The sequence below is a fragment of the Pontibacter indicus genome, from assembly GCF_900156345.1.
GTDB classification, from domain to species: Bacteria; Bacteroidota; Bacteroidia; order Cytophagales; family Hymenobacteraceae; genus Pontibacter; species Pontibacter indicus.
Window position 1 is genome coordinate 687,537 of the sequence record NZ_FTPP01000002.1, and the last position, 230,021, is coordinate 917,557.

The following is a 230,021-nucleotide window of genomic DNA, read 5'->3' on the forward strand; positions in this document are numbered from 1 at the left end:
TGCACTTCAATGGCGTTGCTTTCTAGGTTAAATTCCGGTCCGCGGCCTACGTTGTACTCCGCCTGAAATCCGAAGGGCTGCGGGTATACCACCACAGAGGCCGCTAGACGCTGGTCGTCAAAACCGTCTTTCAGATACTTCTCTTCTATACCTACACCCGACGAAACCTGGTCCGGCGTCACGACATACTTACCGGTATAAGCCTGTATACCTGGCTCTATGATCTGCTTGCCGCCCACGAGCAAGGGGTAGGAGAGACGCGCCACAACGTGCTGTGTACTGTTTACCTCCGGCTTGTTCGCCGTCTGGCCGTTGTAGATACCGATGCCGAACACACCGTAGTTGCCTGTGCCTTTCAGGCCGGCGTCTGTCAGTAGCTTGAAGCGCTCCTGAATGGCCTCCGGCGTCCAGTAAAAGAAGATGCCAAGGTCACGTTCGTTGGCAATGGCGCTGTTCAGGGCGTCGTTCCGGTCCAGGGCCAGGCGGTTGCTGCTCGACTGCAGGTTCTCAAAACCATAAGGGATCTTGCTCTGGCCTACCCGGAAACGGTATACCTTGTTTTTGTCGAGCGACACATCGAAATAAGCGTCGCGGAGCTGGAAGAAGTGTAGGGTGTTGGAAGAGGCCGAAGAGGCGAAATCTGGCTGGATGTAGATATAGAGTCGGTCGCTCACGTCGCCGCTGAAGATCAGGCGGCCGCGGCGCAGGAACAGGCCGCCGCCATCACCGAGGGATTTGTCGCACTGATCGCACTTGAGGTTGGGGTTGGTTTCGAGGAGGCGGTTGTAGCGCACCTGGGCGTAGCCGCGCAGCGAGATCCTGTCGTACCAGGCTTTCTTTTTTGGGGTTTCCTGCACCGCATTGGGAGCTGGCTGTTGCACCACGACCGGGGTCGCCTTTGCGGTGGAGTCTGTGGTTTGCGCCTTTGTTTCCTCTGAAAAGAAAAGGCCTGTCGCTAATCCTGCCACCAGGATTGCGCGCATAACTGTTTTAACCTTCATGCTTTGGGTGAGTTTGGTGTACTGACTGCCCTAGTCTGTTCCCGCCGCGGAGTCTACTCGCTTGAGGAGGGCAGCCGCCGAATCTGAAGAACAGCTAAGCTATTGATGCAGAGAGTTGCTTTGGATTCGACGCCACAAAGGTCTTATGCCAATGTTACTCGTCTGTTATGCCTGTGTTAAGTTTATGTTACCAAACGCCGGGCAAGTATAAAGTCGCTTGCCAAGTATAGGTATAGGTATAGGTATAGGTATAGGTATGTGCACAGATAGCACCACCGGCAACTACCCAGCAAAAAAAGCGGGCTGCTACAGATTTGCATCCGCAGCAGCCCGACTCCCCCTTAAAAACTCTACTTAGAACTTGTAGCCAGTCCAGCCAAATACTGTCGTGTTGGCACCAGTAATGGCGTCGTTCGACTTGATGTTGGCGTTGTCAGGGTTTTTCACTTCCTGGCCTTTCACGGTCATGCCACCGTTTTTGTATTCGATTACGGTTCCGGAGTTTCCGTTGCCCTTGCCGTCTGTCATATCGATCAGGTCTGTGGCAGAACCGCCTTTGATCAGGAGGTTAGAGATAGTGGCCTTGGCACCTCTGCGCACCTTTACGGCATCCTGCATTTCGAACGAAGATTCGTTTACGATCGTGATGTTCTTGAAGATGAAGTCAGACTGGTTCACGTCACCTGGTGTGTTGCCATCCAGGTTGCCGTCCAGTTCAGCGCCTCTAGGGTCAGCCTCTGTGCTGGTATAGCCGGCCTTCCAAACACCGTAGGCGTTATCGAGTGTGCCCGACCAGCCCTGCGTTACGTCAAACATGTCGTCGTCAGAGTCCACTACCAGCAGGTTCTTTACATTTACCGTACCGCCGAAGAACTCGATCGCGTCATCAGCACCATAAGGTATGTAAACGTTCTCGATCTTAGTGCCGCTTCCCACACCATTCAGTGTCAGTCCATTGTGCTCAATGTCGGCGGAGGATTTTGCGCCGGTATACTCCAGGATCAGGTATTCAATTGAACCTGAGTTATCGTTGTTATTGTCGCCACCGTAGATAACTGCCGGGTTCACTTCTGTGGTGCTGGTAGTCACTTTGCCTGCCGGGCCGGAAAGTTTTGCCTTGCCGTTGATGATCAAACCACCCCAGTCGCCCTGCGCCGGGCTGGCCGCTGCAGAAGTGATTCTTACCGGTTTATCAGCCGTGCCATTCACAAAGATCTGGCCGCCCTGCTCTACCAGGATGTACTTGTTAAAGCCTTTCTCTGCCTTGATCACGGTGCCTGCCGGTATTCTGAGTTTTCCTCCGTTCACGACAAGCAGCGAGCCTGTCAGTTTGTATTCAGTGCTTGCGTCAAGCGTTACATCGGTCGAAATATCGCCGCTCAGCTCTTTTGTGGCCGCAGGACCTGGTTCAGGGTTTGTCTCTTTGTCGTCGTCTTTGCATGAGAAGAGTCCCAGCGGAAGCAGTAACAGGTAAAGGAATGTCTTTTTCATTTTTCTTAATTGTTTATTCAAATTTAGATTTGGAAGATCAACTGAATGTGACCGGAACATTATCGAATTGTTAAAACTGGTAAGTCACGCCGAGGTCGAACTGAGCGCCTCTTTTATAGCTGCCGATTGTTACGCTCTGGGCGTTGGTGTCGGAGCCGGCGCCTTCTCTGGTCAGCCTGTAGGCCGGGTTCAGCAGGTTTTTCGCCTTAATGTTGAATTTGAGGTGGTCGTTGAGCCCCATTGTGGTGATGAAGTCCAGCGTGGTGATGCCCTTTTCGATCAGGTTGGTATAGCCACGCGTACCGATGGTGTGTACCTTGTCGCTTAGGTAGTTCAGCACCACGGCAGAGGTCAGGCTGGTATTTCGGTTGGTTATCAGGTTATAAGTCAGGTCCGCATTCAGGATGTAGGGCGCAGCGCCTTCCAGGGTAGAGGAAGTGTTCTGTGCAAAGAAGCTGGGGAGATCGTCTATTCTCGTGTGGATGTAAGAGGCATTCAGGCCGGCGTTCAAACGGTGCTTCTCGGCAACGTTCATCAGCGATTTGCGCACTTCTACTTCTATACCTGCGGCCACGGCATGGTCCGCTACGTTGTCGTATGTGGCCAGGCCGGCTGAGTTGCCCTGGTCTACCCGCGCTATGGGTTTTTGAATGTGCTTGTAAAAAGCGTTGACTGATATCTGCTCACCGTCTGTTGGGTAAAAGTCCCATTTCAGGTCGAAGTTGTAGTTGGTGGAAGGCTTCAGGTTCGGGTTGCCGTTTTCTTTTCCGAAAATTCCCTGGTAGATGAAGGGCGATAGCTCCTTGTCCTGCGGCAGGGTATAGGTGCGGCTAATGCCCGTTCTAAGGTGGTTTTTATCGTCGAGCTCGTATTTGGCGTTGAAGCTAGGCGACAGGAAGAACTTATCCATCACGTTAGAGCCCTGGTTTGCGCCGCGGTTCACGTTGTAGTTGATCTTCATGTACACATCATCTGCTCTCAGGCCGGCATTCAGCGTAAGCTTGTCCCCTGTTTTGTGCACCATGTCCACATAGGCACCGTGGTTCATCCGCTCTACATCGTAAACGTCCAGGTTTTGCTCCAGCATGAAGTGGCCGTTATTCAAGCTTTCCTGGTTTAAGTGAGGGTTCAGGTTGATGTCGCTCAGCGGGAAAACAGGGGCAGGGCCTTGGCTAAGATCCCAGATGTAGTTGTAAATGGGAGCCGAGAAGTCTTTTGTGCTGATTCTGCCGTCGTAGCCAACCTCCACATAAGATACCTTGTCCGGGTCTGCCGAGAGCGCATACTGCAGGTTCGCTTTGGGGAGGAGAGCGGTCTCCGTTATTTTATAGTTGAAGCGCTGAACTCTTCCTTCTCCTATACCTAGCTCCACGCTACCGTCTCCCACAGAAGGGAGCATGATGATGCGGCGGTCAGGCTCCTGGCCAATTACACGGTTTACCGCAGCCCCCACGTTATACTTTATCCTGTCCGACAGGTCGCCGCTCCAGATCAGCTGGTTGATGAAAGCGGTGTTGTCGTTGACCTGCAGGCGCCGGGTGTGGCCTTCTGAATTAAACTCGTCCGCTTTCTGAAACAGCTCGGTTTCTTTGCCATAGAAGCTGTAAGCGGCGGCCGCGGCTGTATGCAGGTAGAGCGAGTTGAAGCGCAGCTGGCCCTTGTTCAGGTTAAACTCCAGGTTGCCTGCCAGCATGTGAGAGGCACTGCGTGTAGATTGCTGGTAGTCAAAATCTCGGAACGGGTTGGCTGGATTGGTAGCCGTGATCAGGCGGGTAACGCCTTCCTGGTAATGGTATTTGTTGTCCATAGAGCCCATCACGTAAAAGCGATGCTTGCCCAGGAACTTGCTGCCACCCGCTATGGAAAGGCCGCCGTTGAGCAGCGGGTTTTTCTGAACCGGGTTGAGCGAGGTGTTAAAGGAGTAATCAGAGGTATAGCGGGATATATCTTCCGGTCGGCTATTCAGATCTATAGGACCGTTGGAGGCAGTGGCATAGCCCAAGCTGTTCAACCCACCGGGAAGATAAAAATCACTGCCGGGTACCTGGCTGTTTATGCCGGTCGAGATTCCGATCTGCAGCGACTGGTCGTCCACCAGCTCTTTGGAGTTGATATTGATGATAGCGCCCCCCACATCCCCGTTCATGGAAGATGAAAAGGCCTTGTTCACATCCACCGACTGAATGATGTCGCTCGTGAAGAAATCGAGGGAGATGTTTTTGAATTCCGGGTCTTCGGAAGGTATAGCGAAGCCGTTCAGGGTCGTGGTATTGTAGCGGTCGCCCAGGCCGCGGACGAACACGTTCTTCACGCCGTCGCGTTTCGAAACGCCTGATATTTTGGCTACGGCGCCTTCGGCATCGCTGACGCCTTTCCGGGAGAGCTCCTGCGCGCCAATGGCCTGCGTGGCGATCACTGCTTTTTTCTGATCCAGGAGCAGGATTTGCTCGGTTTCCCGGTTTCCTTTGGCGGTGATCGTCACCTCTGCCAGCTGCGAGGTGTTCTGCTCCATGTCCACATTCACGGTGGTGGTTTTGCCGGCTGTTACGGCTATGCTGGTCAGGACTTTCGGTTTATAGGAGAGGCTGTTCACCTCCAGGGTATAAGTACCTTCTTTTATGTTGTCGATGCGGAAATTGCCAGTGGCATCAGAAGGAGCGCCCAGCCCCGTTCCCTGCACTTTGATGATCGCGCCAATCAACTCTTCGCCGTTAGTGGCGTCTTTGATGGCTCCCTGTATGCTGCCCGTCTGCGCATGCACGGAAAGGAAAGCGGATAACAGGAAAAATAGAACTGTGGTGAGATTCTGTCGCATTGTAATTGTAGTCTGATTGATGCGACAAAAGTAGAAGGGTCATATTACCCAAATATTAATGGGGGGTTAAGTTACTATTAATAAAACCTAATATTCATCCATAACCTGTTGACATACAGGTAATATTGGCGTTTGGGAGTGGTTTTTCGGGTGTTGATGCAACAGGCAACCGGCTGTTAATGAGCCAGATGAAGGACTGTAAGTGAGGTTTAACAATATAGTAACCTTACAATAATCTATAGCTAACATGATGGGTATAGATTTGTAGCATCAATCCTGCCTCTATAAGATACTGATTGCGCATTATGGGTGAGATCAATTGCAGCAATCAATAGTGGTGTGGCTTAGTCTCCCACATCATGCACAAAGACCCGCCTCGAAAGAGCGGGTCTTTTCTTTTTCTATACCTGTGGGTTTGTTGACAAAAAACTAATGTAGGCGGTAGAAATTTTCTGTATAAGTAAAAGGAAAGGAACAGGGCTGAGGCTGCATACTACAATCAGCCTCCGGCTTGTTAGTTCTAGCTATCTCGCGCAGCAGATTTTTTTGTCTTTTGTCGAAACCCCCTTTATCTCTAGAAGTGCTATACCTTAAAAGTCGGTTACGGAACCTGCATCTCCGCCCAGATACTGATACAGGAAGTAGGCCAGTATAGCCAGCACGATGATGCCCAGACACCCGATTCCGCCACAGCCGCCGCGTCCTCTTCCGCCTCCCGCACCGCCCCGACCACCGAACAATTTACTCAACATCCAGATTCTGAATAAGCCTCTTAGCATGGTGTATACCTTAGGTCAAAAACGCATAACCCCGGCTGTGCTCTTATACAGTACAGCCGGGGTTAGAACTTACGGAAAGGTATAGAAGCTAGTTATAAAATGAAGCCTGCATTAAGGGGGGCGTACTTTTATGCCTGCAGGTATAGCTATACCTTAGCTGATCGGCACTTTGCGCAGGATGGCCTCAATGAAGTCTTTGGTCTTGATGCCGTCGGCCTCTGCCTCGTAGTTAAGGATGATACGGTGGTTCATCACATCGTGGGCCACCTCCTTTATGTCCTCGGGTAGCACGTAGTCGCGGTCGTCGAAGTAGGCAACAGCTTTGGCGGCGCGGTTCAGGGCGATGCTGGCACGCGGCGACACGCCAAACTGAATGTAGTCTGCAAACTCGTTGAGGTCGTACTCGGCCGGACGGCGGGTTGCAAACACCAGCTCGATGATGTAGCGCTCTAGCGTCTCGGATATCTGCACCTGGTTGATCTCGCTGCGGATGGCGAAGATATCCTCTTTTGAAAGCACCTTGTTCACCGTGTCATTGAAAGCCATGTTGGCCATGCGGCGCATGATCTCCAACTCATCCGTCTTCTTCGGGTAATCAATGTATACCTTCATCATAAAACGGTCGACCTGGGCCTCGGGCAGTGGGTAGGTGCCTTCGTGCTCCACCGGGTTTTGTGTGGCTAAGACAAGGAAAGGAAGATCGAGTTTATAAGTGGTTTCGCCAATGGTTACTTGCTTCTCCTGCATGGCCTCCAGCAGCGCGGACTGCACTTTGGCCGGAGAGCGGTTCACTTCGTCGGCCAGAATCAGGTTTGCGAAGATGGGCCCCTTTTTTACCTCAAACTGCGAGGCGTTCTGGTTGTAGATCATGGTGCCGATCAGGTCAGAGGGCAGCAGGTCGGGCGTGAACTGGATGCGCTGAAAGTCGAGGCGCAGGGCGCGGGCAAGCGAGTTGATGGTGAGCGTTTTGGCCAGACCAGGCACGCCTTCCAGCAGAATGTGGCCGCCGGTGAACAAGCCAATGAGCAGACGATTGACCATGTAGGACTGTCCGACCACCACTTTCCCCACTTCCTGAAACACTTGCTTTATCTTCTGCTGGTGGTCTTTCACCTGGTCCTGGTATACTAATTCTTCTGCTGGCATAGCTCAATGGCATTTAAAGGCCCTAAATATAATAACTCTCAGGGACGGTCGCAATTAAATGCCTATACCTGTGCCGCTAAAGGTATAGAAAAGGACTTAAAAGAAAAGAGCGCCCTAGGCGCTCTTTTTATGTTCTGTCTCAAATGCTATGGGCTGTTCTGCCTCCTGTTGCTTCAGCGTTTCCATGCGCTCACGCTTGGCCTGCCGCACCAGCTCAATCATGCTGCTGAGCCTGTTCTCCTCCACATCTTCAATCGGTAGGATCATGGTAGTGTAAGGGGCCTCAATATGGATGCGGTGTTGCCGCGTCATCAGGTATAGCATCAGGAAGAAACCGCTGAGGAGCGCAAACACGTCGCTGAAATAAACGAAAAAGGCCAGGGTGACGCTCAGCGCCAGGTATAGAGGCTTGCCCGTGGCTTTGATTTGCCAGGAAGTGATATCCTCCAGCATTACGGACTGGCAGCTTTTTAGAAGCCAGTTGTTCTGCCGCATAATGACACGGTGCGTCGTCAGAATCAGCTTCTTGTCTACTGTCTGAATAAGGTGCCGTTCACCACCAAGAAGTCGTGTTACTGCCATCCCTGATGGAGCATTAAGTTTGTTTATCTTCGGATTGAGTCGTAGCGAGTGTATCACAGCTATAAATTGGTGTTAACTATATCCAGGATTCCCGGAAGCACCAAAAGGTTGCATGTAAGTCCGGTACAAAGGTAAATAAATATTAATTCTTATACGAAGTCAACCTGCTCCATATCGGTTTTATCATAATTCGGGTGATTTGGTACTATACCTACGGCAATTAGCTTTTTAGGATTGTGAATTAGTTAGCAAAAACTTTGCCCTTTTATGCTATTGACAATAAATATTCTTACTAAATTATATTCATATATAGAAAAAGCCACCCTAAACGAATAGGGTGGCTTTTTCTTATAAATAGTGGCGATTATTTTTTAGGCAGTCAGATAGAATTCTCCTTCGTGGCCATGAGCGCGCTGGTTCTTGAAGCGGCCTATATCGGTCTGCATATTCTCGTAAATTTCCAAAATTTCTTCCGAATCCTGGGTGAGTGGTTTTATGTGCTCGAGCAGTAGCTTGGCCGCCAAAGGGTAGAACTTTGAGTCGTCCGTGTTCTTGGCGTTTACTTTGAAACTTGTCACGTGCGCCTCCAGCTTTTTCAAGGCAGGGTATTCGGCCTTAAATTCTTGAATGGTGTCGCGGAGTTTCTCCCGTATCATCAGGTATAAATCCTCTTCGAAGGTCATCCCGAAGTCATCATCCTCCTCTTCATCATCGAAGCTGTAATCTAAGTCGTCATCGTAATCGAAATCGTCTCTCATGGCTGATAATAAGGTTATTTTGAATTGTTAGTACGAGCGGTTATTCTTTAGGTGTTGCATAAAGTATACTCTTTTCTTCCCGAACAGATACATAAAAACCCCGTGGCGTCCGCGTCGGCCCGCAAAGAAAATGCATAAATAATGTTTCGAATCCGTATTTGCAATGCCTCAGCGCATACCTGTATTGAATTATTTTGCTTTGGCAAAAATATGGCTGGGTAGTGGTTTGAGGCTAAAGGCGATAGGTATAAAAAAAGACCTGCTCCGGTGGAGAGGCCTTCTTTGTAGGGTGTATGCTCGGTGCCTAGGCGAACTTGCGCTCGATCAGGCGTAGCAGTTTGCTCACGCTGTCCTGCTTTTTGCTCCAGTCATAGCGGCGGGCCAGGTCGTTGGTGATAAAGTGCATGGCCTCATCCGGAGTCCTGAACTGGTCCAGCTGCTGAATGGTGTTGTAGTAAGTCATGTTGTCGCCATCGAACAGCTCGTTGATGAAGCTGAAGCGCTGGTTGATCGAAATAGAGTTTTTGAGCGACTCTATCTTCGTGTTGCCCAGCGACTCGCCGATGGAAGAGGCAGCTGGCTTACTGAACTTCTCGTTCATGGTCGGGCGCTCAGCCTTAAAACGCTCGTTCAGGTTGTTGTCGGCAACAGCAGCCGGCCTCGGTGCCGCGGCCACCGGTGCCGGAACAGGTACAGGGGGCGTAGGTATAGATGCCTCGCGTTGTGCCATGTGTATCGGTGCCACCACGTCTTTCTCCTCAATTGGCGCGGCCGGCGTAGGCTTGGCGATGGAAGCGGCGTAAGCAGCCAAAGGCGAAATCTGCTGTTGTTTGATTTCTTCCTCCGTAATCGGCAGCAGGCTGTTGAACGGTGCCAACACCTCGGCCAGCGGCGCCACGTTGTCGCGGTTGGCGTTCAGGTATAGCTTAAAGCGGCTCAGAATATAGTCGCGGTCGCGGTTAGACGGGGAGAGGGTGCTCACAAAGCCAGCAAACAGGGACTTGTCCAGGTCGATGTATTTGAGGTTCTCCTGCAGTTTAGGCAAGGTGATGTCCTCCTGGATGCGCAGGAACTTCTCTTCGAAGGTGGCCACCGGTGCCAGTTTTAGCAGGAACGTGTCGAGGATCGCCTTCTGAAGCAGTGGCTCAAAAGCATCGCGCTTGATCAGGATCTTGCGCGAGAGTACATTCATGAAATTGAGCAGCGCCTCTTTCACTTCCTCGTGCTCGTAGTCGAAGTAGGGACTGCGCAGGTTGGCCATTTCGTGGTGCCACTTCAGCAGGAGCTCTTTGATCACAAACAAATTGACCTGTTTAATGGGCGTAAAGCCAATCAGTTGGGGGCCGTTGATGGTGTCGTGGGCAGCAAAATGGCGGTCGCAAAGCACATTTGCCAGTTCTTTGCTGTAACGTTCAAGCCTTAATTGATTATATTTGTCTTCCATTGGTATACCTTTCTTTCGTAAAGTTAATAAATAATATGCCAAAGTTAACGGTGCAAAACCTGTTCAATCGGCAGGTAGAAGTGGCACCCGGGCAAACGCTACTAAAGGCCCTGCAAGCCGACGGCATCGACTGGATGCACGCCTGCGGAGCCAAGGGGCGCTGCACCACCTGCCGCATAGTGGTGCAGGAGGGTTTGGAGCACTTCGGGCCGCTTACCGAGAGCGAGGAGCGCTACCGGAGCAGAGGCCGCCTACAGACTAACGAAAGACTGACCTGCCAGTGTACATTGGTGAGCGGAGACGCCCAGGGCCGTGTGCCCCGGCAGACCATGCTCCCACATATGAAGTATAGCAGTTAGGAGTTTAGGAAGTTAGAAAGGGAGAGAGTTAGAAAGGTAGAAAGTTGTTGTGTAGCGACGTTACACCGTAACGACGTGTTACAACGCAGTATGGCGGTACCCTTGTAGGGATAGGTCGCGACCTGTCCGAATCGTGTACCGGCAATATTTGTCAGAATCAGGATTTACAGGATTAGAAGAGGCCCCTACCCCCACGGATTAACAGGATTATTCTTTAAATATTTAATTATTAAATGGTCGATATTTAATTGAATGAATCTTGGAAATCCTTTAATCCTGCAAATCCTTGGGGTAGGGGCCCTATATAAAGATTCAGACAATCAACAACCAACTATCAGCAATTTAACAATTCAACAATTTAGCCAGCCATTACAGAATAGTAGATGTTTATAGAACCGCGCGTTGGGAACGATAACCACGCAATCAGAAGAGGGTGGATAGAAGTGATCTGCGGATCGATGTTTTCGGGCAAGACAGAAGAGCTGATCCGGAGGCTGAACAGAGCCAAGATTGCCAAGCAGAAGGTGGAGATCTTTAAGCCAACCATTGACAAGCGCTATCACGAGGAGGATGTGGTGTCGCACAACGCCAATGCCATACGCTCCACGCCGATAGACTTTGCACAGGACATGCTGTTGCTGGGCGGCAGTTGCGATGTGGTAGGTATAGACGAGGCGCAGTTCTTCGACGACGGCCTGGCCGAGGTATGCGTGAAACTGGCCAACAGCGGCGTGCGCGTAATTGCCGCCGGTCTGGATATGGACTACCAGGGCAAACCATTTGGCCCGATGCCGGCGCTGATGGCGGTGGCCGAGTATGTGACCAAAGTACACGCCATTTGTGTGCAGTGCGGCGACATCGCGACCTACTCTTTCCGGAACGCTTTGTCGGAGCAGCAGGTGCTCTTGGGCGAGACGGAATCCTACGAGGCCCGTTGCCGCCACTGCTTTCAGGAAGGCATGAAGCAGAAGAAGTAAAAGCGCAGGCTATACCTATACGCTAGGCTTTGGCATAGCAATTATACCTGTTTGCAGGAGTGCCCCGGCATTATCGTGTAGGCATACCTTGTCTCAGTTATTGACGCGAAGCGCGCCGAACCTGTATCACTCAAATAGCCGTACTGGAGTAAATGTTAGTCAAGACAAGAGGCATCGTACTCAACTACATCAAGTTTCGCGAGTCGTCGATCATCGCCAAGGTATACACCGAGCAACTAGGCGTGCAGTCGTACATCGTGAACAGCGTGCGCAAAAAAGGTCCGGGCTCCCGCATTGCCCTGTTTCAGCCTTTCACGCTGCTCGAGATGGTGGTCTATACCTCGCACAAGGGCGGAATCACCCGTATCTCTGAGTACAAGAGTGCCTACCCCTTCGCTAGCATACCTTTCGACATCCGCAAGAGTAGCATTCTGTTGTTTCTGTCGGAGATGGTGTCGCGCACGTTGAAAGAGGAGGAGGAAAACCCAACGCTGTTTCATTTCCTGTTCAACGCCATCATCGAGTTCGACGAGTTGCAGGACCACTTCGAGAATTTCCACCTGATCTTTCTGCTGCACCTGAGCCATCACCTGGGATTCGGGCCGAGCAGCGGCGTGGAGATTGTAGAGCAGGTGGCCTTCTCACCCAATGCGCAGTCGCTTACGGATGCCCCGCCGGTGCTGGCACTGCAGGCCTACGAGCAGCTTTTCGACCAACTGCTGCACACGCCAGAGCAAGCTGCTATACCCAACGGCAAGGTGCGGCGCGAAATGCTCTCCATCCTGATTCGATATTACCAGCTCCACGTAGAGCGGCTGGGCGAAATCAAATCATTGGCTATCCTGTCGGAAGTGCTGAGTTAAAATAAAAAAGGCGATGCATGTGCACCGCCTTTTCCAATTAAGTAATATAGCTTCTAGCGTACATTCAGCACGTCTATTTCGAAGATCAGCACCGAGTTTGGCGGAATATTACCGCTCCCATACATGCCGTATCCTAAGTAAGATGGGATGTAGAGGTTAGCTTCCTCGCCTTTGCGCAACTGCTGCAGCCCTTCGTCCCAACCCTTGATCACCTGACCGGCACCAACCAGCACCGAAAACGTTTTGCCGCTTCTGAAAGAGCTGTCGAACACATCGTTGCTCACGTTGCGGCCAATGTAGTTTACCTCCGCATACTGGCCAGGCTTAATTACATCACCTTCGCCAGCTTTTTTGGTCAGGATGTAAAGGCCGCTGTTCAGACGCACGACTTTGGTGGTGTCCACGTTGTTGGCTCTGAAGTACTTTCTGATCGTTTCCTCGTCTATCTTTTTCTGGGCCTCGATCTGCTCAGGCGTTATATAGTAGGGGTTTTTGTTCTCTTCCTTGCAGGACGAAAACGAAACCACCACTACGAACAAGAAGAGAGCCTTTGCAAACCAGGTGCTCAGTTTCTGCTTTGGATGTATCAAGTGCATGGTAATCGGGTTAAAGGGTACTCAGGAATTAATTTTTGATGTCAACAAGCTCCACGTCGAAGCGCAGGATTGAGTTGGCTGGCATTTGCTCGCCACGCGCCTGCTCGCCGTAAGCCAGCGGAGAAGGTATAAGCAGAATCGCCTTGCTGCCTTTGTTCAGCTGCGCAATGCCATCGTCCCAGCCCGGAATCACCTGGCCCTGGCCAAGCGGGAAAGAGAAAGGCTGACCGCCGCTCATTGGGTTGTCGTAAGAAGACTCCAGCTCCTTGCCGTCCAGGAAAGACAACTTGTAGTGTACCGATACATTGTCGCCGGCTTTGGCTTTCGGGCCTTTGCCTGGTTCAGTTATCACATAGTATACGCCAGCATCAGTTTTCTGCACGTTTTTCAGGCCTTTCTCCTTGATGTACTCCTGAATTTTAGCGTCGTCGATCTTGATCTGCTCTTTGGCGCGCTCCTGCTGGGCCAGCATCTGCTCCTCGTACATCTTCTGCTGGTCTGCTATCGCGTCCTGCTCAGACTGCACCTTCTCGGCTTTCAGGAAGAAAGTGAAGTGTGTGCCCGGCTTCACGAAAGGAGGCATTGGCTGGTTGAATGTGTTGGCAAAAAGGGAGTCAACGCTGATCTTGAACACACCGCTGTCGCCGGCGCGCATCATGGTCAGGGCGTTCTCCAGGCTGCCTTTAAAGGTAGGCTCCATCACCGGCAGCATCACCGGCTGGCCCTGCTGGCGTGAGTCGAACAGCACAGAGTCGTTGGCCGTGCGGTAGGACATGTGCATGGTGATCACCTGACCCAGACGGGCACCAGTTGTATCGTCAGCTGCGATCTCGCCGCGGTTCACATACTCGCCGTCTTTTTGCTCATATACTTTATAAGCCAGCCCGTCGGCTGTGGTATAAAACTCGTCGCTTTTGTTTTTGTCGCCACAAGATTGCAGCAACATGGCACCGGCTAGCACCGGCAGTAAGTACTTTGATTTAAATAGCATCGGTTATAGGTTGGATAAAGTGTTTGTTACTTAACAGGAAGCGTGCAGCTGTTCTTTGTACTGGGGCAGCAGGCTTTCGAATTTGGCCACGGTACTGTCGAGCGTGTCAAGCGACATGCCGCCGGCCGCGTTTTTGTGTCCGCCACCGTTGAAGTTGGCGCGGGCAAACTCGTTTACTGAGAAATCACCCACCGAGCGGAAAGACATCTTCACGGCCTGGACGCGGTCGATGATCACGGCTGCAAAAACAATGCCCTCAATAGAGAGTGCAAAGTTCACGAGGCCTTCCGTATCGCCGGTCTTGGAGTCATAGGCTTTCAGCTCGTCGGCCGTGATGGCAATGTAGGCGGTTTTGTACTCGGGGAGCACCACCAGTTTGTCTTTGAGGGCATAACCCAGAAAGCGCAGACGCAACTCTGTGGAGCTGTCGTAGATGAGGCGGTGAATGTTGGAGGTGTTCACCCCAATGTGCAGCAGGTCGGCAATGATCAGGTGCACGTTTTTGGAGGTGCTCGGGTGGCGGAAAGAGCCCGTGTCGGTCATGATGCCGGCATAGAGGCACTCGCCTATACCTGTGTCGATCTTGTCGCTGTCGCCCAACGCCTTGATCAGGTCATATACCAGCTCGGCGGTAGCAGCGGCCTGCGGGTTGGAGAAATCCAGGTCGGCAAAATCTTCGGGCTGCAGGTGGTGGTCGATCAGCACCTTGGTGCCTTTGGCGTTGCGGATATACTCACCCATCTCGTTGATGCGCGACAGGTTGGAGAAGTCCAGGCAAAAGATCATCTGCGACTCTGAGATGATACGCTGCACCAGGGCATCGTTTTTCTCTGAGTACACGAGCACATCATCGTTGCCCTCCATCCAGGCGAGAAAGCTCGGGTAGTCGGAAGGAGTGATCACCGTAACCCGGTGGCCGAGCTTTTTGAGGTAGCCGGCCAAACCCAGTGACGAACCCAACGCATCGGCGTCTGGTTTGTGATGTGTGGTGATCATCACCTCTTTAGGTTCTCTCAGGAGCTCTTTGAGAGCATTAATGTCATGCATAAAGCTTGTTATAAATCCGCTGATTAATAGGGATATAAGGCGCGAATTTCTGAAGAAATAACTTCTAATGCAATAAAATAGCGTTTTAAGACGCTTCAGGGCGGTCTGAAAAGAGAGCGCAGGTATGGCCTGCAGGTATAGCCGCAAGTAGCCCGGCATAAATATTTGCAGAAAGTATGTACAAAGTGCTGCTATAATTGAGCTAAATGCGCTAATTTTGCCCCTTCAAAACGAAACATACACACATTAACAGAATAGACATGGCTGGAAACATCACATTTACCATGATTAAGCCGGATGCAGTGGCTGAGAACCACATTGGCGGCATTACTAAAATGATCGAGGAAGGCGGCTTCCGCATCGTGGCGATGAAGAAGACAAGACTGTCTGAGGAGCGTGCCGGTAAGTTCTACGAAGTACACAAGGAGCGCCCTTTCTACGGTGACCTGGTAAAGTACATGTCGTCTGGCCCGATCGTAGCCATGATCCTGGAGAAAAACAACGCAGTAGAGGACTTCCGCAAGCTGATCGGTGCCACTAACCCGGCGCAGGCTGAAGAAGGAACAATCCGTAAGGTATACGCCAAGTCTATCGAGGCAAACGCCGTACACGGTTCTGACTCTGACGAAAACGCACAGATCGAAGGCGACTTCTTCTTCGCTGCCGACGAGCGCTTCTAAGCCGCAAAGATTACTTATTGATTGAGGAAGGCCCACCGGACTGTCATGGTTTGGAGGGCTTTTTTCATTTCAGGACACGTTTACCACTTTCTATGAAGCACTTTTTACTCGTTTTAATAACCTTTTCCCTTGCCAGTGCCGCTTTCGCGCAACAGAGCGAGCATGCCAATTACAAACCCCTTGTCATCCCCTACAACGCTAAGTGGCAGGTGACCAAGCCCGAGGCAGCCGTGTACAGGCGCCTGGCCTACTTCCCGGATTCGCTCCGGAATATAAGCAACTTAAAGCAGCCGGCCTTCAACTTTGCGGTAACCGATTACTATGCCGACGGCACTGTGAAGGCCAAAGGCCATTACCAGGATGGGAAGAAATGGGCGACCTGGACCTTTTATTATCCCAACGGACAGCTCGATTGCAAAGGGAAGTACGACGGGCTGAAACTGACGGGAACATGGGAATTCTGGTGGCCCGACGGAAGGCCGCTGATGGTGGCGGAGTATGAAGGCTCCAACAAGCGGTTGCTGAGTTTCTGGAACCACGAGGGCGAGCAGATGGTGCGGGACGGCAACGGCACCTATACCGCCATTACCTTGGATGAGAATGGTACGCGCATGGTAAAGACGGGGGCTTATAAGGATGGCTACCAATCAGGCGAGTGGACCTACGGACCAGAGGGTGGCGACCCCGTCGTGCAACAGTTCTTTGGTGACGAGGGATACCCAAAAGGTGGCGTTGTGTACGCCAATGGCAAAGTGACAGAGCGCTATTACTTCGGCAACAGACTGGCGGTAGAGCCGGAGCCAGAGAAAGAACATGCAAATGGTCCGGGATGGTGGTATCCAGACCCGGCCTTCTATGAAAAAGACTACCCTGTGGTAGCGGATCTGTTTAACTGCCGGGTGGAGAAAGTGGTGCTGGATAAAAAAATCAAAGCCAGCACCAAGCACTACTATAATGTCATACAGGCATTTGATAATGGCGTCGCCGATACGCTGGAGGTTGGTGTGCCCCTTGTGCTGCCGGTGTTCAAAAAAGGACTGCAGAGCCACCTCAACACTTACCTGCAATTGCCAGATCACTTGGCCAAACTCAATCTGCAGGGCTTGGTGGTGGCCGTCTACACAGTGGACGCACAGGGCAAAGTGAAGAACCCCTCCATTGTCAAGAGCCTGCACCCGGCCCTGGACGAAGCCGTGTTGCGGATGCTAAACAAAATGCCTGACTGGCAGCCCGGCACCCGGAACGGAAAACCAGTGGATGTAGTGATGACACTGCCCATTCGCATGAAACGGAGCACCTTTACGGCCGAGCGGGAAAGCAATGTGCCCAACGGCGGTAACTGGCAATTTGGCGGAGGAAGTTTGTAAGAAATTCTCTACCGTATACCTTATAAACACCGAGAGCCGGCTAGTGATAGCCGGCTCTCGGTGTTTTGTTTTATAAAGTTACTGCTTCGGAATAACAAACTGCTGGCCTGGTTTGATCAGGTCAGGATTGTTGCCGATAGTCGCTTTGTTGGCTTCGTAGATCTTCTTCCAGGCATTGGCGTCGCCGTAGTAGTGCTTGGCAATCTTAGAGAGTGAATCACCACTTTTTACAGTGTACGTGTCCTGGCCCGCTGCTGGCTGCGCGGCTGGTTGCTGCGGCGACTGCTGGTTAAAAAATGTGCTGTCGCCTGGTTGGCGGTTGGTTGGGTTCGGAGCCTTTACGGGTTCCTTATCCCCTTTCTTGAAAAAATCACGCAATCCCATATTTCAGTTTCTTAAAATGTCAGTATTCTTTTTTTGGTTGGCTGCGAAAACACAGCTGCTTAACTAAATACGCCAAAAGATGCGCATAGTTGTGGAGCGTTTTATACCTGACGGGTTGGGTGGCTTTCATCAACTTTAAAAAAGCTTTGACCGTACTCTATGCACACCGCTACAGGTAAGCAGGTGCAGGAACGTCTAACAAATAAACTATGAATAAAATGAACATGAATCTGAAACAGGCGAAAGCCTACTTTACATTCGTAATGGCCTTCGTGCTGATGGCTTTTATGACGAGTTGCGGCGGCGACAAAGACAATGCCGGCAACGCCAACATGCTTTCGGGCGGTAGCAGCAAAACTTGGAAGGCCAGCAAAGAAACCACGGCCTCCGGCGACAAAGACAAACTGACCGCAGAGGAAAAAGACGAAACCATGCAGTTCTACTCCGATGGCCGCTTTGCCATGGGTGGCGGCGGCTCGCTGCAGACCGGCACCTGGACGTACGATCAGGCTGGCAGACGCCTCTCGCTTACATTTGAAGGGGCCAGCGAATCGCAGAACTTCACGGTAGAAAAGCTGACAGACAAGGAAATGCACCTGGTAGCCGGCGATGGCTCTAAAATGCAGATGAAAGCTGAATAAGGTATAGAAAGATAGTATATTTTGAACGGGAAAGCCGGTCCGGATGCGGGTCGGCTTTTTTGTTGTAGCAGGCGCAGGTATTAATCTCGTGAGGCAGGTATAGCTGAGGTGGCTACACTAAGCGGCGTAGCGCCAGCAAACCCAGCGCAGGGCCAACAGCCAGTAGGGCCAGGGCATCGTGCAGTGGCCACTGCGTGAGCAAAAAGCCTGTGAGCTGGATGCTGACGACCGTAATCGCAAAGCCAATGGCCACCACCAGGGTAAGCGCTGTGCCGACCAATTGAGGAGGCGCGGTTTGGGCGGTTAGGGCCGAGAACTGCGGCGAATCACCTGCCACCACCACACCCCAGAAAAGCAGGAAAGGTATGATCAACTGCGGCACATTCAATTGCAGAACCACCAGCGATAACAAGCAGCAAAGGCCCGAGAGCAGCAACTGCACAAACGCCACCCGGGCGCTCCCCCATACCTGCGACAAATAGCCGCCAGCAATGCAGCCCACCGCACCGGCCGCAATCACGGCAAAGCTGTAAGCCGATACTTCGACAGGGCTAAGTTGCGGCAGTGTGAGCGTTAGGATGAGCGGCGTGAAGGCCCACAAGGTATAGAGCTCCCACATGTGCCCGAAGTAACCGAAAGCAGCCGACCTAAAACTGCGGTCCCGGAAAGCCTGCAGCATGTTCTGGACCCTGAAAGTGGCTCCCCTTTTGAGGTATGGCCCGTCGGGCACAAGCAGGTATAGGAGCACGCCGCCAAATGCCGCCAGCACACTGACAGCCACTAGTACCTGCTGCCAGGGAAGTGACGTTCCCAGTGCCCGGATCAGGTGCGGAAAAGCCGTACCCATTACCAGCGCTCCCACCAGGTAACCAATGGCCTTGCCCAGTCCCGTGCTATACCAACTGGCCGCTATTTTCATCCCCACGGGATAAACTCCTGCCAATAAAAAGCCGGTGAGCCCCCTAAGCAGCAGCACAGCATGAAAGTCATTGGCAGTAAACAGCACCAGTGCATTGGCCGTGGCACCAAGCAAAGCACATAGCATAAACAGCAGCCGCGGCGATACCCGGTCCGCCAGTGATAGAAGCGCGAAGACCAAAGTGCCGGCTATAAAACCCAACTGCACGGCCGAAGTGAGCATAGCCAGCGCACCCTCCTGCATCTGAAGCGAGGCCTGCAAATCAGGCAGCACCGCATTGCCGGCAAACCAAAGCGAAGTGCCCGCAAACTGCGAAAACACCAGCGCAGGCAGTATTCGGGCGGGCGGGGCTATGGTTTGATGAAGCAAGGGAGGTTTGGAGTTGAGGCGTTCGAGCGTTAAAGAAAGAATGTAGGAAGTTAGAAAGGTAAAAAGTATTGACGTGATAGCGGAATGCTATTCAGGTATAGCGGCTTTTCATAGGCTTTTCCGGAGAACCTTCTCCGGAGCTGCTTCTGCTGGGGACATCTCGCTTCCTATATCTATAGAGCGGGTACATGGGGTTAAGAAATCCCGAAGAGCCTTATAGAAGAGCCATTTCTAAATGATGACTACTTGTAGGGACAGGTCGCGACCTGTCCGAATTATGCATTGGTAAACCTCTCTGAGTCGCGTACCCTTATACCGTGCAAAATCTGGTACCGTGTGCCTGAATGAGTCGTGGGAGAGAATCCCCTCCTTGGAGTAGCAGGTTATTCGCCTAATCAGTAACTCTCTCACCCGCTAAATCACTCATTCACTCAATAAAAAATCACCTTACCCATAAATCGTCTCGACAAATTTTTCCAGTGTTTTGCGGGTTTCGTAGGTGCGTTCAAACATACCCATATGGCCGGTTTTTCCAAGGAAGTACACCATGCTGTTGTCGGGCAGATGGCATTGCTCCAAGGCTTTGTCGAGCGGTACGGCCCCGTCCTCTTTTCCGAAGATGAACAGTACTGGAAATTTGGCGGCTGCCAGCACATCTGTTCTGTCCTTTCGGTCGCGCATGGCGGCAAGGCCGCCGGTTACGCTCTCTTTCGGTGTATTCGTGCCGATCTCTTTCATCAACGCAATCTCTTTCGTTAGTCTGTCGCGGTTCTCGCTGTAGAAGAGGGGCTCAATGAAGGACTGCATGAATTTTTCCACGCCATGTTTCTCCACAAACTCGATGGTCTTGTTGCGGTTGTCTTTTTTCTCGTCCGTGTCGGGGAGGGCGGAGGAGTGGAAAAGGCAGAGGCCGTTGAGCATACTGCCATACTTCTCGGCGAAAGCCATGCCTACGTAGCCGCCCATGGAGTGGCCCACAAGCAGGTACTTCTTCACGCCCAGCTCTTCCAGTTTCGTTTTCACATAGTCGGCCATGCTTTCCATGCTGTAGTCGGCTATACCTTGGGTGTTGTCGCCGAAGCCGGGCAAATCCAGCGCTACAGTCCGGAATTTCTGCTGCAGCGGCTTTGCGAATTCAGTCCAAACATCCTTGCTCTCGCAGAAGCCATGCAGGAAAACAAGGGTGTCGCCGGAGCCGTGGTCGAAGTAGGTGGTAGCGTTTGTCATAGTTTGTGAGGTTTATCGTAAGGAAAGGTCGCGACCTGTCCGAATCGTGTATAAGCAGCCTTGAAGCAGTATAAAAGTATAGATTGGAAGGTATACCGCAAAGTATAATTTCCTGTTTCATCGCATTGGCCAAGCCGTTCACTTAAGCCTTATGCTGTCATTTGGAGATGGAGGGAGGAAGCCTCTATTAGGGAGAAATCTGGAATGCCCCTAAACGCATGAAATATATCCTGTCGAGAAGACATTTAGAGTGATTACTCCTCAAGTTGCTGATGTTGAGTCGCAAATTATACCTGTAACATGCATCTCCACAAGACATAAAAAGCCCCGCAGCTCTCAAAGAACTGCGGGGCTTTTTATGTCTTGTGTCAAAAACTCCTTTGTCAGAAGGCTATACCTTCACTGCCACACCAACCATTTCGCGAACAGTCTTCTCAATGGCAGTTGGATCAAACCCAGCGTCGCGGTGCAGCTCCAGCTGTGAGCCGTGCTCGAACACCTGATCCGGCATGCCGAGTCGCTTTACCTGCGAGGTATAGCCTTTGTCTACCATGAACTCCAGCACTGCGCTTCCGAAGCCACCCTGCAGGCAGCCGTCTTCTACAGTAATTACCTTGTTATACTTTTGGAAAACGTGGTGCAGCAACTCCTCATCCAACGGCTTGCAATAACGCATGTCGTAATGGCCCGGGTTGATGCCGTCGTAGCTCAGCTTCTGGCAAACGTCCACGGCATAGTTGCCGATGTGACCAAATGTTAAGATTGCTACTCCTTCGCCTTCCTGGATGGTGCGGCCTTTGCCGATCTGCTGCAGCTCCAGCGGAGTTCTCCACTCTGGCATCACACCTTCGCCACGTGGGTAGCGGATCGTAAACGGGCCAGCGCCGTCCTGCGAGGCAGTATACATCATGTTGCGGAGCTCCTGCTCGTTCATCGGGGCGGCTACCACCATGTTTGGGATGCAGCGCATGTAGGCAATGTCGTAAGCGCCGTGGTGTGTCGGGCCGTCGGCTCCGGCAAAACCGGCACGATCGAGGCAGAACACTACGTGCAGGTTCTGGAGGCAAACATCGTGCACCACCTGGTCGTAACCGCGCTGCATGAACGTACTGTAAATGTTACAGAACGGTACCATACCCTGCGTGGCCAGGCCGGCGGAGAAAGTCACCGCGTGCTGCTCGGCTATACCTACGTCAAAGGCACGGTCGGGCATGGCTTTCATCATGATGTTGAGCGAGCATCCCGAAGGCATGGCAGGCGTCACGCCCATGATTTTCTCGTTCTTCTCGGCGAGCTCCACGATGGTGTGGCCAAACACATCCTGGTACTTCGGAGGCTGTGGCGTGTCGTGGTGTGTCTTGTAAATTTCGCCCGTTATCTTGTCGAACAGACCCGGTGCGTGCCATTTGGTCTGGTCTTTCTCGGCCAGGGCAAAGCCTTTGCCTTTGGTGGTGAGCACGTGCAGGATCTTCGGGCCAGGTATACGCTTCAGATCTTCCATAACCGACACCAGGTGGTTGATGTCGTGGCCGTCGATTGGGCCGAAGTAGCGGAAGTTGAGGCCTTCAAACAGGTTGCTCTGCTTGGAAAGCGTGGCTTTGATGCCGCTCTCGATTTTAGAGGCAATGTGCTGCGCGTTCGGGCCGAATTTGCTGATTTTGCCGAGCACATTCCATAGCTCGTCGCGCAGCTTGTTGTAAGTGCGGGAGGTGGTTATGTCGGTTAAATATTCTTTCAGAGCGCCCACATTCGGGTCAATGCTCATGCAGTTGTCGTTAAGTACCACCAGCAGGTTGGCGTTGGTTGCGCCGCCGTGGTTCAGGGCCTCAAAGGCCATACCGCCCGTCATGGCGCCATCGCCGATCACAGCGATGTGGTGACGGTCCTCTTCCTGCTTGTATTGTGAGGCAACCGCCATGCCCAGCGCCGCCGAAATGGAGGTGCTCGAGTGGCCTACGCCAAATGTATCGTATTCGCTTTCTTTACGCTTCGGGAAACCGGAGATGCCGCCATACTTGCGGTTGGTGTGGAAATTATCGCGGCGGCCGGTCAGGATCTTGTGTCCGTAGGCCTGGTGCCCTACGTCCCATACCAGCTGATCGTACGGGGTCTGAAACACGTAGTGAAGCGCCGTAGTCAGTTCCACCACCCCAAGGCTGGCCCCAAAATGACCGCCGTGGATCGATACCACATCGATAATGTATTGCCTTAACTCCTGGCTTACCTGCAACAGCTGCTCTGGCTTAAGTTTGCGCAGGTCGGCAGGCGAGTTGATGGAGGCAAGGAGATCTCCTGGTTTGATGATCATAGAAATGTCTTTAATATAGACTTCCAACAAATTTTTCAGGCAAAAGTTTGCATTGTGCAAATCACAGTCTGCCGGACAAAACGTAAAGTTAGCAAAAATCAGAATACAAGCTGCTATTTCTCCTCCCTATCCTGTCCGGGAAGCCGACGGTGGTGTGTGGTGTACGCGTGGTAAGCTATTGAATGTCAGTAAGTCTTGTGTTTTTAGGAACTAAACGGCAAGCACCTCACTTGATAATGCTACACTTATACAGTTATAAACCTATTTTTGTTCAGAAATCGTGCAGGTGCGGCTTCTATAAGAGGGCTGCTGGGCTGCTCGTTCGTCCGAATAAATTAGTATTTTTGTCCATCTGCTGCGATCAGCGCATTAACCAAAGGCCAGAGAAGTGAGTTTCGAAATTAAATTACCGTTGTTTGAGGGGCCGTTCGACCTGCTGCTCTTCTTTATTGAGCGTGACGAGCTCGACATTCACGATATTCCGATTTTCCAGATCACCAACGAATTCATGGGTTACCTGCGGCAACTCGAGCAGCTCAACATCGAGGTGGCCAGCGACTTCATCCTCACGGCGGCCACGCTCATGCGCATCAAGGCCAAAATGCTGCTGCCCCGCACCGAAAAAGACGAAGAGGGCAACGAGATTGACCCGCGCCAGGAGCTCGTGCAGCACCTGTTGGAATACAAGAGGTACAAGGCCGTGCTCGGCGACCTGGGGCAGATGGAAGACACCCGCCTGGCGCAGGAGAACCGGGGTAACGTCAACGAGGAACTGCAGCAGATCGCCAACGCCAACCACTTCGAATACGAACTGCAGGACCTAAGTCTTTACAAGCTGATGCGCGTGTTCGACAAGGTGATGCACCGCTTCGAGGAGGAGCAGAACCGGCCGAAGCACACCGTGCTCACCTACCCATACACCATAGAAGAACAGCGCGAGTACATCACCCGGGTGATAGAGGAGAAGAACCAGATCGCCTTTTCGGAAATCATTTCGGCCTTCCCCGACAAGATCGGCATGATCTTCAACTTTCTGGCCATACTCGACATGCTGCAGCTCAATTTGATCGGTATAGAGGTAGGCGAGGGCTTCAACGACTTTATCATTACCAGGGCCGAGGGGCAGGCTGCGCAGGTAACGCAGCTCATACTGGAATAGCAATCCTTAAAATTCCTGAAAAACTGAACCGTTTCACCCTGGTTGCCGAATAGTAAGGTAGTTTTGCATGTCAGCTGTTTTCCAGCAAGCACCCAGGAGCAGGGATAGAATAGCGTAAATGGATCAAAATAAAAAAACCATATTAAAGAGTTTCAGCCCGGTCAAGGTCCTGATCCCGGTGCTGCTGGGCCTGGGTGCCACGGCATGGCTGTTTATCAAAGACGACAAGCTCGACGATCTGAAAGGTATAGCGGAGGCCAACTGGGGGTGGCTGGCAGCGGCGCTGCTCGTGCTCGTGATACGCGACCTTGGTTACATGTACCGCATCCGTAGCCTGACAGATAGGTTCCTTTCTTGGCGTAACAGCCTGGACGTGATTATGCTATGGGAGTTTGCCTCGGCCATTACGCCCTCGGTAGTTGGGGGTTCTACCATCGCCACCATTCTGCTTAACAAAGAAGGCATACCGCTGGGCAAGTCGCTGGCCTACGTGATGGTCACGGCCGTGCTCGATAACATGTTCTTTATTGTGGCGGCCCCGCTTGCCCTGCTCTTTGTACAAGGCGAGGTGTTCCCGAGTCTGGGCCTTTCTGCATCTGACCTCAATGCGCTCAAAACAGCCTTTTACATCAGCTATTCCCTGATTGCTGTTTATACTTTCATCATGATCTATGCGCTGTTTGTACGGCCTCGTGCCTTCAAATGGATCCTGCTGCGCCTTACGGGGTGGAGGTTTCTGCGCAAGTGGCGCATCAATGCGCACGAGCACGGCAACGAGATCATCTGGGCCTCGCAGCAACTGCGCGGCAAGGAGTTCAACTACTGGGCCCGGGCCATCATCTCGACCATTTTCGTGTGGAGCGCCCGTTACTTTTTGCTCAACTGCCTCATCGCGGCCTTTACCGACGTGACGCTGACCGAGCATCTGCTCATCATCTCCCGCAACCTGATATTCTGGATTGTGATGCTTGTGGCCATAACACCAGGTGGTGCCGGCATTGTGGAGATGGCCTTCCCGAGCTTCTTCGGACTTTTCCTGGGACGCTTCAGCAACATTGTGGTGGTGCTCTACCGCCTGATTACGTATTACCCATACCTGGTGCTGGGCTCTATCTTCCTGCCAAAGTGGATAGCGAAGGTATTTGGCAAATCATCGGTGGAAGACGAAGTGAAAGTTTAAAACAGAGCAGGTATGAAAGCCATCATTGTAGGGGGCGGAATCGGAGGGCTGTGCACGGCGCTTGCCTTGCAACAGGCAGGTATAGAGGCCACCGTTTATGAAGCTGCGGCCAAGTTCAGAGGCCTGGGAGCAGGCGTAGGACTGGCTGCCAATGCCATGCAGGGCCTGCAGCGGCTGGGCGTGATGGACGACGTAGTGGCCAGAGGCAAGCAGCTCGAAGCCCTGGTCATCTTCGACGAACAGGGGCAGGTGATCAGTAACATGGATACCCGCCGCCTGAGCAACAAGTATGGCATCAACAATTTTGTGATTCACCGCGCCGACCTGCACGAAGTACTGCTAAGCCACCTGAAGCCCGGCTCAGTGGAGCTTGGCAAGCGCTGTGAGGAAGTAAAGCAGCAAAATGACCAGGTGCAGGTGCTGTTCGCCGACGGCAGCCATGCCACAGCCGATCTGCTCGTCGCAGCCGACGGCATCAGCTCGGTGGTGCGCCAGCAACTGGTGCCCGACAGCGTACCCCGCTACGCCGGCTATACCTGCTGGCGTGCCGTGATCGAAAATCCGGGTGTAGAGATAAACAAAATGATATCGGCAGAGACCTGGGCGCCGGAAGGCCGGGTAGGTATAGCGCCGCTGCAGGACGACAAGATTTACTGGTACGCCTGCATCAACGCCCCGCAGCGCGACGAGAAGATGCGCCGCATGACGCCCGAAAAACTGGCCCGCCACTTCGAAAGAGTGCATTCGCCGGTAGAGGCAGTACTGGCCTCCACTTCGCAGGAGCAGCTAATCTGGAACGACATTGCTGACCTGAAGCCACTCAAGCATTTTGTGTACGGCCGTGTGGTGCTGCTCGGCGATGCCGCGCATGCCACCACGCCCAACATGGGTCAGGGTGCCTGCCAGGCTATCGAGGATGCCGTGGTATTAGCCCAGTGCCTGCAGCAAGAGCCTGTTTTATCCAATGCCCTTAAAAAGTACGAGAAGCGCCGCAAGGCCCGCACCGCCAAAGTGATACAGCTTTCCAGAACGCTGGGGGAGGTGGCCCACTGGCGAAATCCGCTGTTGGGTAAGATCCGAAACACGCTTTTCCGGGCCATGCCCCGGTTTATTACGCAGCGGCAGATGGAGGATTTGTACCGGGTTGATTTTTAGCTATATCTGCGTCTTATGAAACTGCGTTAGGACGGACTAACTTCCAGTAAACCATTTCATCATCCCGCACCTGTTCTTCCATACCGAGTTTTTCAAGGATGCGTGCGGAAGCCGTGTTTTCGACCTGGCAGTTTGCCGTGACCGCCTTCACCTCGGGGTGCCAGAACGCCCAGTTCACCAGTGCCCTGGCCGTTTCCAGCCCATACCCTTTCTGTTGCTCCTGCTCGATAATGGAGTAGCCAATGTCCACAATCCCCTCCTGATTCGGTCCGCCTTTAAAACCGGCATCACCAATCACGGTGGCGTTCTGTTTCAGCACGATCATCCACGACTCAAAGCCGGTTGGCTCGGGCAGTTGCTCCAGCCTTTTGATAATGCGCGGCAAACTGTCCATGCTTTCCTGGTCCGGCCAGATGCGTGTGGGCACTAGACCGATCTCGGCCAGTATACCTGTATTGAAAGCGTAAACCGCCCGAGCGATTTCGAGGGTAAAAGGGATAAGGACGAGCCGTTGGGTATGGATGGGTTGGATGGGCATGGATTAATTGCTGTGCGTTTTACTGTTTTAAAGTGGCTGGCCTGCTGTTTTGAATTTTTCTGCTGTTTCGGATTTGCAATCCGAAACTTTTGTAATTGCGGATTACAAATTCGTGGGTAAGTAAACTTCGGATTGCAAATCCGAAGGAGCGGGCGATCGGGGTGGATTTTTAAAAGTTAGCAAACCATTCTTTTTTGATATTCACCTTTTCGACCAATTCAATTTCTACCCCTAGACCCAGTTCTTTTAGCTTTTCGGCAAATTCATTTCCATCGATTAAATCAATAGGAGGGGCTCCGTCCCTGTTCGCTTCCTTCTTTGCTTCTCTCGTGAAGGTTCCGGTTGTCAGAATTAGTCCTTTGTCCGCTCTTCCGATCATGGCTCCCCTGAAATCTCTAACTACACTCGAACCAACGCTTCCTTGATACCGCTTCGCCTGAAAGACAACATGGAATGACAGCACGCCTCCTAGACGGATAAGGCCCTGGCCGTCTATGCCTCCGTCGTTGGAACGCTGGGTGACTTCGACGTTCAAAAAACCAAGCTCACGAAGTAATCTTTGGCAGAGCCTTTCAAACTTGTCAGGGGAAATGCTTTTGACAGCATCTATTAATTCTTCCTGCCAGGAAAATTCAATTAACTCTTCGCTCGTATTCTCTAAATCAATAGAAGCAGGCCCTTGCTTGTTCTGGCGTTCTTCTTTATCCAGCTTAGTGACAAATTTCTTTACGTGACTTTTATCAACTGAAGGTGTCTCCTTTCCTTTACTGGTCAAAGCCCAGACTCCTCTCTTGGAGTTTTCCAGAAGCCCAAAACGTTTCAGGTAATTTCGCGCCCAAGCTAATCGGTAGGTTAATTTCGTAGTGCTTTCTCTGTGGATATCATTTATCTCTTCTTCCGTTAGCTTTAAGATCCCGATGACCTGTTCTTCAATTTCGTTTATGGAAGCTGAACCTCCTAGGCTTTTCAGCGCTTTCAGAGTAGGATTAAACAAATCATCATACTTGTACTTGAAGGTTTCGCTCATGTAACGTGGCTGGAGAGTTTAGCTGAAGTAAAATATTTGAAGAACAATATATGACAAATAATTGAAAACGACTTTCACCCGCTGTTTCAGACCAATTAAATCCACCCAACCAGCACAAATAAAAAACGGGGACTAAGAAGTCCCCGTCAGATACCCGCCAGACCAGGAAGTCCGGAAGAGCATTGTATTTTGTCGTGCTACTTGATACGTGTGTCGTGATACGCAGGAAAACCTACACCAGCTCGTGCTTCACCAGGTACTCGGCAATCTGCACAGCATTGGTAGCAGCGCCTTTGCGCAGGTTATCGGCTACGATCCACATATTCAGCGTGCGTGGCTGGGTTTCGTCCAAACGTACACGGCCTACGAGCACCTCGTCTTTACCATGGGCGTCTTTTGGCATCGGATACTGCAGGTTCTTCACGTCGTCTACCACTTTCACACCTTCGGTTTCACCCAAGATGCGGTATACCTCGTCCAGTGTAAAGTCTTTCTCAAACTCCACGTTCACCGACTCGGAGTGGCCACCCATGACAGGTATGCGCACCGCTGTGGCGGTTACCCGGATGGAGTCGTCGCCCATGATCTTCTTGGTTTCGAGGATCATTTTCATCTCCTCTTTGGTATAGCCGTTGTCCTGGAACACGTCAATGTGCGGGAGCACGTTCAGGTCGATGGTATAGGGGTAGGCTTTCTCGCCTTCCTTGCCGGCACGCTCGTTCATCAGCTGCTCCACCGCCTTCACGCCCGTGCCCGTCACTGACTGGTAGGTACTCACCACAATGCGCTTAGCCTTCAGCTCCTCGTGAAGCTTGTTCAGGGCCACCACCATCTGGATAGTCGAGCAGTTCGGGTTGGCAATGATCTTGTCTTCTTTCGTCAGCTCTTTGGCATTAATCTCCGGCACTACCAGCTTCTTGGTCGGGTCCATGCGCCAAGCCGAGGAGTTATCCACCACCACGGTGCCTACTTCGGCAAACTTCGGGGCCCATTCGGTAGAGGTGCTGCCGCCGGCAGAAAAAATGGCTATGTGCGGGGCAGCCGCAATTGCGTCCTGCATCCCGATCACCTTTATCTGTTTACCCTTAAACGCCATCTGTTTACCAACAGACCTCTCAGAAGCAACCAACAACAGTTCCGTTACCGGGAAGTCGCGCTCCGCCAGTACTTTCAAAATCTCGCCGCCCACCAATCCGGTGGCGCCTACTACTGCTACTTTCATTGTTTAGGGTATATTATTTATTGAGTGATTGAGTGATTGAGTGAATTGCTGGATTGTTAAATAGTTGATGGTTAAATTGTTGATTGTTAATTATCAGAATCAGGATTTACAGAATTTTCAATATTGACTGTCTTTTTATAATAATCCTGAAAATCTTAAAATCCTGTGAATCCTGATTCAGACAGATTATGCCTGTGCACGGTTCAGACAGGTCGCGACCTGTCCCTAAGAAGCACACAGCCCTTAATCTTTTCAACTCCTCAACTTCCTCTAACTAACTCTCTTAGCTCGCGTAAAAGTTCTAAATTTTACAAAAGCGGCCGGTTTACTGTCCTCATAAGGTCCTCAGATACCTGTGCGGTTCTTATTTTTCTGTGGGTTCGTGCCCCGCCTTTTCCCTTTTGCGGCTGCGAAGTTCGTAAGTTTTCACCGAAACATCTGCGCATGAAACAAACTTTACGCCAAGCTATACAAGATTCTAAAATCGTTACCTATCATACTCGCCTCCAGCATGCTTTCAGAATAGCGACGTGGGTGCGGGGGCTCGCAATGGGTATAAACTACTTTATTTCTGATCTCCTCAGAGCCGGTTTCACGCAAAAGGTGCTGGCCACAGGGGTGCTGCTATTGCTGCCATACCTGGCGGCAGCCCAACTTCAGGAGGACTTCTCTGACGGAAACTTCACCCAGAACCCCGCCTGGACAGGTGATGTGAGCGGCTTTATGGTAAATCCTCAAAACCAGTTGCAAAGCAACGGGCCGGCAGTGACGGGCACCATCCTATACCTGTCCACGCCCTCGCAGGCGGCGGTGGGAACGGTCTGGGAGTTCTGGGCCAACCTTCGCCTGGCGACCTCATCGAGCAACTATGCCGATGTATTTCTCATAGCAGACAAAGCAGATTTGAAGGCCGCGGATGTGAACGGCTATTTTGTGCGCATCGGAAACACAGCCGACGAAGTGAGCCTGTTCCGCAAAGACGCCGGACGCACGCCTGTCATGATCATCAACGGGCAGGACAAAACCGTGGCAACTTCCAACAATATTGTGCGGGTGCGCGTGACGCGAAGCCTCGACTATACCTGGCAACTCGAGATCGACGTGACCGGAACGGGGGAGAGCTATGTGAGCCAAGGTACGGTAGCAGATGCCACGCACATGCGCTCCGCCTGGTTTGGCGTGCTGGTCAGGTATAGCTCGGCCAATAGTCAGCGCTTTTATTTTGATGATTTCCGGATAAGAGACACCAGTCCGCCGGTGCTGGAGAGCGCCCAGCCGTTGAGCCCCTATACCTTGGAGCTGCGATTTAACGAGTCGCTTGACCAGGAACGAGCCCAAAATACCAATAGCTATACCTTGAACGGCAACATAAAACCGTCTTCAGCAGAGCTCACCGGAAGCGGCACAGTGCTGCTCTCGTTTGCCCAATCGCTGCGGAACGGCGCCAATACGATTGCGGCGGCAGGTATAGCCGACCTGTATGACAATATCCTGCCAAACCCGGTTGAACTGACTTTCCAGTATGCGCTGCCGCCTGTACTGCCCGGGTACAACGAGCTCCTTATCACCGAGATCATGTCCCGCGAAACACCAGCCGTAGGGCTGCCAGCAGTGGAGTACATCGAGCTACACAACCCGACTGAAAAGGTGCTCACGCTGCAAGGTATACGGTTTTCTGATGGCACTTCTACCACGACGCTGCCCAATGTGCTCTTGCAGCCCGGCGAGTATGCCGTGGTGGTTCCCAACACACAGGTAGCCAATTTTACCGACTATGGCCGCGTGATCGGCATCAGCAACTTCCCGAGCCTCAACAACACGGGCGAATTGCTGCAGCTGCGCCAGCCCAATGGCCGCCTGATCTACGCCGTGCATTACAACGACACCTGGTACCGCGACGTGGCCAAGCGCAACGGCGGCTGGAGCCTCGAGATGATCGACGTGACCAACCCCTGCGCCGGAGCCGATAACTGGATTGCCTCTGCAGACCCACGCGGCGGTACGCCTGCCCAGCCGAATTCCGTAGCCGCCTCTATACCTGACAACACCCCGCCTGCCTTGGGCAGCGTGACAGCCTTGTCGCCCGATCGGTTGCTTCTCCGGTTTAACGAGCGGTTGGATAGTGCGCAGGTAGCAGATGCGGGCCGCTATACCTTGAGTCCGGCAGGCATCGATATAGCCAGTGTGCAGGTGGTCTCGCCGCTGTTTGATGAGGTGGTGCTATACCTGAATAGTCCGCTGCAGGAGCGACAGCGCTATACCTTAACGGCCACCGGCATCCGCGATTGCGCCGGCAACCTGAGTTCGCAACCGCTCACGGCCACTTTTGCTTTGCCTTCTGCTCCGGAGCCCGGCGATGTGGTGATCAACGAGGTGCTCTTCAACCCCAGGCCCGGCGGCGTGGACTTTGTGGAGCTGGTGAACCGCAGCGACAAATACATCAACTTGCAAAACTGGCAACTGGCCAACACGAGCAACGACAGCATCGCCAACCGGCGCGCGATCACTACAACTCCCTATGTACTGGAGCCCGGTCAATACGTGGTGCTCACCACCAACCCCGAGAACATCAAAAATAACTACCCGGCGGCCCACGAAGCGACGTTTCTGCGGATGGCCTCGCTGCCTTCTTACCCCGATGCGGCCGGATCCGTTATCGTGTTGCAGCCGGATGGCCGCCTTGCCGACCGATTTGACTACAACGAGCGCATGCACTTCAGCCTGATTGATGACCGCAACGGTATTTCGCTGGAACGGGTGAGGCTGGAAGGGCCTACCACGGCAGACAATTTTCATTCAGCGGCTACCTCACTTGGGGCCACGCCCGGCTACCTCAATTCGCAGTCGCAGTCAGGTATAGCCGTGCAGAATATATTCACCATCGAACCCAAGGTATTCTCGCCAGACGGCGACGGCTATGAGGATTTTACCACCATTAACTACAGTGCCGACCAAAGCGGACTTGTTGCCAACATTACCGTGTTTGACGCGCAGGGACGTGAAGTGCGCAAACTGGTGCGTAACGAGTTGCTGGCCACCGACGGCTTCTTCCGCTGGGACGGTACCCGGCAGGATGGCTCCAAAGCCGCCATCGGCTATTACCTCTTTTATATCGAACTCTTCGACCTGGACGGGCAGAAGCGCGTGCAAAAGGAGCGGGTTGTCATAGGAGGGCAGTTATAGTGCGTGGCTAATATTTTTAGAAACCGGCTAAAAATGTTAGTAACTTTTGTGGATAACCTATGTTATTAACATTCGGGTTGGAGCTCCATCTTTAATTATAAGTCCCACTATGCCTCCATTATCGTGCTGACCTACAGGTGGCTATGCCTAACTGAAATATACCTCTGTCCCTCCGCTTAAACTACAGCAACAATCGCTTAACTTGCGCGGCTTTTTAAAATCAGCAGCAGGAGCTTAAGGGGTGGAAGAAATTATATACCTGTGTTTTTTCGCCTTTCTGGCGGGATTCATTGATTCGGTGGTAGGAGGGGGAGGCTTGATCCAGTTGCCGGCCTTGATGATATTTTTGCCCGGCGTGCCCTTGCCGACGTTGTTTGGTACGGGCAAGGTTGCAGGTATAGCCGGCACTACTGCGGCCATGGTACGCTACGTCCGGACCGTAAAGATCAACTACCTGGCCATACTGCCGGCAGCCGCGGCGGCTTTTGTCTTTTCCTTCATGGGAGCGAGAGCCCTGAGTCACCTGGATGCCAACCTGCTCAAGCCGCTCATTCTGTTGCTGCTCATCCTGGTGGCCATCTATACCTTCATCAAGAAGGACTTCGGCTCGCTGCACGCCCCCAAGCTCACAGACGCAAAGGAGAAGGTATACGGGGTCCTGATTGGTGCGGCTATCGGTTTCTACGACGGCTTCTTTGGCCCCGGTACGGGCAGCTTCCTCATCTTCATTTTCATTGGTCTGTTCGGCTTCAACTTCCTGGCGGCCTCTGCGGCGGCGAAGGTGGTGAACGTGGCCACGAACCTGTCGGCGCTGCTCTACTTTATCTGGAAAGGCCATGTGCTCTACGAAGTGGCTATTCCTATGGCGATCTGCAGCATCATCGGTTCGCAACTGGGCACTCGCACCGCTCTCAAACGCGGCACCGGCTTTGTGCGGGCGCTGTTTTTGGTGGTGGTGAGTGGCATCATCCTTAAACTGGCCTATGATACCTACGGCGTGGGCGGAGAAGACTTTGCCCGCCTGAGCACTGCTGTATTGGAGTGGGTGGGGAAAAAAGGGTAGTTACTCCCGCTGCATGTTGCCGGCCGACCAGTAGAGCTGAGCCTTGGTTTTGGCGTACTTGCTGCGCAAATCATACAGCTTAATCCGCGACTCCAGCAGCTTCTGCTCGCGGGCGTTGATCAGAAAGAGGGAACTTTCCCCGCTCTGGAATTTGACGACCTCACCCTCTTGCAGGATGCGGGCGTTGGCTACCATCTGCTCCTGTAAGGCAAGCTGTTCTTCCAGCGCCAGCCATTCGTTGTATACCGTCTGTACCGCATTTTCGATGGCCCGTAAGGCAAACGATTGCTGAAAATCCACTTCCTGCTGTTTGATTTTGGTGAGTTGCAGCTTGCCCCGTTCCTGCCTCAAAAATAGCGGCTGGCTGAAGCTGATGCCCACTTTGTAGTTGTTGCGCATGTAAGGAGCCCGAAACGCCTCACCGTTCATAAAAAAGTCGCTTTGCAGCAGGTTGTATTCCACGTTCAGCTTCGGCTTGAGTTTGTCGGCGGCAAAACGGCGCTCCACTTCCAGTTGCTGTCCTTTCAGGTCGAGCTTCACAATGTCGGGGTGGTTGACTTTGGCCAAGGCTACCAACTCCTGCAAGTCTTCGGGGCTGAGCGGGTCCCGCTCGGTGCCTTCTGCTGAGGGGATGGCGTTAGCGGCAAGGCCGAGTGGCTTGTTGCCCTCGTCCCACAAATGCATCTCTACCCGCAGCTTGCTGTTGTTGTACTCCTGCAGGGCGGCACTAAGCAAGACGCGGCGGTTAAGGGCCTCGGTGCGGGCCTCCACGGTGTCGATAGCGGCCAGGTCGCCTTGGCGGGCTCGTTCGTTCACGGCCCGGGTGCGCACTTCGGCCAGCTCCAGCGCCTCCCGGTATACCTGCACTTCATGGTAATAATAAAGCCAGTCCCAATAGTCCTTGGCCACATCCAGCAGCAGTTTGTTCACCAGCTTGAGTCGGTCGGCTTCGGCCATTTGCGGTAGCAACTGCGCCTGTCGCACCATGGTGCGGCGTTCGTCCATGAACAGCCCCTGTCCCAGCGGCACGGCTATACCTGCGTAGCTCAGTCCGTTGGAGGGGGTGTACTTCTCAGGATTCAGGTAAGGGCCGCTGTTGCGCTCATAACCTGCCAGCAACTCCGGCCCAAACCACAGCGGCACGCGCAGGCTGTTGTTCCAGTAGGTATAGTACTCCTTGTCAGAAAACTGCTTTTCGCCATACTTGCTGTCGATAACCGGGTCGAAGCCGCCGCGGGCCATGCGCAGTTCCTGGTCGGCCTGCCGCGCCAGCAGTGCCGCCTGTGCCGCCAGCGGATGATGCGCCAGCACCTGCTCGTAGAGCGCGTGCATGGTGAGCACCTGCACTGAGTCCGTCTTTTGGGCCACACCCGGTCGGGCTATACCTGTCAGGCAAAGCAGCAACAGCGAAAAGACAAAAAAGCGATACTCCTTCATGTGCTTATTTCTCTTCTTTGGATTGGTCTTTGGCTCCGTCTACAGGAAGCGTGCCCGTGTAGTCTGGCGGGAAGCCGTTGAGCTGGCGCCACAGTTCGTACCAGATCGGCACGCTGCGCAGCATGGCCCAGCCCTGTACGCCGGAGCCGATCCGGATGGCTTCGGGCCATTTCTCCTGCTCCGGGTCCTGCACCACCAGCATGCGGTACAGACCGTTGGTCGCGGTGTTGTCGATCACGGCCACTTTGCCGCCGAAGGTACCAAAGCCCACATTGGGCCAGCCCGAGAACACGAGCGCCGGCCAGCCGTCGAACTGCAGGCGCACCGGAGCACCACGGTAGAGGAGTGGCAGGTCCATAGGCTGCACGTAGAGCTCCACAGCCAGCTGCGGATTGTCGGGCATGATGGTAGCGATGGCTTCGCCTTCTTTGATGGTTTCGCCTATACCTGCGCGGAGCGTCCGCACGAGGTAGCCCGTTTGCGGTGCCACCACTTGGTAAAAGCCGCTACGCACCAGCGTACTGCTGTACTCGCTCCGCAGTTTCGACACGTCGCCAATCGTGCTGTAGAGGTAAGCCTGGTTTGCGTTCAGGTCCGACTCGGCTTTGGCCAGTTTGTCAGCATACTCGGCCTGGAGGGAGTTGAGCTCCGTATAGGCGTTCTGCAATTCGGCACGGGCACTGCCCAGCTTGTTTTCGTTGGCCACCAGTTTGGCTTCGGCTTCCTGCAGTTTCAGGCGGCGCGCCTCCAGCTCGGTCAGCGACTTGAGTCCCTGCTCGTACAGTGCCTCCTGCCGGGCGTACTGGTTACGGGCGATCTCTACTTCTACGCGCTGCGCTGCCAGATCTGCACTGTCGCTTTGTACTTTAAGCCTGGTCTGGGCAACTTTGTTGCGTCCTTTTTGCAGACTAAACTGCAGCCCCTCGCGCAAGGCCCGTATCTGCTCCTGCAACGCATCAGTTTTGGCTTTGGTGGCCGTAGCAGCTCCTTCCTTTGCCTGTACCTGCTCGTCCAGACGATCCAGCAGCTCCGGGTCGAAGAACTTTTCTTTCACTTCCGACAAACTCACAATCGTGTCGCCTTTCTGCACCAGCTGGCCCTCCTGCACATGCCAGCGCTCGATGCGGCCGGCTATGGTGCTTTGCACCGTTTGAGGGCGGTCCTCAGGGTTAAGGGCAGTCAGCGCGCCGCGAGACGAGATATTCTGTGTCCAGGGCAAAAACAGCATCAGGATCAGGAGCAGCACGATGCCCACAATCCAGATGGCCAATGTGCGTCCGAGCTTAGGAGTTTGCACCATTTCCATTGCTTCCATGGTCGAGTGCTCCTGCGTTGGGATATAAGGATCTTTCTCTTTCATGGTCATACAGTGAGGGTGGCCAGTTGCTGATAAGGGGTACTGTGGCGGATCTCCTCAAAATGGCCGCTTGCCACGAGCTGTCCGTCTTTCAGGAGCATAGTGCGGTCGCAGATGGCCATCACTTCCGGGTCGTTGGAAATGATGAGGAGCGTCCAGCTGAACTCCGGCGATGAGAGCATCTGAATGAGGCGCAGTTTCTCTTGCTTTTCCATACCTCCCCAGAAATCGTCGAGGAGCAGCATTTTGGGGCGCCGCACCAGGCAGCGGGCCATGATGATCTTGCGCGCCACACTGGCTGGCAACCGGATGCTGCCACCGGTCAGCTCGGTCTGCAGGCCATCCGGCAGCTCGTGTATAAAGTCAGTGAGGCCCACGTTGTCCGTCGCCCAGATCACGTCCTCAACCGGCACATTTGGTATACCTAGCGTAATGTTTTCCAGGATGGTGCCGTCAAAAACCTGCTCTTTGGAGGTGTTGTCGCCAATGAGCCGGCGTAGGTTGTTCTTGTTGAGGTCGCGCATCGAGAGGTGGTTGTAGGCGATGCTGCCTTCATAGTTCTCGTACAGGCCCAGCAGCAGCTGGCTGAGTGTGGACTTGCCGGATCGGTTGAAGCCTGCGATGCACACCCGCTCCGAGGCCTGCACATCAAACGAAATGCCGTCGATGGCAAACTCCTCCAGGTTCGGGTACTGATAGCGCAGACTCCTTACCTGTATCGACAGGCCCTGGCCAGTGTCAGGCACCGGCATGCCGCGCTCTTCCTCCAGTGGCATGTCGGTTACCTGCCCGAGTTTGTCAAGGCTGGTGAGCAGGTCATAAATGGTGTCGAGCTTGATGATGATTTTCTCTACCGCCGTCATGATGAGGATGATGACGATCTCGGAGGCCACAAACTGCCCGATGTTGATCTCACGCTGAATCACCAGCACAGCGCCCAGTACGAGCAGACCGCCCGTGATCACGGTCTTGAACCCCACAAAGCTAAAGTACTGCGTCATCAGCACCCGGAAGTGCTGCTTGCGTGCCTTCAGGTAGCTGGTGACAAAGCCATTGGTTTTTTGCGACGGCAGTTCAGACTGGCCACCCAGCTTAAAGGCGTTCATGGAGCGGGCCATCTCCTGTAACCAGGCCAGCAGTTTGTATTTGTACTTCGACTCGGTGATGCTGGTGTCGATGCCGCGGGAGCTTGTCAGGTATAGGATGCCGATGAGCACGATCACCAGGATCATGCCGAACACAATAAAGTAAGGGTGGTAGAACGAGAGCAGAATAAGCCCGAAAATGATCTGAATGGCCGAGGTGGTAAAGTCAGTGAGCAGCTTGGCCATCGACTTCTGCAGCACCACGGTGTCGGAGAAGCGGTTCATGAGTTCGGGCGGGTAGTAGCGGTGGAGCGCTTCGGACTGCAGACGTGGCACCCGGTAGGCGAAGTCGAAGGCCGTGCGCGCGAAGATACGCTGCTGGATGTACTCCACCAGCCAGAGCTGCATGATCTGCATGCCGCCCACAATGAGTAGGCCCAGCACGATGAGGGTGATCAGCACCACCACCGATACCGTGATCTGTCCGCTGGAAACAAACGCGATGATGCTCTGGATGCCCAGCGGCAGCGAAAGGCTGATCAGACCGGCCACGATCGCATAAATGTACAGGTATACGATCTCACGTTTCTCGGCAGCAAGGAGCTGCCAGAAGCGCTGCATAGGGGTGAACTGGGGTTTGTGTTTATATGCTTTATTCATGTATTCACTATCATATCTGGTCAACTGTCACCAATGCCAGATGTTTAAAAAATCGCCCCTTTCTACAGGAGTCAGCTGCGAAGCATTGCACTCGGTATAACTAGTCAGATGCTTTGGCCAAAATCAACTACGGATGTGCTGACCCAATCATTGCGCTGATAGGAGCGGCTGAGAAAATTTCGGGTTGATGCAGCGCGTCAATTTCAGTAGACTTTTGCGCAACTGTCTACCTGAATGTGCTGCTTTAACCTTGTTTTGACACGTATTACGTGATTTAAGCCTCTTCATCCGGATTATTTTTCTCTTAGCTGGTTTTTAGATCTTAGGTTGCAACTTTAACTGTGTAATGCGATTGTTTTGCTAACCTATACCTCTTTCACTGCATTCTACCCGATACTTGCTCCGGCAAAGTTATAAGAACCACTTTGTTTAATAGCTTTACTATTGAAAAAGTTTATTTCCCTTTTGATTTTTATTCGATTGCAAGATGAAAGTTTTGAAATAGGCGTGTAAGCAGGTATAAATTGCAGTCCATTGTCTAACACTGTAACCTCCGCATCACGACAACCATTAACGAAATTGCTTCGGATGTATACCGCATCGGGTTGTATGCGCCGGACTACAACACGCAGTTCAATCATTTCCTGATCAAGGACGATGTGCTCACGCTCTGCCATACCGGTATGCGCATGATGTTTCCGATGCTGATGATGTTTACGATGCTAAAGGAAGCGGTCTCGAGTCTGATTGAACTGAAAGAACTTCGCTGGGTAGGTTTCAGTCATTTTGAGGTAGACGAATGCGGCTCGCTGAACGACTGGCTGGGAGTGGCGCCACATGCATAAGCCGTCTGTAGCGAGATCGGGGCGATGGTGAACATAGGCGAATGTGCGAAAGCCCTGCAGGAATTGGACGGGATTATGTGGAAGGAACTGAGGCCAAGTCAGCAATTGCATCAATAGGGATGGGTTATACCTAACGCGAATCAGAAAAAGAAGCTATACCTTTGCAATTCGCTGCGGCCTTACGTAATGGTCAGTAGCCAATTGAGTAAACCGACAACATGAAGTTCGAAGACTACCGCATATCCGACGAAATCAAGAAGAGCCTGGAAAAGCTGGGTTTCCGCAAGCCAACCGACATCCAGTACAAAGCCATACTGCCCATCATGAAGGGGGAGGACGTGCTGGCTATTGCCCAGACGGGCACCGGCAAGACCGCCGCCTTCGCTATACCTGTGCTGGACAAGCTGCAGTACCAGATCAACCGCCGCCGCACCGACGGCATTAAGTGTGTGGTGATGGTGCCCACCCGCGAGCTGGCTTTGCAGATCACCGAAGTGTTTGAGCAGATCGGGCGCCATACGCGTGTGAAGACCTTCTGCGTGTTCGGAGGTGTGGAGCAGGGACCGCAGATCGCTAAGCTGGAGGCAGGTATAGACGTACTGGTAGCCACCCCAGGCCGCCTCTTCGACCTTGTGAGCCAAGGCCACATCCGCCTGGAGCGCGTTGAGACCCTCATTCTGGACGAAGCCGACCACATGCTCGACCTCGGCTTTATTCACGACATCCGGCAGCTGATCACCAAACTGCCCCGCAAGCGCCAGACGCTGTTCTTCTCGGCCACCATCAACGAAAAGATCAAGGAACTGGCCTATTCCCTCGTGAACAAACCGGTGCGTATTCAGATCTCGCCAAAAGACCCGGTATCGAAGAACGTGGACCACTCCGTGATGTATGTGGAGATGGACGAGAAGCGATTTTTCCTGGAGCGCGTGGTGAAAGAGAACCCAGACAAGAAGATACTGGCCTTTGTGCGTACGCAGGTACGTGCCGAGCGTGTGGTGGCGGCCATGGAGCGGGTGGATATTGTGGCGATGAGCATACACGGCGGCAAAGAGCAGAAAGACCGCTTGGAAGCTCTCAAGAAGTTTAAGAAGGGAGAAATTAAGCTCCTGATCGCAACAGACGTGAGTGCCCGCGGCATCGACATCCCGAACGTGGACTATGTGGTGAACTACGACCTGCCCGACCAGCCGGAAAACTACGTGCACCGCGTGGGCCGTACCGGTCGCGGCACCGCCAAAGGTATAGCTGTTTCATTCTGCAGCACGGAGGAAAAACCGATCCTGGACGAGATACAGACCTACCTCACCAAAGACATCAAAGTGCTGGAGCTCGACCCCGAAGACCGCGAAGCCACCATCGATTTCAGTCCGGAGGCCAAGTTCGACTGGAAAGCCCTGATGAAAGAGGCCGAGGAAACAGAGTCGAAAGTGAAAGCCGCTAAATCGAAAAAAGCCAAAGCCAAGGCCAAGAAGAAAAAGAAGTAGGAGTACAAAAGCTATAACAGAAGGCCCGTGTAGACATGATGTCTGCACGGGCCTTTTTGTTTTTCACTAAAAAGTGCTGCTTTCGAGTGCAATTCAGCCTTATATAAGTGCCTTGGTAAAGATTGTTTTGACGTTATATACGTATATATTACTGTAAATCAATTTGCAAACCTGCCGACAAACCCCGGCAAAAATCAAAGAAAGGAGCGTGAGATGAGACGACACAGAAGAAATTTCCTTTCAGGATTATTTTTTAATACTGGAAACTATAACCTGCCAAGCGTGGACGACAGCCTTGGCGTGAGCCGCAGTTTCTCAGACGGAATTAACGATGAGATGCTTCGGGAAGAAAGACTGGAGCGAGAACACAACAGGTCCACTAATCACAAGCACGACGAGCCAACTGACAGACCTGCCAATAACCCGCATGATGCTGCCGAAACGAAATCGTAAAGCTACCCTGTTAATAAGCTTTTCCCTCCATTTGGATTGAAAGGAAGCACCCAAGAACATTAATGTTTATTTTGCACAGAGCCGCCCATGGTAAATTGGGCGGCTCTGCCTTTTACTGCAAATTGTCAGCAGCTATACCTGACCTGCAGGAAGCCGTTTCGGTATAACTTGTTGTCAGTTGGGATCAGTTTGAGTTTGTGTTCCTCCGCCTCTTCAGAAAAGAGCGGTATGCCCTTGCCCAATATAATAGGTATATAGGTCAGGATAATTTCGTCTAGCAAGCCGGCATTGAGGAGGGTGGCGTTCAACTGCCCGCCGCCAATCAGCCAGATGTCCTTGCCGGGCTGTTCCTTTAACCGCTCTATGAAGTCGACCACGCCATCTCTTACAAACGTGACATGCACGGTGTCCTGCTGCGCTGAGCGGCTGAAGACATAATTCTTCAAGTCAGGGTAGGGGAAGGGCATGTCGAAGCCCAGCACTTGTTTGTAAGTAGTATGGCCCATCAGCGTAGTGTCGATGGTCTGCAGAAAAGCGCTGTAGCCAAAGTCCTCGTCTGGGATGTTGTACTTCTTGTCGTGCAACCAGTCTATGTTTCCGTCGGGCCGGGCGATATACCCATCGGTGCTGGCCGCAATGTATAGGATGATCTTTCTCATGGCGTTAGAGGTACGCAAAACCGGGGCTCAGGTATAGCAAGATGTTCAAATCAGAGCACGGCGCTCTTCACCCGGTGCTGCTCCCCCGCGCAGCCATTGTAGCCGATTGTCTGGTTTACGGGGCAGTAGCGCAGCATACCAGTCACAATAGGTATAACCCCAATGGCGGACAAGGCCTTTATATTATAGTATGCTCCTACACCGATAATGGCCAGACCTGCCAGTACCCGAATCTTTTGCTCAGTTATTCCAACGTTACACTCCATGCTGTTATCTTTTGATGCCTTTTACAGTCATACGAGGGACCTGCCAGAAGATGTTCTGAATTGCTGGTATTATAATTTGGACAATCGTACTATAAAGTATACCTTATAAGTGCAATGCGAACCACAAATAGAAATAGCGCCCTTTATACGGTACGGTATGTCTTGCCGGAGGCTGGTGCTTGGCTGTTGGCGCTGCTGCTACTGGCCGGGCTGGAACCTGCCGGTGAGCACCTATTCAGTCTGTGTCCGGTCAGTTGGGTTTGGCAGGGCGGATGCCCGGGCTGTGGTCTTGGGCATAGCATCGCTTACCTGTTTAGGGGAGAGTTGGCATCTTCCTGGCAGGCCCACCCGCTTGGCGTACCGGCCCTGCTGCTGTTAAGCTGGCGTGTGGTTACACTGTTAGCACACGCTCGTAAACTATACCTACACCATTCTAATTTATAAACTATGGCGAATGTCTTTAATTTAATGCCTGAGCTTGAGCCCGATGAGATGGCTTATGTACAAGGCTTGCTCAACTCGATGTCAGACTACGAGGCGCAGCAGTTTGCGTCTGTCTACAGAGCCCGCCGCCGGGAGCCGCTTCTTGTGCTCATAACAGCAGCCCTCGGTTTTTTTGGGGTGGCCGGTGTTCACCGCTTCGTGTTAGGGCACATAGGGATGGGCTTGCTATACATCTTCACGGCTGGCCTTTGTTTTATAGGTACGATCGTAGACATAATCAACTACAAGCGGCTGGCATTTGAGTATAACATTAAGGAAGCGCAGCGGGCTCATGCGGTCGTAATGGCTCAGTCGGGCGCTTATGGCAGCTCCGGAGACTACGGCGTTTAACTTTTGTTACGGGCGCAAGGCTCTCTGCCATAACAACCCACGTATAGGAGGTGAATATTTTTTGAGGGCCAATCCGGTTCAGGGCTTATCATGTCTTAGCCATTCTTCAATAAAATATATGTTTTGTTGAATGAAGTGGCCCTCAGTGCGTTGCAAACGTCGGTTTGTGCCTTCCGGTGCTCTCAGGGGGATATTAATGGGCAGAAAAAAATATTACGCAGAATCTTTGTTAAGGTTTTGTTAAATGTTTTTAATGCCTATATTTGGTGATAAAACTATTCTATTATCTAATCTATTTATCATCAACCCAACAAAACAAGTGTAGTTTATGAAGAAAGTATTACTACTTAACTTCTTGTTTTTGTTTGCGCTTTTGGGCCAAGTAGCGGCTCAAAGCAGGACAATAACAGGTAAAGTTACGGGGGCAGGGGACGGAGCACCTCTACCTGGGGTTTCCGTAGTTGTGAAGGGTACCACTACAGGTACTGCAACGAATGCGGACGGTTCATTCAGCGTAAACGTGCCAGCTAACGCGACCACTTTGGTGTTCCGTTACATTGGTTACGTGGCACAAGAAGTAGCGATTGGCGCAAATACTTCGATCAACGTAGCATTGGAATTGGACAGCAAGCAGCTGTCTGAGGTTGTAATCCAAGTGCCTTACGGTACGGTAGCAAAAACAGCCTTTACTGGTGCTGAGTCAACGATCACAACAAAGTCTATCGAAAGACAGCAGGTAACTTCAGTTACGAAAGTGCTGGAAGGCCTTGTAGCAGGTGTTCAGACTACCAACGGTGGTGGTGGCCCAGGCTCAAACGCTGATATCCGTGTTCGTGGTATTGGTTCAATCAACGCAAGCAGCTCACCACTGTATGTAGTAGACGGTATCCCTTACGACGGAACACTGCAGTCTATCTCTACGGATGACATCGCTACTGTGACTGTATTGAAAGATGCTGCTGCATCTGCCCTTTACGGTTCACGTGCTGCAAACGGTGTGGTAATGATCACTACAAAAAGAGGTAGCAAATCTAGAGCAGGCGTAAGTGTAAACCTTAGAAGAGGTATCTCTGAGCGTGCTATTAAAGAATACGAGCGTGTTACTCCACAGCAGTACTATGAGCTGAGCTGGGAAGCAATGCGTAACAACCGTCTTGCTGCCGGTCTTTCTCCTGAAGCTGCCAACAAGTTTGCTTCTGACAACATCGGTACTTCAAACGGCTTGGTATACAACCCATTCAACGTAGGCAGAACCGAGATCATCGACCCTGCAACAGGTAAACTGAACCCTAACGCAGCGCTTCTTTACCAAGACAGCTGGTCTGATGTATTGTTCCAGCAGGCTAACAGAACTGACCTGAACGTAAACGTTTCAGGTGCTGGTGATAAGAGCGACTATTATCTTTCTGTTGGTTATATCGACGAAGAAGGTATCGCTAAATTCTCTGGTTACGATCGTGTAAATGCTCGTGCTAGCATCAACACACAGGTTAACGACTGGTTGAAAACTGGTATTAACTTAACTGGTAACCTGTCTGAGAACCAGGGTAACTACGCTACTGGTACTGCTACATCTAACCCATTCTACTACTCTCGCAACATGGGTCCTATCTACCCAGTATGGCAGCGTGACGGTGAAGGCAGATTCATCCAAGACCCAATCCGAGGCGGCAATGCGCTTGACTGGGGTGGTGGCACGAATGCTCCTATGGGCATCAGACCTTATGCTCCAAACTCTAACCTGTTAGGTACACTGGCTCTCGACGAGAGATCCATGAGAAGAAGTGAGGCTACTGCTAACACTTACGCAGAAATTAAATTCCTTAAGGACTTTACTTTCAAGACAACTTTCGGTGGTAACTACTACAACGGTTTTGCTACAACTTACCAGAACTCTCAGTTCGGTGATGCTGCAGCTGACAAAGGTAGATCTACTAAAGCCGACACAAGAACACTTTCTTACACTTTCAACCAGGTATTAACTTGGAACAAGAAGTTCGGTGAGCATAGCATTACTGCATTGGCTGGTCACGAGAACTACTCATGGGAGTCTAGAAACGTTTCTTCTACTAAGACAGGCTTCCCTTTCCCAGGTACAACTGAGTTGGCTTCTGCTGCTAACATTACTGGTGGTACTTCTACTTTTAACGAGCACAGAATTGAAGGTTACTTCTCTCAGGTTAGCTATAGCTTGAAAGATAAGTACTTGGCATCTGCCAGCTTTAGACGTGACGGTACTTCGAGATTCTTCGAAGATGCTCGTTGGGGTAACTTCTACTCAATCGGTGCTGGCTGGAGAATTTCAGAAGAAGATTTCCTTTCAGCTGACTGGATCGATGAACTGAAGCTTAGAGGTAGCTACGGTGAGCAAGGTAACGAGATGACGACCAGCGTTTACCAGTGGCAGGGTCTTTACGGTTTGGGCTATAACAACGCGCTGAACCCAGGGGCTATTGCAGAAAACCTTGTTGCCAAAGACCTGCAATGGGAAACCAACGCAAACTTCAACATTGGTGCTGACTTCAGATTCTTCAACAAAGTTGATGGTACAGTTGAATACTTCCAGAGAACTTCTGACAACCTGTTGTTCCAGGTGCAGCTTCCTTACTCGTCTGCAGGTGACCTGAGACAGTGGGCGAACATTGGTACGATGACGAACAAAGGATGGGAAATTCAGTTAGGTTACAACGCGATTTCTACTTCTGATTTCGATTGGAGAATCGACTTCAACGCTACTACATTCAAGAATGAGATTACTAAACTTCCAAATGGTGATCCAATCGTTAGTGGTACGAAGAGATTGGCTGAAGGCAAAGACATCTATGCATTCTGGGCTCGTGAGTACATGGGTGTGGATCCGAAGAATGGTGATGCCCTTTACCGTGCAGATCCTAAGCTGTACAACCCTTCAAGTACGGCATACCAGATCATCGGTTCTGACACAGTAACAAACAACATCAACAACGGTGTATTTGGCTACCATGGTACTGCTATCCCTGATTTTACAGGCGGTCTGTCTAACTCGTTCAGATACAAAGCATTTGACTTGGCAGTGCTTGCTACATTCCAGATTGGTGGTACATTCTACGACTCTAACTACCTGACTTTGATGCACAGAGGTGCCTACGGTACACACATGCACAAAGACCTGTTGAACCGTTGGACTCCAGAGAACCCTAACACGGATGTGCCTAGACTGCAGAACGCAATTACTAACCAGGATGGTTATTCATCAAGATGGTTGTTTGATGCTTCTTACCTGAACATTAAGAACATTAACTTCGGTTATACTCTTCCTGCCTCTCTTATCTCTAAGGTAGGCGTGAGCAATGTAAGAGCTTTTGCTTCAGTTGAGAACGCACTGATTCTTACAAAGAACCCAGGTATGGACCCTCAGCGTACCTTCAACGGAACAGCTGACTTCACTTATCCTGTAATGCGTACTTACACGATTGGCTTAAACGCTAACTTTTAATTAGGATTATTAATTTTATGAAGAATATATTCAAAAAAGTTGCCCCATTAGCGCTAGCAGCGCTAATGCTGGTGGGCTGCGAAAAGGAATACCTGGAGACTAGTCCTAACTCAGAAGTTCCTAACGAACTGGTATTCGCTACTACAGACGGAGCCTTAGTAGGACTGAACGGTATCTACAGATTCATGTGGATGAGCGAAGACCATGACAAGTTCGGTCAGAAGGCCATCGACATCGCGATGGACTACATGGGCACGGACATGTTCACCCCTGTAAGAGGTTACGGCTGGTATGTGGCCGATTATAACTTGTCATCTATCACGTCGGCTACAGCTACTTCTAGATCTGGTTATGCCTGGAGACACTACTATCGCGTAATCTTCAACGCAAACAACCTAATTGCGAACATCGATAACGCAACTGGCCCTCAGGCAGATAAAGATTATATCAAGGGTAATGCGCTGACTATTAGAGCGTATGCTTACTTCTACCTGATTAACCTGTATCAGCACACCTACAAAGGTCATGAGAATGCTCCTGGTGTTCCGTTGTATACAGAGCCAAACGCTGCTGAAGGAAAAGGCAGAGGCACTGTGCAAGAGGTTTACACACAGATCCTTGCTGACCTTTCTGCTGCTGAAGCACTGCTAGATGGAAAAGCCAGAAAAGTAACTCCTTCACATATCAATGTTAACGTTACCAGAGGCTTACACGCTCGCGTAGCATTGCAAATGGAAGACTATGCAACTGCAGCTGTAAAAGCAAATGCAGCTCGTCAGGGTCGCACGCTTATGAATGCTACAACCTATGCAAATGGTTTCAGCGCGCATAACACTGAGTGGATGTGGGGTCTTCAGATTCCTAACGACCAGGCAACTATCTACGCCTCTTTCTACTCTCACATGGACAACACCGCAGCTGGCTATGCAGGTCTAGGAAGCACTAAATTGGTTGCTAGAGAAATCTATGACGCCATGAAAGATGGAGACGTTCGTAAAACATTGGTGCAGGCTCCACTTGCTAACCCAACTGCAAATGATTACGAGAACTATACTTCCTTCAAGTTCCGTAAGCCACTTACAAGTTCTTGGCAAGGTGACTATGTGCTGATGAGAGCTGCTGAGATGTACCTGATCGAAGCTGAAGCACTTGCAAGACTTGGCAGAGATGCAGAAGCTGTAACTGTACTGGAAGCTCTTGTTAAAACAAGACAAGCAAATTATGCTGCTCCAGCTACTGCAGGTCAGGATCTGATTAACGAAATCCTGATGCAGAGAAGAATCGAGCTTTGGGGCGAAGGCTTCCAACTGCTTGATATGAAGCGCCTAAACAGAGACTTGAACAGAACAGCTGGTGATCCGAAAGAAGGTTATCACAATGCTGGTCTTGCCATTGTACTGAATCGTTCAATTAAGGACAATGCATTCTTGTGGAGAATCCCACAAACAGAGATCGATTCTAACGATAAGATGTCTGCATCTGACCAGAACCCATAATAAGTACTAAGCTACTTACTATAGCAAACCGCCCTCTGCTTTGCAGGGGGCGGTTTTTTTATACCTGCTGATGCCATGCTAAAAGTTGATCATAATTAGTAACTTATAGGGCTGAAATCTTGATAATTCATTTTATGAAAAAACCTTATACCTATACCTTGCTAGGTGCAGCCTGTTTCCTGTCAGGCGCTTTCGCCATGAAGCTGGCTGATGACAAGATCACGGTCGATGTGCTTCGGAGCGCGCAGCAAATGATCGGACTGAACTTCACGGATGCGCAGCTGGATTCGGCTACCGCCAGCGTGGCAGAGTTTCGGGAAGGCTACCAGCGCATCAGAAAGCAGCCACTGACCAATGATGTAGCACCTGCCTTGCAGTTCAATCCTATACCTGTGGGTTTTGAGATGGAGCAAAAGCGGGAGAAGTTTGAGGTGGAGCGCAGGAAAGGTATAAAACTGCCAGCCAACAGAGAAGATCTCGCCTTTTACACTGTTCCGCAGCTGGCTGAGCTGGTACGCACCAAGCAGATCAGTTCTGAGGAACTTACCAGGTTCTTCCTAGGCCGGTTGAAACAGCACGGGCCTACCTTGCAATGCGTAACCAGCCTGACCGAAGAGCTTGCCCTGCAGCAAGCCCGAAGGGCAGACCAGGAAATAAAAGCTGGCAAGTACAAAGGCATGCTGCACGGCATACCTTATGGTGTGAAAGACCTGTTGGCCACTAAACGATACAAAACAACATGGGGCTCCGTACCCTACAAAGATCAGCAGATTGACTTGGACGCGACGGTGGTGCAACGACTGGAACAGGCTGGAGCTGTACTGGTTGCCAAACTTACGCTAGGAGAACTGGCAATGGGGGACGTATGGTACGGTGGCAAAACCCGCTCGCCCTGGGACACCAGCAAAGGCTCTAGTGGCTCCTCAGCTGGATCAGCCTCGGCTGTGGCAGCAGGTTTACTGCCCTTTGCAATCGGTACCGAGACGCTCGGATCCATTGTATCGCCATCTACGGCTTGTGGTACCACGGGTCTGCGTCCTACCTATGGTCGCGTGAGCCGGCATGGGGCGATGGCGCTGAGCTGGTCGATGGATAAAATTGGCCCGATTGCTCGCTCTGCCGAAGATTGTGCCATTGTGTTCAATGCCATTTACGGGCCGGATGGAAAAGACCTGGCCGTTGTGGATGCGCCGTTCAATTACAACAAAAATGTTGACGTGCGAAAGCTGCGGGTCGGTTACCTGAACAAAGACTTCGACCGTGACTACCCTTTCAAGGAAAGTGATAAAGCCACGCTGGAAGCGCTCCGGAAAGCAGGTATAGAACTAGTGCCCATCGAACTGCCTAACCTTCCCGCGCGTGACCTAACCATGACCATTTCGGTGGAAGGAGCTGCCGCTTTCGACGAGCTGACCCGAAGCGGTCGCGACAGCCTGATGGTGCAGCAACACAAAAATGCGTGGCCTAATATTTTCAGGGCAGGCAGATTTGTTACCGCTGTAGAGTACTTGCAAGCGCAGCGGGTGCGCTCTCTACTTATCCAGCAGATGCACGAAAAGCTGAAAGGTATAGACGTATACCTGAGCCCTTCTTTTGCAGGCAGTAACCTGGTGATGACAAACCTGAGCGGACATCCGTGTGTGGTGGTGCCAAACGGTTTTCAGAAAAACGGCATGCCCACCACCATTACTTTTATGGGGCAGCTTTACGGGGAAGCTAAAGTACTGGCTCTGGCCAAACTATATCAGGACATGACAGACCATGACGAGCAGCGCCCGCCGATGGCATTTAGCAGCAGAAAATAAGGTATAGCGTAGTCCAAACCCAGGCGCGAGGGTGTGAAAAGTCCCTGTTTGTTAAGTTCTGATTTTATGCCTTAATTTTAATCTCAAACAACAACCTAATCAAACCATCCATTATGCTTCTTAAGAAGAAAGCCCTTCTACTGATGTCGTGGCTTGTGCTGGCCAGCGGAGCCACTGTGCAAGCGCAGGAAAACACAAGCAAGCTGAGTGTGGAGAAAATCATGCGCGATCCGACCTGGATCGGCACTTCTCCCAGCAACATATTCTGGTCAGAAGACGGCAAGAAAATTTACTTTAGCTGGAATCCGGATGCCAACCGCCAAGACTCGCTCTATAGTGTGACGGCCAATGGCGGCAACCTGCAAAAAGTGAGCGCCCAGGAACGCCGTGCCCTGCCAGGTACATGGGGTGCCCGCTACAACAGGGCTAAAACGCAGAAGGTATACGAAAAGAACGGTGACCTCTACCTGCTCGATATCAAGAGTGGCAAAACCCAGCAGATTACCAACACGTTAGAGCGCGAGAACAGCCCATCCTTTAGCCATGACGAGAAGAAGGTAGCTTTCGTGAAGGACGGCAACCTATACTTGTGGACGATCGCCAATGGCCAGTTGGCGCAGCTTACTGACTTCAAGAAAGGAAGCAAGCCTGCTGAAGAGGGCAAAAACCCACAGCGTGACTGGCTGAAAGAGCAGCAACTGGCTCTGCTGCAGATCGTGCGCGACCGCGAGGCAGACAAGCAGGCAGCCCAAAAGCAGCAGAAAGCCGACAACCCCAAAAGACCGAAAGAGATTTACATCGGAGATAAGTCCGTTGACAACATCGTGCTGAGTCCGGATGAGCGCTACATCAGCTACCGCATGGTAACACGACCGAGAAATGCCAAAGTAGCGATCGTACCGGACTTTGTTACCTCAACGGGCTATACCGAAGACATCAACACCCGCACCAAGGTGGGTGATGCACAGGCCACATTCGAATCATTTGTTTACGACATCCGCCGCGACACGACTTATGCGCTGCAGGTGGGAGGCATTGAAGGTATAAACGACCAGCCAGCCTACCTCCGCGACCGAGACACCAAGGCAAGCACCGCGAAAGAGCCTGCTACAAAACCAGCCAAAACAGAAGCGCGCGCTGTGACCGTGTTCGGCCCCATCTGGTCAGACAATGGCAAGCATGCCGTGATGGTAGCCCGTGCTGCTGACAACAAAGACCGATGGATACTGAAGCTTGAACCTGCCACCGGCAAACTGACCACGCTCGACCGCCAGCGCGACGAGGCCTGGATCAACGGCCCAGGTATAGGATTCGGTACCGGCGACATTGGTTTCATGCCGGACAACGAACAGGTATGGTTTCAGTCAGAGGAGAGCGGTTATTCACATCTGTATGCCGTGAACCTGAATAATGGCAACAGGAAGGCACTTACGAGTGGCAAATTTGAGGTTTCCGGCCCCCAGATCTCCAAAGACAAAAAGAGCTGGTATTTCACAGCCAACAAGGTGCACCCGGGCGAGAAGCATTTCTACAGAATGCCGATCAATGGCGGCGAGATGACGCAGCTGACATCTGGCACAGGCGCGCATGAGGTAACCATGTCGCCGGACGAGAAAACACTGGCCATCCGCTACTCTTACAGCAACAAGCCATGGGAGCTGTTTGTACAGGACAACAAGAAAGGAGCCAAGCCGCGGCAGGTGACGCAATCGCTGACAGATGAGTTCAAGTCCTACAAATGGCGCGAGCCGGAGGTGATCAGCTTCAAGGCGAGTGATGGGGAAGACGTATACGCCCGCCTATACCGTCCGGAGAAGGCTGTCGCAAACGGACCTGCCGTGATCTTTGTACACGGGGCTGGCTATCTGCAGAATGCCCACAAGTGGTGGAGCTCATATTTCAGAGAGTACATGTTCCACAACTTCCTGGCTGACAACGGCTATACCGTACTCGATATTGATTATCGTGGCAGCGCCGGCTATGGCCGCGACGTGCGCACCGGTATCTACCAGTTTATGGGCGGCAAGGATTTAAGCGATCACGTGGATGGTGCCAAGCTGTTGGTAGACAAGTATAACGTGGATCCGAAGCGTATCGGCATCTATGGCGGTTCTTATGGCGGCTTTATCACGCTGATGGCCATGTTCACCGAGCCGGACGTGTTCGCCGCCGGTGCCGCCTTGCGCTCTGTGACCGACTGGGCCCATTACAACCACGGCTATACCTCTAACATCCTGAACGTACCGCAGCTTGATAGCCTGGCCTATGCCAAAAGCTCACCGATCTACTATGCTGAAGGTTTGAAGGGAGCACTTTTGATCTGCCACGGCATGGTGGACACCAACGTACATTTCCAGGATGTGGTGCGCCTGACCCAACGCCTGATTGAGTTAGGGAAAGACAATTGGGAACTGGCCGTATACCCTATAGAAGACCACGGCTTTACGGAGCCAGCCAGCTGGACCGACGAGTACAAGCGTATCTACAAACTCTTTGAGGAGAACCTCAAAAAGTAGAACGCACCTATACCTTTAGTCAATAAAAAAGCGCCCGGCAGTAAATGCCGGGCGCTTTTTTTGTTCTTTATTGGAGGTGGTGCTTTGTTTGAAGCGGCAGATCAATCAGATACAAATGCTATACTTGACAACCAATCCACATATTGAACAAAGCGCTAACTATAGCTTTTCTAAACCTTAGAAGGTATAGCTCAAATTAGCTCCCTGCGAGGCTGTTCCGGTAAAGGTCGGGATGATGGTCGGGCTGAGGGACAAGCCACTGTTGTTTGACTTTTTATGCAGCTGAGGCACCAGAATGCCCACAGCAGAACCTATGGCATAACCAAGTAGGTTGTCGCTTAGGAAGTGCTTGCCGGCCCGCAAACGCAGGTACCCTACAGTGGCTGGTACGGCAGCTGCTCCCATCCACACGTACGTCCGGGCTGGTGAGTCGGGGTTAAAGTCGTGAAACACCTTGGCAAAGAAGAAAGAAGCCGCAGCCGCAGCCGTCGTATGGCCAGCATAGAAGGAGTTGCGGGCATTGGCGCGCATTTTATCACCCATCTCTACATCCGGGCTATACACCAGCGGTCTCGTTCTTGGGTTAAAGCCACTCGACATCGTGAACAGAGCACCTGTTATGGCCATGGTCTGCACATACATACCCAGAACCTGACCTGCGTTGCTGCGCACATCGTCGTTAAATGCCACCAGCGCCAAAGGAAGCGCGAAAGAACCGTAGAAAGGGATGTCACTCACTTTCTTGGCCTGGTCAGAGTCCCAGCCGGCGGAGAAGCGGTCGAAGCTGTTTACCTGACTTTTGTTAAGGTTGGCGATCTGTTCCTCGGTTAGTCCGTCCTTGTCCTGCATACGGGTGAGGCCATAGTAACTGAGTCCCATACCTGCCGCTGTAATAGGGGCGTCTACTGCAAATTTAGTTCTGTAAGGAGAGTCGTTCTGAGCCAGGCTGACTTGTGCTGTCATGGCCAGGCACCATATCATCAGAATATATTTTTTCATAGTCTAGTCTTAAATGTGCAAATTTATTGATTGAAACGGGCCTATATATAAAAGGTTTTGTATAGCTTTTGTTTAGTTTCAGTGCCTTTTAACTCTCTTTTGGCCCATAATTGGTTAGGCAACAGTTCATCAGGGTTTTATCTGTTATATACAATTTCGGTAGTGCAAAGGTTGGCCACATAAATAGATACTAAATGCAAGTATACCTTGTGTAAATGAACGTTTTTATTGTGGCGGATTTGCCGTAGCTTTGCAATCGCTGTCGTTGCCGGCAGTTGGTTTATACTTTGTACCTAAACCCATCATTGAGATGCCATATTTGTTCACCTCCGAGTCTGTATCAGAAGGACACCCGGATAAAGTAGCGGATCAGATTTCTGATGCCCTCTTAGATGAATTCTTAAAGCAGGATCCACAGTCTAAAGTGGCTTGCGAAACGCTGGTTACGACAGGGCTTGTTGTGCTGAGCGGCGAAGTGAAAACAGACGCTTACGTAGACGTGCAGAAGGTCGCGCGCGACGTGATAAAGCGCATCGGCTATACCAAATCAGAATATAAGTTCGATGCCGACGCCTGTGGCGTGATATCGGCCATACATGAGCAGTCTCCGGACATCAACCAGGGGGTGGAGCGTACCAAACCAGAAGACCAGGGCGCCGGTGACCAGGGGATGATGTTTGGCTATGCCACCAACGAAACCGACAATTACATGCCGTTGGCGCTGAGCATTTCGCATTTACTGCTGGAAGAGCTCTCGGCCATTCGCAAAGAAGGCAAAGAGATGACATACCTGCGCCCGGATGCCAAATCGCAGGTGACGATTCGCTACAGCGACAATCATGTGCCGGAGAAGATCGACACGATCGTGATCTCGACCCAGCACGACGAGTTTGTGCTGCCAGAAGCTGACAGCAACGAAGCGAAGCTTGCTGCCGAGAAGCAGATGGTGCAGAAGATCAGGGAAGATGTGGACAGCATCCTGATGCCGCGTGTGCTGAAGCAACTGCCGGAGCGCATTCAGAAGCTTTTCAACAGCGAGATCACCTACCACATCAACCCAACGGGCAAGTTCGTGATCGGTGGACCGCACGGTGACACCGGCCTGACAGGTCGCAAAATTATTGTAGACACTTACGGTGGCAAAGGTGCCCACGGCGGTGGCGCTTTCTCGGGCAAGGACTCCTCTAAGGTAGACCGCTCTGCTGCTTACGCAGCACGCCATATCGCCAAAAACCTGGTAGCTGCCGGCGTGGCCGATCAGGCGCTGGTGCAGGTGGCCTACGCCATTGGTGTGGCCAAGCCGGTTGGTCTATACGTGACGACCTATGGCTCTACTAAAGTAAACGATGCAAATGGCAACGTGATGAGCGACGGCGAGATTGCCGAGAAGGTAAACAAGTTGTTCGACATGCGCCCGTACGCCATCGTGCAGCGCTTCGGTTTGCAAAACCCGATCTTCTCCGAAACAGCTGCTTATGGCCACATGGGCAGAACACCGGGCATGAAGCAAGTGGAGGTTTCTGTTAACGGCAGCAAAGAGGTAAAAGAGTTTGAGACGTTTACCTGGGAGAAACTAGATTACGTAGATAAGATCAAGGCAGAGTTCGGTTTGTAACCGGCTTTTACCTTAAACCATAAAAAAAGGCCTGCTGAGCAATCAGCAGGCCTTTTTTATACCTTTTCAGGTATAGCAGGAAGCAGGCTTAGTGAGCCATTTGCTTCTGCTTGAATCGTTTAAGCTGGCGGCGCATGGCCTCTACGGCTGCGTCGGCTGCTGCTTCAAAAGAGGGGGCGTCTTCTTTGGAGAAGAGGGTGGAGCCTGGTACGTAAAGCTTGATCTCTACCGTCTTGTTGTCTGTTCCATCATTGTTGTTATGTTTAAGAAACACCTCGCCCTCTACAACACGGTCGTAGAATGTTTCCAGTTTATCTACTTTCTGCTGGATGAAATCGGTCAGCTGTCTGTCAGCCTCGAAGTGGATTGAATGCATCTGTAGCTTCATAATCGTAACATTTTATGGTTAAACTTATGCTTTTGGATGAGCCTTCTCGAAAATCGATTTCAGCTTCTCTATCGAATTGTGTGTGTATACCTGGGTGGCGGCCAGGCTGGCGTGTCCCAACAGGTCTTTGATGGCATTCAGATCGGCGCCATTGTTCAGCAGGTGAGTAGCGAAGGAGTGTCGCAGCACATGGGGGCTGTTATGTTCAGAAGTGGTAACCAAGCTGATGTACTTTTTAGCGACGCGATAAACGAACTTCGGATAGAGGGGTCGTTCTTTATTAGTAACGAGCAGCTTTTCAGAATTGTTATTGCCGAACAGGCTTTTCTTGTGCTCCAGATACTGCCTGATGGAATGGACGAGTGTATCGTTCAAAGGTATGATGCGGGGCTTGTTTCCCTTGCCCAGCACACGCACGGTCTTGGCGTGCAGGTCCACGTCTTCGTGCGCTATACCTATCAGTTCGGCCAGTCGCATACCGGTGCCGTACAGCAACTCCAGTATGAGGCGGTCGCGCTGCCCTTCAAAGTTATCTTCAAAGGTAAAGCTGTCCAGAAAGCTATTGAAAGGGGCTTCCGGCACGAAGGCGGGCAGTTTTTTAGACACTTTAGGTGCCTTAATACGCAGCATCGGGTTGGCGCTGATGCGCTGCTGGCCTAGCAGGAATTTATAGTAGGAGCGGAGGCAGGCAATCTTGCGGTTGACAGAGCGGGCCTCCAAGTTTTTGTGCACAAGGGTCAGGATCCACGACCGGATGATGGTATGGTCTGCCTCGGCGGGATCGGCGATCTGGTAAGTGTCCTGCAGGTACTGCGCGAACTGCCCCAGATCGGTGTGGTAAGAGGTGAGCGTGTGCGGGCTGTACCGCTTCTCGTACTCGAGATATTTAAAAAATAATTCCATACCTTGATGTAAAAGACAGGGGTGCCTGCCATTTATACCAAGGTATGGAAAAATAAAATATCTTTAAAGAAAGACTAGTAGTTTTCGTTCGCGAAAAGCTGCTGCTTGTACTTAGCTCTTTCTTTCTGCTTTCTCTTAGAAACAGATGGTTTCTCGAAGAACGTTCTCGCTCTCAGTTCTTTCAGAACACCAGTTCTCTCAAATTTCTTCTTGAATCTCTTCAGGGCACGGTCTACAGACTCGTTATCTTTTACGTTTACAATAATCATGTTTTTCCTCGCTTCTTCTGATATTTAGGGATGCAAATTTAGTTAATGTTTTACTTAAAAATCAATAGTTTGACGAAAATAATTCCGCAAGCCATTGAAATGTGCTTTCTGCACAGCTAAAACCAGCCGGCAGGCAAGTTGAGGAAACTTTTTGAGTCCGTCCTACTTCAGGATGGCTCTGGAGATAACGAGTTTTTGGATCTCGCTTGTTCCCTCACCAATGGTGCAGAGCTTAGCATCGCGGTAGTACTTCTCAGCCGGGTAGTCTTTCGTGAAGCCATAGCCTCCGAAAATCTGCACGCCCTCGTTTGCCACGCGCACCGATACCTCAGAGGCATACAGTTTCGCCATGGCCGACTCTTTGTTCACGTTCAGGCCGCGGTTCTTCATGTCGGCTGCCTGGTAGGTGAGGAGGGAGGCCGCCTCAATCTCAGTGGCCATGTCGGCCAGTTTGAACGAAATGCCTTGGAAGCTCGAGATGGATTTGTTGAACTGCTGGCGCTCCTGCGAGTAAGCCAGAGCCGCCTCAAAAGCACCCTGCGCTATACCTAGCGAAAGCGCCGCGATCGAAATTCGTCCGCCGTCGAGCACCTTCATCGCCTGGATGAAGCCTTCGCCCACTTTGCCCAGAATCTGGTCTTTGTGCACACGGCAGTCCTCGAAGATCAGCTCCGTGGTCTCGGAGGCACGCATACCCAGTTTGTCTTCCTTGCGGCCTGCGCTGAAGCCCGGCGTGCCTTTCTCGATGATGAAGGCCGTCATGCCATGGGAGTCACCCACATCTCCGGTGCGCACGATCACCACTGCCACGTTGCCGGTTTTGCCGTGCGTGATGAAGTTCTTGGCGCCGTTTATCACGTAGTAGTCGCCGTCCTGCACAGCTACGGTGCGCATGTTGCCGGCGTCAGAACCTGTGTTAGGCTCGGTCAGGCCCCAGGCACCGATCCACTCGGCAGTAGCCAGTTTAGGCAGGTATTGTTTCTTTTGCGCCTCGTTACCGAATTGCAGGATATGGCCGGTGCAAAGCGAGTTGTGCGCCGCTATCGACAGGCCAATGGAGCCGTCGATCTTGGAAAGCTCCGCGATGGCAGTTACATACTCCAGGTAGCCAAAGCCGGATCCACCGTACTCAGTCGGTACCAGCACACCCATCAGGCCCAGCTCGCCGAGCTTCTTGAACACTTCCACCGGAAACTCCTGACTCTCGTCCCACTCCATCATTTTTGGTTTGATGTGCTTGGCTCCGAAGTCACGGATCATATCGGCAATCATGCGCTGGTTTTCTGTGTAGTTAAATTCCATTTAAGTTTTGTTGTTGTTAAGTCGCGTGTATTTAACTGATAAACGAATAAAGGGTTTACAAAGCTAACCAAATTAGCCTGATTGGCAAATTCGGAGTTTTAGTTTGATTTACTTAATGTTTGAACGTAGACCATTGAGGTTATAAGGCGAATTTAGTATCGGATAGAAACTAGTCTTTTGGAGGTTTCGCTTTGTCGCCTTATAATAAAACCAAACGGCTGCGTTTATTTTGATAGCGTATATTATTTGCGTTATTTTGATGTTGCGTTGCCGTGTTTGGCAACGTTTGTGTTTTGTGCCGTGTACATACGGTTGAATTGAGCAAATGATAAAGTTTTTCCAGAATCTGTTTGGCAAGGAGGAAGTGCAGGTGGCGTCGCTGAGTGTACTCGGCGTGGACATGCACTCGCACATTCTGCCAGGTATAGACGACGGCGCCGCCACCGTGGAGCAGTCGCTGGAACTCGTGCGCGGCATGCAGGAGCTCGGTTACCGCAAGCTGATCATGACGCCCCACATCATGAGCGATTTCTACCGCAACACGCCCGAGATCATTCGCATGCAGCTGAAAGTGCTGCAGGATGCCGTTACAGCCGAAGGGATAGACATGGAGCTGGCCTGCGCCGCCGAGCACTACCTGGACGAGGCCCTGCTGCAGAAGCTGGAGGACAACGAGGAGTTGCTCACGTTCGGCGACAACTACCTGCTGTTCGAGACCTCTTTCCTGAACGAGCCGCTCAACCTGCGCGAAGCCATTTTCCGGATGCAGTCGCTGGGCTACAAGCCGGTGCTGGCCCATCCCGAGCGCTATACCTATTTTTATGGCAAGTTCAATGACCTGGTGAGCCTGCGGGAGCAAGGGGTACTCTTGCAGCCCAACCTAAACTCGCTTACCGGTTATTACTCGCCGGGCGCCAAAATGATCATCGAAAAACTGATCGACGCCGGGCTGGTTGATTTTCTGGGCTCCGATGCACACAGCCTGAAGCACATTGCCAACCTCCAAAAAGTACTTTGCTCGAAGTACCTGGTCAAGGCGCTGGAGCTTCCACTACTCAACAGTAAACTATAATTCCATCATCTCCCCTATACCTATGGCCACGGTTTTTGTGACAGGCGGCAGCGGCCTGATTGGCAGCTATCTGATACCGGCACTCGTCGCGCAGGGCCACCGGGTGCGTGCGCTATACCGGGGCCAGGTGCCAGCCATTGCGCAGGCCGACCAGGTGGAGTGGGTAGAAGGCGATATACTGGACATAGCCTTGCTGCGGAGAGCCCTGCAGGGAGTGGGGTATGTGTTCCATTGCGCCGGCCTGGTGTCGTATGCGCCTCAGGATGCCGAACTGCTGCAGCAGGTGAATGTAGAAGGTACGGCCAACATCGTAGATGCCTGCCTGGAAGCGGATGAGGAGATCAAGCTGTGCCATGTCAGCTCCATTGCCGCCATTGGCCGCAACAAAGAGGCCACTGTGCTCAACGAAAACAGCAAGTGGGATGCCGGGGAGAAGCAATCAGCCTACGCCGAGTCGAAGCATTACGGCGAAGTGGAGGTATGGCGCGGTATAGCCGAAGGGCTGCAGGCCGTGATCGTGAACCCCTCGGTAGTGTTGGGCCCAGCCGACTGGAACCGCAGCAGCACCCGCCTGTTCAAGTATGTGTACCAGCAGCGCCCGTTCTACACGCCGGGCAGCGCCAATTTTGTGGATGTGCGCGATGTGGTGGAGGCCATGCTGCGCCTGACCTTCTCGGATGTTTCCGGCGAAAGGTTTATCTTGAATGCCGGGCAGCTTACCTATAAAGAATTCTTTGCGGAGGCCGCCCGTGGTTTCGGCAAAAAGGCGCCTTCCTTCAAAGTTTCGCCTGGTCTGGCCGAGGTGGTTTGGCGACTGGAGCATGCCCGCGCCTGGCTGACGGGAGGGCGACCGCTCATCACAAAAGACACCGCCCGCGTGGCCGCCAAAAGCCACGTGTTCGACAACCAGAAAGTACGTAAAACAACAGGTATGGAGTTCAGGTCACTGGCTGAAACCATTGCCTGGACGTGTCAGGGTTTGCTGCAAATAACACGGAATCAGAGAGGTCAGGAACTGACGCGCGCAAACTAAACTATTTGCAGTTTATAAATGTAGTTAAAAGACAAGAACTGCCTTTTGCAGTTTGTGGGATATAGGAGATGAAAGAGAATTTTGACGAGCACAGCGAGGATTCCGAACTGATCATCCGGTTCGAACAGATGCTGGGAACAAACGAGACCGTTTTTTTTGACCTGACCGATTTTGAATATATCATTGACCACTATACCGCTAACTTTGACTATAAGAAGGCGTTGCTGGCCTGTGAATCCGCTATAGCACAATATCCTTTCTCGACCGGGCTTCAGATAGACAAAGCGCAGCTGCTGGCCATGTCCGGCAACTTCGATGATGCCATGGTGCTCATCGACCAGGTGGCCGAGGTGGAGCCGCAGAACCCGGACGTACTGTTGACCCGGGGCATTATCTATACACAGCGCGGCGAGTACCGCAATGCCGTAGACCATTTCAAAAAAGCCCTGGCCTTTGCCGAGGACCGCGACGATATTTACTTTAACATTGGCCTGACCTACCAAAGCTGGGGCAAGTTCAGTTCGGCTGTGAAGTACTACAAGAAGTGCATTGAACTGAACGTGGAGAACGAGGCTGCCATGCAGGAGATCATCTACTGTATGGAGATCACGGGTTCCATGCGCGAGGAGCTGCCGTTCTTTCAGGCTTTTGTCGACAAGGACCCTTACTCGCATGTGGCCTGGTTTAACCTCGGCAACGTGTACAACAAGCTGGGCTCATACGAAAAGGCTATCGCCGCCTACGACTACGCTACCATCATCAAGCCCGATTTTATCACGGCTTACAACAACATGGCCAATGCCTACGTGTTCATCGGGGAGTATACCAAAGCCATCGAGGCTTTTAACGGCATGCTGGAGCACGGTTCGCCGTCGGCAGAGGTGTTCTGCAACATAGGCGAGTGCTACGAGAAGATGCAGCAGTGGGACCTGTCGCGCCGCTATTACCAGAAGGCCATTGACCTGGACCCGGAGATGGACGAGGCCTGGTTTGGCATAGGCGTGGTGCTGGATGCGCAGGGCAAGTGGTATGAGTCGGTGCACTTCTTCAAGAAGGCCGTCACACTCTATGACGACAGCGTGGACTATTGGGTGGCGCTCGCCTCGGCCGAGTACCATGTGGGCCATGTGGTGTCGGCGCTGGAAAGCTATGCGCGTGCCGCCGAAATTCAGCCGGAGGACAAAGACATCTACCTCAACTGGTCGATCATCCTGTATGAGCAGGGAAATTTCGACGAGGCGACAGAAATTATTTTAAATGCGATAGAGCTGCAGCCTGACGAAGCAGAGCTGTATTACAGGGCCTGTGCCTACATGCTTTCGGCAGGAAAATACCGCGAAGCATACAATTATCTGGAAAATGCTTTAATTTTGGACTTCGAAAAACATAAGCTGTTGTTCGAGTTCTTCCCTGAGCTTGAGTCTCAGCGCGCATTATCCCGATTAATTGACCAATATCGCAAATAATGAACAACAACTATATTCTGAACGGCCTGCCAGAGCGTGAGGTGAAGCCGCGTGAGCGTGGTTTTACCATGGCCATGGACAAAGGCCTGAGCGTGCGCGAAGTAGAAGACTTTCTGGACGTAGCCGGAGAGTACGTAGACATCGTGAAACTGGGCTGGGCTACCTCCTATGTGGTGCCTAACCTGCAGCGCAAACTGGACGCCTACCGCGCGGCCGGTATACCTGTTTATTTCGGAGGCACGCTGTTCGAGGCCTTCATCGCCCGCAACCAGTTCGATGACTACCGTCGTGTGCTGGACAAGTACAACATGACGTTTGCTGAAGTGTCGGACGGCTCGCTGGAGATGAACCACGAGAAAAAGTGCGGTTACATCCAGACACTGGCTGAACAGGTGACGGTGCTTTCAGAAGTTGGCTCCAAGGACGCCGAGAAGATCATCCCGCCTTACATGTGGATCAGGCTGATGAAAGCTGAACTGGAAGCTGGCGCCTGGAAAGTAATTGGTGAGGCCCGTGAGGGTGGTAACGTAGGTTTGTTTCGCTCTACAGGGGAGGTGCGCAGCGGTCTGGTAGAAGAGATTCTGACGCAGGTCCCGTTTGAGAAAATTCTGTGGGAGGCCCCGCAGAAAGCACAGCAGGTATGGTTCATTAAGCTGCTGGGCGCCAACGTGAACCTGGGTAACATTGCACCAAATGAGGTAATTCCGCTCGAGACGATCCGCCTGGGCCTGCGTGGCGACACGTTCACGCACTTCCTCAACAACGGACAGCCTATCATAGACGCTTAGTATAAGACAGATAAAGAAAATTGCCCATCGGTTATTCCGACGGGCAATTTTTTTGTACGACACCATTCCTATAATCCGTGTAGAAAGTATGAAACGACGATCATTGAAAGAACACCTGCTGCTGTATTTGAAAGGTATGAGCATGGGCGCTGCAGACGTAGTGCCTGGGGTGTCCGGGGGAACCATCGCCTTTATATCCGGTATTTACGAAGAGCTGCTGAACTCCATCCGCTCCGTGAACGGGGAGGCTTTGCGTCTCATCTCCAAATTCGATCTCAAAGGCTTCTGGAAGCACATCAACGGAAGCTTTCTGGTGGTGCTGTTGGCAGGTATCCTGACTTCCATCCTGACACTTTCCAACCTGGTGGTCTACCTGCTGGCCAATCATCCTATTCTGGTGTGGGGTTTCTTTTTTGGGCTGATCGTGGCATCGGTTGTGGTGGTGGCTAAAAAGATTACCCGCTGGCGCCCGGCTACTGTTTTGTTCGGGCTTATTGGGGCTGCCATCGCTTATTACATTACGGTGGCGGTGCCGATGCAAACACCTGAGGCACTCTGGTTTATCTTTGTGGCGGGCGCCATTGCCATTTGCGCCATGATCCTGCCCGGCATTTCAGGTAGTTTCCTGCTGCTGCTCATGGCCAAGTATGAGTTCATTATGAATGCGCTGAAAGAGCTCAAGTTCGACATCATCCTGGTGTTTGGGGTGGGCTGCGTGACGGGCCTATTGGCTTTTTCGCATGTGCTCAACTGGATGCTTAAAAAGTACCACAATGTGACTGTGGCGCTGCTGACTGGCTTTATGCTGGGTTCGCTGAACAAGGTATGGCCCTGGAAGAAAACACTCGAAACATACACCGACCGTCACGGCGAGGTGAAGCCGCTCCTGCAGGAAAACATACTGCCGGGTGAGTATGCCCAGCTGACAGGGGAGAGCTCATACCTGCTCTACACGGTGCTGCTGGCTGTTTTCGGATTCTTGGTTGTATACCTGCTCGATCGTCTGGCTGACCAGCCTGCTGGCAAGGTATAGCAACCCCTAAATCTGAAAAGGCATGCGTAAATTCGGACTCATCGGCAAAAAGCTGGGGCACTCTTTTTCGAAACGCTACTTCACGGAGAAGTTCGCGCGGGAAGGTATAGCCGATGCGGCCTATGAGCTATACGAGCTGCCCAATATAGCTGACTTCCCGGATTTGCTAACCAGCGAGCCTGAACTGGTCGGACTGAACGTGACAGTGCCCTACAAAGAAGCCGTTATACCTTATCTGCACGGGTTGGACGAGAGCGCTGCCCGCATTGGCGCTGTGAACACCATCAGAATAGAAAACGGCAGTACCAAAGGCTACAACACCGACTTCATAGGCTTCCGGGATACACTACAGCAGTTTTATCCGGTAGGTGAAAGCGCTCAAGCCTTGGTGCTGGGAACGGGCGGCGCGGCCAAAGCCGTGTGGACTGCCTTGGAGGAGCTGGCCATACCTTACACCTCCGTCTCCCGAAACCCTGCTCAGAATCAGCTGCATTACGAGTCCATAACACCGGATGTGCTACAAGCCTATACCTTGATTATCAATACGACACCACTCGGTATGGCCCCAGACACAACAAGCGTTCCAGCTATACCTTACGAAGCCCTGACACCAGGCCATTATCTCTACGACTTGGTTTACAACCCCGAAGAAACCCTGTTCCTGCAAAGGGGCCGTCTGGCGGGAGCGCAAACCATCAATGGCTTGCCCATGCTCTATGCACAGGCCGATGCCGCCTGGGAGATCTGGACCAACGAGCGTCACAGATAAAATATTGCGTATATTTTATGTTATTATGAAACTTTCTGGTGGGGCTGCTGCGTAAGGAGAGGTAAATCACCCCTTTAGCCTGACACCCATGATGCAGTTGACCTACCTTCGCCAGAAAGCGCATGAGATAAATGCTGAGATTTACGCCCTATACCTGGCTGCCCGTCACCCGGAGGTAAGGTGGTATGTGCCGCTCTTGCTGGCCTTTGTCATTGGGTACGCTGTTTCTCCCATCGATCTGATTCCTGACTTGGTGCCGGTCTTCGGTTTCCTGGATGACGTGGTGTTGGTGGTGCTGGGGATACACACGGCTTATCAGCTGGTTTCGAAAAACATTCTGGGGCAAGCGCGGCTGCAGGCCTACGAGGTACTGAGCCACGATGGCGAAGGCTCCGCCGGCGCTTACCAGATCATTGGCTATACCTGGGTGCTGATCGCGGCCCTTTTCGCCATCATGCTCTACAAACTTCTGTTCCTGACAGTGCTCTAAGACTTCTCTCACCTTAAAACAAACCCGGCGAAGGCCTTTCCAATTGGAGAGGCCTTTGTTGTTTACACGCTATTTTATATTGTTAGAAAAATTAATATCAATATATTTACTGTGCAATTGTAGTAAATGCCCACCGGCCACGAACAAATATTTTTTTGTGCTTGCAACCATTGCCTCGCTATGGGAATCATAGGAGTGAAGCTAAAAGGAAAGGCGTTTGAAGCTTTTTACAAAACCTAAGTCAGAAGAGGATAAACTCATAGAGGGATGCGTGGCCGGCAAGCGGGACATGCAGCGAATGCTCTATGACCTTTATTCGCGCAAGATGATGGCGGTTTGTATGCGCTACGCCCCCACCAGCTTCGAGGCAGAGGATATCATGCAGGAAGGATTCGTGAAAGTGTTTGCTAATATTCAGAATTTTAAGCGGGACTGTCCGCTGGAGTTTTGGGTGCGACGCATCATGATCAACACCGCCCTGAAGCAGCTGCGGCAGAAGTCGCTCATGACCGTTTCACATGAAACCGAGGAGGCGGGCAATATTGCGTCAACGGACGTCAACCTGACAGGCTACTCCATGGACGAACTGCTCGGCATGATCCAAAGCCTCGCTCCGCGTTACCGCATGGTGTTCAACCTGTACGCCATCGAGGGTTACAATCACAAAGAAATAGGGGAGATGCTCGGCATTTCCGAAGGTACATCCAAATCACAGTATTCACGCGCCAGAGCCATCCTGCAAGGTATGCTCGAGCGCCAGGATAAAACATATCAAGAGCATGTCATCAGCCAATAATCAAAAGCGCCATACCTTCGAAGAGGAGTTTCAGCGCCGCCTGTACGATGCTGAGGCCAGGCCTGCCCCGGACCTATGGGCCCGCATCGACCACGACCTGACCGTGCAGGAAAATAAGGATTACAAAAAACGAGTGCTGTTCTACCGCCAACTGGCCGCCGCCTGCTTTGTGCTGTTCGCGGTGACAGGGGCGTTGCTGGCCTATTACTACAATGGCAGCAACCAGGGTGGGGCACAGCCAGGTATAGCCGCGCTGCCGGCCACCAAACCGGCCGCTACACCTGCTACCGTAGAAGAGGCCATGAAAGCCTACGCCACCCAGCAGGAAGAGGCCGCTGCCATGGCCTATACCTATCCTGAAGAAGCAACAGCCACGCGTAAAGCGGCAAATGCCACCGGTACAAGCCAGAATACAAACGGGATCGCTGTTGAGTCAAGCACACAAAGTGACGCTCCGCAGGCAGGCGACTATTTCAACGTGGCGCCAGGCTACAGTCCATACCTGGGCTATACGCCTATGGCAGGACGCAGCAGAGGGTACGTGTCAGGCGGTTTCCCGGGCAACACTGATGGTGCTGCATCCGGCGGTCTCTTCTCGCCCGGCAACCGCTATACCCAGATCATCACCTGGGAGAGCGTGACCATCACCTTTGGTAATGCCCCGGCGACTTTCGGACAGCCAAATGCGGCAGGTCGTCAGTCACTGGCAGCCAGGCCGCAGTCGTTTGCCGAGATGAGCGAGGCGCAACAGGCCAGCCGTCAGCAGGCACAGCAATCAGCACAGACGCGGACGCAACTTGCCTCCCAGCAACCGAAAGCCGTAGAAGCGGAAACCAAGGCAAACAGCCGCTGGAGCCTGAACCTGGCTTACGTGCCTACTGTGTTCGAGCAGAACATCGGCCTGCCAGACCCGCTCACGATGCCACAGAACAGCGGAAACAGGTTCAGTTTGGCTGCGGCAGGGCCGAGTGTCAATGCTTCGAAAGAGTCTTTTCAGAATATAGCCGCCGCCCGCGACGAGTTTAAGGAAAGTACCCAACCGGCCTACTCCTTTGCAGTGGAAGCGAAAGCCGGTTTCAAACTGAAAGAGAAACTGAAGCTGCTGACAGGTATAGGCTACAGCGAGAGCAGGTCACGATCCAAGTCGAACTTTATCGTGCGCCAGTTCTGGGTAAAGCCCCGCTCCAACGAGCGCTACGAGCTCAGCCCTACCACCTTCTTTGTGTCGTCGCTTAACGATGGCTTCTCGTCTGACTCTGTGAGCGTGGCCCGCACCGGCGACTCCTTCAATACGGAGTACAAGTACCGCCACCTGACCGTGCCGGTGGGCTTGCAGTACGAACACGACATCAACAAAGACTGGTTTGTGTATGCTGGCGCTGGCGTAGCCGCCAACTTCCTGCTCGAGTCGAGCGTGACGACCTCTAACCAAGAGGTGCAGTCAGTGAGCTACACAGCCGACGACACGGACTCCCCTTTCCGCAACGTGCAGTTCTCCGGCAATGGCTCCATAGGCGTTGGCAAGCGCATTTCGCCTAACCTGACGTTGGCGCTGGGGCCGGAGGTGCGCAGTTACTTCAGCACCCTGGTGGCAGACCCGGACAAGGCCGCCGCACCACAGGGAAAACCCTACGCCATCGGTATGAACATGAGCCTGAACTACCAGTTGGGTAATCCACGAAAATAATTTCAGTTTTTTTTAAGAGGGCCTGCAACCCTTTGGCGCTAATCGGAATCATAAGAGTATAGAGTGATTGGTTGATTTTTAGTTAAAAGCGCTATGCAAATGATGCTGTTCATGAGATCCGTTCTGCAAACGCTGGTGGCCCTGGTGGCGGCCAGCCGCGAAAACTTATCCGGGTGGTATGTATTGCTGGCGCTTTTGCTATTCTCCGTGCTGCTTTCGGGCTGCGCGATACAAGGCAACTCCCTTTTTGGCGCCTTTTAATCGGTGCCTCCACGCTATGAAAAAGATGGTATGGTTCGCGGCTATGGCCACCGCCCTGTTGGGGATGGCGACGGGCTGCGCAAAATCAGATGAAGACATGCAACCGGTTGTAAACGAGAAAGGGCTGCGCGAGTCTGTACAGGGCAAGTGGCGCATCGAGCGCGTTAATAACAAGCTGTGCCGCAGTGGCAACTGCACCTCTGTGATGTACACAGGCACGATGAACGACTATTTTGAGTTTAAGGCGGACAGTGCTTACCTGCAGCGGGCAAGCCAGCAAGGCTCCAAGAGTGTGTACCGCGATAGCTTTAAAGCCGACTACTCACAGCCGAACGCATTTGTGCTGAGTAATTTCGGATGGTCAGCCCGGTTCAGTGTAGTGCACCACGACCAGCGTATGCTGGTGCTGGAGGGAATCTACTACGGTTCCGACCCAAGCGCCATATTTACGGATACTTATTATTTATACAGATAAAGGGCCCCGACACAAGGCGAAGATGCCAGCAAATGAAGAAGACTGCTACATCAAACAGCTTGCAACCATTGCCCGTGTCGGGCAACCCTGCCACAAAATCCATTAGTACAACCTAAAACTATGAAAAGTGTCCTGTCCATGCTCATGCTATACCTGCTGCTGGCGCTGCTTCTTGTGAGCTGTGCCGAGCAGGAAGAGGCAGTGCCCGCCTGCCTGCAGGTGGAGGTGGTAGGACCCGATTGCCAGACGGGCTGGTATGTGCTCCAGATTCTGGATGCCAACGGCACCGGCGAGCAGCGCAGCAATCAGTACATCGGGCAACTGCAAAGCGGCTTTGTCACGACCGACAACCTGCCCGAGGAATTGCGCCAGTCTGGTAAAATAGTCTCGCTCTCGCTGGAGCGCAACACGGAGTACGGACCCCGCTGCACCGCTATCTCCACAATGTTTCCGCCTGTGCGGGTAAAGATGGTTTGTTTAGTTGAATAGTGATAAATAGAACAGTTTTTACAGTGCCTAATTTATTTAAATTGTTAGGAATAGTTAAACATGCAAAGGCCTGCTCTCAGAGCAGGTTTTTTGTTTCCGGACTATTTGTGTCGCGACTAGTATTATATTGACAAAAGCTAAACTAAGCGCTAGCTTTTCATGTTATAGTATATCTTTACATGTCGTAAAATCAACGAATGGATTTTCAGCTAACTTCAGAATTTCAACCAACCGGCGACCAGCCGAAAGCCATAGCCCAACTGACCGATGGAGTAAACAAAGGCGAACCCGCCCAGGTGCTGCTCGGCGCCACGGGTACGGGTAAGACCTTCACCATGGCCAACGTGATCAAGAATACGGGCAAACCGACGCTCGTGCTCTGCCACAACAAGACCCTGGCCGCCCAGCTCTACGGCGAGTTCAAGCAGTTTTTCCCCAACAATGCGGTGGAGTACTTTATCTCCTACTACGACTACTACCAGCCCGAGGCCTACATTGCCTCTTCGGACGTGTTCATCGAGAAGGACCTGCAAATCAATGAGGAGATCGAGAAGCTGCGTCTGCATACCACTTCCGCTTTGCTCTCTGGCCGCCGCGATGTGATCGTGGTGGCGTCGGTGTCGTGCATCTACGGTATTGGTAACCCGGAGGAGTTTGGTAAGAACGTGATCTACCTGGCGCCTGGCCAAAGGTATAGCCGCAACAACCTGCTCTATACCTTCGTGCAGATCCTCTACAGCCGCACTGAGGCGGAGTTCACACGTGGAACATTCCGCGTGAAAGGCGACACCGTAGACATCTTTCCGGCCTATGCCGACTTTGCTTACCGCTTGTATTTCTTCGGTGATGAACTGGAGCAGATCCACCGCATTGATCCGGTGTCTGGCAAGAAGATCGCCGATGAGAAAGCCGTGACGCTTTACCCAGCCAACCTCTTCGTGACGGGCAAGGACACTTTGCAGCAGGCCATTTCAGAAATTCAGTACGACATGGTGGCGCAGCACGACTACTTCCTGAAAGAAGACCGTCCGGTAGAGGCCAAGCGCATCAAGGAACGCACCGAGTTTGACCTGGAGATGATCCGGGAGTTGGGTTACTGCTCCGGCATTGAGAACTACTCCCGTTACTTCGACCGCCGCGCCCCGGGTGCCCGCCCGTTCTGTCTGCTCGACTATTTCCCGGACGATTTCCTGATGGTGATCGACGAGAGCCACGTGACCGTGCCGCAGGTACGTGCCATGTGGGGCGGTGACCGCTCCCGCAAAGTGGCGCTGGTGGAGTATGGCTTCCGTTTGCCAGCTGCCATGGACAACCGCCCACTTACTTTCAACGAGTTTGAAAGCCTGATGCACCAGGTGGTATTTGTGAGTGCCACGCCAGGCGATTATGAGATACAGAAATCCGAAGGCGTGATTGTGGAGCAAATTATTCGTCCGACCGGTCTGCTGGATCCAGAGATCGAGATCAGGCCTAGCGCAAACCAGGTGGACGACCTGCTGGATGAGGTGGACGAGCGTATCAAGCGCAGAGAACGTGTGCTGGTAACTACCCTGACCAAGCGCATGTCGGAGGAGCTGACCAAGTACATGGATCGCCTCAATATCAAAGTGAAATACCTGCACTCGGAGGTGAAGACCTTGGACCGCGTGGAGATCCTACGCGAACTTCGTCTGGGCGAAATCGACGTGCTGGTGGGCGTGAACCTCCTGCGCGAAGGACTTGATTTACCGGAAGTGAGCTTGGTAGCGATATTAGATGCCGATAAGGAAGGCTTCCTGCGTGACCAGCGCTCCCTGATCCAGACGATGGGCCGTGCCGCCCGTAACGAACGCGGACGTGTGATCATGTATGCCGACCGCATTACGGGCTCCATGCAACGCGCCATGGACGAGACCAACCGTCGCCGCGCCACGCAGATGGCCTATAACGAAGAACACGGCATCACGCCACGTACCGTGCTGAAGACCAAAGACGAGATTTTTGAGCAGACATCGGTAGCCGACGCCAAGAAGAAAGAGGTGAAGATGTACGCGGGTCCGGAAGAAGTGTCGATTGCGGCAGAACCGGTAATCCAGATGATGAAGCGCGACGAACTCGAAAAGCTCATTAAGAAAACCGAGAAGCAGATGGAAGCCGCCGCCAAGGAGCTCGACTTCCTGCAGGCCGCCAAGTACCGCGACGAACTGGCCGAACTCCGGCAACTGCTTAAGTCGAAGAGAGACTAGAGAGTTTGGGAGTTAGAAAGTTTAGAAGTTAGAAAGTGTAAAAGCACTCATGGCGTTAAGCTGTGGGTGCTTTTTGCTTCAAGACCTGTGCTCCCACGCCTCGCGGTGTCCGCAGGTCCGGCGAGTGTCTGTGCCAGAGGCCGTGGCTCCACCTGGCCACTATTACGGGTAAAGTCTTGAGAGCAGGCAGCTACGCAGCAATAAGGTATAAGGTATAAGGTATAGCCCGAGCCGCGCAGCTTTTTTTCCTGATTAGGATTCTGTATTTTAACATTTCTGTAGCCGCGCTATACCTTAGCTTCGGCTCATTCAATCAACCTACTAGCACGATGATCAAAAGAATCAGACCAATTTTACTGCCTGCCCTGATGGCCGGGGTGTTTTCAGCCTGCCAATCACCTGATACAGGTACAGCAGAAGCCGGCGCCAAAACCGTATCCGCGCTTTCGACAGAAAGCTACAGCAACTACCTGAATGCTCTTGCCGCTGACGACATGGAGGGCCGCAAGCCTTTCACCTCCGGTGAGCAGAAAACGCTAGATTACTTGGAGCGCGAATTCAAGGCGCTCGGCGTGGAGCCCGGCAATGGTGACAGCTATTTCCAGGAAGTGCCGATGGTGGAGGTGAACACGACTGCCAGCCCGACCATGACCATCAAAGGCAAGCAGCAGGAGCTGAAACTCGAAGGTCGCAACGATTACGTCATCTGGACCCGTCGTACAGATGAGACCATTGCCATCGACCCGACCGAGATGGTGTTTGCCGGTTTCGGCATCGTGGCACCGGAGTATAACTGGAACGACTATGCCGGGCTGGATGTGAAAGACAAGATTGTGGTGGTGCTGGTGAATGACCCGGGTTTTTATGCGGAGGATAAAGCCGTGTTCAATGGCAATGCCATGACCTACTATGGCCGCTGGACCTATAAATTCGAAGAGGCGGCCCGACAGGGAGCCAAAGGTGCGCTGATTGTGCATAGCACCGAACCAGCCGGGTATGGATTTGAAGTAGTGCAAAACAACTGGAACACTTCTAAAATGTACCTCGATAGCCGTGGCAAAGAGTCGTATCGTTGCGCCATGGAAGGCTGGATCACCACACCAGTAGCGGAGAAACTGTTCGCTGCCGCGGGTATGGACTACAAGGCTGTGCTGAGCAAAGCGCACCAGCCAGGCAACAAGCCATTCCCGCTGAACCTGCAGGCAAGCACTTCTATGAAGGTGAAGACACGCTACGACAAGACTTCCAACTTCATTGCCAAAATCACCGGCAGCAAGCGTCCTGACGAAGCCATCATTTATACCGGCCACTGGGACCATTTAGGTATAGGCAAGCCTGACGCGGCAGGCGACAGCATCTACAATGGTGCCGTGGACAATGCCAGTGGCGTAGCCGGTCTATTAGAAATTGCCAAAGCTTTCAAAGCGCAGTCAGAGCAGCCGGAGCGCTCTGTTGTTTTTCTGGCCGTGACAGCGGAGGAGCAGGGCCTGTGGGGGTCGGCTTATTACGCTGAGAACCCGGTATTTGCGAAAGAGAAAACAGTGGCCAACATCAACATCGACATGATGAACCCTTACGGTAAGACCAAAGACGTGGTGCTGTATGGCATGGGGCAGTCCGAATTGGAGGATTACATCACAGCGACAGCAGAAGCGGCAGGTCGTTACATTGCGCCGGAAGCGAATCCGGAGGCTGGCCTTTACTACCGCTCCGACCACTTTAACTTTGCCAAGATAGGTATACCGGCGCTCTTCATCGGTCCAGGTATAGACCTGCTGGAAGGCGGTAAAGAAGCCGGTAAGAAGAAGCTGGACGAGTACTACGCCAACTACTACCACAAAGCAGCTGACCAGGTGCACGCTGATTATAAAATGGATGGTGCCGTGGAAGATTTGAAGCTACTCTACCAGGTAGGCAAGCGTTTGGCTGGCTCGACGGAGTGGCCGCAGTGGAAGGCCGGCTCTGAGTTTAAGGCGGTGCGGGATAAGTATATGAAGAAATAAAGAGACAATCTGTGCAGGTTTAGCCACTGTCTTTCAGGTAGAGCTACATCAAAAACAGCAATCTCATAAACCAGAAAAGGCGCTGATGAAGCGCCTTTTCTGGTTTATAAATAAGATAATACTGCCCGTTCTTAATCTATCGAAGGTATAAGCAGCGGAGTATAATTTTTGCAGTACTTTCGTCCTTTGTCAAAAAAACCGTTGCCAGGCCACAGTCCTACAGCAACAACAACCCCTTCTCCCTTAACTCAAACCAAACCGGTGAGGCCAGGAATTCGGTAAAGCTCAGGTGCGCGTCCAGCGGGTACGTTTCTTCCAGTTGCTTGAGTGTAATAGCAGGAGCATCTTCAGAAGTCAGCAGCGTAAGTTGCTCCAGTAGCCATTGGCCGATGTTGGCGGTGGTCTTGATCTGGAAATCCTCTGCTTTTTCGTAGAAGGTCAGTACGCAGCGCTCGATGGTTTGGCCCTTCTTGGCAAACATCATAAAATCGATCTCGGGCACATGGCCCAGCCAGTACACACGCGCCAGTCTGCGCTCGCTGTCGGGTTTGGCAGGTTCCTGTATGGCTTTGGCAATCAGGTTGCGGTCCACCGTCACACGCGGCACTTTGAAGTCGAACCAGAAGGAGAGCGGCTCCTCTAAACCAACCCCGTGCATGAAGTTATAGAGCGCCTTGGCCAGTCCCGGCCCGAACAACTCGTGGTCGGTGCCCTGCGGATCGTCGTGCCAGAGGTCGTTGTTGGCAAAGTCGCCATCCGGCGGACCAACCTTCACCACCCCGTATTTCTCGGGGTGCTTGCCCACTGGGCTGTGCGCCGTCATGCTGAAGCGGTGCCAATAGCCGGACTGGATCACGCCGTTTAAGAACAATTGCCGCACCACTTCCAACGAATCGACAGTTTCCTGAGCCGTTTGGGTTGGGAAGCCATACATGAGGTAGGCGTGCACCATGATGCCGGCCTGCGTAAAGCCGTCGGTAACGCGCGAAACCTGTGCGATGCTTACGCCTTTCTGCATCAACTGCAGCAGCCGGTCAGAGGCGACTTCCAATCCACCCGACACGGCAATACAACCCGAGGCGGCCAGCAGGCGGCAGAGGTCAGGGGTAAAAGTTTTCTCGAAGCGGATGTTGCCCCACCAGGTTATCTTTACGCCGCGGCGTAGCAGCTCAATGGCCAAATCACGCAGGGCGGCGGGCGGTGCGGCTTCGTCTACAAAGTGAAAGCCGGTCTGTCCGGTCTGCGCAATGATCTGCTCGATGCGGTCCACCAGCAAAGTGGCCGGAGCGGTTTCGTAGCGGGAAATATAGTCGAGGGTGATGTCGCAGAAGGAGCAGCGTTTCCAGTAACAGCCATGGGCCACGGTCAGTTTATTCCAGCGGCCATCGCTCCAGAGGCGGTGCATCGGGTTAATCACGTCAATCACCGACAGGTACTCGTGCAGCGGCAAGTCGCTGTAGTCGGGTGTGCCTACTTCCGTGTGGGGTATATCTTTATCCAGACAACCGTTAATGTAGTCCACTTTGCCGTCCTGCAGCATAAAGGTGCGCTGCAGCAGATCGATATGGCGCTCACCCTGCAGATATTCGAGCAGTTTTAGCCACGGGCCTTCGCCGTCATCCAGCGTCACAAAATCAATGTACTTAAACAGGCGCGGCTCCCGCAGGCTGCGCAGTTCGGTGTTTGGGTAGCCGCCACCCATCAGGGTATGGATGTGCGGATACTTCTGCTTGATATACTGTGCCAGTCGCAAGCCGCCATACAGGTTGCCCGGGAAAGGAATGGAAAAACCCACCACATCCGGCTGCACCTCCTGAAGGCGCTCCTCCAGCAATTCCAGCAGCATCTGGTCCACCAGGTTCGGGTCCGTCTGCAATGACTCTTCCAATGGATTAAAGGAAGTGGCAGACAAGGCCAGCTTTTCGGCGTAGCGGCTAAAGGCGAAGTAAGGGCAGATAGTTTCTTTGATCAGGTCACCGAGGTCCTCCAGGTATAGGGTGGCCAGATAGCGGGCGCGGTCCGTGATGCCCATGCTGCCAAATGCCCAGTCGATGTCCTCCACCTGGTCGAAGCGCGTAGCCTCAGGCAGGTAGTGGCTGTAGCTGATCTGCTGGGCCAGCGTGTTGTCCTTGTTTTGCAGAAAGCGGATCACCGGGCCGATGGTGTTGAGGTACTCCCGCTTCAAACGCAGCATGCGGCGGCTGTTGTCCGACAGTTCAAAATCGCCTGCTTCCACGGCCTCGAAGATGCGCGTCAGCCCTTCTTTGGTAAACATGCGCAGCACCAGTTCAATACCAAAATCGGCCTGTGTGACAGGGTAGCCCTGACCTGAGAGAAAACCTTTGATGTAAGCAGTGGCAGGATAGGGGGTGTTGAGCTGCGTGAGCGGGGGCGTGATGAGCAGTATGGTTGGCTTCTTCAAGTCTCGGAAATCTTAAAATAAGGAACGCCCTACTGGGCGCGGATTGCAAAAATACTGATTATGTAGCGCTTTCTAAACAGATGCTGTCAGGTTAACAGTTCTGCTGCGAGCAGGGTTCAGTTAAGACTACCTGTGAATGAGTGAATTAGGGTATAGGTGGTGCAACGTTGAATAATTTATGCACTAAAGTGATATTTAATTACATAAATCAATCTTAATATGTATATATTTGCATTATAATCATCTATAGTTGAATGCTTCTGGCGTAACAGCTAAGGTCTGAAGGAATGAAAACAAATCATGATTTGAGAACCTGAAGCAATGGCTTGTGATGGTGTAAGTGTTTCAATTGTTCCCTAAAACAAAAGGCCCGCGGTGCTATCGCGGGCTTTTCGTTTCTACAGGTATAGCAGCACTTAGCTAAGCAACTGCGACGTTTTATTCACAAGGTAATTCGCCCCGGGCACTATGGCCAGCACCGTGCCGGCCACCAGCGCAAACAGCACCACAAACAGGCGCAGCCAGTTGATAAAGAAGTTATCGGCAAACCCGAAGGTATAAAGCTGCAGGGCGGAGGCGATGAGCAGGCACAGCAGGGAGATGACCAGCAGCTTGCGCTTAAGCGCCGGGTTCAGAAGTTTCTTTTTCATGGCAGACCAGGTATAGCCGCAAAGTTAAGGTATAGCCTGATTTGCGCATCATCAGGCGTGCCCTTTTTGTGCCTCGGCATCAGAGCTGTCATCTTTGGTGTGGCCCGGGTTGTTGGTGCCCCTGCCATGCGGCGGAGGTGTCTGCTGCTCGCCCGTCACTTTCTTCTTGTCCGAAGACATTTCCTTGGTGCTCTTTTCCTGGTTTGGCTTGTTCTTTCCGTTCATCATAGCTTTCTGTTTTTGGTATGCTATGTAGTACGGCAAACAGCTGGCGGGTGTAGCTTTTTTTAACTCTAATTGTAGGGAGGTCGTACATGAGAAAGCTATACCTGCAAAGGCGTATGGCGCTTTGAAAACCTAAAACGATAAGAACTATGAAATCGATAAAGACAACGGCTGCCGTGCTGGGCGTACTGCTAGGTATAGGTATGGCTGCCTGTAACACGGGCACCGACCCCGGCGAGACGAACACCGAACGCAGCGATTACGAACGCACCGAAGAGGTAGACCGCAGCAGCATGGACAACGACACCACCGAGCAATACGAGGACATTTACGAAGGCCGTGAAGGCACTGCCATCGGCGACAGCGCCTACAACCAGGAAGGCAAGCGCGACAAACGCTACGACAAGGACCTGAAACCAGATCCAAACCAATAAATTGACTCCGATATGAAAGCACAATGCCCGGCGATCTAGCAACGATCGACGGGCATTGTGCTTTCAGGTAAGTTTCGTTTCTAGCGGAACAGGAAACCATTTGGGGCTATACCTACCCGGAAGGAGTCGACCGCAGCGCCGCTCTGCGGATTGTAGCGCACCACCCAGCCATTGGAAGCATAGTCTGTGGCCTTGCCGGCGTAAATGGTACCGCTGGCTGGCTCTATACCTAAACCATTGAAACCATAGGCCACATAGGTGCCCCGGTCGATGAGAGGCTTGGTAGCCAGCGAAGTGGCGTTCACGTCCTGCACCCATACCTTGTTGTTGAACACATAATAGAGCTTGTCGCCACTCAGGTTCGGCGTGAGCTTGCCAGGAGCCGGTGCCTTCTGGCTGAAGGTAAGCGTCGCCATCACCATGTTGCTGCTGGTGTTAATCTTGGCAAGTGAGCCGGGCGTGCTGTTTTCTTCGCTCACCGACCAGTCAGTTGGGTCATATACTTTCACGCCCTGACTGCTCACCCAAAGCACCTTGTTACGGTCCAGTGCCAGGCTGCTGGGGCCATCGTTAACGGTTATGGTGGTCTCGATGGCGTCTGTCGCGGTGTTGATCACTGTTACCGTATTGCCACCGCTATTGGCAACATACAGCTTACCGCCCGTTATCAGAAGTTGCTCCGGCTGCACGCCTACCGTAATGGTTTTGGTCACGGTGTTGGTTTTCAGGTCTACCACTGCCACACGGCCATTGCTATACACATAGTTGGCATCGTATCCCAGCCACTCGGTCACATAGGCCTTCTCGTCGTTGAGGGCGGCAAAATAACGGGGAGCCTCCAGACCGGCAATTTCGCTTTCGGCTTTCAGGGTATGGGCATTGGCCACCACCACTTTGCCGCTGTTGTTCATCACCAGGTATAGCTTGTCGCCCTGCTGCGTCATGTGCTGCAACACGTCGCCGAGCACCAGCGGCGCATTCACTTTCTTGAACGATTCATTCTCGACCGTTTTGCTGCCATGGCTGAAGAAGCTAACCGAAGCGTTTGATTTGGTCATGGCACCTTCGTTGGAGATCAGCACACCGTTGCGGGCATATTCTCCGGCAGGGCCATTCTCGTTGTTATCGTCGCAGCTGGTAAACGTGAGCGCGCCAAAGGTAAAGGCGGCTGAAAGTAGGTAGCTGCGGAAACGGGTAATTTTTTTCATGTTGTTGTGAGGTATAGGTATGAAATTAAGGTATAACAAAGCGTAAACTCAGGGCCAGGCTGCGGGGCGGCATCGGCATGTTCTCGAGCACGGTATAGGCGCGGTCAGTCACGTTGTCGCTGCGCACCGATGCAATGAGCGGATACTGCCCGAGGGTGAATTTTTTATGAACAGCGAGGTTGAGCAAGGTATAGCCGGGCAGGCTGGCGGCATTGCTGTTGTCGGTATAGCGAAGGCTGGTATGCGTCAGGTTGCCGGTTAGTGTCCAGGTGCGGAACGTGAGGTCGGTGCCCAGTTGCGCTTTGTGCAGCGGCACATGGGCCAGTTGCCGGTTCAGTTCCTGGTTTCCTTCGTAGGCTTTCACCTGCTCCGAGGCGGTATAGGTATAGGCGCCCATGGCGGCCAGTTGCCAGTCGTCGAGGGTGGTGGTGGCGCGGCTGCTGAGTTCTATACCTTGCGAGCGGACTTTCTGTAGGTTGCGGGGCGACCAGTAGCTCGACGTGACAGGCATCCACTGGATCCAGTTGTCCACCAGCATGCGGTAAAGCGATAATTCTGACTCGAGCTCCACAAGGCCCCAGGTATAGCGGTGTCGCAGGCCGGTCTCGAAGCTCCAGCCTTGCTCCGGTTTGATGTCCGGGTTGCCGCCCGGCTGCCAGAAGCGCTCGTTCAGCGTCGGTACCCGGTAGCTGCCCGATACGTTGCCCTTCAGGTATAGCGCGTGCCCGCCTTGCTCCAGCATGAGCCAGTTGGCGCCCAGCGTGGGAGCGGGAGTCGGGTTGTAGCCTTTCACGAAAGCCTGTCGCAGGTTGAGACTCAAGTCGAGCCGCTGGCTGGGGTCGTAACGGAAAAGCAGGAAAGCAGAGGCACGGTCTTCAGTCACCTGTCGGCCGTAGCCCTGCACATCGGCCTCGAAGTGCTGCAGGTTCAGGCCGCCCCGAAGGCTCCAGCGGCGGGCGTAGGTATAGGTCTGCTCAGCCTGCACCTGGTAGGTGTTTATGTCGGTGGTGGAGTGGTTGCTGTTGTCGGTGAAGAGGAGGTAGTCGTTGAAGACGGCGGCTTTCAGGGTGGTTTCGCCCCAGTTGCTGCCGTGGTTCAGCTCGGTCATCAGGCGCAGGTTGCGGTCGACTTGCCCGGCATTGGTGTTGGAGGCACCCATTGCAGGCGGCACTTCGCGGTCGGCGTAGGTATACCAGCCGTGCAGCGCCAGCCGGGTGTTGGAGGAGAGCTGCCAGCTAATGTCCTGCATGAATCCGTGTTGGGCCACCTGTGCCTGGTCCTGCCGGCGGGTGGGTGCCCCGATGCGACCGTAGTCCCGGAAGTTAAAATCATTTTCAGCTGATAGATAGTAACCGCTCAGGGCAACCGATATCTTCTGGCTGCTGTAGCGGGCGCCGGCACTGGAGAAGTAGCGTCCAAAGCTGCCCAACTCCTGCATAACTTCCGCGCCAAAGCCCGCTTCTTGTTGCGTTTGAGAGTTGAGCAAAACAGCTCCACCAATCGCGCCGCTGCCGTAGGTGGCACCTGCCGCGCCATGCTGCACAGCCACGCTTCCGATGCTGGTCAAGGGCAGCAAGGCCATATCGCTTTGCCCTAGGGCTGGCTGGCTGATGTTGAGCCCGTTCCAAAGCACAGCGGTATGCGTGGGACTGGTGCCCCGGAAGGAAGGCACAGCGATACCGCTTGGTCCATTGGTCCGCAGAAACACCGGCGTACGGGTTTGCAGGGCATCGGCAATGGAGGCGGAGGCATAGGTGCGTAGGAAGGTACTGTCGAGTGTGCTGACGCGGCTGCCGGAGGCGAAGATCTCGGCTGGCTTGCCGAAAATCTCGACGGTGCGCAAATGGTAGCGCGTTGTGTCCTGCTGAGCCAGGGCAGTGGCAGGTATACCCAGCAACAAGGCCAGGCACGAAAAAAGACGGAAATGAAACTTTGCCACGTATACGCTTGCTTAAATCCCGAAGCATGCAGGCAGGTATAGGCAGGAACAGCGCGCGCAGGTATAGCGGAGGCCGTGCAGCTTTTTACCCGAAAGCATACGACTAAATGTTGTCGGACTGGCAGGTCTCCTGGCTCTCTTCAGGTTAGCCAGCCTTCCCGTGCATTGTGCGGCACAGTGGCGGTGGTTTTGGCTCACCCTTTTTAAGAAGATTACAGTTGCGGGAACAGCATAGGTCTCACACCTATTTCCCTTTTAAGGCTTTGCGTTGAATACAGCAAGGCCACCAATCTGAGGGCAAAGGTAATTGTTTTAATGAATAATGAGTAATGAATAATGACGAATGAATAGGGAATAATGAGTAATGAATAGAGAGTAGTTAGCGCTTGCTGGGTAGTCCACCATGGCGGACAAAGGGGCGAGAATGATGTAGAGGTTGGCCGATGTGCTTGTTTCACGTATACCTGTTCATCATTTGCCGTAGGCAGGTATAGGTATATAATGTAAAACCGTAGCCAATTCGTCATTACATATTATTCACCATTAGTCCCTATTCATTCATCATTACTCATTCATCATTACTCACTAGTCATTACTCATTATAAAGTGAAGCTGCAGAAAGACTTTTATACCCGACCCGATGTGGTGCAGGTGGCGCAGGAACTGCTGGGGAAATACCTGTACACGAACTACGACGGCATCCTCACCGGCGGCATGATCGTGGAGACGGAAGCCTACTCCGGCACGAACGACAAGGCCTGTCATGCGCACCTGAACCGCCGCACGCAGCGCACCGAAATCATGTACCACGAAGGCGGTGTGGCATACGTGTACCTGGTGTACGGCATCTACAACCTGTTTAACATCATCACCAATGTGGAGGGTCGCGCTGATGCCGTGCTGATCCGGGCCATCGAGCCAACCGAAGGAATAGAAGAGATGCTGCTGCGTCGCAACATGACCACCCCCAAGCCCAACCTGACGTCCGGGCCGGGCGTGATGAGCATCGCCCTGGGTATAGACCGCCGCCATTACGGCACCTCCCTCACCGGAGACACTATCTGGATTGAAGACCAAGGTATAGAAGTGCCAGCCGAAGGTATAGCCATCGGTCCCCGTATCGGTATAGACTATGCCGGCGAGGATGCCCTGCTACCCTGGCGCTTCTGGGTCAAAGGCAACAAGTGGGTGAGCCGGAAGAAGTAACCTAAGGCTGCACCCGCGTGTCGCTGCTGAAACGGAAGGTGGTGGCGCCCACTTTGCCTTGCCGGGTCATGCCTTCGCACACGGCCACAAATTCCGTCACCACATCTGAGGTATAGAACGTGATGGTCGCTTTACCATTAGCATCCGTCTTGACGTTCGGCTGCCAATGCAGGGTGCTGCGGTAGTCGGGCAGGTTGTGGCGTTCTTCTGGTACATCGTAGCGCGGCGAGTAAAACTCCGATGGCTTGTTGTAGCCGGCCAGCTTGAAGTTGAGGGTGCCAGGTGATTTTTGGTTGGCGTAGTTGTAGTTGGAGCTGCCTCTTTTCGTGAAAAGCGCGATGACCCCACCACCTGATGAGGAACCGTAAATGGCCGCATTAGCACCCTTCAGTACCTCTATCGCCTCAATGTCTTCGGGGTTGAGCAGGTTGACAGTTTCGAGCTCCACGCGCATGCCGTCCAGTATGAACAGGGGTGAGCCTCCCCGTATCTCAACGGAGGTTTCTAAGCCCGAACCGTTTACCTGCACTCCCGCAACCCGACCGGCCAGGTAATGCAGCACATTGGTATAAACCACGGTGAATTTATCCAGCTCCAGTCGGGCATCTACGTTCTCTTTAAAATGAATGCGGTGATCGGTGCTGAACTCCTGTTTCTTGGCGGTAATGTCGACCTGTTTCAGTTTAATGGCGCCCGTTGTCAGGCGGTGCTGCCGGTCAGCTTTTGCCCAATCGCTCATCCGGTTGCGGTAGGCGCTGATCTGCTCAGGCGATAAGGTAGCACCCTCCAGTGCCCGAAAGCTGGGAGCTGGGGCCGTTACCTGATTTAGGTGAATGAGCTGATTGTTGCTGCCCTTGGGCGTTCGCGCCTGTACGAACACCTTAAGCGTGTCCTCAAAGTCGAGCCCTACGAACCGGAAAGTGCCGTCGGGGTTCGTCTCCGCCATGACCAGGTTAGGCAGCGCAGCCACACTGTCTTTTGGAGTTGTATTTGGCGTGAAGATGAGCGTTAGGTTGCTTTTCTGAGGGGTCTTCTTGCCGAGCTCTTTTTCCACACGGCCTGAAAACGAAAGGCTCTGCTCCGGCAGATGGGCGATGGCCGGCATTTTGTCCTGCATTAGGTCGCCCCAGTCGAAGCGGCGCCAACCCTGGGTAAGCAGGAGCAGGTCGAGGTGGCGGCGGGCCTGCGGTTGCTGCCTGTCGAAGTAATAGGCGGGCTGCTCAATAGTGCCTTTTAGCTCGCCCTGCAGGTATAGCTGCGAGTAAATGTTGTTCTCGTAAGGTTGCTGGTTCAAATCGATCAGGGCATCGCGCACAGCCAGCGAGAAATTGCCGGTCACTGGTTTGCCGTTCGCATCGCGGGCATCCAACTGCATGGTCACTTTTTGCCTTTTGCCATACGCCGTCTTGTCAGTTTTGAGGTTGAGCTGAAGCTGGGGCGAATAGTTTACAAAGGCCAGACGCTCGCTCAGGGCTTTTCCGTCGGCACTGAACAGGGTAAAATGCACAAGGCCTGCCGGAAACCTGGAAGCAGGTATAGCCGACTCCAGCACCTTTTGGTCGGTATTGGCTCTCACCGCGAAAATAAGGCTGTCGGCTACGTGTGCGATCAGGTATAGGGGACCAAGTGAAGCTGGTTCACGGAAGTTATGCTCTATCCGGAAGTTGACGGTGTGCTCGCTGTGCTGCGCAACCTGTAGCACCACGCCTTCTGGTTTTGCCTCCGGCAGCTTATACCTGGCCGTGCGACCGTTGGGGAGCTGTACCTGTGCGGTGTAGGTTTTGCCGGGCTCCGGCGTGAATGTAAAGGCTCCCATACCCAGGTGCTCACTTTTAAAATCCATCACCAGATTGCCCTGCTGATCGTGCACGGAGCCTGCTACCTGCCGTCCCTTTCCGCTGATGTCCACGGCCTTAAAGCCTACCCGCGACGGGATGCCCGCTACCAGGTGCCCGCCTTCCGGAAAGAACTGCAGGTCGAGGGCCGGCTGGCCGACCGGCAGACGGTAGCTGCGCTGAAAGGGATTGCCCTTGTCTTCAGACTGCACCAGCAGGAGCGCCTCTCTCACGCCGCCACTTTGGGCACTGCTAAAGAAGAGCGGCAGCCTGGCTATACCTTGCGCATCTGTCTCCAGACTGTTCGATTTTACTTTTTTGCCATCCAGTAGCAGCTGGGCCTTCAGTTTTAGGTTTTTAACCGGTTCGAAAGGGTGCTTGTAAAACTGCAGTGTGGTTAGCAGCGAGTCGCCGGCCGGAGTGTTGTGCGATTGGAAAGAGATACTGGCTCTGGCCTCTGCAATGGAAGGTCTGGCGATGTTGAGCTCTCTGGTAAAGTAATACTGCGGATCGTAGTTGCGCATCCAGTTGGTATAGGCCCTGAGTTGGTACAAGCCCTCCGACAGGGTATCGGACAGATAAAAGTCGCCCTGCGCAGAGCCGTTCTGCAGCTTAAGCTTTCGGCTCAGGCGCACCTTGTTGTCAGGACCCACCAGGTCGGCATAAAGCACGGTACTCAGACTATCAACTCCGTTTTGCGGCACGTAGGCCTTGAACCAAATGGTTTCGCCCAGACTATAAAGGGTTTTGTCCTGATGCAGGTATACACGCTCTTGCGGATTTAGTGCATAGAACTTTTGAAGTTGAAGCGCGATGCGAGTGACCAGATCGTTGTTGCCGTTCTTTTTGAAATTGAAAGCGAGTAGTAGAAAAACAGCGGGCAGCGATAGATAGAGTAGAGGTTTGCGCATAGCTTGGCGTCTGTTTGGTGATTCCTGATCGGTTCAAATATTAAGCCAATAATATATAATAAATAATTTATTCTGTCTAATTAATTCCTACAAGTTGGCTCCAGTTGTAGGTATAGCCGCGCACGTTCAAAAGAGATTACACGCAAAAGCCCCGGCTCTGCTGATGTTTGTCAACAAAGCCGGGGCTTCCGTCTGGTTATACCTGTCGCTTTACTTTTTCTTGTTTTTCTGCTGCTCGTTGTCGGTGCGGGCATGCGGGGTTGGGTTGTTGGAGCCCGTCTTTCCTACTGCATCCTTGTGCAGGTCGTTGCCTATGTCCTTCTTAGAGCCCGACTTGCCTGTGTTGGACTGCTGGTTTTGGGGCATGTTCTTGTTTTCTTTCTCGTTCTTCATAGCTTTTACATTTTAGTTCGGTTACAGTTCGTGACCTATACCTGTTTTACGAAGCCTGGTGGCACCGGTTTATGCAACAGAAAAGCCCGCAGCAGTTGCCACGGGCTTTTCTGTAATATATTCAGCTAAACTATATTAGGAATTGTCGCTGCCGGAGCCTGAGTTATTGTTATTCTTGTTGCTCTGGCGGCCTGCCTCTGCATGTCCCTCAGAGTCGCCATGCCAGCCTTGGCCCTTACCTTGGCTGCCTCCCTGCGACTGACTGCTGCTTCTGGCCTGTGATTGGTTGCCGCTTCTGGCTTGGGTCTGGTTGCTCTGTGACGACCTTCCACTAGTAGAAGATGATGAACTGTCGTTCTTGTGGCTCTGACGACCCGCTTCTGCGTGGCCTTGTGAGTCACCGTGCCAGCCTTGGCCTTGGTTACTGCTTCTTGCCTGCGAACCTTGGTTGCTTTGGCCCGATGGGTTATTTTGTGAGCGGGAAGAGCTTGTAAACTCGCCCGATTCGTTTCTTGGCTGATTCTGGTTTCTATTCTGGTTCTGATTTTGATTCAGGTTGTCCTCGTTGTTACGATTACGATTCATGCCCTGATTCTCTTCATTATTACGTTTCATAGCTTACGTGTATTTAAATTAAACATGGCGCGTCAGCCTCGGCCGGCGCATTCCTGTTTTACGCGTTAAGTTTTTAACAGTTAGTAATTTAGCGCCTCTGGTGTTAGGCCAGGTATAGCAATATAACCGGCTGTTATGAGCATGGGTATATAGCGTTATGTGAGTATAACACTAGGTGCATGTGGCTGGGTGTGAGCCTCTTGAAAAGATAAAGTAGAGATTGGAGCCAAGAAGTATGTTGGACTATGGAAAGAGAGCAGAAAAATAAACTGGGTCAAAATAAATTGAAAAAAATTACTTGGAAGGGAGCGTCACTTTCCGGCAATAGATCACGATCGGCTTCTGGCGCCTATCTGTTGTGAAGAAGAGATAGTCTTCGCCTCCTTCTTTTATACCTGTCTTCTTGCGGATGTCGGCCACTGACTCCGGAAAATTGCGAACCGTCATATTGGCCTTGCGCTGCGGAAGCCTGGCCAGCATCTCCTTTTTATGGTAGCGCCCCACTCCCTGGCAGGCAAACGTACGCCCCGGGAAATCAGGTGTGAGCCTGTCGGAGGTATAAAGGTGGCTGTTGGGATGCAGCTTGTCCAGGCTGTATTGGATGGCCACGCTGCGGTACGCGCCGGATTTAAGGATGGCCGAATTGGGCTCGTAGAGGTATGCCTTCGGGTCGGCAAAGCGAACGGCTGTCTGTTCTTCCTGCTCTTTGGTAAACGTAAGTGCCTGCAGGCTGCCATCTGGTAGCAGGTTGACCGCATGGCGCTCCAGGTTGGTAGCGGGCTGGGGCTGCAGCAGGTATAGCACTTCCTTGCACTCGTTGTGCAGCGCGATCACCCATACCTGGGTGGCGAAGCGGAGTTGTTCCAGCGCCAGCTCAATGTCCAGCATAGGGGAGGTTTTGAGCAGCACCGCATCCGCCTTCTGAAACAGCAGCGGAAGCAACTGCAACACATCGGGCTCACAGTCCTGCAGCAGGTGCACTTTCTCCTGCCGGTCGCCGCGCCGCGCCGGGTCCAGGTATAGCACGTCGGCATGGCCCGTAAAATTTTGCAGAAAATCCTCGGCTGTGCTGTTAAGAGCCTTGATGTTCGCAGCACCCAGCAGCTTGAAGTTGTAAGCGGCAATTTCTGAGAGCTCGCGGTTTTGCTCTACATGCACCACCTGCTCGAACTGCTTTGCAAAAAAGAAGCTGTCTACCCCAAAACCACCGGTCAGGTCCACGAGCAGTTTGCCTTTTACCAGCGAGGCTTTAAAGGCTGCTGTGCCCTCCGAGGAGGTCTGCTCAACAGACACCGCCGTCGGGAAAACCACATCCGGGTGCGTCGCCCAGGTCGGTAGCTTGTCGGCGGCTTTTTGCCGGGCCTGTATCTGTTTAACCAGTTCCGGAACCGGCAGATGGGGATAACGGCTGGCCTGCAGCATCAGCTCGGCTGGGCTTCGGCGCAGGTGCTGCTGTATAAAATCCTTCTCTTCCGGCGTGTAGTGCTTCATGGTGCGCTGCAAAGGTACAAATTTATCAGCCCCGCTCTCTTCATGAATTTTGGCTGGCCGCAAACAATCCTTATACCTGCTGGTTGTATTCTCAGCTAAAAGAAATTTTTAACAAATAATTAAAGAGACTACTATGAAGAAATGGATTAAAATCATGATGCTGGCCGTGATGCCGGCGCTGGTACTGACAAGCTGCGATGACGACGATGATGATAATGCAGTGATCGAAACCTCCAATGTAATGGTGGTGCACGCCTCGCCTGACGCACCGGGTGTCGATTTGCTGGTAGACGATGCCAAGGTGAACTCAGCTGCCCTTACTTTCCCGAACAACACGGGCTACCTGGAGGTGCCAGCTGGCCGTCGCAACGTAAAAGTGAATGCTGCCGGCACCAACAACACAGTGATCAACGCTAACCTGGACTTGGACAGAGACGACAGCTATTCTGTGTTTGCGATCAACACGCTAAGCGCCATTGAGCCACTGGTGCTGGAAGACGACCTGGATGCCCCTGCCTCTGGCAAAGCCCATGTACGTTTTGTGCACCTCTCGCCTGATGCCCCTGCGGTGGATGTAGCTGTAACGGGTGGCCCGGTGCTTTTCAGCAACCGCGCTTTCAAAAGTGCCACGGAGTTTACGCCGGTAGATGCTATGTCTTATAACCTGGAAGTGCGCCTGGCCGGAACGCAAACCGTTGTGCTGACCGTGCCGAACGTGCAATTGGCTAACGGCCGCATCTATACCATCTTTGCCCGTGGCTTTGTAGCTCCTCCGAGCGGAAACAACAATGCCCTGGGAGCTGAGATCATTACCAACCGCTAAGTAAGAAGTAAGGCTATACTTACGAGAGGCCTGTGCCATTGGCGCGGGCCTCTGTTTTTGTAAGGTCCGCAAAACTGTTTGGCTTTCAGTCGTATACTAATCTGGTGTTGAAGATGACAGAGAAATTTTATAATTTTGTGCTTCCTTAAGAAAATATTACAACATGATTGATACCCAACTAAAGTACAAGGTAAAAGATATTTCGCTGGCCGAGTGGGGCCGCAAAGAGATTAGACTGGCTGAGGCAGAGATGCCTGGCCTGATGGCGATCCGTGAGGAGTACGGCCCGAGCAAGCCGCTGGCAGGTGCCCGCATCGCCGGCTGTCTGCACATGACCATCCAGACGGCTGTGCTGATCGAGACGCTCGTGGAGCTGGGTGCCGAGGTAACCTGGTCTTCGTGCAACATCTTCTCTACACAGGACCACGCTGCTGCTGCCATCGCTGCTGCCGGTATCTCGGTTTATGCCTGGAAAGGTATGACGGCTGAGGAGTTTGACTGGTGCATCGAGCAGACGCTTTTCTTCGGTGAAGACCGCAAACCACTGAATATGATCCTGGATGACGGTGGTGACCTGACCAACATGGTGCTGGACAAGTACCCGGAATTGGCTGATGGCATCAAAGGTTTGTCTGAAGAGACAACGACCGGTGTGCACCGTCTGTACGAGCGCGTGAAGAATGGGACGCTCCCAATGCCTGCCATCAACGTGAACGACTCCGTGACCAAGTCTAAATTCGACAACAAGTATGGTTGCAAGGAGTCATTGGTGGACGCGATCCGTCGTGCCACGGACGTAATGATGGCTGGTAAAGTAGCCGTGGTGGCTGGTTACGGTGACGTAGGGAAAGGTTCTGCCGCTTCGCTTCGTGGTGCCGGTGCCCGTGTGATCGTGACGGAAATCGACCCGATCTGCGCCCTGCAGGCTGCTATGGACGGCTTTGCGGTGAAAAAGATGGCCGATGCTGTGAAAGAGGCTGACATTGTGGTGACCGCCACTGGTAACAAGGACATCATCACCGAGGAGCACTTCCGCTCCATGAAGGACAAAGCGATCGTTTGTAACATCGGCCACTTCGACAACGAAATCGACATGGCTTGGCTGAACGGCGCTTACGGTGATACAAAAGACACCATCAAGCCGCAGGTAGACCTGTATAACATCGAAGGCAAAGACATTATCGTGCTGGCCGAAGGCCGTCTGGTGAACCTGGGTTGCGCGACTGGTCACCCATCGTTTGTGATGTCGAACTCTTTCTCGAACCAGACACTGGCGCAGATCGAGCTTTGGACAAACGCTGATGCCTACGAGAACCAGGTATACACGCTGCCGAAGCACCTCGACGAGAAAGTAGCCCGCCTGCACCTGGGTAAGATCGGTGTGGAACTGGACGAGCTTCGTCCGGACCAGGCTGCTTACATTGGCGTGGAGGTAGAAGGTCCTTACAAGCCAGAATACTACAGATACTAATCTGAGAAATAACTTATAATAGAAAAGCCGGAGCTGATGCCCCGGCTTTTCTGTTTATTGCTGCTTGAACCTGCCTAGTTTAAAGAACTTATAAACCGAGGCCTTCGCTTGTTTAAACTTGTTGTCGAGTTTCAGGTATTTGTTGGCCTTGTCGCGGTAATGGACGCGACGGTGCAGGCCCAAGTGTGTTGTGTAAGGCCTGTCTAAGATCACGGCCGTATACCCGAGCTCACTGAAGAAATCGGAAATCTCCCGCTCAAACTGCCCAAGGCTAAACTGCGTGAATCCGCCCATTAGCTTGTAGTCGCTCATGCGCTTCAGGCTCGGGTTCAGGATAAAGATCTCTTTTTTCACTTCCCTATACCTGATGCCCTGGTACTCCTGCACTTCCTCGGCGAAGAAATCGGCCGGAAGCTCTTTCGCGATTCTGCCCCACACGGTGATGAGTTTTGGAAAAGCTTCCATCAAGGCGAGGGAGTCCTCTATAAAACCCTCCCGCAGAAACACCCAATCGTCTTCGCAGTGAAAGACGTACTCTGTGTCCACATGGCTGTAGGCGATCTCGATGCTGCGCCGCTGGCCCAGCTGCTCCGGATTCACAATGGTCTCGAACCTGTCGTAACTGAACTTCTGCAGCACTTTCTCCAAGCCCTTCCGGTTTCCGCTGTCTTCAATCACCAGAATCTTTTCAACAGGATAGGTATTGTACTTAAAAAAGGTCTTCAGGGTGGCCTCCAGCAGGTCGAAACGATTGCAACTGGTAAATACGACTGTTATTCTTTTGGTCATAAAAAAACGTTGACAGAGGACAAAGATAGCGGACCGTCAAAAAATAATTGCCCTGACCTTTTAATTATTTAAAGATCAGGGCAAACAATGTCTTTGCCAGGTGGAGAGCGCTGCTGTCAGATAATGTTAAAGCGTGACATCAGGGCCTTTTTGTAAGATTTACCGATCGGAATTTCGCCTTTGGAGAATACGACTGCATTTTCTTCGAGCGCTTCTACCTTGTCGAGGTTGGCAATGTAGGAGCGGTGCACCCGCACGAAATTGCTGGAAGGTAGCTTGTGCTCCATGTCTTTGAGTGTGGAACTGACCAGATATTTCTGTTCGCTGGTGATGATGAAAGAGTAGTTGTCGTAGGCCTCCACCCACAGGATGTCGCTGTACTGTACCTTGATGATGCGGTGCTTAACCTTGACAAAAATGTAGTCGGTTTGTGGCTCTGCCTCTTTCGGGGCTTTGCCTGCGCCATTGTCAGCCGCCTTGTGCCCGGAGTCGTGCTTGTAGAGTGCCAGTTCGATGGCGGAGCGCAGGTTCTTCTCGTCGAAGGGTTTGGCCAGAAACCCATCAGGCTCAGTTTTCTTTGCCCTGTCCAGCGTGTCCTTGTCGGCGTAGGCAGTCAGGTAGATGAAAGGGATGTCGAATTCCTCCCGAATCCTGGAGCCGAGTTCGATGCCGTCAATGTCGCCTTTCAGGTTTACATCGAGTAAAACCAGGTCGGGTTGCATGGTGCGGATCATGTCGAGGGTGTTCTCACCGGAGTCGATGGCACACGTCTGATAACCCAGGTCGTCTAAGCAAGCGGCCAGGTCTTCTGCGATTATAATTTCATCTTCAGAAATAAGAATCTTCGGTTTTGTCATGGTATTTTTCACATACGTAAAATTAGTAACTTACGATGTCAAAGCAAAAAATAATATTGTTTTTGTACCATTATTATTTTGATACTCGATATCGCCCCCAAGTTTTCTGGCAAGTGATGAGACCAACTGTAGTCCAAACGACTTTTTACGCCGCTCTTCAAAGTCAGCTGGCAGACCTATTCCGTCGTCGTGCACAGTCAAGGTATAGGTGTTTTCCTGCTCTGGCTTTAAGTAAATGGCAATTTGCCCATACCGGTCGGGGAAGGCATATTTAATGGAATTAGAGACAAGTTCGTTGACAATCAGCCCCAGCGAAAGCGCCGTGTCAGCCTCCACCATGATGGTCGGGATGTCAAGCTTGATTTTGATGTGACGTTCTCTGATGCCGTAGGTAGCGCCCAGGCCCTCGCATATATCCTCGATGTAGGCACTCAGGTCAATCGACGCCAGGTCTTCGTGCTGGTAAAGGCGCTCGTGCAGTATGGCCATCGACCTGACTCGCCCCCGCACCGACTGCATGACTTCCAAGGCTTTGGGGTCCTGGACGCGCCGGGTCTGCAGGTTGAGCATACTCATGATGATCTGGAGGTTGTTTTTGACGCGGTGATGGATCTCTTTCAGCAGGATTTCCTTTTCGCGGTTTTTCTCCTCCAGCAGCTGTGTGCGGTGCCGTACCTTCTGCTCCAGCAAAGTGTTCATCTTCACCAGGCTCTTTTCGCGTAGCCGGACCACACTAATGGTAGCCCCAGTGGCCAAAAGCACCAGTAGCACAATGAACCACTCCCGCCGCCAGACCGGCGGCACAATCGTGAAGGTATAGGTAAGCGGGTTCGGGGTCCAGTAGCCGTCGCTGTTGGCGGCCATCAGCTGAAAGGTATAGGTGCCAGGGTCAAGGCTGGCGTAAGTGGCAAATGAATAATCAGTTACGGCTGACCAATTGTCGTCGTGCCCCTTGAGGCGATAGCGGTAGCGCACCCGGTCGGGGGCCGTGAGCGAGATGCCATGAAAATCGAACGTGAGGTGGTTGCGGTTGTACGGGAGGCGCAGGTTGAGCGGGAGCCCGGATCTAGAGTCGATAGTATAACCCATGCCCGCCCAGTCGGTTGGCTTCTGAAAGAGCATGAGGTTGGTCAGGATCGTGTTGGGGTATACTTGGTTGCGGCGGTCCAGATCGGGCAGGTACATGGTCAGTCCTTTGGCTGTGGCAAACCACACAGTGCCATCCGGTGTCTGCGTAATGCCCCGGTTACTCACCTCAAGACCCCTGAAGCCCTCCTGGTTCGCGTAGGTCCGGATGCTGAGGCGGCCCTTGTCATGGATCTGATCGATCCGCACCTTCAGCACGCCCCGGCTGGTGCCAACCCACAGGTGGTTGGTATTATCAACGAACAGGCTTTTTATACCTTCGTGGGTAAGGCCATTCTTGGCGTTATATACCTTTGGGCCCTTCCATTTGTCGTGCCATACCAGTATGCCGTAGTTAAAGCCGCCAAAGTATAGCGTTCCCGACTCGTCTTCTGCTATGGTGAGTACTTCCCGGAAACCCGAGCCATTCAGACCTTTGGCAGCAGCTACGACATTGTTTTCATACCGGAATATACCTTTCTCAGCACCGATCCAAATCCTGCCGCTGCGGTCGCGGTGCAGCGCATACACCCGGCCTGTCAGTTGTGTCTCGTGCAGGGGCCTGATGAAATTTTTACCCACAGGCAGGAGGGCTAACCCAGCAGTGGTGGCAAGCAGCAGGTCGCCGTTTGGCAGCGGCATGGCCTGGTGCGTTTCTGCAGAGGGTAAACCCTGTGCTGTACCATAGTGCGCTACTTTCCCAGGACCCAGGCGGTACAGCCCGTTGCTGGTGCATACCCATACATCGTTTTCGTGCGCCACCCACATGCTGTGCAGCGTGGTACCTTTTGGCCAGAGGTCGGTCTGCAACCAGTTCAGCACACCGCCTTCCATAAAGGCCGCGTACCCGTCATCGGTGCCTAGCCACACCCTGCCCTTGGTATCCTGTGCCAGGGCCGAGATCACAGGCTCTTTTACCTCGCCCATGTCAAAATAGTGTACAAACCAGGGGTTGCGGTACTGCATCAGGCCGTGGCCGGTTGTGCCGATCCAGATGTTGCCTTCACGGTCTGTCGTGAGACAGTTGACCCTGTCGGTGCGCAGGCCACTGTAGCGGGTGAGGTGCTGGAATTTCTTGCCGTCGTGTTTGATAACGCCATTGAGATGCAGGCTCAGCCACTGGTGTCCATAGTTGTCCGTTGTGAAGTCCTGTACATTGGGGCTTTCTATACCTGCCGGCAGCTCAAATTTTTCCAGTTTGTTCACCCTGAAAGTTGCCGCTCCGTCTGCCGTGCCGATCCAGATCGTGCCGTCCGGTGACTGGTCGAGCACGTTGATGCTGTTATGCGGCAGAGCGCTGTTGGAAGCGGTATAAGTGCTGACCCCTTTCGCGTTAATCCGGTACACACCCTGTGAAGCGCTTCCTGCCCATAGTTCGTTTGTGGCGGTGAAGAGGACGTCGTTGTAGCGCATAGAGGGCAAGTCGGTATGCGGTACAAATTTGTTTTTGGCAAGGGAGTAGACACCGCTGTCCGTGGCAGCCCAGACCACCCCCTCGCTGTCTTCTGCTATGCAATGCACACCGCCTGCTGGCAGGCCGGCTGCCTGGCCATATACCTCAAAACCGCTTCCTGTAAACAGCATCAATCCTTTGTCCTTCGTCCCTACCCAAATGCGTTGCCGGCTGTCGAGGAGCAGGCAGGTGATGCTGTTGCTGCTCATGCCGTCCCGCTTGGTGTAGGTATGAAAAGTAGACCCGTCGAAGCGGCTGAGTCCGCCGAGGGTTGCCACCCACAGCTGTCCGTCGTGGTCCTGCACGATATCGTTTACCTGCGACTGCGGCAAACCCTGCTCAAGCGACCAGTTCCGGAAATTGAACTGCTGTGCCTGCGCGTTGAGTGAAATGACCAGCAAAATAACGAGAGCAAAAAGGCGCATCAGGGTCAAGTGCGTTAATGTGCGTAGAATAGAAAGCTAATATATTTTGTATAAAAAAATAGCTTAATATTCATACTACTGCAAAGCCAGACTTTTGTTGCCTATATACTATACCTGATGTTATGCCATTATTCTGAACGTCCTGCGCTCCGCCTAAAAATAATGCCTATACCTGCTGCAGGCTCAACTGAACAGCAGGTATAGGCACCAGGAAAATAATGCGCGCTTACTTTTTTATAAGATGCTTGTCGATGCCGTTGGGGCAGTAGGTGCTTTTTTCTGAAATGGCCCTCTCCATTAGCACATCGTTAGCGGCCAGGCTCTGACGGGAGTTTTCCTGGTGGTTCAGGTGATAGGCTATACCTCCAAAGGCCAGGTTCTGTCGCTTGGTGCCGCTGTTGAGCAGTCGGATGGCAAACTCGCTGTCTTCCCGACCCCAACCCACAAAATCCTCATTAAAACCATTCACCCGGACAATGTCCTCCATCCAAAAACCCATGTTGCAGCTTTTGATAGACGAGATGCCGGCTTTGTCTTTGCTGAAGAGCTTTGACAGGAAAGGAGAGTTGGTCGCGTTGAGCCTGTTCTTTATACCTGCCGAAAGCGGAGAGATAGGAACCGGACCACGCCTGATCAGGTCCTGGCTCAACTCAGGGCTCAGGAGCACCCGTTTCCCCTGCGTGAAGTAGCCTTTGCGGGCGGCCCGGCGGTGACCTTTCAAAAAGTCGGGGTGCAGGACCATGTCGCCATCAATGATCACCACATACTCGCCTGTTGCCAGCGCAATGCCCCTGTTACGACTCTCGGCTGCCCGAAAGCCCAGGTCTTCCTGCCAGCTGTGCAGCAGCGGCACCGGCGACTCCTTCGCTAAACTTTCTACCAAAGCACGTGTGTCGTCCCGGGAGCCGTCGTCGGCCACAATGATCTCACGCGGCAACTCGCTCTGACTGAAAACGCTGCGAAGTACGGTGCCTAGGGCTTCCTTCCAGTTATAGGTGGTGATGACCAGGCTAATGCCGAGGCGCTGGTTCTCTTCGTGCAGTTTCATGTATTTGTAAAAAGTGCCGTTGGCGTTCGAGAAGGAGATGGCCATACCTTCGTACCCATACAAAAACCCGCGCTGCAGCACATAGTTCCTGAAAAGCGAGAAAGCCCACTTAAAGTAGCTTTTGGCAGGGGAGGAGCTTTTGCGAAACCGCTGCTCTCTGGCAAAAAGGGTCGTGTACTGGTCCATCTTGCCGATCAGCTGCGAAATGCTGTTGAAAGAAAAGTGATCCATGGTGCCGCGTAGCGCCTGCACCTGCAGTCCATCTGTTTGGATGTACTCGTGCACGGGCAAATCGGCGAAGCGGGTGGTGCCTTTGTGGTAGAGGCGCAGCACATAGTCGTTGTCCCAGCCACAGGCTTTGATGTGCTTTTTGCCGTAGAAGTTATGGCGCAGGAAGCTGTATACCTTGCGCGTGTCGAGCAGGTCAAGCCGAAGTATTTCCGCCGCCAGTTCGGGGGAAAGCACCTCGTCGCTATCGATGGAGAGCACCCAGGGATGGGTGGCGTGTTGCGCCGCCAGGTTCTTCATCGGTCCAAATCCGGTAAAGGGATGCTCCACGATGCGCACATTCGGGAAGCCGGCTGCGATGGCCAGGGTCTGGTCCGTAGAGCCGTTATCCAGTACAATTACTTCGGCAAAGCGTTGCAGTGCCTGCAGGCAGGCAGCGAGGTGCTGCTGGCTGTTTTTAGTCAGAATAGTAACGGATATGGCCTGCATCATGCTTGGGACTCCCCTTGAGTGGTTAGAACTGCAAAATTAGGTTTTAAGACTTAAATCAATTAAAAAAAGCGCAGGAACTACTCAAAGTTCTCAAATTCCGTATGTTTCTAGTAAAGTCTTGTAAAGAAAAGGAGAAGTGAGGTCAGTCTTGCGCAATCCTATACATACCAACGCACATCTGTGCAACCCAAACGCGGCTGAAAAGGTATGTAGTTAAAATTTCTATATTTGCGTATAAGTACGCGATTACGACTTTATAAATTACAAAAATCAAGTCAAATGAGCGAGCAAACAGGTAAACAGTTGAGTAAAGAGGAAAAAGATGCCCGGTTCGAGGCGGAACTGCTGCCCGTGCTCGATCCTCTGTACAATTTTGCCTACAGGCTCACCCTCGATGAAGACGATGCCAATGACCTGGTGCAGGAGACATACCTGAAGGCGTACCGCTTTTTCGATTACTTTGAGCAAGGAACTAATGCAAAAGCCTGGCTGTTCCGAATCCTGAAGAACTCTTTCATCAATGAGTTCCGGAAAAAGAGCAAACAACCTGCCAAGGTAGACTATAGTGAAGTCGAGGGGTACTACAATTCGGACGACGTAGAGGGCGAGGGCGGCGTAGCCTCCACCACCGACATGCGCACCGAAAGTGTACAGGACCTGATCGGCGACGAAGTGGCCAGCGCTCTGAACGCACTGCCTGTTGACTTCAGGACCGTGATCATCCTTTGCGACCTGGAAGGCTTCACCTACGAGGAAATGGCTAAAATTCTGGATATACCGATTGGTACCGTGCGTTCCAGGTTGCACCGTGCCCGTAACTCTTTGAAAGAGAAGTTGGAAAAGTATGCGAAGAGCATGGGATATAACAGTTAGAATAACCTAAAGAGTTTGAGTTAAGATGGAATCAAGAATTACAGAAACGCACCAGAAACTATCTGAAGACGGGCATGAGTCGGAATGCGACAAGATTGTCATGTTATTGGACCTGATGATCGACGGGGAAGCCTCCTCAGAACAGCAGGCCTATTTTAATACCCACATCGAAGAGTGCGTCCCCTGCTTTGAAAGTCATCAGAAGCAAAAACTCCTCAAAGGGCTTGTTTGTGGTCATCTTAAGCGCGTAATTGTGCCGGAAAGCTTAGCTTTGTCCATTAAAGCCAGAATCCAAGAAACTGTATAACCCCTAATGCAAGGAAAGATCATCATTTTTTCGGCTCCCTCCGGCGCCGGCAAAACCACTATTGTAAAGCACCTCTTACAGGTAAACCCATCGCTTGCCTTCTCTATTTCGGCCTGCACACGCGATAAGCGCGGCCGCACTGAGGAAAATGGGAAAGATTACTACTTCATAACACCGGAAGACTTCAAGCAGAAAATAGCCAACGACGAGTTTGTAGAGTGGGAAGAGGTATACGAAGGTGCCTTCTACGGCACTTTGAAATCTGAAATAGAGCGTATCTGGAAAAGTGGCAAACACGTGATACTGGACGTGGATGTAAAAGGAGGATTAAGCATAAAGCATTTTTACAAAGAAAGAGCACTGGCGGTATTCGTAAAGCCGCCTTCGATAGAGGAACTGGCCAAGCGCCTGCAGGCCCGCAACACCGACTCTGCCTCGAGCATATCGAGCCGTGTTTTTAAAGCGGAATTTGAGATGAAGTTTGAAGATCAGTTTGACAAGGTGATCGTGAACGACAACCTGGAACAGGCTTGTGCTAAAGCCGAAAAACTGGTGAACGAGTTTCTGGACGCTGAACCGGCCATCGTATGAAAGTAGGGCTGCTGTTCGGCTCCTTCAACCCCATCCACATCGGGCACCTGATACTGGCCAATTACATGGCCACCAACACAGACCTGGATACGGTATGGCTGGTCGTGTCGCCGCAGAATCCTTTTAAACCGAGCAACACCCTGCTGCACGAGTTCGACCGGCTGCACATGGTATCACTGGCCGTGGCCGACAACCCGGACCTGGGAGTGTCGAACATCGAGTTCAACATGCCCAAGCCGAGCTATACCATCGACACGCTCACCTACCTGCAGGAAAAATACCCGAGCTACGAGTTCGTGCTGATCATGGGGGAGGACAACCTGCCGCTTTTCCCGAAGTGGAAGAACTCAGAAAAAATACTGGAATACCACCGGGTATACGTATACCCGCGCTCCGGCTCTACTACTACCGAACTGCCGCCGATGCCAAACGTGACTTTTGTGAAAGCCCCTGTGCTGGATATCTCAGCCACTTTTATCAGGCAGTGTATTAAAGAAGAGAAATCCATCAAGTACATGGTGCCCGACGACGTGGCAGAATACATCAAGGTGCATAAGCTATACCTGTAGTTTTTTGACAAAAGACTTTTTGACAAAGGAGAAAAGATCCTGATAACAAAAAAGAGAAGCGCTTTATGATGATCATAAAGCGCTTCTCTTTTTACAGTATACTGAACCAAGTCAGCAGACTCTTGTCAAAAACTACACGGTCATAATCTCGGCTTCTTTCTTCGAAAGCAGCTCATCAATTTTTACGATGTAGCCGTCGGTCATCTTCTGCACTTTAGCTTCTGCATCACGTACCGCATCTTCTGAAGTACCTTCTTTCTGCAACTTACGCAGCGAATCGTTCACATCTTTGCGGATGTTACGGATAGCGATTTTGCCGCCTTCCGTCTCGTTTTTAGCCTGCTTTACCAGTTCACGACGACGCTCTTCTGTCAGCGGAGGTATGTTCAAGCGCACACCATCTGCCTCAACCAGTGGGTTCAGGTTCAGGTCGCTGTTCTTGATGGCCTTGCCTACTTCTGCCACCATTTGCTTCTCCCATGGCTTGATCATCAGGGTGCGGGCATCTGGCACCGTAATGTTGGCTACCTGAGAGATAGGAGTTGGAGTGCCGTAGTAATCCACGCGCAGGTCTTCTACCATGGCAGGAGACGCTTTGCCAGCTCTGATTTTAAGCAACTCCGAGTTGGTGTGCTGCAATGCTTTCTGCATAGACTCCTCGGCTTCGCTGAGGTAAAACTGAATTTCTTCCGTCATATCAATTTTAGCTTATTTAGGTTCTTCGTGTTATCTTATTACTGTGATTTACTAATTCCTGTTAGTTGACCGTGCGCTCTCAGAGGCCTGGATCTCCTCTACTGATTCAGGCAGATCTTCCATCGTCACCAGCGTACCGATTTTTTCGCCCTGTACCAGTCGCTTCAGGTTGCCTGCTGTGTTCATGTCAAACACGATAATAGGCAGACCGTTTTCCTTGCAAAGCGTGAAGGCCGTCATGTCCATTACGTTCAGTCCTTTCTCAAACACATCTTTAAATGAGATGCTTGAATAGAAGATGGCGTTCGGATCTTTTTCCGGATCAGCAGAGTAAATGCCATCTACGCGGGTTCCCTTCAGCACAACGTCCGCCTCAATCTCGATGGCGCGAAGGCTGGCTGCCGAGTCTGTTGTGAAGTAGGGGTTGCCCGTGCCAGCGCCGAAAATCACAACGCGTCCCTTCTCTAGGTGGCGTACAGCGCGGCGGCGAATGTAAGGCTCGCATACCTGCTGAATGTTCAGGCCAGACAGCAGACGGGTATAAACGCCCAGTTTTTCGAGTGCGCTCTGCAAAGCCATGCTGTTGATGACAGTGGCCAGCATGCCCATGTAGTCGCCCTGCACGCGGTCGAGTCCCACCTGTTCGGCCTGAACGCCTCTGAAGATGTTGCCTCCACCGATCACAACTGCTACCTCTACGCCAAGTGCGGCTACTTCCTTAATTTCCTGCGAGTACTGCATCAGTCTGTCTGAATCGATGCCGTACTGCTGTTCTCCCATCAGCGCTTCGCCGCTTAACTTCAGCAATATTCTTTTATACTTCACGGTCGTTTTATAGTAATGTTAACGTTTTACAGTGCTTATATGGCGGCAAGGCAGTGCGTGCTGCCCATCCGGCAACACAAAAAAATTAAAATAGAATCAAGATCTGGTTTTTCTCCACGTTCTGCTTCACGGCCACCTTTATTTCCTTTACAACGCCGTCGCCGGGCGATTTGAGTATGTTTTCCATCTTCATGGCTTCCAGGATCATGATCGGGTCGCCTTTTTTCACTTCCTGTCCGGGCTGCACTTTTATTTCGAGAATCAAACCGGGCATCGGCGCCTTCACATCGTTCACTTTCTGGGCGTTGGCATTGCTCATGCCCAGCTTGTCGAGCAGCAGGTCGAAGCGGTCTTTCGCGCTCACGGTCTGCTTTACGCCATTTATCTTGAAAGTGAATGTTTTGGCCTGATAGTCAGCTTCTACCAGCTCTGCGGTATACGACTTATCGTCTTTAATGATGTGAAATCTGTTTGGGCCTAGAAGCGAAATGTCCCAGTTGAAAGGTGATCCATTGAGAAGAATAGCGTCTTTTTGAATATCAACCTGCCATGTCTTGTCGTTAGCGGTTTTGATCTGGAGCATCTTTATAAATCGGGTTTTGGAAGCTTAAAGATAATTGATTTATCAGAGTATTTTTAGAAATTGAGCTCAAAATTAAAACATTCCATCATGAATCACAGGTTTCTGAGCGTAGTGGGCCTTGCTGCCGCTATGGCTTTTACAGGCGGTTGCAGTGTGAACAAACAAACAAAAGCAACTTCTGCGGTTGAGCCAGTGGCTGTCAAGCCGGCTTTGGAAGTGGCCGAGCCTCCCGTGTGGGCCCCCAAGAACCATGCATTCAATCCTTCCAGAACAAGAGTGCATGATCTGCTCCACACCAAACTGCGGGTCAGCTTCGACTGGGACAAGCAGTACGTGCACGGCCTGGCCGAACTCACGCTCAAGCCTTATTTCTATCCGCAGAGTCAGCTCGTGCTCGATGCCAAAGGCTTCGATATCCACAGCGTAGAACTGGTGGTAGACAATGCCGATCCAAAGGAACTGCAGTATACCTACGATGGCATGAAGCTGACGATTGACCTGGGCAGGTCCTATACCCGCAACGACAAGTATACCATCGAGATTGACTATACCGCCAAGCCGAACGAACTGGCAGTAGGGGGCAGCGACGCCATCACCCAGGACAAAGGCCTCTACTTTATCAACCCGAAAGGGGAGGAGACAGGCAAACCGCGCCAGATCTGGACACAAGGCGAAACAGAGGCCAACTCCGCCTGGTTCCCGACCATTGACTCGCCTAACGAGCGCATGACGCAGGAGCTCTACATTACGGTCGACCAGAAGTATACTACACTCTCCAACGGCACCTTCATTTACTCGCGCAAAAACGCGAATGGCACCAAGACCGACTACTGGAAGATGGAGCAGCCGCATGCGCCATACCTGACCATGATGGCGATAGGGGAGTATGCCGTGGTGAAAGACAAGTGGCGCGACCTGGAGGTTGACTACTATGTGGAGCCGGCTTATGAAAAAACAGCTAAGAAGATATTCGGCAACACTCCCGAAATGCTTGAGTTCTTCTCGAAAAAGTTAGGTGTTGATTACCCCTGGTCGAAGTACTCGCAGGTGGTGGTACGCGACTTTGTATCCGGAGCCATGGAGAACACAACCGTTTCGGTTTTTATGGAAGACCTGCAGCTGAACGAGCGGGAGTTGCTGGACAAAAACTGGGATGGCATCATTGCGCATGAGTTATTCCACCATTGGTTTGGCAACTATGTCACTACCGAATCGTGGGCCAACCTGCCGCTAAACGAGGCCTTTGCCAATTACTCTGAATACCTCTGGACCGAATACAAGTATGGCGCCGATGAGGCCGCCCTCCACCACTTGGATGAACTGGGCCAATACCTTGACGAATCCGAAACAAAGCGCGAGCCGTTGATCCGCTACCGTTACGCCGACCGCGAGGACATGTTCGACAGCCACTCTTATGCTAAAGGAGGGCGTGTGCTGCACATGCTGCGAAAATACGTGGGCGACGAAGCCTTCTTTGCTTCACTTAACCGTTACCTCACTAAGAACAAATTTTCAGATGTAGAGGTGGCTGAACTGCGCATGGCCTTCGAGGAAACTACTGGTGAAGACCTAATGTGGTTTTTTGACCAGTGGTTTATGCGTGCCGGTCATCCGGAGCTGAAAGTAAACCATACCTATCAGAACGGTGCGCTCAAGCTAGAGGTATGGCAACAGCAGGACACCCTCTACCAGCCGGTATACAAACTGCCCCTGAAGGTGGCTGTCTGGGAAAACGGGGAAAAAACGGAGCACGCAATCACGATTACCAAGGCCAATCAGGTTTTCTCGCTACCAGTGAGCACAGAGCCGCAACTAGTGCTGTTTGACAGCGAACAGCAACTACTAGGCACTGTGGAGCACGCAAAGACGACGGAAGAGCTGGTGTTTCAGTTTGAGCAGGCAAAGGCCTTAGCGCCACGATTGAAAGCACTGGAAGAACTGGGGCAGAACGCGAGCCAGCAGAAGATGGTACCATTGCTGCAGGGCGCTTTAAAGGACAACTTTTGGGCGATTCGCAATCTGGCGCTGGATGTGGCAGATCAGCTGCCTGATAAGCATACAGAAACGCTGGAGCCGATTGTGAAACGTATGGCAGATAGCGATAAGAAAGGAGAAGTAAGGGCAGGAGCCATTATGCTGCTGTCGGAGTGGGGAGAGGACGAATACGTTGACCTGTATAGAACAGCAATGCGGGACAGCTCTTACAAAGTGGCGGCGGCAGGTATACTGAGCTATGCAATGACAGAGGAAGCAGACGTGAACAAGCGCTTGGCTGCTTTCGAAAAAGAGACAAACGAAGAAATTGTGCTGGCGCTAGCATCTTACTATGCCGTGAAAGGAGGTCCGGAAAAGTATGAATGGTTTATGAAGCAGATGAAAAACGCGAAAGGCTCCGGACTATATTATCTGCTGCAAAGCTATGGTGCCTTTATGGCAGTGAACCCTGAAACTTACAAACCTGAAGCTATCGCTATGCTGTCGGGAATGGCACAGAACCACCCCCTGTATTTCGTGCGCATGGCTGCTTTTCAGACACTTATGGTGCATTCAGAGCGCCCAGAGATTGTGGAATTGCTAAAGGAGATAAGGGCAAACGAGCAGGATAAAAGGCTCGTGGAGCTATACAATCAGGTTTCGCTGTAATAGAGCGATAAAAAAAAGTGAATTATTTTACAGAGAATATTTGACTGGAAAGAAAAAGCGCTTAATTTTGCATCTCCTTAGAACGAAGAGCGGGCTGAAAAGCAGTTTTGACAAGCTGAGGAATGGCTGAAAAAGTCAGCCAGGTTGAATATTAGGGGAGATTCCAGAGCGGCCAAATGGGACGGACTGTAACTCCGTTGTAGTGATACTTCGCAGGTTCGAATCCTGCTCTCCCCACAATTAAGACCACGCTTTTTAATGGTTTGCTGCATTAGAAGCGGGAGTAGCTCAGTTGGTAGAGCGATAGCCTTCCAAGCTATAGGCCGCGAGTTCGACCCTCGTCTCCCGCTCAATAAGCAAACAGCGTGCTGCTTATCAGATTTGGGTAACTTTATAAGGAATTTCATGAAGATGGATTTCCTTTTTAGTATAGACTCATTTTTACGATAAGTGATGGAAAAAGCCGACGTAGCTCAGGGGTAGAGTACTTCCTTGGTAAGGAAGGGGTCGTGGGTTCAATTCCCATCGTTGGCTCAAAGTCCGTTACGTGTATAATTAACGCAACATACTTAAACGTTTTAACCTTAATTTAATTATCATACAATGGCTAAAGAAACATTTGACCGTTCCAAACCGCACGTAAACATCGGTACTATCGGTCACGTTGACCACGGCAAAACAACTTTGACTGCTGCCATTACTACAGTTTTGGCTAAGAAAGGTCTTGCTGCACTTCGCGACTTCTCTTCTATTGATAACGCTCCAGAAGAAAAAGAAAGAGGTATTACTATCAATACTTCTCACGTAGAATACGCAACTGAGAACCGTCACTACGCTCACGTTGACTGCCCAGGTCACGCTGACTACGTGAAGAACATGGTTACTGGTGCTGCCCAGATGGACGGCGCTATCCTTGTGGTTGCTGCAACTGACGGCCCAATGCCTCAGACGCGTGAGCACATCCTTCTTGCTCGTCAGGTAGGTGTTCCTCAGCTGGTAGTATTCATGAACAAAGTGGACATGGTGGACGATCCAGAGCTTCTTGAGCTTGTTGAGATGGAAATCCGTGAGCTTCTTTCTTTCTATGACTTCGACGGCGACAACATTCCAGTTATTCAGGGTTCAGCTCTTGGTGGCTTGAACGGTGATGACAAGTGGGTGAAGACTATCGAGGAGTTGATGGCTGCAGTTGACAGCTGGATTCCAATCCCTGCTCGTCTGACTGACCTTCCATTCCTGATGCCAGTAGAGGACGTGTTCTCTATCACAGGTCGTGGTACTGTAGCTACAGGCCGTATCGAGCGTGGTGTAATCAACTCTGGTGAGCCAGTTGAAATCCTGGGTATGGGTGCTGAGAACCTTAAGTCAGTAGTAACTGGTGTTGAGATGTTCCGCAAGATCCTTGACAGAGGTGAAGCTGGTGACAACGTAGGTCTTCTGCTCCGTGGTATTGAGAAAACTGATATCCGTCGTGGTATGGTTATCTGTAAGCCAGGTTCTGTGAAGCCTCACACTAAATTCAAAGCTGAAGTTTACGTTCTTTCTAAAGAAGAAGGTGGCCGTCACACGCCATTCTTCAACAAGTACCGTCCACAGTTCTACTTCAGAACGACAGACGTTACTGGTGAGATCATGCTGCCAGAAGGTGTAGAAATGGTTATGCCTGGTGATAACATCACTATCGATGTAACTCTGATCAACGCTGTGGCAATGGAGAAAGGTCTGCGTTTCGCTATCCGTGAGGGTGGTAGAACAGTAGGTGCCGGTCAGGTAACTGAAATCCTTGCCTAATAATATAAAACTAGCCCGTTTCTGGAATCTTTTTCGGAAACGGGTTTGTTTTTAATATTCTTTTAAATAAATTTGCACTCCAATTAAAATTGGTGTGCATTTTTTTACGGGTGTAGCTCAATTGGTAGAGTAGTGGTCTCCAAAACCATTGGCTGGGAGTTCGAGTCTCTCCACCCGTGCAGTATAAAATCTATTAAAGCGAAAGCAATGAGCAAAGTAAAAGGCTACATCGACGAGACAGTGGAGGAAATGAAAAACAAAGTTTCATGGCCCCCATATGCTGAACTACAGAATAGCTCTGTATTGGTCCTGATCGGGTCTTTGATATTTGCACTCGTTGTTGGAGCTATGGATTTTGTTTTCGACTCTACGCTATCTTGGTTTTACAACCAGTTTTAATTTAAGTCTATGGCTGATTTAAAATGGTATGTGGTTCGTGCTGTAAGCGGACAGGAGAAAAAGGCGAAAGCGTATCTTGAAAACGAAGTAGTAAGACAAAACCTCGGCGAATACGTTCCTCAGGTTCTCATACCGGCAGAGAAGGTATATGAGATGCGAGGAGGGAAGAAAAAAATCAGAGAAAGAAACTTCTTCCCAGGTTATGTGCTGGTGCAAGCAGATCTTTCGCATGGTGAGGCTGAGCACATCATTATCAGCACGCCAGGTGTGATCGGCTTCCTTGGTTCAAACGAGGGAGGTCAGAATAAAAAGCCAGTTCCGCTGCGCCAGTCAGAAGTAAACAGAATCCTGGGCACAGTTGACGAAGCAGAAGAGCAGGCAGAAGTGTTGGATACTCCATTCTTAGTTGGAGAAATGGTGAAAGTGATGGACGGTCCTTTCAGTGGATTCTCAGGTACTGTGGAAGAAGTGTTCGAAGAACGTAAGAAGCTCAACGTTATGGTGAAAATATTTGGCCGTAACACACCAGTTGAGTTGAATTACATGCAGGTAGAAAAAGAATCGTAGTAAATACAAATAATGGCAAAGGAAATAAAAGGTTACCTGAAACTTCAGGTAAAGGGAGGTGCCGCGAACCCATCGCCACCGATTGGACCTGCACTTGGTTCTAAAGGTCTTAACATCATGGAGTTCTGTAAGCAGTTTAATGCCAGAACACAGGATAAGCCAGGACAAGTGTTACCAGTGTTGATTACAATATACGCAGACAAGTCTTTTGACTTTATTATTAAGACCCCACCTGCTCCAGTATTGTTAATGGATGCTGCTAAAATTAAGGGAGGTTCGAAAGAGCCAAACCGTAACAAAGTAGGTTCAGTTACATGGGATCAGGTAAGAGAGATTGCAGAGCTGAAAATGCCTGACTTGAATGCTTTCAAACTGGAGTCTGCCATGAAAATGGTAGCCGGTACAGCCAGAAGCATGGGTATTACAGTATCTGGAAACGCTCCGTGGAACGAATAATAAGAGTTAAAGGATAATGGCGAAGATTTCAAAGAACAGGAAAGCAGCTTTAGAAAAGGCTGACCTGACAAAAGAGTATTCTTTAACAGATGCGGCTTCAGTAGTAAAAGATATCACTTTTACCAAGTTTGATGCCTCTGTTGATATTGATGTACGCTTAGGCGTTGACCCTCGCAAAGCCGACCAGATGGTACGTGGTATTGTTACCCTTCCGCATGGCACCGGTAAAGACGTTAAAGTACTGGCACTTGTTACACCTGACAAAGAGCAGGAAGCAAAGGATGCAGGCGCTGATTTCGTAGGTCTTGATGACTATATCCAAAAGATTGAAAAAGGCTGGACAGATGTAGACGTGATTATCACGATGCCTGCTGTAATGGCTAAAGTTGGTCGTTTGGGTAGAATCTTAGGTCCACGTAACCTGATGCCAAACCCTAAGTCTGGTACAGTTACACAGGACGTTGCTAAAGCAGTAAAAGAAGTAAAAGCCGGTAAGATCGACTTCAAAGTTGACAAGTATGGTATCATCCATACTAGCGTTGGCAAAGTATCTTTCACACCAGAGCAGCTAGCAGCTAACGCTGCCGAAGTGATTGCTACACTAAACCGTCTGAAGCCATCTTCAGCAAAGGGTACTTACATTAAGAGCATCACTTTGTCTAGCACCATGAGCCCGGCCGTAACCGTTGATAAGAACGCAACTATCTAAGAACATGACCAGGGAAGAAAAAGAGATAATTGTAAAAGACCTGAGCGAGAAGTTAGCGAACACTAGCTATTTCTATATCACAGATGCTTCTACCATGAGTGTAGCCAGCATTAACCAGTTCAGGAGAATGGTCTTCGAGAGAGGCCTGGAGTACAAAGTTTATAAAAACACTTTCATTAAGAAAGCATTAGATACCTTAGAGGCTGACACCACCAATTTGGAAGGCGTACTGAAAGGCTCATCTGGTATCGTGTTTTCTGCTGAATCAGGAAACGCTCCTGGTAAGCTGCTGAAAGACTTCAGAAAGAAAGGCAATGCACTTCCTCTGTTGAAGGGTGCCTATATCGATGGTGGTGTATTCGTTGGTGAGAACCAGCTTGACACGCTTGCCAGCATCAAGTCTAAGAATGAGCTTATCGGTGAAATCGTTGGCTTGCTTCAGTCTCCAGCTAAGAACGTTGTTTCTGCTCTTCAGAGCAGCGGCGGCAAACTGGCCGGCATCCTGAAAACCCTATCTGAAAAAGAATAATTTAAAAACGTAATCAATAAGTAACTTTTAATTTCAATAAAATGGCAGATTTGAAAGCATTCGCTGAGCAGTTAGTAAACTTAACTGTGAAAGAGGTTAATGAACTAGCTACAATTCTTAAGGATGAGTATGGTATCGAGCCAGCTGCTGCTGCTCCAGTAATGGTTGCTGGTGGTGGTGCTGCTGAAGGAGGAGCTGCTGCAGAAGAAAAAACTTCTTTTGACGTAATCCTGAAGTCAGCTGGTGCATCTAAGCTTGCAGTTGTTAAGCTTGTAAAAGAATTGACTGGTCTTGGCCTGAAAGAAGCTAAAGAATTAGTTGACGGCGCTCCTAAGCCTTTGAAAGAAGGTGTAGATAAGAACGAAGCTGAATCACTGAAGAAATCTTTGGAAGAAGCTGGTGCTGAAGTAGAGGTTAAATAATCTCACTTATCAACATACCGACAACAGGTAGACCTGGCAGATTCGTCAGGTCTTTTCCTGTTTGTATACGGATTCAAATTTGAATCCTTTTTTTGCCCGTAGCCATTTCGACGGCTATGTGCTGGAATCATATTGTAAACGTTAAAATTCCATGGCTTTGGCTAAGAATAAAACGACAGAGCGAATCAATTTTGCCTCGATTAATCCGGTTATCGACTACCCTGACTTCCTTGATGTTCAGTTGCAGTCGTTTCAGGATTTCTTTCAGCTGGAAACTCCGGCCGAAAACAGGGCACAGGAAGGATTGTTCAAGGTGTTTGCCGAGAACTTCCCTATTTCTGATTCTCGAGAAAACTTTGTTCTCGAATTTATCGACTACCACATAGATCCTCCGAAATACTCTGTTGACGAGTGTATCGACCGAGGGCTCACTTATTCGGTTCCACTTAAGGCAAAGCTTCGTCTGATTTGTAACGACGAGGACAATGAGGACTTTGAAACAATTGAGCAGGAAGTGTTCCTGGGAAATATCCCTTACATGACCGAAAAAGGCTCTTTTGTAATCAATGGTGCTGAGCGTGTGATTGTATCTCAATTGCACCGATCTCCGGGTGTATTCTTTGCTCAAAGCAAGCATACAAACGGAACCAAACTGTATTCTGCCAGAATTATTCCTTTTAAAGGATCTTGGGTTGAGTTTGCTACAGACGTGAACAACGTGATGTACGCTTACATCGATCGTAAGAAGAAGTTCCCTGTAACAACCCTGCTCCGTGCCATCGGCTACGGCACTGATAAAGATATCCTTGATCTGTTTGGTCTATCAGAGGAATTGCCTGCTACCAAGGCAAACCTGAAAAATGCGATAGGCAGAAAGCTAGCCGCACGTGTGCTGCGCACATGGACTGAAGACTTCGTAGATGAAGATACTGGTGAAGTTGTATCAATTGACCGTAACGAAGTTCTGCTGGAGCGTGACTCTGAAATTACGCAGGATGATATCGACGTTATCGTTAGTTCAGGTACAAAGTCAATCATTCTTCACCGCGAGAATGTAAACATTGCCGACTACGCTATTATCTATAACACGCTTCAGAAAGATAACTCAAACTCTGAGAAAGAAGCGGTGGAGCAGATCTATCGTCAACTTCGTAACACAGAGGCTCCGGACGAAGAAACAGCGCGTGATATCATTCAGAAGCTATTCTTCTCTGACAAGCGTTATGACCTGGGTGAAGTTGGTCGTTACAGAATCAACAAAAAGCTAGGTCTTGACACGAACTGGGATGCGAAGGTTCTGACGAATGAGGACATTGTTCTGATCGTGAAATACCTGATCGGTCTGATCAACTCAAGAGCGGTCGTGGATGATATTGACCACCTGAGCAACCGCCGTGTAAGAACAGTAGGCGAGCAGCTTTACGCTCAGTTTGGTGTTGGTTTGGCTCGTATGGCGAGAACAATCAAGGAGCGTATGAACGTGCGCGACAATGAAGACTTCAAGCCAGTTGACCTGATCAATGCACGTACGCTTTCTTCTGTGATCAACTCGTTCTTCGGTACAAACCAGTTGTCTCAGTTCATGGACCAGACAAACCCACTGGCAGAGGTGACGCACAAGCGCCGTGTATCTGCACTGGGGCCGGGCGGTCTGTCAAGAGAGCGAGCCGGCTTCGAAGTTCGTGACGTTCACTATACCCACTACGGCCGTCTGTGTACTATTGAAACACCAGAAGGTCCGAACATCGGTCTGATCTCTTCTCTTTGTGTACATGCCCGCGTGAACCACATGGGCTTCATCGAGACACCATACCGCAAGGTAAACGAAGGTGTTGTGGAGATGGATGGGACAGTTGAGTACCTGACCGCTGAAGAAGAGGATACCCACCACATCGCTCAGGCAAATGCCATTATCGATGAGAAGGGTAACTTTGTTAATGATAGAGTGAAAGGTCGTTTTGAAGGTGACTTCCCAGTGGAGGAGCCGCAGACCTATACCTATATGGACGTTGCACCGAACCAGATCGTATCGGTAGCGGCTTCGTTGATTCCTTTCCTGGAGCACGATGATGCTAACCGTGCCCTGATGGGTTCAAACATGCAGCGCCAGGCCGTTCCACTTTTGAAGGCTGAGGCCCCGATTGTTGGTACGGGTTTGGAAAGAAGAGCAGCTATAGACTCAAGAGCACTCGTTATCGCTGAAGGCGACGGTGTGATTGACTTCGTGGATGCAAACAAGATTGTTGTAAAATACGATCTGACAGAAGACGAGAAGCTGGTTGCTTTTGATGCAGAGTATGTAACCTATAACCTGATCAAGTTCAGAAGAACGAACCAGGATACCTGTATCAACCTAACGCCAATCGTGTACACTGGCCAGCGTGTAACAAAAGGCCAGCCACTTTGCGAAGGTTATGCTACTAACAATGGCGAATTGGCCATCGGACGTAACATGCAGGTGGCGTTCATGCCATGGCAAGGTTACAACTTCGAGGATGCTATTGTTATCTCTGAAAAAGTAGTAAGAGACGATATCTTCACTTCGATCCACATCGAAGAATTTGAGTTGGAAGTTCGCGAGACGAAGCGTGGCGAAGAAGAACTTACTTCTGAGATTCCGAACGTGAGCGAAGAAGCCGTGAAGAACCTAGACGAGAACGGTATCATTCGTATCGGTGCAGAAGTTCGTGAAGGCGACATCCTGATCGGTAAGATCACACCAAAAGGTGAGACCGACCCGACCCCGGAGGAGAAACTTCTTCGTGCGATCTTCGGTGACAAGGCCGGTGATGTGAAGGATGCCTCGCTTAAGGCGCCGCCATCACTGAACGGTGTGGTAATCGAGACCAAACTTTTCTCTAGACCTAAGAAAGACAAAAACCTGCGGGCTAAGTCTAAGAAAGAGGTAGAAGAGCTGAAAGTGAAGTACTCGAAGGATCTGAACGCCATTAAGAATGTGATGGTTGATAAACTGGTGACTTTGCTGGAAGGCAAAACCTCTCAGGGTATCAAGCACAAGTTTGGCGACGAGATCTTGACAAAAGGAGTGAAGTTCTCCAGAAAGAACATCATTGAAGCCCTGTTCCCTGAAAAGAACCCATATAAGGACGAAAGTAACTATGCGGTTCCGGAAGAGGTAAACATGTTCAAGGATTTGATCCTGGAGAACTGGACTGCTGACGAGAAGACCAACAGCATGCTGGTGGAGCTTGTGAAAAACTACAACAAGCGCCGTAACATCACTTCTGCACACTTCAAGCGTGAGCGTTTCACACTGGAGGTAGGAGACGAGTTGCCAGCAGGTATCGTGCAGTTAGCTAAGGTATACATCGCTAAGAAGCGCAAGCTAAAAGTGGGTGACAAGATGGCTGGTCGTCACGGTAACAAAGGTGTAGTAGCCCGTATCGTGCGTGAAGAGGATATGCCATTCCTGGAAACAGGCGAACCAATGGATATCGTGCTGAACCCGCTGGGTGTACCTTCAAGGATGAACATCGGTCAGATCTACGAAACTGTTCTTGGATGGGCTGGTAAGAAATTGGGCCGTACTTATGCTACTCCAATCTTCGACGGTGCTACAGAGGATCAGGTACAGGCTGAGCTGAAAGAAGCAGGCTTGCCAAGCTTTGGCCGTACATACCTGTACGACGGTCTCTCTGGCGATCGTTTTGACCAGCCAGTAACAGTAGGTGTTATCTACATGCTGAAACTGGGTCACTTGGTTGACGATAAGATGCACGCTCGTTCAATCGGACCATACTCACTCATCACACAGCAGCCATTGGGTGGTAAAGCCCAGTTCGGTGGTCAGCGTTTTGGTGAGATGGAGGTGTGGGCGCTTGAGGCCTTCGGCGCTTCGAACGTACTGCAGGAAATACTTACAGTGAAATCTGACGACGTGATCGGCCGTGCAAAAGCCTACGAGGCGATCGTGAAAGGCGACGTGTTGCCAAAGCCAAATATCCCGGAATCATTCAACGTATTGATTCACGAGTTGAGAGGTTTGGCACTCGAGATCACCTTAGAGTAGTAAAGAAAGCGCAAAGCGTACTGGCAAAAGTCAGTACGCTTAGCGCACTTTATGCGAAATTGCTGTAAGGCATATTCATTGTATCGACATTATTAGAATAATATGGCATTTGCAAAAAACAAAAAGCTAACTCAGGACTTCTCCAAAGTAACGATAAGCCTGGCTTCTCCAGAGTCGATTCTGGAGCGCTCAAACGGCGAGGTTACAAAGCCTGAGACCATCAACTATAGAACCTATAAGCCTGAAATGGGGGGGCTGTTCTGCGAAAGAATATTCGGACCCGTAAAGGACTGGGAATGCCACTGCGGAAAGTATAAGAGAATCAGGTATAAGGGTATCATCTGCGACCGTTGCGGTGTGGAGGTAACCGAGAAGAAAGTGCGTCGTGAGCGTATGGGCCATATTGAGCTCGTAGTTCCAGTAGCGCATATCTGGTACTTCAAATCTCTTCCAAACAAAATAGGTTATCTGTTAGGCTTACCTACCAAGAAGCTTGACCAGATTATCTACTATGAAAGATATGTAGTGATTCAACCAGGTATCCTGGCAGAAGACGGCGTAAACCAGCTGGACTTCCTTACAGAAGATGAATACCTGGATATGATCGATAAGCTCCCACGTGAGAACCAGATGTTGGATAACAATGATCCAAACAAGTTTATTGCGAAAATGGGTGCTGAGGCATTGCAGATGCTGCTGGAGCGTACGAACCTGGACGACCTGTCTTACGAGCTTCGTCACGCGGCCGCACACGAAACTTCGCAGCAGCGTAAAGCTGAGGCTTTGAAGCGTCTTCGTGTTGTGGAAGCATTCCGTGATGCTGCTACAAGAATCGAAAACAGACCAGAGTGGATGATTATCCGCATGGTGCCTGTGATTCCACCAGAACTTCGTCCGCTTGTTCCATTGGATGGTGGTCGTTTCGCAACTTCGGATTTGAACGACCTATACCGTCGTGTGATCATCCGTAACAACCGTCTGAAGCGTCTGATCGAGATCAAAGCGCCTGAGGTAATCCTTCGTAATGAGAAGCGTATGCTGCAGGAAGCGGTAGACTCGCTGTTCGACAACTCACGTAAAGTGAATGCTGTTCGTGCTGAGGGTAACCGTGCGCTGAAGTCGCTTTCTGACATGCTGAAAGGTAAGCAGGGACGTTTCCGTCAGAACTTGCTGGGTAAGCGTGTTGACTACTCTGGCCGTTCGGTAATTGTGGTTGGTCCTGAACTGAAGCTGCACGAGTGCGGTCTGCCTAAGAACATGGCAGCTGAGCTCTTCAAGCCATTCATCATCCGCAAGCTGATCGAAAGAGGTATAGTTAAGACTGTTAAGTCAGCCAAGAAGATTGTAGACCGTAAGGACCCTGTTGTTTGGGATATCCTGGAGAACGTGCTGAAAGGCCACCCAGTACTCCTTAACCGTGCTCCTACGCTCCACAGGCTAGGTATACAGGCATTCCAGCCAAAACTGATCGAAGGTAAGGCGATTCAGCTGCACCCACTGGTGTGTACGGCATTCAACGCCGACTTTGACGGTGACCAGATGGCGGTACACGTTCCACTTGGACCTGCTGCTGTACTGGAGGCCTCTATGCTGATGCTTGCCTCGCACAACATCCTGAACCCTGCGAACGGTGCACCAATTGCGGTACCTTCTCAGGACATGGTACTTGGTCTATACTATGTATCGAAAGGAAAGCGTAGCACCGAGAACGAAAAAATCGCCGGTGAAGGTATGAGCTTCTACTCTGCTGAGGAAGTAATCATTGCCATCAACGAAGGCCGTCTGTCTAAGCAGGCTTATATTAAAGTAAGAACGAAGGTTAAGAACGAAAAAGGCGAACTCGAGACAAAACTGATCGAGACAGTAGCTGGCCGCGTGATCTTCAACCAGTTCGTTCCGGAAGAAGTGGGCTACATCGATGAACTGTTAACGAAGAAGAAACTTCAGCAGATCATTTCTAGAGTCTTCAAAGAGACAGGTATGGCACGTACCGCTCACTTCCTGGACGATATCAAAACACTCGGTTTCCAGTCTGCCTACAAGGGTGGTCTGTCCATGGGTCTGGGCGATATCCAGATTCCGGCAGAGAAAGACATCCTGGTAGCTCAGGCCAAGAAAGATGTAGATGCTGTATGGCAGAACTACTCGATGGGTCTGATCACGGACAACGAGCGTTACAACCAGGTAATCGATATCTGGACCCGTATCAACAACCAGATTACGGAAACGTTGATGCGCCGCCTGGAGAATGATGATCAAGGCTTCAACTCGATCTTCATGATGATGCACTCTGGCGCCCGTGGTTCTAGAGAGCAGATCCGTCAGCTGGGTGGTATGCGTGGTCTGATGGCCAAGCCTCAGAAATCATTGCAAGGCTCAGTAGGTGAGATTATCGAAAACCCGATCCTTTCTAACTTTAAGGAAGGTCTGGATGTAATCGAGTACTTCATCTCTACCCACGGTGCCCGTAAAGGTCTTGCGGATACGGCTCTTAAAACGGCGGATGCTGGTTACCTGACTCGTCGTCTGGTAGACGTATCGCAGGACGTGATCGTGAACGAAGAAGACTGCGGTACGCTGAGAGGTCTGGAAGTAAGTGCACTGAAAGACAACGAAGATATCGTGGAGTCGCTTTCTGAGCGTATCCTAGGCCGTGTGACCGTGCACGATGTATATGACCCAATCACCAATGAACTGATTGTTGAGTCTGGCTCAGAAGTAACAGAAGAGATCGCTCGTTCAATTGAGAACACTGCGATTGAAACCGTAGAGATTCGTTCCGTATTGACGTGCGAGTCGAAGCGTGGTATTTGTGCGAAGTGCTATGGCCGTAACCTGGCAACAGGCTTTATGGTGCAGAAAGGCGAGGCTGTTGGTGTGATTGCAGCACAGTCTATCGGTGAGCCTGGTACACAGCTGACACTCCGTACCTTCCACGTGGGTGGTACTGCCTCTAACATTGCGGTAGATGCCATGATCCGTGCGAAGTTCGCCGGTAAGATCGAGTTCGAAGACGTTCGTACAATTGATACGATCAACAACGAAGGAGAGCCTGTGAAAGTAGTAATGGGCCGTTCAGGTGAGGTGAAAGTAGTTGATCCTAACACAGGAAAGCTATTGATCAGCAACCACGTGCCTTACGGTTCATTCCTGAATGTGAATGAAGGACAGATCATCGAGAAAGGTGATCAGATCTGTAGCTGGGATCCATACAACGCGGTTATCCTTTCTGAGTTCGACGGTGAGATTGCTTACGAGTCGATCATCGAAGGCATAACTTACCGTGAAGAGTCAGATGAACAGACTGGTTACCGTGAGAAAGTAATCATCGATACGAAAGATAAGACACAAAACCCTGCTATTGTAGTGAAGCCGAAGAGTGGTGAGCCAAAAGGCTATAACATTCCGGTAGGCGCTCACTTGACAGTGGAGAACGGTGAGAAGATCAAAGCAGGTCAGATCCTGGTGAAGATTCCGCGTGCGATCGGCAAAACCCGAGACATCACAGGTGGTCTGCCACGAGTTACTGAATTGTTTGAGGCTCGTAACCCATCGAACCCTGCGGTAGTGTCTGAGATCGACGGTGTAGTAACTTATGGTAGCGTGAAGCGTGGTAACCGTGAGATCTTCATCGAGTCGAAGGACGGTGTGAAGAAGAAATACATGGTGCCGCTTTCTAAGCACATCCTGGTACAGGACAATGACTTTGTTCGCGCAGGTATGCCGCTATCTGACGGTGCGATCACGCCAACAGACATTCTGAATATTCAAGGTCCTGGTGCTGTACAAGAGTACCTGGTAAATGAGATCCAGGAGGTATACCGTCTGCAGGGTGTGAAGATCAATGACAAGCACATAGAGGTGGTAGTTCGCCAGATGATGCAGAAAGTTGTAATCATCGACGCAGGTGATACCAGCTTCCTGGAGCACCAGGTAGTAGACAAGGTAAACTTCATGGAAGAGAACGACCGCATCATCGACATGAAAGTGGTAGAAGATGCAGGCGACTCGACTAACATGAAGCCAGGCCAGATCGTGACAGCCAGAAGACTGCGTGACGAGAACTCCAGCCTGAAGCGAAGAGACCTGAAACTGGTAACAGTGAGGGATGCATCGCCAGCTGTATCGCGTCCAACGCTGCAAGGTATAACGCAGGCCTCATTGGGTACGCAAAGCTTTATCTCTGCGGCATCGTTCCAGGAAACTACCAAAGTACTGAGCGAGGCAGCAATTAAAGGTAAGGCGGACGAACTGCTTGGTCTGAAGGAGAACGTGATCGTTGGTCACCTGATCCCGGCGGGTACAGGTCTGCGCGAATACCAGAACCTGATCGTGGGCAGCCAGGAAGAGTACGATGCACTAGTAGAGTCTAAGAAGACAGGTGCGGGTAGCCGTGCCAGACAGCAGGAGCTACAGAACAACAGATAAGCAGGTATGGCAGAGGAACTGAAAAATCAGAATCAAATCAACATTGAGCTATCGGAAGAGATAGCGGAGGGAGAGTATGCCAATCTGGCGATGATAGCTCACTCGAGTGGTGAATTTGTAATTGATTTTATAAGACTGATGCCAGGATTACCCAAAGCAAAAGTGAAATCAAGAATCGTTATCACGCCAGAGCATGCCAAGAGATTGTTGGCGGCTCTGGCCGATAACATTCAAAAGTTTGAGAGCAGCTTTGGGGAAATTAAGCCGGCAAATGAGGCACCATCCTTTCCGATGAACTTCGGAGGAACAGTAGGGGAAGCCTAAGGTGCTAATAATTAGTGAATTAAAATTTTGAATTTGCCGGGTGATTTTCATACCTTTGCAGACCAAATTTTAGAGTGAAAAATATCTTATAATTAACAAATTATAAATGCCTACTATACAGCAATTAGTAAGAAAGGGTAGAGAGAAGTTGACTTACAACTCTAAGTCTCCTGCCCTAGACTCATGCCCACAACGTCGTGGTGTATGTACAAGAGTGTATACAACCACTCCTAAGAAGCCAAACTCAGCTATGCGTAAGGTAGCTAGGGTAAGACTGACAAACGGTAAGGAAGTAAACGCTTATATCCCTGGTGAAGGTCACAACCTTCAGGAGCACTCTATTGTGCTGATCAGAGGTGGTAGAGTGAAAGACCTTCCAGGTGTTCGTTACCACATCGTTCGCGGTGCATTGGATACTGCCGGTGTAAACGGTCGACTGCAGTCACGTTCTAAGTACGGTGCTAAGAGACCGAAACCAGGACAACCAGCTGCAGCAGCAGGAAAAGGTGGCAAGAAAAAGTAATTGATAGAGTTATAATATAATGAGAAAAGCAAAGCCTAAAAGTAGAGTTCTCCTTCCAGATCCAAAGTTCAAAGAGACCCTGGTAACACGTTTCGTAAACTATCTGATGGAAGATGGTAAGAAAAGTATTGCTTATGGTATCTTCTATGATGCTGTAGAATTAGTAGAGCAAAGAACGAAAGAGAACGGCCTTGAAACTTGGAAGAAAGCATTGAACAATGTGATGCCAAGCGTAGAGGTTAAAAGCCGCCGTGTAGGTGGCGCTACTTTCCAAGTGCCGACTGAGGTTCGTCCGGACCGCAGAGTATCTCTTGGTATCAAGTGGATGATTTCTTACGCTCGCAGAAGAGGTGAGAAGACAATGAAAGACAAATTGGCTGGCGAGATCATCGCAGCTGCAAAAGGTGAAGGTGCTGCCGTGAAGAAGAAAGACGACACGCACAGAATGGCTGAGGCGAACAAGGCATTTTCACACTTTAGATTCTAATCGATGGCAAGAGACCTAAAATACACAAGAAATATTGGTATTGCCGCTCACATCGACGCGGGTAAAACCACAACAACAGAGCGTATCCTGTACTATACAGGTAAGTCGCACAAATTAGGAGAAGTGCACGAAGGTGGTGCTACTACTGACTGGATGGAGCAGGAGCAAGAGCGTGGCATCACAATTACGTCTGCAGCCGTTACTGTAAACTGGCCATACAGAGGTAACGATTATCATATCAACATCATCGATACACCAGGTCACGTGGACTTTACTGTTGAAGTAAACCGTTCTCTGCGTGTTCTTGATGGCTTGGTATTCCTTTTCAGTGCAGTTGACGGTGTAGAGCCTCAGTCAGAGACTAACTGGAGACTTGCTGACAACTATAAAGTAGCTCGTCTTGGTTTCGTTAACAAGATGGACCGTTCGGGTGCTGACTTCCTGGCTGTTTGTAAGCAGGTAAAAGAAATGCTGGGTAGCAATGCTGTAGCACTTCAGTTGCCAATCGGTGCTGAGGACAACTTCAAAGGTGTAGTTGACTTGGTAAACTTCAGAGGTATTGTTTGGAACACGGAAGATAAAGGTATGACCTTTACAGAAGTTCCAATTCCAGACGATATGATGGAAGAAGCAGAAGAATACAGAGAGAAACTGTTGGAAGCCGTAGCTGAGTACGATGAGTCTTTGATGGAGAAATACTTCGAAGATCCAAACTCAATTACAGAAGCTGAGATTCTGAATGCTCTTCGTGCCGCTACGATTGACATGGCTATCGTACCAATGCTGTGCGGTTCATCTTTCAAAAACAAAGGTGTTCAGACAATGTTGGATTACGTGATGGCATTGCTTCCATCTCCAGTAGATAAAGAAAGCATTATCGGCACAAACCCTGATACAGGCGAAGAAGTAGCAAGAAAACCATCTGAAACAGATCCATTTGCAGGCCTTGCCTTCAAAATCGCTACAGACCCATATGTAGGTCGTCTTTGCTTTGTGCGTGCTTACTCAGGCGTGCTTGAGTCTGGCTCTTACATCTTCAACTCTCGTTCAGGCAACAAGGAGCGTATCTCTCGAATCTTCCAGATGCACGCTAACAAGCAGAACCAGATTGATAAATTGCAGGCAGGTGACATCGCAGCGGTAGTAGGTTTTAAAGACATTAAAACAGGTGATACATTGTGTGCTCAAGAAGCTAAAATCGTTCTTGAGTCAATGGAATTCCCTGAGCCAGTAATCGGTTATGCGATTGAGCCTAAAACACAGGCTGACTCTGACAAGATGGGTATGGCGATTGCTAAGCTTGTGGAAGAGGATCCAACACTGCAGGTTAATACGGACGAGGAAACTGGTCAGACGATCCTGAGAGGTATGGGTGAGCTTCACCTGGAAATCATCATCGACCGTATGAAGCGTGAGTTCAAAGTTGAACTGAACCAGGGTGCTCCACAGGTAGCATACAAAGAGACTATCACGAAGTCTGTTGAACACAGAGAAGTGTTCAAGAAGCAGTCTGGTGGTCGTGGTAAGTTTGCCGACATCGTGTTCACAATGGGACCACGTGAAGATGGCAAGCAGGGACTGGAATTCGAAAACGCAATTGTAGGTGGTGTGATTCCAAGAGAATTCATCCCGGCAATTCAGAAAGGTTTCGAAGAAGCGATGAAGAACGGTATTTTGGCCGGCTTCCCTATCGACTCTATGAAAGTTCGTCTATTTCACGGTTCATTCCACGACGTTGACTCTGACTCACTTTCTTTTGAACTGGCAGCACGTCAGGGCTTTAAAGAAGCAGGTAAGCAGTGTGCACCGAAATTGCTAGAGCCAATCATGGCAGTAGACGTGGTTACTCCTGATGAGTACACTGGCCCTGTAACAGGTGACTTGAACAGAAGAAGAGGTATCATGAAAGGTATGGATACAAAAGGAACTTCAACTGTAGTTAAGGCTGACGTTCCGCTTTCTGAGCTGTTCGGTTATGTAACTGACCTTCGTACCATTACTTCAGGTAGAGCGACTGCTTCGCTTACTTTCTCACACTACGAGCAAGTACCACAAAACCTGGCCGATGGCATCATTGCTAAATTAAAAGGAACTGCAGCTAAATAGTAGTAAAAGATAATGAATCAGAAAATTAGAATTAAACTTAAGTCTTACGACCACAACCTGGTAGACAAATCTTCCGAGAAGATTGTAAAGGCTGTAAAGGCTACTGGCGCAATCGTAAGCGGTCCTATTCCTCTTCCAACAGAGAAGGATAAGTTCACAGTACTACGTTCACCACACGTTAACAAAAAATCAAGAGAGCAGTTCCAGCTTTGCACCTATAAGCGACTGGTGGATATCTACTCAACTAGCTCTAAAACAGTTGACGCCCTGATGAAGCTTGAGCTTCCAAGTGGTGTAGATGTTGAGATCAAAGTTTGATAAGATCGCACATGCTAACGAAAAGAGAACCCTCGGGTTCTCTTTTTTTATGTGCTGATTAATAATATTTTAGACAAATGTTGTTAAAGAATTTTAAAATTCATTAACTTTGCACTCCCTTAGCAAAAGCTGAGGGCTAAAATTATTATATCCATCTTTTAAAAAACAAGTTGAATGCCTGGAATTATCGGTAAAAAAATCGGAATGACAAGCCTCTTCACAACAGATGGTAAATACACACCAGTTACGCTTATCCAAGCAGGCCCATGTGTAGTTACTCAGGTGAAGACGGTTGAGACTGATGGCTACGCAGCTGTACAGCTTGGCTATGGCGACAAAAAGCTTAAGAGAGTAACGAAAGCAGAAGCTGGTCACTACAAAAAAGCTAATACGTCAGCTAAGAAAAAAGTTGCTGAATTCGATGTAGAAGGTGTGTCACTGAATCTGGGAGATACAGTTGACGTGAATCTATTCGAAGAAGGAGAGTTTGTTGACGTAGTAGGTACATCAAAAGGTAAAGGTTTCCAAGGTGTTGTAAAACGCCACAACTTTGCCGGTGTTGGTGGACAGACACACGGTCAGCACAACAGAGCAAGACACCCTGGTTCAATTGGTGCATGCTCTTGGCCATCAAGAGTATTTAAAGGTATGCGCATGGCCGGCCGTATGGGTGGCAACCGAGTGAAAATCCAAAACCTGACGGTAGTGCGTGTTATTGCAGACAAAAATCTGTTAGTAGTTAGTGGCTCTGTTCCAGGTGCCAAGAATTCTTACGTGTTAATTGAGAAATAAAATGGAGCTTTCTGTATTGAATATTAAAGGTGAGGATACAGGTAGAAAGGTGACACTTTCTGATGCTGTGTTTGGTGCTACACCAAACGAGCATGCAATGTATCTTGACGTGAAGCAGTACCTGGCTAATCAGAGACAGGGAACGCACAAGTCCAAAGAAAGAAACGAAGTTGCTGGATCTACCAAAAAGATCAAAAAGCAAAAAGGAACTGGTGGTGCTCGTGCAGGTAGCTTGAAAGCTCCTCTTTTTGTAGGTGGTGGTAGAGTATTTGGTCCAAAGCCAAGAAACTACAGCTTTAAACTGAACAAAAAGCTAAAAGAAGTAGCTCGTGTGTCTGCGCTTTCATTATTAGCAAAAGACAACAAGGTTTCTCTTTTAGAGTCTTTCACATTTGAAGCTCCTAAGACCAAAGAGTTCAAGAATATCCTAAGCAACCTGAAGGTGGAAGGCAAGACATTGCTCGTGTTACCTGCAGTTGATAAGAATGTTGTTCTTTCTGGCCGCAACCTGAACAAGGTGAAAATTTCTACAGCTAGCGATTTAAATACATACGATCTGTTGAATACGGACCGTGTGCTGCTGGTTGAAGATTCAGTTAACGTTATTGAAAACCTCCTAAGCGCATAATATATGATACTGAAAAAACCGCTTCTGACGGAAAAATTCGCTGCCATGAACGAGGTTGGAAAGTATGCTTTCGAGGTGAACATCAAAGCCAACAAAGTTGAAATCAAGAAGGCAGTTGAGAAACTTTATGGTGTTACTGTTGAAAAGGTAGCTACCATGAAAACGCAAGGCAAAGTTAAAAGCAAATACACCAAGTCTGGTGCTGTGACTGGCCGTACGTCTTCTAAGAAAAAAGCAATCGTTACCTTGAAAGAGGGCGAAGTGATAGACTTTTACAGCAGCATTTAATTAAATAACAATGGCTTTAAAGAAGTTAAGACCAACAACACCAGGTCAAAGATTCCGCGTAGCGCCGGCGTTCGATGAGATCACGACAGCTACTCCAGAGAAATCTTTGTTGGCACCGAGTAAAAAATCTGGTGGACGCAATAACTCAGGTAAAATGACTATGCGCTATTTGGGCGGTGGTCATAAGCAAAAGTACAGAGTGATAGACTTCAAGCGTACGAAGTACGGCGTACCGGCTACCGTGAAGACTATTGAGTACGATCCAAACAGAACAGCGCGCATCGCCCTGCTTTACTATGCAGATGGTGAGAAGAGCTATATCATTGCTCCATCTGGCATACAGGTAGGAACAGTGCTAGTTTCTGGTCCTGGTGTAGCTCCTGAAGTAGGCAACTGCCTGCCATTATCTGATATTCCACTAGGTACTATCGTGCATAACATCGAGTTGCAGCCTGGCCAAGGCGCTACTCTTGCAAGAAGTGCGGGTTCTTACGCACAGCTAGTAGCAAGAGAGTCTCGTTATGCAACAATTAAACTACCATCAGGTGAACTCAGAATGGTGCTGGTAAACTGCTTCGCAACTGTAGGTGCAGTTTCGAATTCAGACCATATGAACGTGAAGATTGGTAAAGCTGGTCGTAACAGATGGTTGGGTAAGCGTCCAAGAGTACGTGGTGTAGCGATGAACCCTGTCGATCACCCTATGGGTGGTGGTGAAGGTAAGTCTTCAGGTGGTCACCCACGTTCACGCAAAGGCTTACTGGCTAAAGGTCTGAAGACTCGCAGCAAGAAGAAGCATTCTGAGAAACTTATAGTTAATAGAGGAAAGAAATAGTAAATGGCTAGATCATTAAAAAAAGGGCCTTATATTGACTATAGGCTCGAGAAGAAAGTAGATGTGATGAACGAGTCTGGTAAGAAGAATGTTATCAAGACTTGGTCACGCAGATCCATGATTTCTCCGGATTTCGTTGGACATACATTTGCAGTTCATAACGGTAACAAGTTCATTCCAGTGTATGTGACTGAGAACATGGTGGGACACAAACTCGGTGAGTTTGCTCCAACTAGAAACTTCAGAGGTCACGTAGCTAAAAAAGATAAAGGTAAGCGATAATGGAAGCAGTAGCGAAACTAAAGAACGTGCCTACTTCTCCTCGCAAAATGCGATTAGTAGCAGGTTTGGTACGCGGTAAAAGCGTAAATAAAGCCCTCGGCTTATTGAAATTCGAGGCAAACTCAGGTGCTGCCAGAATCGAAAAACTTCTTTTATCTGCCTTGGCAAACTGGCAACAGAAGAACGAAGATTCCCGCATCGAGGATGCTAACCTCTTCATCAAAGAGATCTTTGTAGACGAAGGCAAAATGCTGAAGCGCCTTCGCCCGGCTCCACAGGGACGTGGATACCGCATCAGAAAAAGATCTAATCACGTGACGCTCGTGATTGACAGTATGACTGAAGAGCAACTCGAGCAACAGCAAACAAAGAAATCTAAAAAAGCCAATAAGTAAGAATATGGGACAGAAAGTAAATCCGATCGGTTTTCGCCTAGGAGTTATCAAAGGTTGGGATTCTAACTGGTATGGTGGCAAAGATTTCGCTGAGAAGCTGGTTGAAGACGAGAAAATCAGAAAATATATTTTAGCGCGTATCCCTAAAGGTGGCATTTCTAAAATAATTATTGAGAGAACCCTTAAGCGCATTACCATCACTGTTAACACAGCCCGTCCAGGTGTTGTAATCGGTAAAGGTGGACAGGAAGTAGATAAGATCAAGGAAGAGCTTAAGAAGCTTACTAACAAGGATGTTCAAATCAACATCTTTGAAATTAAGCGTCCAGAGCTTGATGCCAAACTGGTAGGCGAATCAATCGCTCAGCAGTTACAGGCGCGTATCTCTTTCCGTCGTGCTATGAAGCAGGCTATTGCTTCTGCGCTGCGTGTAGGTGCTGAAGGTATTAAGGTTCAGGTTTCAGGTCGTTTAGGCGGTGCTGAAATGGCCCGTACTGAGCACTACAAAGAAGGAAGAACTCCTCTGCACACACTTCGTGCTGATATCGACTATGCCCTGTCTGAAGCACAGACTGTGTATGGCAAACTTGGGATCAAAGTATGGATCTTCAAAGGTGAGGTTTACGGTAAGAAAGATCTTACTCCAAACGCCGGCCTTGAGACCAAAGGTGGCCCTGGTGCACAAAGTGGAAGTGGTGACAGAAGAAGCCGTGGTGGCGAGCGTGGCGACCGTAAGAAAACGGACGGAGCTGCTAAGCCACGTAAGCGTCGTCAATAATTGATTGATAACATTATTAAGTTTTAGAAAATGTTACAGCCTAAAAGGACTAAATATAGAAAAATGCAAAAAGGCCGCGTGAAAGGTCTGGCTCATAGAGGCAGTACTATTTCATTTGGTTCTTTTGCCATCAAATCTCTTGAAGCATCATGGATCACAAGCCGCCAGATTGAGGCTGCTCGTATCGCCATGACAAGAGCAATGAAACGTGAGGGTCAGGTATGGATTCGTATTTTCCCTGACAAACCAGTTACGAAGAAGCCTGCAGAGGTTCGTATGGGTAAGGGTAAAGGTTCTCCTGAGTATTGGGTAGCCGTTGTTAAGCCAGGTACCATCATGTTCGAATCTGATGGGGTGCCTCTGGATGTAGCTCAAGAGTCATTGAGACTTGCTGCTCAGAAGCTACCAGTTAAAACAAAGTTTGTAGTACGTAGAGATTACGTTGAGAAATAGTATATGAAAAATTCAGAGATTAAAGCTTTGTCTTTAGAAGAGCTGAAAGAGAAGCTTAATACGGAGCAAACAACCATGCAGAACCTACGTTTCGCACATGCTATCTCTCCGTTGGAAAATCCGATGAAAATCCGTGAGACGAAGAAATCTATCGCTCGTTTGAATACCGAGATTCGTCGCCGTGAAATTGAAGCTAACTCTTAATACTTAATAGAAATCATGGAAGAGAGAAATCTTAGAAAAGAAAGAAGTGGTAAGGTTGTTAGCAACAAGATGGACAAGTCTATCACTGTATTAGTGGAAAGCAGAATGAAACACCCGATCTACGGTAAGTTCGTTAGCAAGTCCACCAAATTCATGGCTCATGACGAGAAAAACGAGTGCAACATTGGAGACACTGTTCGCATTCAGGAAACACGTCCTCTAAGCAAGCACAAGAACTGGCGTTTAGTAGAAATTATAGAAAGGGCGAAATAAGATGATACAGCAGGAATCAAGATTGAACGTAGCCGACAACAGTGGAGCAAAAGAGGTTCTTTGCATCCGTGTTCTAGGTGGTACAGGAAAGAAATACGCTTCTATCGGTGATAGAATCGTTGTAACTGTAAAGTCAGCCCTTTCTTCTGGTAACGTTAAGAAGGGAACTGTTTCAAAGGCAGTTATTGTAAGAACAAAGAAAGAGATCAGAAGAAAAGACGGTTCTTATATCCGTTTCGACGACAACGCCGCTGTTCTTCTGAACGCTAACAACGAGCCACGTGGAACTCGTATTTTCGGACCAGTTGCGCGTGAGCTTCGTGAAAAGCAATTCATGAAAATTGTTTCGTTGGCACCTGAAGTTCTTTAATCATTAATTCAGACATCAAGATGAATAAGAAAAAACTTCATGTAAAAACTGGCGATACAGTAAAAGTGATTGCCGGTGACGACCGCGGAAAGACAGGCCGCATTACAGCTGTTAACATTGAGAAGCAAAGAGTAACTGTAGAGGGTATTAACATGGTGACGAAGCACGCTAAGCCAAGCGCCAAAAACCCTCAAGGTGGTATCTCTAAAATGGAAGCTCCTATTCATGCCAGCAACGTAGCTTTAGTAGATTCTAAATCAGGTGAAACTATTAAGGTTGGCAGAAGAAAAAACAGCGAAGGTAAAACAGAGCGTTATTCTAAAAAATCAGGAGAAGTAATCTAATATGGCAACTGCAAGATTTAAAGAAAAATATCAGAAGGAGGTAGTACCTGCTCTGAAAGAGAAGTTCCAGTACAAGAACGTGATGCAGGTGCCTAAGATCACGAAGATCTCTATCAACAAAGGTATCGGTGCTGCTGTAGCTGACAAGAAACTGGTTGACATTGGTGTAGAAGAGCTTACTATCATTTCTGGTCAGAAAGCTGTTGCTACAATCGCTAAGAAATCAGTATCGAACTTCAAACTTCGTGAAGGAATGCCAATCGGTGCTCGCGTGACACTGAGAGGTCAGCGCATGTACGAGTTCATGGATCGTCTTTTGACAATCGCGCTTCCACGTGTACGTGACTTCAGAGGTGTGAATGATAAAGGATTTGATGGTCGCGGTAATTATACACTTGGTGTAAAAGAGCAGATCATCTTCCCTGAGATCAGCATTGATAAAATTAAGGCCATTAGTGGTATGGATATCACCTTCGTAACAACTGCTCAGACAGATGAGGAGAGCTACGAATTGCTTAAAGCGTTTGGTATGCCTTTCACTAATATTAAGAAATAAGAAAAATGGCTAAAGAAGCAGTAAAAGCGAGAGAGCTTAAAAGACAGAAGTTAGTTGCTAAGTACGCTGCGAAGCGTGCTGAACTAAAAGCTAAAGGAGATTACGAAGGACTTGACAAGCTTCCTAAGAATTCATCTCCAGTAAGGTTACATAACCGTTGCAAGCTGTCTGGAAGACCACGTGGTTACATGAGAAAATTCGGTATCTCACGTGTAGTGTTCAGAGAACTGGCTGTTATGGGTAAAATTCCTGGTGTAACAAAATCGAGCTGGTAATTTTTTCTTAACATATTAAGAAAGACGAAAAGATATTCTTATCTTTGCCGCTCGCTTAGAAAAAGCGTTCAAGATTTAAGTGATTCATAATGAACTCAGATCCAATAGCAGATTATTTAACTAGAGTGCGTAATGCCATCAAGGCAAACCACAGAGTAGTTGAAATACCATCTAGCAATATCAAGAAAGAGATTACAAAAGTATTGTACGACAAAGGCTATATTCAAAGCTACAAATTTGATGATGCTTCAGTACAAGGTACTATCAAGATCGCTCTGAAATACAATCCTACCACTAAGCAATCTGCTATTGTGAAACTTGAGAGGATTAGTAAGCCAGGGCTTCGCAAGTATACCGGAAATGACAACTTGCCACGCGTTCTGAACGGGTTGGGTATTGCTATCCTGTCAACTTCCAAAGGTGTAATGACTGAAAAAGAGGCCAAGTCACTGAATGTAGGTGGTGAGGTATTGTGTTACGTTTACTAATAGGAGGATAGACAATGTCACGTATAGGAAAATTGCCAATCACCCTGCCAAATAACGTTGAGTTTGCTGTTGCAAAAGATAACGTTATTACTGTAAAAGGCCCTAAAGGCACGCTTACAACTCCGGTAGATAAAGACATGATTGTAAAGCAGGAAGATAACCAAATTTTGGTTGAGCGTCCAACTGAGCAAAAACGTCATAAAGCCATGCATGGTCTTTACCGTTCACTGATCAACAACATGGTTGTTGGTGTAAGTGAAGGTTATAAAGAGCAGCTTGAGTTAGTAGGTGTAGGTTACAAGGCCACCGTACAAGGTAACGTTATAGAGCTTGCTTTGGGATACTCCCACAATATCTTTATGGCTATGCCTGCAGAGGTAACAGCATCAGCTGTAACTGAAAAAGGTAAAGCACCTGTTATTACGCTTGAGAGCAATGACAAGCAACTGCTTGGTCAAGTAGCTGCTAAAATCAGAGCACTTCGCAAAGTTGAGCCTTACAAAGGTAAAGGTATTCGCTTCGTGGGTGAAGTTGTAAGAAGAAAAGCTGGTAAGACAGCATCTAAATAATCATCATCATGTCTGTTAATAAAGTATCAAGAAGACTTAGAATTAAGAGAAGTATCAGAAACAAGATTTCTGGTACTTCTGCCAGACCGAGATTATCTGTTTTTAGAAGCAACAAAGCTATCTATGCGCAGTTGATCGATGACACTACAGGAAAAACTTTGGCGGCTGCCTCTTCTACGAAGCTTGATGGTGTAACCAACGCTAATATTTCAGTGTCCAATCAGGTTGGAAAAGAAATAGGAGCAAAAGCTCTCGAGATGGGTATCTCTCAGGTGGTTTTCGACCGTTCTGGATACCTTTACCATGGTAACGTAAAATCATTGGCTGAAGGCGCTCGCGAGGCAGGCCTAAAATTCTAAGAATTATGTTGAAAAATAATATTCGTAGTGTAAAGGCTAGCGAGATCGAACTGAAAGAAAGAGTAGTAGCGATCAACCGTGTAGCCAAAGTTGTAAAAGGTGGTAGAAGATTTAGCTTTGCCGCCATCGTTGTTGTAGGCGATGGTAACGGTGTGGTTGGATACGGCCTTGGAAAAGCAAATGAAGTAACTGACGCTATTGCGAAAGGTATCGATGATGCTAAGAAAAACCTGGTGAAGGTTCCTCTTTATCATCACACTGTACCACATGCTATGGAAGGCAAGTACTCAGGAGGTTTTGTGCTCGTGAAGCCTGCTGCTCCTGGTACTGGTGTTATTGCCGGTGGTGCAATGCGTGCTGTGCTTGAAAGTGCTGGCATTAAGGACGTACTTTGTAAGTCTAAAGGTTCTTCTAACCCACACAACGTGGTAAAGGCAACTTTCGACGCGCTTGCAAAAATGCGTGATCCTTTGGCCGTAGCTCAGCAGCGTGGTGTTAATTTGCAGAAAGTATTTAACGGTTAATTGAGATGGCTAAAGTAACAATCACACAAGTTAAAAGCATTATTGACAGACCAAAAAACCAGAAGCTTACAATTAAAGCTTTAGGTCTTGGTAAGATCAATAAATCAGTAACTGTTGAGAAAACGCCTCAGATTGCTGGTATGATTAACAAGGTTCACAATTTAGTAGAAGTAAAGGACATTTAATATGTATTTGAATTCATTAAAACCTGCAGAAGGGTCTGTTAAGGCCAGAAAGAGAATAGGCAGAGGAACTGGCTCAGGTAGAGGTGGAACTTCTACAAGAGGTCACAAAGGTGCCAAGTCTCGTTCAGGCTACTCGCAGAAGTCTGGTTTCGAAGGCGGCCAGATGCCACTTCAGAGACGTGTTCCTAAGTTTGGTTTCAAAAACTTCAACCGAGTAGAGTATAAAGGAATTAATTTAGATGTTCTGGAGTCATTGGCTGCAGATACTAATGAAAAAGTTTTTAACTTTGATTTCTTCAAGGCGCATGGTCTTGTGTCCAAGAATGACAAAGTTAAGATCTTAGGTAGAGGAGAGATTACTAAAGCTGTAGAAGTACACGCTCATGCTTTTTCTCAGACTGCCATTTCATCCATCGAAAAAGCAGGCGGTAAAACAGTAGCCCTTTAATTTTTATGAAGAAGTTTATAACAACAATTAAGAACATTTTTGCTATTAATGATCTAAGGGTACGTATACTCAACACCTTAGGTTTTATAGCTATTTTCAGATTAGGTTCTTATGTTGTTTTGCCTGGTATAGATCCTAACCGACTAACGTCTAACACCGAAGGTATATTCGGTTTGTTAGATACATTCTTAGGTGGGGCATTTAGCAATGCTTCCATCTTTGCGTTAGGTATCATGCCATACATTTCGGCTTCTATCGTATTGCAGCTACTTACTATCGCTGTTCCTTATTTCCAAAAAATGCAGAAGGAGGGTGAGTCTGGTAGAAAGAAAATCAACCAAATCACCCGAGTTCTAACTATTATTATTACACTTGCTCAGGCGGTTGGCTTTGTAGCCACCATCAATAGTGAGGCCATTGTGGTTAATACAACGCTGTTTACAATCAGTTCAATGATTGTACTGACATCAGGCACCATCTTCTGTATGTGGCTTGGTGAAAGAATCACGGACAAGGGAATTGGTAACGGTATATCAATGCTTATCATGATTGGTATTATCTCCCGTTTCCCTGGAGCCATTGTTGCTGAAGCCTTGTCAAAAGAACTGAATGGTGCTTTGTTATTCATGTTTGAGCTGATTATTCTATTCTTCGTTGTAATGTCTGTTGTTATGTTAACGCAGGCTGTCAGAAGAATTCCGGTGCAGTATGCTAAGCAAGTAGGAGGCAGTTCCCTTTACAGTGGTCAACGTCAATTTATCCCGCTTAAGGTGAATGCTGCAGGTGTGATGCCAATCATTTTTGCTCAATCCCTTATGTTCCTGCCTTCTATGATTGCTTCAATCTGGGCGGACTCAAGCGAGACAGCGAGTTACATAGGTGCTACCTTTTCAGACTTTACGTCCTGGCAGTACAATGTGGTGTTTGGTCTAATGATCCTGATTTTTACTTATTTCTACACGGCAATCACAGTTAACCCAAATCAGATAGCTGATGATCTGAAGCGTAGTGGAGGTTTTGTGCCAGGTGTTAAGCCAGGTCGTGCGACATCTGAGTATATCGATAATATCCTTACAAAGATCACGCTTCCTGGTGCTATTTACCTGGCGCTCGTTGCAATTTTCCCTGCTATCGCTATGCTGTTCGGAGTAACTAGAGAGTTCGCTCAGTTCTATGGTGGTACATCCCTCATCATTATGGTGGGTGTGGTACTTGACACACTGAAGCAAATTGAAAGTTATTTATTAATGCGTCATTATGATGGCATGATGAAATCTGGAAAGCTAAGAGGCAGAACAGAGAATATTGCCATGGTATCCTAATAAATGGTTTTTTACAAGACTGAAGAAGAAATAGAGCTAATTCGCCAGAGTGCTTTAATATTAAGTAAAGCACATGGCGAAATAGCTCTTCTTATAAAAGAAGGGGTGTCCACCCTCACACTGGATAAAAGAGCTGAAGAGTACATAAGAGATCATGGCGCTGTCCCATCTTTTAAAAACTACAATGGCTTTCCTTTTAGCCTTTGTATCTCGGTAAATTCTACTGTAGTGCATGGGATGCCAAGCAATTACGTTTTGAACGATGGAGACGTAATTTCTGTTGATGGTGGAGTTTACTACAAAGGATTTCATAGTGACTGTGCCTATACCCATGCAGTTGGAAATATTTCGGGAGAAGTAGCTCAGCTGTTAGAGGTTACCAAAGAATCGCTTTACAAGGGAATTGAAAAAGCAGTTGTAGGTAACAGGCTTGGTGATATTAGCCATGCTATACAAACGCACGCAGAAGCTTCTAAGTATGGTGTGGTCCGAGAATTAGTAGGTCACGGCATTGGTCGTAATCTGCATGAATCTCCAGAAGTCCCTAACTACGGTAAACGTGGCCAGGGAATGAAGCTTCAGAATGGGTTAGTACTTGCGATTGAACCCATGGTGAATCTTGGAACAAGGTATATCATACAGGAGGAGGACGGCTGGACCATCCGTACCCGTGACAATAAACCTTCTGCACATTTTGAACACACAGTGGTTGTAAGAAATAACAAAGCAGAAGTATTAACAACTTTTGAATACATAGATAAAGCTAAACAACAATAAATGGCGAAGCAGTCCTCTATCGAGCAAGACGGTACTATCATCGAAGCATTATCAAATGCAATGTTCCGGGTAGAGTTAGAAAATGGTCATCAGGTAGTAGCGCATATCTCAGGTAAAATGAGAATGAATTACATTAAGATTTTACCAGGTGACCGCGTTAAGTTGGAGATGTCACCCTATGATTTAACTAAAGGAAGAATTGTTTATCGTTATAAATAACTACAATGAAAGTCAAAGCATCAGTAAAAAAGAGAAGTGTTGACTGTAAGATTATCCGTCGCAAGGGTAAGCTCTACGTTATCAACAAAAAGAATCCAAGATATAAACAAAGACAAGGATAATTATTAATTATGGCAAGAATAGCAGGAGTTGATATTCCGGACAACAAAAGAGGAGAGATCTCTTTGACTTACATTTTTGGTATAGGTCGTAATCTCTCTGTGCAAATCCTAAACAAAGCCGGGGTGGATCTTGACAAAAAGGTGAAAGACTGGACCGAAGATGAGGCTAATGAGATCAGAAATATCATTGCAGCTGAAATCAAAACCGAAGGTGTTCTGAGATCAGAAGTGCAATTGCATATTAAGCGTCTTCTTGATATTGGCTGCTACCGTGGTTTGAGACACCGTAAAGGTCTACCTGTACGTGGTCAGCGCACGAAAAATAACTCGCGCACAAGAAAGGGTAAGCGTAAGACAGTAGCAAACAAGAAGAAAGCTTCTAAATAATTTTTGATCATGGCTCAGAAAAGAAAAGACAAAGCTAAGAAGCGTGTTGTAGTTGTTGAATCAACAGGCCAGGTACACATCAAAGCTTCTTTCAACAATATCATTATCTCAGTAACCAATAACGCAGGACAAGTTATCTCTTGGGCTTCTGCTGGTAAAATGGGTTTTAAAGGTTCTAAAAAGAACACTCCTTACGCTGCACAAATGGCAGCTTCAGATTGCGCCAAGGTTGCTTATGACCTGGGTATGCGCAAAGCTGAGGTTTTCGTTAAAGGTCCTGGTGCAGGTAGAGAGTCCGCCATCCGTACTGTACAGAACACTGGCATTGAAGTAACAACTATTAAGGATGTTACGCCACTTCCTCACAACGGATGTCGTCCTCCTAAACGCAGAAGAGTTTAATTAGTAATTCAGATTAAATACAATGGCAAGATATACTGGTCCTAAAAGCAAAATCTCCAGAAAGTTTAACGAGGAGATTTTTGGCCCAAGCAAAGCATTAAAAAAGAAAAGCTATCCTCCAGGACAGCACGGTCGTGGTCGCCGTAAGAAGCAATCAGAATATGCGCTTCAGCTGACAGAAAAGCAAAAAGCAAAGTTCATCTACGGCATGCTGGAGAAGCAGTTTGCTAACCTGTTCGAAAAAGCTGCCCGTAAAGGCGGTGTAACTGGTGAGCAATTCCTGACCCTGCTGGAGTCTAGACTTGACAATACGGTTTACAGACTTGGCATCGCTCCTACAAGAAGAGCTGCCCGTCAGTTAGTACTGCACAAGCACATCACTGTTAATGGTGAGATTGTTAACATACCTTCGTATAGCTTAAAAGTTGGTGATACGGTAGCTGTTAGAGAGAAGTCTAAATCTCTAGAGGCAATTACTACTAGCCTGAGCGTTCGCAATGCGCGTGCTTTCAGCTGGTTAGAGTGGGATGGAGCTGAGATGGTTGGTAAATTTGTGTCTGCGCCACAGCGCGACCAGATCCCTGAGAAAATTCAGGAGCAGCTGATCGTCGAGTTCTACTCTAAGTAATCCGCTTAATCAAATTTTAACCTTTAACACTGCAAGTATGTCAATATTAGCATTTCAAATGCCAGAGAAAGTTGTGATGGAAAAAGCCGACGACTTTCATGGTCTATTTGAATTCAAGCCGCTTGAAAAAGGTTACGGAGTAACCATCGGTAATGCTCTGCGAAGAATTTTGCTTTCTTCTCTGGAAGGATACGCAATTACTAGCGTTCGCATACCTGGTGTACTGCATGAGTTCTCGTCTGTTGAAGGCGTAGTGGAGGATGTATCTGATATTATCCTCAACCTGAAAATGGTTCGCTTCAAGAAAATCAGTGAAGTGATCGATGATAAAATCACGGTATCTATTTCAGGTCAGGATAAGTTTTTAGCTGGCGACATCAGCAAATTTTCTACAAGCTTCGAGGTATTGAACCCTGAGCTGGTTATTTGCAACCTGGATAAGAACATGACACTGGAAGTTGAGCTGACTATTCAAAAAGGACGTGGCTACGTACCTGCTGAAGAAAACAAGCCAGCGGACCAGGTGTTTGGCCTTATTCCGATCGACGCCATCTTCACGCCTATCAAGAATGTTAAGTTCAGTGTAGAGAACACGCGTGTTGAGCAGAAGACTGACTATGAAAAGCTAGTGCTTGACATACAGACGGACGGTTCTATTCATCCGGAAGATGCCCTGAAAGGTGCTGCGAACATTTTGATCCAGCATTTCATGCTCTTCTCTGACAACACCATGACTTTTGAAACTGCCAAGCCTGAAGAGGAAGAAGCGGTAGACGAAGAATTGCTGCACATGCGCAAAGTACTGAAGACTTCACTTCAGGATATGGATCTCTCTGTTAGAGCTTACAACTGCTTGAAGGCTGCCGACATTAAAACGCTCGGTGACCTGGTGCAGCTTGACATCTCTGACATGATGAAGTTCCGTAACTTCGGTAAGAAGTCTTTGACAGAGCTTGAGAACCTAGTGCAAGAGAAAGGCCTGACTTTTGGCATGGACCTTTCTAAGTATAAATTAGAAGAAGATTAATCAATCTACGGCATAATTCCCGATCCCCGGGTGGGTTGATCGACGGTATGCACGTGCACAATTCAAAATAATGAGACACGGTAAAAAAGTAAATCACTTAGGAAGAACCGCTTCGCACCGCAAAGCAATGTTGTCTAACATGGCAGCTTCGCTTATCCTGCACAAGCGTCTTTCTACTACAGTAGCCAAAGCGAAAGCACTGCGCAAGTATGTGGAGCCTCTACTGACAAAATCTAAAAACGACACAACTCACTCCAGAAGAACTGTTTTTGCTTACCTGCAAGACAAGGAGTCTGTGAAAGAGCTATTTGACGAAGTATCTGTAAAGATCGCTAACAGACCTGGTGGTTACACTCGTATCCTGAAGACTGGTTACAGACTTGGTGACAACGCAGAAATGTGTGTGATCGAGCTTGTTGACTACAACGAGGATATGCTGACTACAACTGGTACTGCCGGTGGTGCTAAGAAAACTCGTCGTCGTTCTTCTTCTAAGAAAAAAGGTACGGAGTCTACTGAGGCTTCAACTCCTGTAACTCCAGAAGCAGAGGGCACTAAAGAAGAAACAAAAGATGCTGAATAAGCTTCATTTGTGAAATATTCTAAAGGGGCATGACGTAAGTCGTGTCCCTTTTTTATTATTGTATTAAATTTTCAAGATGAAGAAACACACAACTTCCGAAGCTATTCTTTTATTGCAAGATGGTACTGTATTCACAGGCAAAAGCCTGGGGCGCATTGGTACGAAAGGTGGTGAGTTATGCTTTAACACAGGTATGACGGGCTACCAGGAAATTTTTACCGATCCGTCTTACTATGGTCAGTTAGTTGTCACTACATTTTCTCACATAGGTAATTATGGTGTGCAGTCCGACGAGGTAGAGTCAGACAAAGTGCAGATCAATGGTCTCGTTTGTAAAGAATTCTCTCACTTCTTTTCCCGCAAGCAAGCAGAAGGTTCATTGCAGGACTATTTCGAAAAGGCAGGCGTAGTTGGTATCTGTGAGATTGATACGCGTGCCCTGGTACGACATATTCGTGATAAGGGTGCCATGAACGCCATTATATCGTCTGAAACTACAGATGTATCAGAGTTGAAGCGCAAACTGGCTGAGGTGCCTTCTATGGATGGGTTGGAGCTTTCGTCACATGTGAGCACGCGTGAGGAGTACCATATGCGACCTGCAGAGGTGAAGTACAAAGTCGCCGTGCTGGATCTTGGTGTGAAACGAAACAGTCTGAACAACCTGGTGGCGCGAGGCTGCGAAGTGAAGGTGTTCCCGTACGATACGCCATTTGAAGAAATGGAGAAATGGGGCCCGGACGGCTATTTTATTTCGAATGGCCCTGGCGACCCTGCCGTGATGACAACTCCTATCAACAGCGTTAAGCAGATACTGGATAATAGCAGACCGATGTTCGGTATTTGCATGGGGCATCAGATGCTGGCGCAGGCCAATGGCATTTCCACATACAAAATGCACAATGGGCACAGAGGCCTTAACCACCCCGTTAAAAACCTGATTACCGGGCTGAGTGAGATCACGTCACAAAACCATGGTTTTGTGGTGGATGCTGAGCAACTGAAGAATCACCCGGACGTAGAAGTGACGCACATCAACCTGAATGATAACACCGTGGAAGGTATACGCATGAAGTCGAAGCCGGCGTTCTCGGTACAGTATCACCCGGAGTCTTCTCCAGGCCCGCACGACTCAGTATACCTGTTCGACGATTTTATCGCCCTGTTAGAGCAAAACAAGTAAAACTATATAAAAACAAACCGATGAGCTTAATTACAGATATTAAAGCCCGCCAGATCTTTGATTCAAGAGGCAACCCGACAGTGGAAGTGGATGTGTTTACAGAGAACGGCGTTCTGGGCCGCGCTGCTGTTCCTTCTGGCGCTTCCACAGGTGTGCACGAAGCCGTAGAACTTCGTGACGGCGATAAAGGCAGATACATGGGCAAAGGTGTACAGCAGGCCGTTCAGAATGTAAATGAGAAAATAGCTGAAGAGCTTGTCGGATTTCCGGTGTTTGAGCAGAACCTGCTCGACAAGATCATGATCGAGCTGGATGGCACAGAGAACAAAGGCAACCTGGGCGCTAACGCTATCCTGGGTGTTTCTTTGGCGATCGCGCGTGCTGCTGCGCAGGAACTGGGTATGCCGCTGTACCGCTACGTGGGTGGCGTGAATGCCAACACACTGCCTGTGCCGATGATGAACATCCTGAACGGTGGCAGCCATGCGGATAATGCCATCGACTTCCAGGAGTTTATGATTATGCCTGTGGGTGCGCCTTCATTCTCGGAAGCGTTGCGTGTGGGCTCTGAGGTGTTCCATCACCTGAAGAATGTGCTGAAAAAGAAAGGTCTTTCTACGAACGTAGGCGACGAGGGCGGCTTTGCGCCGAACATTGCTTCTAACGTAGAGGCGATCGAGGTAGTACTGCAGGCCATCGAGGCAGCTGGCTACAAACCGGGCGACGACATGATGATTGCCATGGACGCGGCCAGCTCTGAGTTCTACGACAAGTCTACCGGTCTCTATACCTTCAAGAAGTCAACCGGCGACAAGCTGACCTCTTCTGAAATGGTGAGCTACTGGAAAGAGTGGACGGAGAAATACCCGATCGCGTCGATTGAAGACGGTATGGACGAGGACGACTGGAAAGGCTGGAAAGAGCTGACCGAGACGATCGGCCATAAAGTACAGCTGGTAGGAGACGACCTGTTCGTAACCAACGTAAACCGTCTGCAGCAAGGTATAGACCAAGGGGTGGGCAACGCTATCCTGATCAAAGTAAACCAGATCGGTACGCTAACCGAGACGATCAACGCGATTAACCTGGGCCTGCGCCACGGGTATAAGAGCGTGATGTCGCACCGCTCCGGCGAGACGGAAGACAACACGATCGCTGACCTGGCCGTGGCGCTTAACACAGGCCAGATCAAGACAGGTTCGGCTTCCCGCTCCGACCGCATGGCAAAGTACAACCAGTTGCTCCGCATTGAGGAGGAATTGGGTGAAGTGGCTTACTATCCTGGAAAGAAGTTCTAAGGAACATCCCGAAAATATTTTAGGCATAAGGCTGTGGGTTTATGACTCACAGCCTTATTTTTGTATAAAGCCCTCAGAATAATATCTATAGTTCACTATATATGCTTCAACGTATACCTAAATTCTTCCGCAGTTTCTATTTCATCACAGGTATGCTGTTCTTGGTGTGGATGTTATTTTTCGATTCCAACGACTTTATCACGCAGTACCGCATGAGCCAGGAGCTGCGGAATAAAGAGAAAGACAAAGAGTATTACCTGGAGAAGATGGCCGAGGTGCAGCAGGACCGCGAGGAGCTGATGGGCAACCCGGAGCTGCTCGAAAAATTTGCCCGCGAGAAATACCTTATGAAGCGGCCGGGCGAGGATGTGTTTATCGTTGTGCCGAAAAAGGAAAAGTAAGGTATAGGTCCGGCGACGGATGTGCAGAAAGCTGTTTGTCAAAACAGCTTTCTGCATTTATAGCCCTTGTGAGCCCGAAAGTCATAAATGTCGTAAGAATGACATAGGAAAACCGCAAGTCCGCATTGCTTTTTCACTGTAGTATTGGGAAACAAACCTAAAAACACCATGAAGCAGTTAGGAGACAAAATTCTCGAGATACGAAAGCGCAAAGGGCTGAGCCAGGAAGAGCTTTCAGAAATGGCAGGTATAAGCCTGCGTACCTTGCAACGGATCGAGAAAGGGGAGACTGAACCTCGCGGCTATACCTTGAAATCCATCTGCCAGGCACTGGGTGCAGACGTAGAGGAGGTATACGACTACGGCAAGGAGCCCGACAAAAGTGTGATGCTGTTGATGCATCTGTCGGTGCTGTCGTATCTGTTGATGCCACTTGGCAATCTCGTTTTCCCGCTTATAATCTGGATAACGCAAAGAAAGAAAGTGTTCCATGTACACGAACAGGGCATCAGACTGTTGAATTTTCAAATTACCTGGTCATTGGTCACTTATCCGCTGGTAATGCTTTTTGCTTGGATGAAGATCATGCACTATCCGGGCTCATGGTATGTGTTTGTTGCCTATCTTATCCTCTACTTCCTAAATGCCCTCTACGTCATCAGGGTGTGCTGGCTGGTCAGCAAAGACGCGTCGCACGATCCATATCCTGTTTCGTTCACCATCTTAAAGGTATAAGGCCGGCGTTCAGGTATAAACCGAGCTTATCCCCGCTGCTCCCCTTATTTTTTCGTAACTTTGCGTATAGCGCTGCCCAGGTATAGGGCGGCTCCACCAAAGCAAAAGAACATGGCAAAAGTTGCGATAAACCTTTCTACAGGCGCCCTTCAGCAGGAAGAGGTGATTGTAGGTATAGACCTGGGAACTACTAACAGCCTGGTAGCCTACATACATCCTGAAACCAAAAAGCCGGTCGCCATCAACGACCTCGATCGTGGTACCATTGTGCCCTCCGTGGTACACTTTACCCACACCGGCGAAGCCATTGTGGGAAACGATGCAAAGGAATTCTTAACCACCGATCCGGCTAATACCATTTATTCTGTTAAACGCCTGTTGGGGAAGTCCTACAAGGACCTGGGCGAGCACAAAGACTACTTCGGCTACAAAATCATCGACGATGACAGCGAGGGGCTGGTGAAAGTTCGGGTAGGGGATAGGTTCTATTCTCCAATCGAGCTGTCGGCGGAAATACTAAAAGAGCTGCGTGCCCGGGCCGAACATGCCCTGAAAACACCGGTGAACAGAGCCGTGATTACGGTGCCGGCTTACTTCAACGACTCCCAGCGCCAGGCCACCCGCGATGCCGGCAAACTGGCCGGACTGGAAGTGCTGCGTATTGTCAACGAGCCTACAGCCGCCTCGCTGGCCTATGGTATTGGTATAGATCCTTCTGAAGAGAAAACGATTGCGGTATACGACCTGGGCGGTGGTACGTTTGATATTTCCATCCTGAGCCTGCACCAGGGCATATTCGAGGTGCTCTCCACGCACGGTGACACCTACCTGGGCGGCGACGACATGGACCGGGCCATCATCAACTACTGGATTCAGGAGAACCAGTTGGTGGCAGATACCATCAACGAGGACAAGAACCTGCAGCAAGCGCTGCGCTTGAAAGCAGAAGAGGCTAAGAAAGCCTTGAGTCAGCAGCAGATCTACACCAGCAGGGTGAACGATACGATAGAATGTGGCATTACGCGGCACAAGTTTGAGGAGCTGATTGCCCCCATCGTAGCCAAAACCATAGAAAGCTGTCGCATGGCCATGGCCGATGCCAAACTGACGCCGGAGCAGATCGACGCCGTGATTCTGGTGGGAGGCTCCACACGCGTGCCGCTGGTGTACGAAACGGTTTCCGACATCTTCGGTAAGCCGGCCAACAACTCCCTTAACCCGGATGAAGTGGTGTCGCTGGGTGCGGCCATTCAGGCCGACATCCTGGCGGGTAACCGCAAAGACATCCTGCTGCTTGACGTGACGCCACTCACGCTAGGTATAGAGACCATGGGTGGCCTGATGGACTCGATCATCCCACGCAATTCCAAGATCCCGACCAAGGCCGGCCGCCAGTACACCACCTCTGTAGACGGACAGGTGAACATGAAGATATCGGTGTACCAGGGCGAGCGTGACCTGGTGAAGGAAAACCGCAAGCTGGCCGAGTTCGACCTGAAAGGTATACCTGCCATGCCGGCGGGCTTCCCGAAAGTAGATGTCAACTTTATCCTGAACGCCGACGGCATCCTGAAAGTAGAGGCGATCGAGCTGCGCTCCGGCGTGCGCCAAGAAGTGGAAGTGAAACCGCAATACGGCCTGACTGACTCTCAAGTAGAGCAAATGTTGATGGACTCCATTACACACGCTCGCGAAGATGTGTCGGCCCGCATGGTGATTGAGGCCCGTACTACGGCGGAGCAGATGCTCTATCAGGTGGAGCGCTTTATAGAAAAGAATGGCCAGCACCTGACCGAAGACGAGATAAACCTGACGCGTGAGAATGTGCAGAAACTGCGCGATGTGCTGCCAACCGGCGACAAAGACCAGATTCTGAAAGCGGTGGATAACCTGGAAGAGCAGACCAGCCCGTTTGCGGAGCGCGTGATGCAGATCTCCATCAAGCAGGCCATGGCCGGTAAGAAAATAGAGTAGGTTATACCTGTTATGTATACCTGAAACGAGAAGAGCTGACCGCGATGGTCAGCTCTTTTTTATTGGCTAAGGGAAATCAGGGCGTCGAGCAAGGTATAGTTCAGGTATAGCAGCGTAATCGCCACGATCACCCCAACCATCACGCTGGCGTAAGGCTCGTCTTGCTCGCGCACGCCTTTCACACCCCAATATACATAAGCAAGCAAAGCCATCACACTGTAGAGGAGCAAAAGCACAGGTATAGCCACCAGCACCGAATAGGGTACAAGCTGCCAGAAATAGTTGAATCCGAGCCAAGCCACATTCAAGGTCCAGGACACGACGAGCATGAGTATGCTGCGCCTGGTCGAGCCGAGCCCCAATAGCCGGAGCAAACGCGTACCTTTAAAGGACGGCATACCTAAAATTTCACGCCAAGTTTTTTGCCTAGCTCCGCCAGGTCTTTCTCCACAGGAGGCAACAACGGTATACCTTTCTGCAGGCGGATCGCCGTCATGATGCGCTCCGGATCACCCGGTATAAGCACGGCTTCCTCACCGCGTTTCACATCCGCTTTGCGGAATGAAGCAATCCAGTTGTCCATATGCTGCTTAAACTCGTCGGCTGGACGGAAGGCGTCTATGCGCATGGCACCCAGGAAGTGACCTATACCTTGTCCTACCGGGTCGGCGGGCGGAGCGAGGAAGCTCACAAAAGGCGGCACCCAAGGCCCGTAATTGGCACCTGACAGCACGGCCGAGAAAATATCAACGATAGCGCCCAAGGCATAGCCCTTGTGACTGCCGTGGGTCAGGTCGCTGCCCAGCGGTAGGAGCGCGCCACCCTGTTTCAGTTCATCAGCATTGTCCGTGTCATCGCCCTGGGCCGTTTGTATCCAGCCGAGTGGCGCTTTTTCGTTTTTACGCTGCAGAATTTCCAGCTTGCCGTTTGCGGCAGATGCCGTGGCAAAATCTGCCACGAAAGGTGGCTGCTCGTTGGCTGGCACAGCCACTGCAATCGGGTTAGTGCCCAGCATGCGCTTTGTCGAGTGGGTGGGCGCCACCAGCGGACTGGCGTTCGTCATGGCCATCCCGATCATGTCGCGCTGCAGGGCCTGCATGGCGTGGTAGCCCGCTATACCAAAGTGGTTCGAGTTGCGCACCGACACCCAGCCCGTTCCTACATTCTCCGCTTTCTGCATGGCAATTTCCATCGCGCGTGGCGCCACCACCAGACCGAGTCCGCCGTCGCCGTCAACCGTTGCGGTGCTGGGCGTTTCGTGAACGGTGGAAATGGTTGGGTTGGGGTTGATACGACCGGCTTCCCAGAGGCGTACGTAGCCGCTCAGACGGGCCACGCCATGGGAGTCTATACCGCGGAGGTCTGCTTCTAACAATACCTGTGTGGCCAGTTGGGCATCTTCCAGGGAGCAGCCTATGTTCAGAAAAATCTCGCGGGTGAAGTCGAAAAGGTGTCGGTATGGGTACATAGTAAATGGGTTATTGCCGCAAATTAAAAAATTATCAGGCCAATGCATCGCAATTCCTGAATCGATTGTCCTGCAGAGAAATTATGCCGCTGAGTACCATTTATATACCTATTTTTCTATACTTTCGAGGTTTGGTAGAAATGTGGAATAGATTTTGACTTGGCTAAAGCAGGCTAAAACGATACGATTATGAAAAGAGCTCTACTTCTGATTTGGATACTCACAGCGGCCGTGGCGGTGCAAGCACAGAGCCAGCTTGTGTTTAACGAAGCCATACCTGTTTCCTTTCTGATCAGGCAGGAAGCGGCTGGCAACAGCAGCCAGGTAAACAGCAACAAACTGATACAGCTGCTCGCCGAAGGCGGTACCACCACCAACAGAACCGGTGGACGCCCCAGCCGCAAGCCCGAGTTCGTGGTGCGCCTGGAGCAGCAGTCCCGCATAGCCAAGGCTGGCGGTCAGTTGCAGCTCAAAGTGCAGCTTCAGCAGATTGGTGTGAACGGCGATGTGCATTACCGTGGCTTCGACCTGGGTAATGTGCTCTTGCCAGAGCAGGCTAAAATGACGGTGCGCTTGCTCAACGTTCAGCAGAAAGAAGTGAAGCGCTATAGTCTGCCTTCCCTGAGCCTGAAACCAGACGGCATCGTTGCCTTGGAAACCTCTGTTCCGGACACTGCGGGCGGTCAAGGCTATACCTTGAAAGTAGAGGGAATGGAGTTAATCTATACCCAGGCCGATGTGCAGGAATTGGAAAATCGCATCAGCCTGATCAAAGACTACTATGCCGCCGATGCCACGCTGAACAAAATGCTGCAGGATGTGGCGCTGATCAAACATGACGATGTGGACCGCATCAAGCAGGAGGACAAGCGCCTGCACGACATGGAGGAAATGCTGGACAAACTTCAGGACAAACGTTTCTCTGACAAGCTCAGCCTGAACCAGTACGATCCGCAGCGCTATACCTCCAAGTCAAACCAGCTGAACCAGCTGCTGAAGGAGCGCCGCAAAGCTGTGAACCATACCTTGGCCACGCTCGACCAGCAGTTTTACAACAGAGGCATCAGTTTGATGGCTAGAAATAATCTGGCGGCTGCGAGCACTTACTTTGTGAAATCGCTGGAAGTGAACCCACGCTTTGCGCCATCGCATCTGCAACTGGCCCGCCTCGACTTTATGAGTGGCAACGTGCAGGCAGCAGCCGGCCGCACCCGCGATATCCTCACCCAGATGCGCGTAGACCCTGAGACCCAGCAAATGGCGCTCGGACTAGCGCACGACATCTACAGCTCTTTTATGGCAGAGGGCCACGCGCACAACGGCCGCGGCGACTACCGCAGTGCCGTGGCCGCTTACGCCGATGCCCGTGCCCTGTGCAGCACCCTGGGCGGACTTCGCTGCAACATGCCCGCCCTGAACGATGGCGAGAGCCGTGCCGTGTACGGTTACTACCGCAGCATGGTAGATGAGGGTAAGCGTGCTTTGAGCCGGGGCGAGTTGGCGCAGGCCGATCAGGTGGCTAACGAAGCCTATGCCTTCCAGCGCCAGTACGACTACCTACTGCGCGACGCCACCGAGGCTGCCGAGCTGCAGGGGCAGGTGAAATACCAATACTATGTGCAGCATATCGACAAAGGACGCCAGGCCATGAAGTCGAAAGACTTTCGCTACGCGCTCGAGCAGTTTGAGTCGGCGCTGGCGCTGGAGCAGGGCTATACCTTCCAGCCGGTGCGTGAGTTAAGCAGTTTATTGCAGCAGGCGGCTAAGCCTGTGTTGCTGAGCCAGCTGGCAGAGGGCTATACCTTGGCGATGAACAACCGACTGGGCGACGCCAGAGCAGTAGCCAGTTCTGCGGAGAACATGCGCAGCCGTTATGCCCTGGAGCGCGACACCGAGGTGCAGGCCAAATATGTAGAGCTGCGCGATAGAATCTTTACCCAGGAGTGTCTGAATGTGCAGGCCGATTACGACCGCCATTACCAGAATGCACAGGCGCTGGTACGCGAGAAGAAGTTTATCGCCGCTGACCAGGCCTACCAGTCTGCCATCAAGGCCGCAGGCACCAAAGCAACCTGTATGATCGCTACCTTCACGGCAGATGATGGCATGGCTAACATCGCCGATGCTGTTGCCTACCAGCGCATGCTCGAAGAGGCGAACCGTATGGTGGCGACTGGCCGCTATACTGATGCCATCCAACGCTACAACGACGCCGAGCAGCACTACCTGAGCAAGTCCATCGCGCGCTTTGGTCTGGATCATATCTCGCTTTACAACTTTGTCCGGGAACAGAGCAAACTGGCCTTCACGGCGTCTGTGGTGGATCACTTTACAAGAATCCATCAGGAAAAAGCAGCCTTGCAACTTCTGGACAACCTACTTGATAAGGGTTATTCCAAGGGCAAGACCAAGAAAGTGCAGCAACAGCTAGGTATACAGCTGGCCATACTGGATGTAAATGGCGGTCGGACCGAGCCTGCCAATGTGCTGGCGGCCAGCTATACCCAGGGTGACAAGAAATTGAAACAACTGGGCAAAGCTTACGAAAAGGAGCGTAAAAAACTGGCGAAAGGATAAGCCCAGGTATAGCCCGATAAAACGAAAGGAGCCTACTCTTCAGTAGGCTCCTTTCGTTTTAAGGTATAGTCGGGACAGGTCGCGACCTGGCCAATCGTACACCGATATAGGTATAGCGCCACTACATCGACTCGAGTGCCTGTGCCAGCACGCCTTCTTTTAGCGCGTAAGCCGACACCCGAATCTCTTTGAGGCCATAAGTTTCGAGCACAAAGTCGACCAGTATGCTAGCCAGCACGATCATATCCACACGCATTTTCAGCATGCCAGGTATAGCCAGTCGTTCGTCGTGGGTTTTGTGCAGCAGCTCCTGGTACATCTTGTAGAAGTCAGCGACCTGAAGCGAGGAAGCAGCAGGCTGCGATAGCTGCCGGCTATTGTCGCCGTGGCTCAGGGCATCGATGTCGCAGAGGGTGTCGAAGGTGCCGGAGGCGCCTACCAGCCGGACGGGCTTATACCTTTCCACCGCCTGGGTGAGGGGCTGTAGTTGCTCGGCCAGGAAGTGCTTTTCGGCAGCGACCTCGGCATCAGGTATAGGATCGGCGCTGAAGAATTTGTCCATCAGGCGCTGGGCTCCCACCTCGAAGCTTTGCTTCCAGAAAATTTCCTGGTTGTTGCAGAGAATGAACTCCACACTGCCGCCGCCAATGTCCATGATCAGCGAAGTCTGTTCATCCAGCACGCCGGCTGAGCGCACGCCGTAGTAAATCAGCTCTGCTTCGCGGTCGCCCTCGATGACCTCTACCTGTATGTCGGTCTGCTTGAACACGTCTTTCACAAAATCATCGCCGTTGCTGGCGTTGCGCACCATACTGGTCGCCATCGCCCGGACCGTCCCTACGTTGTATTCATCGATCTGCCTACGGAAGTCCTGCAGCGTTTTCAACGCCCGCTCGTACGCTTCCGGCGCAATAACTCCCTTGCTGATGCCGCCCTGCCCCAGCCGCACCGGCAACTTGGTCTTCACGAAATCCGTGCGCTTACCGTTTTCGTCTACCTCAGTGATAAGGAGGTGAAATGTGTTGGTGCCCATGTCGATGAGTGCGAGGCGTTTGGTCATAGGGGGAGATTAAAGTGTATTACATGGTATCGAAAGTGGCGAAGATCGCTCCAATCAGAAACAAGAGTATATAAAAGGCTATTGCAGCAGATATAAGAGCAAATAGCAGAAAGAACAGGTATACGAATACTTTCTGTATAACCGGATAATTAATATAACTCAGATTGTAAAAAGGGGTTTTGGTGGCATAGACGTGCGACCAGATGAAAACGGCCAATGCACCTAAGAATGCCCCAAGTAGGCTGGTAAGCATACCTGTCGAAAATCCTCCGCTTAGTAGAATCATATTAGTTGTTAGATGTGGGTGAGGATTTAAAGAGACTTTGTAAGTTGTTTCGTTTGAATTAGCCCATCATGAATTGCTATGCTTAAAAGTCATCTTCTACAGATAAAGTTAAAATAAATCTGTCAAGTGATACGGCCTGCATTTACCAACCCCTCATATTTAATCTATAGCTAAAGGTCATTTTACGTAGGAGCTCAGTATCAAAAAAACGGCACCAGCTCCAACTGTACAAGTAAAAGTAGCCTATACCTGTGCCAAATACTGAAAGAGCCTACTCAAGTGAAGTTCTTGGCGTAGGCTCATACATTGATACTGGTCAAATTTAAAGTATTTTACCTCAAGGATAAATCATCAAGAACACAAAAGCGAACAAGTTGACGAGCAGTACCACCCCGTACACAATGTTTGTTTTACCGCCGCTCAGCGACAGCATCACCGTGAACACGGACAGTCCCAAAAGTATAATGGATTTGATGTCAAGCCCCAGGATGATGGGAATATCATAGTAGATGCAGACCGCGGCCACACTGGGTATGGTCAGGCCGATACTGGCCAGGGCCGAGCCAAGCGACAGGTTGATGCTGGTCTGGAGCCTGTTTTTTCGGGCGGCGTTGATGGCGGCTATACCTTCCGGCAGCAGGATGATGCCCGCAATCACGATACCCACCAGTGTTTTGGGCAGGCTGTAGCTCGTGATAATGCTCTCGATAGTAGGGGAAAGCGTTTTTGCCAATAGCACGACAATGCCGAGGCAGACAAGAAGAAACACCAGGCTGATCATGAATACCCGGTTGCTGATAACGATCGGTACTGCTTTTGCCTCATCTTCGTCTTTTCCAACCGTCAGGAAATACTGGCGGTACCTTCTGGTTTGCGCAAACAGGAAGCAGCCATAAATCACTAAGCAAGCCATAGAGGCAAAAACGAGTTGAGGAATAGAGTAATAAGCGCCGGACACGCTCTCGGTGAAAGTAGGGAATACCAGCGTGAATACAACGATCGAGATCAGCGAAACCAAGGCAATGGTCACAGAGGGCTTCGAAAAGTCCTGTTCGTAGTGCTTTAAGCTCCCGATAAGCAAACACAGCCCGACGATGCCGTTGAGGATGAGCATGGTAGCGGCATATACCGTGTCTCTGGCCAGCGAAGCGGCCGCCTGTCCCTCTGTCATCATCAGGGAGACGATGATCGAAACTTCGATGACGGTGATGGAAATTGCCAAAATGATAGTACCATAGGGTTCGCCGACTCTTTCAGCGATTACTTCAGAATGATGCACAGCCGCCATCACACTGAAAATAAGGAGTATGGACGCTAGAATCTGAAATAAGCCGCTATTGTCGACGAGTCCGGAAAAGAATAGGATCCATGCCAGCACCGGGATGATAGTCGTCCACTGTAATAATGATCGCATCGAATATATGTATGGTTTAAGTGTGATGATTGATTCCTCAACTTGGTTTGTAGAGTCGTCCCGCACAGCACTACCGGCTATTGGAGTCTGCCTCCAAAAACGAAGGAGTATGGGATAGCACGTTTCTGCAGCGAGCCTATTTCGCTGCTGAGCTAAAGCGGAAAAAAGTCCCCAGCGGAAGCTTGCGCTCGCCGCGGTCCTGCAGGTATATCTCACCCAGCTCTTCGTTTGTGATCTGCTCCCCAAAGGTCAGGCGCATCAGGTTGTCCAGGATCAGGGCGGAAAAGCCGAGAGAGTAAAGATTGATGACCAGGAAATAATCGGTTTTGTCGAGCATCTGGTGGCAGAGTTTGATGAGCTCGTTCAGCTCGTTTTCCAGTTGCCATTTCTCGCCGTTCGGACCGCGGCCGTATGCAGGTGGGTCCAGGATGATGCCATTGTAGGTGTTGCCACGCTTCACTTCGCGTCGGGCGTACTTCATGGCGTCCTCCACAATCCAACGCACATTGTCCAGGCCGCTGGCCTCCATGTTGTCGCGGGCCCAGAAGTTGACCTGCTTCACCGAGTCGAGATGCGTAACGTCGGCGCCGGCGGCTTTGGCGGCCAGTGTGGCAGCACCCGTGTAGGCAAACATATTGAGCACCTTCGGCGTTTTAGTCTTCAGCGAGCGGGTCTTGTTGAAGATGAATTTCCAGTTGCTGTCCTGCTCCGGAAAAAGGCCCACGTGCTTGAACGAGGACAAGCCGAGGCGGAAACGCAGTTTCAGGTCTTGGTATTGGTAGTTGATGAACCACTGCTCGGGCATTCCTTTCTTGAGTTTCCACTGGCCTTTTTCCTGGCTGCCTTTGTCGCGGGTGAACTCGGCGTTGGCCAGTCGCTGCCATTCTGACTCGGGCAGGTGCTTGTCCCAGATAGCCTGGGGCTCGGGGCGGGCCACGTAATATTGCCCGAAGCGCTCCAGTTTTTCGAAATTTCCGGAATCAACCAGTTCGTAATCAGACCAGTTTTCTGTTGTTAAAAAGGAATACATATATTTGCTCAATTATAGCGGCGCATGCCGGGGGACGGCAATTTACGAATTAAATGCCGCGTCTGAAAATGCACGGATCAGCTGTTTTAAATGTTTCTAGAGTATGCCACTAAGCTTTTATAAATACCAGGGTACAGGCAACGACTTCGTGATGGTTGACAACCGGAAGCTCACCTTCCCTGCAGAGGACGAACAGATGATCAAGCATTTGTGCGATCGCCGCACCGGCATCGGCGCCGATGGCCTGATCCTGCTGCAGGACCACGACGAGTACGACTTCGAGATGGTGTACTTCAACGCAGACGGCCGCTTGGGCTCCATGTGCGGAAACGGTGCCCGCTGCACGGTGCGCTTCGCCAAGCAGCTCGGCGTGATAGAAGACGTGGCCTATTTCCTGGCAGCCGACGGCGAGCACCAGGCCACCATCGAGCGCGAACAGATTCAGTTGAAAATGGGCGACGTAACGGGAGTGGAGCGCATCGATCAGGACTTCTACCTGAATACCGGCTCGCCACACTATGTGCGCTTTGTAGACAATGTGCGCGACCTTGATGTATACGCCGAAGGCCGCGCCGTACGCTACAACGATCGCTTTGAAGCCAAAGGGACTAATGTGAATTTTGTGGAGCGCCTCTCTGAGGATACCATCTACGTGCGCACCTATGAGCGCGGCGTGGAAGACGAAACATTGTCGTGCGGAACCGGTGTGACAGCCTGTGCCCTAGTGGCAGGTATGCGCGGCATGGAGAGCCCGGTGCGCGTGAAAACCCCGGGTGGCAACCTGCAGGTGAGCTTTGAACAGCACGGCGACAGCTTCCGGTACGTATACCTGACGGGCCCAGCCAAACTGGTGTTTACGGGCACTGTACCGCTTCCGGAAAAGGTATAGCCTATGTTCCTAAAAGGCGACCATACCTGCCTGCGGGCACTCGAACCTACTGACCTGGAATTCCTCTATACCTTAGAGAACGATACCTCCACCTGGCATGTGAGCAACACACTCACACCTTACTCCAAATTCGTGCTGGAGCAATACCTCGAGAACGCCGCCCTCGACATCTACACCGTCAAGCAACTCCGGCTGGTTATCTGTAACCATGATCAGGAAGCCATCGGCGCCATCGACCTGTTTGACTTCGACCCATTGCACCGCCGCGCAGGTATAGGGATTGTGGTAGCGCCGCCATACCGCGGCCAGGGCCATGCCGGTGAGGCATTACATCTTTTGCTAAATTACTGTCAGCATACCCTGCAACTGCACCAGGTATACTGCAGCATCACGGCCACTAACCATACCAGCATCAAGCTTTTCAAAAGCGCCGGCTTCGAGGAAATCGGTGTACGCCGCGAATGGCTTCGTAAGCCGGATGGCACCTGGGATGACGTGGTGGAGATGCAGCGGGTGTTCGTCTGAATCTTTAGATAGGACTCCTGCCCCAAGGATTGACAGGATTTACAGGATTCTTGTGCACGATTGTCATCCCCCTGCCCCCTTCGAAGGGGGACCTTCTGTGCCTGCTAACTCTCAAGTTCAAGTTATGTTGTTTCCCATTACATACCACTGATAGGTATAGCAAGACTAACTTGCATGCAAGCTACAAAGCAAGCAGCAGAGCCAGGTGCACTTTTTGGCGCTCCACTGTTTGAGCGGTCAGCGAGTTTGGAGGGTCTTGACTTTTTTGCTTACTGGGGGTAGGGGCCCTCGATTTTGTGTCAAGACAAAAAGTAGGTCCCGGCCGGACAGGCCAAGCTATACAACAGTACTACTTGCTATACCTGCAATAGCAGTAGCTATAAGGCACGCTATAACTATATACCTATACCTATACCTATACCTATACCTATACCTATACCTATACCTGTGTCAGAGGTACCAACAGACAAGCTACAAGCGTGGACGCTCGCGTCATTGTTAATTGTTATCACGATAACAACAACCTCTATATGTCACAATGCCACAGCACCTACCGATACCTTCCTATTCTGACACAGGAATTTACACGCGTTGGTCTTTGTTGAGAGGGTAGGTATCGCTTATCGGTAAATATGGCAGATAGGCTATACCCGTGTTATTCTGGTATTGTTTTGGTGTATTACCTTAGATATGTCAGAAAAACACTTTATTTTTGACGATATTGCGAACGCAGAATTTCATTTAAGAACAACCAATACAGATGTTTGATTTTTTCGGTAAAACCGTTGCGAAACTATTCGGAACCAAGTCCGACAGAGATATAAAGGAGGTACTACCTTACGTATCCAAGATTAACGCGGAGTACGCAAACCTCGCCAGCCTCACCGACGACCAGCTTCGTCAGAAAACCATCGAAATCAAAGGTATTATTGACGGGCACCTCAAGCCTACCGACGAGAAGATCGCCGCCCTGCACAAGCGTGTGGCCGACGAGACGGAGCTTAACATCGTGCAGAAAGAGGCTATTTTCTCTGAGATCGATGAACTGGAGAAAGAGCGCAACAAAGAACTGGAGAAAGTGCTGATGGAAGTACTGCCGGTTGGTTTTGCCATAGTGAAAGAAACTGCCCGTCGCTGGAAAGAGAACGGTCAGCTGGTGGTAACGGCCAACGACATGGACCGCGAACTGGCCGCCCGCAAGCCGAACGTGCAGATCAACGGCGACAAAGCCGTTTGGGCTAACAAGTGGATGGCTGCCGGCAACGAAATCACCTGGGACATGCTGCACTACGACGTACAGCTAATCGGTGGTATTGTGCTGCATCAGGGTAAAATATCTGAGATGGCCACAGGTGAGGGTAAGACCTTGGTGGCAACGCTGCCTGCCTTCCTCAATGCGCTTTCCAAGCGTGGCGTGCACGTGGTAACCGTGAACGACTACCTGGCCCGTCGTGACTCCGAGTGGATGGCGCCTTTGTTCGAGTTCCACGGCCTGACCATCGACTGCATCGACAAGCACCAGCCTAACTCCGAAGGCCGTCGCAACGCTTACCGCGCCGACATCACCTACGGTACCAACAACGAATTTGGCTTCGACTACCTGCGCGACAACATGTCTCGCGAAACCAAAGACCTGGTACAGCGCAAGCATCACTACGCCATGGTCGATGAGGTGGACTCTGTATTGATCGACGACGCCCGTACACCGCTTATCATCTCCGGTCCGGTACCGCGTGGCGATGAGCACGAGTTCTACCAACTGAAGCCACGCATTGCCATGCTGGTGGAGGCACAACGTAAAGTTGTGAACAATTTCCTGACCGAGGCCAAGCGCATGATCAAGGAAGGGAACACCCAGGAAGGTGGTCTTTCGCTGTTCCGCGCCTACCGTGGTCTGCCGAAGAGCAAGCCGTTGATAAAATTCCTGAGTGAGACTGGTAACCGCGCCATCATGCAGAAGGTGGAAAACCACTACCTGCAGGACAACTCCCGCATGATGCCGGAGGCCGACGAGCCGCTTTACTTCACCATCGACGAAAAGCACAACCAGATCGAGCTGACCGAGAAAGGCCTAGACCTGATCACGGGTCAGGGTGAGGACCCGAACCTGTTCATTCTGCCAGATATCGGTACCGAGATCGCCAACATCGAGAACAACAAATCGCTTTCCGAAGAAGAGCTGCTGCACGCCAAAGAACAGCTGATCGCAGATTTCCAGGAGAAGACCAAGCGTGTGCACACCATCAACCAGTTGCTCAAGGCCTATACCTTGTTCGAGAAGGACACCGAGTACATCGTGACGCCGGACAACAAGGTGAAGATCGTGGACGAGCAGACAGGCCGTGTAATGGAGGGCCGTCGTTATTCAGATGGTCTGCACCAGGCCATTGAGGCGAAGGAGAATGTAAAGGTGGAGGATGCCACGCAGACCTACGCCACCGTTACGCTGCAGAACTACTTCCGTATGTACCACAAACTGTCAGGTATGACGGGTACAGCCGAGACGGAAGCAGGCGAGTTCTGGGACATCTACAAACTGGATGTGGTCGTTATACCTACCAACCGCGCTATTGCCAGAAAAGACGAGCACGACAAGGTATACAAAACCACGCGTGAGAAATACAATGCCGTAGCCGACGAGATTGTAGAACTTACAGAAAAAGGCCGTCCGGTGCTGGTGGGTACAACCTCAGTTGAGATATCGGAATTACTGAGCCGCATGCTGACGCTGCGCAAGATTAAGCACCAGGTACTCAACGCCAAAATGCACCAGAAAGAAGCCGAAATTGTGGCCGAAGCCGGTAAGCCAAGCACCGTGACCATCGCTACGAACATGGCTGGTCGTGGTACCGACATTAAGCTGACGCCAGAGTCGAAGGCTGCGGGTGGTCTGGCCATAATTGGTACAGAGCGCCACGAGTCACGCCGCGTTGACCGTCAGCTGCGTGGTCGTGCCGGTCGCCAGGGTGACCCGGGTTCTTCCCAGTTCTTCGTGTCGCTGGAAGATAACCTGATGCGTCTGTTCGGCTCGGATCGTATCGCCCGCCTGATGGACCGCATGGGTCTGGAAGAAGGCGAAGTGATTCAGCACTCGATGATCACCAACTCCATTGAGCGTGCGCAGAAGAAAGTAGAAGAAAACAACTTCGGACAGCGTAAGCGCCTGCTCGAGTACGACGACGTGATGAACGCCCAGCGTGAAGTGGTGTACAAGCGCCGCCGCAACGCCCTGTACGGCGAGCGTCTGGAGCTCGATATCTGGAACATGATCTACGATATCAGCGAGGACATGGTGGTGAACTACAAGAACACCGTAGACTACGATAACTTCCAGCTGAACATCATCCGCGTATTCGGTATCAACACCACGATCACCGAAGAAGAGTTCAAGTCTGGTCAGGCTAAGAACCTGGTTGAGCGTCTGTACAACGAGGCCCTGAACCACTACCTGACTAAGAACAAGCAGATTGCAGAGCAGGCGTACCCGATTATTGAGAACATCCACCTGAACCGTGGACCGATGATCGAGAACGTGGCTGTGCCGTTCACAGACGGCAAGCGCCAGCTGGCCGCCGTAGCCAACCTGACCAAGACGTACGAAACACGTGGTCTGGAGCTGATCCGTGCCATGGAGAAGATCATCACGCTAGGTACGATCGACCAGGCCTGGACCGATCACCTTCGTCAGATGGACGACCTGAAGCAAGTGGTGCAGAACGCCGTGTACGAGCAGAAAGACCCGCTCTTGATCTATAAGTTTGAGTCGTTTGAGCTGTTCAAGCGTATGATCGGCAAAGTGAATGAAGAGACGGTATCGTTCCTGTTCCATGCCTTTATACCTGTGCAGGCGCCAGAGCAGGTGCAGGAGGCACGTCCGCCGCAAATGCCAAAGCCGCCGGTGTTGCATGAGCAGAAAGCCGAAGTGCATTCTTCACTGGAAGGCCACGATGGGGCTACCTCTATGCCAGCACCGGAGCCGGAGCGCATCATGCCAGCCCACTCCCAAAAGTTGGCCGGCCGCAACGACCGCGTGAGCGTGCAGTACAACGATGGCCGCGTGCTTAAGGACGTGAAATTCAAGACGGTAGAGGACGATTTGCTCCACAACCGTTGCGTACTGATCGAGGAATAATACGATACAGCGTAACAACAGCCATCGGGTAGAAACCGGTGGCTGTTTTACCTTTAAATCAAATTACTAGAGAAAGGATGTAGGGAGGATACGGTCTCTTCTTATATCCTTTGTCTTTTATCAAAAACATCTTTTGTCAAACATTATGTCAGGAGAAGAACTTGCTGCCTATATAGACCATACCTTGCTGCGCCCCGATGCTACGCAGGAGCAGGTACTGCAGCTGTGCGACGAGGCCCGTAACTATAACTTCGCAGCCGTGTGTGTGCCGCCCTGCTACGTGCAGGCTGCCGTAGAGCAATTAGGGCCAGGCGCCCGCGTGAAAGTGGCCACCGTGATCGGTTTCCCGTTGGGGTATCAGCATCCTAAGGTAAAGATTCTGGAGACCCACCAGGCTATTGCCGACGGGGCCAACGAGATCGATGTGGTGATGAACGTGTCGTTTTTCAAGTCCGGCAGGTATAGCGAGATCGAAAACGAACTGAGCGACTTGGCAAACTTCTGTCACCTGAAAGAGGCGGAACTGAAAGTGATCATTGAGACGGCCCTACTCACGGCGGACGAGATTGCCAAAGCCTGTGAGATCTGCGCCGTCGCAGGGGTAGACTTTGTGAAAACATCGACAGGCTTCGCTTCAGGCGGGGCCCGGGTGGAGGATGTGCAGTTGATGCGCCGCGTGCTGCCAAACCACATCAAAATTAAAGCATCCGGGGGCATTAAAACATACGCCGATGCCATCGCGTTAATTGAGGCTGGAGCCGACCGCCTAGGTTGCTCTGCTAGTATCCAAATTGTAAAGCATGAACAGAGCGCTTAGTTTCCTTTTTATCTTTGCCCTGCTGGTGTCATCGGCCTGTAAGCCCTCGGCAGAGGCCCGCACCAGCTCACCAGACAGAACCAGTACCCGCGTGGTGGATGACATCAGCGTATACCGGCCTACTTACCCGGCCGATGATGCCAATGCCCCGGCAACTGCCCGGGTGGAGCCAACGAACCATGCGAACGCCAAGGTGGCTGTACTGATGGACTCCGTGGCCAGCGTGAACAAGAACATACGCTATGCGCAGGGTTACCGCATACTGGCCTACAACGGATCGGAGCGTCAGACTGTAATGGACCTGCGCAAAGCGATCATCGCCCGCGTCCCGGAGCAGAAGGATTACCTGACCTACCAGCAACCCAACTTCCGGCTCAAGATAGGCGACTACTTCAGCCGCATAGAGGCGCAGCAGGTACTCAACCAGATCAGCGACCTGGTACCCAACGCGCACATCGTGCAGGACCAGATCAACATACCTAAAAACTAAGGTATAGCGGTCCGCTACAGGTATACAGCGTTGCAGTTGCTCAGGCGGCTGCAACGTTTTTCTTTTTATATTTGACAGATTGGAATAAGGCCAATAATGCCTTATCAGAGAAATACTTACATGAATTTAGTAGCACAGAAAATAAAACAGCTGGCCGCAACCTATACCCGGGATACGGTAGGTATACGCCGGCATCTGCACGCCAATCCGGAGCTTTCCTTTGAGGAACACAACACAGCCGCATATGTCGAGCAGGTGCTGCAAAGCTACGGCCTGCAAACATCCCGCATGGCCAACACCGGCGTGGTCGCTCTAATCAATGGGCGAAACCCGGAAAGCAAAACCATTGCCCTGCGCGCTGACCTGGATGCACTGCCGATAACGGAGCAGAACACTGTGGACTACAAATCGCGGAACGAAGGCGTGATGCATGCCTGCGGACACGATGTGCACACGGCTTCTTTACTGGGCGCGGCCCGTATTCTGCATGAGTTGCGCGAGGAGTTTGAAGGCACCGTGAAATTAGTGTTCCAGCCTGGGGAGGAGAAATTTCCGGGAGGAGCCTCTGTAATGATAAAAGAGGGCGTGTTGCAGCAACCCGCTCCGTCAGGCATCATCGGACAGCACGTATTCCCGATGCTGCCGGCCGGCAAGGTGGGGTTCCGCTCAGGTATGTACATGGCCAGCGCCGACGAGATCTACATCACGGTGAAGGGCAAAGGAGGGCATGCTGCTTTGCCGGAGCTCAACGTGGACCCGGTGCTAATCACCTCGCACCTGATTGTGGCGCTGCAGCAGATCGTGAGCCGCCACGCCAGCCCGAAGGTACCGACGGTTCTCTCTTTTGGAAAAGTAGAGGCCTTGGGAGCTACCAATGTGATCCCGAATGAGGTAAAGGTGGAAGGTACCTTCCGGACCATGGATGAGGTATGGCGAAAAGAGGCGCACCGCCGTATACGCAAACTGGCCGAAACTCTTTGCGAGAGCATGGGCGGCAGTTGCGACATCGACATCAAGTTTGGCTACCCATTCCTGAGAAACGACCCGGATCTGACTGGTCGTGCCCGCGAGGCAGCCGCGCTATACCTGGGCGCGGAGAACGTGGTGGACCTGGACCTGTGGATGGGCGCCGAGGACTTTGCCTACTACTCACAAGAGGTGGCTGCCTGCTTTTACCGCCTGGGCACGCGCAACGAGGCACGCGGCTTCACCTCAGGCGTGCATACTCCGACCTTTGATGTAGACGAGGCCGCCCTTGAAACCGGCAGTGGCCTGATGGCCTGGATTGCCGTGCAGGAACTGAAAGCGAAACAATAGAATAACCGAAGATGAAAAAGCTATACCTGATCCTCTCGCTGGCTGTGCTGCCGCTGCTGAGCCACGCCCAAAGCAAAATAAGCTCACCGACCGCCATCTGGCCCGAACTGCAGCTGAGCTACGGCTTAGGCGAGAACGGGCTGTTGTTCCTGCAGAACCAATACCGCATCAACACCGACGACCGCTACAACGGCGTGGGCAGCTTCGAGCGCATCGAGTTTACACTAGGCTACGAGCATGCTTTTACCGATCATTGGCTGGCGGGAGCTATGTTCCGCTACGCTAAAGAAGACATGCCCTCGAGCAACTTCACTTCGGCTTTCCTACGACATGCCGGTAGCATCAAAGGGCTGTACTTCAATAAACAACTGACGCTCGATTACGTGAACCAGGAGCGCCGCGATCCTTTCGCGCGGTTCAGGCTGGGAGTGGAATTAGGTAAGCGCCTTCCGGTAGGGGAGCGCTTTATCACCCCATCTTTGTCGTATGAGCTGATGGTAGTGAAAGATTTTGGCGAAGACACGAACGAACTACTGGTACGCACCATCGACCGTACCCGTCTCAGGTTAGACGCCACTTACGAACTCAACGACAAGTTTCGCCTCACACCTTACTTCCTGCGCCAGACCGATTACTACTTTGTGCAGGTGGGGCCAAAATATGACGAAGACGGGGTGTTGGTTGAGCCGGGCTATACCACGAAGCGCAACCGCATCTCTCCCGTGTTTGGCCTGGAGCTGAAGTATACCTTCAATAAAGCCACTTCAACGGCCAGCTATACCTATTGATCTCTGAAAAATTGTCAGAAATGTCAGTTCTATACCTGTATTTTAAATGACATTATTTCATGATTTTATAAAATAATACAGCTGGCAAACTTTTAGCTATACCCTGTTTGAATTGAAAACAAAAACTTAAAAAAGGAGGTAGCAATGGTACTTAGAAAATATAACGGCATGCAGAACGAGATGCCGCAAACGTTCAGCTCCATGCTGGACAGATTCTTCAACGAGTCAGTCAACACAAGAGGCTTTACTGGTTTTACACCGCATGTGGATGCCTGCGAAACCGAGAATGGTTACGAAATTGAAGTGGCCTTGCCTGGTATTCGCAAAGAGGATATCGCCATCGATTTTCAGGAAGGCAAGCTGACCATTTCGGGTGAGCGCCGCTTCGAGAAGAAAGAGGAAGGACGCCGCTACCAGATGCTCGAAACGCAGTATGGTACTTTCTCGCGTTCCTTCTACCTGCCGGACAACGTGAACCCGGACAAGATATCGGCGCAGCTGCAGGACGGTGTACTGCTAGTGAATGTGCCAAAAGACGAGCACAAAACCATGAAGCGTCAGATTAAGATCGCCAGAGGGGAGGAAGCCAGGCAGAACACCAAGCAAAAGCGTGTAGGGGCTTCTGAAGACGGCAAATAAGATTAAGTGAAGAAGATTAACAAAAAGGAGGCCACCGAAACTGGCCTCCTTTTTGTTATAGAAATGTTAAACTACAGGAATTGCCTTGACCTTATATACTGCCGTATAGTATATTAGCGTTAGAAGATTATAATATAGTTTATCCTTAATATTTGACATACACCAATCAGAAGGAGTTCAATACATGAAGACGAAACAGTTTATTGTTGGCCTCACACTTTCGGCGCTGATGGGCGGCGGTGTGGCAGTAGGCAGCTATAAGTTGCTGGAGAACGATGTTCCGCAGGGCGTAGAGACTCAACAGCAGTACCCGACTGTGCGCTACACAAGCGACATGCGCAGCAGCAACGTGATTGTGCCGGAAGGCCTTAACTTTATAAAAGCAGCGCAGGTGACCACACCTGCCGTGGTGCACGTGATGACAGAATACAGTGCCCGCACCGCCCAGCGTAGCAACACGCCCATGGATCCGTTCCTGCGCGAGTTCTTCGGCGACGGCTTTGGCGAGCGCGTACCACGTGGTCCGCAAATGGGCTCCGGCTCCGGCGTGATCATTGCCTCCAACGGCTACATCGTGACCAACAACCACGTAATCGACCGGGCCGACAAGATAGAAGTAACACTGGACGACAAGCGCAAGTTTGAGGCAACGCTGGTGGGCACCGACCCGACCACCGACCTGGCCCTGCTGAAGATTAACGCCGACAAGCTGCCCGTAATTCGCTACGGTAACTCCGACGAGCTGCAGGTAGGCGAGTGGGTACTGGCCGTAGGTAACCCGATGAACCTGACCTCTACCGTAACAGCGGGTATCGTGAGCGCCAAAGGCCGTAACATCAACATTCTGCGCACCAGCCAGAACCGTGACCTGAGCATCGAGTCGTTCATCCAGACGGATGCAGCCGTAAACCCGGGAAACAGCGGGGGCGCCCTCGTGAACCTGAACGGTGACCTGGTAGGCATCAACACAGCCATTGCCTCGCAGACAGGCTCTTTTGCCGGTTATTCGTTTGCAGTGCCATCTGCGCTTGTAAGCAAAGTGGTGGACGACCTGCTGAAGTACGGCGAAGTACAGCGTGCCCTGCTGGGAGCCCGCATCCAAGAAATTGATGCAGCCCTGGCTAAAGAGAAAAACCTGAACACACTAAATGGCGTGTACCTGGCTGAAGTGGAAGAAGGTGGCGCAAAAGAGGCAGGCCTCCGCAACGGTGACGTGATCACGGCCATCAACGATGTGAAAGTAGCCCGCTCTTCGCAGTTGCTGGAGCAAGTGGCCCGTTACCGTCCTGGCGACAAAGTGAAGGTAGAGTACCTGCGCGATGGCAAGACCCGAACAGCCAACGTAACGCTCAAGAACCTGAACAACAGCACCGAGATATCGAAGCGCAGCATGGCTAATTCGGTAACGTTTGACGGTGCTTCGTTTGAGGCCGTGAGCAAGCAGGAGATGAACAAGCTAGGTATAGACGGTGGCGCCAAAATCTCCAACGTAGCCAAGAGCAAGTTCCGCGACACAGGTATGAAAGATGGCTTCATCATCACCCGCATCGACAAGTATGCCGTGAATGTGCCGTCTGATGTGGAGCGACACCTGAAGAACTTCGAAACCGGCATCGTGTACATAGAGGGTGTATACCCTGATGGTCTCAAGGCCTATTACCCGATCGGGAAACGCTAAGAGCTGACCATACAGTAAAAAAAGCTCCTGCCATGGCGGCAGGAGCTTTTTTGTTTTATAAGCACAGAAAAAAAGGCTAACTTCATGCTGGAGAGCTTCCTGCCTACAGGTGTACCGGTATGGGAGCTATTTAAACAGCTATAACCTGAAAATGACAGATAGAATTATGAAACAAGCCATAGACGAAATGCCCATGACCAAGGCCATTGCCGATGTGTTGCAGCAGCTGGGTGTAAAAGAACTGAACCCGGCCTACAGCACTGGTCTGAACTGGGGCGGCGAAAACAACAAAACCACCCGCGACATCCATTCACCTGCCGACGGCAACCTGATCGCGAGCGTGAACATGGCCACAGCTGACGACTACGAGCAAGTGGTGAAGACCGCTCAGGAGGCGTTTAAGGTATGGCGCACCTTGCCTGCTCCGAAGCGTGGTGATATCGTGCGCCAGATCAGTGATAAGCTGCGCGAGCACAAAGAAGCGCTGGGCAAACTGGTGAGCTACGAAATGGGCAAGATTCTGCAGGAGGGCCTTGGCGAGGTGCAGGAAATGATCGACATCTGCGACTTTGCAGTGGGCTTGTCACGTCAGCTGCATGGCTATACGATGCACTCCGAGCGCCCGCAGCACCGCATGTATGAGCAGTACCATCCGCTGGGCATCGTAGGCGTAATCTCGGCCTTCAACTTCCCGGTGGCGGTTTGGAGCTGGAACGCTATGCTGGCCGCCGTTTGTGGCGACGTGACCATCTGGAAACCATCTGAGAAAACACCGCTTACGGCCATTGCCTGCCAGCACATCATCCGCGACGTGCTGTCCGAGAACGAGCTGCCGGAAGGTATATTCAACGTGATCATCGGCGATGCGGAGATCGGCAGCCTGATGGCGCATGATACCCGCATACCACTTGTGTCGGCCACAGGCTCTACCCGCATGGGCAAGAAAGTGGGCGAAGCCGTTGGCGCTCGACTAGGAAAATCCCTGCTGGAACTGGGCGGAAATAACGCCATCATCATTACCGAAAATGCCGACATCGAAATGGCGCTTCGTGCCGTGGTGTTCGGTGCCGTGGGTACCTGCGGACAGCGCTGTACTTCTACCCGTCGCCTGATTGTGCACGAGAATGTGTTTGACCAGGTACGCGACCGCCTGCTCCGAATCTATCCGAACCTGCCGATCGGTCACCCGCTGAGCGACACCACACTGGTCGGTCCGCTGATCGATAAAGATGCCGTGAAAGCTTTCCTGAATGCGCTGGAGGAAGTGCAGAAAGAAGGTGGCAAGCTGTTGATTGGTGGCGAAGTGCTGGAAGGCGAGCAGTACGCAACCGGCACTTACGTGACCCCGGCTATTGTGGAAGCAGAGAACCACTACCACATGGTGCAGGAAGAGACCTTTGCGCCGATCTTATACCTGATCAGGTATAGCGGTGACGTAGAGAACGCCATCGATATTCAGAACGGGGTAAAGCAAGGGCTTTCGTCGTCCATCTTCTCTACCAACCTGCTCGAAACGGAGGCTTTCCTGGCACATTGGGGTTCTGATTGCGGTATAGCCAACGTAAACATCGGGACATCCGGTGCCGAGATTGGTGGTGCCTTCGGCGGTGAGAAAGACACAGGCGGTGGCCGCGAATCTGGTTCCGATGCCTGGAGAATCTACATGCGTCGTCAGACCAACACCATCAATTACAGCCGCGAATTGCCATTGGCTCAAGGTATCAAGTTCGATATCATGGATTAATGTGCTGATGCGTTAATTTTTTAATGTGCTAATGTGCGTGGACAAACCGCGCTTTTCATACCTGCCAGTGCCTAGAAAGCTAGGAAGTAAGGTATAAAAGATGCTGTGAAGTCAGTAAATTCGTTCAAGCCAGCTCCATTCGGGGCTGGCTTTTTTTGTGGCTATACCTGACAAATAAGTAAAGCGGTGTAATGTAAATGTGAGCAACGGATAATTTTTTAAAATATTTTGCAACTTGATGCAACCCAACGGTTTTAGCTGTGTCTTTAGTGCAGATAGAATGAAGGGAGGAGGAAAAATAAGATGAAGTAAGCAGTTGAGTCGACAAACAAGGCAAATAGAACGATAAACGAGGCGATTTTGGAAAAAGGCACTTTTCAGGATGTGAACGCACAAGTGGTGGAGCGCTGCAAGGCAGGGGATAACCGTGCCCAGTACGAGCTTTACAAACTTTATTCCAAAGCCATGTTTAACGTGAGCATGCGCATCACCAACGACTATGCTGAATCGGAGGATGTGCTGCAGGAAGCCTTCATCAGCGCTTTCAAAAATCTTCATTCTTACAAAGCAGAAGCTTCATTCGGGAGCTGGCTCAAACGGATCGTGATCAATGCCTCGGTTAACGCCGTCCGCAAACGGCGCTCGGAACTGGTGCCGCTCGAAGACCGGCTGGCGGAGGACGTGCCGGAAGAAGAGTACGACGACAACACCGAGTGGCAGGTAGAACAGGTGCGCCGCGCCATACAACGCCTGCCCGATGGTTACAGAGTGGTGCTTAGCCTATACCTGTTGGAAGGCCTTGACCACGCCGAGATAGGAGAGGTGCTGGAGATAAGCGAGTCTACTTCGAAGTCGCAGTACAGCCGGGCCCGCAAGAAGCTGCTGGAGATTATGAAAGATACACATTCCATGGCCTAACCGTGGTTGATTATAAAGAGAAGAGAGATGAAAGATAGATTAAAGGATTTTGTGAACGAAAACCGGGAAGAGTTTGACGTGTTCGAGCCCAGACCGGAGCTGTGGCAGGAGATCTGCACCGAGCTGAAGATACAGCAGGCGCAGGAAAAGAAGCCCCGCAAAGAAGCTAAAGTGATCAGCATCAACTTTGGAGAACGCCTCAACTTCACGGCCGATTTCATGTTTATGCGTGTGGCCGCCACCATCGTGCTGTTGCTGGCCTGCGGTATCACACTCTGGACCGTGAAACAAAATAACCCGGCAGCTACCAATACTACCAATACCCTTGCTGCCAATACTGGAACAGGTGAGCAGGAATCGATCTACCAGGTGGCACCTGAGCTTGCCGAGGTGGAGGTATACTACACCAGCCAGATCAACAGCAAGCGCGAGGAACTGAGCGAATACGACCTGAAAGTACTTGGCCTGGACGAAACCCGCGAGATAGACCGCGAACTGGCCCGCCTCGACAGCAGCTATACCCGACTTAAAAATCAATTATATACCACACCAAATACCGACCAGGTGATGGCAGCCATGATCAGGAACCTGCAGATCCGGATCGAAGTGCTAAACCATCAGTTGGAAGTGCTCCAAAAAATAGAAGCTATAAAAGAACAGGACACCACTGAACCACAGAACAATGAGACCACTACTATTTAAGACATTGCGCTACCATATAGCCACGCTTTTGGTAATACTGCCCGCTCTGGCCATGGCGCAGCCTTTCGCGCCGGAGCCCTGCCCAAGCCAAACGCTTCCTGCACCTCCAACCCCTGTCGTGCAGCAGACGCTACCGCCCGTGCCGCCAATCCCGCCGGCGCCTCCTATGCAACCACATCAGTCGAATTGCCAGGAAGCCGAAGCCTATACCTTCAGTTCGGAAAAGCGCAAGACTTTCGACAAGACCTATAAGGTTGGCAAAACGGATGTGCTGAACATCGACAACAAGTTCGGCAGCGTGCATGTGAACACCTGGAACCGCAGCGAGATACAGGTAAAGGTAGACATCATCAGCCGCGCCAACTCCGACCAGCAAGCCCAGGAAATGCTGAACAAGATCAGTGTGGCTGATAGCCGAAGCGGCAACACCATCTCTGTTAAGACTGAAATGGGTTCAATGAACTCTAAAAGCGGTCACCAGAGCTTTGAGATCAACTACACCATCAACATGCCTTCCGAAAACAACCTGGTTGTAAAGAACAGCTTCGGCAATGTATACCTGCCCGACATGAAAGGCAAAGTGGATCTGAATGTGCGGTACGGCGCTTTTAAAGCGGGCAATCTGGCCAATGCCAACAACAACATCAAGGCTTCTTTCTGCAACAGTTCGTCCAACACCATCGGTTTCCTGAACAAGGGCAATGTGGAGTTAGCTTACTCTACTCTCAACCTTGGCAATACCAATGGCGTGAACGGCTCGTCAAAGTTCAGCGATTTTAAGATCGGGAATCTTACAGAGGCGCTGCAGATGGATGTGAAGTATGGTACTTTCAGAGTGGACAATGTGAAGAAGAATTTTAAGTCCATTAACGTAAACGGCGGATTTACACCGATACAGCTTCACTTCGAGAACGATACCGCTTTCGACTTTGACGTAAACGTGCAGTTTGCCGACTTCAAAGTAGACCGGGAACTGGTGAAGTTCACAACACTAGAGAAGGGCCATACCTCAGCAGAATATAAAGGTAAGTTTGGAAGCGCAGCACCTAAGGGTAGCATCAGCATCACTTCTAAATATAACGATGTGAAATTCACGAAATAGTCTCTGGTCAGTATCATCCCAGCACCAGCGAGGCTAAGTATAAGAATCTGTTTAAGGTGAGAGAAGCCGGTCTGTTTCAGGCCGGCTTTTTCTATGGATGCCGTATAGAAGCGGTAACGGAGGCACAATGCTGGCCAGAATGTTTTATATTTGAGTATGACAAACGACAAAGAGCTTCTCAATTCCTCGAAAGCCCCGGAGCCGGTGGGGCTATACCCGCACGCACGCCGTGTGGGCAATCTTTTGTTCCTGTCTGGCGTTGGACCAAGGGAGCGTGGCACCAAAAAGATTCCGGGTGTCGAGCTAGACGAGGCAGGCAATATTACCTCTTACGACATTGAGACGCAGTGCCGCTCGGTTTTCCAGAACGTGCGCTATATTCTGGAAGACGCCGGATCAAGCTGGGCGAACCTGGTGGACGTGACCGTATACCTGACGAACATGAAGGACGACTTTGCCACTTACAACCGCATCTACGCCGAGTATTTCAAGGATAACCAACCATGCCGCACTACGGTGGAGATCAATAAATTACCAACGCCCATCGCCATTGAGTTGAAGTGCATCGCCACCATCGACTAGCTATACCTGCAAACCGAACAACTTTACGTGAACAATAGACAAAAGGAATTTGAGCAGCGGGCCGCAGCCTATGCTGAACAGGAACAGAAAGCAGCCGGCAAATCGAAGACGGTGTCGTGGCTACGGGTGGTGGTGTTTGTAGCAGGCGCCATAACTGCCTGGCTCTTTTTCCGCGACGGCAACACCAGCGCAGGCATCATTAGCATCGTCGGGTTCTATATCCTCTTCATCCTGGTGATGCGCTGGCACAGCCGCCTCGACTACCGGTATAAGCAGCTGCAATTGCTCGGTAAGCTCAACCTGCAGGAGATTGACCGATTGCAGGGCAAGCTACATACCTTTGATGATGGCATTGCCTTTAAGGACGACCATCATCCCTATACCTCCGACCTGGATATTTTCGGTCCGGACTCGCTCTTCCAACTGATGAACCGCTCCGTCACCAGCATCGGCAAGCTGCGGCTGGCCCAGTGGTTTCGGCAGGTGGCCCCTGCTCCGGAAGTGCTGCGCAGGCAGGAGGCGGTGGCAGAACTGGCAATGCCGGACCAGCAGGAGTGGCTGCAGCAAGCCATCGTGAAACCGATGCACTACAAGCACCTCAACGAAAACACGCAGGAGTTCTTCGACTGGCTGCGTGCGCAGGACTTGTATAAGGCGCATCCCTGGCTCAAGCTGTTGGTGTTCGTGCTACCCGTTCTGACCTTAACGGCCATTGCGGCCTGGTTCTACGGCTACTCCGGCTACATCGCAGGTGGTTTTTTGGCTATTCAGTACCTGCTCGGACTCAAGTTCCAGAAACAACGCGACGACTACTACGACAAGAGCATCGGCATGTATGAGGCCATGCAAAGCTATACTGACCAACTGCGCCACCTCGAGCCCTATACCTTCAAGGCTCCACTTCTAGAGGAGATCCGGACCGGGCTTTACAAAGGCAATACAATGGTTTCCACCGCCATCGGCAAGGTAGCCACCATCATCGATTATTTCTCGTGGCGACTGAGCACGCTGATGAGCTTTTTCCTGAACAGCATTCTGATGTGGGACCTGGTGTGGATTTATCGATTGGAGAATTGGAAAGCCCAGCACCTGGACCAAGTGGAAAACTCCCTCGACCTGCTGGCTGAGTTCGAAGCGCTTACCAGTATGGCTGCCTTCCAGTATGCCCAGCCGCATTTTGCTATACCTGAGCTCAGCGCTATACCTTTCGAGTTGGAGGCAGAGCGGCTGGCCCATCCGCTTATCTTTTCGGTAGAGCGCATCGCCAACGATTTTCAGATGCAGGGAGCAGGCAAGACCATTGTGGTGACGGGCTCGAACATGTCCGGCAAAACGACTTTCCTGCGCACAGTGGGCATCAACATGGTGCTGGCCTTTATGGGAGCCGCCGTCTGTGCCCGCCGCCTGAAAGTGGCGCCAGCACAGGTATACACGGCCATGCGCACCGCCGACAACCTGGCCGAGAATACTTCTTCTTTCTACGCCGAACTTAAGCGCCTGCGTATTTTACTCAACATGACGGAAGGAGAGGAGCCGGTCTTTTACCTGCTCGACGAGATACTCAAAGGCACCAACTCCCGCGACCGCCATGCCGGCGCCATGGCCCTGATCCGGCAATTGCACCGCCGCAACGCTTCCGGCCTTATCTCTACGCACGATCTGGAGCTAGGCGCCATGGAGCAGGAATTGCCGGGCAGCGTCGAGAACTTCAGCTTCAACAGTACCATCGAGGGCGACAAGATCCTCTTTGACTATACCTTGCAGCGGGGTATCTGCCGCAGTTTCAACGCCAGCAAGCTCATGCAGCTGATGGGTATCGAGATGGAGCGCACCGATGCTGCAGGGTGAATACGTTTACCTAATGCCTGAATTTACGTTAGTAGAGCAACACATATAAATCAACCAGCAAATAAACCTATGAGAGTAGTAGCCGACATACCTAATCCGCACGTGAAGATCACGCTGCATTCCTATAATAACAAGTATATCCTGAAGCTGGAGAAGGCCAATCTGGAGCAGATCTATAAGATAGAAGAGACCGAAGTGATGGGCGATGAAGGCGCCAAAGCCCTGCTGGATGAAGAGTTCATCGAAGCTGTCGTGAATCGCTTTCAGGACATGCGCGATGCCTTTGTGAGCACCGTGCGACGCAATAACTAAGGTATAGCCAGCTGTGTCCTGCTTGGAATTGATTGAGATTCAGGTATATTTACTGATCTTATACCTGAGCTATACCTTACCCATCAACTAAATCAACCATTTTATGAAAAGACTTGTCCTGCAAAACGCCCTCGCACCGCACTTACTCATCTATGGCGGTTTAGCGCTCATTATGTGGCCCACTGCGCTTCGATTACTTGGCTTTTTGAATGTCAGAAATGATATCAGTCCGGTTTTTCTGTATGCGGGTTTGGGCGTGATGTTCGCTGGAGGTGCCCTGCGTGTGTACCAGGACCAGCAAGCAGGGGAGTCTTTCTTTAAAAGCTATTTGTTTCGGGTGCTTGCAGGTATAGCCGTGGCCGCTATCATGATGCTGACGGGCATCATCAAAACGCCGGCGTTTCTGCAACATCTGTTCTAAACTTCTATACCTGCAGGTATAAAATAAAAAAGGCGCTGATTTCTCAGCGCCTTTTTTAATATGGTTGCAATGCGAATTAGCCGATAGCTACACGCTTGAACTCAGTTACAGTCAAACCTTTGCTAGTCTTCTCAAGCAGCTGAGAGATAGTCAAAGAAGAATCTTTTACGAACTCCTGGTTCAACAGGGTGCTCTCTTTGTAGAACTTGTTCAGTTTACCTTGCGCGATTTTCTCCAGCATGTTCTCTGGCTTGCCTTCAGCACGAGCCTGCTCCTTGCCGATCTCGATCTCACGCTCGATAGTAGCAGAGTCAACACCGTCTTTGTCAAGCGCGATTGGCTTCATGGCAGCGATCTGCATCGCGATGTCCTTACCAACCTCAGTTACGTCTGTGCCGTTGGTATTGCTCATACCTACCAGTACACCCAGTTTGCCGTTAGAGTGGTTGTAAGCTACCACTTTCTCAGCTTTCACAGTCTCGTAAGAAACCACGTCGATTTTCTCACCGATTTTGCCCATCAGGTCTGTGATGTGGTCCTGCAGCGAACGGCCGTCAGCCTGTGGCGTTGCCAACAGTTCTTCTTTAGAAGAAGCACCAGTAGAAACAGCAGCGGCCAGTACGGACTGTGCCAGGTTTCTGAAGTCTTCTACTTTTGATACCGGTTCAGTTTCGCAAGCAAGTGCTACTACTACGCCAGTAGCGGCGTTGTCGCTTACCTGCGTCAGCACAATACCTTCAGAAGTAGCGTTGTCAGCACGCTTGCTGGCAATCTTCTGTCCTTGCTTACGCAGAATATCTTTAGCAGCTTCGAAGTCACCGTTAGCTTCTGTAAGTGCTTTTTTGCAATCCATCATACCTGCACCAGTTTCCTGGCGAAGTCTGTTAACGTCTTGTGCTGTAATAGCCATCTTGTTATAATTAAGAATTATGAATTAATAATTAAGAGTCACTTTGCGGCATCATCCGGAAAAGGATCAGAACAATTGGCTGCTCCTCGCAGTCTTTTATTCTTTGTCAAAATATCTTTTCTCTATCCTATGCCCTAAAACAAACTGAACATTGAAGCTTATGGGCCCAATGTTCAGTCTATTTTACTATGCTATATGCATGCGAGATTATTGCTCGTCAGCTTCCTGCTTGGCTTTGATGCCTTCTTCTTCAGAACGCTTACGCTCAGTCTCTTCTTTGTCTACTTTGCGCTCAGACAGACCTTCTTCGATGGCCTTACCGATGATCGAAACGATCAGGGCGATAGACTTAGAAGCGTCGTCGTTGGCAGGGATTGGGAAGTCAACCAGCTCTGGGTTAGAGTTTGTATCGCATACTGCGAATACAGGCAGGTTCAACTTCTGAGCTTCCTTCACAGCGATGTGCTCACGCTTTACGTCCACGATGAACAGAGCAGCTGGCAGGCGAGACAGGTCGGCGATACCACCCAGTACACGCTCCAGTTTCTCACGCTCACGAGAAAGCATCAGACGCTCACGCTTTGCGATAGCTGCATAAGCTGTGTTGTCTTTCACCATCTTGTCGATAGTAGACATTTTCTTAAGCGACTTGCGCACGGTGGCGAAGTTCGTCAGCATACCACCCAACCAACGGTCAGTTACATAAGGCATTTTCAGACGCTTTGCTTCTTCAGCAACGATGTCCTGTGCCTGCTTTTTGGTAGCTACGAAAAGGATTTTACGACCAGACTTGGCGATGTTCTTGATAGCTGAAGAAGCTTCGTCAAGGGCAACCAGTGTCTTGTTCAGGTCAATGATGTGGATACCGTTTTTCTCCATGAAAATGTATGGAGCCATTTTCGGGTCCCACTTGCGGGTAAGGTGACCGAAGTGAACACCTGCCTCAAGTAATTCTTTATAATTAGTACTTGCCATGTTGTTGATACACCTTTAATATTAACGTTTACTGAACTGGAATGAACGACGCGCTTTGCGCTTACCGAACTTCTTACGCTCCACCATGCGAGGGTCTCTGGTGATGAACCCTTCTTTGCGAAGTGCAGATTTTGACTCGGCGTTTTCTACTACCAGTGCTTTTGCGATAGCAAGTCTAAGTGCTTCAGCCTGGCCGCTTACACCACCACCTTTTAGGTTGGCAGTAACATCGTACTTGCCAATAGCTTCTAAGGTTTGAAACGGCTGATTCACAATAGTTTGCAGTACTTCGTCGGGGAAGTACGCCTTGATATCTTTACCGTTAATAGTGATATTCCCTTGCCCGGCCGTCATGTAGATACGAGCCACCGAGGTTTTTCTTCTACCAGATGTATTGATAACTTCCATTAATTATTAGATGTTGAGGGTTAATTCTTTAGGCTGCTGAGCTGCAAATGGATGCTCGCTTCCTGCAAAAACATGAAGATTACGGAATAGCTCGCGACCCAGTGGGCCTTTAGGCAACATGCCACGAACCGCACGCTCTACGAGCAGCGTTGATGATTTAGCCTTAAGCTCACGTGGAGAAGTCTTCTTCTGACCACCTGGGTAACCAGTGTGCGACAGGTAGTACTTCTGATCCCACTTGCGGCCTGTGAAGCGCGTGTCATCAGCATTGATAACGATAACGTTGTCACCGCAGTCAGCGTTTGGCGTGTACGAAGGCTTGTTCTTGCCTTTCAGGATCTTGGCGATTTCAGACGCCACGCGACCCAAGCTTCCTTGCCCTGCATCAATAATCACCCAGCCTTTGTTGGCTGTCTTCTTATTGACAGTAAGGGTCTTATAACTTAAATGATCCATTTTTGGTGGTTGTAAGCGATTTATTTAACAATTAATTTTTTCTCGAGGGTTCTTGAAAAATGGTCACAAAGATAGAAAGTCTTTATTTGATATGCAATACTTAGTGTAGAAATATGCTGGAATACAGAGGGATAGTGTAAAAAGAAAGGCAGCGGCACAAAGTTGCGCCGCTGCCTGTAAGTTAGTTTATTATTTATACCTATGTATTATCTCGGCGCTAGTGTGGTTGCAATTTGAACTTCACCAGTCTTTTTGTTACCCTGCACTATCACAATGTTGTCGGCATCCAGAATACTTTTTAAAGCATCCGCATTGTAAGTTGCGCTGGCGCGGGACTTCTTGTTTTTGGAAGCGAGTTCAATTTTCAGGCTGCTAACTTTTTCGCCCGCGTATTTCTCATTGAAGCTCAAGTCAAAGCCATTGTCCTTGAACGCCTGCTTTGCGACCTCCAACTCTCTTTTTATAATCTCTTCCGGCCAAAGGAAGTATGTCACATGCTCTTCGGTTTCCACCAGGCGTGCACCGCCTGCTTTAGGTATAGCAGGGCCTTCATATCTTGTTGGCGGTGGAGGTGGTGGAAGCTGTTCGCCAACAGGAACAGGTGGTACGGGTGGAATTGTTTCTTTAGCTGGCGCAGGAGGCGGTGGTGGTGTACCAGGTGCCTTCGGCATAGCTAACGGTGGCGAAGGCAAATTCTTCAGTTTCTTGTTGAATTCCTGTACCTGACGGGAGTTCTTGTTTCGCTTTGTGATAATGGAAACTACCCCTGTGGCAGTTTTATCATTCAAAAGTATTTGAGCAGACTCGCCCCTGAATGTACTCATGCTATGAACAGACTCCTTATCAAGCGCTACAGCTAGTGCGGCATCCTTATCGGAAATTACCCCATCAATGAAGTAGTGTTTCTCTACGGGCATTATTACTTCTGCTATAACGTTTTCTTCTTTGTTAGGGGCTGGCGGAGCAGGTGGTGCATCTGGCGCAGCCGGTACAGGGGGTGGCGGAGGTGGCAGGAAAGGAAGTTGGCCCCACTTTGCCTCAGCAGCCGGAATGCGCTGGTTTTTGTTGTAATCGTAGGTTTCTGTCTTCCCGTTTTTGAGGTAGATGATGATTGATTCCAGATTCTTGTTCCTGATGTTGTCAAACTTCCAAGCTACCTCCTTTACATTGGGATGACGCTTCAGAAAATCTTTGTAATCCTCAGGCCAGTTCGCTTTGTCATCATAATAGCCGATGTTCTCTAGTTTCAAGATGTAAGGTTCATCCTGATCCGGGTTGTCTCTTCTGGCAACTGGTGGCGCACTGGGCATTTCGCCGTATTTCAGCTCGGCAGAGGCCATGCTTTGCTTATCGCCGAAGGTATAGACCTCTTCAGCACCGGACTTTAAGGCCATTACAATTTTACTGTTCGATCTCCAGGAGATTCTATTAACCTCAGGGTTTCGCGCATAGAAGGCAGCGTATTCATCAATTGGCTCTGCCTGCGCTGGTGTGGCCTCTTCCTTGAAAACGGCTTCTGTTATGGTAGCGATATCCTCCTGCGAGGCGCTCCGGAAGGCAACCAGCAATACGGTGACGAGGGGCAGCACAACCAGCAGTCGGAGCCGGCTGGCTTTGTTTGTGGGCATTTTGTTCATCATGGCAATTCTTCGTTTAAGGGATGGGAAATTAAACTGATTGGCAAGCTGAGGTTGTGTGGCGCCCACAACTTTCAGTAAGAGGTACTGGTAAGCTACTCTATCGACGCCAGCATTTACAACATGCTGGTCGGCTATAAATTCAAGGTTTTCTTTCATGGCCTGTTTCATGAGCCATACCCCCGGGTTGAACCAGTAAAATACCGTGCTCACCTCGGCCAGCAGCACATCCAGGGTGTGCCAGCCGTTCACGTGTATCTGTTCGTGCCGCAGGATCGACTCCAACTCAGGCGATTTATGCTGCGCAGGGTTCAGGTAAATGGTTTTCCAGAACGAGAAGGCTTCGCTTATACCTGGTACTTTGCGAAACGCCACGCCCTGGTAAGAAGCAGGCACAGAGGTGCGGTGTATGCGGTAGAGCGACACAAACTGCACGATCAGCCGCAGCAGCATCAGGCCACAGCCGAGCCAGAACAGCCCGACAGGTATAAGCCAGTAGTCGAATGCGGGGGCTTGCTCAGGTACAGCGGTTGGTGTCCACTCAGGTATAACAATGGCATAGCTTTGTACCACGGCCAGCTCTTCGTGGCGGCTAAACAGCTCGGAGAGATCCACCAGCGGATAAATGGCCGAGAACAGGATGCCGAACACCAGGAAAAGGCGGTTGAGGTGGTAGAACGTGAGCTTGCGCAGCACCAGGTAATAGGCCAGGTAAAAGAGCACCAGGGCCACGTTCGCTTTCAGCAGGTATAGGAGCAGGGTTGGCATATCAGTCGGTCTTTTTGTTTTCGATCATGTCGATAATCTCCTTCAGCTCCTCGGCACTGATCTGCTTTTCCTTTGCAAAAAAGGCCACCAGCTCTTTGTAAGAGTTCTTAAAATAGTCGCCTACAAAGCCTTTCATGAAGCGCTTCTTATAGTCCTCTTCCTTAATGATGGGCGTATAGCGGTAGGTATTGCCAAATTTCTCGCTCTGCAGAAAACCTTTCTTCTCCAGATTCTTCACCGTAGAGGCCAGCGTGGTATAAGGCGGCTTAGGTTCGTCGAGTCTCTCCAGAAACTCCTTGATAAAACCGCCGTCCAGCGACCAAATCGCCTGCATAGCTTCCTCTTCTTGTTGTGTGAGCTTTTCCATAGTTCTACGATGTTTTCGTATAGTTACGAAAGTTTCGTAGAAAGGTCAAGTGCCAGGTGTAATTATTTTGTAAAATATTTTGAAGGTCAGGTATAACCGTGTGAATACAGTCCGTCAAGCTACTTTTGCCTTCCCGCCGGAAACATCTATTTTTAGCTGGCGTCTTAAGGTATAGCCGAAACAAACCAACATCTGATATGAAAGCCATTATTTTAAAGCAACCCGGCGGGCCCGAACTACTGGTGCTGGGTGAGTACGAAAAGCCGCTGCCTAAACCTTACGAACTGCTCGTGCGCGTGCAGGCCACTGCGCTCAACCGTGCCGACACCTTGCAGCGCCAAGGCAAATACCCACCTCCGAAGGGAGAGAGTTCGCTGCTGGGCCTCGAAATAGCCGGAGAGGTGGTGGAGGCAGGTTTCAACTGCACCCGCTTTCAGAAAGGGGACAAGGTATTTGGGCTACTGCCGGGCGGTGGCTATGCAGAATATGCCGTGATTCACGAGGATATGGCCATGGCTATACCCGACAACCTGAGTATGGAAGAAGCGGCCGCTATACCTGAGGTGTTCCTCACAGCCTGGCAGGCGCTCTCCTGGCTGGGCAAATTGCAGGCTGGCGAGCGGGTACTGCTACACGCTGGGGCCAGTGGTGTAGGTACGGCAGGTATACAGCTAGCCCGCGCTCTGGAAGCCGAGGTGCTGGTAACGGCCTCTGAAAAAAAGGTGCAAGCCTGCCTGGACCTGGGCGCTCACAAGGCCATCAACTACAAAGAAGTTCCCTTTGAAGACGAGGTGCTGGCCTATACCAACTCAGAAGGAGTGGACGTGATCGTGGATTTCATTGCCGGTCCATACTTTAAGCAAAACATCGAGTGTCTGCGCCTGGATGGCAGAATGGTATTGCTGGCGAGCCTGGGCGGCGGCAACGTCGAGAACTTCGACCTGCGCAAGATACTAGCCAAGCGCCTGCAGATCATCGGCTCCACCCTGCGCTCCCGCACCCGCGATTATCAGATCAAACTCACGCAAGACATGGCTGCCTTTGCCATGCCCCTGTTCGAGAATGGCACGATCAAACCCGTGATAGACTCGGTATTTGACTGGTCGGACGTAGCCGAAGCCCACAGATATATGGAGGCCAACCAGAACATCGGCAAGATCGTGCTGCGTGTGGGTTGACCTTTGACAAACGGCCTATAGATCTTGACAAAGGACTCTGTGACAAAAGACAGACTTATTTACAGTGAGGCTGAGTGGCAGAGTGTAGCTTAAAAGCAATTCCGCGTGCCTGCCAAGGTATAAGTTTAGCAGGGACAGGTCACGACCTGTCCGAATCGTGCACAGGTATAGGCGACTATTTTGTTTGACAAGCCCAAACGAGCAAAGGACAAAAGATGCAGGTTCGCTCAGCGTCTTTTGTCCTTTGTTACATAGTCTTTTATTAAAAAGTCTAGCTGTACTGTCGGAGTTGCTTGATCAGCACGGCCATGTCCTTTGGGTAAGGTGCTTCGATTTTGATAGGCTCTTCGTCCATCAATCTGAAACCGATGGTATGCGAGTGCAGCGCGAAGCGTTTGATCAGCGGTTGCTCCTCGGTTTGCTGCTTCAGGTTGAATTTGCGCTTGAGCGTGCTCAGGTATAGGTCTTCGCCACCGTACAGTTTATCCCCCACAATCGGCGCGCCCAAGTAGGCCAGGTGCACGCGAATCTGGTGCAGGCGACCGGTTACTGGCATACACTCAATCAGGGTATGGCGGCTGTAGTTCTCCAGCGTAGTAAAGTACGTTTCAGCGGGTTTGCCCTGTGGGGTGAGTTTGGCTACGCCTTTAGCGCCTGCCAGTATCGAGCGTTTCACCAGTTGGTCCTCAAATTTGTGGGTACCCCAGGCCACGGCATGGTATACCTTGTATACCTCGCGGTGTTCAAACTGCATCGACACATGCCGGTAAGCCTCCGGATTTTTGGCAAACACCAGGCAGCCCGAAGTGTCTTTGTCGAGGCGGTGACAGGCCTGCAGGTCGGGGTTATGCTGCTTGGCCAGCTTGAGCAGGTTGGTCGTGTTGGGGGTGCGGTCTTCGAGCGTGGCCAGAAAAGGCGGTTTGTTTACCACCAGGAAGTCCTCATTCTCAAATATAATTAGGTCTTTAAAAACCGGGTATTTCATCCTATACTGTATCGTTAATGCGCACGACTATACCTCAGCCGCGCAGCCTGCAAAGATACGCATTTTTGGTGGGGGTATTAATTGGTGATGGTTAAATGGCTAAATTGTTGATTGTTGAATTGTTAAAATCTCAAAACGATTAGCAGGTATAACTTCGGATGATATTCTTGATCGAAATTATTCCTCAAACAATCAACAACCAGCAATTAACAATTTAGCCATTTAACAATTCAACCATCAACAATTTAACAATTTAGTTCACCTTCGCCTTGGGGAGCTTGAACCGGAGGGTGGTCCCTTTGTCGAGTTCGCTTTTGACGGCGATGAAGGAGCGGTGGGCTTCGATGATGTGCTTGGAAATGGCAAGGCCGAGACCGGAGCCGCCTTTATCGCGGGAGCGACTCTTGTCAATGCGGTAGAAGCGCTCGAAAATGCGGTTGATGTGCTCCTGGGCTATACCTGGGCCGTCGTCTTTCACAGTGATGGTAAAGCGCTTGCGCCCTTCCGTAAACGATACCCAGATGTTGCCGCCCGTATGGCCGTATTTAATGGCATTGTCCACCAGGTTGATGAACACCTGACGAATGCGGTTCGGATCGGCATGAATCATCACTTTCTGGTCGGGCTCCACATCCAATAAGTGCAGTTTGGTCTGGCTGTTAGCCGCTTTCTGCTCCAGTTGCTCAAATACTTCCCGCACTAGCTGCACCGCGTCAAAGTCCTGCTTTTCCATTCTCACAACGCCTTTCTCGAACTGCGAGATGCTGATCAGGTCCTGCACCAGGGTGTCGAGGCCGTCGAGGCTGTTGGCCGCCTTTTGTAAAAACTTGTCCCGCACTTCGGGGTCATCCATGGCGCCGTCGAGCAAGGTATGGATGAAGCCCTGCGCCGCGAAGATCGGCGTCTTGAGTTCGTGCGACACGTCGGCCAGAAACTCGCGGCGCATGACCTGCAGTTGCCGGAGCTCGTCGATTTCCTGCTGCTTGCGCTCGGCGATCAAGAAGATATCGGCCTTTATTTTCCGGAGCGGATCGGCCGTAAATATGGAGCTCCCTTCCGCTTTGCTGAACTCCTGTTTCTTTATCTTCTCAAGGCTGGAATAAATATTTTTGATCTCGCGGATCACCAGCGCCTCATAAGAAAGATAGATCAGCAGAAAGCAGCAGACGAAAACCAATACGAGTGCCGCGATCAGGCCTCTGGAGGAGAAGTAGCTTGCTAAAGCCAAAAAGGCAGTGAGCACAAGGGCCACTGCCAGGGATACTAAAAGGGCAAGCGTACGGGAGTTCAAATTCATGCGTTAATCGGTGTTAAACTTGTAGCCCACACCCTTAATGGTCCTGATCTGATTTTCGCCAACCTTCTCGCGCACTTTCCGGACGTGCACATCCACGGTGCGGGCGATCACATACACGTCGCTGCCCCACACATTGTTGAGTAGCTCCTCGCGGGTGAACACCTTGTTCGGGGTGGCTGCCAGGAAGGCCAGCAGTTCAAATTCTTTTTTCGGAAGCGTTATCTTTTCCTCTCCCTTGTACACGGCAAAGCTGGTGCGGTCTATGCGCATCCCACCGATCTCAATCACCTGCTCCTGTTCTTCCTGCTGCACGTCGCGGCGCACATAGGCGGCTAGACGGCTGAGGAGTGCGCGCGGCTTTATTGGCTTGGTAATGAAGTCGTCGGCGCCCGCGTCGAAGGCGGCCACTTCTGAGAACTCCTCCGAGCGGGCAGTGAGGAAAATGATGTGCGTGTCTCGGAAGTCCTGGTTTTCGCGTAGCTGGCGGCAGGCGTCTATTCCATCCATCACCGGCATCATCACGTCCATCAGAATCACGTCAGGCTTGAAGGTATGCGCTACCTCAATTGCCTTTTTGCCGTTCTCGGCCACGGCTACATCGTAGCCTTCCCGGGCCAGGTTATACTGTAGCAACTCCACGATGTCCGGATCGTCGTCAACTACCAGTATTTTGTAATGGGTTTGGTTCAGTGTCTGCACGTCTTTATGATTAAGGTCTCCTGCCGCAGTGCGCAGCAGGTATAAGTATTGCTGGAACTAATCCCTTGCGTCCATTTCAATACAAAGATACCATTCCGGAAGGTATAGAAGCGCTGGCCATCAAAACATAATGTTTTCTTAACATTGACTTCGTAGCAAAAGAAAAACCAGCCGTATAAGCTGGTTCTTCTTTTATTTCTGTGCCACCAGGGCCGGTTTATGTTTCAGGTTCTTGTGTTCGTATAAATCTACTTTCACGGCGCCCACAAACATGTTGGCCGAAATCAGCACGGGTATCTTGTTCTTGTCATCTGACAGGTATACGGTTATGGCATCCTCACCCTTAAACAGCTTGTTTTTAGGCATGCGCGGCACCAGTTTGATCGCTCTAAAGGAACCAGCCTTTGTACTGATCGTTTCGCGGCCCTGGTAGGTAACCACCATGTCAAAAGTCTCCTCGTCGAAGAAGCCTTTGACGGTGAACCTGTCACCCGGCTTGTAGCGATCATAGTCGATGGTGCGCAGGAAGTAAAACCCGCTCACGATGTCCTGTGCGCCTGACGGGATTTTATGGCTGGTTTGTCTTTTGTCCCTGTTCTTTTTCTTCGATTCTACTTCTGCGGTATTTGTGTAGTGGTTAAAGTCCACGGTTTCGCGCTTGCGGTAGCTGCCCTCCTCTATGTTGCGGAAGGAGCGATGTGGCAGAATGGCAGCGGTGTCAATGTAAGATTGGTAGGTATTGCGTATCCGGATGAACAAGTCGAATGAGCTGCTGGTCTTGCCATACACGGTGGCCTTATAGGCCGGTCTGTCGTTGATGCGGTGCAGGTTGGGCGCAATGTCGATCACGGCTTCAGCCGCCGTGATAGGGCCATAGTGCACCTTATACTTTAGCAGTTCCCCTGCACTAAAGCTTTCGTTAGGTATAGTTCGGAGCGACTCTTTGGCTACGAAGCCCGAGAGCACCACGATCAATAAAAGCAGAATTGGTAATATCCTTTTCATACGTTGTCAGGTAAGGCTTGTGTCGTTTCCTGTGTACATTCAATTTCTATACCAAGTACAGGCCTTCTCACTAAGGTAATATCTTATATTCACTCTACCAACAACTTAAAACGCAAAAAGGTGCTATGTAGCATAGCACCTTTTTTGATTACTTAACAGATGGGAACAATGTTCACTCGGCTCCGCTCTGATCTTCCAGCGCGGCGGCCACTTTCTCTGGCTCGCCTTTCACGATCGCTCTGATCTTTGCTTCGATCTCGTCCTGCAGCTCTGGGTTGTCAAGCAAAATCTGCTTCACGCCGTCGCGGCCCTGACCCAGCTTGTCGCCGTTGTAAGAGAACCACGAGCCAGACTTCTGCACCACGCCAAGCTCTACACCCAGGTCCAGGATCTCACCTACTTTGGAGATACCTTCGCCGTACATGATGTCGAACTCCACCACTTTGAACGGAGGCGCCACTTTGTTTTTCACCACCTTCACGCGGGTACGGTTACCGGTAATGTTGTCGGCAGACTCTTTGATCTGACCCACACGACGGATGTCCAGACGCACAGAGGCGTAGAACTTCAGGGCGTTACCACCAGTAGTTGTTTCCGGGTTGCCGAACATCACACCGATCTTCTCACGAAGCTGGTTGATGAAGATACAGCAGCATCCTGTTTTGTTGATCGTACCGGTCAGCTTACGCAGGGCCTGCGACATCAAACGAGCCTGAAGACCCATTTTGCTGTCACCCATGTCGCCTTCCAATTCACCTTTCGGCACCAGGGCGGCCACAGAGTCAATTACAATGATATCGATCGCGCCTGAGCGGATCAGGTGATCGGCGATCTCGAGGGCCTGCTCACCGTTGTCAGGCTGAGAGATCAGCAGGTTTTCTGTATCGATTCCGAGTTTCTCGGCATATACCTTGTCAAATGCGTGCTCTGCGTCGATGAAAGCGGCCAGGCCACCCTGACGCTGCGCCTCGGCAATAGCATGCATGGTAAGCGTGGTTTTACCAGACGATTCAGGGCCGTAGATCTCGATGACACGGCCACGCGGCAAACCGCCAATTCCTAAAGCAATGTCAAGTCCAAGCGAGCCGGTTGAGATAGCCGGAATGTCTTCCACTTTGTTGTCGCTCAGCTTCATCACGGTGCCTTTACCGTAAGTCTTGTCAAGCTTGTCTATCGTCAGCTGCAGGGCTTTTAGTTTTTCGTTGCTTACGCTCATGTGTGTTTAATTAAAATAGCTTTATATTGATGTGAAATTACGACGTTCAAATTCATTTTGCAAAAAAAGTAGCAGGTATTTTGCTAATTATTTTAGTTGAGTATGGCCGTCTTGTTACAACATACACAAACAGGCTTTTGTGCCATTTCACCCACTTTTTTATGAGATATTTCAGGCTTTTATTTTGTGCGTTCGCCGTGCTTTACAGCCCTTTAGCCTATGGGCAGCTCAACAACGACGCACTGAAGCTAACTATACCTGTAAAACCTGAAAATGCTAACCAGATTAGAATTGGCTTGCATGCCTTTGGCTTCTCTAAAAACAACGAGTACTTCAACAAGATTGCCGATGGCTATACGCTTTTTGGCTACCACTTGATGCCGCGTGTAAGCTATTATCCGTCGTCCTCGGTGCGGGTAGATGCAGGAGCCTTTCTGTGGAAGGACTTCGGCAGCTCAGGCTATCAGGACTTTCAACCGACCTTTACCGTAAAGTGGCAGCAGGAAAACTGGGCCTTTGTGTTCGGCACGCTCGAGGGTAACCTCAGCCATAACTATGTGGAGCCGCTCTACGATTTTGAGCGTGTAATCAACGATCGCCTGGAGAACGGTTTGCAGTTTTTGCTCAACACCCATCGGGTGAAACTGGATGCCTGGCTCGACTGGAGCAAAATGATCTACCCGGCTGACCCGGTTCGAGAGGAGGTGGCCGGTGGCGTCAGCTCTGCCATACGCATGCTCAATAGACCTGGCAGGGTAGAAGGCGATACGCTGCGCCTGGCTATACCTGTGCAGTTCACGGCGCAGCACAAAGGCGGGCAGATCGATAGTTCACCCTTGCCCTTGCTCACGGTGCTTAATACCGCTGTGGGCTTTGAGCTGGAGCGGCAGTTGCCAAACCGCATTCTCCACCGGGTGTATACCAAAAACTACCTGCTTGGCTTTAACGATTTTTCCAACACGTACCAGCTGCCTTTCACCAAAGGCGCTGCCTTATACCTGAATGCAGGTATAGACACCAAGTACCAGAATGTGATGCTGAGTTACTGGCGCGGCGATGGGTATATCTCCGAGTTGGGCGGCAGGCTGTTTCAGTCGGCCTCTACCACTTACAAAAACCCCGACTACATACAGGAGGACCGCCACCTGCTGATGCTTCGCCTGATGAAGGATATTGAAATTCTGGACGACCTATCCCTGACACTGCGCCTGGAGCCCGTGGTCGACCTGGATGATGCAAAGCTGGAGTTCTCGAATGCCCTCTACCTGACCTTCGACACGGACTTCTTTGTCGGAAAGCCCCGCAGGTAAAGGCGTTTACAGCACTTCCTGCGAGTTGCGCTCCTTGAGCTGGGTTTCCTGCTCGTAGTCATCGCGGGTCATGCCGTAGTAAATCAGGTCCAGGAGCTCCTCTGAATCAGCGCCCCGGAAATCGCTTCGGAAAATGCCTTCCTTTACAAAGCCGCAGCTCTCGGCTAGCTGCACGCAGCCATTATTATACTTAGTGCAGCGCATGTACAGTTTGTTGAGCTTTACCTCTTCGAACGCGAAGTGCAACACCGCCTTGAAAGCCTCCTGCGCCAGGTCCAGCATATCGGCCCAACTGGTAAAGTACAGGGCGGTCTCGGCTTTGGGTACGGAGCGGTCTATGTTCTTAAGCGTGATATCGCCAATATAGGTGTTGCTTTCGCGCAACCATACCCCAAAGTCAAACTGCTTGCGGTTATCCCAATCGCTGCGCAGCTGGGCTAGTTGTATGCGGGCATCCTCCAGTACACGCACACGGGCCACCCTCCCGGTAAAGGCAGGACTCAGGGCCGAAGCATCTTCCTGAATAAGGCGCATAAACTCCTGCTCGTCGCCTTCAGCATAAGGTCTGATCAGCAGGTGTTCTGTCTTCAGTTGTTCGTCAAAAGCATCTGGCAGCGTATTGTATAAAATGCTCATAGGTATGGTGTCGTTTTGATTGGAGCAGGCGAATTACTGTTTCACCTGCTTTGTCTGTCATACGCTTTCCGTCAGAAAATGTAAGGATAATCTTTATTGACCGGCCTTTGCCTGAACCGCCCCGAGTTACGGCCGTTATAGAATGATACATTGTATGTGCTCATAACTTAAACCAATTATCTATGAAAAACAGACTGGAAGGCAAAGTCGCCATCGTGACGGGCGGCGGAACAGGTATAGGAGAGGCCATCTGCAAGAAATTTGCGCAGGAAGGAGCCCGCGTTGTAGTAGCGGGTTTCCCCGAAGATCCCGTGGAAGAGGTAATGAAGGAAATCCAGAAAGAGGGCGGCGAAGCGATTGCCTATACTGGTGATCTATCTACAGCAGCCAATGCGAAGGCCTGTGTTGAGCTGGCTGTGAAGCAATATGGGCAGCTCGACATCCTGGTGAACAACGCCGGGGTTTTTCCGGAGGTGAACCTGCTGCAGGACTACTCTGAAGAAGCTCTGGACTACATGATCAAGAACAACATCAAGTCGGCTTTCGCCATGAGCAAGGCAGCCCTGCCCGAACTGCACAAAACGAAAGGAAACATTGTGTCAGCCGGGTCGGAGGCTGGCGTGATCGGTATAGCGCAGAATACGCCTTATGGTGGCACCAAAGGTTTTATTCATGCCTTTATGAAAGGCTTGGCCGTGGAGCAGGCGCAGTTTGGCGTGCGGGTGAACATCGTCGGTCCTGGACCTATTGACACGGCCTGGACGCATGCGAGTACCGGCCCGATGGATGGCAAGATGGTAAAGACCATGAAAGCCGCCACGCCCATGGGGCGCAGAGGCAGCCCGGAGGAAGTGGCAAATGTGTACTGCTTCCTGGCCTCAGACGAAGCGTCGTATGTGACGGGCGCGCTCTATATGGTGGATGGCGGCATCACAATTGCAAAAGGGCCGGTAGGAGAGGAGGCGGACTCCAATATGAAAGAACAGCCCAAAGGTGAACTGGATTTGGAGCATTCCAAAGAAGGGCATACTTCCATCCGGAACAAGTAAGTTTTCTAAGTATAAACAACAAGCGCCCGCAGGTATAAGCCTGCGGGCGCTTTGTTTTTATCAGGTATAGCTGTTGGCTATTGGTTCAGGAGGAATGGGTACTTGAAGTGCTTAGGGCTGTTGAGTTGCTGCTGGCGCATCATTACCTGCAGGGTATGGGCCGTCTCGTTGAAATACTCCAGTCTGCGAATCAGCATTTCTTTCTGCAACACCACGCCGCCTGCCGTTTTCATGTAGGCACGCTTGTCTTCCATAATGCGCTGCAGGGTGTCCATTACACCATTTTCGTTCTGTTCAAACCAACGCACGAAGTCCTCCAGACGGGCTGCTCCCGCTGTTTCGGATTTAAACTCCAGGCCGTGCAGGCGCAAAAGATCAGCCAGCAGGTCTATTTCCAGCGGAATAGATACATTATAAGGCATGGAGCGAACCTCCAGTTTGCTGTTCAGGGCTCCGATGATCGTGGACAGGTTGTCTTTAAAGCGAACGTATAGCGCTGCCGCCTCCATAAGTCTCAGGGTAATGTGTCAAAATCAGTACAGCCGCAAAATTACACCAATAAGCGTAGATTGCTAAATTGTTTATTGAATTGTTGGTTGTTGATTGTTAATTATTGGTTGATAGAAGGTTAAATTGTTCAATTGCTAAATTGTTAGCACGCTAAGTGTGTGATGAATGTAAGGTATAATTCTGACTTCAGTCTATAGCTATTCTAAAGTAACCTAAAGTTATACCTGCGTGATTTTTAAACAATCAACAATTAGCAATCAACAATTAAAGTAACTCCTGTATCAGCTGCTCTACCGTTATACCTTCTGCCTCGGCCTTGAAGTTACGCACGATGCGGTGACGGAGAATGGGCAGAGCAACTGCCTGTACATCTTCTATATCAGGTGAGTACTTGCCGTTGAGCAGGGAGTTGCATTTTGCCCCGATGATCAGATGCTGGGAGGCACGCGGTCCGGCACCCCACTCCAGGTATTGGCTGGCCCGCTCAGATCCCATGGCAGTATTTGGGCGGGTCTTGTGTACAAGCTTCACTGCATACTCCACAACATTGTCTACCACTGGCACGCGGCGCACCAGTTGCTGAAACGCCATGATGTCGTCGGCGTGCAGGATCTTGTCGAGGGCCACACGGGCGGCGCCGGTGGTATTCTTCACAATCTGCAGCTCCGATTCGTAGCTCGGGTAGCCCAGCGTGATGTTGAACATGAAGCGGTCGAGCTGTGCCTCGGGCAGGGGGTAGGTACCTTCCTGCTCAATCGGGTTTTGGGTAGCCAGCACAAAGAAAGGGCGCGGCAGGTCGTAGCGCTTGCCGGCTACGGTCACCGCATACTCCTGCATGGCCTCCAGCAGGGCTGCCTGTGTTTTGGGAGGTGTGCGGTTTATCTCATCCGCCAGAATGATGTTGGCAAAGATAGGGCCCGTCACGAAGTTGAAATTACGGTCCTTGTCCAGGGTTTCGGCGCCCACAATGTCGCTTGGCATCAGGTCCGGGGTAAACTGCACCCGGCTGAAAGACATGTCGAGGGAAGAGGCGATGGTTTGGATAAGGAGGGTTTTGGCAAGGCCCGGAACGCCCACTAAGAGGCAGTGCCCCTGACAAAAAACGGCTGTAAGCACCAGTCGCACGACTTCTTCCTGTCCTACGATCACTTTTGATATTTCGGAAGTGAGGTCCTGGTAGGAGCGGTGCAGCGCGTCAGCTGCTTCTTTGTCAGAGGTATACTGCTTCATGTATGTGTCTATTGCGTTAGGTCAAGCACTTTGCATTGGTCGTACTCCGGGTCGATCTCAATGAAAACGGTGTTAATGTTTTTTCGGAACCACTCATCCACGGCCTTGTCCCTTTTCTGGGCCAGGGCGGCGGCGGCTATTTTCTGGTAGTCGTCGCGCATGTTCGCAAGGTGAGGAGCCGATTTGTAACGAAGCATGATGATACGGGCTGCCTCTCTGCCATCCGGTGTGGTAAAGCTTACCGGCTTCGACACGTCGCCCACTTTCATGGTGTCAATCACAAAGAAGATGCTTGGCTCCACTTCATCCATCGGGATGTAGGAATTACCAGTCATACGGCTGATGATGGTACCTCCGTTGTCCTTTGTGTTCTTATCGTCCGAAAAATCTTTGGCGGCCTTTGCAAAGCTGATGCTGTCGTTTACGATAAGGGTGCGCACGCTGTCCAGGGCGGCAATGGCATCTTGCACATCCACACGCTCAGTGGCGGGCTTGATAAGGATGTGGCGGGTGTTGAATTCCTGTCCTTTGCGCTCGATCAGCTGGATCAGGTGAAAGCCGAACATCGACTCGATCACGTTCGACATCTGGCCTGGCTCCAGGCGCAGGGCCGCAGCCTCATACTCCGGTACCAGTTCTTTTTTCTTGAAGAAACCAAGTTCTCCGCCCGCTTCTGCCGAACCAGGGTCTTCAGAATACTCACGGGCCAGTGTGGCAAAGTCCTCGCCGGCCACAATGCGTGCGCGAATTTCTTCCAGCTTCTGGCGCGCGGCCTGTTTCTGCTGGCGGCTCACCTCGGCATATTTCACAATGTGGCTCAACTGTACTTCGCTGGAAAAGTAGGGTAGGCTGTCGGCCGGGATCTGGTTGAAGTAGCGGCGCACCTCTTTCGGAGTCACGGTCACTTTCTCGGTAATATCGCGCTGCATTTTCTCAGATACCATCTGATTACGAACAGAACGGCGCAGTTCGTCGCGCAGCTGCTTGATGCTCTTATTATAGTACTGCTCCAGTCGCTCTGTGCCACCTACCTGCGATGCCAGGTAGTCGATTCTGCGGTTCAGTTCGCCAGTTATAGCAGTTTCCTCTACAACAACGGAGTCAATCTCGGCGCGGGCCAGTAGCAGTTTCTCCTGCACCATCGACTTCAGGATGTCGCACTTCATGGCCTCTGTCTGGGCGCTTGGCTGCTGTTTGCTCTGGGCCAGGAACTGCAAATAGCTGAACTCAAGCTCTGAGCGGAGGATAACGTGGTTGTCTACCTTGGCTATGATGCCGTCCAGTTTCTTCTGGGTGGGCGCCTGGGCCGTCGCTGTAAAGGCTGTGATCAGGCAGAGCAGGAGCAGAGCCAGGGTTTTTGATTTATGGATTGTGTTATGCATGTTGGCTTGTATCGGTTCTCTCGTTGCGGACCCGCTTTATTTTCTGATGATTTTATCGACCTCTGTCTGGTTAATGCTAACCGGGTTCTTTTCCTGCAGCTGCTTCACCCACTGCTCGTCCAGGTGGTTCTGGTAGTCGGCCGTTACCTGGCCTCTCACTTCGGAGAGCTGCTTCGGAGCCGGAGCCAGCACGTCGTGCACGATCACCAGGTATTGGCGTCCGTTCAGCTCGGTGTTGTAGGTGCCTTTCTCCCATTGCACAGCGTCGACAGCTTTGTTCTCGCCTTTCTGGAATCTCTTCTCTGCGATCTGCACGCCCAGCGGGTTGCCGGCATTCAGGTTGTCGGCTAGCACGCTAAGCTCAGGCGAGTAAAGTGTGAACGATACGCGTCTGTTGCGACGGCGACCGGTTTCGGTATTGTCTGAGGCTACCTGCTTGGTTTTGCCCAGTGCTTTGGTCGTGATCTGATCGGCTGCTACGCCATGCGCCGTCAGGTAGGCTGCAATAGCTTTGGCGCGCTCTGCCGAAAGGTCGCGCTTGCCTGCTGCTTCGCGGGAATCAGCGTGGCCATATACCTCAAGTTTTAAATTCGGGTTGTTGCTCAGGCGGTCGGCCAGTTCGTTCAGGCGAGCTATGTTTGCCTGGTCCGGGGTGGCGCTGTTTGTCTCAAACGTAATATCGGCTGGCTTCCCGTTGCGTACCTCGTAGCGGCGCTCGCTTAACTGCTGCTGGGCCTTGGCAAGCAGTTCTGCATTGGCAGCACTGATCACGGTGGCGTGTGCACGCTCTTTCCACTGGTACTTGTCGCGGTTCTGATCAAAGTAAGCCTTTAGACCAACGGTGTCCTCCACCGCCTTCGACCATACCTTCTCGTCCATCAGCTGGAACAGCAAAATGCCGTCATGGTATTCACGCACTAGCATGCGGTAGTCCGGGTACTTGTTCTCCAGGTTGGCACGCTCATACGTCAGCAGGCTCTTCTGCACAAAGTTGTCGTAGAGCGAGTTCATGTGGTGTTGCGGAGTGCCAGCCATGCGTGGGCGCTGCTCTGCCTTCACATAGGTATAGAAGTCGGTCACGGTATAGGGTTTGCCCTGTATCGTAAACAGTGTGTTCTTCAGTGTTTTGTCAGCGGCATCAAAATCCCACTTGCCTTGCAACAGCTCATCCGTCGCCTTGGACAGGGCTGCAGCTTTCACGGTGGCGTCTTCGCTGAAGTTGTTTTCTGATTTGATGCGCTTCAGGAAGGCTGCTTTGTTTAGCTCTGAGCGGGAGTCTTTGGCGATCTTGTTGCGCAGGTTTTGCTCCATGTCTTCAAACGAAGGAAGTGCCTGCTTGCCGAGCAGCTTGATGATGTGCCAGCCGTATGGCGTCAGCACAGGAGGGGCCACTTCGCCTTCTTTCTTCAGACCAAATGCCACTTCCTCAAAAGACGGGATCATGCGGCCGGTACCGAACCAGGGCAGTTCGCCACCATTGGCGGCTGAGTTGGCATCCTCCGAAAATTCTGCGGCCAGGCGGTCCCAGTTCTCGTTGCGCTGCACGCGCTTGTAAATAGCATCTACACGCTGCTTGGCTGCGAGCGAATCCGCTTTCGGCATGCCCGGTGTGGCGCGCACCATGATGTGGGCAACTTTTATTTCGCCCTGCGCCGCACGCTTGTCGTGTACTTTGATCAGGTGATAACCAAAGCGGGAGCGAACCGGCTGCGAGATTTGCCCAACGGGTGTTTTGTAGGCGGCATCTTCAAAGCGATATACCATCTGCATGGCGGTGAAGTAGCCCAGATTGCCACCGTTTTCGGCTGCGGAAGGGTCATGGGAGAACTCACGGGCCAGCTTGTCGAACGGCTCTCCGGCCTCAAGGCGCTTGCGCAGCTCCACGGCCTGGTTGTAAGCAGCCAGCGTGTCCTGCGGGCTTGGGTCGTTTGGCAAACCCAGCAGAATGTGCGATGCGTTTACCTCCTGTTTCAGGCGCTCGTAGGCTTCCCGCACCAGTTGGTCGGTCACGCTCTTTTCGGTGAGGTAGGGTTGTGCAAGCTGCTCTTTGTAGCCCTCCAGCTCGCGCTTAAAAGCGGCAGTGGTATCCAGGCCACGGCTCTCGCCTTCCATCACCTTCAGTTTAAACCGGGTATAGAGGTCAAGGTACTCGCTTACACTTTGGCGGGTATAGGCATCTTCATTGCCGCCGTTGTTTTTCTCATACACATACTGGAATTCGGATGTGTAGATAGGTTGGGAGCCAATGGTCGCAATAATAGGTTCCTGCTGGTCATTCTTCTTAGTTGCGGTACAGCCAGCCATTACCAGGGCCGCTGCTGCAACAAGTAGTTGATTGCTGCGCATAAATAGATGATAAACTAACGCTTGGTTTTGCCCTGACGAGGTCAGATCATGCAATTTTAGTTAATTTTTCTGACAGATTAGTCAAAAAGTATCACTATAATCCTATTGCATGCGATTTCGTTCCGGATAACGGACCAGGGGCGCTAAAAGTGTGCAGTTCAGCCCTATTTAATTTTTTTGTACAGGAAGCAGGTGTTCTGTCTGTCGCTTGTCTCAAACTCCACACGGTCCATGATACGGTTGACCAGGGCGATGCCGACGCCCCCCTTCTTGCCGATCCGGATGTGCTCTTCGATGTTAGGCTCCTTGTACTCAGAGCGCCGGAAGGCCACGCCGTTGTCGACGATTTCGAACTTGAGCATGCCGGCCTTCTCCGTGATGAAGAGGGAAATGCTTTTAGACGGGTCTTCGCTATTGGCGTGGATGATGAGGTTGGCGCATATCTCATCCACGGCCAATACGATCTGGTTCATCTGGATATCTGACAGTTTGTACATAGCCAGATACGCCGTGACGAAGTCCCGTATTTGCTTCAGATTTTTTTTAGTACAGCTAACTGTAATTTTGTTATTCATCAGCAATGGTCATGGCTTCCTCGTAATCCGAAACGATGGTCATGAGCAGGTCGAGGCCCAGGATTTCGAATACGTTGCGCACTTTGTCCTGCATGTTGTAGAAAATGAGTTTGATCTGCGCATCCTCAAAGCGCTGCAGGTGCGAAATGAATACCCCGAGGCCGGCAGACGAGATGTAGTTCAGGTCTTTGCAGTCTACCAGGATCTTGCTGTAGGTCATGATCTCGGGGTCGGAAAGCGCTTCATCGAGCATTACGGATGAGCTTGCGTCCAGTTCACCATCCAGGGTGATGATGATCGTTGTGTCTTTGATTTGGTTTGTAATTTTCATCGGCATCCTTTACGTATAACTATTCACTAGGTTGAGTCGGCTTAAATTTGATGACGAGCAGCGTCTGGTCATCATATAGATTGTCTGTCGTACCGGTAAAATCCTCCAGATCGTTGATGATGGCGTATTTGATGTCCTCCGCCTCCAGGTGGTAGGTCTGCGTGAGCATGTAGCGCAGCCTGTCCTCCCCATACTCCTCGTTGGTCGGGCTGCGGGCCTCCACAATGCCGTCCGTGTAAATCACCATCACGTCGGTCGGGTTGTAATCGTAATACATCTCCCGGACGTGATTGTTATAACTTTTATCACGAATGATGCCAAGTCCCAGTCCGTCCGTCTGAAAATAGAAAGTGTCGTCCATCATGGAGTTGTAGTACAGGGTATGGCAGTGGCCCGCGCGGGCAAACATAAAGCCCTTCATGCGATAATCAATGATGTATAGCGCAGAAGTGATAAAAGAGGTTTTCTCGAGGCAGCGGCTCAGGGCGCTGTTGGCCTGCTTCATGAACTCGCTCGGCGGCATGTCCTGCTGCATCAGCCCATGGAAAATGCCCTTCATCTGGGCCATGTGAAAGGCCGCCGAAATACCCTTGCCCGACACGTCGCCGATGATGATGGCGATGCGTGACTCACTCAGTTGCAGGAAGTCATAAAAATCACCTCCCACCTCTTTGGCCGCCTTGGCGTAGGTCGAGATCTCGAACCAGCTGTCGCTCGGAAATTTTTTAGGTATAAGGCTGTCCTGCACCACCGAGGCGATCTTGAGTTCCTCTTTGTAGCGCTCGTTCTGCAGCGACTCATGCACCAGGCGCAGGTTCTCGATGGTGAGAATGGTCTGGTTGGTAAAGGTGCGCAACACGTTCACCGTCTCGCGGTCAAAGCCCTGCTCGATGTCCTTGAGCAGGTATAGCACGCCGAACTGGTGCTTCTTGGATTTAACCGGCAGGATGATGAGCGACTTCCAGGGCAGCGTGAGGTCACGGAAGCCGGGGTTGCGGTCGAGGTTGTTGTTGATGTAGTCAATGTGCTGGATGTTGTAGGCCAGCAGCAGGTGGCGGATGCGTTTGATCTGCTCTTCTTCTATCGTGAGTTGGTGGAAAATCTCGATCTCCTCCTTTTTCTCGCCTTTGAAAATCTCGAGCCAGGCCGCACTGGCATCCGACGCCTTCACGGTACTCTCAAATAGCATCTCGTATACCTGCTTCTCGCTCTGTCCCTGTTGTATGGACTGGCTCAGGCGCTGGAAGTTGAGCAGGTCTTCGCTCTTCTGTTCAAACACGCTGGAAGTGGGCAGGCTGAAGAGCGCCACCAGGAAAGAGGCCAAGGTATAGAGCGCCACAAAGAACATGGTCAGCAGCAGGAAGCCGACGTCCGAGTAGTCGATCACGAGCAGCGGGCTGTCCGCAAAGCCGAGGAAAAAGTCTGTGAAGATGTAGCAGGCCAGCAGGATGGCCACCAGCAGAATGAGCGACCGTCCTTTTTTATTGAACGTCAGGTAGGCGACCCACTTCAGGTTGGTGCACAGGAACAAGGTATAGATTCCGATCAGCCCAAGCAAAGGCAGGAAGATCAGACTACTGTAGTTGAAGTTGAGCAGCGTCAGAATCAGCGTGGCAAAAAGCAGAATCTCGTACCAGTCCCAGGCGATCTGGAGAAACTTATTTTTATGGTAGAGGATCAGCTGGCGCCAGACATAAAACGCCTTTGCCAGGAAGAGCACCAGCAAGCCAAAGTTTACCTGGTAGACCATGTGCAGCAGCAGCGGTGACTGCACGCTGGAGTAATTGGTCACCATGCGATAAACCATGTATAAAGCAATGCTCAGGTAAGCGGCTATACCTCCCTTGGCAAAGATGTTCCAAAGGTAGCCGATAAAGTCAATGCCCTTGAGATTTTCGGCGCTCATGCGTTGGAAGCCGAACACCGATATGATAAAGACAACGATCAGTAGGTTGTTGACAAAAGGCAGGTCCAGCGCATTGGAGTTTTCCCGGTCCATACTCTCCGCCGCCAACAGCACATTGGCCAGCAGGAGTGACCAGCTGATCAGGGCGGAGGTAATAAAGAGGGATTTTGCGTTGGTTCTATAAAGCATAAAACGGAAAACCGTGCTTAGTTTTGTCGGCGACAGAAAATGGCTTGCCCGAGACTTTATTAAGTGGTAAGGTAAGAAAAATTTTTGCTCTTTGGCCAAGTTGTCGGAGTGAGTTTTGAAAGAACAACTTGCATAACGTAAAAAAGAAGAAGTAGGTTAACAAAAGCCAACCTACTTCTTCTTTCCTTATAGCACCATTATGACTAGCGGCTGTAGTTCGGAGCCTCGCGCATGATGTGAACATCGTGCGGATGGCTTTCGCGCAGGCCAGCCCCTGTTATTTTCACCATCTTGGCTTGCTGCAGTGCAGGTATAGTCGGTGTGCCGCAATAGCCCATGCCGGCGCGAATGCCGCCTACCAATTGGTAGATCACCTCTGCCACCAGGCCTTTGTAAGCCACACGGCCCACGATGCCTTCCGGCACCAGTTTCTTGCTGTCTTTCTCGTTGCCCTGGAAGTAGCGGTCTTTCGAGCCTTCTTCCATCGCTTCGATCGAGCCCATGCCGCGGTAAGTCTTGAACTTGCGTCCTTCGTAGATGATCATCTCACCCGGAGCCTCTTCTGTGCCCGCCAGCAACGATCCGACCATCACCGTGCTCGCGCCTCCGGCCAGTGCTTTCACCACATCACCTGAGAACTTGATGCCACCGTCTGCAATAACCGGTACGCCGGTTCCTTGCAGGCCTCTGGCTGCCTCCATCACGGCAGAGAGCTGGGGTACGCCTATACCTGCAATCACGCGGGTGGTACAGATACTGCCTGGACCAACGCCCACTTTCACGGCATCGGCACCCGCATCGGCCAGCGCTTTTGCACCCTCGGCAGTGGCCACGTTACCGGCAATCACCTCCAGGTCCGGGAAGTTCTCTTTGATGTTGCGCACCACGTCGAGCACCCCTTTGGAGTGGCCGTGTGCCGTGTCCACGCTGATCACGTCCACACCGGCTTCCACCAGCGCCTTGATGCGGTCCATCACGTCAGGGGTCACACCCACGGCGGCACCTACGCGCAGGCGGCCGTGCTCATCTTTGCAGGCGAACGGGCGGTCCTTCTTCTTCAGGATATCTTTGTAGGTAATCAGTCCTACCAGTTTGCCGTTTTCGTCCACTACCGGCAGCTTCTCAATTTTGTACTGCTGCAGGATGTCTTCGGCTTTGGCCAGGTCTGTGCCTCTTGCAGCTGTGATCAGGTTTTCGCTGGTCATCACGGCCGTCACTTTCTGGGTCAGGTCTTTCTCGAAACGCAGGTCACGGTTGGTGATAATACCAGTCAGCTTGCCGTCGCCGTTTGTCACAGGTATACCACCAATCTTGTTCTCAACCATCAACTGTACGGCGTCGCCCAAGGTAGCCTCTTCGCTCAGCGTGATCGGGTCGAGGATCATGCCGCTTTCGGAGCGTTTCACTTTGCGCACCTGCTCTGCCTGCTTCTTGATCGACATGTTTTTATGGATGATGCCGATGCCTCCTTCCTGCGCCATCGAAATAGCCAGTTCAGACTCGGTTACAGTGTCCATAGCCGCCGAAAGCAGCGGAATATTAATGCGGATATTGCGTGTAAGCTGTGTGGAAGTATCGGTGTTGTGGGGGAGCACCTCGGAGTAGGCCGGGAGCAGAAGCACGTCGTCGTAGGTGAGTGCCTCAAATACAATTTTGGATTGATCTGCGATCATGGCAAATAAATTAGGGGTCCTTATTTGCCGCGTAAAATTACATAAATTAATCCGGATAATTTAGCAAGAGTTGTGAGAAAATTATTCAAAATCCGCTCCCGGGCTCCTAATCAAAATATTTTAAAATCCTAATGCGCCTACGGATGTAGCAAATAGAAAAACAACAAAAGGGAAGAGGAACAGCTTAAATCAGGCAAGTCCGGATAGGCTATACCTAGTAAACCCGCATCGTCGGATCGACCTGTGTGGCCCAGGCGTGGATGCCGCCTTTCAGGTTGAGGAGGTTGTCGTAGCCAAGGCGCTGCGTGAGGTAGTTGATGGCCTGTGCGCTGCGGAAGCCGTGGTGGCACACCATCACCACCGGCACGTCGCGGCGGATGCGGTTGACCTGTTTGGGCAGATCGCCTAAAGGTATAAGGTCGCCGCCCAGGTTGCAGATCGCAAACTCCTCCGGCTCACGCACATCCACAATCTGCAGTTCAGCGCTGCGGCCAAGTCTCTCCTTCAATTCCTGTGCTGTAATCTCGTCCATAGTCGTTGAGCTCGTGCCCGTGCTATACCCTGGGCTTTGGTGTTCTGGTTTCGATTTACAAACTTACCAACAATTTAGGCCAAAACATGGGCTTGCACAGGTATAGATGACAGATTTTTACAACAGTATGTTAGAGACATTGCAGGCCATGAGCCTGGTCGAGGTAATTGGCGTGATAACAGGTATAGCCGGGGTATGGCTGGCGGCCCGGCAAAGCATCTGGACCTGGCCCGTGAGTGTGGTAAGCGTAACGGCCTACGTATTTGTGTTTTACGAAGCACGTCTCTATGCCGACATGGGGCTGAACGCCTTTTTCATCATCACGAGTTTTTATGGCTGGTACGAGTGGATGTATGGCGGGAAAGGACATACCGAGCGAAAAGTAACCCAGGTGCAGCAGCGGGAGTTCTGGGTGATGGTAATGCTTGCGGTGGCGTTCACGGGGAGCCTAGGCTATTTCCTGGACAACTATACCAACGCCGACCTGTCCTATACCGACTCGGCCACCACCGCGGTGAGCCTGATGGCCTACTGGATGCAGGCCAAGAAGCGCCTCGAAAGCTGGCTGGTCTGGCTGGCTGTGGATGTCGTGTACATCGGGGTATTCACCTATAAGGAGCTATACCTGACTGCCCTGCTGTACGTTATCTTCCTGATTCTGGCTACGATGGGCTACTTTGACTGGAAGCGGGACATGGAAAAGGAGGCTGCAGCTCCTGTTACAAAGTGATTGTTGGAAATATCCTGTTTTATGTTTTTATCTTATGGTGTCATGGCATGGTTTGTGCCGTACATGAGTGTAGCTGAGGCAATAGTTGAATTTTAGTGCGCCAAAGTATGCGAGTACCTATGTTCCACGCTACAACGACACTATGTATGAAGAACCGCAAGATTGAATTGCCAGACGAACTGAAGTACGAGAACCGTATGAAGTGGGGCTATGAGTCCCCGGACGAAAGTCCTAAGCGCCTGTTGCTCCGTCAACACGGCGACCGGCACCCAAAGGAAGTAGAAGTGTATAATTTTTACGATTATAGCTTCACTGAGAATTAGGAGATACCTGTCTGACTAAACAGACAGTGAAAGAGTAAAGCGGGGGCGCATTCTGATGGATGTGCCCCCGCTTTTTTTGTGTAAATATGGGTCGGTGTTATACCTCCGTTTAGATAGCATTCGCCATGCCACGCTGTTGATCTACTGTTTATATGACAATCTTTTAGATAGCTAATAGAATTCAAGGTATAATCCTTTAAAGGCAACTCGTTTCCGGAGCAATACTTAGCCATGATATTCCATTCGACGGATGCCTATACCTTCAGAGAAGATACTTTATTAAGCAGCTATACTAGCTTTGAAATATTGCATGAAATAAACAGTAGGAGGCTGTTAAACAAGGCTGCCGCCGGTGGGGAAACCTGCTGGCGGCAGCTTTTTTGTGGCAGGCCCTACAATGGCGACTTTCAGTATAATTGCTATACCTTTGCGGTATGCTGAAAGTCGCCATCACAGGGCCTGAATCCACGGGCAAATCTACGCTGTCGCAGCAGTTGGCCGCGCACTATAACACGGTGTGGGTGCCGGAGTATGCCCGCACTTATATTGAGACACTGGATAGGGCCTATACCTTGCAGGACCTGGAGCAGATTGCCAAAGGGCAGCTGGCGCTGGAAGCCCGCATACAGGAAGAGGCAAACCGCATTTTGTTCGCCGACACCGACCTGCTGGTGATCAAGATCTGGAGTGAGCACGCCTTCGGTAAGTGCCCCGATTGGGTGCTGCAAAAACTAAAGCAGCAGGACTACAACCTTTACTTGCTTATGGGCGTTGATTTGCCCTGGGAGCCTGATCCGCAGCGGGAGCACCCACACTTGCGGCAGTACTTTTACGACTGGTACAAACGGGAACTGGAAGCGCTGCAGGTACCCTATCTGGAGATCAGCGGACAGCACGAAACCCGACTCGAAAAAGCGATCGGGCGTGTCGATGAACTGCTCCGGCAACATACCTAAACCTATACCTGGCCATGCTATACTATTTGCAGAATTATAACTTTAAGGTGGGCGTCGAGAGCAAAGGCGCCGAGTTGCAACACTTCGTCAAGCTCGACGAAGGGCTGGAGTTCATCTGGCATGCCGATCCGGAAATCTGGGGGAGCCACGCGCCCAATCTTTTCCCGATCGTGGGGGAACTGCCTGAAGGAACCTATACCTACGAAGACGAGATTTTTGCCCTGAAACGCCATGGTTTTGCACGGCATAAAGAATTTAAGCTGATCGAGGAGGAAGAGGACAAACTGGTGTTTGAGCTCGAAGATGACGAAGAGACCCTGCAGGTATATCCCTTCAAATTCAGGCTCCTGATCGCCTACAAACTCGAGAACAACAAACTGTCGGTCACTTACCAGGTGCTGAACCGCGATAAAAAGGGCATGTACTTTTCCATTGGCGGGCATCCGGGCTTCAACGTGCCCTTTTATGCAGGCGAGCAGTACGAAGACTATTTCATCGAGTTTGACAAAGAGGAAACCCTGCACCGCTACCTGCTCACCGATACAGGCCTGCAAAGCGGAGATACCGAAAAAGTGCTGGAGCATGACCGCGTGCTGCCCCTCAAGCACAGCTATTTCGAGAAGGACGCCCTGGTGTTCAAAAACCTGAATTCAGAGAAGTTGTCGTTGGGGAGTCGCACCAACCAGCGGCGCATCGAAATGACCTTTGAAGGGTTTCCATACCTGGGCATCTGGGCCAAGCCGGGACCATCGCCTTACGTGTGCATCGAGCCCTGGTGCGGTATAGCGGGTCGCGACGGAGAGTCCGGCGAAATCGATAAAAAGGAGGGCATCCACCTGCTCGGACCGATGCATGTGTTTGAGCGTACCTTCACGATGGAAATATTATAGCGCTAGCCAGCCTTATAAACCAAAAAGTCCCCTGCCGAATGGTCGAGCAGGGGACTTTTTAGTTTTATCCAGTTTCATTGTAAGGAAGGTTCTGGAAACTTGGGAACCTTGATGCGTCTCAGGTCATAGTGCGGTTCATAATCATTGATAGGCAATGATATGCCGGGTGGCAGGTCAAGATCTGGCAGATCGTCGCCTAGTGGCTCGCCTCCATCGTCGTCGTTATCAGTAGAGGAAGACCCTCTGAATTTCTTGCGTGGAGCGAAAGCGTAATATGCCAGTATCGTTAGCAACGCTAAAGTATACAGTAAGCTGATCATCATCACATTTCTTCTTTAACTCTCTCTAAAATTGGTACAGCTGGCCTCTCTTTCCGGTTAGGCCCGCCCCTTGGAAACGGGTGCCTGAAATTGTGCCTCATATTGTTTTCAACGTAGTTTGACCGCATGTGGTTATCGGCTTTTGATAAAATAAAATTGTACTTAACTGACTGATACAGTGGATTGGCCATTCTTTGCGGCATAGTACTTTGTTTTGATCAAAAAAGGGGTATACCTTTGCGTCAGTTTAGGGGTGCCTTATAACAACGGGCTGAGATCATACCCATTGAACCTGATCCGGGTAATGCCGGCGAAGGGAAAAACACGGGGAAACAATGTAAAGCAGGCTGCCGGCCCCAGGCAGTTCTGTATGTTTCATCTTATTCTTTTCTTACACACCAAATGAAAAAATTACTGATTGTGATGGCAGTCACGCTATTGCCATTGCAGTTGCTTGCCCAGTACAAACTGAGCGGGTACGTAACAGACGCTGCCAACAACGAGGCGCTGGCGGGAGCCACCGTGGTATTGGCAGGAACCACCACCGGTACAACCTCCGGTTCTGACGGCTTCTTCGAATTCCAGAACCTGCCTACGGGCAACTATACCCTTCGGGTGACCTTTTTAGGGTATGGACAGGCTGAGCGTCAGGTGAGGCTCTCCACTGATACCAATGTAAACATTACCTTGCAACAGGCCAGCCTCCGCACCGGCGAGGTAGTTGTCTCGGCCACCCGGGCCAACGAAAAGACGGGCACTACCTTTACCAACGTAGACCGCGAAGAGATACAGGCGCGAAACTTTGGCCAGGACCTGCCCTACCTGCTGGAACAAACCCCTTCGGTGGTGGTGAACTCCGATGCCGGGGCGGGCGTGGGCTATACCGGTATCCGCATCCGCGGCTCCGATATCACGCGCATCAACGTGACCATCAACGGTATACCTGTCAACGATGCCGAAAGCCACGGCACCTTCTTCGTGAACATGCCGGACCTGGGCTCTTCGGTGCAGGACATACAGGTGCAGCGCGGGGTGGGTACCTCAACCAACGGGGCAGGTGCCTTCGGGGCCAGCCTCAACATCCGCACGCTGGGCCTCAATAAGGATGCCTATGCCGAGGCAGTGAACGGCTACGGCTCTTTCAACACCTGGCGCCACAGCGTGTCCTTCGGCTCCGGCCTCATCAACGACAAGTTCACTTTCGACGGACGTCTTTCTAAAATATCCTCTGACGGGTATGTAGACAGAGCCTCTTCCGATCTGAAGTCTTATTACTTCGCGGGCGGCTACCATGGCAAAAAAGGTATGATCAAGTTTGTGACCTTCTCTGGCAAGGAGCAGACCTACCAGGCCTGGAACGGCGTGCCGGAAGACAAGCTGGAGACCGACCGCACCTATAACTCCCTGACCTACGACAACGAGACGGACAACTACCAGCAGGACCACTACCAGTTGCACTATTCGAAGGACCTGGCCAGCAGGCTGAACCTGGGCGGCGCGTTCTTCTATACCCGCGGTCGCGGCTATTACGAGCAGTTTAAGGATGATGAGAGGTTGTCGAAGTATGGCATCGCCCCTGTGGTGATCGGCGAAACCACCATCAGCCGCTCCGACATCATCCGCCAGAAATGGCTCGATAACCACTTCTACGGCGCTACCTACGCCCTCAACTATACCGACGAGGCAGGCAAACTAGAAGCGACCTTGGGTGGTGCCTGGAACAAGTATGACGGCGACCACTTCGGCGAGGTGATCTGGGCTCGCTACGCGGGCACCAGCAACATCCGCCACCGCTACTACGATAACACAGGCGTCAAGACCGACTTCAACATTTTCGGAAAAGTAACTTACCAGCTCAATGACAAGCTAGGGGTGTTTGGCGACCTGCAGTACCGCACGGTGGACTACAACATCGACGGCGTGGATGACAACAACGTGGATGTGACGACCCGGGCGAGCTTCCACTTCGTGAACCCGAAAGCGGGCGTTACCTATTCAGTGACCGATAACCAGACCGTGTACGCCTCCTATGCAGTGGGCAACCGCGAACCTGCCCGAAGCGATTTCACCGACACGCCGATGAACAACCAGGCCAACCGGGAAGGACTGACCGCCGAGACGCTCTATAACCTGGAGGCGGGCTACCGCCTGCGCGGCAATGGCCTTTCGCTCTTTGGCCAAAACCTGGGCTATACCATGGACGCCAACTACTTCTACATGGACTATGACAACCAACTGGTGCTGACCGGCCAGCTGAATGATGTGGGGGCTCCGCTGCGCACCAACATCAAAGACAGTTACCGCACAGGTATAGAACTAGCGGGTGCCGTTCGGCTGAACGACGCGGTGGAACTGAGAAGCAACCTGACGCTGAGCCGCAACAAGATCCGGAACTACACGGAGACCGTGTATGTGTATGACGAGGACTACAATGTAGAGAACACCCTCCAGAACGATTACAGCGAAACGGATATCTCTTTCTCTCCGGCTGTGGTGTCGGCGCACCAACTCGAGGTGCAGCCAATCAAAGGCTTCCGGACAGCCTTGCTTTACAAAACGGTTAGCAAGCAGTACCTCGACAACACTGCCAGCGAAGATCGCATGCTCAAAGGCTACCAGGTGATGGACCTGCGCCTGCGCTATACCTTGAAACCAGCTTTCATGCGGGAGGTGGAAGTGGCCCTGTTGGTCAACAACCTGCTCAACAAGAAGTACGAAGCTAACGGCTATACCTTCAGTGAGCAGTATGCAGGTGATCCAACCCGCTACGACTACAATTACTACTACCCGCAGGCCACCCGCAACTTCCTGTTGTCTGTCGGCTTAAAATTTTAGCATAGATTGATTTTTTAAAGGCCCTGCCAGTTGGCGGGGCTTTTTTTATTGTCTAACCTCCACACTGTTTGTCTAAATAGAGTATGCTCAGCCATTCAACAATTTAACTAACCTTCGCCTCCTGATTCTGACAATTGATTTTAAATTTTATATTTGCAGGTAACCCTTACCTTAAAAACAAAAAAAGCTATGGCCTACGAATCATCAGGAGCTCCTGACTACTATAATATCGACGACCTACTGACCGAAGAGCATATTCTTATCCGACAGACCCTACGCGACTTTGTGAAGCGTGAGATTTCCCCGAACATCGAGCAGTGGGCGCAGGACGCGCATTTCCCTTCTGAGATCGTGAAGAAATTCGGTGAGGTAGGTGCTTTCGGCCCGACTATACCTGCCGAGTACGGCGGTGGCGGCCTGGACTACATCAGCTACGGCATCATCATGCAGGAGATCGAGCGTGGGGACTCCGGCATGCGCTCTACAGCTTCCGTGCAGGGCTCGTTGGTGATGTATCCAATCTATGCGTACGGCTCGGAGGAGCAGCGCAAAAAGTACCTACCCAAACTGGCCAGTGGTGAGTGGCTGGGCTGCTTTGGCCTGACAGAGCCAGACCACGGATCCAATCCAGGCGGCATGACGACCAACATCAAGGACATGGGTGACCACTACCTGCTCAACGGCGCTAAGATGTGGATCTCTAACTCACCTGAGAGCCAGGTGGCCGTGGTGTGGGCCAAGAACGAAGAAGGCCGCATCAAAGGGCTGATCGTGGAGCGCGGCATGGAGGGCTTCTCGACACCGGAAATCCACAACAAATGGAGCCTGCGCGCCAGCTGCACCGGCGAACTGGTGTTCGACAACGTGAAAGTGCCAAAAGAAAACCTTCTGCCAAACGTGGAAGGCCTGCGCGGTCCGCTCGGCTGCCTTGATTCTGCCCGTTATGGCATCGCCTGGGGAGCCATTGGCGTTGCGATCGATTGCTATGAGTCCGCACGCAAGTACGCCATGGAGCGTATACAGTTCGATAAGCCGATTGCCGCTTTCCAGCTCACACAGAAGAAACTGGCCGAAATGCTCACTGAAATCACCAAAGCGCAACTATTGGCTTGGCGACTGGGCACCTTGAAAAACGAAGGCAAAGCCACTTCGCAGCAGATTTCGATGGCCAAGCGCAACAACGTAGACATGGCCCTGCACATCGCCCGCGAGGCACGTCAGATCCACGGCGGCATGGGCATTACGGGCGAGTACCCAATTATGCGCCATATGATGAACCTGGAGTCGGTGATCACCTACGAAGGCACGCACGACATCCACCTGCTCATTACTGGAGCGGACATCACAGGTATACCAGCATTCAAATAGGCTTTACTTCAAATCTGCCCTATAAACGGGAGGAGAAGGACAGGTATAAAAAGGCAGCTACGCAAGTGGCTGCCTTTGCTTTTTCCGCAGACCTCGCGGTGTGCGCGGTTCCCCTTAGTGTTTTACAGTCTGGATTAGGCAGCGGTGCATAAGAAAATGCACCAGAAGAAGAATCAGGTATAGGTATAGGTATAGGTATAGGTATAGGTATAGGTATAGGTATAGGTATAGGTATAGGTATAGGTATAGGTATAGGTATAGGTATAGGTATGCGGGGCAATCAGATTATTCTCCCCGTTCCCAGAACTCCTCCCGGCTTCTGCCGCCAGGATTATACCGCATCATGTCCTTCCAGAGCCGGTCGAACTCGTCGCTGTAATCCTGTACGATGCTTGGGTTATCGGTGATCAGGATGTTCTCGTGGTTGTACAGGGCGGCGCTGCGCGTCCAGTTGTAGCTGCCGGTCAGTACACGTGTTCCATCAAAAATGGCGAACTTGTGGTGCATGTGGTTGCGTGTCTTATCAATGCGCACCTCCAGTCCCCGGGCAGCAAGCTCCTGTATGTCTGAGCCCGCGTCGTGCAGCTTGTCGTTGTCCGTCATGATCTTGATGGCGACACCCCGCCGGTGTGCCCGCACAATAGCGTCTGAAATCCGGTTGTCGCTGATCGTAAACACGCATATCTTTACACTTTCCTCGGCTTCGTCCATGCAGGTGATGATGGCGTTGAGGCAGTCGTCGCCTGGGCTGAAGAAGGCGTGGCTGGTAACTTTCGGGTAATGGCTATGCATAGTGTGTTTCTTTGGAATCTGTAAGGTACCACAGTCAGGGCATATTCTTCGATGAATTCGTCTTTTTGCTAACTATATTAGATTTATGGCGAATTGTTATAAAATAATTAGCAAAATTTAGTAAATTCGTCTGCAGAAATGGAGCGAAAGCCGCGCCGAAACTGTTACCTTTAGGTATAGCAGAAAGCGCTAAATCAGATAGCATTTTTTATGAGAGAAGATTATCTCACCGGTGGTAATGACTACATGACGCCGGCTGAAAAAGACATTGACAAAGCCCTCCGTCCCCTCAGCTTTGCCGACTTCACAGGGCAGGCCAAGGTGGTGGAGAACCTCAAAATATTTGTGCTGGCAGCCAAAAACCGTGGTGAGGCACTGGACCACGTGTTGCTGCACGGCCCTCCCGGCCTGGGCAAGACCACGCTCTCGCACATCATCGCCTCGGAGCTGGATGCAGGCATCAAAATGACCTCAGGCCCGGTGTTGGACAAGCCCAGTGACCTGGCCGGCCTGCTGACCAACCTCGATCCGAACGATGTACTGTTCATTGACGAGATACACCGCCTTAACCCGATTGTGGAGGAGTACCTGTACTCGGCAATGGAAGACTATAAGATCGACATTATGCTCGACTCCGGTCCGAATGCGCGCTCTGTGCAGATCAGTTTGAACCCTTTTACGCTGATTGGTGCTACGACACGTTCCGGTTTGCTGACAGCGCCACTGCGTGCTCGTTTCAGCATTAACAGCCGCCTGGAGTACTACGATGCTGAACTGCTTACTTCGATTGTGAAGCGTTCCTCGGCTTTGCTGGGTGCGCCTATACACGAGGATGCTGCTTTCGAAATTGCCCGCCGTAGCCGGGGCACGCCGCGTATTGCCAACAACCTGCTGCGCCGTACCCGTGACTTCGCCCAGGTAAAAAGCAATGGCACCATTGATGTGGAGATCGCACGTTTCGCACTGGCTGCCCTGGACGTAGACCACAATGGCCTCGACGACATGGACAAGCGCATCCTGTCCTGCATCATCGATAAGTACAAAGGCGGTCCGGTAGGTATATCCACCATTGCAACGGCCTGTGGCGAAGAAGCAGAGACGATTGAGGAGGTATACGAGCCGTTCCTGATCCAGGAAGGCTATATCAAGCGCACCGCCCGTGGACGTGAAGCTACGGAAGCTGCTTACCGCCACCTCGGTAAAGTACCGCCGCAGCAGGTCGTGTCAGGCGGTCTGTTCGACCAAGCTGAATAAATTTGTTTGTGATATGTGAAAAAAGCAGGCTGCAGGCCTGCTTTTTTGTTTTTAAGGATATTGCTATACCTGATTTTACTCTGTCTTCTTTATCTCTGCGATCACCTCTATCTCCAGAATAGTGTCCTCTTCGAACAGCCTCGATACCTGCACCCACGTGGCAGCCGGGGTATGAGCGCCGTAGTACTTCTTCCGTATTGGCTGACTTTTCTTAGCCGCCTCTATGTCTGTGGCGTACAAATTTTCCTTTACCACATGTGTCAGATCAAGGCCATATTGTTTCATCGTCAGTTCAATGGTTTTGTACACACGCTCCATCGCCTCGTCCATGGTGCTCTTGCCAACCGTGCCTGACAAGTATAGCATGTTGCCGCTGCGGTAGGCCTGGGCGTAATTCCACTCCTGTTCGCCCGCGGGGTGTAGGTGGTATACCTTGCCGTTCTGCAGTTTTTGGCCTTGTGCCTGTGCGCCATACGCAAAGCCCATCAGCAGGGCGATAGCTAAAAAGATGCTCTTTTTCATAGTTGTCGTTTTTAAATTTCTATAGTTATACCTAAGAGTGTGCCAACAGAAAAAAGTGCCTTCTGCGTAGCCTGGAGCTTGTTTGGTGAAGTAGTAGGGCAGGTATACCTGTTCTGAATAGTACAGCACTGTCCATAATCGGACGTAGCGGGGCGTGCAAAACCGGGAGGAAGGTATAGCGGAAGCAAAATAGATTCGAATCGGATTTATTTCTCCGTAATTTTGTTCTTCTCCAGGTATAGCTATACCTGAGCGACACCCAGATTTTGAACAAAGCACAGCACACATACCTCATCAAGCAGAAAGCGCAGGAACTGGGCTTCATGTACTGCGGCGTCTCCAAGGCAGACTTTCTGGAAGAGGAGGCCCCGCGGCTGGAGAACTGGCTGAAGCAGAACATGCACGGGCAGATGCACTACATGGAAAACCACTTCGACAAGCGCCTTGACCCGCGCCTGCTCGTGGAAGGGGCCAAATCGGTGGTGTCGCTGCTACTCAACTATTATCCGGAGAAAGAAAACCAGCAGACTGGCGAAGACACCTACAAAGTTTCAAAGTACGCCTATGGCACCGATTACCATTTCGTGATCAAGGACAAGCTGAAGACGCTGCTGCAGTACATTAACGAGGAGATAGGAGAGGTGGGCGGCCGCTGCTTCGTGGACTCGGCGCCGGTGCTCGACAAGGCCTGGGCCAAAAAAAGTGGATTGGGCTGGGTGGGCAAGAACTCGAACCTGATCGCCCCGCAGGTGGGTAGCTTCTTCTTCATTGCCGAACTGATCATTGACCTGGAGCTGGAACACGACGGGCCGATCAAAGACTACTGCGGCTCCTGCACCCGCTGCCTCGATGCCTGCCCAACCGACGCGATTGTGGCGCCCTATGTGGTAGACGGCAGCAAGTGCATCTCGTATTTCACCATCGAGCTAAAAGACCAACTGCCACAGGAAATGCATGGGAAGTTTGGCAACTGGATTTTCGGCTGCGACATCTGCCAGGATGTGTGCCCCTGGAACCGGTTCAGCAAGCCGCACCAGGAACCTGCCTTTGAGGCGCACCCACAGCTGAAGGAAATGAAGAAGTCGGACTGGGAGGAAATCACACAGGAGGTCTTTTCGCAGCTGTTCAAAAAATCAGCTGTGAAACGAACAGGCTACAACGGTTTGCTACGCAATATACGTTTTGTGGAGCAAAGCCCCGGCTCTTAGACCTGAGCTCTGGAGAAGACCTTGTTCAGCACGTAAAGGTACATCTCCGAAAATTTTTCATAGCACCATTGTTTCAGCTGCTTGAGTTCCTCGGGAATCAGCACTTTAAAGGCTTTTCTCAATTCTTTCTCAAACAGCATTTTGTCGAAGCTCACCTTCAACAAGATCGTTTTAACGTACTCCAGCATTATTGTTATGGGTATTTCGGTATTGTAATCTGATATACGAAACTAACCTAAAAAGTTGATTCAGGTTTGAATAATTTGTAATATTTTAAGTTAATTAACTGATTCTGAATCACAATTCCCGAGTAGGTTTGGTAACGCAGCACTAGCAGAACGCTCAAAACAAGCCTGTATTTTACAAAAATGCCCATCAAGACCCTAGGCGGGGTAAAAGACAAATTCCTGAAAATTGGACTATAATATTACCGTGTATAGCGGCAAGAATTATTAAATTTGCTATTATACCTCAATCATGCGCCTGACCTTTTTACTTGTGCTGCTATACCTGTCTGTAATGGTGCCCGCTTTTGGGCAGCAGGCCCGCATTGAGTTGGGGAAAAGTCCGCTGCCCATCAACACCTACTTCACGGTTTCCATCCGGCTGCAGGACCAGCAACTCAAGGATTATTCCCCGTTTCCGGAGATAGAAGGCTTCAAAAAAAGCAACCGGTTTTCGTCTACCAAAACTGTCATAGCAGGAGGCAAGACCACCACCGTGCTCACCGTTACCCAAAACTACGCCGCCCTGGCCGAAGGGGAGTACGAACTCAAGCCGTTTACCATGACGGTGAACGGGCAGGTGCTGAAGTCGAGCGGCATGAAGATCAAGGTGGGGCCGATGGCTGCTGTCAGTCCTAAAGAGCCGGAGTTGGTTATACCTGAGCAGCCGGAGCAGGGCGAGGAGCAGCCCCAGGAGTACGTGGACGAGGAGGATAACGCCTTCCTGACGCTCTACACCGATAAGAAAGAGGTATACGTAGGCGAGGGACTGAACATCGTGCTGTACTTTTATCTGGCCGAAGCCGATCAGCGACTCTTGGACTTCCATGATTTCGGCAACCAAATAACGGGCATACTACGGCAACTGAAACAACCGAACGCTTGGGAGGAAGTGTTCGAAATAGACGAAGTAACGCCGGAGCAGGTGGTGGTACAGGGCGAGCCATACCTGCGTTTCAGGCTGTACGAAGCCGTGCTATACCCGCTCACAACTGAGCCGCTGCGCTTCCCCAAACTATCCCTGCGCATGCTCAAATACAAAGTGGCCGTAAACCCGACGCTGCTCGAAGACAGGATGGAAGGCTACAAGACCTTCTTTGCCCGGGAGCGCATCATACCTGTGAAAGAGCTGCCGCCGCACCCATTGCGCGATGTGGTGCCGGTCGGGGAGTATACTTTGCGCGAGGGACTGTCGGGCAAGTCGGTGCCGCTGAACAAAAGCTTCCGGTATATGTTTGAGCTGGAAGGGGAGGGCAACCTGGCCGCCCTCATGCCGCCAAGCCCGTCTACCACCGGCACACTCGACTTTTACCCTCCCGATATGCAGCAGGATATAACGCTGCGCGCCGGGCGTGTGCAGGGCGTCAAGCGCTTTACCTACTCGGTGCTGGGCCGCGTGCCGGGCACCTACAACCTGGCCAACGACTTCCGTTGGATCTACTTCAACCCAGTCACCGCCACCTACGACACGCTACAGTCTGAGCTGAGCGTGACGGTAACAGGTATAGCCGAGGCAGACAACATGGTGCTGGCCCGCGACCTGGGGCCTTTTTACAAAATCATCGAAAACGAAGACCATACCCTCGTCAGTCTTTACCAGGAGAAAGTCATCAAGCGTTATACCAACATCGTCCTGCTGGTGCTGCTGGCTCTGTCAGGGTTCATCTTCCTAAAGTATCGGAACATCAAATGAGCAATTCATACGGTAAGATTTTCAAAATCACCACCTTTGGCGAGTCGCATGGTGCGGCAGTAGGCGTGATCGTGGATGGTTGCCCTGCAGGGCTGGAGATCACCACAGAAGAAATACAACGGGCCCTGGACCGCCGCCGGCCCGGGCAGTCTGACATCACGACTCCCCGCAAAGAAGAAGATAAAGTCACGATCCTGTCCGGTGTGTTTGAAGGCAGAACGACCGGCACTCCCATTGCCATGGTGGTGGGCAACAAAGACCAGGCAAGCCACGACTACTCGCATGTGGCCCAGGCTTTCCGTCCCTCACATGCCGACTATACCTACACCGCCAAGTATGGCCTGCGCGACCATCGTGGCGGCGGCCGCAGCTCGGCCCGCGAAACCGTGGCGCGTGTGGCAGCGGGCGCTTTGGCAGCAAAACTATTGCAATTTTATGGTATCCAGGTGCGCTCCTATGTGTCACAGGTGGGAAGCATCAATGTGCGCAAGCCCTATACCAAACTTGACCTGACCCAGATCGACTCGAACAAGGTGCGCTGCCCCGATGGCAAAACAGCTGCCCGCATGATCGGTCTGATAGAGGACGCACGGGACAGTTTGGATACCATTGGCGGCGTGGTGAGCTGCGTGGTGCAGGGTGTTCCGGTTGGGCTGGGAGAGCCTGTGTTCGACAAGCTGCACGCTGAACTAGGCAAAGCCATGCTGAGCATCAACGCCGTGAAAGGCTTTGAGTACGGCAGTGGTTTTGAGGGGGTGAAGCTGCGCGGCTCCGAGCACAACGACCAGTTCTATACCGACGAGCAAGGCCAGGTGCGCACGCGTACCAACCACTCCGGCGGTATACAGGGCGGCATCAGCAACGGGCAGGACATTTACTTCAATGTAGCCTTTAAACCGGTTGCTACCATTCTGCAGCCGCAGCAAACCATAAACGACGCCGGCGAGGCGATCACCCTGCAGGGCAAAGGCCGCCACGACCCCTGTGTGCTGCCGCGTGCGGTGCCTATTGTAGATGCCATGGCCGCGCTCGTGCTGGCTGATTTTCTGCTGCGGCAGCGCGCTAACAGGCTGACTCCCTGAAATGTGTTGCCGCTATAGCCAAATTTGATTATATTTGTTAATAGTGATGGTAAGCGGCCTAAACATATCCAGCTGTATCAGGACTAGCCTGATAGCCGTCGTACTGCTCGTCGTTTTTGTGTGTGACGGGCATGCGGCATCTGTCCGTGGCTCCATACCTCAACTCCCTTCTTTTTCTGTATGCGTTACAGATGCGGCTGATGAAACGGGCTATACCCTTTTAAAGGGGAAGCAAGGCATCTCTCAGGATGCTAACACACCTTCGGGTCTTTTCTATGGTAAGAAGAAAGCAGGAGCGGCCCTGAGAAGCGTTGCCTTTGCTGTTCCTACGCATGAAACTATCCCTCAGGAGGCTGCCAAAATCTACAGAGGCGGCTGCTATATCAAGTACTTTTACCGCTCTATCCAGCCCCAGGCCCCTTAGTAAGCCTACCTCTCCACTAGCACCCATTCTTTCCCAGAGCAAGCGCACCTGATCAGCAGGTATGTGCTACGCTTCATTTGCGTCCTCAACAGGACTGCATCATGGCCCCACTGCGCGCTTTGCAAGCGTTTGCCTGAGAGCATGCTTTTCATGCGTGCTCGTCTATACCTATTGTTTTTGTTCAACTGCTGTTATGCTGCAGCATTATGTACATACTTCTTAATTCCCTTTATCATATGAATAACGATTCAACTTTGATCAATCTGGAGGACTTAGCAACCTGGCCTCAGGAAATACTGGATTACGTAAACCCGAATATCGCCCGGATCAGTCAGGAGCGTGAGCTCGAGCTAGCAAAAAACCTGGAGGGCAAGAGCTGGCTTTCGGCCATACCGGACTCGATCTATCTTCAGGCCCAGCAGCAGCTGGCAGGTATCTTGCGTCATTACTCCATCAAATCCTATCACTGCACCAGACTGGTCTCTCCAGAGAAAGTGCTCCAGAAGGGCTTGCAGCCACTCAGCCTGAAAACCCTGAAGGCAGGGCTAAAGAATATGTCCACGATCCTGCCGTCGTCTGCAGAAAGTATAGAGGCGGAGCTGGAGTTGATCAATTATATCAAGAGTAGCGCCTTTGAAAGCCAGGAGGGAATGGTGTGGGTATACCTGACGGAAAAGCAGACGCAGCAGTACGACTGCCAGGACCTGCTGGAGTTTTACGGAGGCCGTACTCTGCGAGCTGCTTTGCACAACAAGCGTTATAAGTTCTATCCGATTCTCAAGCGCCTAGGAGCCCCGGCTGTCATTGCCTGCCGCGTTCCGATAGCAGATGCGACAGACTGCCAGGTCGCAGAGCTGGCCAAACAGATGCTGGACTATCTACTGGATGATGCGAAAGGATATGCAACTCGCTCAGTCATGGGGGAGCTGTCGATTAACAGTGCGATACCTGCAGCCAATATCATCGAAATTCAGGAACAGCTGCAGCATGCCTGACAGACACCACCAAAAGCGCTCCGTCTTAGGGGCGCTTTACGGTTTACTGGTGGCGCTTCCCATGCTTTGCATGTTCTGCATCAGGGCGTCCAGGTCGTCTGTGATGATGAGTAACTTGTCATCTTCCTGCAATGCCGTTTTGCCTTTCGGTACAAAGTATTTGTCGTCTCGTTTCACCATTACGGCGAGCGTTTTGTCGGGTAGTGGCAGATCCATCAAGTAGGTTCCGTTTGCCAGCATCTGTTCCGTGATGTTGATTTCAGTTGTGATGGACTTGATTTCATCAGAGAACTCGATATCAAAATCCTTCAGTTTATGAAGCTCGCGCGGCTTCTCGGCCAGCCCCAGCCAGACGGCTACCTGTGAAAGGGACGTTCCCTGTACGATGAGCGATACCAGCGTGCAGAAAAACACGATGTTGAATAGCAGGCGGGCGTGCGGCACTTCTGCAGCCAGCGGCAAAATGGCAAAGATAATGGGCACTGCACCCCTTAAACCCACCCACGACACATAGGTTTTGTCTCTCACCGTCATTTTACTAAAGGGCAGCAGGCATAGGAACACACTGATCGGGCGCGTAATGAAAATCATCATAAAGCTGATAATCAGGCCCGGGATAATAATAGGTATCAGCTCCTTCGGATTCACCAGCAAGCCCAGGGTAAGGAACATCAGCAACTGGCTCATCCAGGCCATGCCGTCGAAGAAGTTGAGGGAAGAGCGCTTGTGTACGAATTTGGAGTTTCCGATAACGAGTCCACCAAGGTATACTGCCAGGAAACCGTTGCCTTTGATGAAGTAGGTGGCCGAGAAGATGAAGATACAGCAGGTGAAAACCAGGATTGGGTAGAGCGAGCTGTTGTCGATGTCGACGTAGTTGATGAGGCGCACGGCCAACCTGCCAAACACATAACCCGCTACTGCGCCGATAACCAGCTGCATTACCAGCATGCCCCCTGCCATCCAGTAATTCACTCCGCTTTCCATCAGCACGATCTCAATGAGCGTGATGGTCAGGATATAGGCCATCGGGTCGTTACTGCCGCTCTCCAGCTCGAGCATGGGGCGGATGTTGTTTTTGAGATTCAGGCTTTTGGAGCGGAGGATGGAAAAAACGGAGGCAGAGTCGGTAGAGGACATGGTGGCCGCCAGAAGCAGCGAGGTGGTCAGGCCTATACCTGCAGACGCCATTGTCATACCCAGTACCCACCAAATGGCAAGACCTGTGAGCACGGCCGTCAGAAATACGCCGACAGTGGCCAATACAACGCCCTGCGCTATGACGGGGCGTATGTCGGCAATTTTAGTGTCCATACCACCCGAGAATAGAATGATACACAGCGACACCGTGCCAATGATTTGAGCAAGCTGGATATTCTGGAACTGTATGCCCAGGCCATCGCTGCCTGAAACCATACCTATAGAAAGAAACAATAATAAAGCCGGAACGCCGAGTTTGTGTCCTGCCTTACCGGCCATGATGCTCAGGAAAAACAGGATAGAAATTGCAAATAATATCAGCTCGACATTTATGTTCTCCATGCGCTAGAAAGATCTGTTAAATAAGTGCAAGAGGCACCTGAAAGCTTGTTATCAGGCCCATACAAATATAACGATAATAACCTAATTTGTCGGTTTTGAAAGCGCCCGGGCAGAAAGTAAATGCACTTATTTTGGCAGAAAGGCCCAACAGCATCCCGCTTCTGAGCTCGGTAGTTTGTGGTGCTTGCTACGCAAAAGAGCCGCTCCCGGGGCTGGGAACGGCTCTTGTTTATGGTTGGGCTATACCTTGTCCGGTTGGCTTAAAATATTTTCAGGTGCACTACAAAAAACCAAATCAGCACCAGGATTGGCAGCAGGAACGGGATAGAATAGCGGAGCACATAGCCAAAGAAAGAAGGCATTTTTACACCCGCGCTCTCAGCAATTGCCTTCACCATGAAGTTCGGCCCGTTGCCGATGTAGGTAAAGGCCCCGAATAAGACAGACGCCAGCGAAATGGCTTCAAGCTGTACCAGCGTCTCCAGACCTGCGGCAGAGGTGCCGGCAGCAAACTGCCTCACGTCCCCCACATTGCTTTGGGCCAGGTCAAATTTGGCCATGGCCAGTGACAGGAAGTTGGCGTAGGTAGGGGCGTTGTCCAGGAAGCCCGAGAGCGAACCCGTGGCCCAGTACAGGAAGTTCGACGTGATGTAGTTCGCATAGGCTGGCGAAGAGGCAATCTCGGCGGATAGCTGTAAGGCTGGCATCATGGTAAAGAAGATACCGAAGAACAGGAACACCACTTCCAGGATCGGGTGAAAATTGAATTGGTTACCCGCCAGGGCTTCTTGGTTAGAGTTGCGGTAGCACATAAAGGCGGCGCTCAGCTGAATGATCTCGCGCAGGAAGGAGAACTTGTTGCCGTCGTAATAAATGTGCGGCAGCGCGTCGATCACGTTCGGGTCTAGGAACACGGCCCCGATGATGATGGCAAGCCAGAGCAGGTTGCGACGACCTTTGAAACTGAATTCCGTTTTTCCGGAGCCTGGCTCCACTACATCGAGCTCAGGTACAATCTGGCCACCTTTGTTTCGGCTGTCCACAAAGTAGAACATAAGGCAGAGCAGGGAAATAGCCATGAGCCAAGGTCCGAACAGGTGTTGTAGTGTCCAGAAGAATGGTACCCCCTTGATGAAGCCGATGAAGAGCGGCGGATCGCCCAGCGGGGTTAAAAGACCACCCGCATTACTCACAATAAAAATGAAGAATATGATCTGGTAAGGCTGTATCCGGTGGGCATTAAGGCGCATAAACGGACGGATCAGCAGCAGCGAGGCACCTGTCGTGCCAATAAAGTTAGCCAGCACGGCGCCCACGGCCACCAGGGCCACGTTTATCAGGGGTGTTGCCTTGGCGTTTACGTTCAGGTAGATACCGCCAGCCGCAATGTAGAGGGAGCTGAGCAGCACGGCAAAGGTGAAGTACTCTGCCAAGGTATGAATTGGCATGTGCACATCCCCCAACACAAACAGGTAATAGGCCAGTACGGTAAGGCCAAGGGTAACCGCTATCTTTTTGTAATGGCGCTCCCAAAAGTGCCCAAAGAAAATGGGGGCACTGGCAATAAGTCCAATCAGAAGGAGGAAAGGAATAATCAAAAAACCGGGTACGGCTTGCTGCGTTTGCGCCAGCAGAATGTAGTTATACAGCATGTTAACTGTGTGGTGAGTTATTCAAGTTAAATATTTAACTGCGTTACAAAAATACATTTTCTGAGCCATTCCACTACGCTATTTGTTGTGTAGGCAAGCGCTTTTTCTTTGCCATTTGCGTCTGCCCCGGGAAAAGCCAACGATGCGCCCGTTTGCAGACCAATACCACAGCGCCATTGCTATCACTTGTCAGAATAATTGAGTAATTTTGGAAACTTTAAGGCAAAGGCCTAGGTTTTAATTTAAAACGCTGATATCCATGTTAGAAAATAGAGAAAAAACGGTTTCGGTATACGCCGAGGCCAACCCGAACCCCGAGTCCATGAAGTTTGTGATGAACGTAGGCCTTCTGCCAGACGGCCAGAGCGTAGATTATCCGAACTTAGAGAGCGCCGCCGATTCACCATTAGCGCAAGAGCTCTTCAACTTCGATTACGTGACGCGTGTGTTCATTGCCAGCAACTTCGTAACGGTTACAAAAAGCGCCAACATCGAGTGGGTGAAGCTTATACCTGAACTGCGCACTTTCCTGAAGTCGTATGTAGAGGCGGGCGGTCCTATCTTTGTAGAGGGCTTCCAGGCTAACAAACCTGCAGCAGCTAGCGAAGCGCATGCGGATGCTACCGAAGAGGATGCTGCCATCTCTAAGAAAGTAACCGACCTGCTTGAAAACTACGTTCGTCCGGCTGTGGAGCAGGATGGTGGTAACATCTCCTTTAAGTCTTATAAAGACGGTGTGGTAACGGTGCACCTGCAAGGCTCTTGCAGCGGCTGCCCATCGGCTACTGTAACCCTGAAAGCGGGCATCGAGAACCTGTTGAAGCGTATGGTACCTGAAGTGAGAGAAGTAGTAGCTGACGGTGTAACCATCTAATTTTATCAACCGATAAGGTATAAAGGCTGGCTCTCTGCTAAGAGGGCCAGCCTTTTTTTTGTTCTTGATTGTAGATCTTCGCCTGTATTCAGGTATAGCACTGCGCTGGTAGGTAGCTTATTATTTACCAGCGTCTGGTGTGTACTATCTCTCGTTCTTTATCTTGTCTCTGATTTTGGAAAGGTACTTCACTGCCTTTTGCCGATAAGCCCAGGGTTTTACGTGTGCAGGCAACCTGCTTAGCCAATGCGAATTTGGTCCCATGCTGCCAGGCCTTCTCTCGCTTAGTGCGATAGTGGTTGGCAGCAATTTCCTTGATAGGATATCGATGCAATGCTCCAGCTGCTCGAAGGATGAAAACACAAAGGTAAACCCGTCGACCTCCACATAATAGATCCTATACCTGCCGCTCGCGTCCTTTTTAGGCGCTGGCGGTTCAAAGTCTTCCGCGGCGAACCAGGGCGTGTCTCCCTTTTCGATGTGCACCCAATACGCCATCGGGAAAGGCCGCCAGGTATCGCTGTAGCTTATGCTAAAGTTTTTCATGCCTTTAAATTAACTAGAACATCAGAAACAAAAACTCCCGCCCCTTTACTAAGAGGCGGGAGTTCTGTGTATAAGTCAGGTATAACCTAGGCGACTTTAGCAGAAGCCACCGGCGTATCCTTTTTCTTCATGGTGTCCACCACGATCGGAGAAGCGATGAACAGGGTAGAGTACACCCCGAACAACACACCAATCATCATGGCCAGGGAGAAACCACGCAGTACCTCGCCACCGAAGATGAACAGGATCAGCACCACCATGAACACCGTGAAGGATGTGATGATCGTACGGGAGAACGTGTTGATCAAGGCTGGGTTGATGATCTGGCTCACGTGCAGGCGAGGGTTATCGTCCATGTACTCACGCACACGGTCAAAGATTACCACCGTATCGTTGATAGAGAAACCAATGATCGTCAGTACTGCCGCGATAAAGATCTGGTCCATTTCGTAAGAAATACCAAACAGGTCCAGAATAGCGAACACAGCTACGATCATGATCGCATCGTGTAGCAAGGCGATTACACCACCCAAGCTGAACTGCCAGTTGCGGAAACGGAACATTACATAGATAAAGATACCTATCATCGCCAGGACCAGTGAAACCAAAGCGGTATTCTGAATGTCATCGGCCATGGTGGCGCCTACCTTCGAAGAGCTCAACACCTGAGGGTTCTGGTCTTTGTACTCCTCCAGACCCTGCATCAGCGCAGTTCTCACCTTCTCGTCAGCCTCCAGGCTTTCATCATCGGCCAGCCAGCTGGTCGTGATCTTCAGACGGTTGGAAGCACCGAAAGTTTTTACTTCGGTACCAGCCTCCTCAAAGTTGTCTACCAGGGAGCTACGCACGTCAGAGGCCGGAATAGCCTGGTCCAGCTCAACTACATAAGAGCGGCCACCTTTAAAGTCAACACCCAGGTTCAGGCCACCGTTGATGTACATGGCGATAAATCCGAATGTGATCACACTCAGCGAGAAGGCGTAAGCCGCCTTCTTCCATTTCATCACGTCAAACTTCACGTTAGCGAAAAGCTTGTCGGTATAAGAAGTGGAGAATGAAACTTTGCCTGCCTTTGCAAACGTGCGCTCGATCAGTACTCTGGAAATAAATACAGACGTAAAGAATGAGGTTACGATACCCAGCATCATGGTGATGGCGAAGCCTTTTACAGGTCCTGAACCGAAGTAGTACAGGATAAAGCCTGCCAGGAAGGTGGTTACGTTGGCATCGAAGATGGTCATGAATGCTCTTTCATAGCCTTTGTTGATCACCTCGCGCAGACTGAGCCCTTTGGCAGCCTCCTCCCGCATACGTTCGAATATGAGTACGTTCGCATCCACGGCCATACCCAGTGTCAGTACGATACCGGCGATACCAGGAAGGGTAAGGGCGGCATTGAACTGCGCCAGAATACCCAGGATGAAGAACACGTTGAACACCAGGGCGAGGTTCGCAATGAAACCACCTGTTCTATAGTAAGCGATCATGAAGATCACCACCGCAAGCAGACCTGCCAGTGTAGAGATAAGGCCTTGGTTGATGGCCTCCTGACCGAGTGAAGGGCCTACGATAGCTTCTTCCACAATGCGGGTAGGAGCTGGCATTTTACCGGCTTTCAGGATGTTGGCAAGGTCTTTTGCCTCTTCAATGGTAAAGTTACCTGTGATAGAAGAGTTACCGCCTGTAATCTCGCCCTGCACCACTGGCGCAGAGTATACATAGTTGTCGAGCACGATGGCTACCTGACGGCCTACGTTGTCGCCTGTCAGTTTCGCCCAGCGCTTGGCACCGGTTGGCGTCATGGTCATGTTGATCTCAGGGCGACCGTTCTGGTCGAAGTCCTGACGGGCGTCGTTCACGGCATCACCGGTCATTGGCGCTTTGCCGTCACGTCCTTTTTTCACAGCGTAGAACTCGAGGAACTCCTGACGGTTGTCACCTTTTATCGGCTTCACGCTCCACAGGAACTTCATGTTGGCAGGGAAGATAGAACGTACGTCTGGTCTTCTGAAAATCTCGTTAATTTTGGCTGTGTCGCGCACATTGGCACCGATACCGCCTGGCATCATGGTAAACAGACGGCCCATTACGCCCATCTGCTCTTCCTGCAGCGACTGAAGCGCATCGGCAGAGTCAGTTTGTGCGGCAGAGGCAAGTGCTGTGGTGTCTTTTGCAGCAGCTGCTGCTGTATCGTTAGAAGTGGCAGCAGCCTGGGCAAGTACGTCGTCAGCAGCGGCGTCCTGTACAGTAGCTGGTGTCGTGGCATTGGTCGTCGGAGCTTGTGCAGAAGTACGGCCCAGGTTCAGGCGGCCCGCTTTCTCTTCTTTGTCCAGGTGATCGCTCAGCTGTGAGAAATAAGGAGAAAATTCCTCTGGCGTCCATACTTCCCAGAACTCCAGGTTCGCCATACCTTGCAGGAGCTTGCGCACACGGTCCGGATTGTCTATACCTGGCAGTTCGATCTGGATACGACCACTGCGGCCCAGACGCTGGATGTTTGGCTGGTTCACACCGAATTTGTCGACACGTGTACGCAGGATATTGAACGAGCGCTCGATGGCTTCATCTACTTCCTTGTTGATCACGTCTACTACCTCGGCATTGCTTGACTCGTAGCTGATTTTGCCACGGGTACCTGTGTTGGAGAAAATGCGGCTCAGGCGTCCGTTTGGTTCTAACTCGCGGTAGGCTTCAGCAAACAGGTTCGGGAAACGCTCCTGGCTGTTTTTCTGCATTTCCTGAGCGCGGGCAAGGGCCTTCAGAAAGTTAGGGTCTTTGCTGTTGCCGGAGAGCGACTTCACGATTTCTACCGGAGACACCTCCAGCACCACGTGCATACCACCGCTCAGGTCAAGGCCAAGGCCCAGCTCATTTTCCTTTACCTCCTGGTAGGTGTACTCGGCACCCAGGAAGTTGTAAACAGGCTCTCTCCAGATGGAGTCGAGGTAAGTCTGCTGCTTGTCGTGGTCTACGTTGCCTTGTGCGTCTGTGGCATAAGCCTCAGCGTCTTTGTGCACACTGCGTGCGACAAACGAGAATGACAGGTAGTACAGGCAGAGCGCCGATACGATCACTGTCATAATAATAATGAAATTCTTATTACGCATGGTTTGGTTGAAAATAGGTATAGTTGGAAAGATGTTAATGCATTGAAAACCACAGCGGTGCTATCCTGTATAAACCGGAGTAAGCTGTGAAACCGTTCCGCTATACCTCAAATTTAGGGCAGGCGCAACGGGGCAGGGCCGGGGATGGACCTGCTGGGAAAGGATTCGCTTAGGGAGCGTTGGGTTGAATGGAAATAGGGAAGAAGCGGGCCACAAAGCCAACGCCGGGCGCTCTGGCCGCATAAGCTGGCAGTGCCTCGTCGGCAGGTATGGCAAAGGCAGGTATAGGAGTCGGCTCCAGTGCGTTCTGCTCCAGGTTGAGCACCACAAAGGAGGTCGTGGCCTCCAGCATCACCTTCTGCTTGACGATCGTTTTTTCCTGCGGGGCTGTGGCCAGCCTGACAGGTGTGCCTTGCGCCGGGTAGGTATACGCCACCACCTCCTGCCCGTTGAGCATCAATGCCCAAAGCAGGGTGACAGTCATCAAAAGATGACGGAAGTGGGACAATATGTTGGCTGCGTGTGGCATACAGAAAGCAAATGTAAGGCTTTCTTCTAAAAATTAAAATCCGTTAGCGGTTTATATCAATAAATCGCTTGATGTCCTGCTTTTTTCCGATAAGAATCAGAATGTCAGAAGGATAGATGATGGTGTCGGCTTTCGGAACCCCGATGATGTGCTCCACCTGCGTGGGTTTGCCGTCCTGTATCTCCTCAAAAAAGCGCTTGATCGTGATCAGGTTGAGGTTATACTTCTCGCGCAGCGATATCTTGGCCAGGCTTTTATTGGAAATGCCACGCGGGGTGTTGATCTCCACGATCTCGTAGTTGTCGGGCAGCGACAGGAAGGTGCGGATACTTGGCTGCAGCAGGCGTTCGGCCACCGTTTTGCCTACTTCCCCTTCCGGCGACAGGATCTCCTGTATACCCATTTTCTCGAGGATGCGGCGCTGCTGCTTGTTGGCGGCCCGGGTGATGATGCGCTTGAGGTTGAGCTCCTGCAGGTTGGCCGTGGTGATCAGCAGGGCCTCAAAGTCCTCGCCAATGGACACGATGGCCGCGTCCATGTCCTGCACGTTCTGTGCCTCCAGCGCGCGGATGTCCGTTGCATCCAGGGCCACGGCGTAGGCCACTTCGTCCTTTATATCCTCTACATGGTCCTCGTTGTTGTCGATAGCCAGCACCTCTGCACCGCGCTCGGCGAGCGTGCGGGCAATGGATGTTCCGAATCTTCCCAGGCCGATTACTGCAAACTTGTGTCGCATTATTTTATCTTGGAGTTAAGGAAAGTAGTGAGCACCTCCAGTCCGCGGTCAAATTTCTCGTTGTTCGGGATGATGATGTCCGCGTCGTTTTTGTAGGGTTTGATGTACTTCTCGTAGGTTGGGGCCACGTGATGGGTATAACGGTAAAGCACATCGTCGAGGTCGTAGCCGCGCTCCACTTTGTCGCGCACGATGCGGCGCTGCAGTTTAATGTACTCCTTAGCGTCGATGTATACCTTCAGGTCCAGCAGCCTGGCAATTTCCTCGAAGTAGAAAACGAAAATGCCCTCTACCACCACAATCGGTGCCGGCTTGAACTCCAGCATCTTGGGCACCACGTTGGGATTGTTGAAGGTATACTCTTTGCGGTAAACGGTTTCGCCCTGGCTCAGCTTTAGGATGTCCTGCGCATAAGCTTCGTCGTCGATGCATGAAGGAAGGTCGAAATTGACAACCCCGTTGAGGTCGCGGGTTTGATGCTCGCGGTCTTTGTAATAGTTGTCCTGGGAGATCAGGCAGATGTTCTCAGGAGAGAAGGACGCAAGCAGTCTTTTCAAAAAAGTGGTTTTCCCTGAAGCGCTACCTCCTGTAATCCCGACGATGAATGGCTTTTGCATTGGAAGTTATAGTTTCAGGCCACAAAATTAGTCTTTTAAGGCCAATGTGGTTATAGCCTGAGCTAATTATTTTACCTCCCAAACGCTAAGCTGCCTTCAAAAATTCCACGAGCTTGCGGATGGCCTCCCCGCGGTGGCTGATGGCGTTTTTCTCCTCCGGCATCATCTCCGCGAAAGTGCGGTCGTAGCCCTCCGGCACAAACACGGGGTCATAGCCAAAGCCCTTGTCGCCCTTCCATTCGGTGGTGATATGGCCGATCACAATGCCTTCGAACTGGTGTTCCTGCCCGTCCAGGTATAGCGTGATGGAGGTGCGGAAGCGGGCGCGGCGATTTTCCTTGCCCTCCATATTTTTGAGCAGGTGGCGGATGTTGTCGGCGTCGCTGCGCTGCGGACCGGCATAGCGGGCCGAGTATACACCGGGCTCGCCGCAGATGGCGTCCACCTCCAGCCCGGTGTCGTCGGCAAAACAGTTTACCTGGTAATTCTCCCACACGTATTGCGCCTTCTGACGGGAGTTGCCCTCCAGGGTGTCCTGGTCTTCGGCCAGTTCCTCGTGGCAGCCAATGTCCTCGAGGGTGCGCAGTTTGTATTTGCCTTCGAGCATGCGGCTTACCTCGGCTACTTTGTTTTTATTGTTGGTGGCGAAGCAGAGTTCTTTCATAGTGTACAAGGTTAATCTTAGTGTAAGTACGCCGCTACTTCATCGTCTTGCAGCACCACATCCACGCGCTCTCGCAGGGTGGTGGCCAGCGAGTAGCCGGTATAGGTGGCTGACACCGGGAACAAGGTATGGTGGCGGTTCACCAGCGTCGCGATCTCCACTTTCTTGGGGTTTTGCGGCAGAAGGGCGTTCAAGGTATAGGCCAGCGTTTTGCCCGTGTTCAGCACGTCATCCACAATAATGACCACGGCCTTTTCGATGGCGGCGGTATCGGGGGTGATGGCGACAGGCGACTGCAGGGGGGCGGTTTTGTCGATGGTCACCTTCAGCAGCGTTACTTTGATGGGGGATATCTTCTCCAGTTCGAGGGCCAGCATACCTGCCAGGGTATAGCCGTTGCGGTGGATGCCCGCCAGTACAAGTGTCTGTTCCTCAAAGTTCTGCTCGTATACCTCGTAGGCCATGCGGGTGATCTTCTGCTGGATCTGCCCCTGGTCGAGTATCAGGTTTTGCTGTGGGTGTGTCATGTGGGTGTCGATATAAGGTATGGCGCTGTACCTGAGGCAAATTTATAGAAATATCGTCAGCAATGGCAGCCTGCGGCGAATGTTAAAATAATTTGGCTAGTAGCATTTTAAATTCAAAAATACTTGCTAAATTTGCAGTCCGATTCAGAAATTAAGGTTAATTAACGTTTATAATAATGAAAAAAGGCATTCACCCAGAATACAGAGAGGTGGTTTTCCAGGATATGACGAGTGATTTCAAATTTATCACCCGTTCTACGATGAACTCTGACGAGAAAATCACGATGGAAGACGGCAAAGAATATCCAGTGATTAAAGTGGAAGTTTCTTCTGCGTCACACCCTTTCTACACTGGCAAAAACATCTTCGTGGATACTGCGGGTCGTGTGGAGCGTTTCAACACACGTTACAAGAAAAAATAGTCAGGTTTTAAACTTGGTTAAAACGTTTAGAAAAAGTCTTTCTGTAGCCATACGGAAAGACTTTTTTGTTTTTAGCAGCTTTCCGAAGGTATAGCGCGGCACAGGTATAGCCTTCACCGCCAAAGGAAACTGCCCAAGAACCAAGCCCATACTTTCGCTCAAGATCACCGTAAGAAACCCGGTCTTTCAGAATATTTTCAAGAAGACTTTATATTTTTGTAGCTATGAACATCATTCTCTTCGATGACCCTGTTATCCGGCAATCGCTTTTGCCGCTGACTTTTACGAGGCCGGTGGCCGATATGCGTGTTGGTATCATGACCATTGCCGAAAAATGGCAGGTATTCGCAGGCGCTACCGTGTCGTTTCTGACGCAGCCATACCTGCAGCATAAATATCCGGCGCACTATAGCACGCACAATGTATTTGTGAACGGCGCTGTTTGCCCGGACGAAAGACTGGTAGAGCAGGTCAGATCCCTAAAAGTGGGTGAAGGCTTATACTGCGAGGACACCCTGGTTGCGCTCAATGCCGACAACCTGGACCTGCACGATGCTGCGCAACTGGTCATGCATTCGTCTGCTAAACGAGTGGAATGCCTGCCAGAGAACATTGTACGGGAGGTATGGGAGATCTTCGTTCAGAATGGCAACCAGATCCGCGCCGATTTTAAAGTGCTGACCGCTGGCCGGCAAAGCCAGCCGATAGATGATAAGTACACGATGGTGTACAACGAGGAGAATATCTTCATAGAAGAGGGTGTCAAGATCAGGGCTGCCATTCTGAATGCCGAAAACGGACCTATCTATATCGGTAAAAATGCCCAGATACACGAAGGCGCGATCATCAAAGGACCATTTGCGATCTGCGAGGGCAGCAACGTGAACGTGGGCGGCAAAATGCGCGGTGACGTGACAATCGGACCGTTCTGCAAAGTAGGCGGCGAGGTGGCGGCTTCGGTGATATTCGGCCATACCAACAAAGGCCACGAAGGCTACCTGGGCAACTCCGTGCTGGGCGAGTGGTGCAACCTGGGTGCCGATACCAATACCTCCAACCTGAAAAACAACTATGCGGAGGTGAAGATCTGGAGCTATGCCAAAGGCGGCTTCAAGAGCACCGGGCAGCAGTTCTGCGGCCTCATTATGGGCGACCACAGCAAGAGCGGCATCAACACCATGTTCAACACGGGCACGGTGGTAGGTGTGAGCGCCAACATTTTCGGGGCCGGCTATCCGCGTAACTTCATCCCTTCTTTTGCCTGGGGGGGCGCCTCCGGTTTCGAGACTTTTCAGTTGCGCAGGGCCAGCGAAGTAGCCGAAAAAGTAATGGGACGCCGCAATTTGCCCTTTGATGACATAGAAAAGGCTATCTTCGCAAATATATTCGACCAGACCCAGGAATACAGGGTGTGGGACAGGAAGGCGTAAAGGCTAAATTGTTTAATGGTTAAATTGTTAACTTCGTGGAATGTAAATTCTGCGTGTGTTATCCATTAGTTCAACAATTTAACCATCAAACAATTTAACAAATTATCAACGTGCATTTCTCTCAGATCATAGGACATCAGGAAACGAAGGCTTTGCTCATCAACTCGGTGCGGCAGAACCATGTGGCGCATGCGCAGCTGTTTCTGGGGCAGGAGGGAAGTGCCAATCTGGCGCTGGCGCTGGCCTATGCTACCTACATCAACTGCGAGGACAAGCGGGCCGATGATTCATGTGGAACGTGCAACAGCTGCGTGAAGATGAACAAGCTGGTGCACCCCGACTTCAACTTCGTGATGCCCGTCACCAGCACCAAGTCCATCACCAAGGATGTGCTCAGCCAGAAGTTCCTGAGCGAGTGGCGCGAATTCGTGCTGGCCAACCCTTATCAGGGACTAAACGAATGGATGCAGCACATCGGCGCTGAAAACAAGCAGGGCAACATCTCCAAAGAGGAAAGTCGCCAATTGGTGAAGCTGGTGTCGCTCAAAGCCTTCGAGGGCGACTACAAAATTGTGCTGATCTGGCTACCGGAACTGATGCACCCCTTTGCGGCCAACGCCCTGCTCAAGTTACTCGAAGAGCCACCTGCCAAAACCTTATTTCTGCTCGTGTCGCAGTCGGCTGAGAAGTTGCTGGCGACCATCACATCGCGTACTCAGATCGTGCAGGTGCGGGCTTTTACGGAAGAGGAGGTGGTGCTATACCTGAAAGAAAAGCACGGACTCGACGACACAGCTGCCTATCAGGTAGCGCAGCTGGCAGAGGGCAACCTCAATGCCGCGACCAAACTCACCGGCGAGGTCAGCAGCGACTACTTTACCTTCTTTACCGATTGGATGCGCAATTGCTACAGCTACAAGTTCGACAAGGTGGTGGATGCCAGCGAGGAGTTCCAGAAGTTGGGCCGCGAGAACCAGAAGAACTTTTTGCTTTATGCACTCAACCTCTTCCGCAAGGTGATGCTTTATGTTATAGACGAATCGCTGATCGCCTACCTACCCCCGAGCGAGCTGGAGTTTGTTCGGAATTTCTCGAAGCTGGTGACAGAAAACAACGCTGGAAAACTGGCGCAGGAACTGAATGAGGCGCATTATCACATAGAGCGCAACGCCAACCCGAAAATGGTGTTCGTAGACAGCTCTATCCAGATCGCCCAGTACCTGCGTAATGCTAGTTAAGAAGATATCATGGAAAATAATACAATAGTAAAAACGATTAGAATCGGTACGCGCGGCAGCAAGCTGGCCCTTTGGCAGGCAAATGCCGTGGCTGACAAGCTACAGGCTGCCGGCCTCGATACCGAAATTGTCATCATCAGTACCAAAGGCGACCAGATCCTCGACCGCTCGCTTGTGAAGCTGGGCTCGAAAGGTGTGTTTACTGAGGAGCTGGAAGTAGGCCTGCGCGAGGGCACCATCGAAATTGCCGTACACAGCGCCAAAGACGTGCAGTCGACCATACCTGACGAGCTGGAGTTGGTGGCCTTTATGGAGCGTGAGATCGTGAATGATGTGCTTCTGTCTTTTAACCCCGACTTCAAACTGGAGCGTGACAGCAAGGTGATGCTCGGCACGTCCTCCACGCGCCGCAGAGCCTTACTTAAGAAGTACTACCCGAATGTGACCACGGACGAGTCTCGCGGCAACCTGCAGACCCGCCTGCAAAAGCTCAAGGAAGGTCCGTTTGAAGCGCTGGTGCTGGCCTATGCCGGCGTAGTGCGAATGGGCTACGACCACATGATCGTGCATACCTTCCCGGACGACGAGTTTGTACCGGCTGCAGGTCAGGGCAGTGTGGCCGTGGAGTGTGCCCGCGATCTGGAGCCAGAGCTGAAGCAGCTGATAAAAGATGCCGTTGACCATGCCGATACCCATGTATGCCTGCTGGCTGAGCGTGCTTTCCTGCGCACGATGGAGGGCGGTTGCAGCATCCCATCTTTCGCGCTGGCCAAGCTGACACCGGAAGGCAACGTGCGCATACAGGGCGGCATTGTGAGCCTCGACGGACAGCAGCACCTCTCAGAAGTATATGAAGGAAGCCAGGAGGAAGCCGAAGCACTGGGCACGAAGCTGGCCGAAACAATCCTCAGCCGAGGCGGAGACAAGATCCTCCAGGAGATCAGGTCAGAAAGAGAAGAATAAGCCTAACATTTTCAAACCCAAAATACCGAAACGGGCCGCCTGCGCAAAGCAAGCGGCCCGTTTTTGTTGCAGGTATAAGCCCTGTCTATTGATTATACCTATACCTATACCTATACCTATACCTATACCTCGGATTCCAATTGTGCTGCTTCTACTGACTGCTGCGTGAGCGGCCGTTTTGTGCCGGAGCGCGAATAAGTTAGGAAGGCCTGCATCTCGCTTTTGACTACCGGAGCCAGAATAAACAAACCGATCAGGTTCGGGATGCTCATGGCAAACAGCATGGCATCCGAGAAGGCAACCACGCTGATGAGTTGAATCGGGGCACCTAACACCACGAACGCGCAGAACAGCACTTTAAAAGAAGTTTTGGATGAAGTGGAGTTGCCAAACAGGTAGGTCCAGGACTTTAACCCATAGTAGGACCAGGTGATCATGGTAGAGAAGGCGAAGAGGATAACGGCCGCAGCCAGCACGAGCGGGAACCAGTCAATCACTGTGGCAAAAGCTGTAGAGGTGAGCGCAATGCCATCGCCTGTGTCCTGGGTGTAGGCGCCCGTCACCACGATAACCAGCGCTGTCATCGTGCACACGATCACCGTATCGATGAATGGCTCGAGTGAAGCTACAAAGCCTTCTGTAACGGGCATGTTGGTTTTTACGGCAGAGTGGGCGATGGAAGCAGAGCCTATACCTGCCTCGTTCGAAAATATACCGCGGCGCAAACCCTGGATCATCACCCCAACCAAGCCGCCGCCAAGGGCAGTCGTACTGAAGGCCCCTTCGATAATGGCTCCGAAAGCGGCCGGTATCTGCGTGAAGTTGACTGCCAGCACCACAATGCCAGCCAGAATATAGACGCCGCACATCAGGGGAACAATTTTCTCAGTTACCCGGGCAATGCTCTTGACGCCACCCAGGATCACCAGCGCCACCAGCACGGCCATGATCAAACCAAACAACCAGGCATTGCCACCGCCGAAGAAAGAAGCCTCCGGGCCACCAGTAACAGTAATGAACTGTTGCGTTGCCTGGTTGATCTGGAACATATTGCCGGCCCCCAAGGCTCCACCAATGCACATCACCGCAAAAAACGCCGCCAGAAACCTGCCCATGCCCGTCATGCCGCGCTCTGCCAGTCCTTTTTTCAGGTAGTGCATCGGCCCGCCTGAAACAGTGCCGTCGGTATGCACATCGCGGTACTTCACCCCCAGGGTGCACGACACAAACTTGGTCGACATACCCAGCAGGCCTGCCATAATCATCCAGAAGGTGGCGCCCGGCCCTCCGAGCGAAATGGCAATGGCTACTCCCGCAATATTCCCGAGCCCCACCGTGCCCGACACGGCCGCCGTCAGTGCCTGAAAGTGGGACAGCTCGCCGGGAGCATCCGGCTGATTGTATTTGCCGCGCACAATGTCAAATGCATACTTAAAACCCCTGATGTTGATGAAGCCCAGGTACACGGTAAAGAAAAGGGCTCCTGCCAACAGCCAAACCAGTATGAGCGGTATACCTGTGCCGGCTACATTTACCTCATAGAAGATGATGTCGGAAATAAACTGGGCAGTAGGGGCCACAGCCGCCTCAATTTTTTCATCAATGGTGGGTGGCGGAGTTTGTGCCTGTGCACTGCCCGCAGCAGCAAGGCCAAGGCCTGTCATAAGTAGTACTTTTTTCATCAAATAGGGGTAGGTTAGTTTAGTCAGTATGCATGAATATAATTTTATTCGACGGAAGTAGGAAATTAACATTTAAATTGCTTCTACAGATGCAGTATAAAGTTCTTATAGTGCAAGCATTATCAGGTATACGAACGGCTTTTATTGGGGCGGAGCTATTCCTTTGGATGACAGGGTGCAGTAGGAGAATTTGAATAAGCCGGTAGAAAATGTGGCCAAAGCATAAAAAGGAACCAAAAAGGCTTAAATTTGAAACCTATACCTCATTTTTAACTGAAAACTTACCCCTTCCACATGAACCTGCTAAGAAAGACAACTGCTTTCATGCTGCTGCTGGCGCTGCTGCCCATGGCCGTGCTAGCGCAGAAAGCACCGAAAGGCAAAGACCAACTGGTTACCATCTCCACGCCACACGGAGACATGAAACTGGTGCTCTTCGAGGACACGCCGCTCCATAAACAGAACTTCCTGAAACTGGCCCGCGAAGGTTTTTATGACGGCACCACTTTTCACCGCGTGATCGATGGGTTTATGATTCAGGGTGGTGACCCGAACTCAAAGGACGACGACCCGCGCAACGATGGTTCCGGGAATCCGGGCTATACCGTGCCCGCCGAGATCAACCCAAAATACAAGCACGTGCGCGGTGCATTGGCCGCTGCCCGCATGGGCGACCAGGTAAACCCTAAGAAGGAGTCAAGCGGCTCACAGTTCTACATCGTGGAAAATCACCAGGGTACCCCGCAGCTCGACGAAGCCTATACCGTGTATGGACAGGTGATTGACGGCCTGGATGTGATCGATAAAATAGCGGCCCAGCCGGTGGATGGCCGTAACCGACCGCTTTCGGACGTGAAGATGGCCGTGAAGGTGGAGGATGTGAAAAAGAAAAAGATCGCCAAGAAATACCGCTATACCTATCTGTAGCCGGTCTGGCTATACCTGATAACATGGCTGCCCTTTTTGAGTGTTACACCTATGCTTAAAAAGGGCAGCCCCGATATTAACCATTTCCGAATGGTCAAGAGGAGTTCCTCCTTTCCATAAGCAAACGGGGAAGACTACCTTTCTTTGAAGACGATTTATTCAATACTAGTATCTGAAAAAAATGAAAAAAATACTGATTACAGGCTCCAACGGTCTGCTGGGCCAGAAACTGGCTGCTCTGCTGCTTCCCCGCACCGACGTGGAGTTACTGGCCACCAGCCGCGGCGAGAACAAACTGGCGGAGATCTTCCCAACACTGGCTTTTGCTTCGATGGACGTGACCAACCGTGAGGATGTGGATAGGGTAGTGGCTGACTTCAAACCAACGCACCTGATCCATACCGCTGCCATGACCAACGTGGACCAGTGCGAATCGGACAGGGAAGGCGCGCTGAAGCTCAACCGTGATGCAGTGGCCTACGTGGTGGAAGCCTGCGAAAAGCACAACGTGCACCTGATCCACCTTTCCACCGACTTTATTTTTGACGGTGAAGACGGTCCTTACGACGAAGAGGCAGAGGGCAACCCAATCAGTTTTTATGGCGAGACCAAGCTGATGGCCGAGGAGATCGTGAAGCAGGCCAGGTGCAAATGGGCGATTCTGCGCACGGTGCTCGTGTATGGCGTGGTGCACGAATACGGTCGCACCAACATCGTGCTGTGGGTGCGCGATAGCCTGCGGGCCGGCAAAGTGATCAAGGTGGTAACCGACCAGTTCCGCACCCCGACGCTGGCCGAGGACCTGGCCATGGGCTGTTGGCTGGCCGTGCAGCAAGACGCGGAGGGCATCTACAACATCTCCGGCAAGGAAATGTACACGCCCTACGACATGGCCCTCCTCGTGGCCGACTACTTTCAGCTGGACAAATCACTCATCGACAAAGCTGATGGCAGCACCTTCTCGCAGCCCGCCAAACGCCCACCCCGTACCGGTTTCATCATCACCAAAGCCGAACAGGAGCTGGGTTATAAACCGCACACTTTCCAGGAAGGCATCGCCATGGTGGCAGCGCAGGCCGAGCAGTATTAAAAATATCGAATATAATATGGTGCAATCAGATACATTGCTTATTTTGTAAGCTTAAAATTCTAATTGCCCGGTACCTATACAAACCTTACAACCCTAAACTAATCTAACCAACCTTTACCCTTATTTATGAGTGCTAACAAAGAATCGTGGGGCTCACGCGTGGGCCTCATATTGGCCATGGCCGGCAACGCGGTGGGCCTCGGGAACTTCCTCCGTTTCCCGGTGCAGGCGGTGCAGAATGGCGGCGGCGCCTTCATCATCCCCTACCTGGTCTGTTTCCTGGTGATGGGAATTCCGCTGCTCTGGATTGAATGGTCCATGGGCCGTTTCGGCGGTAAGTTCGGGCACCACTCCACGCCTTTTATTGTGGACACCATGCACCGCAACCGCCTCTGGAAATACATCGGTGTGTTCGGTATCTGGACCAACATCGCCGTGGCTTCCTACTACTGTTACCTAGAGTCCTGGACGCTTTCCTACGTTTTCCACTCGCTGGCCGGCTCTTTCCAGGGACTTGATCAGAATGGCGTTTCTGCCTTCTTCGATCAGTACGTGAACCTGGGTGAGTCTACCTTCGGCATCCCGTATGAGCCTATCTTCTTCTTCGTTATCTGCTTGCTGCTCAACACTTGGATTCTCTCTCAGGGTCTTGCTAAAGGGGTAGAGCGCGTTGCCAAGATCGGTATGCCGCTTCTGATTATATTTGGTATGTTCCTGGCTTACAAAGGTTTCACGATTACAGCAGGTGAGAACGGTGCCATCAACGACAGCTCGGTTGGCCTCAACTTCCTCTGGACGCCGAATTTTGATGACCTTTGGTCTCCTACAGTATGGTTGGCTGCGGCCGGTCAGATCTTCTTTACCCTTTCGGTGGGCATGGGCACCATCCATTGCTATGCTTCGTATGTGCGCTCCAAAGACGACATCGCCCTCAATGCCATGTCAGCCGGTTGGATGAACGAGTTTGTGGAAGTGGTGCTGGGTGCTTCGATCCTGATTCCAATCTCGATCGGTTACCTGGGTATAGATGGCGTGGTGAACCTCGTGAACAGCCAGGGCGGTTTAGGCCTGGGCTTCCGTACCCTGCCATACCTGTTCTACCAGTGGGGCGATGTGCTGGGTGCCATTTCGGGTGTGATGTGGTTTGGCTTGCTGTTCTTTGCGGGCATCACCTCGTCGCTGGCCATGGGTACGCCGTGGATCGGCTTCCTGCAGGACGAGTTTAACTGGAACCGCAGACCTGCCGCCTGGTCATTTGGCCTGATCGTGCTGGTGCTGGGTATGCCAACCGTGCTCTTCTTCAACTACGGTGTGTTCGACGAGTACGATTACTGGGCCGGTACGGTGTCGCTGGTAGTTTTCGCCTTGTTCGAATCGATCCTGTTTGCCTGGGTGTTCGGTATGGACAGAGGCTGGCGCGAGATCATGTCTGGTGCAGACATACAGGTGCCGAAGATCTACAAATTCATCATCAAGTTCGTTACCCCGCTGCTTCTGCTGTGGGTGTTCATCGGCTCGCTTGTAACCCCGAAAGGTGGCGACTGGGGAGCGGCCTTCAGCGGTGAGTGGATCCTGGACGATAGCTCGATTATCAACAAGATCAAGAACTCCAGCCTGAAGCGTCAGCTGGCCGAGGCCACCGACCCGGCTGTGATCGAGAAGCTGCAGGACACGCTCTTCTATGTGAATGCCTCCCGCATCCTGCTGGTGGTGGTGTTCCTGAGCATTGCGGCGCTGGTATACATGGCGTATAAAAAAAGAGTTAGAGAAGGAAGAATTTAGGAAACTATGAATACATCTGCACTTGTTGTCATGCTCAGCACTATGTTGTTAGTAACTGGCGCAACGATTTACTTTTTTATCAGGGTGCTCAACGCCCCTCCCAAACCGGAGCCGGACTCATACCTCGACAACGACGACGAGCTAGAGCGGCAGGCTCCACGGGCTTAGACGTTTTATGAAAAAACTCAGGTACTGGATTCGACGCAACTTTGGCTTTTCACAGCGTGAGGTAAATGGGTTTCTGGTACTGATAGGGGCAATGGTGCTGCTGACGGCAGCACCATTGCTATTTAAGTGGCTCACTAAACCAGAGACGGGCGCTTTCGGCAACCCGTCTGACCGGCACCTGCTCGACAGCCTGGTGGCGCAGCTGGAGGCCCGGCAGCCGGAGCCCAAGGGCCGAAAAAAGGTATACCAATTGCCTGTGGCGCTGCAGCCTTTCAATCCCAACCACCTGACGGAGGCACAGTGGCAGGAACTGGGCATGCCTGCATACATGGCAAAGCGCATCCTCAACTACCGTAGCAAAGTGGGTGACTTCACTTACAAGGCCCAACTGGGCACCATCTACGGCCTGCCCGATTCCGTTTTCCAGGCACTCTACCCATACATCCAGCTTCCGGAAACCAAGCCCGACAGGTATAACCGCACGCAAGGTATAGCGGCCAATTCGCGGATGGCGCCCAATCCAAACTGGGCTAACAACCCGCGGCCGCGTGAGCGCTTTATTCTGGCGCCTTTCAACATCAATGCTGCCGACACTACGCAGCTTAAGCAGATCCGGGGCATTGGCAGCAAACTATCAGCAAGGATTGTGAAGTACCGGGATGGCCTGGGAGGTTTCCACAGCATGGCGCAGGTGCAGGAGGTATACGGACTTCCGCCCGCCGTTGTCGACAGTCTGCACAAGTATACTTTCGTGCCGAAAGCCAACATGCTAAAGCAAATCCGGTTGAACCAGGCAAAGGCAGACGAATTGAAAGCCCATCCTTACATCAGCTCCAACGTGGCGCGGGCCATTGTAGCCTACCGCGAGCAGCACGGCGATTTTCAGCAGGTGGAGGATATACGCCAGATTAAGATTGTAACGGCAGAGCTGTTTGAGAAAGTCAGGCCATACCTGGAGCTGTAGGTAGAGCACATCACATTTCGAGAGTATCAAGCAGCCGCTCCGCCTTCTCCAGCGCCTGCCGCTCACTCTTGAACGATAGCAGTGCTTTGGCCGCCTGCAGATCGACCCAACGGGCTTCGTTCACTTCCCAGTCGTGCTGGCCGATGTCACCTGACACGTAGGCGAGCAGGAAAAAATGCACAAACTTGTGGAAACGCACCCGCTGGCCCGCCTTGTTGCCCACGTACCAATACTCGATCGTCTCTATTTTCTGCAGCAAGGAGGCGCTTATACCTGTTTCTTCCTGCACTTCCCGCACAGCTGTCACCTCTGGTGTCTCGCCGGGGTCTACTATACCTTTGGGCAATTGCCAGCGTTCAGGCTTGCCAACTGAGATAAGGGCTACTTCTATACCTGACGCTCCCCGCCGGAACACGACGCCACCCGCAGAAACCTGCTCCAGCGTAGGTATAGCGGGTTTAGCGTGGTCGTCGGGTTTGGGAGTTTGGGGCATCGGTTCAGGCTACAAGAGAAGGATGGCTTACTGCCCGGCTACAGGTTCAGGGAGTGGTACTTTCTTCCGTTGCTCGTTCAGCCACAACAGACCAGGGTTATAAGCCATGTCGTGCTGCCCCACAAAGAGCACCAGGCGCACGTTGTCGGACTGCCGCACAAACACCACTTCCGGATCCGAAGACGTGAAATACTTGCTCTCTTCGGTTGTTTTAGCCAGTTCCTCAGGCAGCGCCTGTTCCTTTAGCAGATAGTCGATGTCCTGCTGCGAAACAGTATCTTGCGGATTGGCCAGTATGTTGAAAGGCCGGATGGAGTGGTCTGGCGGAACGAGTACGTCTTCTGTGCCGTGTGCCAGGAAAATCGGTACATCTTTGGCCTGGCGGATGTAAGTGCTCGGGCTGCGGCGTTTACACTCCTCGGCAGCTGGCGTGCCCGGCAGCGGCTCGCCTCCACAGGCAGCCACCACGTGGCGGTTGTAGTCGCGGTGCGGGTAGTTCTGGCTGAAGGCGTACCAGTCCACCAGGTCGAAAACGGGCACCCAGGCGACTACGCCTGCCCAGATTTCGGGGTGGCGGCCGGCTGCCACCAGGGCCGTCATGGCGCCGCCCGAAGAACCCAGGATGTAAATGCGGTTCGTGTCGATCTCGGTGTGCTGCTTGGCGTAGTTCACGGCGTCCACAATGTCCTGAATGGCCAGGTCAGAGGCCATGGCATCGGGGTTGTCGAACTTGCCGCGGTAGTTGGGGTGAATGAAGGCCCAGTCGTATTCCTTGCTCCAGAGCGCGTAGGGGATGCTTTTGACCTGCAGGTACTCGCTGCTCCAGCTGTGAAGCATCACCAGCAGCGGCCGCGGGCCGGTTGTTTCGGAGGTATAGAACAGGGCCGGCTGTGTGGCACCATCCAGCGTGGACTTGATGTTGACTTTCTGGATCTCCGGAACCTGCTCTTTCCATTTCTCCAGGCTCTCGTCCGTAAACTTAAAAGGGTACTTTTTGGAGGTCGTAAACTGATCCATGCGGGCCACTTCTTTCTCCACGCGCTCTTTGCGGCAGGAAGACAGCAATGCGAGCATCAGGCCAAAGAACAGGAGCAGGTTAACAGGTTTTTTCATAGTAAATGTAAGTGCAAGCAGGACGCAAGCTACTGCATGTGCGTGATACTACAACTGCTGTTGAGGTGAAAATGTTGTCAGGTATAGCGGAGCACAAACCAGCTTGACGGGAAATTTTTACTCCATACGGTTAAACAGGCCCGATAGGTTAAACGGCCTGCCAGGCGCTGCAACTTCGCCCATAGTGCAGGCTATACCTGACCCGGGTAGGAGGTGCTCCTGTTGTAGGGCATCAGGAAGGCGTAAAAAATAAAGCTGACGAGCACAAATTCCTGAAGCTCCCATTTTTTGCCGTCATCGATGAGCAGCAGGCTGCAGAAAAGCAGTACATAGAGCAGCGTTTGCAAAGAGGTGGGCAGCGGAAGCCCGATTTTGTCTACCACCTGCCTGAACCACTGCCTGCGGCGGTACAGCATCGGGAAAGCCAGGAAGTAGACGAACACGCCCAGGTATAGCATCTTGCCAAAGATCAGCTTGTTCAGGTTCACGCCGTTCAGGTGGATGTTATGGAGGTTGAACTCGCTTTGTGGGTTAATCTTTTCTAGTTCCTCCGGTACTCCAAAGCCCAGAATGCGCTGTCCCCAGGAAATCTCCTCGCCAAAGCCAAAGAAAAAAACAGCCGCCGCTGCGTAGTAGAAAGCCTTCGCCCATTTGCCGTTCATCCGGGGCGCCTTATAAAGGCAATAGAGCGAAGTGGCCAGCAAGAAGAAGGAAGTGAAGTATTCGATATACCCGTCTTCCGTGAGGTAGCTGTAGAAAAGATTCTTGTCCTGGAAATAAAACGCAATGCCCGCCACCACATGCACTGCGGTGAAGGTATACAGGAAGGCCGCCAGCAGCGCAGTCGTACTGGCGGCAGGCCCAATGTGCTCTCCAACAGCGGGGACGAACAGACTGAGCGGCCTGAATTTTTTAATCGGTTCCATAGGTACAGGTGTTGCGCGGAGGTATAGGCCTGGCTGGTGCAGTATGAAGCTGTCAGACAGAGCTTTATGATGTTT

Annotated in this window: 221 protein-coding genes, 4 tRNA genes and 2 riboswitches (1 of these 227 only partly in view); of the genes, 138 read left to right on the forward strand and 87 right to left on the reverse strand. The window is 51.2% G+C overall.

Features of this window, described 5'->3' with window-relative positions; all coding sequences use genetic code 11:
* The 8 genes from B0B12_RS11745 to B0B12_RS11780 all read right to left on the reverse strand — a co-directional run.
* Positions 1-1,001 carry the 5' portion of a porin gene (locus B0B12_RS11745; protein WP_076669096.1) on the reverse strand. Its footprint begins 289 nt before the window's first position, so the window shows 1,001 of its 1,290 coding nt (coding positions 1-1,001); its start codon is at positions 999-1,001; its stop codon lies off the left edge, out of view.
* Positions 1,002-1,355: 354 nt separating this feature from the next.
* On the reverse strand, positions 1,356-2,492 hold the full coding sequence (locus B0B12_RS11750; RefSeq protein WP_076669098.1) for a hypothetical protein: 1,137 nt from the start codon (positions 2,490-2,492) through the stop codon (positions 1,356-1,358).
* 70 nt (positions 2,493-2,562) lie between these two features.
* A complete protein-coding gene (locus B0B12_RS11755) occupies positions 2,563-5,307 on the reverse strand; it encodes a TonB-dependent receptor (RefSeq protein ID WP_076669100.1) in 2,745 nt (914 codons plus the stop codon).
* A 590-nt stretch (positions 5,308-5,897) separates the two neighbouring features.
* Positions 5,898-6,086: a hypothetical protein gene (locus B0B12_RS11760; RefSeq protein ID WP_076669101.1), complete on the reverse strand. Its 189-nt coding sequence runs from the start codon at positions 6,084-6,086 to the stop codon at positions 5,898-5,900.
* 153 nt (positions 6,087-6,239) lie between these two features.
* Positions 6,240-7,232, reverse strand: a complete 993-nt coding sequence (locus tag B0B12_RS11765; RefSeq protein ID WP_076669103.1) for an AAA family ATPase — start codon at positions 7,230-7,232, stop codon at positions 6,240-6,242.
* A 114-nt stretch (positions 7,233-7,346) separates the two neighbouring features.
* Positions 7,347-7,814 carry a hypothetical protein gene (locus tag B0B12_RS11770; RefSeq protein ID WP_076669105.1) on the reverse strand — a complete coding sequence of 156 codons (468 nt, stop codon included), beginning with the start codon at positions 7,812-7,814 and terminating at the stop codon, positions 7,347-7,349.
* A 371-nt stretch (positions 7,815-8,185) separates the two neighbouring features.
* Positions 8,186-8,572, reverse strand: coding sequence for a hypothetical protein (locus B0B12_RS11775; RefSeq protein ID WP_076669108.1), 387 nt, complete (start codon positions 8,570-8,572; stop codon positions 8,186-8,188).
* Positions 8,573-8,876: 304 nt separating this feature from the next.
* Positions 8,877-10,016, reverse strand: a complete 1,140-nt coding sequence (locus B0B12_RS11780; protein WP_076669110.1) for a hypothetical protein — start codon at positions 10,014-10,016, stop codon at positions 8,877-8,879.
* A gap of 35 nt (positions 10,017-10,051) precedes the next feature.
* Here B0B12_RS11780 and B0B12_RS11785 point away from each other — a divergent pair, with 35 nt between their 5' ends.
* From B0B12_RS11785 to recO, 3 genes are all read left to right on the forward strand, one after another.
* Positions 10,052-10,375: a 2Fe-2S iron-sulfur cluster-binding protein gene (locus tag B0B12_RS11785; RefSeq protein ID WP_076669112.1), complete on the forward strand. Its 324-nt coding sequence runs from the start codon at positions 10,052-10,054 to the stop codon at positions 10,373-10,375.
* 383 nt (positions 10,376-10,758) lie between these two features.
* Entirely contained in the window at positions 10,759-11,352 is a 594-nt protein-coding gene (locus tag B0B12_RS11790) for a thymidine kinase (RefSeq protein ID WP_076669114.1), read from the forward strand.
* Positions 11,353-11,504: 152 nt separating this feature from the next.
* On the forward strand, positions 11,505-12,215 hold the full coding sequence (recO, locus tag B0B12_RS11795; RefSeq protein ID WP_076669116.1) for a DNA repair protein RecO: 711 nt from the start codon (positions 11,505-11,507) through the stop codon (positions 12,213-12,215).
* 53 nt (positions 12,216-12,268) lie between these two features.
* Here recO and B0B12_RS11800 read toward each other — a convergent pair whose 3' ends face one another.
* Genes B0B12_RS11800 through B0B12_RS11810 form a run of 3 tightly spaced genes read right to left on the reverse strand, consistent with a single transcriptional unit; the run spans position 12,269 to position 14,849 of the window.
* Positions 12,269-12,811, reverse strand: coding sequence for an FKBP-type peptidyl-prolyl cis-trans isomerase (locus B0B12_RS11800; RefSeq protein ID WP_076669117.1), 543 nt, complete (start codon positions 12,809-12,811; stop codon positions 12,269-12,271).
* Positions 12,812-12,839: 28 nt separating this feature from the next.
* Complete coding sequence (locus B0B12_RS11805; RefSeq protein ID WP_076669118.1) at positions 12,840-13,802, reverse strand: FKBP-type peptidyl-prolyl cis-trans isomerase; 963 nt, start codon at positions 13,800-13,802, stop codon at positions 12,840-12,842.
* A gap of 30 nt (positions 13,803-13,832) precedes the next feature.
* Complete coding sequence (locus B0B12_RS11810) at positions 13,833-14,849, reverse strand: DHH family phosphoesterase (protein WP_076669119.1); 1,017 nt, start codon at positions 14,847-14,849, stop codon at positions 13,833-13,835.
* Positions 14,850-15,109: 260 nt separating this feature from the next.
* Here B0B12_RS11810 and B0B12_RS11815 point away from each other — a divergent pair, with 260 nt between their 5' ends.
* Positions 15,110-15,529, forward strand: a complete 420-nt coding sequence (locus tag B0B12_RS11815) for a nucleoside-diphosphate kinase (RefSeq protein ID WP_076669121.1) — start codon at positions 15,110-15,112, stop codon at positions 15,527-15,529.
* 92 nt (positions 15,530-15,621) lie between these two features.
* Positions 15,622-16,896: an energy transducer TonB gene (locus B0B12_RS11820; RefSeq protein WP_076669123.1), complete on the forward strand. Its 1,275-nt coding sequence runs from the start codon at positions 15,622-15,624 to the stop codon at positions 16,894-16,896.
* 78 nt (positions 16,897-16,974) lie between these two features.
* Here B0B12_RS11820 and B0B12_RS11825 read toward each other — a convergent pair whose 3' ends face one another.
* The gene (locus tag B0B12_RS11825) at positions 16,975-17,280 is read right to left on the reverse strand and encodes a LysM peptidoglycan-binding domain-containing protein (protein ID WP_076669125.1); all 306 of its coding nucleotides are present in this window, start codon (positions 17,278-17,280) and stop codon (positions 16,975-16,977) included.
* Between the two features lie 209 nt (positions 17,281-17,489).
* On the opposite strand from B0B12_RS11825, the gene B0B12_RS11830 reads away from it, so the two are divergent.
* Complete coding sequence (locus tag B0B12_RS11830; protein ID WP_076669127.1) at positions 17,490-17,921, forward strand: lipocalin family protein; 432 nt, start codon at positions 17,490-17,492, stop codon at positions 17,919-17,921.
* Between the two features lie 112 nt (positions 17,922-18,033).
* Here the strand turns inward: B0B12_RS11830 and B0B12_RS11835 are convergent, their stop codons facing one another.
* The 3 genes from B0B12_RS11835 to dxs form a co-directional block, all read right to left on the reverse strand.
* Complete coding sequence (locus tag B0B12_RS11835) at positions 18,034-19,209, reverse strand: MFS transporter (protein WP_083704196.1); 1,176 nt, start codon at positions 19,207-19,209, stop codon at positions 18,034-18,036.
* Between the two features lie 447 nt (positions 19,210-19,656).
* Positions 19,657-20,436 (reverse strand): alpha/beta fold hydrolase, encoded by a 780-nt coding sequence (locus B0B12_RS11840; RefSeq protein ID WP_076669129.1) that lies wholly within the window; start codon positions 20,434-20,436, stop codon positions 19,657-19,659.
* 391 nt (positions 20,437-20,827) lie between these two features.
* A complete protein-coding gene (gene dxs, locus B0B12_RS11845) occupies positions 20,828-22,744 on the reverse strand; it encodes a 1-deoxy-D-xylulose-5-phosphate synthase (RefSeq protein WP_076669131.1) in 1,917 nt (638 codons plus the stop codon).
* A 388-nt stretch (positions 22,745-23,132) separates the two neighbouring features.
* On the opposite strand from dxs, the gene B0B12_RS11850 reads away from it, so the two are divergent.
* From B0B12_RS11850 to B0B12_RS11860, 3 genes are all read left to right on the forward strand, one after another.
* Entirely contained in the window at positions 23,133-23,903 is a 771-nt protein-coding gene (locus B0B12_RS11850) for a segregation and condensation protein A (protein WP_244554691.1), read from the forward strand.
* Positions 23,904-24,021: 118 nt separating this feature from the next.
* Positions 24,022-25,083, forward strand: a complete 1,062-nt coding sequence (locus B0B12_RS11855; protein ID WP_076669135.1) for a lysylphosphatidylglycerol synthase transmembrane domain-containing protein — start codon at positions 24,022-24,024, stop codon at positions 25,081-25,083.
* 12 nt (positions 25,084-25,095) lie between these two features.
* The gene (locus B0B12_RS11860) at positions 25,096-26,238 is read left to right on the forward strand and encodes an FAD-dependent monooxygenase (RefSeq protein WP_076669137.1); all 1,143 of its coding nucleotides are present in this window, start codon (positions 25,096-25,098) and stop codon (positions 26,236-26,238) included.
* Between the two features lie 13 nt (positions 26,239-26,251).
* On the opposite strand, the gene B0B12_RS11865 is transcribed toward B0B12_RS11860, so the two are convergent.
* The 3 genes from B0B12_RS11865 to B0B12_RS11875 all read right to left on the reverse strand — a co-directional run bounded on the left by B0B12_RS11865 (position 26,252) and on the right by B0B12_RS11875 (position 29,025).
* A complete protein-coding gene (locus B0B12_RS11865; protein WP_076669139.1) occupies positions 26,252-26,776 on the reverse strand; it encodes a GNAT family N-acetyltransferase in 525 nt (174 codons plus the stop codon).
* 169 nt (positions 26,777-26,945) lie between these two features.
* Positions 26,946-27,803, reverse strand: coding sequence for a restriction endonuclease (locus B0B12_RS11870; protein WP_076669141.1), 858 nt, complete (start codon positions 27,801-27,803; stop codon positions 26,946-26,948).
* A gap of 232 nt (positions 27,804-28,035) precedes the next feature.
* Positions 28,036-29,025: an aspartate-semialdehyde dehydrogenase gene (locus tag B0B12_RS11875; RefSeq protein ID WP_076669143.1), complete on the reverse strand. Its 990-nt coding sequence runs from the start codon at positions 29,023-29,025 to the stop codon at positions 28,036-28,038.
* A gap of 444 nt (positions 29,026-29,469) precedes the next feature.
* Here B0B12_RS11875 and B0B12_RS11880 point away from each other — a divergent pair, with 444 nt between their 5' ends.
* On the forward strand, positions 29,470-32,208 hold the full coding sequence (locus B0B12_RS11880) for a lamin tail domain-containing protein (RefSeq protein WP_244554692.1): 2,739 nt from the start codon (positions 29,470-29,472) through the stop codon (positions 32,206-32,208).
* A gap of 241 nt (positions 32,209-32,449) precedes the next feature.
* Positions 32,450-33,271 (forward strand): sulfite exporter TauE/SafE family protein, encoded by an 822-nt coding sequence (locus tag B0B12_RS11885; protein ID WP_076669145.1) that lies wholly within the window; start codon positions 32,450-32,452, stop codon positions 33,269-33,271.
* On the opposite strand, the gene B0B12_RS11890 is transcribed toward B0B12_RS11885, so the two are convergent.
* The 3 genes from B0B12_RS11890 to B0B12_RS11900 are packed head-to-tail and all read right to left on the reverse strand — an operon-like array spanning position 33,272 to position 37,810.
* Positions 33,272-34,708, reverse strand: coding sequence for a TolC family protein (locus B0B12_RS11890; RefSeq protein ID WP_076669147.1), 1,437 nt, complete (start codon positions 34,706-34,708; stop codon positions 33,272-33,274).
* A gap of 4 nt (positions 34,709-34,712) precedes the next feature.
* Positions 34,713-36,068, reverse strand: coding sequence for an HlyD family secretion protein (locus B0B12_RS11895; RefSeq protein WP_076670314.1), 1,356 nt, complete (start codon positions 36,066-36,068; stop codon positions 34,713-34,715).
* Positions 36,069-36,070: 2 nt separating this feature from the next.
* A complete protein-coding gene (locus tag B0B12_RS11900) occupies positions 36,071-37,810 on the reverse strand; it encodes a peptidase domain-containing ABC transporter (RefSeq protein WP_076670317.1) in 1,740 nt (579 codons plus the stop codon).
* A 605-nt stretch (positions 37,811-38,415) separates the two neighbouring features.
* Between B0B12_RS11900 and B0B12_RS11905 the strand changes: the two genes are divergently transcribed.
* From B0B12_RS11905 to B0B12_RS20340, 3 genes are all read left to right on the forward strand, one after another.
* The gene (locus tag B0B12_RS11905; RefSeq protein WP_076669150.1) at positions 38,416-38,655 is read left to right on the forward strand and encodes an MBL fold metallo-hydrolase; all 240 of its coding nucleotides are present in this window, start codon (positions 38,416-38,418) and stop codon (positions 38,653-38,655) included.
* A 218-nt stretch (positions 38,656-38,873) separates the two neighbouring features.
* Positions 38,874-40,142 (forward strand): DEAD/DEAH box helicase, encoded by a 1,269-nt coding sequence (locus B0B12_RS11910; RefSeq protein ID WP_076669152.1) that lies wholly within the window; start codon positions 38,874-38,876, stop codon positions 40,140-40,142.
* A gap of 282 nt (positions 40,143-40,424) precedes the next feature.
* Positions 40,425-40,595 carry a hypothetical protein gene (locus B0B12_RS20340; protein ID WP_170871855.1) on the forward strand — a complete coding sequence of 57 codons (171 nt, stop codon included), beginning with the start codon at positions 40,425-40,427 and terminating at the stop codon, positions 40,593-40,595.
* Between the two features lie 125 nt (positions 40,596-40,720).
* Here the strand turns inward: B0B12_RS20340 and B0B12_RS11920 are convergent, their stop codons facing one another.
* Both B0B12_RS11920 and B0B12_RS11925 read right to left on the reverse strand, forming a co-directional pair.
* Positions 40,721-41,254, reverse strand: a complete 534-nt coding sequence (locus B0B12_RS11920; RefSeq protein WP_076669156.1) for a dihydrofolate reductase family protein — start codon at positions 41,252-41,254, stop codon at positions 40,721-40,723.
* Positions 41,255-41,304: 50 nt separating this feature from the next.
* Positions 41,305-41,520 (reverse strand): YgaP family membrane protein, encoded by a 216-nt coding sequence (locus B0B12_RS11925; RefSeq protein ID WP_076669158.1) that lies wholly within the window; start codon positions 41,518-41,520, stop codon positions 41,305-41,307.
* 114 nt (positions 41,521-41,634) lie between these two features.
* Here B0B12_RS11925 and B0B12_RS11930 point away from each other — a divergent pair, with 114 nt between their 5' ends.
* The 6 genes from B0B12_RS11930 (at position 41,635) to B0B12_RS11955 (ending at position 51,646) form a co-directional block, all read left to right on the forward strand.
* Positions 41,635-41,964, forward strand: a complete 330-nt coding sequence (locus tag B0B12_RS11930; protein ID WP_076669160.1) for a DUF2752 domain-containing protein — start codon at positions 41,635-41,637, stop codon at positions 41,962-41,964.
* A 3-nt stretch (positions 41,965-41,967) separates the two neighbouring features.
* Positions 41,968-42,354, forward strand: a complete 387-nt coding sequence (locus B0B12_RS11935) for a TM2 domain-containing protein (RefSeq protein ID WP_076669162.1) — start codon at positions 41,968-41,970, stop codon at positions 42,352-42,354.
* A gap of 328 nt (positions 42,355-42,682) precedes the next feature.
* Complete coding sequence (locus B0B12_RS11940; RefSeq protein WP_076669164.1) at positions 42,683-45,829, forward strand: SusC/RagA family TonB-linked outer membrane protein; 3,147 nt, start codon at positions 42,683-42,685, stop codon at positions 45,827-45,829.
* A 17-nt stretch (positions 45,830-45,846) separates the two neighbouring features.
* Positions 45,847-47,325, forward strand: a complete 1,479-nt coding sequence (locus B0B12_RS11945; protein ID WP_076669166.1) for a RagB/SusD family nutrient uptake outer membrane protein — start codon at positions 45,847-45,849, stop codon at positions 47,323-47,325.
* 134 nt (positions 47,326-47,459) lie between these two features.
* Positions 47,460-49,130: an amidase gene (locus tag B0B12_RS11950; RefSeq protein ID WP_076669167.1), complete on the forward strand. Its 1,671-nt coding sequence runs from the start codon at positions 47,460-47,462 to the stop codon at positions 49,128-49,130.
* Between the two features lie 113 nt (positions 49,131-49,243).
* On the forward strand, positions 49,244-51,646 hold the full coding sequence (locus B0B12_RS11955) for a prolyl oligopeptidase family serine peptidase (protein ID WP_083704200.1): 2,403 nt from the start codon (positions 49,244-49,246) through the stop codon (positions 51,644-51,646).
* A gap of 177 nt (positions 51,647-51,823) precedes the next feature.
* On the opposite strand, the gene B0B12_RS11960 is transcribed toward B0B12_RS11955, so the two are convergent.
* Positions 51,824-52,645: a phosphatase PAP2 family protein gene (locus B0B12_RS11960; RefSeq protein ID WP_076669171.1), complete on the reverse strand. Its 822-nt coding sequence runs from the start codon at positions 52,643-52,645 to the stop codon at positions 51,824-51,826.
* Between the two features lie 310 nt (positions 52,646-52,955).
* Between B0B12_RS11960 and metK the strand changes: the two genes are divergently transcribed.
* Positions 52,956-54,260 (forward strand): methionine adenosyltransferase, encoded by a 1,305-nt coding sequence (metK, locus tag B0B12_RS11965; RefSeq protein ID WP_076669173.1) that lies wholly within the window; start codon positions 52,956-52,958, stop codon positions 54,258-54,260.
* 88 nt (positions 54,261-54,348) lie between these two features.
* Here metK and hpf read toward each other — a convergent pair whose 3' ends face one another.
* From hpf to B0B12_RS11985, 4 genes are all read right to left on the reverse strand, one after another.
* Positions 54,349-54,648 carry a ribosome hibernation-promoting factor, HPF/YfiA family gene (gene hpf / locus B0B12_RS11970; protein ID WP_076669175.1) on the reverse strand — a complete coding sequence of 100 codons (300 nt, stop codon included), beginning with the start codon at positions 54,646-54,648 and terminating at the stop codon, positions 54,349-54,351.
* A gap of 24 nt (positions 54,649-54,672) precedes the next feature.
* Positions 54,673-55,551 (reverse strand): tyrosine-type recombinase/integrase, encoded by an 879-nt coding sequence (locus tag B0B12_RS11975; protein WP_076669177.1) that lies wholly within the window; start codon positions 55,549-55,551, stop codon positions 54,673-54,675.
* 74 nt (positions 55,552-55,625) lie between these two features.
* Positions 55,626-55,820: a 30S ribosomal protein S21 gene (gene rpsU, locus B0B12_RS11980; RefSeq protein ID WP_007653500.1), complete on the reverse strand. Its 195-nt coding sequence runs from the start codon at positions 55,818-55,820 to the stop codon at positions 55,626-55,628.
* 162 nt (positions 55,821-55,982) lie between these two features.
* A complete protein-coding gene (locus B0B12_RS11985; protein WP_076669179.1) occupies positions 55,983-57,122 on the reverse strand; it encodes an acyl-CoA dehydrogenase family protein in 1,140 nt (379 codons plus the stop codon).
* A 325-nt stretch (positions 57,123-57,447) separates the two neighbouring features.
* Between B0B12_RS11985 and B0B12_RS11990 the strand changes: the two genes are divergently transcribed.
* The 14 genes from B0B12_RS11990 to B0B12_RS12050 all read left to right on the forward strand — a co-directional run bounded on the left by B0B12_RS11990 (position 57,448) and on the right by B0B12_RS12050 (position 71,709).
* Complete coding sequence (locus B0B12_RS11990; RefSeq protein ID WP_076669181.1) at positions 57,448-58,194, forward strand: tyrosine-protein phosphatase; 747 nt, start codon at positions 57,448-57,450, stop codon at positions 58,192-58,194.
* Between the two features lie 22 nt (positions 58,195-58,216).
* Entirely contained in the window at positions 58,217-59,227 is a 1,011-nt protein-coding gene (locus B0B12_RS11995; protein WP_076669183.1) for an NAD-dependent epimerase/dehydratase family protein, read from the forward strand.
* 68 nt (positions 59,228-59,295) lie between these two features.
* Positions 59,296-60,693, forward strand: a complete 1,398-nt coding sequence (locus B0B12_RS12000; RefSeq protein WP_076669185.1) for a tetratricopeptide repeat protein — start codon at positions 59,296-59,298, stop codon at positions 60,691-60,693.
* Positions 60,693-61,481, forward strand: coding sequence for a phosphosulfolactate synthase (locus tag B0B12_RS12005; RefSeq protein WP_076669187.1), 789 nt, complete (start codon positions 60,693-60,695; stop codon positions 61,479-61,481). Before B0B12_RS12000 ends, B0B12_RS12005 begins: the two co-directional genes overlap by 1 nt.
* 88 nt (positions 61,482-61,569) lie before the next feature.
* Positions 61,570-62,514, forward strand: a complete 945-nt coding sequence (locus B0B12_RS12010) for a polyprenyl-phosphate transporter (protein WP_076669189.1) — start codon at positions 61,570-61,572, stop codon at positions 62,512-62,514.
* Positions 62,515-62,536: 22 nt separating this feature from the next.
* Positions 62,537-63,283, forward strand: coding sequence for a shikimate dehydrogenase family protein (locus tag B0B12_RS12015; RefSeq protein WP_076669191.1), 747 nt, complete (start codon positions 62,537-62,539; stop codon positions 63,281-63,283).
* A gap of 88 nt (positions 63,284-63,371) precedes the next feature.
* Entirely contained in the window at positions 63,372-63,773 is a 402-nt protein-coding gene (locus B0B12_RS12020) for a YkvA family protein (protein ID WP_076669192.1), read from the forward strand.
* 217 nt (positions 63,774-63,990) lie between these two features.
* Positions 63,991-64,569: an RNA polymerase sigma factor gene (locus tag B0B12_RS12025; protein WP_083704201.1), complete on the forward strand. Its 579-nt coding sequence runs from the start codon at positions 63,991-63,993 to the stop codon at positions 64,567-64,569.
* On the forward strand, positions 64,553-66,256 hold the full coding sequence (locus B0B12_RS12030; protein ID WP_076669194.1) for an outer membrane beta-barrel protein: 1,704 nt from the start codon (positions 64,553-64,555) through the stop codon (positions 66,254-66,256). Before B0B12_RS12025 ends, B0B12_RS12030 begins: the two co-directional genes overlap by 17 nt.
* A 93-nt stretch (positions 66,257-66,349) precedes the next feature.
* The gene (locus tag B0B12_RS20345) at positions 66,350-66,517 is read left to right on the forward strand and encodes a hypothetical protein (protein ID WP_170871856.1); all 168 of its coding nucleotides are present in this window, start codon (positions 66,350-66,352) and stop codon (positions 66,515-66,517) included.
* Between the two features lie 16 nt (positions 66,518-66,533).
* Entirely contained in the window at positions 66,534-66,992 is a 459-nt protein-coding gene (locus B0B12_RS12035; RefSeq protein ID WP_076669196.1) for a hypothetical protein, read from the forward strand.
* A gap of 120 nt (positions 66,993-67,112) precedes the next feature.
* The gene (locus B0B12_RS12040; RefSeq protein WP_076669198.1) at positions 67,113-67,481 is read left to right on the forward strand and encodes a hypothetical protein; all 369 of its coding nucleotides are present in this window, start codon (positions 67,113-67,115) and stop codon (positions 67,479-67,481) included.
* 197 nt (positions 67,482-67,678) lie between these two features.
* Positions 67,679-69,706: an excinuclease ABC subunit UvrB gene (gene uvrB, locus B0B12_RS12045; RefSeq protein WP_076669200.1), complete on the forward strand. Its 2,028-nt coding sequence runs from the start codon at positions 67,679-67,681 to the stop codon at positions 69,704-69,706.
* 329 nt (positions 69,707-70,035) lie between these two features.
* Complete coding sequence (locus B0B12_RS12050; protein WP_076669202.1) at positions 70,036-71,709, forward strand: M28 family metallopeptidase; 1,674 nt, start codon at positions 70,036-70,038, stop codon at positions 71,707-71,709.
* Between the two features lie 217 nt (positions 71,710-71,926).
* Here the strand turns inward: B0B12_RS12050 and B0B12_RS12055 are convergent, their stop codons facing one another.
* From B0B12_RS12055 to B0B12_RS20350, 3 genes are all read right to left on the reverse strand, one after another.
* Positions 71,927-74,131, reverse strand: coding sequence for a B12-binding domain-containing radical SAM protein (locus B0B12_RS12055; RefSeq protein WP_076669204.1), 2,205 nt, complete (start codon positions 74,129-74,131; stop codon positions 71,927-71,929).
* Positions 74,132-74,547: 416 nt separating this feature from the next.
* Complete coding sequence (locus tag B0B12_RS12060; protein WP_076669206.1) at positions 74,548-74,781, reverse strand: DUF2798 domain-containing protein; 234 nt, start codon at positions 74,779-74,781, stop codon at positions 74,548-74,550.
* A 51-nt stretch (positions 74,782-74,832) separates the two neighbouring features.
* Complete coding sequence (locus B0B12_RS20350) at positions 74,833-75,009, reverse strand: hypothetical protein (protein ID WP_170871857.1); 177 nt, start codon at positions 75,007-75,009, stop codon at positions 74,833-74,835.
* A 146-nt stretch (positions 75,010-75,155) separates the two neighbouring features.
* Between B0B12_RS20350 and B0B12_RS12065 the strand changes: the two genes are divergently transcribed.
* Positions 75,156-75,440: a hypothetical protein gene (locus tag B0B12_RS12065; protein WP_076669208.1), complete on the forward strand. Its 285-nt coding sequence runs from the start codon at positions 75,156-75,158 to the stop codon at positions 75,438-75,440.
* Positions 75,441-75,520: 80 nt separating this feature from the next.
* On the opposite strand, the gene B0B12_RS12070 is transcribed toward B0B12_RS12065, so the two are convergent.
* Together B0B12_RS12070 and B0B12_RS12075 are read right to left on the reverse strand one after the other, a co-directional pair.
* Positions 75,521-76,648, reverse strand: coding sequence for a YncE family protein (locus B0B12_RS12070; protein WP_076669210.1), 1,128 nt, complete (start codon positions 76,646-76,648; stop codon positions 75,521-75,523).
* A gap of 25 nt (positions 76,649-76,673) precedes the next feature.
* Positions 76,674-78,587 carry a TonB-dependent receptor plug domain-containing protein gene (locus B0B12_RS12075; protein ID WP_076669212.1) on the reverse strand — a complete coding sequence of 638 codons (1,914 nt, stop codon included), beginning with the start codon at positions 78,585-78,587 and terminating at the stop codon, positions 76,674-76,676.
* Positions 78,588-78,690: 103 nt separating this feature from the next.
* Positions 78,691-78,893, reverse strand: a riboswitch (cobalamin riboswitch).
* Positions 78,894-79,193: 300 nt separating this feature from the next.
* On the opposite strand from B0B12_RS12075, the gene B0B12_RS12080 reads away from it, so the two are divergent.
* Positions 79,194-79,793 carry a DNA-3-methyladenine glycosylase gene (locus B0B12_RS12080; protein ID WP_076669214.1) on the forward strand — a complete coding sequence of 200 codons (600 nt, stop codon included), beginning with the start codon at positions 79,194-79,196 and terminating at the stop codon, positions 79,791-79,793.
* Position 79,794: 1 nt separating this feature from the next.
* Here the strand turns inward: B0B12_RS12080 and B0B12_RS12085 are convergent, their stop codons facing one another.
* The 4 genes from B0B12_RS12085 to B0B12_RS12100 form a co-directional block, all read right to left on the reverse strand.
* Positions 79,795-82,539: a TonB-dependent receptor plug domain-containing protein gene (locus B0B12_RS12085; protein WP_076669216.1), complete on the reverse strand. Its 2,745-nt coding sequence runs from the start codon at positions 82,537-82,539 to the stop codon at positions 79,795-79,797.
* 210 nt (positions 82,540-82,749) lie between these two features.
* Positions 82,750-82,932: a hypothetical protein gene (locus B0B12_RS12090; protein ID WP_076669218.1), complete on the reverse strand. Its 183-nt coding sequence runs from the start codon at positions 82,930-82,932 to the stop codon at positions 82,750-82,752.
* A 135-nt stretch (positions 82,933-83,067) separates the two neighbouring features.
* Positions 83,068-83,547, reverse strand: coding sequence for a hypothetical protein (locus B0B12_RS12095; protein WP_076669220.1), 480 nt, complete (start codon positions 83,545-83,547; stop codon positions 83,068-83,070).
* 294 nt (positions 83,548-83,841) lie between these two features.
* Positions 83,842-85,038 (reverse strand): THUMP-like domain-containing protein, encoded by a 1,197-nt coding sequence (locus tag B0B12_RS12100; protein ID WP_076670322.1) that lies wholly within the window; start codon positions 85,036-85,038, stop codon positions 83,842-83,844.
* Positions 85,039-85,171: 133 nt separating this feature from the next.
* On the opposite strand from B0B12_RS12100, the gene B0B12_RS12105 reads away from it, so the two are divergent.
* Positions 85,172-85,861 carry a DUF4397 domain-containing protein gene (locus B0B12_RS12105; RefSeq protein ID WP_076669222.1) on the forward strand — a complete coding sequence of 230 codons (690 nt, stop codon included), beginning with the start codon at positions 85,172-85,174 and terminating at the stop codon, positions 85,859-85,861.
* 163 nt (positions 85,862-86,024) lie between these two features.
* Positions 86,025-87,332 (forward strand): adenosylhomocysteinase, encoded by a 1,308-nt coding sequence (gene ahcY / locus B0B12_RS12110; protein WP_076669223.1) that lies wholly within the window; start codon positions 86,025-86,027, stop codon positions 87,330-87,332.
* A gap of 54 nt (positions 87,333-87,386) precedes the next feature.
* On the opposite strand, the gene B0B12_RS12115 is transcribed toward ahcY, so the two are convergent.
* The 4 genes from B0B12_RS12115 to B0B12_RS12130 all read right to left on the reverse strand — a co-directional run bounded on the left by B0B12_RS12115 (position 87,387) and on the right by B0B12_RS12130 (position 93,749).
* On the reverse strand, positions 87,387-88,121 hold the full coding sequence (locus tag B0B12_RS12115; RefSeq protein WP_076669225.1) for a glycosyltransferase family 2 protein: 735 nt from the start codon (positions 88,119-88,121) through the stop codon (positions 87,387-87,389).
* A gap of 116 nt (positions 88,122-88,237) precedes the next feature.
* Positions 88,238-88,978: a LytR/AlgR family response regulator transcription factor gene (locus tag B0B12_RS12120; protein ID WP_076669227.1), complete on the reverse strand. Its 741-nt coding sequence runs from the start codon at positions 88,976-88,978 to the stop codon at positions 88,238-88,240.
* A gap of 30 nt (positions 88,979-89,008) precedes the next feature.
* Entirely contained in the window at positions 89,009-91,981 is a 2,973-nt protein-coding gene (locus B0B12_RS12125) for a two-component regulator propeller domain-containing protein (RefSeq protein ID WP_076669228.1), read from the reverse strand.
* A gap of 226 nt (positions 91,982-92,207) precedes the next feature.
* Positions 92,208-93,749, reverse strand: coding sequence for a glycosyltransferase family 2 protein (locus B0B12_RS12130; RefSeq protein ID WP_076669230.1), 1,542 nt, complete (start codon positions 93,747-93,749; stop codon positions 92,208-92,210).
* Positions 93,750-94,028: 279 nt separating this feature from the next.
* On the opposite strand from B0B12_RS12130, the gene B0B12_RS12135 reads away from it, so the two are divergent.
* From B0B12_RS12135 to nadD, 4 genes are read left to right on the forward strand one after another with little or no spacing between them, the layout of a single operon-like run.
* Positions 94,029-94,622 carry a sigma-70 family RNA polymerase sigma factor gene (locus tag B0B12_RS12135; RefSeq protein WP_007653448.1) on the forward strand — a complete coding sequence of 198 codons (594 nt, stop codon included), beginning with the start codon at positions 94,029-94,031 and terminating at the stop codon, positions 94,620-94,622.
* Positions 94,623-94,647: 25 nt separating this feature from the next.
* Complete coding sequence (locus tag B0B12_RS12140; protein WP_076669231.1) at positions 94,648-94,929, forward strand: zf-HC2 domain-containing protein; 282 nt, start codon at positions 94,648-94,650, stop codon at positions 94,927-94,929.
* A 6-nt stretch (positions 94,930-94,935) separates the two neighbouring features.
* Positions 94,936-95,520 carry a guanylate kinase gene (gene gmk, locus B0B12_RS12145; protein WP_076669233.1) on the forward strand — a complete coding sequence of 195 codons (585 nt, stop codon included), beginning with the start codon at positions 94,936-94,938 and terminating at the stop codon, positions 95,518-95,520.
* On the forward strand, positions 95,517-96,089 hold the full coding sequence (gene nadD / locus B0B12_RS12150; protein ID WP_076669234.1) for a nicotinate (nicotinamide) nucleotide adenylyltransferase: 573 nt from the start codon (positions 95,517-95,519) through the stop codon (positions 96,087-96,089). The genes gmk and nadD overlap by 4 nt, the downstream gene beginning before the upstream one ends.
* Before the next feature lie 132 nt (positions 96,090-96,221).
* On the opposite strand, the gene frr is transcribed toward nadD, so the two are convergent.
* From frr to B0B12_RS12165, 3 genes are all read right to left on the reverse strand, one after another.
* A complete protein-coding gene (frr, locus tag B0B12_RS12155; RefSeq protein ID WP_076669236.1) occupies positions 96,222-96,785 on the reverse strand; it encodes a ribosome recycling factor in 564 nt (187 codons plus the stop codon).
* Between the two features lie 51 nt (positions 96,786-96,836).
* A complete protein-coding gene (gene pyrH / locus B0B12_RS12160; RefSeq protein WP_076669237.1) occupies positions 96,837-97,610 on the reverse strand; it encodes a UMP kinase in 774 nt (257 codons plus the stop codon).
* A gap of 85 nt (positions 97,611-97,695) precedes the next feature.
* Positions 97,696-98,193, reverse strand: a complete 498-nt coding sequence (locus tag B0B12_RS12165; protein ID WP_076669239.1) for an acyl-CoA carboxylase biotin carboxyl carrier protein subunit — start codon at positions 98,191-98,193, stop codon at positions 97,696-97,698.
* Between the two features lie 87 nt (positions 98,194-98,280).
* On the opposite strand from B0B12_RS12165, the gene B0B12_RS12170 reads away from it, so the two are divergent.
* From B0B12_RS12170 to hscA, 53 genes are all read left to right on the forward strand, one after another.
* Entirely contained in the window at positions 98,281-100,836 is a 2,556-nt protein-coding gene (locus B0B12_RS12170; protein WP_076669240.1) for a M1 family aminopeptidase, read from the forward strand.
* A gap of 154 nt (positions 100,837-100,990) precedes the next feature.
* Positions 100,991-101,073, forward strand: a tRNA-Tyr gene (locus tag B0B12_RS12175).
* 40 nt (positions 101,074-101,113) lie between these two features.
* Positions 101,114-101,186: transfer RNA gene (locus B0B12_RS12180), tRNA-Gly, on the forward strand.
* Positions 101,187-101,298: 112 nt separating this feature from the next.
* Positions 101,299-101,370: transfer RNA gene (locus B0B12_RS12185), tRNA-Thr, on the forward strand.
* 69 nt (positions 101,371-101,439) lie between these two features.
* Positions 101,440-102,627 (forward strand): elongation factor Tu, encoded by a 1,188-nt coding sequence (gene tuf, locus B0B12_RS12190; protein ID WP_076669241.1) that lies wholly within the window; start codon positions 101,440-101,442, stop codon positions 102,625-102,627.
* 106 nt (positions 102,628-102,733) lie between these two features.
* A tRNA-Trp gene (locus B0B12_RS12195) sits at positions 102,734-102,806 on the forward strand.
* A 28-nt stretch (positions 102,807-102,834) separates the two neighbouring features.
* Positions 102,835-103,026, forward strand: a complete 192-nt coding sequence (gene secE, locus B0B12_RS12200; protein ID WP_076669243.1) for a preprotein translocase subunit SecE — start codon at positions 102,835-102,837, stop codon at positions 103,024-103,026.
* Between the two features lie 9 nt (positions 103,027-103,035).
* The gene (nusG, locus tag B0B12_RS12205) at positions 103,036-103,593 is read left to right on the forward strand and encodes a transcription termination/antitermination protein NusG (protein WP_007654323.1); all 558 of its coding nucleotides are present in this window, start codon (positions 103,036-103,038) and stop codon (positions 103,591-103,593) included.
* Positions 103,594-103,605: 12 nt separating this feature from the next.
* The gene (gene rplK / locus B0B12_RS12210; protein ID WP_076669244.1) at positions 103,606-104,049 is read left to right on the forward strand and encodes a 50S ribosomal protein L11; all 444 of its coding nucleotides are present in this window, start codon (positions 103,606-103,608) and stop codon (positions 104,047-104,049) included.
* A gap of 16 nt (positions 104,050-104,065) precedes the next feature.
* Positions 104,066-104,758 (forward strand): 50S ribosomal protein L1, encoded by a 693-nt coding sequence (gene rplA, locus B0B12_RS12215; protein ID WP_076669246.1) that lies wholly within the window; start codon positions 104,066-104,068, stop codon positions 104,756-104,758.
* Between the two features lie 4 nt (positions 104,759-104,762).
* Positions 104,763-105,287: a 50S ribosomal protein L10 gene (rplJ, locus tag B0B12_RS12220; protein WP_076669247.1), complete on the forward strand. Its 525-nt coding sequence runs from the start codon at positions 104,763-104,765 to the stop codon at positions 105,285-105,287.
* Between the two features lie 41 nt (positions 105,288-105,328).
* The gene (rplL, locus tag B0B12_RS12225; RefSeq protein ID WP_018476834.1) at positions 105,329-105,709 is read left to right on the forward strand and encodes a 50S ribosomal protein L7/L12; all 381 of its coding nucleotides are present in this window, start codon (positions 105,329-105,331) and stop codon (positions 105,707-105,709) included.
* Positions 105,710-105,860: 151 nt separating this feature from the next.
* Positions 105,861-109,739: a DNA-directed RNA polymerase subunit beta gene (rpoB, locus tag B0B12_RS12230; protein WP_076669248.1), complete on the forward strand. Its 3,879-nt coding sequence runs from the start codon at positions 105,861-105,863 to the stop codon at positions 109,737-109,739.
* A 102-nt stretch (positions 109,740-109,841) separates the two neighbouring features.
* Positions 109,842-114,167, forward strand: a complete 4,326-nt coding sequence (gene rpoC, locus B0B12_RS12235) for a DNA-directed RNA polymerase subunit beta' (RefSeq protein ID WP_076669249.1) — start codon at positions 109,842-109,844, stop codon at positions 114,165-114,167.
* Positions 114,168-114,173: 6 nt separating this feature from the next.
* Positions 114,174-114,491, forward strand: coding sequence for a DUF3467 domain-containing protein (locus B0B12_RS12240; protein WP_076420884.1), 318 nt, complete (start codon positions 114,174-114,176; stop codon positions 114,489-114,491).
* 106 nt (positions 114,492-114,597) lie between these two features.
* The gene (gene rpsL / locus B0B12_RS12245; RefSeq protein ID WP_076669251.1) at positions 114,598-115,014 is read left to right on the forward strand and encodes a 30S ribosomal protein S12; all 417 of its coding nucleotides are present in this window, start codon (positions 114,598-114,600) and stop codon (positions 115,012-115,014) included.
* A 19-nt stretch (positions 115,015-115,033) separates the two neighbouring features.
* Positions 115,034-115,501, forward strand: coding sequence for a 30S ribosomal protein S7 (rpsG, locus tag B0B12_RS12250; RefSeq protein WP_076669252.1), 468 nt, complete (start codon positions 115,034-115,036; stop codon positions 115,499-115,501).
* A 3-nt stretch (positions 115,502-115,504) separates the two neighbouring features.
* Positions 115,505-117,607, forward strand: coding sequence for an elongation factor G (fusA, locus tag B0B12_RS12255; RefSeq protein WP_076669254.1), 2,103 nt, complete (start codon positions 115,505-115,507; stop codon positions 117,605-117,607).
* Between the two features lie 12 nt (positions 117,608-117,619).
* Positions 117,620-117,925, forward strand: a complete 306-nt coding sequence (rpsJ, locus tag B0B12_RS12260; protein WP_007654312.1) for a 30S ribosomal protein S10 — start codon at positions 117,620-117,622, stop codon at positions 117,923-117,925.
* A 174-nt stretch (positions 117,926-118,099) separates the two neighbouring features.
* Positions 118,100-118,717, forward strand: a complete 618-nt coding sequence (gene rplC / locus B0B12_RS12265; protein ID WP_076669256.1) for a 50S ribosomal protein L3 — start codon at positions 118,100-118,102, stop codon at positions 118,715-118,717.
* 1 nt (position 118,718) lies between these two features.
* Positions 118,719-119,345, forward strand: a complete 627-nt coding sequence (rplD, locus tag B0B12_RS12270; protein WP_076669258.1) for a 50S ribosomal protein L4 — start codon at positions 118,719-118,721, stop codon at positions 119,343-119,345.
* Between the two features lie 3 nt (positions 119,346-119,348).
* Positions 119,349-119,633, forward strand: a complete 285-nt coding sequence (rplW, locus tag B0B12_RS12275; RefSeq protein WP_007654304.1) for a 50S ribosomal protein L23 — start codon at positions 119,349-119,351, stop codon at positions 119,631-119,633.
* Positions 119,634-119,643: 10 nt separating this feature from the next.
* The gene (gene rplB, locus B0B12_RS12280) at positions 119,644-120,468 is read left to right on the forward strand and encodes a 50S ribosomal protein L2 (RefSeq protein ID WP_076669261.1); all 825 of its coding nucleotides are present in this window, start codon (positions 119,644-119,646) and stop codon (positions 120,466-120,468) included.
* A gap of 3 nt (positions 120,469-120,471) precedes the next feature.
* Positions 120,472-120,750, forward strand: a complete 279-nt coding sequence (rpsS, locus tag B0B12_RS12285) for a 30S ribosomal protein S19 (RefSeq protein WP_076669263.1) — start codon at positions 120,472-120,474, stop codon at positions 120,748-120,750.
* On the forward strand, positions 120,750-121,145 hold the full coding sequence (gene rplV, locus B0B12_RS12290; RefSeq protein ID WP_076669265.1) for a 50S ribosomal protein L22: 396 nt from the start codon (positions 120,750-120,752) through the stop codon (positions 121,143-121,145). Before rpsS ends, rplV begins: the two co-directional genes overlap by 1 nt.
* A 4-nt stretch (positions 121,146-121,149) precedes the next feature.
* The gene (gene rpsC, locus B0B12_RS12295; protein ID WP_076669267.1) at positions 121,150-121,923 is read left to right on the forward strand and encodes a 30S ribosomal protein S3; all 774 of its coding nucleotides are present in this window, start codon (positions 121,150-121,152) and stop codon (positions 121,921-121,923) included.
* Between the two features lie 30 nt (positions 121,924-121,953).
* Positions 121,954-122,376: a 50S ribosomal protein L16 gene (rplP, locus tag B0B12_RS12300; protein ID WP_076669269.1), complete on the forward strand. Its 423-nt coding sequence runs from the start codon at positions 121,954-121,956 to the stop codon at positions 122,374-122,376.
* A 3-nt stretch (positions 122,377-122,379) separates the two neighbouring features.
* On the forward strand, positions 122,380-122,580 hold the full coding sequence (gene rpmC / locus B0B12_RS12305; RefSeq protein WP_076669271.1) for a 50S ribosomal protein L29: 201 nt from the start codon (positions 122,380-122,382) through the stop codon (positions 122,578-122,580).
* Between the two features lie 15 nt (positions 122,581-122,595).
* Positions 122,596-122,853, forward strand: a complete 258-nt coding sequence (rpsQ, locus tag B0B12_RS12310) for a 30S ribosomal protein S17 (RefSeq protein ID WP_076669273.1) — start codon at positions 122,596-122,598, stop codon at positions 122,851-122,853.
* 1 nt (position 122,854) lies between these two features.
* On the forward strand, positions 122,855-123,223 hold the full coding sequence (gene rplN, locus B0B12_RS12315) for a 50S ribosomal protein L14 (RefSeq protein ID WP_076420876.1): 369 nt from the start codon (positions 122,855-122,857) through the stop codon (positions 123,221-123,223).
* Positions 123,224-123,243: 20 nt separating this feature from the next.
* The gene (rplX, locus tag B0B12_RS12320) at positions 123,244-123,567 is read left to right on the forward strand and encodes a 50S ribosomal protein L24 (protein WP_076669275.1); all 324 of its coding nucleotides are present in this window, start codon (positions 123,244-123,246) and stop codon (positions 123,565-123,567) included.
* Between the two features lies 1 nt (position 123,568).
* Positions 123,569-124,123 (forward strand): 50S ribosomal protein L5, encoded by a 555-nt coding sequence (gene rplE / locus B0B12_RS12325; RefSeq protein ID WP_076669277.1) that lies wholly within the window; start codon positions 123,569-123,571, stop codon positions 124,121-124,123.
* A 5-nt stretch (positions 124,124-124,128) separates the two neighbouring features.
* Entirely contained in the window at positions 124,129-124,398 is a 270-nt protein-coding gene (gene rpsN / locus B0B12_RS12330; RefSeq protein WP_007654283.1) for a 30S ribosomal protein S14, read from the forward strand.
* 89 nt (positions 124,399-124,487) lie between these two features.
* Positions 124,488-124,886: a 30S ribosomal protein S8 gene (gene rpsH / locus B0B12_RS12335; protein WP_076669279.1), complete on the forward strand. Its 399-nt coding sequence runs from the start codon at positions 124,488-124,490 to the stop codon at positions 124,884-124,886.
* A 14-nt stretch (positions 124,887-124,900) separates the two neighbouring features.
* The gene (gene rplF, locus B0B12_RS12340; RefSeq protein ID WP_076669282.1) at positions 124,901-125,455 is read left to right on the forward strand and encodes a 50S ribosomal protein L6; all 555 of its coding nucleotides are present in this window, start codon (positions 124,901-124,903) and stop codon (positions 125,453-125,455) included.
* Positions 125,456-125,463: 8 nt separating this feature from the next.
* Entirely contained in the window at positions 125,464-125,814 is a 351-nt protein-coding gene (gene rplR, locus B0B12_RS12345; protein WP_076669284.1) for a 50S ribosomal protein L18, read from the forward strand.
* A 5-nt stretch (positions 125,815-125,819) separates the two neighbouring features.
* On the forward strand, positions 125,820-126,338 hold the full coding sequence (gene rpsE, locus B0B12_RS12350; RefSeq protein WP_076669286.1) for a 30S ribosomal protein S5: 519 nt from the start codon (positions 125,820-125,822) through the stop codon (positions 126,336-126,338).
* A 5-nt stretch (positions 126,339-126,343) separates the two neighbouring features.
* Positions 126,344-126,523 (forward strand): 50S ribosomal protein L30, encoded by a 180-nt coding sequence (rpmD, locus tag B0B12_RS12355; RefSeq protein WP_076669288.1) that lies wholly within the window; start codon positions 126,344-126,346, stop codon positions 126,521-126,523.
* 1 nt (position 126,524) lies between these two features.
* On the forward strand, positions 126,525-126,971 hold the full coding sequence (gene rplO / locus B0B12_RS12360) for a 50S ribosomal protein L15 (protein ID WP_076669290.1): 447 nt from the start codon (positions 126,525-126,527) through the stop codon (positions 126,969-126,971).
* Positions 126,972-126,976: 5 nt separating this feature from the next.
* Complete coding sequence (secY, locus tag B0B12_RS12365) at positions 126,977-128,293, forward strand: preprotein translocase subunit SecY (protein ID WP_076669291.1); 1,317 nt, start codon at positions 126,977-126,979, stop codon at positions 128,291-128,293.
* 3 nt (positions 128,294-128,296) lie between these two features.
* Positions 128,297-129,070, forward strand: coding sequence for a type I methionyl aminopeptidase (gene map / locus B0B12_RS12370; protein ID WP_076669292.1), 774 nt, complete (start codon positions 128,297-128,299; stop codon positions 129,068-129,070).
* Positions 129,071-129,289 (forward strand): translation initiation factor IF-1, encoded by a 219-nt coding sequence (gene infA / locus B0B12_RS12375; RefSeq protein WP_018476861.1) that lies wholly within the window; start codon positions 129,071-129,073, stop codon positions 129,287-129,289. It abuts the gene before it with no gap.
* Between the two features lie 5 nt (positions 129,290-129,294).
* Positions 129,295-129,411, forward strand: coding sequence for a 50S ribosomal protein L36 (gene rpmJ, locus B0B12_RS12380; RefSeq protein WP_045688470.1), 117 nt, complete (start codon positions 129,295-129,297; stop codon positions 129,409-129,411).
* A gap of 9 nt (positions 129,412-129,420) precedes the next feature.
* Positions 129,421-129,798, forward strand: a complete 378-nt coding sequence (rpsM, locus tag B0B12_RS12385) for a 30S ribosomal protein S13 (RefSeq protein ID WP_076669293.1) — start codon at positions 129,421-129,423, stop codon at positions 129,796-129,798.
* Positions 129,799-129,807: 9 nt separating this feature from the next.
* The gene (gene rpsK / locus B0B12_RS12390) at positions 129,808-130,200 is read left to right on the forward strand and encodes a 30S ribosomal protein S11 (RefSeq protein WP_018476863.1); all 393 of its coding nucleotides are present in this window, start codon (positions 129,808-129,810) and stop codon (positions 130,198-130,200) included.
* Positions 130,201-130,222: 22 nt separating this feature from the next.
* Positions 130,223-130,828, forward strand: coding sequence for a 30S ribosomal protein S4 (gene rpsD / locus B0B12_RS12395; RefSeq protein ID WP_076669294.1), 606 nt, complete (start codon positions 130,223-130,225; stop codon positions 130,826-130,828).
* 37 nt (positions 130,829-130,865) lie between these two features.
* Positions 130,866-131,855 (forward strand): DNA-directed RNA polymerase subunit alpha, encoded by a 990-nt coding sequence (locus B0B12_RS12400; RefSeq protein WP_076669296.1) that lies wholly within the window; start codon positions 130,866-130,868, stop codon positions 131,853-131,855.
* A gap of 70 nt (positions 131,856-131,925) precedes the next feature.
* Positions 131,926-132,438 (forward strand): 50S ribosomal protein L17, encoded by a 513-nt coding sequence (gene rplQ, locus B0B12_RS12405; protein WP_076669297.1) that lies wholly within the window; start codon positions 131,926-131,928, stop codon positions 132,436-132,438.
* A 76-nt stretch (positions 132,439-132,514) separates the two neighbouring features.
* On the forward strand, positions 132,515-133,621 hold the full coding sequence (gene carA / locus B0B12_RS12410) for a glutamine-hydrolyzing carbamoyl-phosphate synthase small subunit (protein ID WP_076669298.1): 1,107 nt from the start codon (positions 132,515-132,517) through the stop codon (positions 133,619-133,621).
* Positions 133,622-133,641: 20 nt separating this feature from the next.
* Positions 133,642-134,919, forward strand: a complete 1,278-nt coding sequence (gene eno, locus B0B12_RS12415; RefSeq protein ID WP_076669299.1) for a phosphopyruvate hydratase — start codon at positions 133,642-133,644, stop codon at positions 134,917-134,919.
* A 101-nt stretch (positions 134,920-135,020) separates the two neighbouring features.
* Positions 135,021-135,320, forward strand: coding sequence for an FtsB family cell division protein (locus tag B0B12_RS12420; RefSeq protein ID WP_076669301.1), 300 nt, complete (start codon positions 135,021-135,023; stop codon positions 135,318-135,320).
* A 168-nt stretch (positions 135,321-135,488) separates the two neighbouring features.
* Positions 135,489-136,055, forward strand: a complete 567-nt coding sequence (locus B0B12_RS12425) for a helix-turn-helix domain-containing protein (RefSeq protein WP_076669303.1) — start codon at positions 135,489-135,491, stop codon at positions 136,053-136,055.
* A gap of 111 nt (positions 136,056-136,166) precedes the next feature.
* Positions 136,167-138,029, forward strand: a complete 1,863-nt coding sequence (gene hscA, locus B0B12_RS12430; RefSeq protein ID WP_076669305.1) for a Fe-S protein assembly chaperone HscA — start codon at positions 136,167-136,169, stop codon at positions 138,027-138,029.
* A 59-nt stretch (positions 138,030-138,088) separates the two neighbouring features.
* On the opposite strand, the gene B0B12_RS12435 is transcribed toward hscA, so the two are convergent.
* The gene (locus B0B12_RS12435) at positions 138,089-138,427 is read right to left on the reverse strand and encodes a hypothetical protein (RefSeq protein ID WP_076669306.1); all 339 of its coding nucleotides are present in this window, start codon (positions 138,425-138,427) and stop codon (positions 138,089-138,091) included.
* 2 nt (positions 138,428-138,429) lie between these two features.
* Complete coding sequence (locus B0B12_RS12440; RefSeq protein ID WP_076669307.1) at positions 138,430-139,497, reverse strand: Ldh family oxidoreductase; 1,068 nt, start codon at positions 139,495-139,497, stop codon at positions 138,430-138,432.
* Positions 139,498-139,686: 189 nt separating this feature from the next.
* On the opposite strand from B0B12_RS12440, the gene B0B12_RS12445 reads away from it, so the two are divergent.
* The gene (locus tag B0B12_RS12445) at positions 139,687-142,074 is read left to right on the forward strand and encodes a tetratricopeptide repeat protein (RefSeq protein WP_244554693.1); all 2,388 of its coding nucleotides are present in this window, start codon (positions 139,687-139,689) and stop codon (positions 142,072-142,074) included.
* A gap of 121 nt (positions 142,075-142,195) precedes the next feature.
* Here B0B12_RS12445 and B0B12_RS12450 read toward each other — a convergent pair whose 3' ends face one another.
* The 3 genes from B0B12_RS12450 to B0B12_RS12465 form a co-directional block, all read right to left on the reverse strand.
* Complete coding sequence (locus tag B0B12_RS12450; RefSeq protein WP_076669309.1) at positions 142,196-143,134, reverse strand: Ppx/GppA phosphatase family protein; 939 nt, start codon at positions 143,132-143,134, stop codon at positions 142,196-142,198.
* Positions 143,135-143,757: 623 nt separating this feature from the next.
* Positions 143,758-144,834, reverse strand: coding sequence for a calcium:cation antiporter (locus tag B0B12_RS12460; protein WP_076669312.1), 1,077 nt, complete (start codon positions 144,832-144,834; stop codon positions 143,758-143,760).
* A 136-nt stretch (positions 144,835-144,970) separates the two neighbouring features.
* Entirely contained in the window at positions 144,971-145,864 is an 894-nt protein-coding gene (locus B0B12_RS12465) for a class I SAM-dependent methyltransferase (protein ID WP_076669313.1), read from the reverse strand.
* A 103-nt stretch (positions 145,865-145,967) separates the two neighbouring features.
* Here B0B12_RS12465 and dapF point away from each other — a divergent pair, with 103 nt between their 5' ends.
* From dapF to B0B12_RS12550, 17 genes are all read left to right on the forward strand, one after another.
* On the forward strand, positions 145,968-146,753 hold the full coding sequence (gene dapF / locus B0B12_RS12470; RefSeq protein WP_076669315.1) for a diaminopimelate epimerase: 786 nt from the start codon (positions 145,968-145,970) through the stop codon (positions 146,751-146,753).
* A 3-nt stretch (positions 146,754-146,756) separates the two neighbouring features.
* Positions 146,757-147,278, forward strand: coding sequence for a GNAT family N-acetyltransferase (locus B0B12_RS12475; protein ID WP_076669316.1), 522 nt, complete (start codon positions 146,757-146,759; stop codon positions 147,276-147,278).
* A gap of 760 nt (positions 147,279-148,038) precedes the next feature.
* Entirely contained in the window at positions 148,039-151,410 is a 3,372-nt protein-coding gene (gene secA, locus B0B12_RS12480; protein WP_076669318.1) for a preprotein translocase subunit SecA, read from the forward strand.
* 145 nt (positions 151,411-151,555) lie between these two features.
* Positions 151,556-152,227, forward strand: coding sequence for a deoxyribose-phosphate aldolase (gene deoC / locus B0B12_RS12485; protein ID WP_076669319.1), 672 nt, complete (start codon positions 151,556-151,558; stop codon positions 152,225-152,227).
* Positions 152,211-152,717, forward strand: coding sequence for a sporulation protein (locus B0B12_RS12490; protein ID WP_076669320.1), 507 nt, complete (start codon positions 152,211-152,213; stop codon positions 152,715-152,717). Before deoC ends, B0B12_RS12490 begins: the two co-directional genes overlap by 17 nt.
* A gap of 120 nt (positions 152,718-152,837) precedes the next feature.
* The gene (locus B0B12_RS12495; RefSeq protein WP_076669322.1) at positions 152,838-154,034 is read left to right on the forward strand and encodes a M20 metallopeptidase family protein; all 1,197 of its coding nucleotides are present in this window, start codon (positions 152,838-152,840) and stop codon (positions 154,032-154,034) included.
* Positions 154,035-154,045: 11 nt separating this feature from the next.
* Positions 154,046-154,822 carry a DUF2490 domain-containing protein gene (locus tag B0B12_RS12500; protein WP_076669323.1) on the forward strand — a complete coding sequence of 259 codons (777 nt, stop codon included), beginning with the start codon at positions 154,046-154,048 and terminating at the stop codon, positions 154,820-154,822.
* 144 nt (positions 154,823-154,966) lie between these two features.
* Entirely contained in the window at positions 154,967-155,461 is a 495-nt protein-coding gene (locus B0B12_RS12505; RefSeq protein ID WP_076669324.1) for an Hsp20/alpha crystallin family protein, read from the forward strand.
* Between the two features lie 184 nt (positions 155,462-155,645).
* Positions 155,646-157,139, forward strand: a complete 1,494-nt coding sequence (locus tag B0B12_RS12510) for a Do family serine endopeptidase (RefSeq protein ID WP_076669325.1) — start codon at positions 155,646-155,648, stop codon at positions 157,137-157,139.
* Between the two features lie 166 nt (positions 157,140-157,305).
* Positions 157,306-158,883: an L-piperidine-6-carboxylate dehydrogenase gene (amaB, locus tag B0B12_RS12515; RefSeq protein ID WP_083704202.1), complete on the forward strand. Its 1,578-nt coding sequence runs from the start codon at positions 157,306-157,308 to the stop codon at positions 158,881-158,883.
* Between the two features lie 360 nt (positions 158,884-159,243).
* On the forward strand, positions 159,244-159,801 hold the full coding sequence (locus B0B12_RS12520; RefSeq protein WP_076669326.1) for an RNA polymerase sigma factor: 558 nt from the start codon (positions 159,244-159,246) through the stop codon (positions 159,799-159,801).
* 27 nt (positions 159,802-159,828) lie between these two features.
* Positions 159,829-160,503, forward strand: a complete 675-nt coding sequence (locus B0B12_RS12525) for a hypothetical protein (protein ID WP_076669327.1) — start codon at positions 159,829-159,831, stop codon at positions 160,501-160,503.
* Positions 160,484-161,605 (forward strand): hypothetical protein, encoded by a 1,122-nt coding sequence (locus B0B12_RS12530; protein ID WP_244554694.1) that lies wholly within the window; start codon positions 160,484-160,486, stop codon positions 161,603-161,605. Before B0B12_RS12525 ends, B0B12_RS12530 begins: the two co-directional genes overlap by 20 nt.
* 156 nt (positions 161,606-161,761) lie before the next feature.
* Positions 161,762-162,187, forward strand: a complete 426-nt coding sequence (locus B0B12_RS12535; RefSeq protein WP_076669329.1) for a RidA family protein — start codon at positions 161,762-161,764, stop codon at positions 162,185-162,187.
* A gap of 27 nt (positions 162,188-162,214) precedes the next feature.
* Positions 162,215-164,035 (forward strand): MutS-related protein, encoded by a 1,821-nt coding sequence (locus B0B12_RS12540; RefSeq protein ID WP_076669330.1) that lies wholly within the window; start codon positions 162,215-162,217, stop codon positions 164,033-164,035.
* 69 nt (positions 164,036-164,104) lie between these two features.
* Positions 164,105-164,347 carry a hypothetical protein gene (locus tag B0B12_RS12545; protein WP_076669331.1) on the forward strand — a complete coding sequence of 81 codons (243 nt, stop codon included), beginning with the start codon at positions 164,105-164,107 and terminating at the stop codon, positions 164,345-164,347.
* Positions 164,348-164,450: 103 nt separating this feature from the next.
* Entirely contained in the window at positions 164,451-164,768 is a 318-nt protein-coding gene (locus tag B0B12_RS12550; RefSeq protein ID WP_076669332.1) for a hypothetical protein, read from the forward strand.
* 76 nt (positions 164,769-164,844) lie between these two features.
* Here the strand turns inward: B0B12_RS12550 and tsf are convergent, their stop codons facing one another.
* The 6 genes from tsf to B0B12_RS12580 form a co-directional block, all read right to left on the reverse strand.
* Complete coding sequence (tsf, locus tag B0B12_RS12555; protein WP_076669334.1) at positions 164,845-165,678, reverse strand: translation elongation factor Ts; 834 nt, start codon at positions 165,676-165,678, stop codon at positions 164,845-164,847.
* A gap of 207 nt (positions 165,679-165,885) precedes the next feature.
* On the reverse strand, positions 165,886-166,653 hold the full coding sequence (rpsB, locus tag B0B12_RS12560; RefSeq protein WP_076669335.1) for a 30S ribosomal protein S2: 768 nt from the start codon (positions 166,651-166,653) through the stop codon (positions 165,886-165,888).
* 21 nt (positions 166,654-166,674) lie between these two features.
* Positions 166,675-167,061, reverse strand: coding sequence for a 30S ribosomal protein S9 (gene rpsI / locus B0B12_RS12565; protein ID WP_076669336.1), 387 nt, complete (start codon positions 167,059-167,061; stop codon positions 166,675-166,677).
* A 6-nt stretch (positions 167,062-167,067) separates the two neighbouring features.
* Positions 167,068-167,517: a 50S ribosomal protein L13 gene (rplM, locus tag B0B12_RS12570; protein ID WP_076669337.1), complete on the reverse strand. Its 450-nt coding sequence runs from the start codon at positions 167,515-167,517 to the stop codon at positions 167,068-167,070.
* A 206-nt stretch (positions 167,518-167,723) separates the two neighbouring features.
* Positions 167,724-169,922 carry a M56 family metallopeptidase gene (locus tag B0B12_RS12575; protein ID WP_076669338.1) on the reverse strand — a complete coding sequence of 733 codons (2,199 nt, stop codon included), beginning with the start codon at positions 169,920-169,922 and terminating at the stop codon, positions 167,724-167,726.
* A 1-nt stretch (position 169,923) separates the two neighbouring features.
* A complete protein-coding gene (locus B0B12_RS12580; RefSeq protein ID WP_076669339.1) occupies positions 169,924-170,289 on the reverse strand; it encodes a BlaI/MecI/CopY family transcriptional regulator in 366 nt (121 codons plus the stop codon).
* A 197-nt stretch (positions 170,290-170,486) separates the two neighbouring features.
* Between B0B12_RS12580 and B0B12_RS12585 the strand changes: the two genes are divergently transcribed.
* Entirely contained in the window at positions 170,487-171,467 is a 981-nt protein-coding gene (locus B0B12_RS12585) for an NAD(P)H-quinone oxidoreductase (protein ID WP_076669341.1), read from the forward strand.
* Between the two features lie 271 nt (positions 171,468-171,738).
* Here B0B12_RS12585 and B0B12_RS12590 read toward each other — a convergent pair whose 3' ends face one another.
* From B0B12_RS12590 to recA, 5 genes are all read right to left on the reverse strand, one after another.
* The gene (locus B0B12_RS12590) at positions 171,739-172,452 is read right to left on the reverse strand and encodes an RluA family pseudouridine synthase (RefSeq protein ID WP_076669342.1); all 714 of its coding nucleotides are present in this window, start codon (positions 172,450-172,452) and stop codon (positions 171,739-171,741) included.
* A 253-nt stretch (positions 172,453-172,705) separates the two neighbouring features.
* Entirely contained in the window at positions 172,706-173,749 is a 1,044-nt protein-coding gene (locus tag B0B12_RS12595; RefSeq protein ID WP_076669343.1) for a sensor histidine kinase, read from the reverse strand.
* Between the two features lie 3 nt (positions 173,750-173,752).
* A complete protein-coding gene (locus tag B0B12_RS12600) occupies positions 173,753-174,448 on the reverse strand; it encodes a response regulator transcription factor (RefSeq protein WP_083704203.1) in 696 nt (231 codons plus the stop codon).
* A 192-nt stretch (positions 174,449-174,640) separates the two neighbouring features.
* Entirely contained in the window at positions 174,641-175,453 is an 813-nt protein-coding gene (locus tag B0B12_RS12605) for a DUF3108 domain-containing protein (protein ID WP_076669344.1), read from the reverse strand.
* A gap of 172 nt (positions 175,454-175,625) precedes the next feature.
* Positions 175,626-176,669, reverse strand: a complete 1,044-nt coding sequence (gene recA / locus B0B12_RS12610) for a recombinase RecA (protein WP_076669346.1) — start codon at positions 176,667-176,669, stop codon at positions 175,626-175,628.
* A 161-nt stretch (positions 176,670-176,830) separates the two neighbouring features.
* Between recA and B0B12_RS12615 the strand changes: the two genes are divergently transcribed.
* Entirely contained in the window at positions 176,831-177,979 is a 1,149-nt protein-coding gene (locus B0B12_RS12615) for a hypothetical protein (RefSeq protein ID WP_244554695.1), read from the forward strand.
* A gap of 6 nt (positions 177,980-177,985) precedes the next feature.
* On the opposite strand, the gene B0B12_RS12620 is transcribed toward B0B12_RS12615, so the two are convergent.
* On the reverse strand, positions 177,986-178,615 hold the full coding sequence (locus B0B12_RS12620; RefSeq protein WP_076669348.1) for a GNAT family N-acetyltransferase: 630 nt from the start codon (positions 178,613-178,615) through the stop codon (positions 177,986-177,988).
* Positions 178,616-178,797: 182 nt separating this feature from the next.
* On the opposite strand from B0B12_RS12620, the gene B0B12_RS12625 reads away from it, so the two are divergent.
* A complete protein-coding gene (locus B0B12_RS12625) occupies positions 178,798-179,664 on the forward strand; it encodes an SDR family NAD(P)-dependent oxidoreductase (protein ID WP_076669349.1) in 867 nt (288 codons plus the stop codon).
* A 77-nt stretch (positions 179,665-179,741) separates the two neighbouring features.
* Here B0B12_RS12625 and B0B12_RS12630 read toward each other — a convergent pair whose 3' ends face one another.
* From B0B12_RS12630 to B0B12_RS12670, 9 genes are all read right to left on the reverse strand, one after another.
* Positions 179,742-180,173, reverse strand: coding sequence for a hypothetical protein (locus B0B12_RS12630; protein WP_076669350.1), 432 nt, complete (start codon positions 180,171-180,173; stop codon positions 179,742-179,744).
* Positions 180,174-180,438: 265 nt separating this feature from the next.
* Positions 180,439-181,404, reverse strand: a complete 966-nt coding sequence (locus B0B12_RS12635; RefSeq protein WP_076669351.1) for an AAA family ATPase — start codon at positions 181,402-181,404, stop codon at positions 180,439-180,441.
* Between the two features lie 8 nt (positions 181,405-181,412).
* Entirely contained in the window at positions 181,413-182,786 is a 1,374-nt protein-coding gene (locus B0B12_RS12640; RefSeq protein WP_076669353.1) for a peptidylprolyl isomerase, read from the reverse strand.
* A 36-nt stretch (positions 182,787-182,822) separates the two neighbouring features.
* The gene (locus B0B12_RS12645) at positions 182,823-185,132 is read right to left on the reverse strand and encodes a peptidylprolyl isomerase (protein ID WP_076669354.1); all 2,310 of its coding nucleotides are present in this window, start codon (positions 185,130-185,132) and stop codon (positions 182,823-182,825) included.
* 164 nt (positions 185,133-185,296) lie between these two features.
* Positions 185,297-185,707, reverse strand: coding sequence for an ATP-binding protein (locus tag B0B12_RS12650; protein ID WP_076669355.1), 411 nt, complete (start codon positions 185,705-185,707; stop codon positions 185,297-185,299).
* Complete coding sequence (locus B0B12_RS12655; protein ID WP_040574303.1) at positions 185,700-186,038, reverse strand: STAS domain-containing protein; 339 nt, start codon at positions 186,036-186,038, stop codon at positions 185,700-185,702. The genes B0B12_RS12650 and B0B12_RS12655 overlap by 8 nt, the downstream gene beginning before the upstream one ends.
* Positions 186,039-186,057: 19 nt before the next feature.
* Positions 186,058-188,133 (reverse strand): SpoIIE family protein phosphatase, encoded by a 2,076-nt coding sequence (locus B0B12_RS12660; protein WP_244554697.1) that lies wholly within the window; start codon positions 188,131-188,133, stop codon positions 186,058-186,060.
* A gap of 203 nt (positions 188,134-188,336) precedes the next feature.
* Positions 188,337-189,806: an IMP dehydrogenase gene (guaB, locus tag B0B12_RS12665; RefSeq protein ID WP_076669357.1), complete on the reverse strand. Its 1,470-nt coding sequence runs from the start codon at positions 189,804-189,806 to the stop codon at positions 188,337-188,339.
* 214 nt (positions 189,807-190,020) lie between these two features.
* Complete coding sequence (locus tag B0B12_RS12670) at positions 190,021-190,338, reverse strand: rhodanese-like domain-containing protein (protein WP_076669358.1); 318 nt, start codon at positions 190,336-190,338, stop codon at positions 190,021-190,023.
* Positions 190,339-190,465: 127 nt separating this feature from the next.
* On the opposite strand from B0B12_RS12670, the gene pnuC reads away from it, so the two are divergent.
* The 6 genes from pnuC (at position 190,466) to B0B12_RS12705 (ending at position 197,760) form a co-directional block, all read left to right on the forward strand.
* Positions 190,466-191,068, forward strand: a complete 603-nt coding sequence (gene pnuC, locus B0B12_RS12675) for a nicotinamide riboside transporter PnuC (RefSeq protein ID WP_244554698.1) — start codon at positions 190,466-190,468, stop codon at positions 191,066-191,068.
* A 146-nt stretch (positions 191,069-191,214) separates the two neighbouring features.
* Positions 191,215-191,391, forward strand: a complete 177-nt coding sequence (locus B0B12_RS20355) for a hypothetical protein (RefSeq protein WP_170871858.1) — start codon at positions 191,215-191,217, stop codon at positions 191,389-191,391.
* Between the two features lie 434 nt (positions 191,392-191,825).
* A complete protein-coding gene (locus B0B12_RS12680; protein ID WP_076669361.1) occupies positions 191,826-192,347 on the forward strand; it encodes an AAA family ATPase in 522 nt (173 codons plus the stop codon).
* Between the two features lie 14 nt (positions 192,348-192,361).
* Positions 192,362-193,237: an aldose 1-epimerase family protein gene (locus tag B0B12_RS12685; protein WP_076669362.1), complete on the forward strand. Its 876-nt coding sequence runs from the start codon at positions 192,362-192,364 to the stop codon at positions 193,235-193,237.
* A 559-nt stretch (positions 193,238-193,796) separates the two neighbouring features.
* A riboswitch (TPP riboswitch) is annotated at positions 193,797-193,894 on the forward strand.
* 65 nt (positions 193,895-193,959) lie between these two features.
* Positions 193,960-196,392 (forward strand): TonB-dependent receptor, encoded by a 2,433-nt coding sequence (locus B0B12_RS12700; RefSeq protein WP_076669366.1) that lies wholly within the window; start codon positions 193,960-193,962, stop codon positions 196,390-196,392.
* Between the two features lie 189 nt (positions 196,393-196,581).
* Positions 196,582-197,760: an acyl-CoA dehydrogenase family protein gene (locus B0B12_RS12705; protein ID WP_076670333.1), complete on the forward strand. Its 1,179-nt coding sequence runs from the start codon at positions 196,582-196,584 to the stop codon at positions 197,758-197,760.
* A gap of 19 nt (positions 197,761-197,779) precedes the next feature.
* On the opposite strand, the gene B0B12_RS20115 is transcribed toward B0B12_RS12705, so the two are convergent.
* Positions 197,780-198,040, reverse strand: a complete 261-nt coding sequence (locus B0B12_RS20115) for a hypothetical protein (protein ID WP_139337798.1) — start codon at positions 198,038-198,040, stop codon at positions 197,780-197,782.
* Positions 198,041-198,045: 5 nt separating this feature from the next.
* Positions 198,046-198,552, reverse strand: a complete 507-nt coding sequence (locus tag B0B12_RS12710; RefSeq protein WP_076669367.1) for a phospholipase D-like domain-containing protein — start codon at positions 198,550-198,552, stop codon at positions 198,046-198,048.
* Positions 198,553-198,762: 210 nt separating this feature from the next.
* Here B0B12_RS12710 and ruvB point away from each other — a divergent pair, with 210 nt between their 5' ends.
* On the forward strand, positions 198,763-199,806 hold the full coding sequence (ruvB, locus tag B0B12_RS12715; RefSeq protein WP_076669368.1) for a Holliday junction branch migration DNA helicase RuvB: 1,044 nt from the start codon (positions 198,763-198,765) through the stop codon (positions 199,804-199,806).
* A gap of 75 nt (positions 199,807-199,881) precedes the next feature.
* Here the strand turns inward: ruvB and B0B12_RS20360 are convergent, their stop codons facing one another.
* On the reverse strand, positions 199,882-200,328 hold the full coding sequence (locus B0B12_RS20360; RefSeq protein WP_076669370.1) for a RidA family protein: 447 nt from the start codon (positions 200,326-200,328) through the stop codon (positions 199,882-199,884).
* Positions 200,329-200,594: 266 nt separating this feature from the next.
* On the opposite strand from B0B12_RS20360, the gene queG reads away from it, so the two are divergent.
* Entirely contained in the window at positions 200,595-201,536 is a 942-nt protein-coding gene (queG, locus tag B0B12_RS12725) for a tRNA epoxyqueuosine(34) reductase QueG (RefSeq protein WP_076669371.1), read from the forward strand.
* Here queG and B0B12_RS12730 read toward each other — a convergent pair.
* Positions 201,533-201,724: a hypothetical protein gene (locus B0B12_RS12730; RefSeq protein WP_076669372.1), complete on the reverse strand. Its 192-nt coding sequence runs from the start codon at positions 201,722-201,724 to the stop codon at positions 201,533-201,535. The two genes, queG and B0B12_RS12730, sit on opposite strands and share 4 nt — an antisense overlap.
* A gap of 289 nt (positions 201,725-202,013) precedes the next feature.
* On the opposite strand from B0B12_RS12730, the gene B0B12_RS12735 reads away from it, so the two are divergent.
* From B0B12_RS12735 to B0B12_RS12750, 3 genes are all read left to right on the forward strand, one after another.
* Positions 202,014-203,453, forward strand: a complete 1,440-nt coding sequence (locus tag B0B12_RS12735) for a BatD family protein (protein WP_076669373.1) — start codon at positions 202,014-202,016, stop codon at positions 203,451-203,453.
* Positions 203,450-204,535, forward strand: a complete 1,086-nt coding sequence (gene aroC, locus B0B12_RS12740; RefSeq protein WP_076669374.1) for a chorismate synthase — start codon at positions 203,450-203,452, stop codon at positions 204,533-204,535. The genes B0B12_RS12735 and aroC overlap by 4 nt, the downstream gene beginning before the upstream one ends.
* A gap of 660 nt (positions 204,536-205,195) precedes the next feature.
* Positions 205,196-205,954: a hypothetical protein gene (locus B0B12_RS12750; RefSeq protein ID WP_076669377.1), complete on the forward strand. Its 759-nt coding sequence runs from the start codon at positions 205,196-205,198 to the stop codon at positions 205,952-205,954.
* A gap of 36 nt (positions 205,955-205,990) precedes the next feature.
* On the opposite strand, the gene B0B12_RS12755 is transcribed toward B0B12_RS12750, so the two are convergent.
* Both B0B12_RS12755 and B0B12_RS12760 read right to left on the reverse strand, forming a co-directional pair.
* Positions 205,991-207,496 (reverse strand): potassium/proton antiporter, encoded by a 1,506-nt coding sequence (locus B0B12_RS12755; RefSeq protein ID WP_076669378.1) that lies wholly within the window; start codon positions 207,494-207,496, stop codon positions 205,991-205,993.
* A gap of 260 nt (positions 207,497-207,756) precedes the next feature.
* The gene (locus B0B12_RS12760; RefSeq protein WP_076669379.1) at positions 207,757-209,148 is read right to left on the reverse strand and encodes a sodium:proton antiporter; all 1,392 of its coding nucleotides are present in this window, start codon (positions 209,146-209,148) and stop codon (positions 207,757-207,759) included.
* Positions 209,149-209,407: 259 nt separating this feature from the next.
* Between B0B12_RS12760 and B0B12_RS12765 the strand changes: the two genes are divergently transcribed.
* Entirely contained in the window at positions 209,408-210,022 is a 615-nt protein-coding gene (locus B0B12_RS12765) for a NifU family protein (RefSeq protein ID WP_076669380.1), read from the forward strand.
* Positions 210,023-210,166: 144 nt separating this feature from the next.
* Here the strand turns inward: B0B12_RS12765 and B0B12_RS12770 are convergent, their stop codons facing one another.
* From B0B12_RS12770 to B0B12_RS12800, 7 genes are all read right to left on the reverse strand, one after another.
* Positions 210,167-210,568 (reverse strand): hypothetical protein, encoded by a 402-nt coding sequence (locus B0B12_RS12770; RefSeq protein WP_139337799.1) that lies wholly within the window; start codon positions 210,566-210,568, stop codon positions 210,167-210,169.
* 86 nt (positions 210,569-210,654) lie between these two features.
* The gene (gene secDF / locus B0B12_RS12775; RefSeq protein WP_076669383.1) at positions 210,655-213,675 is read right to left on the reverse strand and encodes a protein translocase subunit SecDF; all 3,021 of its coding nucleotides are present in this window, start codon (positions 213,673-213,675) and stop codon (positions 210,655-210,657) included.
* A 169-nt stretch (positions 213,676-213,844) separates the two neighbouring features.
* On the reverse strand, positions 213,845-214,159 hold the full coding sequence (locus tag B0B12_RS12780; RefSeq protein ID WP_076670335.1) for an RNA methyltransferase: 315 nt from the start codon (positions 214,157-214,159) through the stop codon (positions 213,845-213,847).
* Between the two features lie 88 nt (positions 214,160-214,247).
* The gene (locus tag B0B12_RS12785; RefSeq protein ID WP_076669384.1) at positions 214,248-214,940 is read right to left on the reverse strand and encodes a potassium channel family protein; all 693 of its coding nucleotides are present in this window, start codon (positions 214,938-214,940) and stop codon (positions 214,248-214,250) included.
* Positions 214,940-215,557, reverse strand: a complete 618-nt coding sequence (gene udk / locus B0B12_RS12790) for a uridine kinase (protein WP_076669385.1) — start codon at positions 215,555-215,557, stop codon at positions 214,940-214,942. The genes B0B12_RS12785 and udk overlap by 1 nt, the downstream gene beginning before the upstream one ends.
* A gap of 85 nt (positions 215,558-215,642) precedes the next feature.
* Positions 215,643-216,221 carry a non-canonical purine NTP diphosphatase gene (locus tag B0B12_RS12795; protein WP_076669386.1) on the reverse strand — a complete coding sequence of 193 codons (579 nt, stop codon included), beginning with the start codon at positions 216,219-216,221 and terminating at the stop codon, positions 215,643-215,645.
* Between the two features lie 17 nt (positions 216,222-216,238).
* Positions 216,239-216,748 carry a phosphoribosyltransferase family protein gene (locus tag B0B12_RS12800; protein ID WP_076669387.1) on the reverse strand — a complete coding sequence of 170 codons (510 nt, stop codon included), beginning with the start codon at positions 216,746-216,748 and terminating at the stop codon, positions 216,239-216,241.
* Positions 216,749-216,924: 176 nt separating this feature from the next.
* Between B0B12_RS12800 and B0B12_RS12805 the strand changes: the two genes are divergently transcribed.
* The 4 genes from B0B12_RS12805 (at position 216,925) to hemC (ending at position 220,801) form a co-directional block, all read left to right on the forward strand.
* Positions 216,925-217,170: a type B 50S ribosomal protein L31 gene (locus tag B0B12_RS12805; protein ID WP_076420761.1), complete on the forward strand. Its 246-nt coding sequence runs from the start codon at positions 216,925-216,927 to the stop codon at positions 217,168-217,170.
* A gap of 224 nt (positions 217,171-217,394) precedes the next feature.
* Positions 217,395-218,600 carry a GlmU family protein gene (locus B0B12_RS12810; RefSeq protein WP_076669389.1) on the forward strand — a complete coding sequence of 402 codons (1,206 nt, stop codon included), beginning with the start codon at positions 217,395-217,397 and terminating at the stop codon, positions 218,598-218,600.
* Between the two features lie 110 nt (positions 218,601-218,710).
* Positions 218,711-219,838: a DNA polymerase III subunit gene (locus tag B0B12_RS12815; protein WP_076669390.1), complete on the forward strand. Its 1,128-nt coding sequence runs from the start codon at positions 218,711-218,713 to the stop codon at positions 219,836-219,838.
* Positions 219,839-219,847: 9 nt separating this feature from the next.
* Positions 219,848-220,801, forward strand: coding sequence for a hydroxymethylbilane synthase (gene hemC, locus B0B12_RS12820; protein WP_076669392.1), 954 nt, complete (start codon positions 219,848-219,850; stop codon positions 220,799-220,801).
* Positions 220,802-220,923: 122 nt separating this feature from the next.
* Here the strand turns inward: hemC and B0B12_RS12825 are convergent, their stop codons facing one another.
* A complete protein-coding gene (locus B0B12_RS12825) occupies positions 220,924-222,483 on the reverse strand; it encodes an alanine/glycine:cation symporter family protein (RefSeq protein WP_076669393.1) in 1,560 nt (519 codons plus the stop codon).
* 294 nt (positions 222,484-222,777) lie between these two features.
* Here B0B12_RS12825 and B0B12_RS12830 point away from each other — a divergent pair, with 294 nt between their 5' ends.
* The 5 genes from B0B12_RS12830 (at position 222,778) to B0B12_RS12845 (ending at position 227,414) form a co-directional block, all read left to right on the forward strand.
* Complete coding sequence (locus tag B0B12_RS12830) at positions 222,778-223,410, forward strand: peptidylprolyl isomerase (protein WP_083704205.1); 633 nt, start codon at positions 222,778-222,780, stop codon at positions 223,408-223,410.
* A gap of 181 nt (positions 223,411-223,591) precedes the next feature.
* The gene (locus tag B0B12_RS12835; RefSeq protein WP_076669394.1) at positions 223,592-224,500 is read left to right on the forward strand and encodes an SDR family oxidoreductase; all 909 of its coding nucleotides are present in this window, start codon (positions 223,592-223,594) and stop codon (positions 224,498-224,500) included.
* Between the two features lie 126 nt (positions 224,501-224,626).
* Positions 224,627-226,282, forward strand: coding sequence for a sodium-dependent transporter (locus B0B12_RS12840; protein WP_076669396.1), 1,656 nt, complete (start codon positions 224,627-224,629; stop codon positions 226,280-226,282).
* Between the two features lie 6 nt (positions 226,283-226,288).
* Positions 226,289-226,450, forward strand: coding sequence for a hypothetical protein (locus B0B12_RS20365; RefSeq protein WP_170871859.1), 162 nt, complete (start codon positions 226,289-226,291; stop codon positions 226,448-226,450).
* A 7-nt stretch (positions 226,451-226,457) separates the two neighbouring features.
* Positions 226,458-227,414 carry a ComEA family DNA-binding protein gene (locus B0B12_RS12845; RefSeq protein ID WP_076669397.1) on the forward strand — a complete coding sequence of 319 codons (957 nt, stop codon included), beginning with the start codon at positions 226,458-226,460 and terminating at the stop codon, positions 227,412-227,414.
* Between the two features lie 10 nt (positions 227,415-227,424).
* Here B0B12_RS12845 and B0B12_RS12850 read toward each other — a convergent pair whose 3' ends face one another.
* The 3 genes from B0B12_RS12850 to B0B12_RS12860 form a co-directional block, all read right to left on the reverse strand.
* Positions 227,425-227,907, reverse strand: coding sequence for an NUDIX hydrolase (locus B0B12_RS12850; RefSeq protein ID WP_083704206.1), 483 nt, complete (start codon positions 227,905-227,907; stop codon positions 227,425-227,427).
* A 27-nt stretch (positions 227,908-227,934) separates the two neighbouring features.
* Positions 227,935-229,020, reverse strand: coding sequence for an alpha/beta hydrolase family protein (locus B0B12_RS12855; protein WP_076669399.1), 1,086 nt, complete (start codon positions 229,018-229,020; stop codon positions 227,935-227,937).
* Positions 229,021-229,211: 191 nt separating this feature from the next.
* Positions 229,212-229,946: a hypothetical protein gene (locus B0B12_RS12860; protein WP_076669400.1), complete on the reverse strand. Its 735-nt coding sequence runs from the start codon at positions 229,944-229,946 to the stop codon at positions 229,212-229,214.
* Positions 229,947-230,021: the final 75 nt, after the last annotated feature.

Excerpts from the sequence above, each read along its gene's own strand:
- B0B12_RS11765 (WP_076669103.1), bottom strand. The coding sequence starts at position 7,232 with ATGCCAGCAGAAGAATTAGTATACCAGGACCAGGTGAAAGACCACCAG.
- infA (WP_018476861.1), top strand. The coding sequence starts at position 129,071 with ATGGCGAAGCAGTCCTCTATCGAGCAAGACGGTACTATCATCGAAGCA.
- B0B12_RS11950 (WP_076669167.1), top strand. The coding sequence starts at position 47,460 with ATGAAAAAACCTTATACCTATACCTTGCTAGGTGCAGCCTGTTTCCTG.
- hscA (WP_076669305.1), top strand. The coding sequence starts at position 136,167 with ATGGCAAAAGTTGCGATAAACCTTTCTACAGGCGCCCTTCAGCAGGAA.
- rplW (WP_007654304.1), top strand. The coding sequence starts at position 119,349 with ATGATACTGAAAAAACCGCTTCTGACGGAAAAATTCGCTGCCATGAAC.
- secDF (WP_076669383.1), bottom strand. The coding sequence starts at position 213,675 with ATGCGTAATAAGAATTTCATTATTATTATGACAGTGATCGTATCGGCG.
- B0B12_RS12060 (WP_076669206.1), bottom strand. The coding sequence starts at position 74,781 with ATGAAAAAGAAACTTCTGAACCCGGCGCTTAAGCGCAAGCTGCTGGTC.
- B0B12_RS20360 (WP_076669370.1), bottom strand. The coding sequence starts at position 200,328 with ATGAAAAAGAGCATCTTTTTAGCTATCGCCCTGCTGATGGGCTTTGCG.
- B0B12_RS12620 (WP_076669348.1), bottom strand. The coding sequence starts at position 178,615 with ATGAGCATTTTATACAATACGCTGCCAGATGCTTTTGACGAACAACTG.
- B0B12_RS11825 (WP_076669125.1), bottom strand. The coding sequence starts at position 17,280 with ATGGGATTGCGTGATTTTTTCAAGAAAGGGGATAAGGAACCCGTAAAG.
- hemC (WP_076669392.1), top strand. The coding sequence starts at position 219,848 with ATGGAAAATAATACAATAGTAAAAACGATTAGAATCGGTACGCGCGGC.
- B0B12_RS12400 (WP_076669296.1), top strand. The coding sequence starts at position 130,866 with ATGTCAATATTAGCATTTCAAATGCCAGAGAAAGTTGTGATGGAAAAA.
- recA (WP_076669346.1), bottom strand. The coding sequence starts at position 176,669 with ATGAGCGTAAGCAACGAAAAACTAAAAGCCCTGCAGCTGACGATAGAC.
- B0B12_RS12835 (WP_076669394.1), top strand. The coding sequence starts at position 223,592 with ATGAAAAAAATACTGATTACAGGCTCCAACGGTCTGCTGGGCCAGAAA.
- gmk (WP_076669233.1), top strand. The coding sequence starts at position 94,936 with ATGCAAGGAAAGATCATCATTTTTTCGGCTCCCTCCGGCGCCGGCAAA.
- B0B12_RS20345 (WP_170871856.1), top strand. The coding sequence starts at position 66,350 with ATGCAAATGATGCTGTTCATGAGATCCGTTCTGCAAACGCTGGTGGCC.
- fusA (WP_076669254.1), top strand. The coding sequence starts at position 115,505 with ATGGCAAGAGACCTAAAATACACAAGAAATATTGGTATTGCCGCTCAC.
- rplQ (WP_076669297.1), top strand. The coding sequence starts at position 131,926 with ATGAGACACGGTAAAAAAGTAAATCACTTAGGAAGAACCGCTTCGCAC.
- rplM (WP_076669337.1), bottom strand. The coding sequence starts at position 167,517 with ATGGATCATTTAAGTTATAAGACCCTTACTGTCAATAAGAAGACAGCC.
- B0B12_RS12605 (WP_076669344.1), bottom strand. The coding sequence starts at position 175,453 with ATGAAAAGGATATTACCAATTCTGCTTTTATTGATCGTGGTGCTCTCG.
- B0B12_RS11770 (WP_076669105.1), bottom strand. The coding sequence starts at position 7,814 with ATGGCAGTAACACGACTTCTTGGTGGTGAACGGCACCTTATTCAGACA.
- B0B12_RS11830 (WP_076669127.1), top strand. The coding sequence starts at position 17,490 with ATGAATAAAATGAACATGAATCTGAAACAGGCGAAAGCCTACTTTACA.
- B0B12_RS11955 (WP_083704200.1), top strand. The coding sequence starts at position 49,244 with ATGCTTCTTAAGAAGAAAGCCCTTCTACTGATGTCGTGGCTTGTGCTG.
- rplV (WP_076669265.1), top strand. The coding sequence starts at position 120,750 with ATGGAAGCAGTAGCGAAACTAAAGAACGTGCCTACTTCTCCTCGCAAA.
- B0B12_RS12855 (WP_076669399.1), bottom strand. The coding sequence starts at position 229,020 with ATGAAAAAACCTGTTAACCTGCTCCTGTTCTTTGGCCTGATGCTCGCA.
- B0B12_RS12685 (WP_076669362.1), top strand. The coding sequence starts at position 192,362 with ATGCTATACTATTTGCAGAATTATAACTTTAAGGTGGGCGTCGAGAGC.
- B0B12_RS11750 (WP_076669098.1), bottom strand. The coding sequence starts at position 2,492 with ATGAAAAAGACATTCCTTTACCTGTTACTGCTTCCGCTGGGACTCTTC.
- B0B12_RS12850 (WP_083704206.1), bottom strand. The coding sequence starts at position 227,907 with ATGCCCCAAACTCCCAAACCCGACGACCACGCTAAACCCGCTATACCT.
- B0B12_RS12795 (WP_076669386.1), bottom strand. The coding sequence starts at position 216,221 with ATGAAAGAACTCTGCTTCGCCACCAACAATAAAAACAAAGTAGCCGAG.
- uvrB (WP_076669200.1), top strand. The coding sequence starts at position 67,679 with ATGGATTTTCAGCTAACTTCAGAATTTCAACCAACCGGCGACCAGCCG.
- B0B12_RS20365 (WP_170871859.1), top strand. The coding sequence starts at position 226,289 with ATGAATACATCTGCACTTGTTGTCATGCTCAGCACTATGTTGTTAGTA.
- B0B12_RS12580 (WP_076669339.1), bottom strand. The coding sequence starts at position 170,289 with ATGGAAAAGCTCACACAACAAGAAGAGGAAGCTATGCAGGCGATTTGG.
- B0B12_RS12130 (WP_076669230.1), bottom strand. The coding sequence starts at position 93,749 with ATGATGCAGGCCATATCCGTTACTATTCTGACTAAAAACAGCCAGCAG.
- rplA (WP_076669246.1), top strand. The coding sequence starts at position 104,066 with ATGGCGAAGATTTCAAAGAACAGGAAAGCAGCTTTAGAAAAGGCTGAC.
- rpsD (WP_076669294.1), top strand. The coding sequence starts at position 130,223 with ATGGCAAGATATACTGGTCCTAAAAGCAAAATCTCCAGAAAGTTTAAC.
- B0B12_RS12700 (WP_076669366.1), top strand. The coding sequence starts at position 193,960 with ATGAAAAAATTACTGATTGTGATGGCAGTCACGCTATTGCCATTGCAG.
- rplE (WP_076669277.1), top strand. The coding sequence starts at position 123,569 with ATGGCAACTGCAAGATTTAAAGAAAAATATCAGAAGGAGGTAGTACCT.
- rplP (WP_076669269.1), top strand. The coding sequence starts at position 121,954 with ATGTTACAGCCTAAAAGGACTAAATATAGAAAAATGCAAAAAGGCCGC.
- rpsL (WP_076669251.1), top strand. The coding sequence starts at position 114,598 with ATGCCTACTATACAGCAATTAGTAAGAAAGGGTAGAGAGAAGTTGACT.
- rpsB (WP_076669335.1), bottom strand. The coding sequence starts at position 166,653 with ATGGCAAGTACTAATTATAAAGAATTACTTGAGGCAGGTGTTCACTTC.
- B0B12_RS12785 (WP_076669384.1), bottom strand. The coding sequence starts at position 214,940 with ATGCGACACAAGTTTGCAGTAATCGGCCTGGGAAGATTCGGAACATCC.
- B0B12_RS11895 (WP_076670314.1), bottom strand. The coding sequence starts at position 36,068 with ATGAAAGAGAAAGATCCTTATATCCCAACGCAGGAGCACTCGACCATG.
- secA (WP_076669318.1), top strand. The coding sequence starts at position 148,039 with ATGTTTGATTTTTTCGGTAAAACCGTTGCGAAACTATTCGGAACCAAG.
- tsf (WP_076669334.1), bottom strand. The coding sequence starts at position 165,678 with ATGGCTATTACAGCACAAGACGTTAACAGACTTCGCCAGGAAACTGGT.
- metK (WP_076669173.1), top strand. The coding sequence starts at position 52,956 with ATGCCATATTTGTTCACCTCCGAGTCTGTATCAGAAGGACACCCGGAT.
- rplO (WP_076669290.1), top strand. The coding sequence starts at position 126,525 with ATGTATTTGAATTCATTAAAACCTGCAGAAGGGTCTGTTAAGGCCAGA.
- B0B12_RS12115 (WP_076669225.1), bottom strand. The coding sequence starts at position 88,121 with ATGACCAAAAGAATAACAGTCGTATTTACCAGTTGCAATCGTTTCGAC.
- B0B12_RS11910 (WP_076669152.1), top strand. The coding sequence starts at position 38,874 with ATGAAGTTCGAAGACTACCGCATATCCGACGAAATCAAGAAGAGCCTG.
- B0B12_RS12070 (WP_076669210.1), bottom strand. The coding sequence starts at position 76,648 with ATGAAAAAAATTACCCGTTTCCGCAGCTACCTACTTTCAGCCGCCTTT.
- B0B12_RS12140 (WP_076669231.1), top strand. The coding sequence starts at position 94,648 with ATGGAATCAAGAATTACAGAAACGCACCAGAAACTATCTGAAGACGGG.
- B0B12_RS12095 (WP_076669220.1), bottom strand. The coding sequence starts at position 83,547 with ATGAAACGTAATAATGAAGAGAATCAGGGCATGAATCGTAATCGTAAC.
- B0B12_RS12645 (WP_076669354.1), bottom strand. The coding sequence starts at position 185,132 with ATGCGCAGCAATCAACTACTTGTTGCAGCAGCGGCCCTGGTAATGGCT.
- udk (WP_076669385.1), bottom strand. The coding sequence starts at position 215,557 with ATGCAAAAGCCATTCATCGTCGGGATTACAGGAGGTAGCGCTTCAGGG.
- B0B12_RS12780 (WP_076670335.1), bottom strand. The coding sequence starts at position 214,159 with ATGACTGTCACCCTGCTTTGGGCATTGATGCTCAACGGGCAGGAGGTG.
- B0B12_RS12450 (WP_076669309.1), bottom strand. The coding sequence starts at position 143,134 with ATGACCAAACGCCTCGCACTCATCGACATGGGCACCAACACATTTCAC.
- B0B12_RS12165 (WP_076669239.1), bottom strand. The coding sequence starts at position 98,193 with ATGCTCCAGATCAAAACCGCTAACGACAAGACATGGCAGGTTGATATT.
- B0B12_RS12735 (WP_076669373.1), top strand. The coding sequence starts at position 202,014 with ATGCGCCTGACCTTTTTACTTGTGCTGCTATACCTGTCTGTAATGGTG.
- rpsH (WP_076669279.1), top strand. The coding sequence starts at position 124,488 with ATGAACTCAGATCCAATAGCAGATTATTTAACTAGAGTGCGTAATGCC.
- nadD (WP_076669234.1), top strand. The coding sequence starts at position 95,517 with ATGAAAGTAGGGCTGCTGTTCGGCTCCTTCAACCCCATCCACATCGGG.
- eno (WP_076669299.1), top strand. The coding sequence starts at position 133,642 with ATGAGCTTAATTACAGATATTAAAGCCCGCCAGATCTTTGATTCAAGA.
- amaB (WP_083704202.1), top strand. The coding sequence starts at position 157,306 with ATGAAACAAGCCATAGACGAAATGCCCATGACCAAGGCCATTGCCGAT.
- rplJ (WP_076669247.1), top strand. The coding sequence starts at position 104,763 with ATGACCAGGGAAGAAAAAGAGATAATTGTAAAAGACCTGAGCGAGAAG.
- hpf (WP_076669175.1), bottom strand. The coding sequence starts at position 54,648 with ATGAAGCTACAGATGCATTCAATCCACTTCGAGGCTGACAGACAGCTG.
- B0B12_RS12705 (WP_076670333.1), top strand. The coding sequence starts at position 196,582 with ATGGCCTACGAATCATCAGGAGCTCCTGACTACTATAATATCGACGAC.
- B0B12_RS11920 (WP_076669156.1), bottom strand. The coding sequence starts at position 41,254 with ATGAGAAAGATCATCCTATACATTGCGGCCAGCACCGATGGGTATATC.
- B0B12_RS12575 (WP_076669338.1), bottom strand. The coding sequence starts at position 169,922 with ATGCCAACCCTGCTCCTATACCTGCTGAAAGCGAACGTGGCCCTGGTG.
- B0B12_RS11940 (WP_076669164.1), top strand. The coding sequence starts at position 42,683 with ATGAAGAAAGTATTACTACTTAACTTCTTGTTTTTGTTTGCGCTTTTG.
- B0B12_RS12585 (WP_076669341.1), top strand. The coding sequence starts at position 170,487 with ATGAAAGCCATTATTTTAAAGCAACCCGGCGGGCCCGAACTACTGGTG.
- B0B12_RS12625 (WP_076669349.1), top strand. The coding sequence starts at position 178,798 with ATGAAAAACAGACTGGAAGGCAAAGTCGCCATCGTGACGGGCGGCGGA.
- rplD (WP_076669258.1), top strand. The coding sequence starts at position 118,719 with ATGGAGCTTTCTGTATTGAATATTAAAGGTGAGGATACAGGTAGAAAG.
- rpmD (WP_076669288.1), top strand. The coding sequence starts at position 126,344 with ATGGCTAAAGTAACAATCACACAAGTTAAAAGCATTATTGACAGACCA.
- B0B12_RS12010 (WP_076669189.1), top strand. The coding sequence starts at position 61,570 with ATGAAACGACGATCATTGAAAGAACACCTGCTGCTGTATTTGAAAGGT.
- B0B12_RS12550 (WP_076669332.1), top strand. The coding sequence starts at position 164,451 with ATGAAAAGACTTGTCCTGCAAAACGCCCTCGCACCGCACTTACTCATC.
- secE (WP_076669243.1), top strand. The coding sequence starts at position 102,835 with ATGAGCAAAGTAAAAGGCTACATCGACGAGACAGTGGAGGAAATGAAA.
- ruvB (WP_076669368.1), top strand. The coding sequence starts at position 198,763 with ATGAGAGAAGATTATCTCACCGGTGGTAATGACTACATGACGCCGGCT.
- pnuC (WP_244554698.1), top strand. The coding sequence starts at position 190,466 with ATGTTAGAGACATTGCAGGCCATGAGCCTGGTCGAGGTAATTGGCGTG.
- map (WP_076669292.1), top strand. The coding sequence starts at position 128,297 with ATGGTTTTTTACAAGACTGAAGAAGAAATAGAGCTAATTCGCCAGAGT.
- B0B12_RS11880 (WP_244554692.1), top strand. The coding sequence starts at position 29,470 with ATGAAACAAACTTTACGCCAAGCTATACAAGATTCTAAAATCGTTACC.
- B0B12_RS12635 (WP_076669351.1), bottom strand. The coding sequence starts at position 181,404 with ATGAAGCAGTATACCTCTGACAAAGAAGCAGCTGACGCGCTGCACCGC.
- B0B12_RS12680 (WP_076669361.1), top strand. The coding sequence starts at position 191,826 with ATGCTGAAAGTCGCCATCACAGGGCCTGAATCCACGGGCAAATCTACG.
- B0B12_RS11900 (WP_076670317.1), bottom strand. The coding sequence starts at position 37,810 with ATGAATAAAGCATATAAACACAAACCCCAGTTCACCCCTATGCAGCGC.
- B0B12_RS11930 (WP_076669160.1), top strand. The coding sequence starts at position 41,635 with ATGCGAACCACAAATAGAAATAGCGCCCTTTATACGGTACGGTATGTC.
- B0B12_RS12105 (WP_076669222.1), top strand. The coding sequence starts at position 85,172 with ATGAAGAAATGGATTAAAATCATGATGCTGGCCGTGATGCCGGCGCTG.
- B0B12_RS12035 (WP_076669196.1), top strand. The coding sequence starts at position 66,534 with ATGAAAAAGATGGTATGGTTCGCGGCTATGGCCACCGCCCTGTTGGGG.
- B0B12_RS12530 (WP_244554694.1), top strand. The coding sequence starts at position 160,484 with ATGAGACCACTACTATTTAAGACATTGCGCTACCATATAGCCACGCTT.
- B0B12_RS12460 (WP_076669312.1), bottom strand. The coding sequence starts at position 144,834 with ATGCGATCATTATTACAGTGGACGACTATCATCCCGGTGCTGGCATGG.
- B0B12_RS12640 (WP_076669353.1), bottom strand. The coding sequence starts at position 182,786 with ATGCATAACACAATCCATAAATCAAAAACCCTGGCTCTGCTCCTGCTC.
- B0B12_RS12800 (WP_076669387.1), bottom strand. The coding sequence starts at position 216,748 with ATGACACACCCACAGCAAAACCTGATACTCGACCAGGGGCAGATCCAG.
- B0B12_RS12465 (WP_076669313.1), bottom strand. The coding sequence starts at position 145,864 with ATGTATTCCTTTTTAACAACAGAAAACTGGTCTGATTACGAACTGGTT.
- rpsI (WP_076669336.1), bottom strand. The coding sequence starts at position 167,061 with ATGGAAGTTATCAATACATCTGGTAGAAGAAAAACCTCGGTGGCTCGT.
- B0B12_RS12860 (WP_076669400.1), bottom strand. The coding sequence starts at position 229,946 with ATGGAACCGATTAAAAAATTCAGGCCGCTCAGTCTGTTCGTCCCCGCT.
- rplB (WP_076669261.1), top strand. The coding sequence starts at position 119,644 with ATGGCTTTAAAGAAGTTAAGACCAACAACACCAGGTCAAAGATTCCGC.
- B0B12_RS11760 (WP_076669101.1), bottom strand. The coding sequence starts at position 6,086 with ATGCTAAGAGGCTTATTCAGAATCTGGATGTTGAGTAAATTGTTCGGT.
- B0B12_RS11820 (WP_076669123.1), top strand. The coding sequence starts at position 15,622 with ATGAAGCACTTTTTACTCGTTTTAATAACCTTTTCCCTTGCCAGTGCC.
- B0B12_RS11840 (WP_076669129.1), bottom strand. The coding sequence starts at position 20,436 with ATGACAAACGCTACCACCTACTTCGACCACGGCTCCGGCGACACCCTT.
- tuf (WP_076669241.1), top strand. The coding sequence starts at position 101,440 with ATGGCTAAAGAAACATTTGACCGTTCCAAACCGCACGTAAACATCGGT.
- B0B12_RS12170 (WP_076669240.1), top strand. The coding sequence starts at position 98,281 with ATGAATCACAGGTTTCTGAGCGTAGTGGGCCTTGCTGCCGCTATGGCT.
- rpmJ (WP_045688470.1), top strand. The coding sequence starts at position 129,295 with ATGAAAGTCAAAGCATCAGTAAAAAAGAGAAGTGTTGACTGTAAGATT.
- secY (WP_076669291.1), top strand. The coding sequence starts at position 126,977 with ATGAAGAAGTTTATAACAACAATTAAGAACATTTTTGCTATTAATGAT.
- B0B12_RS12425 (WP_076669303.1), top strand. The coding sequence starts at position 135,489 with ATGAAGCAGTTAGGAGACAAAATTCTCGAGATACGAAAGCGCAAAGGG.
- B0B12_RS12085 (WP_076669216.1), bottom strand. The coding sequence starts at position 82,539 with ATGCGCAAACCTCTACTCTATCTATCGCTGCCCGCTGTTTTTCTACTA.
- B0B12_RS11875 (WP_076669143.1), bottom strand. The coding sequence starts at position 29,025 with ATGAAAGTAGCAGTAGTAGGCGCCACCGGATTGGTGGGCGGCGAGATT.
- recO (WP_076669116.1), top strand. The coding sequence starts at position 11,505 with ATGTTAGTCAAGACAAGAGGCATCGTACTCAACTACATCAAGTTTCGC.
- B0B12_RS12005 (WP_076669187.1), top strand. The coding sequence starts at position 60,693 with ATGAACAACAACTATATTCTGAACGGCCTGCCAGAGCGTGAGGTGAAG.
- aroC (WP_076669374.1), top strand. The coding sequence starts at position 203,450 with ATGAGCAATTCATACGGTAAGATTTTCAAAATCACCACCTTTGGCGAG.
- rplX (WP_076669275.1), top strand. The coding sequence starts at position 123,244 with ATGAATAAGAAAAAACTTCATGTAAAAACTGGCGATACAGTAAAAGTG.
- frr (WP_076669236.1), bottom strand. The coding sequence starts at position 96,785 with ATGACGGAAGAAATTCAGTTTTACCTCAGCGAAGCCGAGGAGTCTATG.
- B0B12_RS12830 (WP_083704205.1), top strand. The coding sequence starts at position 222,778 with ATGAACCTGCTAAGAAAGACAACTGCTTTCATGCTGCTGCTGGCGCTG.
- B0B12_RS11865 (WP_076669139.1), bottom strand. The coding sequence starts at position 26,776 with ATGCCCATCCAACCCATCCATACCCAACGGCTCGTCCTTATCCCTTTT.
- rpsG (WP_076669252.1), top strand. The coding sequence starts at position 115,034 with ATGAGAAAAGCAAAGCCTAAAAGTAGAGTTCTCCTTCCAGATCCAAAG.
- B0B12_RS12100 (WP_076670322.1), bottom strand. The coding sequence starts at position 85,038 with ATGAAGCACTACACGCCGGAAGAGAAGGATTTTATACAGCAGCACCTG.
- rplN (WP_076420876.1), top strand. The coding sequence starts at position 122,855 with ATGATACAGCAGGAATCAAGATTGAACGTAGCCGACAACAGTGGAGCA.
- B0B12_RS12090 (WP_076669218.1), bottom strand. The coding sequence starts at position 82,932 with ATGAAGAACGAGAAAGAAAACAAGAACATGCCCCAAAACCAGCAGTCC.
- B0B12_RS12435 (WP_076669306.1), bottom strand. The coding sequence starts at position 138,427 with ATGCCGTCCTTTAAAGGTACGCGTTTGCTCCGGCTATTGGGGCTCGGC.
- B0B12_RS11995 (WP_076669183.1), top strand. The coding sequence starts at position 58,217 with ATGGCCACGGTTTTTGTGACAGGCGGCAGCGGCCTGATTGGCAGCTAT.
- B0B12_RS11945 (WP_076669166.1), top strand. The coding sequence starts at position 45,847 with ATGAAGAATATATTCAAAAAAGTTGCCCCATTAGCGCTAGCAGCGCTA.
- B0B12_RS11985 (WP_076669179.1), bottom strand. The coding sequence starts at position 57,122 with ATGGAATTTAACTACACAGAAAACCAGCGCATGATTGCCGATATGATC.
- B0B12_RS11960 (WP_076669171.1), bottom strand. The coding sequence starts at position 52,645 with ATGAAAAAATATATTCTGATGATATGGTGCCTGGCCATGACAGCACAA.
- B0B12_RS12135 (WP_007653448.1), top strand. The coding sequence starts at position 94,029 with ATGAGCGAGCAAACAGGTAAACAGTTGAGTAAAGAGGAAAAAGATGCC.
- B0B12_RS11780 (WP_076669110.1), bottom strand. The coding sequence starts at position 10,016 with ATGGAAGACAAATATAATCAATTAAGGCTTGAACGTTACAGCAAAGAA.
- B0B12_RS12490 (WP_076669320.1), top strand. The coding sequence starts at position 152,211 with ATGAACAGAGCGCTTAGTTTCCTTTTTATCTTTGCCCTGCTGGTGTCA.
- B0B12_RS12475 (WP_076669316.1), top strand. The coding sequence starts at position 146,757 with ATGTTCCTAAAAGGCGACCATACCTGCCTGCGGGCACTCGAACCTACT.
- B0B12_RS11870 (WP_076669141.1), bottom strand. The coding sequence starts at position 27,803 with ATGAGCGAAACCTTCAAGTACAAGTATGATGATTTGTTTAATCCTACT.
- rpsC (WP_076669267.1), top strand. The coding sequence starts at position 121,150 with ATGGGACAGAAAGTAAATCCGATCGGTTTTCGCCTAGGAGTTATCAAA.
- B0B12_RS12650 (WP_076669355.1), bottom strand. The coding sequence starts at position 185,707 with ATGAATAACAAAATTACAGTTAGCTGTACTAAAAAAAATCTGAAGCAA.
- B0B12_RS11785 (WP_076669112.1), top strand. The coding sequence starts at position 10,052 with ATGCCAAAGTTAACGGTGCAAAACCTGTTCAATCGGCAGGTAGAAGTG.
- rpsJ (WP_007654312.1), top strand. The coding sequence starts at position 117,620 with ATGAATCAGAAAATTAGAATTAAACTTAAGTCTTACGACCACAACCTG.
- B0B12_RS11925 (WP_076669158.1), bottom strand. The coding sequence starts at position 41,520 with ATGGAGTGTAACGTTGGAATAACTGAGCAAAAGATTCGGGTACTGGCA.
- B0B12_RS12810 (WP_076669389.1), top strand. The coding sequence starts at position 217,395 with ATGAACATCATTCTCTTCGATGACCCTGTTATCCGGCAATCGCTTTTG.
- B0B12_RS12020 (WP_076669192.1), top strand. The coding sequence starts at position 63,372 with ATGATGCAGTTGACCTACCTTCGCCAGAAAGCGCATGAGATAAATGCT.
- rpsE (WP_076669286.1), top strand. The coding sequence starts at position 125,820 with ATGTTGAAAAATAATATTCGTAGTGTAAAGGCTAGCGAGATCGAACTG.
- B0B12_RS12535 (WP_076669329.1), top strand. The coding sequence starts at position 161,762 with ATGACAAACGACAAAGAGCTTCTCAATTCCTCGAAAGCCCCGGAGCCG.
- B0B12_RS12840 (WP_076669396.1), top strand. The coding sequence starts at position 224,627 with ATGAGTGCTAACAAAGAATCGTGGGGCTCACGCGTGGGCCTCATATTG.
- rplK (WP_076669244.1), top strand. The coding sequence starts at position 103,606 with ATGGCAAAGGAAATAAAAGGTTACCTGAAACTTCAGGTAAAGGGAGGT.
- B0B12_RS11935 (WP_076669162.1), top strand. The coding sequence starts at position 41,968 with ATGGCGAATGTCTTTAATTTAATGCCTGAGCTTGAGCCCGATGAGATG.
- rplR (WP_076669284.1), top strand. The coding sequence starts at position 125,464 with ATGTCTGTTAATAAAGTATCAAGAAGACTTAGAATTAAGAGAAGTATC.
- B0B12_RS12495 (WP_076669322.1), top strand. The coding sequence starts at position 152,838 with ATGAATTTAGTAGCACAGAAAATAAAACAGCTGGCCGCAACCTATACC.
- B0B12_RS12040 (WP_076669198.1), top strand. The coding sequence starts at position 67,113 with ATGAAAAGTGTCCTGTCCATGCTCATGCTATACCTGCTGCTGGCGCTG.
- B0B12_RS11990 (WP_076669181.1), top strand. The coding sequence starts at position 57,448 with ATGATAAAGTTTTTCCAGAATCTGTTTGGCAAGGAGGAAGTGCAGGTG.
- B0B12_RS12445 (WP_244554693.1), top strand. The coding sequence starts at position 139,687 with ATGAAAAGAGCTCTACTTCTGATTTGGATACTCACAGCGGCCGTGGCG.
- rplL (WP_018476834.1), top strand. The coding sequence starts at position 105,329 with ATGGCAGATTTGAAAGCATTCGCTGAGCAGTTAGTAAACTTAACTGTG.
- B0B12_RS12655 (WP_040574303.1), bottom strand. The coding sequence starts at position 186,038 with ATGAAAATTACAAACCAAATCAAAGACACAACGATCATCATCACCCTG.
- B0B12_RS12125 (WP_076669228.1), bottom strand. The coding sequence starts at position 91,981 with ATGCGCCTTTTTGCTCTCGTTATTTTGCTGGTCATTTCACTCAACGCG.
- B0B12_RS12730 (WP_076669372.1), bottom strand. The coding sequence starts at position 201,724 with ATGCTGGAGTACGTTAAAACGATCTTGTTGAAGGTGAGCTTCGACAAA.
- rpsN (WP_007654283.1), top strand. The coding sequence starts at position 124,129 with ATGGCTAAAGAAGCAGTAAAAGCGAGAGAGCTTAAAAGACAGAAGTTA.
- rpsK (WP_018476863.1), top strand. The coding sequence starts at position 129,808 with ATGGCTCAGAAAAGAAAAGACAAAGCTAAGAAGCGTGTTGTAGTTGTT.
- ahcY (WP_076669223.1), top strand. The coding sequence starts at position 86,025 with ATGATTGATACCCAACTAAAGTACAAGGTAAAAGATATTTCGCTGGCC.
- B0B12_RS12750 (WP_076669377.1), top strand. The coding sequence starts at position 205,196 with ATGAATAACGATTCAACTTTGATCAATCTGGAGGACTTAGCAACCTGG.
- B0B12_RS11790 (WP_076669114.1), top strand. The coding sequence starts at position 10,759 with ATGTTTATAGAACCGCGCGTTGGGAACGATAACCACGCAATCAGAAGA.
- B0B12_RS11855 (WP_076669135.1), top strand. The coding sequence starts at position 24,022 with ATGGATCAAAATAAAAAAACCATATTAAAGAGTTTCAGCCCGGTCAAG.
- B0B12_RS12015 (WP_076669191.1), top strand. The coding sequence starts at position 62,537 with ATGCGTAAATTCGGACTCATCGGCAAAAAGCTGGGGCACTCTTTTTCG.
- B0B12_RS11800 (WP_076669117.1), bottom strand. The coding sequence starts at position 12,811 with ATGCACTTGATACATCCAAAGCAGAAACTGAGCACCTGGTTTGCAAAG.
- B0B12_RS12760 (WP_076669379.1), bottom strand. The coding sequence starts at position 209,148 with ATGCTGTATAACTACATTCTGCTGGCGCAAACGCAGCAAGCCGTACCC.
- B0B12_RS12670 (WP_076669358.1), bottom strand. The coding sequence starts at position 190,338 with ATGGACGAGATTACAGCACAGGAATTGAAGGAGAGACTTGGCCGCAGC.
- rplF (WP_076669282.1), top strand. The coding sequence starts at position 124,901 with ATGTCACGTATAGGAAAATTGCCAATCACCCTGCCAAATAACGTTGAG.
- B0B12_RS12805 (WP_076420761.1), top strand. The coding sequence starts at position 216,925 with ATGAAAAAAGGCATTCACCCAGAATACAGAGAGGTGGTTTTCCAGGAT.
- B0B12_RS12120 (WP_076669227.1), bottom strand. The coding sequence starts at position 88,978 with ATGACAAAACCGAAGATTCTTATTTCTGAAGATGAAATTATAATCGCA.
- B0B12_RS12845 (WP_076669397.1), top strand. The coding sequence starts at position 226,458 with ATGAAAAAACTCAGGTACTGGATTCGACGCAACTTTGGCTTTTCACAG.
- rpmC (WP_076669271.1), top strand. The coding sequence starts at position 122,380 with ATGAAAAATTCAGAGATTAAAGCTTTGTCTTTAGAAGAGCTGAAAGAG.
- B0B12_RS12050 (WP_076669202.1), top strand. The coding sequence starts at position 70,036 with ATGATCAAAAGAATCAGACCAATTTTACTGCCTGCCCTGATGGCCGGG.
- B0B12_RS12755 (WP_076669378.1), bottom strand. The coding sequence starts at position 207,496 with ATGGAGAACATAAATGTCGAGCTGATATTATTTGCAATTTCTATCCTG.
- B0B12_RS11975 (WP_076669177.1), bottom strand. The coding sequence starts at position 55,551 with ATGGAATTATTTTTTAAATATCTCGAGTACGAGAAGCGGTACAGCCCG.
- B0B12_RS11755 (WP_076669100.1), bottom strand. The coding sequence starts at position 5,307 with ATGCGACAGAATCTCACCACAGTTCTATTTTTCCTGTTATCCGCTTTC.
- B0B12_RS12590 (WP_076669342.1), bottom strand. The coding sequence starts at position 172,452 with ATGAAATACCCGGTTTTTAAAGACCTAATTATATTTGAGAATGAGGAC.
- B0B12_RS12765 (WP_076669380.1), top strand. The coding sequence starts at position 209,408 with ATGTTAGAAAATAGAGAAAAAACGGTTTCGGTATACGCCGAGGCCAAC.
- dxs (WP_076669131.1), bottom strand. The coding sequence starts at position 22,744 with ATGATCATCAAACCAGGAGATCTCCTTGCCTCCATCAACTCGCCTGCC.
- rpsS (WP_076669263.1), top strand. The coding sequence starts at position 120,472 with ATGGCTAGATCATTAAAAAAAGGGCCTTATATTGACTATAGGCTCGAG.
- B0B12_RS20355 (WP_170871858.1), top strand. The coding sequence starts at position 191,215 with ATGAAGAACCGCAAGATTGAATTGCCAGACGAACTGAAGTACGAGAAC.
- B0B12_RS12595 (WP_076669343.1), bottom strand. The coding sequence starts at position 173,749 with ATGAATTTGAACTCCCGTACGCTTGCCCTTTTAGTATCCCTGGCAGTG.
- B0B12_RS12545 (WP_076669331.1), top strand. The coding sequence starts at position 164,105 with ATGAGAGTAGTAGCCGACATACCTAATCCGCACGTGAAGATCACGCTG.
- B0B12_RS12510 (WP_076669325.1), top strand. The coding sequence starts at position 155,646 with ATGAAGACGAAACAGTTTATTGTTGGCCTCACACTTTCGGCGCTGATG.
- rpsU (WP_007653500.1), bottom strand. The coding sequence starts at position 55,820 with ATGATTATTGTAAACGTAAAAGATAACGAGTCTGTAGACCGTGCCCTG.
- B0B12_RS12825 (WP_076669393.1), bottom strand. The coding sequence starts at position 222,483 with ATGAAAAAAGTACTACTTATGACAGGCCTTGGCCTTGCTGCTGCGGGC.
- nusG (WP_007654323.1), top strand. The coding sequence starts at position 103,036 with ATGGCTGATTTAAAATGGTATGTGGTTCGTGCTGTAAGCGGACAGGAG.
- B0B12_RS12240 (WP_076420884.1), top strand. The coding sequence starts at position 114,174 with ATGGCAGAGGAACTGAAAAATCAGAATCAAATCAACATTGAGCTATCG.
- carA (WP_076669298.1), top strand. The coding sequence starts at position 132,515 with ATGAAGAAACACACAACTTCCGAAGCTATTCTTTTATTGCAAGATGGT.
- B0B12_RS11805 (WP_076669118.1), bottom strand. The coding sequence starts at position 13,802 with ATGCTATTTAAATCAAAGTACTTACTGCCGGTGCTAGCCGGTGCCATG.
- B0B12_RS11860 (WP_076669137.1), top strand. The coding sequence starts at position 25,096 with ATGAAAGCCATCATTGTAGGGGGCGGAATCGGAGGGCTGTGCACGGCG.
- B0B12_RS12615 (WP_244554695.1), top strand. The coding sequence starts at position 176,831 with ATGAGATATTTCAGGCTTTTATTTTGTGCGTTCGCCGTGCTTTACAGC.
- rpsQ (WP_076669273.1), top strand. The coding sequence starts at position 122,596 with ATGGAAGAGAGAAATCTTAGAAAAGAAAGAAGTGGTAAGGTTGTTAGC.
- rpsM (WP_076669293.1), top strand. The coding sequence starts at position 129,421 with ATGGCAAGAATAGCAGGAGTTGATATTCCGGACAACAAAAGAGGAGAG.
- deoC (WP_076669319.1), top strand. The coding sequence starts at position 151,556 with ATGTCAGGAGAAGAACTTGCTGCCTATATAGACCATACCTTGCTGCGC.
- B0B12_RS11890 (WP_076669147.1), bottom strand. The coding sequence starts at position 34,708 with ATGAAGGAGTATCGCTTTTTTGTCTTTTCGCTGTTGCTGCTTTGCCTG.
- B0B12_RS12505 (WP_076669324.1), top strand. The coding sequence starts at position 154,967 with ATGGTACTTAGAAAATATAACGGCATGCAGAACGAGATGCCGCAAACG.
- dapF (WP_076669315.1), top strand. The coding sequence starts at position 145,968 with ATGCCACTAAGCTTTTATAAATACCAGGGTACAGGCAACGACTTCGTG.
- B0B12_RS12660 (WP_244554697.1), bottom strand. The coding sequence starts at position 188,133 with ATGCTTTATAGAACCAACGCAAAATCCCTCTTTATTACCTCCGCCCTG.
- B0B12_RS12770 (WP_139337799.1), bottom strand. The coding sequence starts at position 210,568 with ATGAAAAACTTTAGCATAAGCTACAGCGATACCTGGCGGCCTTTCCCG.
- B0B12_RS12000 (WP_076669185.1), top strand. The coding sequence starts at position 59,296 with ATGAAAGAGAATTTTGACGAGCACAGCGAGGATTCCGAACTGATCATC.
- rplC (WP_076669256.1), top strand. The coding sequence starts at position 118,100 with ATGCCTGGAATTATCGGTAAAAAAATCGGAATGACAAGCCTCTTCACA.
- B0B12_RS12440 (WP_076669307.1), bottom strand. The coding sequence starts at position 139,497 with ATGTACCCATACCGACACCTTTTCGACTTCACCCGCGAGATTTTTCTG.
- rpoC (WP_076669249.1), top strand. The coding sequence starts at position 109,842 with ATGGCATTTGCAAAAAACAAAAAGCTAACTCAGGACTTCTCCAAAGTA.
- rpoB (WP_076669248.1), top strand. The coding sequence starts at position 105,861 with ATGGCTTTGGCTAAGAATAAAACGACAGAGCGAATCAATTTTGCCTCG.
- B0B12_RS20350 (WP_170871857.1), bottom strand. The coding sequence starts at position 75,009 with ATGATGAACGGAAAGAACAAGCCAAACCAGGAAAAGAGCACCAAGGAA.
- B0B12_RS12420 (WP_076669301.1), top strand. The coding sequence starts at position 135,021 with ATGCTTCAACGTATACCTAAATTCTTCCGCAGTTTCTATTTCATCACA.
- B0B12_RS11810 (WP_076669119.1), bottom strand. The coding sequence starts at position 14,849 with ATGCATGACATTAATGCTCTCAAAGAGCTCCTGAGAGAACCTAAAGAG.
- B0B12_RS11815 (WP_076669121.1), top strand. The coding sequence starts at position 15,110 with ATGGCTGGAAACATCACATTTACCATGATTAAGCCGGATGCAGTGGCT.
- B0B12_RS12030 (WP_076669194.1), top strand. The coding sequence starts at position 64,553 with ATGTCATCAGCCAATAATCAAAAGCGCCATACCTTCGAAGAGGAGTTT.
- B0B12_RS12065 (WP_076669208.1), top strand. The coding sequence starts at position 75,156 with ATGAAATCGATAAAGACAACGGCTGCCGTGCTGGGCGTACTGCTAGGT.
- guaB (WP_076669357.1), bottom strand. The coding sequence starts at position 189,806 with ATGATCGCAGATCAATCCAAAATTGTATTTGAGGCACTCACCTACGAC.
- B0B12_RS12630 (WP_076669350.1), bottom strand. The coding sequence starts at position 180,173 with ATGGAGGCGGCAGCGCTATACGTTCGCTTTAAAGACAACCTGTCCACG.
- B0B12_RS12525 (WP_076669327.1), top strand. The coding sequence starts at position 159,829 with ATGAAAGATAGATTAAAGGATTTTGTGAACGAAAACCGGGAAGAGTTT.
- B0B12_RS11775 (WP_076669108.1), bottom strand. The coding sequence starts at position 8,572 with ATGAGAGACGATTTCGATTACGATGACGACTTAGATTACAGCTTCGAT.
- B0B12_RS12500 (WP_076669323.1), top strand. The coding sequence starts at position 154,046 with ATGAAAAAGCTATACCTGATCCTCTCGCTGGCTGTGCTGCCGCTGCTG.
- B0B12_RS12710 (WP_076669367.1), bottom strand. The coding sequence starts at position 198,552 with ATGCATAGCCATTACCCGAAAGTTACCAGCCACGCCTTCTTCAGCCCA.